This window comes from Flavobacterium sp. SH_e (assembly GCF_025717045.1).
Classification (GTDB): Bacteria; Bacteroidota; Bacteroidia; order Flavobacteriales; family Flavobacteriaceae; genus Flavobacterium.
The window spans coordinates 230,687-461,372 of record NZ_JAOVZN010000001.1; the positions used below are offsets into that span (position 1 = coordinate 230,687).

Here is a 230,686-nt window from a genome sequence, read left to right on the forward strand (position 1 = left end):
TAGTTTTTAAAATTTGACAATGTTTATTGTTTTATTTCTTGAGCAAAGATTTCAAAACTACTACGCAATTATTTTGCGCAGTAAAAAAAGAATTTTAAATTTGAGTAAAAAACAAGATGAATTTAAAGGAAATTTATTCTGATTTGCTTTCGAATATTGGCTTTTCAGCAAATGATATTCAGCAGAACTGGCTGGATTTAGAAAAGGCATATTCCAAAAAATCAAGGCATTATCATAATCTCATACATTTAAAAGAAATGATTGAAAGCTTTGAAATTTATAAAGACAAACTTCAAAATCCTGACGAAATATTATTTTCAATCTTTTATCATGATTTTGTGTATTCGGCTTCCAAAAAAGATAACGAACTTAAAAGTGCTGAATATGCAGTATCTATTTTTACAGATATTAAACCCGACAGGTTTTTGAAACCTGTCGGGTTTGCTAAACTGGATAAACAATTGGTCTTTGATGCAATTTGTGCTACTCAGCAGCATCAACAAAATGCAATTGAAGATATTAATTGGCTAATCGATTTTGATTTGAAAATCCTTGCTAAAGATTGGGACGATTATAAAATCTATTTCGAACAAATTCGGAAAGAATATCGCATTTATCCTGATTTTCTCTACAAACCCGGACGAGCAAAAGCGTTGAAGCATTTTTTGGAAAACAATTTCATTTTTCAAACCAATGAATTTAGGAATTTATATGAAGAAAAAGCAAGAATTAATATTGAAAAAGAGATTTCATTATTAACGTAGAGACGCAATTCATTGCGTCTACACAACGAATATATCCACAATGTGTTAGAACGCAAAGCCAATGATGATCCGCAATGAATATCCAAAACGAATATCCACAATGTTTAGACGCAATGAATTGCGTCTCTACGTTTAAATAACGCAAAAATGTCACAAAACAAAAACGCCTTAATTCGGTACAAGACAATCGATAAATGCCTTCAGAATAAATACCGGCAATGGACACTCGAAGATTTAATCGAAGAATGTTCAGAGGCTTTATTTGAATATGAAGGACGACAAAATCCAATAAGTAAACGAACGATCCAAATGGATATTCAGCTGATGCGAAGTGAAAAATTGGGTTATAATGCACCAATCGTGGTTTACGATAAAAAGTATTATAAATACGAAGACGAAGATTTTTCGATAACCGATATTCCGCTTACAGAAACCGATATGAATGTTTTGACAGAAACGGTTTCGATGTTGAAACAGTTTAAAGATTTCTCACTATTTAATGATGTATCAGATATTTTACAGCGATTGGAGGATAAAATCTATGCCGAGAAATCGCATACTAAACCAGTTATTTATTTGGATAAAAATGAGAAACTGAAAGGACTGCATTATCTGGACGAAATATATCAGGCAATTATCAAAAAGATGGTTCTGATTATTACTTATAAATCTTTTAAATCTGCTGAAGAGACGAGATTCCATTTTCATCCTTTTATATTGAAGGAATTTAATAATCGTTGGTTTTTAGTCGGAAAGAAAAAAGCTTCACAACCGATTACCAATTTAGCACTCGACAGAATCATTTCAATCGACTACGATTTTAATCATCCATATTTAGAAGAAGATTTTGATGCCGATATCTATTATAAAGATGTCATTGGTGTTACAGTAAATTCAGGATTGAATGCAAGACGCATTGAATTGTGGGTCGACGCTTCGAACGCACCTTATGTACTAACAAAACCTTTGCATACTTCTCAGCGTGTTATTAAAGAAAATGAAGACGGAAGCATTATTGTGCATTTATTCGTGATTCCAAACTACGAAATGGAACGTCTTCTCTTAGGTTTTGGAAATTGTCTTGAAATTTTAAGACCAGAAGGACTTAGAAATCGTATGAAAAAAACTCTAAAAGATGCTCTTTTGCGTTATGATCATGAAAACAAAACTGAATTAAATGCATAATTTTTTAAAGAATACGAAATTAAATGCGTTTTAAAAACTAAAAAGAGATTTTTACAGCATTGAAAATGTTAAAATCTAAAAAAAGAATAGTATATTACACTTAAAATAAACAACCAAAACCCTCTAAATCAGGGATATTTTATAACTAACCAAAAAATTATTAAAAAATTATATGCACGCATAGTATTTTTTAATTATATTTGAAATCGATATAGTTACCTATGAAAGACAAAACGATAGATTATATTTTGAGAGCAACATGGCAGGCTGTTTCAAGAATGTATAATGAAGAGGCTGCTAAATATGATGCAACAATGGCAACAGGATTTGCTCTTTTAAGTATGGACAAGGAAGAAGGAACTCCGTCAACGGCTCTTGGCCCAAGAATGGGAATGGAAGCCACCAGCTTAACAAGAACCTTAAAATCTATGGAAGAAAAAGGTTTGATTGTTCGCAAAAAAAACCCAAGCGACGGAAGAGGCGTTTTGATCTATCTAACCGACTTTGGCAAAGAAAAAAGAGATTTATCTAAAAATACAGTTCTAAAGTTTAATGAAACCGTTAGAAAGCATGTTTCAGAAGAAAAGCTGAATCATTTTATCGAAGTTTCTGAAATCATCAATGAACTGATTCACGATAAAAACATATTTAATCAAACAGAAAACACAGAAAAAGAATAACATTCTTTTCCTCCTACAAACAAATAATAACAAGTATGAAACGCACAATTAAAAAAGTTGCTGTAATTGGATCCGGAATTATGGGTTCAGGTATAGCTTGTCATTTTGCTAACATCGGTGTCGAAGTTTTACTTTTGGACATTGTACCGCGTGAACTGACCGAAGCTGAAGCTAAAAAAGGATTAACACTTGAAAGTAAAGCCGTTCGCAACCGTGTGGTAAACGAACATTTGGCGAATTCATTAAAATCAAAACCATCTCCTATTTACAGTCAGAAATTCGCAAACCGAATTACAACTGGAAATACAACAGATGATATGGCAAAAATTGCTAATGTTGACTGGATTATCGAGGTTGTTGTGGAGCGTTTAGACATTAAGAAATTAGTTTTTGAACAAATCGAGAAATTCCGTACACCGGGAACTTTGGTTACTTCTAATACTTCTGGTATTCCAATTCACTTTATGAGTGAAGGAAGAAGCGAAGATTTCCAACAACATTTCTGCGGAACTCACTTTTTTAACCCTGCGCGTTACTTAAAATTATTTGAAATTATTCCTGGTCCAAAAACTTCAAAAGAAGTATTGGATTTCTTAAACGAATACGGATCTAAATTCCTAGGAAAAACTTCGGTTGTTGCTAAAGATACTCCGGCGTTTATTGGAAACAGAATTGGGATTTACGGAATCCAAAGTTTATTCCATTTAGTAAAAGAAATGGGATTAACGATTGAAGAAGTTGATAAATTGACTGGTCCGGTTATCGGTCGTCCAAAATCGGCTACTTTCCGTACGGTTGACGTTGTTGGTTTGGATACTTTGGTACACGTTGCCAATGGTATTTATGAAAACTGTCCAACAGACGAACAGCACGAATTGTTCAAACTTCCTGATTTCATCAACAAAATGATGGAAAATAATTGGTTAGGAAGCAAAACTGGGCAAGGTTTCTACAAAAAAGTAGATAAAGATATTCTTTCTTTAGACTTAAATACATTAGAATATAGAGCTGCAAAAAAAGCAAATTTTGCAACTTTAGAATTAACTAAAACTATCGACAAACCTATTAATCGTTTTAAAGTTTTAGTAAAAGGAACAGACAAAGCGGGAGAATTCTACCGTAAGAGTTTCGCTGGAATGTTTGCTTACGTTTCAAACAGAGTTCCTGAAATCACAGACGAATTCTACAAAATTGACGATGCTATGAAAGCTGGTTTTGGATGGGAAAATGGTCCATTCGAAATCTGGGATGCAATTGGTGTTGAAAAAGGAATTGAAATCATGAAAGCGGAAGGTTTAGAGCCTGCTGCATGGGTAAACGAAATGTTGGCTTCTGGAAGCAAAAGTTTCTATTCTGTAAAAGAAGGAGCAACTTATTTCTATAACATTCCAACAAAATCACAAGTTAAAGTTCCTGGACAAGATTCATTCATTATTCTAAACAACATTCGCGAAAGCAAAAAAGTTTGGAGCAATAGTGGTGCAATTATTCAAGATTTAGGAGATGGAATCTTAAACTTAGAATTCCAATCTAAAATGAATACAATTGGCGGCGACGTTCTTGCTGCTATCAATAAAGCAATCGACTTATCTGAAAAAGAATATCAAGGTTTAGTTATTGGAAACCAAGCAGCGAATTTCTCTGTTGGAGCTAATATCGGAATGATTTTCATGATGGCTGTTGAGCAAGAATACGACGAATTGAACATGGCAATTAAATTGTTCCAAGACACTATGATGCGTGTTCGTTACTCTTCTATTCCAGTTGTAGTTGCGCCTCACGGAATGACTTTTGGTGGTGGATGCGAAATGAGCTTACATGCTGATAAAGTAGTTGCTGCTGCAGAAACTTACATGGGATTAGTTGAATTTGGTGTTGGAGTTATCCCTGGTGGTGGTGGTTCTAAAGAAATGACTTTAAGAGCATCTGATTTATTCCGCAAAAATGATGTAGAATTAAACGTTCTTCAAGAGTATTTCTTAACAATCGCTATGGCTAAAGTTTCGACTTCTGGTTATGAAGCTTTTGATACTGGACTTCTTCAACATGGAAAAGACATTATCGTAGTAAACAAAGATCGTCAGATCGCTGAAGCTAAAAAACATGCGTTGTTAATGGCTGAAGCAGGTTATACACAGCCTATCAGAAGAAATGATATTAAAGTTCTAGGAAAACAAGCTTTGGGTATGTTCTTAGTTGGAACCGATCAAATGGAAGCTGGAAAATACATTTCTGAGCACGACAAGAAAATCGCTAACAAACTGGCTTATGTAATGGCTGGTGGTGATTTATCTGAAGCAACTTTAGTATCTGAACAATATTTATTAGATATCGAACGTGAAGCTTTCTTGAGTTTATGTACAGAACGTAAGACTTTAGAAAGAATCCAATACATGTTGACTAAAGGAAAACCGCTTCGTAATTAGAGAATAAGATGAAAGAAGCAAGAAACAAGACTTCAAAACAAAGTTTTGTCTTTTCTCTTGCCTCTTGCCTCTTTCTTCTAATAAATCTTAAAAAAACAAAACAAATGAAAACAGCATATATAGTAAAAGCATATAGAACAGCAGTTGGAAAAGCTCCAAAAGGTGTTTTTAGATTTAAAAGACCTGATGAATTAGCTGCAGAAACCATTCAGTTTATGATGGACGAACTGCCTAATTTCGATAAAAAACGTATCGATGACGTTATGGTAGGAAATGCCATGCCAGAAGCAGAACAAGGTTTGAACGTTGGACGTTTGATCTCTCTAATGGGATTAAAAGTTGAAGATGTTCCTGGAGTAACTGTAAACCGTTATTGTGCATCTGGATTAGAAACTATCGGGATGGCGACTGCTAAAATCCAATCAGGAATGGCAGATTGTATCATTGCGGGTGGTGCAGAAAGTATGAGTTATATTCCGATGGGAGGTTACAAACCAACTCCGGATTATAAAGTCGCTGCTGCAGGTCACGAAGATTACTACTGGGGAATGGGTTTAACTGCTGAAGCGGTGGCTAACCAATACAAAATCTCTAGAGAAGATCAGGATGAGTTTGCTTACAACTCTCACATGAAAGCGTTGAAAGCGCAGGCAGAAGGAAAATTTGACAAACAAATCGTTCCGATTACTGTTGAACAGACTTTCATCAACGAAAATGGTAAAAAAGAAACTAAATCGTACGTTGTAAATAAAGATGAAGGGCCAAGAGCAGGAACTTCTAAAGAGGCTTTAGCGGGTTTAAAACCGGTTTTTGCTGCTGGCGGAAGTGTAACTGCGGGTAACTCTTCTCAAATGAGCGATGGTGCTGCTTTCGTTTTAATCATGAGCGAAGAAATGGTAAAAGAATTAAACCTTGAGCCGATCGCACGTTTGGTAAACTTTGCCTCTTCTGGTGTTGAACCAAGAATTATGGGTATTGGTCCTGTAAAAGCAATTCCGAAAGCTTTGAAACAAGCAGGATTAACATTAAACGATATTGAATTAATTGAGTTAAACGAGGCTTTTGCTTCACAAGCTTTAGCAGTAACTCGTGAGTTAAACATTAACCCAGAAATCGTAAACGTAAATGGTGGAGCGATCGCTTTAGGTCACCCACTGGGATGTACTGGCGCTAAACTTTCTGTTCAGTTATTTGACGAAATGAAACGCAGAGGCAACAAGTACGGAATCGTTTCTATGTGTGTGGGGACTGGGCAAGGAAGCGCTGGAATTTACGAGGTATTATAAAAGAACGTATTCGGTCGGTTTGTCATTTCGAGGAACGAGAAATCGCACTCGGTAATCTACAAAGATTGGCACATTACGTTGCGGAGCTTCTAGTGCGATTTCTCCTTCGTCGAAATGACAAAATTGAGCATAAACAAAAAATAAAAAAACATAAGCAATGGCAGATACAATCGAAAAAAACGTGACTCGTGGTGGTCAGTTTTTAGTTAAAGAAACAAAATGCGAGGATATCTTCACACCAGAAGATTTCTCGGAAGAGCAGTTAATGATGCGTGACTCTGTAAAAGAGTTCGTTGATAAAGAATTATGGGCGCATAAAGATCGTTTTGAGAAAAAAGATTACGCTTATACAGAAGCTTCTATGCGTAAAGCTGGAGAACTAGGACTTCTTGGAGTTGCAGTTCCTGAAGAATACGGCGGATTAGGAATGGGATTTGTTTCGACAATGTTAGTTTGCGACTACATTTCTGGGGCAACAGGTTCGTTCTCAACTGCTTTTGGTGCACATACAGGAATTGGAACTATGCCAATTACTCTTTATGGTACTGAAGAACAAAAGAAAAAATACGTTCCGAAATTAGCTTCTGGAGAATGGTTTGGTGCTTATTGCTTGACTGAGCCAGGTGCAGGATCTGATGCCAACTCAGGAAAAACTAAAGCAGTTTTATCTGAAGATGGAAAATACTACTCTATCACTGGACAAAAAATGTGGATTTCGAATGCAGGTTTCTGTAGCGTTTTCATCGTTTTTGCTAGAATTGGAGATGATAAAAATATCACAGGTTTCATCGTAGAAAACGATCCTTCAAACGGAATTTCTATGAATGAAGAAGAGCATAAATTAGGAATCCGTGCTTCTTCTACTCGTCAGGTTTTCTTTAACGAAACGAAAGTTCCAGTTGAAAACATGCTATCTGAAAGAGGAAACGGTTTCAAAATTGCAATGAACGCTTTAAATGTTGGTCGCATTAAATTGGCGGCTGCTTGTTTAGATGCACAAAGAAGAGTTACTTCTGGAGCTGTAAAATATGCTAACGAAAGAATTCAGTTCAACACTTCTATTTCATCTTTTGGAGCTATCCGTTCAAAATTGGCTGAAATGGCAACTAACGCTTACGCTGGAGAAAGTGCTTCTTACCGTGCTGCAAAAGATATCGAAGACAGAATTGCTGCTCGTGAAGCAGAAGGAACTTCTCACCAAGAAGCAGAATTGAAAGGTGTTGAAGAATATGCTATCGAGTGTTCTATCTTGAAAGTAGCAGTTTCTGAGGACGTTCAAAACTGTTCTGACGAAGGTATTCAAGTTTTTGGTGGAATGGGATTCTCTGAAGATACTCCAATGGAAAGTGCTTGGAGAGATGCTCGTATCGCTCGTATCTACGAAGGAACAAACGAAATCAACAGAATGCTTTCTGTAGGCATGTTGATCAAAAAAGCAATGAAAGGACACGTTGATTTACTTGGACCAGCAATGAAAGTTCAAGAAGAATTAATGGGAATTCCATCTTTTGATACTCCAGATTTCTCTGAATTATTCTCAGAAGAAAAAGTAATCGTAGCTAACTTGAAAAAAGTTTTCTTAATGGTTGCAGGAAGTGCTGTTCAAAAATATGGCCCAGATTTAGATTCTCACCAACAGTTATTAATGGCTGCAGCTGATATCTTAATCGAAATCTACATGGCTGAAAGTACTATATTAAGAACTGAAAAATTAGCAAAAGCTCAAGGCGAAGATAAAGTTCAAGAGCAAATCGCTATGGCAAAATTATATTTATACAAAGCTGTAGACATTGTAAACTTGAGAGGAAAAGAAGGAATTGCGTCATTCTCTGAAGGTGATGAACAACGCATGATGTTAATGGGACTTAAACGTTTTACTAAATATACTAATCTGCCAAATGTTGTGGCACTTAGAGAAAAAATTGCAGAAAAATTAGTGGCAGAAAATTCATACTGCTTCTAATTTCAAAATAGTTTTTAGCTTTTAATTTGTTATAAACCCGCACAAGTCCGAAACTGTGCGGGTTTATTTTTTCCAAATATTTACTTCGAAAGATATCACTTACAAGACGCAATATTTTTGCAACTATTTGCAAAATATTCGTTAAAATTAACTTTTAGAGACGTCTAGGATAGTTAAATATCAAATGTATTGCAGTATATTTATCATTCTAAAAAACGCTAAAAACAAAATAATGAAACAAATTACTCTAATCGCATCATTTTTATTGTGTTTTGGTATCACGACTACCTTCGCGCAAAAAAACAAAAAAATGGACATAATCGCCTATTATACTGGCGACTCAGAACTTATTGACAAATATGAAGTTGGTAAATTAAACCAAATCATTTTTAGTTTTTGTCATTTAAAAGACGGCAAGCTAACTGTCGATTCTGCTAAAGATTCAATTACAATTAAACATTTAGTTTCGCTTAAAGCGAAAAATCCTCAGCTAAAAATCATTTTGTCTCTTGGAGGATGGGGAGGCTGTGAACCTTGCTCTAATGCTTTTTCAACTGCTGAAGGACGTTTAAAATTTGCAAAATCAGTAAAAGAAATAAGTGATTCTTATAAAGTTGACGGATTAGATTTAGACTGGGAATATCCAGCAATTGAAGGTCTTCCTGGACATTTGTATCAACCAGTTGACAAACCAAACTTTACTGAATTGGTAAAAATATTACGTTCTACACTAGGCAAAAAATACGAATTAAGTTTTGCTGCTGGAGGATTCCAAAAGTACTTGGACGAATCAATCGACTGGAAAGCAATAACTCCATTAGTAAATCGCATCAACATTATGAGTTATGATTTAGTAAATGGATATTCTAAAGTTACAGGTCATCATACTCCATTATATAGCACAAATGCAAAAGAAGAATCAACTAATAGAGCTGTTGAGTTTTTATTAAAACAGGGTGTTCCTGCTGAAAAATTAATTATTGGAGGTGCATTTTATTCTAGAACATGGAAAAATGTAGAAAACATCAATAACGGATTGTATCAAGCTGGAGAACATATTGAAGGTGTAAACTTTAAAAACTTTGCAACAACTTATACTGAAGCTAACGGCTGGAAATATTTTTATGATGAAAAAGCTCAAGCACCATATTGGTACAATGCATCAACTAAAACTTTTGCTACATCAGATGATTTAAAATCTATTAAAGCAAAAGCGGAATATGTAAAAGCTAAAAAATTAGGCGGAATAATGTTCTGGGAACTTACTTTGGACAGTTTCCGTGACGGAATGGTAAATGAAATTTACAAAGTCAAAACCGCAAAATAAGAAAAAGGGAATCAAATTGATTCCCTTTTTCTTTTATATATTGTAAAAGGTTATTGCACCTTATTCTTATCCAATTCACCAATAAACGGAATAGCTTCTAAAATTTCGCTTCTAATTATAGTTTGAAGATAAACTTCAAGCTGAATAAATTTTGCAGCATTTATTGAGCCAATTGCTTTCTTTGCCTGATTATAGGTTTTGGAGTAAAGTTTTTCATAGTCGATGTGATTTTTCAAAGTTGCTTTGGCTAATTCATCTGCTTTAGCATCAGTTAAAGTTTCGTAATTCGCAGCATAATCATTTATCAATTGAAACTTTGTCTGGCCTAAAGCTTTTCGCGACGTTTCATAATTATCGTAAATTTTAGTAAAGGCTGTCGCTTGCGCATCAGATAAATTCATGTACTGTTTTACCAGCTCAGCTTTAGATTTTCCATAAACACTTTGTACTACTTCTAAATCTTCTTTGTAAGAGGACTGCGCATAAGATGAAAATGAGGCTACTGCCATGATAAGAATAAGACTTAATTTTTTCATAGTTTTAATTTTAAATTTGTTTTTAAAAAATATATGCATACTCAAATATACTGATTTTTAACACTTTAAAACATAAAACACGTTTTAAAAAAATGAATATTGATAAACTGCTGATAGAGCATAGTAATTTAATCCGTTGTTGGTATAAGCTCCAATATGATATTGTAATCTAACAGACTGACCTTTTGCAATTGGAGTTGAGAATGTACCTCCAACACGCCAGTTATCAATTTGACTGTCTTCGGCAACGCCATCAATAATTGTTTTTCCTCCAAAAAACCAAGTCGTATTAAAACCAAGCCACATTTGATTTTTAAAATAATAACTAGCATGAGCTTGTAAACTATAAGTAGATTTCTGCTCCATTTTTTTACCCATGAAATCATTATTATCAGTATAAAACCAAACTCCAGCGTATGCTTCGGCATAAACATGAGTAAATCGTTTTGAGACTCCAATTTCTGGTTTAAACCCCCAACGGTTTGTACCTATATTAACTTGTTTATCATCGTAATATTTTCCTGTTGGGATAGAAGCTACTAAACTCACTCCTAGAATAGTTTTCTGCTGAAAAGCTCTAAATTCAGACTTATCTAATGCGGGAGAACCGAGAAGATTGATCCCGAATCTTATCTTCGTATCTGCAAAACCGGTTCTGGAACCAGTCAAAACATCTCCACTTGTTCGCGTTACTTCTCCATCCATAAAAGAATAAGGAACTGCCACTTGAATACGCGCTAGTTTATTGTAAACACCAAAAGTTCTAACGTAATTTACAGCCAGATTATGGCTTCGAAGCGTAAAATCTGCAATTGGCAACGAAGGATCTGTAAGCACATTTCCATTCATAAAAACATACCCAGCGGCAATTACATTCAATTTTTTTGGAACATTCGCATAAGCTCGAGGTTCCAAATCCTGACCATAAAGAGTCAACGTACCAAAAGAGAAAAATAAAATCAAACACTTAAATAACAAAAAAAACTTTCCTACCATATATTCAAGTGAATTTGTGACAAGTTTAGCAATGAATTATTCTACATTTTTCTCCGTTGTTTTAGGAGGATTTATTATTCCATCGTAACTAATTGGGGCTCTATTATTGCTAGTAACAGACAATGTTGCTGTACCGTTGTAAAATATTCTAAACATTAAATCATAAACATCATTTTGCCCCCTAACAGTTGCTTTGACATTGATGTTTTTCGATTTATTCTCAATTTTAACGTTCTCTGGCTTCCCTTCAAATTTTATTCCGCCATCAGTGCTATATCCTATATTGTAACCGCGCCCAAAAAAAGGAAGATCACAAGTTGTATGATCTGCATTAAAATTTAAAAAATAAGTATTGTAATCCAGCTGAATTAATCTTCCACCTTGCGGAGTCACTTTTTGAGCTTCAAAAATAAAATTTTGAGAAGCTATAAGTGCTTTAATTTCATTCTGTTTCTGTAATTCTCTTTCTGCTTTAAGTTCTTTTTTAGATTTTTCCTGTGCCAAAGCTGAAAAACTAAAAACACTCAAAAAAATCAACAAAACTGATATTGTAGTTTTCATACTATCATTTTTTAGTAAAACGCATCATTGCAATATCTCCTGAAATAAAATTCAATGTTTTTCCATCATCTGTAATATCATAAGATGTAATTTTCTGCAGCGTACTCATGTAAGTCTGTTCGCCCTGACCATCTAAACACATCATTTTAGTTACCGCCATGGGTTGTGTAAAATCGATTTTGTTTCCTGCCATATTCAGTTTTCCTGTATACGAATTACAGCTATTGTTTCCAGAGACTTGTTTTTCTTTAGTATTAAAAACAATCGTAGGCTTTTTATTTGGATATAATCCATCAAAAGTAATTCGCGGACCAGTGATATAATTCAACTCCCAAGTTCCATCAAGTTTTGAAACAGAATCTGTTTTTTTACACTTAAAAACACTACAAGAAATTAAAAGCAAACTAAAAAAAATGAGGGCAAAAATCTTTTTCATCATAACATTAAGGATTAAATGTGAGCGAATTAGATAAAAATGGTTTTAGAAAGTATTCGTTAAAAACCTCTACGAATTTAAACAATATTTTCCGTCTTTAACTCAATCAGCATTAAATTATAACGTATAGTTTGACTTTTTTTTAACTTTTAGAGTTAATCAATTCCATTATTTTATGTTAAATTTACTTAATCTTTAATTAAAAATGCCCGTAGATATGAAAAAACTAATCGTTTCTTTCGCTATAATTACAGCCTTAATTGTTGGCTGTAAAACAAATAACAAATCAAATGATGCTAAAACTTTGACTGTAGCATTAGAACCAAAAAGCAATAGTAAAGTAGCTGGAACTGCCACTTTTGTCGAGAAAAATGGAAAAGTTACTTTTACTGCAAAAATTACTGGTTTAGAACCTGGAGTTCACGCAATCCACATTCATGAAAAAGCAGATTGCAGTTCTGCAGACGGAAGTTCAGCTGGAGGACACTGGAATCCAACATTCAAAAAACATGGAAAATGGGGAGTTGGCGAATATCACAAAGGAGATATCGGAAACTTTACTGCTGATGCAAAAGGTAATGGATCGATCACTCTAACTACTGATGAATGGTGTATTGGATGTGGAGACACTAACAGAGATGTTCTAGGAAAAGGCTTAATTGTACATGCTGGAACAGATGACTTTACAACTCAGCCAACAGGAAATGCAGGAGGAAGAGTTGCTTGCGCAGGAATCATCAAATAAGAAAAATCATAATAACCACTATTTTTTAACAAAATCTAGTGGTTATTTCATTTAAAATGAATTCTAAAAGAAGAAAAAGATATAGCTTTGCATCAGCAAAATTAAATCAATGATTAACCCATCAGCACCAGGCTGGATCGATAAGTTTTTTAGTGAACAAAAGTTTTCAGAAGCAATTCCTTTTGAAACTGTAGATTCGTTTTACTATAAAGTAAGAGAAACGGGATTTATCTATGGTCATATTATTGCTATAGATTCTCAAATGCCGATTCCGATAAAAGGCTGGTTTAAAACCGAAATTTCGAAAGTAGCTTTACTAAATACTTTATATCATGTTTTTTGTTTAGAGAAAAGAAATTCGGAACCTAAAAATTTTATTTCAGAAGTTTTAAAGTTTTACAAACAAATGAATCCAGAAGGGTTTAATTTGTTTAAAATTTTATTGCCTAAAGATACGCCTGCCCTTTCTCTGGAAAACATTATAGACCAAAGAGTTCAAACCAATGACAGTATAATTAGTAAAAACTTTTCGCATTTAGTAACTAATGCATTGCTATTTATTGATGTTTTAGCTTTCAGACAATATTTAGAGCATGGTGAAATTCCAGAAAAATACCTGAAAAGAATTGAAGAAACTGTTTTAGGAATTGTGGGTTTAGCTTTAAAAACCAAAACTTCAAAATCGCAGCACGACGATTTATTAATCAAGCTTTTTGAAGCTTCTATTCGATATTCTAAATTTTCAAAAGTAACGGTTGATACTTTAGAAACTTTAAATCTTGAATATTTTAAAAACAAACTAGAACAATATTACTTAATCGACATGGCAGGAATGGCGCTGTGGAGTGACGGAATTGTTGAAAATGAAGAATCGTATTTCTTATATGCATTGGGTTCAACAATGGGAGTTGGTGATGATTTTGTAACCAAAAGCATGGATACAACCAATACTTTTATTACAACCCATAAAAAGAAAATTCCTTATTTTAATTATTCTAATCCTGTTAAACATTTTTATGATCAAATGACTCATAGTGTTGTCAAATTAATCATAAGAAATAAAAACAGATTGATTAAAGAAATTGTTCAAAGCAAAGAATTGATGGTTCTCCTTGCCTACTCTACAACAAGAGATTTGGATGCAAAGGAAAAGAAAAAAGTAAAAAAACAGCTTTTGGACATTTGCAAAACCATTCCGTCGCTGACCATATTTTTACTTCCAGGAGGAAGTTTATTACTGCCGATATTAATTAAGTTTATTCCAACCATGCTTCCATCAGCATTTAATGAGAATTTAGACGAAAACGAATAAAAAAAATCGCCCTTTTTTTTACTGGGCGATTTTTATTTCTAACTATTAAAGATCTAATTGGTAAACTTCGTCTAATTCATCATTCGAAGCAATGTTTACATCTAAGTCAGTTACAAAACCTGAATTTAATCCGTAAACCCATCCATGCAGCATTAAATCTTGGCCATTTTTCCAAGCATTTTGCACAATAGATGTTTTTGCTAAGTTGTAAACTTGTTCTTTAGTATTGATTTCTACAAAAGCATTAAAACGCTCTTCTTCGTTCTCAATAGAGTTTAAATATTTATCATGAAGACGGTATTCATCTTTAATATGACGTAACCAGTTGTCTATAATTCCAACAGATTGATGCCCCATTGCTGCCTTTACACCTCCGCAACCGTAGTGCCCACATACAATGATATGTTTTATTTTCAAAACATTTACTGCATAATCAAGAACACTTAACATATTCATATCAGAGTGAACAACCATATTAGCGATGTTTCTGTGTACAAAAACTTCACCTGGTTTTGCACCAACAATTTCGTTTGCAGGAACACGGCTATCAGAACATCCAATCCATAATAGTGGCGGCTGTTGTCCTTTTGCCAAATCAGCAAAATAATTAGGGTCTTTTGCTAATGAAGTTTCAACCCACTTTTTATTATTTTCTAATAACTGCTCATAAAATTTTCTCATTTTTTTATTTTTTGTGTGGTAATTTCTAATTCTAGGAATGTCTCAAAAAAGAACTTAAATGTAAAGTTACCTAAAATTTGACATTTCTACGGCCTTAAAAATACCTAAATTTAATTATTCTTATCTAACAACCTCTTTTTTAACCAGTTCTCTTTTTGCCACATCATAATAATGTTCGATTGTAACATGATTATGGTTTTCTGGCGTATTTTCTAGTTCGTAAGCTTCTTTAAAGCCTTTAAGCTTTACTTTTATGTTCTCATCAATTGCTCTGGTTTCTTTAAACTCGCGAATCAAATCCAATACATCATGCGAAATATATTCTGTATCGTGCGCATTGATTATAACTTTAGAGTTTTCTGGAATTTCAGCCAATGTTTGTTTGATTGCCGCTTTATTCAAGAACGAAACTTCCTGAGCTAAATCAATATGAATGATATCGCCATCTTCATATTCTTCTTTCTTGAAAACATAAGCTCTTTTTAAGTTTCCTCGCAAAACGAAAATAATACTAATAACGATTCCCAACGCAACACCTTTTAGCAAATCTGTCGCAACGACAAAGACCAAAGTTGCAATAAAAGGGACAAACTGGTATTTACCCTTTTTCCAGAAATGCATAAAGGCTGCTGGTTTTGCTAATTTATATCCTACCAAAATCAAAACAGTCGCCAATGTTGCTAATGGAATTTTGTTTAAAATTACTGGTATAGACAATACACTTAATAATAAAAGTACGCCATGAATAATGGCCGACATTTTAGATTTTGCTCCTGCATTATTATTCGCAGAAGATCTTACTACTACAGAAGTCATTGGCAAACCTCCTAAAAGAGAACTCACAATATTACCAATACCTTGAGCTCTAAGCTCAACATTAGTATTTGTGTAACGTTTTTGCACATCCATTCTATCAGTAGCTTCTATACATAAAAGCGTTTCAATAGAAGCGACAATGGCAATTGTAATAGCAACTACCCAAACCTGCGGATTTGTAACAGCAGTAAAATCTGGGGTAATTATAATTGATTTAAAATCATCAAAAGATTTTGGAACTGGCAAAGAAACCAAATGTTCTTTTGCAATTGCCAAAGTGCTTCCTGCAGATACAAATATTTCATTCAAAACTACTCCTGCAATTACGGCAACCAAAGCACCTGGAACCAGTTTTATTCTTTTTAAGAAAGGAACTTTATCCCACGCTAATAAAATTACCAATGAAACTGCGGAAACTACCACAGCTCCTAAGTGAATATGATTTAAAACATCAAATAGAAATGAAAATGAATTGCTTCCATCATTTTGAATAAAAGCCTGATCTCCTTCAAAATCTGCGTCATAACCAAAAGCGTGAGGTATTTGTTTTAAAATGATAATAATTCCAATACCCGCTAACATTCCCTCAATTACGTTTGTTGGAAAATAATTCGAAATACTTCCGGCTTTTAAAAATCCTAATGCCAATTGAATTAATCCAGCAATAAAAACAGACATTAAAAATACATCGAAAGCTCCTAAATCGGTAATTGCGGTTAAAATGATAGCTGTTAACCCAGCAGCTGGACCTGATACACTAATATGCGACTGGCTTAAATATCCTACAATGATACCACCCACAACACCAGCAATAATTCCAGAAAATAATGGTGCTCCAGAAGCCATTGCGATACCTAAACACAACGGAAGAGCCACCAAGAAAACCACTAAACCTGAAGCAAAATCAGATTTAAGGTTGGCAAAAAGATTGATTTTTTTTGTCATAATATAATACTAAAAAAAATTATTCATTAAAGATTTACCACATCTCGATAGAAATGTGGCTAAAGTTCAAAATAATCGGAAGTATTATGCTACGTTAGGTGGTGGAGCAAATATGCTCGGAGAAATATTGTCTAGCATGACAATATTTTCAGAAATAATAGTTTTTTTCTCGATGCAAACCGGGATTAAAACTTCATGTTCTAGAATAGTTGGATGAACTACATTTTTAAGTTCTTTATGTACTTCTTCTTCAGTAATACTAAAAGATATAGCCGCACTGTTCCCTTTCTTTAACGCCTGAACAATTGTTGGGGTCGATAAGAAGGCAATAAATATGAATAATAATATGCGGGCTACAAATTTCATCAAAGCAAAAATAGCGTTAAACAAATAAAATCAAAGAGATTTTTATAGAAATTTAACATAAACAAAAAAGCAGAATGCAATTTTTATTACATTCTGCTTTTAATTATTTAAAAAACAATTATTTACAAAGTTTCTTCTAACCAAGCATTCATCATCCAAATTGTTTTTTCTTGCTCTGCAATGAAGTCGCTCATCATAGAATTGGTTCCTTCATCATTAATTTCGTCAGATTTGTTCAAGATTTCTCTTTCAATTTTTAACAAATCTGATAAAGAGTGAACAATCAATTGAACTGCTTTTTCATCGTTAGAAATGTTTTTTCCAACCGTCAATTTATTGTTTTTAATATAATCTTCAAAAGTATGCAAAGGCGTTCCTCCTATTGTTAGTACTCTTTCTGCGATCATATCTATTTTTAATTGTGCATCTGTATATAATTCTTCAAATTTTACATGTAAATCAAAGAAGCGCTTTCCGCGAATATTCCAGTGAATTCCTCTCAAGTTTTGATAATACACTTGAAAATTTGACAATAAAACGTTCAGTTCTTTTACTAACAATTCTGATTCTTTTACAGGTAATCCTAAAATATTTGTCTTCATAATTTAATTTTTTACACTAATTTACTACAAATTTAGAGTAACTTTACTAAAATAAACATAAATAAAAATTATATTTTCTTATTTTTGCATCACAAATTACTATCAACATGACTATAACTCAATTGCAATATGTGTTAGCGGTTGCTGAGCATAAAAACTTCACTCTTGCTGCTGAAAAATGCTTCGTAACACAGCCAACTTTAAGTATGCAAATACAAAAAATTGAAGAAGAACTTAATATTTTAATTTTCGACAGAAGCAAAAAACCGATTCAGCTTACTGATATAGGACAGAAAATTGTAAGTCAGGCAAAAAACATCGTAAACGAGGCTGATCGTATAAAAGATATTGTAGAACAGCAAAAAGGTTTTATTGGCGGAGAATTTCGTTTAGGAATTATTCCAACGATTATGCCTACGCTTCTGCCAATGTTCTTGAATAATTTCATTAAAAAATATCCAAAAGTAAAACTCTTAATTGAAGAGCTTAATACGGAGGAAATAATTTTGAAACTTAAAAACGGACATCTAGATGCTGCAATTGCCGCAACTCCGCTTGAAGACGAAAAAATCAAAGAAATCGTATTGTATTTCGAGCCATTTGTAGCCTACATTCCTGAGCATCATGCTAGTTTCCAGAAAGAAGAAATTGAAGTAGCCGACTTAAACTTGAATGAAATTCTGCTTTTACAAGACGGCCACTGCTTTAGAGACGGTATTTTGAATTTGTGCAAAAATGTCTCAGACGCCGACCAGACTAATTTCCAGATTCAAAGCGGAAGTTTTGAAACTTTAATTAAATTGGCAGACGAAGGCCTTGGCACAACGTTACTTCCGTACTTGCACACCCTAGACTTAAAAGAATCCGACAAACTGAAACTTCGTAATTTTAAGGAACCAAAACCAGCTCGAGAGGTAAGTTTGATTTACCCAAAGAGCGAATTAAAGATGCAAATCATTGATGCACTCAGATCTACAATTGCAGGCGTTGTAAAAGGCGCAATTGTTTTTCAGAATGTTCAAATCATAAGTCCATTACAAAAGAAAGCATAATAAAAAAGGAGCCAATTTGGCTCCTTTTCTTTTTATACTTTAATTAGTTGTAGACTTTGTTTTAATTCTGGTTTTCCGACAACGAAATTCAGTAACCATTCCTGCAATTGTTCCATTTCGTAAGGTAACAGTGTTTTGATAGCTTTTTCTAACTCTTTGCAGAAAAGTACCGGATCGAAACTAACTCTTTCAAGTATTGATTTCGTGTAATCAAACATCATTTTTGACATAATAAAATAAGATTTTCGGGGGTTATCTATTTTTTTAAACTCGAACCAAATTTAAACAAATAACCAACATAAATATTACTTTTAACTTATTTTTTTAAAAACTTTAGCAACGAATACGTTTTCTTAAAACAAATAAATCAATGTAGAATTATTCTAAATTATTCATTTAAACCCTTTTAAAAGCTCGAAACATTTCTCTTTTCCCTGGAGGTCCTGTTAATTTTTCTACTGTAAATCCGACTTCGATCATACTTCTTTTAACAACTCCTCGAGCTGCGTATGTAACCAAAACGCCGTTTGGTTTTAAACTATTGTACATTTTTTGAAAGATCTCAGTACTCCAAAGCTCCGGCTGCACTCTATATCCGAAGGCGTCAAAGTAAATCAAATCAAAAATTTCAAAATCGTTTATTTCGTGAAAAAATTGTTTCCTTTTGGTTAACGAGAACAGATCGCAAATTTCTGCTTTTTCATTCCATTCGCTTTTATGCATTTTCTCAAAAATGTTCTCAAATTCCAATGCCTCAAGTTCAGCGGCATAATTCATCTCCAAGATTTCATCTGCATCAACTGGATACGCTTCTACTCCAACATAATCTATTTTCTGATTTTTTCTAATAGCTTCCAAATACGTGATAAAAGCATTCAAACCAGTCCCAAAACCTATTTCTAATATACTTATAGGATTATCAAATAATGAAAGTCCGTTTTTAATAAAAACATGCTTCGCTTCCTGAATTGCACCATGTTTAGAATGATAGCATTCGTCCCATTCTGGCAAACGAATTGTAGTTGAGCCATCTAGCGTTTTAATTATTTCCCTTTTCACCTTTTTAAGAATTTAGTAATGGCTTTTTATTGATTTTCAAGCCATTTTAATATTCAAAATTAGTCAAAACAAATGCGTAAAGCCTTAAAAAACGATACTTTTTTCATAAAATCTTTATAAAAATCAATTAAATATTTGAGTTTATTATAGGATAAACAAATCTCAGTCAAAACGAGTAAATAATGAATTTTCGCCAAGCATTTTACAGATTTTTACGTAATTTTGCATTCAATAAATTCCATTTTACACGATATCATCACTTTAGAATTTCTGATAGTGAAAAATATCTCACAAAAAACTTACATAACTATGAGTACAACTCAAACGAGCAAAATTGAAATCATTAAAGCTACTTCTACAAAAATAAACGAAGTAGATTTTGACAACTTAAGTTTTGGTGCTGTATTTACAGACCATTTATTCGAATGCGATTTTAAAAACGGGCAATGGCAAAATCCTGTCATTAAGCCTTATGCTCCTATTTTGATGGATCCATCTTCAAAAGTCTTCCACTACGGACAAGCTATTTTTGAAGGAATGAAAGCTTATAAAGACGAAAATAATGACATTTGGTTGTTTAGACCAGATGAAAATTACAAACGTTTCAATAATTCTGCTGTTCGTATGGCAATGCCAGAAATTCCAGAATCTATTTTTATGGATGGTTTAAATGAATTATTGAAAATTGATCAAGAATGGATTCAGAGAGGAAACGGAGCTAGTATGTACATTCGTCCTTTTATGATTGCTACAGGTCCTGGAGTTATCGCAAATCCTTCTGATGAATATAAATTTATGATTTTACTTTCTCCTGCAAAAGCTTATTACGGAGGTGAAGTAAAAGTTATCATTGCTGAGCATTTCAGTAGAGCGGCAAACGGTGGAATCGGAGCTGCAAAAGCTGCTGGAAACTACGCTGCTCAATTTTACCCAACTAACTTGGCAAACAAAGATGGTTTCCAACAAGTTATCTGGACTGATGATGCAACGCATACAAAACTAGAAGAAGCTGGAACAATGAACGTTTTCTTCAGAATCAACGATACTTTATTGACAGCTCCAACAAGCGAAAGAATTTTAGATGGTGTTACTAGAAAAAGTTTGATCGCAATGGCTGAAAAAGAAGGATTAAAAGTAGAAGTTCGCCCAGTAATTGTTTCTGAATTGGTAGAAGCTGCTAAAAACGGATCTTTGAAAGAAATCTTCGGAGCTGGAACTGCTGCAGTAATTAGCGTTATCAAAGGATTCTCTTACAAAGATGAATATTTTGAAATGGCTCCAATCGAGAATTCTTATGCTTCTTTCTTAAAAGAAAAATTAACAAGTCTTCAAAACAAACTTTCTGAAGATACTTTTGGTTGGACAGTTAAAGTTCAATAATCCAAAACCATATTAAAAAAGAAACCCGATAAATTTAGTTTTATCGGGTTTTTTATTTGTAATATAATTATCAGATTTGCAGTATGAGAAATTTAAAATATAGCTTAGAATATTTCTGCTCTCCTATATGGATTGAAGAAGATAATGAAAATCCAATCTACGAAAATATTGAGATTGACATTCTTGAAATTGATTCTTATTTAAAAGACGAAATAAATACATTGAATAATATTTATCAATCAAAATATAACGACAATTATCCCCCAGAGCCTTCCTCATTTTCAATAGCCGAAGAGATAATTTTCATTAGCAGGGTAATTACATCTTCAAAAATATTAATTGAACTTTTAAAAAATCAATATAACGTTATTTTTGACACTATTTATTGGCAACAAAAATTAACGCAATTGATAAAAGAATTAGAAAACTCTTAAATTCAATTTCAAATTTTATCTTTTACAAGAGCTTCGAAAAATCTGGTTTAAAGTAATTTGGACCTTTCATTACTTTTCCATCTTCACGGTAAATTGGCTGACCATCTTCTCCTAATTTACTCATATTACTGCGTTGGATTTCATCAAAAACGGCTTCAATCTTATCTTGAAGTCCATGCTCTATAATTGTTCCGCACAAAATATACATCATATCTCCAAGTGCATCTGCAATTTCAACTAAATCATTATTTTGAACCGCTTCGTAATATTCTTCATTTTCTTCCTTCATTAAATTGTAACGAAGTAATTTTTTCTCTGCTCCCACATCGGCAATTGGAGTTGCGCTGTGGCCAATTTTAAAAGCAGTGTGAAATTCGGTTACGGCGTCAAGTTGTTTTTTCATATAGTAGTTTTCTTTTTTTTGCTAATTTAAGTCACTTTCTTATAAATCTGAAATTTATTGAATGAAATGAAAAGGCAATTTAGCAGCAAATCGTTTACAAATCTTTAAATTTGCCAAAATTTTTTATAACTATGTTTAGTCAAGGTCAAATACAATTTGGAATATGTTTTTTTATCGTTTTTGTAATCATTATGATATTTGCTTATCGAAAAGATTTAAAATTACACAAAGTCTTTTATAAAGGAAATTACAAAGTACTCCTTGCCTTTCTGCTTTTCATTGTCCTTTTGTTCGTAATTAAAATCTTTCTAAAAAGATAAATTATTCCGGTCACAATAAAATAAAACCTAATAATTCTGGGTTATTAGTAAGACTCATAATAAAATTTATAACTTTACCGAAACCAATTAATCTGCCATGAAAATTCTAAAGTATTTATTTCTTTTTGCACTTTTAAGCTTTGTTGCTCTTACTGTTTTTGTTGCTACTCAGAAAGGAGATTTTTCTGTAGAAAGAAGTAAAGTTATCAATTCGCCTCGTGCAACTGTTTATAACTACCTGAACGACTTTAGAAATTACGAAGATTTTGAATCATGGTCGGTTGAAGATCCAACTATTAAAATGACCTACGCTAATAAAACTAGCGGAAATGGAGCTACATTTTATTGGGATGGTACAGACGGAAAAGGAAATTCTATCATCCTTAAAACAAAAGAAGGCGAAAGCATCGACCAGAAAATGCAGTTTGATGGTACAGAAGCTGATATAAATTGGACTCTAAAAGATACTTTGAACGGAAAAACAAAAGTTACTTGGAAAGGAAAAGGAACGATGAGTTTTCTATTTAAAATATACACCGCGCTTCATGGCGGTTCTGACCGAGTTATTGGAACTATCTATGAAAAAAGCTTAGCCAATATTGACAAAAACTTAGATTACGAAACCAAAACTTTTGCTTTTACTGTAGACGGAGTGGTAAAGAAAACAGAAACTCCTTATATCAAACAGACTTTTACTAGCGAAATTGCCAAGGTGAGCAAAAATGCCAGAATTGTAATTCCGAAGCTTATTCATTTTAGTGAAACAAATGGATTGTCTGCAGTAGGAAAACCTTTTATCATTTATCATACTTACGACACTAAAACTGGCTTAGCAAAAATTTCGATCTGTCTTCCTATAAATAAAGAAATTTCAACAAGTTCAGGAAGTGATATTTTAGCAGGAAAATTAAATGGTTTTGATGCTGTAAAAACAACCCTTAATGGAGATTATTCTCACAGAAATGAAGCTATTGCAAAAACAACAGCTTATATCAACAATCAAAAGATTATTCCGGATTTAAGCTGGTCGCATCTTGAAATTTTGACTCTAAGCAAATTGGATGTAAAAGCTTCATCTAAATTGGTGACTGAAATTTATTTCCCAATAAAACCAAAAGTAGTTCCTGCTGCTGCTGTTACCGATCCTGTTTATGCTCCAGAAAATACTGGCGAAACAACAAGTGAACCACGTACTGAACAGCCGCGTACAGAACCTGTAAAACGCAAGCCAGCTGCACCAGCTCCTGCTCCAACGCAAACACCTGCACAAGAAGAAGACTCAGAGTTTTAAATAATTTTCAAAGGTTCATTAAACCTTTTGCATTAAATTCTGTCTAACTTCTATTAAAAAAGTTTACAAAACAAAAAGTTTGATAGACGAGAAAGAATTTATAAAACAACTATTAACCCCTGAAACGCAAAATGTTGCGTTTCAAAAACTCTTGTCTGATTATCAGCGCCCATTGTATTCTCATATTCGAAACATTGTTTTGAATCATGATGATGCTGATGATGTATTACAGAACACTTTTGTAAAAGTCTTTCAAAATCTTAAAAACTTTAAAGGAGAAAGTAAACTTTTTTCCTGGATGTATCGTATTGCTACCAACGAAGCTTTGACTTTTTTATCGCAAAAAGCAAAATTGAGAGGTATTACGTCTGAAGATCTGCAAAATAAAACGATTGATAATTTAAAAGCCGATCTTTATTTTGACGGAGATGAAATTCAAATCAAACTTCAAAAAGCAATTGTAACGCTTCCAGAGAAACAGCAATTAGTTTTCAAAATGAAATATTTTGAAGAATTGAAATATGAAGAAATTGCAGATATTTTAGGAACATCTGTTGGTGCTCTTAAAGCATCTTATCATCACGCAGTAAAAAAAATCGAATTATATGTTACATCAAATTAAACCTTTTGTAACTAAAACTGTCTTATAAGTATTATGAAAACATTTAAATTAGAAAACGAACCCAAAATAAAATCTGGATTTAAAACTCCAGAAAACTATTTTGATAATTTTTCAGATAAGGTTTTACAGCAATTAAACGAAAAAGAGGTTAAGGTAATTCCTTTTTACAAACGTAAAAAAACACTTTGGACAACTGCCGCTGCCATAATTGGCTTTGCATTGTTAATTCCTGTCATAAATAATTACAGAACAAATTCAACAGATCTTGACGAGGCTACTTTAGAAAATTATTTGTCCTATCATTCGAATATAAGCCAATACGATTTAATTCAAAAATTAGATGACAGCGATATCGAAAAATTAGGCAACGACGTTACTTTGGAAGATGAAACGTTAGAAGACATCTTGGCAACAAGTCCAAACCTAGAACACTTAATTTCAGAACAAAATTAAATCAAACTTAACTCAACAACTTAGCTTAACAATGAAAATAAAAAACATTTTACCGCTATTGCTATTTCTGACAAGTTTTTCAATTTTTGCACAAAATGGAAAAATTGATGAAAAGCGAGAAAAAATTAAAGCTTTTAAAGTGTCATTTTTAACGACAGAGTTAGAATTGACTTCAACTGAAGCCGAAAAATTCTGGCCTATTTATAATGCTTACGATGATAAGCAATATGAATTGAAGTATTTAAAAATGAAAACCTATCTGAGACAGCTAAAAGATGACAGTCTTAAAAATCTTTCGGATAAAGAAGCTGCTACATTATTATCTCAAATCGAAAGTACTGATAAAGAAATATACCAGCTTCGCGAAAAATACATGAACAGTCTTAAGAAAGTACTTCCTGCAAAGAAAATATTATTGCTTAAAAAATCTGAAGACGACTTTAATCGAAAATTACTGCAGCAATACCGCGACAAAGCTAATAAAGATTAAGATTAACGAAACAACAGCGATAAGAACCCTATATAATAATACTTACTTTATTATTTAGGGTTCTTATTTTTTATTTAAAATTCAGCCGAACTACTTTATTATGTCCTGCTGCAATTGCAGTATTTCTATTTACAAAACGAATCGTAAAAAATTTGGTGTCTGTAGAAAGCTGCATCCAGTTTTCACCTCCATTTTGAGAATATTGTATTCCTTCTGAACCTACGCAAACAATTTCTCTTCCATTCCCACCAGGAACATATTGTATGCAAGAGGCATAACCAAATCCCATATTCTGACCAATTAATTCCCAAGTTTTACCGCCATCTTTTGTAAAAGCTTTATTATTAGCTTTATTATTGGGAAGATCGTAATCTCCTCCTGCAATAAAACCTTGTTTAGAATCGTAAAAATCGGCAGTAAAAATTCCTGTCATTTGTTTTCCCTGTACGATAGGAGTTTCTACAACTTTCCATGTTTTTGCCTTATCTGAAGAATAAAAAACACGTGCTTTTTTACCGCCTGATACTAGCCATGTATCATTTCCTTTTATAACTATATTAGTGTTACTGGCCGCAAAAGCAGCTTCACCAGTACTATTTGTTGGCAATTTATCAGACAATAATTTTGTCCAAGTTTCTCCTCCGTCTCGTGTAACAATAATCGAAAAAGTATCCTCTGTTGGATCTCCAATAGCAATTCCTTCCTTATCGTTCCAAAACTGCATGCTATCGTAAAAAACTTTCGGATTAATTTCTTTGTAAACCAATTTAACTTTACGGTCTTTTTTAGAAACAGAATAAAGAAGCGCTGGATTTGCCACACTTAGCAAAAAAATATCTTTCGAAGTTTGTGCTATACTTCTAAATTCTAATTTAAGCGTATCACGGTAAATATGTTCTTCAAATTTTTCTTTTTTGTCCAAATCATAATAACCAAAACGAGAATTATCTGCCCCGTACCAAACTTTATTTTTATCAATTAAAATTGCTCTAATACTAATTCTGTCTTTGAATAAGGTGTCTACGGTCATTGATGTAAATCCATTATTGTAAACAGCATCAGTTTTATAATTAAATGTTCTAAAAGACATCAATAAAATAAAAATAACACAAAATAAAGCGAGTTTTTTCATAGGAAACTTAAAATTTGGTTAACGCTAAAATACGATTATTTATAAAATATCAAAATCATTATCTAGTCTTTTTCTGGCACAGTAATTGTTTTCTTACTAAATAAAAATTAACAAGTAAAATATGATAAATATATTGTTTACAGGAATATTTATACTATTAGTAAATGCTCTCAATGCTCAAAGAGTAAACGTATATCCAAAGAACTCTTATGTAAAAGAAAACTTAGATTTAAATGCTGTGGCTTTAATATTTCAAGAATCTGTAGATCTTGCAGACTTTGAACAGAAATTAAATTATCCTTCGGATCGGATTTCTAACCTAGATTTAAACAACGATGGTAAGGTCGATTATTTGCGTGTAACTGAAAAAATTGAAAATAATATTAAACTCATAATAATTCAGTCAGAAATACAATCAAATATATATGAAGATGTAGCAACCATTAATATTGTAATTAAACCCAAAAGCGCTAATTACAGCACAGATTCAGGAATTCGGCCAAAAGATATCATTATTCCATTTGTGTTTACCTTTTTGGATATTCTTTTATCAAGGCATCGTTAAAATCAATTACTTATAAATCAACAAATTAATCACAAATAAAAGAAGCATAAATTTTGTGGCACAGTAATTGAATATCTCAGAATATTAATCTTCAATATGATTTTATCATGAAAGCGAAAATACTTTTACTAGCCCTATTTGCATTAGGAATTAGTTCTTGCCAAGCCCAAGCTGGAGCTACAGTTTATGCAAAAAACTCAGATATAAGCGATAACTTAGATTTAAGAGCTGTTGCTTCAATTTTTGGAGAATCAGCTAACCTTCAAGATTTTGAAAGACGTTTAAATGATCCAAAATATCAAATATCAAACCTTGATCTAAATGGTGATGATGAAGTTGATTACTTACGTGTAATTGAAAGTGTTGAAAACAGAACACACGTTGTTATTATCCAAGCGGTTTTGGACCGTGATGTATATCAAGACATTGCAACCATTGATGTAGAAAGAGACAATTACAATAAAGTAAGCGTCCAGGTCGTAGGAAATACTTATTTGTACGGAGCAAATTATATTTATGAGCCAGTTTATAGTGTAGCCCCTGTTATTTATACTTCATTCTGGGTTACAAATTATGTGCCTTATTGCTCAACTTGGTACTGGGGCTATTACCCAACATATTATAGAGCTTGGGCGCCATATCCAGTGTATAGATATAGAAATAATATCAATGTTTGTATTAACGTTAATAATCATTACAACTATGTTAATGTGAGAAGAAGCTACAGAGCTCCTGCTATCTATGAAACAAGACGTACTTATGGTTATGAAAGAATGCGTCCTAACTATAGTTTCGCTGAAAGACATACTAATACATCAAATAGATATGAATTAGACCAAAAACGTGTAGCTAGCAGAGAAACAAATAGAAACACTTATAACACAAACAGAAATTACACAGGTAGAACTACATCTAACAACGGAATTTCTAATAGAACTTATGCAGACAACAGAAACACAACAAATAGACCTTCTGTAGAAAGAACTAGCAATGGCAACAGTAACAGAGGTTACAGTTCTACTGGTAGAAGCACTGAAAATGTAAACACTGAGAGAAATGCAAATCGTGGTTATTCTAGTAATACCAATAATACTCCAAGAGTTGAAAGCACTCCTAGAGTACAAAACACACAAAGAGTAGATTACGGAAATAATAATTCTTCTAATACGTCAAGAGGTTACTCTAATCGTGAAGCATCAGCTCCAAGAGCAGAAAGAAGTTCAAGAAGTTATTCTGAAAATCAATCTAGCAACAGTAACTCAAACAGAGAGTATTCTGCTAGACCACAACAAGCTCAGCAACGTAGTGAATCTCCAAGAGTAAGCCAAGAATCTAGAGGCGGACAAAGCCAAAGAGAAAATAGTTCAAGTTCTCGAGGAAATGGCAGAAGAGGTTAATTTTAGAAATAAATAACATTAAAAAAGGAAAGCACAATTTTACGATTGTGCTTTTTTTTATCTTTTTAATTATAATTGCTGCTAATTTGTTTTAAAACAGTAAATTTGCAACCGTCTTTTTATAAAATTATACATGAGCGCATCGCATAAAAACTTACATAGTAAGTTGTCTATTGGGGGTTTATTGATTACTTTAGGGATTATTTATGGAGATATTGGTACTTCTCCATTGTATGTAATGAAAGCTATTTTAGGCGAACATACTATTAATGCTGATATTGTTTTAGGCGGTATTTCTTGTGTGTTCTGGACGTTAACATTACAAACTACAATTAAATATGTACTTATCACTTTAAGTGCAGACAACCACGGTGAAGGAGGTATTTTTGCATTATACGCATTAGTCAAGAAAACAAAAATTCAATGGCTTATAGTACCCGCTATTATTGGAGGTAGCGCCTTGCTCGCTGACGGAATCATCACGCCTCCCATTTCGATTTCATCTGCTGTAGAAGGAATTAGAGCATTCTATCCAACAATGCAGACACAAACCATTGTTTACATAGTAATTACAATTCTATTCATTCTATTCACGATTCAGCAATTCGGAACAAAATTGGTTGGTAAATTCTTTGCTCCAATGATGTTAATTTGGTTTGCTATGCTAGGAACTTTAGGAGCAATTCAGGTAATTAATTATCCTGAGGTAATTAAAGCAATTAATCCTTATTATGCTTATCATTTACTATCGATACATCCTGATGGTTTCTTTGTTCTTGGTTTTGTATTCTTATGTACAACTGGAGCAGAAGCTTTATATTCTGACATGGGTCACTGTGGTCGAAAAAACATCAGAATCAGCTGGATGTTTGTAAAAGCAACATTGGTTTTAAATTACTTCGGACAAGCGGCTTATTTAATTCACCATGAAGGAAGCACTTTACAGCAATTAGGCGGAGAAAATGGAAACCCATTTTACTTAATTATGCCACATTGGTTTTTACCATTCGGGATTGTAGTTGCGACTTTAGCAGCCGTAATTGCTTCTCAAGCCCTTATTTCCGGTTCATTTACTTTGATCAACGAAGCAATGCGTCTGAATTTCTGGCCAAAAGTAAAAATCAAATATCCAACAGAAGTAAAAGGTCAATTATACATTCCGTCAATCAACTGGCTATTGTTTTTTGGCTGTGTTGGAATTGTTTTGCACTTTGAAAAATCAGGAAATATGGAGCACGCATATGGTCTTGCCATCATCTTATGTATGATTATGACAACCATTTTGCTAAACTATTACTTAATCATGAAACGTGTAAAACTATATTTCATGGTTCCGTTAATTACCATTTATTTATTGATTGAGTTCAGTTTCCTTTTTGCTAATATTACGAAATTTGCTGAAGGTGGTTACGTAACCTTAATCATTGCCAGTATGCTAATTTCTGTAATGACAATCTGGTATTTAGCTAAGAAAATCAACAAAAACTACACTAAAGTGGTTAAAGTTGACGATTACAAACAAGTTCTTGTAGAGTTAAGCCAAGATTTATCTATTCCGAAATATGCTACGCATTTGGTTTATATGACAAATGCGAATCGCGTTGACGAACTGGAGGAAAAAATCATTTATTCTATCCTTCAAAAACGTCCAAAAAGAGCTGATATTTATTGGTTTGTTCACGTTAATATTTTGACTGAACCTTACAAAACACAATATAAAGTAACAGAAATTGCAAAAGACGATATTTATAGAATTGATTTCAACTTAGGATTTAGAGAACCTACCAAAATCAATCTGATGTTTAGAGAAGTTATCAAAGACATGGTAAAACGTGGCGAAGTAGATATTACGAGCCGTTATGAATCTTTAAACAAAAACAATATTATTGGAGATTTCAAATTTGTATTATCTGAGAAATTCTTATCAAACGACAACGATTTAAGATGGCATGAAAACATTATCATGAATTCTTATTTCTTTATCAAGAAACTGAGTTTATCTGAAGAAAGAGCTTTTGGTTTAGACAGCAGCTCTGTTAAAATAGAAAAATTCCCAATGGTACTTCACGCGCCAGAAAATATTGGATTAACACGTATTACTTCCAAAGAGTAAAACATAAAAATAATTCAAAAAAAACACTCTAAACAAGAGTGTTTTTTTCTTTTAATGAGAGTCAGAATAAGATTCGGTATTAAAAATTTAACTTTCAATCAATTAATAGTACCTTTGCACTTCAAATAAATAAAATGAGATTACACAGAAATTTAGTTTATACGACAATCGATTCTTTGAATGCTATTTTCAATGAAGGAGAATATGCAGACAAAGTTGTAGCTAGAGCATTAAAAAAAGACAAACGTTGGGGAAGTTCTGACCGTAAATTTGTTGCTGAAACCATATACGAGATTGTTCGATGGAAACGATTATACGCTGAAATTGCAGAAGTTAAAGAACCTTATGACAGAGATAATTTATGGAGAATGTTTGCTGTTTGGGCTGTTCTTCGTGGTTATCCAATTCCAGATTGGAGACAATTGGAAGGAACTCCAGAAAGAAAAATCAAAGGACGTTTTGACGAATTATCTAAAACTAGAGCAATTAAAGAATCTATTCCAGATTGGATGGATGAATTAGGCGTAAAAGAACTTGGAGAAAAAGTTTGGGCAAAAGAAATTGCAGCACAAAATCAGCCCGCAAAAGTTATTCTTAGAACTAATACTTTAAAAGGAACTAAAGAAAGCCTTAGAAATACTTTAATGGATTTAAATATTGAAACTGAATATTTAAAAGACCAACCAGAAGCTCTTGTTTTAAAAGAAAGAGCCAATGTATTTTTAACTGATGCTTTTAAACAAGGTTTATTTGAAGTTCAGGATGCAAATTCACAATTAGTTGCAGGATTTTTGGATGTAAAACCAGGAATGCGTGTGGTAGATACTTGTGCAGGAGCAGGCGGAAAAACATTGCACATGGCTTCTTTAATGGAAAATAAAGGGCAATTGATTGCAATGGACTTATACGAAAGCAAATTGAAACAATTGAAATTAAGAGCAAAAAGAAATGGCGCTTTTAATATTGAATACCGAATCATCGATAGCACAAAAGTGATCAAAAAATTACATGAAAAAGCAGACCGTGTTTTAATTGATGCACCTTGTAGCGGATTAGGAGTTTTAAAAAGAAACCCAGATTCTAAATGGAAATTACAGCCTGAATTTATTGACAACATTCGTAAAGTTCAGAGTGAAGTTTTAGAAAGCTATTCTAAAATTGTAAAGCCAGGTGGGAAATTAGTTTATGCAACTTGTTCTGTTTTACCTTCGGAAAATCAGGAGCAAGTTGAGAAGTTCTTAAAAACAGAAATCGGAAAACAATTTACTTTTATTGAAGACCGTAAAATGTTAGCTTCAGAATCTGGTTTTGATGGATTCTATATGGCACTTTTAGAAAGAAAAGCCTAAATAATTCCAAATTCCAATTTTGGATTCAAATAAAAAAAATCCCAAATTTCAATCTTAGTTATTGAAATTTGGGATTTTTATTTTTTCAAAGATTTACTATTCTAGCGCACAACTTTGCCAAAGTTCTAAACCAAGAGTTTTGGAATTTTAACATTGGAGTTTAATCCTGCAAAGTTGGTTTGCGAAGCAATTTTCCGTTTTCGTTTTCCTTGAATTTTGAGACAAAAACGATCTCTTTTGGTTTTTCATATTTCCCTAAAACATCAAAGAAATCAGGTTCAAATTCTTGTTTTTCTCCTTCGATAACCAAAACTAATTTTTCTCCGAGAGTAGTATCTGGAAGTCCAGTTACAAAAAATCTGCTATTAATTTTACCTACCAATTTCGCTTCAATCTGTTCTGGAATTAGCTTCACTCCTCCGCTATTGATTACATTGTCAATTCGTCCTAAAAATTTAAATTGATGTTCGTTCAATAATTCTACTAAATCATTAGTGACAATTGGTTCATCAGAAATTGCAGCAACATTAATTACCAAACACTGACGATCATCTTGAGATATTTTAACGTTTGGAAGAACTGAAAAAACAGAATCTCCAAGGCGTTTTGCTGCAATATGTGTAATTGTTTCAGTCATTCCGTACGTTTCGTAGATTTCTGTTTTTAGATTCAGAAGTTTTTCTTCTAACGAAGAATCTAATTTAGCGCCTCCAATAATCAGTTTACGCACTTTTGAAAGTTGCTCAATAGAGTTTTGAACCTGCAACGGAACCATTGCAACAAAATCGTATGTAGTTTTGTTTAAAGCTAATGGATGCAGACTTGGCGACACCACATCTAATTCTAGTCCTAGAATTAAACTTCTTACCAGCATCATTTTCCCTGCAATAAATTGAGTTGGAAGACATAACAAAGCTTTATCTCCTGGCTGCAAATCAAAAAAGTCGCCTGTAGCCAAAGCAGATTGAATCATAGCTTGTTTTTCTAAACGAACTAATTTTGGAAGACCAGTTGTTCCAGAAGTTGTCATTTCGATATAATTCTTTTTGTCAAACCAATCCAAAAAGAATTCTCCTATTGATTGTTCGTAGGCATCACCTTCTTTAATGTAACTATAGGCCACACGGCACAAATCTTTTGCATTTAAATGATATCCATTTAACTTAAAGTAATTATGAACGTTATTATGAGTTAAGTTTTGCATATTTTTTAAGCTTTTACTTGAACATTAATAATATTTCCTGTTAGTTTTTGTTTCCAATTTGTCCAACTGTATTTTTTACTAAAAATAAAAAGTAAAATTGGATAAATCACTACAACAGGCAGAATTACATCAATTCCTGCTGAAGGTTCTGAAAGATCTTTAAATATAGAATGTGTCTGAAAAACTGACCAATCTGAGGTTACTAATAATGCGCCAACAAGATTGTTTGCTGCGTGAAAACCAAGAGCCAGTTCCATCCCTTCATCCATAAGAGTAATAACTCCTAAAAATAAACCCGTTCCTATATAGTAAATCATTATGATATTTCCCATTTTAACTACTTCTGGATTTGCCCAGTGCATTGACCCGAAAATAACAGAAGTCATCAAAAGCGGAAACCATTTATTATGAGCCAAATTAGCAAATCCCTGCATCAAATAACCCCTAAAAACATATTCTTCGGTACTGGTTTGAATCGGAATCAAAAGTGTCCCTAATACAACTAAAATTAGAAAAGGAACCAATTTGAAGTTCAGAACAAACTGATCTGGCGATTTTAAATACACAAATAAAAAGCTTAACAACGAAAAGAAAGCCCATAAAATAAAAGAAAACCAAATGCGTTTCCAGTCGACTTTTGATCTTGAAGTCGTTACAGATAATAACGTTTGATGATGAATAAATTTGACTACAAAATAAACACCCGCAAAAGCAAAAACAAATGAAGTCATTACCAAAAAAAGTGTTGTATTGGACTCAAACATTTTCATAACACCTTCGTTAGTAGTTGGAAAAGCTTTATTTTCTGTAAATGTTTTGTAAAATACAGCAGCAGTAAGCGGAATTTGCCCAACAAAAGAAGCTGCTATAATAAAAACAGAACCTAACAGATATTTCCAAAACTTATTTTGAGGTTTAATTCCTTGCTCTAAAAACATAAATCTAAAATTTTAAAAAAATGAGAATTCAAATTTGATAACTTAATCTTACTTTTGGACTGCGAAAATACCTCTTTTTTACGTTACGAATATTTGAAACCATTAAATATAACAAAATGATACAAATTTACCATAATCCGAGATGCGGAAAATCAAGAAACTGCCTTGCTTTTATCGAACAATCAAACCAAGAATTTGAAATCATTCCATATTTAACAGAAACTCCATCTTTTGAAGAATTAAAAAAAATGCTAAAACAGCTTAATTTGGAGCCAATTCAATTAGTAAGAACAAAAGAAAAAATATGGATTGAAAATTTTAAAGGAAAAACTTTAAATGACGATCAGATAATTTCTGCAATGGTAGAAAATCCAATTTTAATAGAGCGTCCGATTGTGGTAAAAGACGGAAAAGCTATTATTGGCCGTGATCCAGAAGTGGTTGCTTCTTTTTTAGATTGATTCTAAAATATTCTATTAACATTTTTTTGTGATTTCTCTCTTTAAACCAAAAACTACATTTGCCGTCTAAAGAGAAAAAGAAACCAGAAAAATGAAAAAAATCAAATTTGCTGTATTACTTGTATTCTTGTTTACAAGTTTTTACAATTACTCACAACAAGGAGCACCCGGTGGTAAGAAAGTAAAGGTCAGCGGAAAAGTTTTCGAAAAAGTAAGCAAACAACCTTTAGAATATGCTACAATTTCTATTACTGCTCCAAATGATACAAAAGTTATTGCCGGAGGTATTACCAATCCAAAAGGAGAATTTGAAGTTGCTGTTGCACCAGGAACTTATGACATAAAAGTTGAATTTATTTCTTTTAAACCAACTGAAATTAAACAAAAAAGTATTCAGGATGATACCAACTTAGGTGTTGTAAATCTATCAGAAGATGCAGCACAATTGAACGAAGTTGTAGTTCGCGCAGAAAAATCAACTGTTGAGATTAAACTGGACAAAAAAGTTTACAACGTTGGTCAAGATATGATTGTAAAAGGCGGAAGTGTGAGCGATGTTTTAGACAACGTTCCTTCTGTTTCAGTTGATACAGAAGGAAATGTTAGCTTAAGAGGTAGCGACAATATTCGTATTTTAATTGACGGAAGACCTTCACAAGCGATAAACATTGCAGAAGCTTTAAGACAACTTCCTGCGGATGCTATTGACAAAGTAGAAGTAATTACTAATCCATCAGCTCGTTATGATGCTGAAGGAGGATCTGGAATCATTAATATTGTTCTTAAAAAAGGTAAAAATCAAGGCTTTAACGGAACTTTCATTGCTTCGACAGGTTTACCAGAAACGTATGGTTTAAGTGCCAATTTGAATTATAAAACTGAAAAGTTAAACTACTTCACAACTGCTGGATATAATTACAGAACTACAGAAGGAGCAGGAAAAACAAATTCAGAATATTTTAATGAAAACGGTACAACAAAAAATTACCTAGACGAAGATCGTGATACAGAACGTCTTAGAAAAGGTTTTAATGGAAGAGCTGGTGTTGAATGGACTATAACTCCAACTACATTTTGGACGAATGCTATCAATTACCAAAAAAACTCTGGTGACGATAGAGATTTAATCAACTATTACAATTACGATGCCGATCGTAATTACACAGGAACATCTTATCGTTTAAACAACGCTGATACTGGAAGTGAAAACTTTGAGTATACTTCTAATCTGATTAAAAATTTCAACGATAAAGGACACAAACTTACCGCAGATTTTTCGATTTCAAGAAATACAGACGACAGCTTCAGTGAAATTACAGCTTCGCCAAATTTCAATAATACCTTAAATGATCAAATACAAAAACAAGTTCTTTTCCAAGCAGATTATGTGTTGCCTTTAGGAAAAGGAGGTCAATTTGAAGCAGGTTACAAAGGAAGTTTTGGTGATCTAAATAACGAATATTACGTAACTGAGAATGATGGAGAAAAAAATCCTAATTTATCAAATACGTTAGAGTACAAAGAAAACATCAATGCACTTTATACCCAATATGGTTTCAAAGTAAATAAATTTTCTTATCTATTTGGTTTAAGATGGGAAGACACAGATATTCATGTAAACTTATTAGACAACAGCGTTTTCAATACTAAAAAATACAACAACTTATTCCCAAGTGCTTTTATTAGTTACGAAATCTCAAATCAGAGTAACTTCACTGCGAGTTATAGCAAACGTTTATCGAGACCAAGAGGGCGTTTCATGAATCCTGCCGTAAACTATTCAAGCAATATTAATATCTTTCAAGGAAACCCAGACTTAGACCCTTCTTTAACAGATAAGTACGATATTGGTTACATCAAAAAATGGGATAAAGTAACTTTCAATACTTCAGCATATTTTGAAGACACAAAAGATGTTTTCAGCTTTGTAAGATCTCCTACCGGTGATGTTGTAACTCCTGACGGTGAAGTAGTAACTCCTGCACCTGGCGAGGTAGTTGATGGTACTCCAGTTATTAAAAGTATGCCTATTAACCTAGGAAAAGAACAAAAATTTGGTTTCGAATTTACATTCAATTACACTCCATACAAATGGTGGAAATTAAATAGTAACTTCAACTTTTTCAACGTAAAAACAACCGGAGAACACAGCTATAAAGACACACAAGGAAATGATATTGTCCAAAATTTAGACAATCAAGCTACTTCTTGGTTTGCAAGAGTAAACTCTAAAGTCACCTTACCATATAAAATTGATTGGCAGTTAACTGCAATGTACAACGGAGAGCAGAAAACAGCTCAAGGTAAAAACCTAGGTCAATTCGGAATGAATACTGCTTTCAGTAAAGACGTTATGAAAGACAAAGCAACTATTGCTTTCAACATTAGCGACGTTTTCAATTCAAGAAAAATGAGATCTTATACTTATTTAGATGATGTAACTTCATATAGCGAATTCCAATTCCGCAAACGTCAATTTAACTTATCTTTCACTTACCGTTTCAACAAACCAAAAGGTGAAAGAGATAAAAACGCACAGCCTAAAAATGATGGTGGCGGAGAAGGTGGTGGAGATTTTCCAGGATAAAATCTTCTAATTCTAATATTAAAAATTCCAAATTCCAATTTTATCATTGGAGTTTGGAATTTTTTATTTTCAAGTCTTTTTGCTTTGCTGTGCAACTTTGACAAAGTTCTAAACTCAACAAATTGAATTGGGAATTTGGAATTTTTGATATTGTAAATTCTTCTTTTTTGGCACAAAAAAAAGAACCTAAAAAGGTTCTTTTCTTATGACATCAATCTATAATTAAATAGATTGTTCTTCTTGTCTTTTTCTGGCTCTTTTTTCTTTAATCATTTCCCAGCTTGCTCCCGTAACCCAGTAAGATACGAAACCAACTAAGAAAAACATTAACCAAAACCCTATAGTTAGAATGGTTAAGAAAAGTAAAAAGCCTAAGTACTGTGAAAATTCAAACATGTTTTCCGGAATTTTTGAATGTTACGACAAATGTAGGGTATATATTTTTTCTCAGCAATAAAATCTAAATCAATTTTCGTTAAATAACATTTATACGTATATTTATACTCATTTTAAATAAGCTTTTTTTGAACTTAAAACCCTTTGAAATAAAGAGCTCACACAATTGCAATAATTTTCAGGAGCTATTCCTGCTGTCCGCTATATCTTTTGTGGCGAACCCCGCCACAAAAGGATGCCGCTCCCATCAGGGCTAAAAGACTCATTTTCAAAAGAAACTTTTCATTTCACATTTAGACATTTCACATTTTACAAATAACATTTTTACAAACAACATAATGAAATATAGAATAGAAAAAGACACCATGGGCGAAGTTCAAGTCCCAGCCGATAAGTATTGGGGTGCACAAACAGAACGTTCGAGAAACAATTTTAAAATCGGGCCTTCAGGTTCAATGCCAAAAGAAATCATAGAAGGTTTTGCTTATCTAAAAAAAGCTGCAGCATATGCCAATTATGATTTAGGTGTTTTACCAATCGAAAAAAGAGATGCCATCTCAGCAGTTTGCGACGAAATTCTGCAAGGAAAATTAGACGATCAGTTTCCATTAGTAATTTGGCAAACAGGCTCTGGAACGCAAAGCAATATGAATGTAAACGAAGTAATTGCTAATCGCGCACAAGTTCTTAAAGGTTTTGAAATTGGCGAAGGCGAACAATTCATTAAAGCCAATGATGATGTAAATAAATCACAATCATCAAACGATACTTTCCCAACAGGAATGCACATTGCAGCTTATAAAATGGTGGTTGAAACAACAATTCCCGGTGTAGAAAAACTTCACGCTACTTTAGCAAAAAAAGCAGCCGAATATGCAGCTGTTGTAAAAATTGGGCGTACGCACTTAATGGATGCAACGCCACTAACTTTAGGTCAAGAAATTTCTGGTTATGCAGCTCAATTAGCATTCGGATTAAAAGCATTAAAAAATACTTTAGCACATTTATCTGAAATAGCTCTTGGAGGAACAGCCGTAGGAACTGGTCTTAATACTCCAAAAGGCTACGACGTAAAAGTGGCTGAATATATTGCTCAATTTACCAATCATCCTTTTGTTACCGCAGAAAACAAATTTGAAGCACTTGCAGCCCACGATGCCATCGTAGAAACTCATGGAGCTTTAAAACAATTAGCTGTTTCGCTAAATAAAATTGCTAATGATGTTAGAATGTTAGCTTCAGGACCACGTTCTGGAATTGGCGAAATTCATATTCCTGAAAACGAACCCGGTTCTTCTATCATGCCAGGAAAAGTAAACCCGACACAATGTGAAGCTTTAACAATGGTTTGCGCTCAAGTAATCGGAAATGATATGGCAATTGCAGTTGGAGGAATGCAGGGACATTACGAATTGAATGTTTTTAAACCCGTAATGGCAGCCAACTTTTTACAATCGGCACAATTATTAGGTGATGCTTGTGTTTCTTTTGACGAACATTGTGCGCAAGGAATCGAACCAAACCATAAAAGAATCAAAGAGTTAGTTGATAATTCTCTAATGCTTGTAACAGCATTAAATACCAAAATTGGATATTACAAAGCCGCTGAAATCGCTCAAACTGCGCACAAAAACGGAACTACGCTTAAAGAAGAAGCTGTTCGTTTAGGTTATGTAACTCCAGAAGATTTTGATGCTTGGGTGAAACCTGAGGATATGGTTTAATTTAATGGTTAATGGTTAATGGTTAATGGTTAATGGTTGATGGTTGATTAACTAATCATTATAAAAAAGAGCTTTCTAAATTAGAAAGCTCTTTTTCAATTAATAATTAACCATTCACAATTAATAATTATTTCCCGTCTACATAATCTTGCAGATAGCTAAATCTTTCCGTCAATTTTCCGTTTTCTGTGATTTTGGCGCGTTTTAGAATTCCATCTTTATCTCCGTTGAAGAAAGCTGGAATTACATGTTGCATGAACTGTTCTCCGAAACCTTCGCTAGCATCTTTCGGAATTTCGCAAGGAAGATTATCTACCGCCATAACTGCAACTGCCGCAGGATGAAAGAAATCTACTTCCTTATCTTCTAAAGGAAAATATCCATACAAAGGATCTTCAATTGTAGAAGAACGAACTGTACAAGCAATAGGCCCATTGACATCGCAAGAAATATCTGCAACGACTTTCAACTTGCAGTCGCTTGCGTTCAGCATTTCTTTCGTTAAGATCATTGGAGCACTGCTAGCATGAAAATGCCCCGCAAAATAAATATCGGATACTTTTGTAAATCTTTCAAAATCAGATTCGTATTCTTCCGGATGATTTACAAAATCTCTAAAATCTAAAACCTGACCATCTTTCCTTTTATTGTATTCCAACACATCAAGCTGAACATAAACCGCTTGAGCATATTTTTTAGTCAAATAATTATCAATCGTAATTTCTTTCACTTTAATAGCATCAAGAATTTCCTTTGCTCCACTCCCAACCTTTCCAGTCCCCGTTACTACAAACTTTAAAGCTGGCATTGTGATACGCCTCAAATGCTTTATCAAATCCTCTTTTCCTGAAAGTGTTTCTGCTTTAGGAAGTTTGAATAATTCGAATTTAATTCCGAAAGCTCTAATTCCGTTATAAACGCCAACCATTCCAGCATATCTTCCAAAACCAATTAGACGATGGTCGTGTTCGTCAACAATTGTTTCGTGATCATATAAATCAATATTTTTTTCTAAAACTGCCTGAAGTAATTTTCTATTATGAGGCTGTTTTTTAATCGTATGAGAAAAAAAGAAATAGGCTTTATTTGGAATCAATTCTTCTACAGGAACTTCTTTTACGCCGAATAAAACATCACAATCAGAAACATCATCTGTAACCGTGATTCCCATATTTTTATAATCGTCATCCGAAAATATTCGAATATCTGAACTTTCTACTTTTACAGAAGCATCATGATAAAGCTGCTTTAATTTTGTCAATTCATTTGGAGAAAATACTACTCTTCTATCTGGCGGATTTTTTCTTTCTTTTATGATTCCAAATTTCATTTAAACTGAATTTAATATTAAATAATATAACTTTTTAAAACGCATTTGTTTCAAATATAACAAATTTAGTTAAAATTTTGTTTTAAAATTTCTATTTAGAATGTTTCAAAACCGTTAAAAGCTGAAAAACAAACGAATATATTTTTAAGGTCTTAAAAAAAAGTTAAAAAACACAAATTAACGCCTCAGAAATGAGAATACAACAAAATTGAATTCGATATATTTGTTTTTAAAGAACGATGCAAATGATTTTCCTTAAAAAAACAAAGATACCACAAATACTTTTTTCTATACTAGTTTTAAGTTCATGTGGTAAAGACAAAAAGACTGACACAGCTACTACCCCTATAATTGAAGATACATTACCTAAAATGAAGCCGTTAGGCGCAGAAAAGAAAGTTTCTCAAGCCTATAAAAATTCTGTTGTTGGCAGAATAAATCACTTTTACAACAAAAACTGGCCAAATAATAACATGAACGGAAGCTTTTTAGTTGCAAAAAATGGACAGATTTTATTTGAAAGATATAATGGTTTTGCGAATAAAAATGAAGGGACAAAAATAACGCCTGAAACTCCTGTACAAATTGCTTCGGTAAGTAAAGTTTTGACTGCTACAGCAGTTTTAAAATTGGTAAACGCAGGTAAAATTGATTTGGATCAAAAAGTAAATACGATTTTAAAAACTTTTCCTTACGAAGAATGTACGATTAGAATGCTTTTAAGTCATCGTACAGGAATGCGTAACTATGCTTATTTCACAGATCACGACAAATCGGTTTGGGATAGACATAACCAATTAACGAATAAAGATATTTTGGATATTTTAGCGACAAAAGATGTTGGTTTAGAATCTAGAACTGGAACACGTTTTAGCTACTGTAATACCAACTATGCAATGTTGGCGCTTATTATTGAAAAAATCACAGGTTTGAGTTATAAAGAAGCGATGTCTGAAATGATTTTTAAACCTCTTGGAATGACACATACTTATGTCTTTGACGATGACAAAGACAGAAAAAAGATTGTTCCTTCTTATAAGGGCAATGGTGTAGAAATTGGTTTTGATTATCTTGATAATGTTTACGGAGATAAAAATGTTTTTTCTACGGCTAGAGATCTTTTAAAATTTGACAGAGCAAGACAATCACCTGATTTCCTGAAACCTGAACTATTAAAACAAGTTTATACGGGTTACAGCAACGAACGCAAAGGAACAAAAAATTATGGTCTTGGAATTAGAATGATTAACTGGGAAACGGGTCAGAACTTCTATTTCCATAATGGATGGTGGCACGGAAATACCTCATCTTATATTACTTTGATGAAAGAAGGTGTAACAATTATTGCGCTATCTAATAAAATGACCCGAAATACTTATGCGGTTCGTAAATTAGCTCCGATCTTTGGAGATTACCCTTTTAATTTTAAAGACGAAGAATAATACAATAGTCAAAAGTCGTAAAGTTTTAAAGTCATAAAGCTTTTGTTATATTTGCTTTTAGATTACACGAACTGGATCAAAATAAAAATAAGCAAAAACAAGTTAAGTATTGGACTTTAAAACTTTACGACTTTTGACTTTCGACTATTAAAGAATAACAAAATTTTTCTAAAAATTTTAGTAGAAAGTAATTTCAAATATTCTACATTTGCAGACTTATTTTTTGGGGTCGACTGGTTTTGACAGCAAGTCGAATTGAACAGTAAGCACGTCGAGCATTGAGACCTTGCTCGTAAATATAAGATCTCAAACTTTTACACGGCGAAAATAATTACGCTTTAGCTGCTTAATCCGAATCATAGTAAGATTGCGCCACGTCTCTACAAGGTAGGGAAGCTGGATTCTCCTGGAAAGCCTTGGTTTGTGGCGTTCCGTTCAGGGGAACCGTAAAAATAAACCTAGATTTCCATGAGCTTCGGGTGGATTTCGAAATTTAAGAAGATAAGTGTTGGGTGGTTGTTTCTGGCCTAGCTCAACATCGAAAATTCAATCAGGAAATAAGCGTGTAGAAAGCTCTTTAGTTGCTTGTTTGGACCCGGGTTCGATTCCCGGCGACTCCACTTAAGGAGACAACTAGTTAATAGTTGTCTCTTTTTTTATACACTAATATGCAGGTAATACATTTTCTGTCACAAAAGCTAAGGCAATTTCAAATAAATTAGTCGTCACGGAACTATCCATACATATTTTTTATCTCCGACATAACAAAGGTACTTTGGGTACTCCCTATACTTTCAACTGATCCTAATTTATTAAACACAAAATCCTGATAATGCTTCATATCTTTGGCAGAAACTTTCATTAAAAAATCGTAATCTCCTGAGATATTATAACATTCTACAACTTCTTCTATTTTCATAATGTCACTAACAAACTGATTTCCAATATTACGATCGTGCTGTTTAAGTTTGATATTACAGAAAACTATAAATCCTCGATTTAATTTTTCTGCATCAAGAAGTGCTATATACTTCTTAATGTAACCATTATTCTCCAATCTTTTAATGCGCTCAAAAACTGGAGATGCTGAAAGATTTACCATCTTTGCTAGTTCTTTTACAGTGTATTTAGAATTATCGTGTAGTATATTTAATAACTGAAGATCAATATCGTCTATTTGTTCCATAAAATATTTTGGTTTAATTTATTTCTAAAACAGAATAAAATTCTTCAAATATAACCAAAAACAATACAAAAATCTCATTTTACACAAGTTAAAAACATAACATACTACAGCGTTTATTTTCACAGCATAAAAATCTAAAAACATTATTTTATAGCAGGGAGCGTTATCCTTTATGTCCTTTATTGAAAAAAGATAAAGGGCTACGCATAAATAAAAATTATAATTCTTTTCGTCGAGCCATACCCTGAGCGATGATACTAGCGGCAATTAATTGTAACGCATGGTAAAGCATGAGTGGCAGCAATATGATGCCGGTAATAGTACTGTGCTGAAAAAGCACTTTTGACATAACGGTGCCGTGTACCAATGACTTTTTAGACCCGCAGAATAAGACTGTAATACGGTCTTCATCTGAAAAACCAAGCAGGCGGCTGAGTAGTCCAACGCAAAAGAATACGGCAAAAAACAATGCCATCATCCCTGCAGCTAGTCCACCAAGTTCAAGGGCGGTGAAGCCTTCAAAAAGATGTTCGGAAAATGACTTGCAAAATGACGTGTAAATAATTGTTAGAATAACTCCCTGATCGAAATATTTGAGCTGTTTCTTGTATTTTTCGGCAAGTGCGCCGAAACGGGAATTAAGGCTTATTCCAATCATGACAGGCAACAAGACTTGAAGAATCAACTTTATGACGATTTGAGTGACATCAAAATCGCCTGTCGCAGAAGCTATAAACAGCCCAACCCAGAGCGGCGTAACCACTACTCCGATCAAACTGGAAATGCTTGCATTGAAAATGGCAGCGGGAATGTTTCCTTTGGCAATAGAAACCATCACCACGGAAGAGGATACTGTGGACGGTAAAGCCGCCAGAAAAAATACACCCAACCAAAGCAGCCCGAAGCCGTTATTGACAAACAACGGGCGAAACGCCAAAACAAGGAGCGGAAAAAACAAAAAGGTTGTCAACTGAACGATAATGTGCATTTTCCAGTTGGAAAGACCAGCTTTTAGTTTCTCAACACTCAGTCGCATGCCATAAAACAAGAAAATCAAAGAAACGCCAGCATTGGCAATCTCCTCCAGCGAAACAGGTTCTTTGACCATGCCTGGCTTTGGTAAAAAATAAGCCATCAGAATCATGGTGGCTATCATTAACAGGAAACCGTCGAAACCTGCTTTTTTTAATACTTGTAATAATTTTTTCAATGTGTTTTAAATATTATTCCTCCGTAGAGACACGGACTCTCTTATCAATATATACTGAGACTAAATCCCAAGTTCTTTTCGTATAATTTCTGCTCCTGCGCTTAAAGCACTTAACTTGCCTCTAGCTACGTTTCGAGATAGCGGAGCCATACCGCAGTTTGTAGAGGGGTAAAGATTTTCGGCATCTACAAACTCAAGAGCTTTACGCAGTGTATCAGCTACTTCTTCTGGTGTTTCGATGGTATTAGTTGCCACATCAATGGCACCAACCATTACCTTTTTACCGCGAACAAGTTCCATTAAATTTAAAGGCACATTGGAGTTGTGACATTCTAAAGACACCACATCAATTTTAGATTTTTGAATTTTCGGGAAAATTTCTTCGTATTGTCGCCACTCAGAACCTAATGTCTTTTTCCAATCGGTATTTGCCTGTATTCCATAACCATAGCAAATATGAACCGCAGTTTGACAGTGTAAACCTTCAATGGCTCTTTCTAATGCTGCCATTCCCCAATCGTTTACTTCATCAAAGAACACATTAAATGCAGGTTCATCAAACTGGATAATATCTACCCCCGCATCTTGAAGTTCTCTTGCTTCTTGATTGAGTGCTTTCGCAAATTCCCACGCCAATTTTTCTCGGCTTTTATAATGGTCGTCGTACAAGGTGTCTACCATTGTCAGCGGACCTGGCAATGCCCATTTTATAGGCTTATTAGTCTGCTTACGTAAAAATTTAGCATCTTCAACAAAAACTGCTTTTTGACGTGCAACCTCACCTACAACCACTGGAACACTCGCATCATAACGATTACGAATTTTTACTGTTTTACGATTTTCAAAATCCACTCCGCTTAAATGCTCGATAAAAGTCGTTACAAAATGCTGGCGTGTCTGCTCGCCGTCACAAATAATATCCAAACCTGCCAATTGTTGTTCCTGCAGAGAAATGCGCAGAGCATCCTGTTTCCCTTCAAGCAGCTGATCCCCTTCTAATTTCCATGGTGACCAAAGTTTTTCAGGTGGTGCGAGCCACGCAGGTTTGGGTAAACTTCCAACAATTGAAGTTGGTAATAGTAATTTCTTCATGATAGTATAATTTTAATGCGTTGTAATCAATTAAAGGGTAAAATTAGCAGACCACTGCTCCAGAACATTTTTATAAGGTTTAATGAAATGTTCCTCTGCATATTTGCCTTGTTCAACAGCCAGTCGGCTGCGCTCTTCGCGGTCATATTCTACACGAGTAAGCGAATAATCTTCGTGTTTAAGACTCGGCTGATAGATTTTCCCAGCCACTGAATTTGCATTGTAAATTTCAGGGCGATAGATCTTCTGGAAAGTCTCCATCGTACTGATTGAGCTGATTAGTCCAAGATCAGTATAATCAGCAAGCAGATCTCCTGAATGGTAAAAAGCCATAGGTGCCACGCTGTTCGGAGGCATGAAAAAACGAACTTTTAAGCCCATTTTAGAGAAATATTCATCAGTAAGAGAATACTCATTCTGCAAATACTCAAAACCCAGAACTGGATGCTGATACTCAGTGCGGGTATAAGTTTTGTTGCTCGATACACTTAGACAAATGATTGGTGACATCTTAAAGTGCTCTTTATAAGTATCTGAATTCACAAAGCACTTATAAAGTTTTCCGTGCAAATCACCAAAATTTTCAGGAATAGAAAAAACAGCTTTATTTTTATTGTGCTCGATCAATAAAATACTGAAATCGTAATCCCGAACATAAGAAGAATAATTATTTCCGGCAACCCCTTCGATTTGCTGGCCAGTCTTACGGTCAATAATATTCGTTTTTAAAACTTCAATCATCGGTAGATCGTTACTCCCATTCTTATCATCAATACTCATCGTTACTGTGAGAATTTCAAGTTCAACATGGTAGCGATCCCCTTTTGGATTATCCAAATGAGCCAATGCATTGAATCGATTGTTAATCATATTTAAGGCATTGCGTAAGTTTTGCTGGCGATTAGCTCCTCTGGCTAAGTTGGCAAAATTGGTTGTCAAACGCGTTTTACTTGAGGGGTGATAATTTTCATCTAAACAAGTACTTTTTAGCGTGAACGCAAAATCATTATTGATTGTATTCTGGGTGTTTTCAATATCCTGATTTTTGTTTCTTAAATCTTCATGTATGTTCGCTTTCATCTGATGACAAGGTTTAGTTTTTTTACCCTGCAAATTTGAAAATAAAAGATTTAATATTTTTTAAAAACAAAAAATTCAGTTAATCATTCTTTTTTAAACTTCATTTAAAGATTATTAATCTTTTTACAAATATAATAATAAGGAAAAACAGATAATTATTCTTTAGAGAGCCAGGATATGGCTGATTTGAAGTTTCCCATAGCCATTCAAGACTCGAAAAAGAAAACAATATAAATTATATTTGCTGAAATTTAAGATCGAAATAGTAATGAATTTGATAGAAAATCTAAAATGGCGCTACGCCGCCAAAGCTTATTCCAACATTAAAGTAGCAGAAGAAAAGGTTGATCAAATCTTAGAGGCTATAAATCTTTCAGCATCTTCTTGTGGTCTGCAATCTTATCGTGTTTTTGTTGTAAGCAATCCAGAAATTCAAAAGAAGTTAGGTACTGATTCGTATAATAGACAAATTGAATCTTGTTCTCATTTGCTGGTATTTGCAGCCTTCAATGACATGACTACGACTTATATTGACGATTACATGGCAATGACAGAAAAACAAAGAGGTCTTGATGCTGGTGCCTTATCAGGATTTAGAAATGGCTTGCATTCCTATTTTGGCGCTATTGATACGGAACAAAAAGCTATTTGGGCCTCTAAACAGGCTTATATTGCACTAGGAACTGCACTTATTGCTGCAGCAGAATTGAAAGTGGATGCCACTCCTATTGAAGGATTTAATGCCTCCATAATCGATGAAGTTTTGGGTTTGAAAGAGAAAGGTCTGCATTCAACAGTTATCCTCGCTTTAGGTTATCGCGATTCGGAAAAAGACTATATTGCAGCTACAAAAAAAGTTCGTTTGCCTTTAGATGAAATGATAACTAAAGTTTATTAATATTATTAAATATTACGGTAAAAGTATACGTTCAACCTTGTAGATTTGATATTTTTTCTGCCACAAAAAGCTCAGGCGAATTATACAGTTTTTATCCCGCATAAGTTTTGTGGCAGAAATCATAAACATTGTACCATGAAAAATTTAAACCCAGCAACATAAAAATCTATTGGATTTAGCTTCGAAACTATATCACTAAATCTATAATACAAAAATTTTCTGATTCTACTAAAGTAGTTTAAAAATCTCATAATACTCTCCAAATTTTGATATGAATAATTCCTCGATTTTATAATTTTACTAAAAACTACCCGTTTTCTTCAGGCAATACTTAGCTTCTCATAAACGACAAATACGGCTTCATAAGAAGACCGCACTTATCAAACTAATTCAAATTAAAAAAAATTATAGACTTGCTTTCACTTCACCGCAAGTCAGCATATTTTTTGGATAGTATGGATTTTTAATTTCTTTACTATCACTTGTCCAAACTGCACCTGTCATTGGGCAAACTTGTAAATATAATGTTTCATCTGCAGGTTTGAATTTTGCAGCCTGATCCCAATATTTCATTGAAAGAGATTCAAAAATCTTACGTTGTTTGTTAATGTTTTTTGTTGCTGTTAATGCTGTTGCCAAATCAATGATTTCTCTTCGCGAAGTGGTAGCCTTATTCATATTTTCCAAGTTTAATTTTTTAAACTTGAAATTCTTTAACGAACTTTTCAAAGCTTCTGCATTTTTAACCACTGCAAGACTGTCTGAAGTTAAAAAGCTATTTTTTAAAGCTAAATAATTCTTTGTGATTTCTTTTTTCTCTGCTTCACGTTTTGCAACTAATTCAGGAACTACTTCTTCTTTTGAAGTTAATTGAGCTTGAACCAAACTGCTAAGAAAAAGGAATGCTATAACTAATAAATTTTTCATGATGTAGGTTTATCTAATTTTGTAATGATTTTATCTATTTCTATTAAAATGCTTTCGTAATGATCTTTATTTATTCCCGTTGAAGCATTCATCAGTTTTGCAACATCTGTTTTTAATTTTAAGAGATGCTGTTTTCCGTACAATCTTACATCACTTCTTTGTGCCGTGTTTGATGCTTTTCCAGGTTCTACTTCTTTTGGCAATAAAAGCATTCCTAGTTTTTCAATATAGCCACGCTGAAAGCTTCTTCTATAATAATCTTGCTTTTCGTCTCCGCTAAATTTCACCCAAACTATTTGCTGCATATCATTTAAGAATTCAGGAACCGTATATGCTTCTTTAGATTGCATTGACTTCATACTAATATTATAAAGCATACCAGAACTCAACAACATAGTCAACACCTGATTCTGTTGATCCGAAATTTGATCTTCTCTTTTTAAGGCAATAAGATCATCTATTTCCTGCGGATACATCCAAAGTGGCGAAACAAACAATTGTCTTCCTAAATAATCTATCGCCGCTTTTACTTTTGCTTTAGGAACTGGTTTATAAACTGCTCCTTTTTCATCAACAGTTCGTTTTGTAACATAATTATTTCCAATATATTTTAACACGTGATACAAATACAAGCCATATTGTCTCACTACTGCTTTGTGCATGTCTGCCAAATTATCGTACGGATCATTTGGCTGATAAGTCCATTCGATAAGATGAGGAACTACACGTTTTAGATTTTTGATTCCGTAATCACTGGCAAGCACCGCATCGTCTCCAAGATCTTCTGCTTGACTACGCGGATCTTCATCTTTACCTTCTCCGCCAAACCATAATTTCGGATTAGCAGTTAAACTGTCTGTAGTTAGTTTTGCTAATAAACTCTCTTCTTCAAACTCATCTTTAGTATTTGGATAATATTTGTATCCCCATTGAACAGCCCATTTATCATAGCTTCCAATACGTGGATAAAGACCTACTGGACTAATATTATCTTCTGGCTGAGCTACATAATTAAAACGGGCATAATCCATAATAGAAACGGTATGTCCGTTTGCTTCTACCCATTTTTTATCACGAAGTTTTTCTACTGGAGTAGCACTGCTCGCTCCCATATTATGACGAAGACCAATTGTATGTCCGATTTCGTGCGAAGAAACAAAACGAATTAATTGTCCCATTAATTCATCGTCTAAGTGCATTTTTCTTGCTCTAGCGTCTAAAGGTCCTGCCTGAATCATGTACCATCTCTGTACCAATTTCATTACATTATGATACCAGCCAACATGGCTTTCCATAATTTCACCGCTTCTTGGATCACTAATTCTTGGACCGTAAGCATTTGGTGTTTCAGAAGCTAAATATCTTACTACAGAATATCGCGCATCTTCCAAACTCATTGTTTTATCATCTTCTGGCCATTCTTTACCGATAATTGCATTTTTAAATCCCGCAGCTTCAAAAGCTTTTTGCCAGTCGTTTATACCTGCAATCAAATAAGGTCTCCATTTTTTTGGTGTTGCAGGATCGATGTAATAAACAATTTGTTTTTTTGGTTCGACCAATTCGCCTCGCAAATATTTTTTAATGTCTTTGTCTTTTGGTTCTAAACGGTAACGCTGTACAATGAATTTCTTTTGAGCGCGCTGTTCATCATCGTCAAACAAAACATATTTATTAGCAAAATATCCTACTCTTTCATCAAAGAAACGTTTGCGCATTGGCGTTTTCGGGAGCAATACTATCGAGGTATTTAATCTCAATGTAATGCTCCCGCTACTTGCAGTTGAACTTGTATAGGTTTTTGTGGTTTTAACTTCAATATTAATCGGATAAGTATCTATAGTATCAACAAAAGATTTATCATCTGCGAGAGAAGTTAATTTTTTTTCTGTTTTTTCAGAACTTCCAATAGAAAACATCGCGTTATCTTTTTTGAAAGCATCGGTTACATCAATAACAATATTTCCGTTATCAGGATTTGTTGTTTTTATTGGAAAAGCCGCTACAATCGGATTTTCGTTACTTCCTGCCAATGCTTTTGCTAGCATAGAATCCGCAGAACGAACATCTTGTCTGTATTGTAATGATCTTAAAAAAACAGTGTTATTTGTTCCTTTTTCAAAATAAACAGTCTGCTCGTTAGCTTTTTCACCGCCAAAAATCCCCATTCCTTCTGGAGTAGACAAATATCGCGTTACAACCAGCATATATCTGTTAAACAAACTATCTGGAATTTGGAAGTAATATTTAGCATCGACTTGGCTAACAGTAAAAAGTCCTGATTTGTTTTTAGCTTTATCCGTAATAATTTTACTATACGCCTGCATACCTTTCGGCTGAGTACTTGTACTGTCGGCTTTTTTTTCTGGAGTTTGGGCAAAACCATGCTGCCAAGAAGACAGCATGATTAGGAATATAATTAATTTTTTCATTGGAATTAAAACGGAACTTGTTCGTCTGTATTTAATGTAAGTTTTGGATTTTTTGTCAAGGCAGACAACGGAAACGGTATAATGTATAATCTTGAATTAGGCTGTAAAGTATACGTTTTCTGCTCAACTGTTTTATTAACAATTGGAAATACTCTCGTAATTGTTTTTGCATATTCTGACTCCGTATTTAATCGTTTTAGATCAAAAAATCGGTTAAAACCAAAAAGCAATTCTTTTCTTCTTTCATTCACAACCAATTCCATTGTCTCTTTTCTGGTAGCTGGAACATCTAAATTCACAGTTCCAGATAAAATACGTTTTGCTCTTAATGTGTTTAAAACATCTACTGCTTCACTAAGCTTATTATCTCTTGCGTAACATTCTGCAAGCATTAAATATACTTCTGTCGTTTTCATACCCACTGTTGGATAAAAAAACTTCGTATACTGAGTTCCCCAGTATGCAGTGTTTGAACCTTGATCTAAATTGGTTGTACTTGTAGTATTAAAAAACAAGTTAAAACGAGCATCATTAATACCAAAAAGAGTTCTCAATTCTGGACTAATAATGTAAAGCTGTCCAAAGTTCATTTCGTTATAACCATTCATATACATATAACTTAGAACTTCTACATTATCTGCAGCAGGCACAAAAACAGTACTTGGTCCGCCTTGCGCATTATAAGCAACCATGTCAAATATTTGGTTGTTATAGCTTAAAGACTTTTCAGCCGCTGCTTGAGCGCTTGCAATTTCACGTTTAAACAAATGAACTTTAGCTTTGAATGCATAAGCAAATGCTAACGACGGATGGTAAACATCTGTTGGTTTTTCCTGAAGATATGGTAATGCTTCTTCAATATCTTTTTGAATAAATTCATAAACCTGTGCTACAGTCGATTTTGCCGGCTGTGCTTCTAAATCGAATTTATCCATGATGCAAATTCCTCCATCAGTAGCTGCAGTAGCTGGATCGTAAGCTTTCGCATAATGATTGACTAATAAAAAGTGATCGTATGCTCTATAAATTTGAGCTTCAGCTTTTGCTAATCGTTTTGTGCTTTCGTCTCCTTTACTATCATCAACTAACGAAATAATAGTATTCCATCTGTTGATATAAGTATAGGCTTGGTTGTAAAAACTTGAACCTGTCATTAAAGAAACTCGGTCTACGCTTTCGTCAAAAGTAAAATTAATGATATCGATGTTTGGCGTTTTTCCAATTACATTTGACTCTTTCATCCATTGATCGTCTGATAAATATTGAAAGTTGCTGATTGGATAACCTCTTCCTGGCAGTGAAACTAATTCTAGGAATTGTTCTGGCGTTTCAATAACTAAAGCTCCTTTTGGCGTAACATCTGTATAATCTTCACAAGATGTTACAGCGAGAATCATAACTGATAGTAGTGTAATATATAAATGTTTCATTTTTTTAAAGAGTAAGATTAAAGCCAAATAAATATGTTTTCGGCAATGGTAGATTACGTGTACCAGAATTTGCGCTATAAACTTCTGGATCTATACGATTGCCAGCGGCACTCCAATACCAAATATTATTCATCTGGAAAGTGAATTTAGCCGAACTCATTTTTATTTTATTTGCAAAGTCTTTAGGTAAATTATAGCTCAATGAAATGTTTCTCAATTTGATGTAATCTCCATCAACAACATTTGCGCTTGAATTTCTCCATTGGCTGCTGATTGTTGATGCATAATTTCGAACACTTTCATCTAAATCTACATATAAACGGGTATTTCCATTTGGATTAGCATCTGTGTAACGATCTGCAATACCAGAAAGGTTCACAGCATCTGAATCCATTGCTAAAACTTCTTTACGCATTACATTTCCTCCAGAGAAAACAAACAAGAAATTTAAATCGAATTGTTTATACGAAAATCGCTGAGACAACGAACCTGTATAAGTTGGTGTCAAACTTCCCATATTTACTAAAGCATCTGGACTTGTAACCGATTTTATACTGGTTGAAATTGGATTTCCATTTTCGTCAAAAGTGATTGACGGATTTCCATCTTCATCCAAAATATAGGGATATCCATTAACAGTTCCGCCGTATTTGTAAGCGTATAAACTATTGTATGCTTCGTTTTCTAAAAAGTAATCAATTGGCGAGCTAACATAAACAGAAGCTGTTGATTGTGCTCTTGTTACTTTTTTTACGGTTGTTTTGTTAAAGGCTAAAACTGCATTTGAAGCTATTTTAAAACTACCATTATTAAACCATTCTGAACCTAAAGTAAATTCAACACCTTTGTTCATTAAAGCTCCTGCATTAATTCTTCTTGATAATGCACCAACTGTAGGATCTAAATCTGTTGTTGCCAATAAATCAGTGCTGTATTTGCGGTAGATGTCAATAGTACCATTTAGCTTAGTTCTGAACAAACTATAATCAATACCAAAATTGGCACTTTGAGTCTTTTCCCATCTTAACATTGGGTTTGGCTGCGATGTAATATTGGTATATTGCAGAGATTGATATAAGTTATCATTTTTGATAGTCGCTGTAATATAAGGAGTTGTGCTCTGATCTATATTTCCGTTAATACCATAAGTAGATCTTAATTTCAGCATACTCACCCATTTTACTTCTCTCATAAAATCTTCATTGCTTACATTCCATCCCAAACCAGCTGACCATAAAGGACGATTTTTGTATTTTGGATCTACTCCAAATAAATCTGCTCGGTCTACACGGTAACTTCCTGTAATGTTATATTTAGATAAATAAGTATAACTCGCCGTACTAAACATTGAAAAATAACGGTGTAATACTTCTGTTTGCGTTCTTGATAAAGCGGCCAAAGTTCTATTGCTTCCATAAATATAACTTGAAACTCCAGTTTGACTAAGCAAAAGGTTATTTAATACTGAAGAACTTAATGTTACAGGATCGTAACCATATCGTAATTGTTCGATAGTTCTTGGAACAAAAGTTTCACGCATTTCAAAACCTGCTAATGCATTAACAGAATGTTTTCCGTCGCCGAATTCCTGATTAAAATCTAATTGATTTCTAAAAGAATAATTACTTGCCTGACTGCTAGATTGTTTGTATCGTCCTCCTGCTGAAAAACCATCCACATAGGTGTAAGTATTTGTAGTTGGATTATAACCAGTTAAAGAATTAATAGCCATACGCATTCTGTACGAGTCAACAGCGTAATATTGTTCGTTATCGTTTCTTCTTAATTCATATTGAAATTGAGAATTAGCACTTAAGCCTTTCCAAATTTTAGCTTTTATATTGGCAAAAGTTCTTAAGCTTAATGAATTTTGTTTTTCAATACCTTCTTGAAGCGCATCTAAAACATTAAATTCTGTTGATTTAAAACCACTTAATCCAGCTAATTTTTCAGCAACGGCAGGATTAATAACACTACCAGAAGTAAAACCATCACTAATACCTACAAATGGCGACATCACAAGGTTTCCGTTATCGTCAGTTATACGCTCGTATCTTTTTTGGATATCATAATTTCCAAAATCACCATCTGTAACATCTTCATTGCTATAAGTTCCGTTTACTCCAAATGTAGCGTTTAGCCAATTATTTATTTGAAAACTGCTTTTAGCATAAAGGTTAAATGCTCGGCTGTTATTGAATTTTATACGATCTTTTGATTCGTCATAATTAAGAGAAACGTAAGTGTTTTGTTTACTTGTACTACCCGAAAATGCAATATTGTAGCGTTGTCTTAACTCGTTTTGCCAAACATTGTCACGATAATCCTTTATGTAATCGTTTTTTCTCCATTGTGCAATAGTGCTGTCGTAAGTCGCATTATCAATTTTTCCTTCTTCTAAATTTCTGTTCAATTGATAAAGCGGACTGTAATATTTCATACTGCTGCTTCCAATATCTCCATAACTGCTAAACATTGTAGATGTGTCTGCAAATCTGGCTCTTTCTCTATCGTAAACTGTCTGCTCAAAATCGATTAATTCGCTTGTAGATGCATAATTCATATCTCTCAAATTTGGCTTTGTAGAAATAAAAAAATCCGAATTGATGCTAACTTTTAATTTACCATTTCCTTTTTTGGTAGTTAAAACAATAATACCGTTCGCCGCTCTCGAACCATAAATAGAAGCCGCCGCCGCATCTTTTAAAACGTCAACACTTTCAATATCATACGGATTAATATCATCCAAACTTAATTCTGTTGGCAAACCATCAATTACCAAAAGCGGAGTGTAACCAACTTGAGAAGAAAAAGTTCCCATACCTCTTAATATAGGCTTATCTGAATCAGATCCAGTTACATTTTTTTGAAACATCAAACCCGCAACGCGCCCTTCAAGTGCACTTGATAAATTTGAATTGATATTTTCGTTTAATGTTTTTTCGTCAACTTTAGAAATTGCTCCAGTAAAATTACTTCTTGCAATAGTTTGGAAACCAGTAACTACAACTTCTTTCATTGTCGAAACTTTGTCATCAACAACAAGCGTCATTTCGCTTCGTCCATTAATTGTAAAAGTTTTTTTCTCAATAGTTAATCCCGAACAATCTAGTACTGCAGTTGGAGAAACTTTATCAAAAGCAAAACTTCCGTCAAAATCTGTTACACTGGTTCTATTTGTTCCCCAAATAGTTACCGTTACACCTGGAAAAGGTTCATTTCTATTATTTACTACTTTTCCTCGTATATCGATTAATCCGTTTCCCCGCTCCTCCTCTTTTGAAGCAGTTACCACAATGGTTTGATTGGCAAGATTATATTTTACACTTTGATTTCTAAAAATTTGATTTAAAGTTTCATTCAGACTAGTATTCTTAACATTAATAGTTACAGGTCTTGAATCCTTAAGCAATTTCTGAGTATAAAAAACTTCATAATTGGCTTGTTTTGCCACTTCTTTTAGAACTTTTTCAAGAGGCGCCTCTTTAAAATTGATGGTAATATTCTGAGCTTGGCCTGTATAACTGCAAAACAACATAAACAAGGCACTTAATAGAGTCAGAAAATTAAATTTAGGAATCTTTTTTTTAGTTTTTTTGTAAGGTTTTTTTGGTTGTAAATTAAATTTCATACATTTACATTTGGTTATAGTTAAACAATAGTGGACAACTTATATTGGCTATAAACTTTTATAACAACCAGAAGCATCGCAACTGCCTCTGGTTTTTTAGTTTATAGACTCAATATAATCGGTTAAACAAAAGATCTTACGGATAAACAATAATCGTTTTTCCTTCAACCTTAAATTTTATATTACTTAGCTCAAGTACTTTTAATACTTCAGACAAATTTTTATTTCTAAATGTTCCTCCGTTAAATCTCACATCTGAAACATCCCCGCGGTATTCGACTTTAATTCCGTACCAGCGTTCTAATTGTTTCATTACTGATTTCAAGTCGGCATTATCAAATTTAAATCGGCCATTTGTCCAAGCAATCGCTGCTTCGGTATCGACTTCTTTAACTGTAATTTTAGTGGAGTTCTCTGTTATATTAGATTGCTGACCTGGTTTTAAAATTGCAGTCTGATTTCTAAAAGCAACCGCAACACTTCCTTCCAACAAAGTTGTTTTTATAACCGCTTCATTGTTATAAGCATGAACATTAAAATGCGTTCCTAAAACTTGTATCTTCTGATTATCTGATTTTACGATGAAAGGTTTGCTTTTATCTTTAGCAACTTCAAAATAAGCTTCTCCTTCTAATTCTACGGTTCTTTCATCTCCATTAAATTGTGTAGGATACTTGATAGAAGAAACTGCATTTAAGAATACTTTAGTTCCATCTGCCAAAACAATATTATATTGTCCGCCTGTTGGAGTAGAAAGTGTGTTAAATGAATTTGCATTTTCTTTTGAAGAATCGGCGTTTGGATTTATCACATAAGTAATTACTCCATTGGCATCCATTTTTATGGTAACTTCATCATCTTCGCCTTCTTTTGCAATAATATCTTTTGCAGATACATCAGATAAAATAATTTGTTTTCCATTAGAAAGCGTTAAAATTCCTCTATTTCCTCCAGGAGCAATTTCTTTTGGTTTTTCAACAACTTGCATGTTTTTTTCTTCTTTTACTTCCGATTTTGTAAAATAGAATATTCCGCTGCCTAATAATAAAGCAACTGATGCTGCGACAGCAACGCGCGGCCAAAGGCTAACTACTTTTGTTTTTTGTGCCAATGGCAACCTCGATCTCAAATGCTCGTAACTATCTTCCAGTTCATACTCGCTAAGCTGTCTGTTACTATTTGAAGCTTTATGTAAATACCATGCCTCAAGTTTGTCCTTATCTTCATTAGATAAAGTTCCTTCTTGGTATTTTTGCAGCAATGCTAAGATTTCTGATTCATTCATAATTACAACACGAAATTTTGTCCCGTTTTAAATAAGACAGTTAGAAATGGGTTTTGTCATAGGCAATGACAAAAAAAAATTAAAAAAATATTATTTTTTAGTTAACAGATTAAAAGACACAAAACCTTTCTCTCTATTAATGAATAAGTTACAATCAGATTGAATCAAAAAAAATTATTAAAAAATTTGCAATAATTTTACCAGATAAAAACATTCAGCGCTGTTTTTAGTTTTTCGCGCAGAATTTTTACCGAATTATAAACCTGCTGTTTCGCCGTTTTATCTGTTATATTCAATTGATTTGAAATTTCGTCATACGAAAGTTCTTCTACTTTTCTTAGCAGAAATACTTCTCGCATTTTTTCAGGAAGTAAAGCAATTTCTTTTGCAATAATGGCTTCTAATTCTTTTTCTCGAAGTTTAGAATCTGCGAAGACATATTCGTTTTCAATAAAATTTGAAATAGAATCTGCATAACGCGAAACCACTTTTTCGTGGGCGATATGATTAAGAATTCTGTTTTTTACAGCTTTGTATAAATAAGAAGAAAGAGATCCTGTTACCGTCAATTCGTAGCGCTTGTTCCAGATGTATAAAAAAACTTCTTGAACAACGTCGTTTGCTTCATCATGACTTCCAAGCATTTTATAAGCATGATTAACGAGAATTCGGGAATACCTTTCGAAGATTTCTGTATAGGCCAATTGATCATCTTCTCGAAGAAGATTTAATAGAATATGATCAGCATATTTACTATAAACAGACATTAATTATTAAAAAGTGAGGATCAAAAACGCAATATTAAACATTTTTTATGTTAAAAGCCAAAACATTATTAAGTTTTAAAAAGCGCAAAGGATTTCGTAAACTTTTTTGCATAAATTTCAATATGATTAATCTTAATAATATTGAATTGCAGCATTATAGTTTTAAAAAAGAAGTTCCATGTTTCGTTTTTTTACCTTTTGCTTTTTTATGATTAAATTTAAGCTTAAATGAAAATTTGACAATACTACAAGAAAATTATATAAGACAGCTAGCGCCCCAAGGCTGTAATTTTAGAATAATCTAATTAGAAAATTAGATATGATTATTCATCCATTAAAAAGTTATTTATATGAGATCAGAAAATTACATGTCAGAAGAGTTTGGATTTGAAATGAATTCTTATGAGGAACAGCTATTATTAAATTATGATGATTATCTAGACGGCGATTATACCAATAGGCTAACGGCTTCTAACCATTACAATTTAGAACTTGGAGAATTAGAAGATAATCTTGAATATGATTTTCATTCAGAGTATGATGAAAATGACTGGGAAGAAGAAGATCTAAATGAAAAACCTGCAGGCGAATACGGTGAGAATGAAGAAGAGCCTGGAAGTTTTGAAATGTTAAGCTAAAAAAATAGTGTTATGAAAAATTTGTCTTTACTTCTAATTTCAATTTTCTTTTTTTCATGTCAGCAGAAGGAAAACAAAGAAGCTTCTGCTGAATCTCCAGTGCCTGTTGTTCAAAAAGAAAAAAAGCAGGAGAATAAGCAAATTGGCGACACTATCATTATGAATTTTAAGGAAGAAAATGCGTTTTTAGCAGAAGGCCATTTAGATTCTCTCAATTCAAAAGTATATGTTCAATTTAAAAATGAAGATTTGGGCGAATTAAAAGCTCAGATTATTCCAGATGCAGGAAAAGGAAATATTCGTTTTAATCAAATTATTTTTCCTGATAAAACCTCAGATGGCCCTTTTGGAATGGACATTCAAATTCCACTCAAACAAAAAGGAAATCATATTTTGGTAATTGGACATTCTTTAATGGCCGACAATCCGTATTACGGCAATTTTAAAGTGCAGTTAAACATTCAAAAAGAATAAACATTAGAATTATGCTTTAATTCTCTTTTTATTTTTTGCCCAATATGTAAGATATACAATCCCAAGAATTAGCACCAAGATATCAAATCTAATGATTTGCGGTATGCGATTGATTTGATCATTATAATAAGTTCCTCCTAAAAGAGCTCCAGAACCGATTCCGAGTTCCATCGAAATATACATCGTGGCAACTGCTTTTCCTCTATGTTCAGGATTACTCATATCAATAGTCCATGCGCTAATTGCTGGCGACAAAATACCGGTACCGACTCCGTAAATTCCAGCTCCAATCAATAACATCTCAATGTCTCTTCCTGCGCTTATTACAAAAAGAGCAATCGAAGTTATAATTAATCCAGCAAAGATCACTTTTGGTCGTCCCTGTCTGTCGGAAACTTTTCCTGCTCCAAAACGAACCATAACCGAAGCTACCGTAAAGGCCGTAAAAAATATACCTTTATTTGTCGCTCCCAGATGCTCGCTCCAATCTGGAATTAAAGTTAAGATTAATCCGAAAGCGGTATAAGATAAAAAAGTTATAATTCCGGCTGGAAATACATTTTTATCCACAATATCTTTTCTCCCAATAATGAACATTGATTTATTTAATTTCTCTTTTACTTTCAAAGTCTCTTTCATATTCATTACTATAATAATAGATAAAAAAGCCAGAAACGACGAACTGTAAAACATAACATTCATTCCGTAAGCATTTACAATCATACTTCCTACTGCTGGACCAAGTGCTCCTCCAATACTGAAACATAATCCGTGCATTCCGAGTGCTTCTCCCCATCTTTTCTGCGGAATAATATCTGCTACATAAGCCGATGTTGATGTTGGTTTAAATCCAGTTGAAAAACCATGAACCAAACGCAGAAATAAAAATCCAGAAACTGAACTTAAAATTGGGTAAAGAAATCCGCATACCACACATACCGAAGATCCAATTGCCATAACAGGAACACGTCCCCATTTATCTGTTAGCTTACCGCTAAAAGGGCGAGAAATTGCTGCTGTTAATGTGAATAAGGAAATAATAAGTCCTTTGTATTCTGCACCTCCTAAACTGCTTAAATAATTAGGAAGTTCTGGTATCATCATATTAAAGCTTGATGAAAATAATAGGGAACTCAAACAAAGTAAAATGAATTGTAAGGTATAAATTGATTTTTCGTTTTGTGACATTATGGGCAAAAAAATAGAGAATTATAATTTGTAATTTTTAGAATAATTCCAATTGATTATTTGGGTTGTTTGGTTTCTTTTTTGGTGGCTTTGCATCTCCAAAAACGGTCTTTCCTCCATATTTGTATGATTCTGCTCTTTCTCTTTGAATTAAAGCATCAAAATTGGAATTGGGTGTAAAACTTTCTTCTGCTTTCCGCGAAATTTCAGATAATTTATGGATTGCATTTATTTTATCGCTGTTGCCAATTTTGGCACGATTAATTGCTCTTTGCAAAGTATCGATTGTTTCATCATAAATTTTAACGGGAACAGGAAACGGATGTCCGTCTTTTCCTCCATGGGCAAATGAAAAACGTGCAGGATCTTCAAATCTGGTTGGAGTTCCATAAATTATTTCGCTAACCAAAGCTAATGATTGCAAAGCTCTTGGTCCCATTCCTTTTAAAAGTAAAAGTTCTTCAAAATCTTCCGGTTTATTTTCATGAGTTGTCCAAAGCATTGCTCCAAGCCTTTTCATGTTCACATCTTCCATTCTCACATCATGATGCGCTGGCATAGAAAGATGCTGCATTTCTTTTATAATTTTCCTTGGAGATTCTTTTACCAACTCTAAAATTCCTTCTCTAGATTTTGTTGCGGCGTCGGCGGTAAGATTCAAGATATTCCCTTGATTTTCTCCATAAATAAAAGTATGTGGCTCATTTATAAAAGACTTCAAATCTTGTGAATGCCAGTGATATCTTCTTGCTGTTTGAGAATTCGGATTCATTCCCTGCTGAATTACTGCCCATTGTCCTTTATTATCAACAATAAAATTATGCTGATACAACTGGAATCCGTCCTGAATGGCTGTATTATCGACTTTTGCTGTTAGTCGGCTGCAGCTGGCAAGATTAATTCCGTCAAGACCCGTTTTTTCTCCCACAAATAAAAGTTCTTGTGGTGTTAGCATAGAGTGTTTTCCTTTTCCTCCGCAAATATAAATTCCGAGTTCTTTTGAATGCGGATTTACAGCTTTTTTTAATGCGCCTAGCACAGAAGTTGTGATTCCAGATGAATGCCAGTCCATTCCCATAACTGCACCAAAACTCTGAAACCAAAAAGGATTGCTTAATTTACTGATAACTTCAGCAGTAGAAAATTCCATTGCAATGGTTTCTACAATTGCAAAGCCAAGTTTAGACATTCGTTCGGCAAGCCATAATGGAACATGTCCATAATGTAGTGGGAGATCTGCTGTGCCTGAACGTTTCATTTTCTAAGATTTGTATTTTGCAAAAATACGCAAAATACTATAAAGCATTTGTTTCTGCTTAGCAAATAAAAAAAGCCTCAAACAACAGGTGCTTAAGGCTTTTCGCAAAAATGAACTACTTATATTATTACATCATAAAAAACAGAGCTCTCTGAAGCACTTCGAGTTCTTTTTCATGCATTTTATTTTTACCGAATTTCTTTTTAGATAGTTTTGGAAGTAAAGTCGCAGGTTTTCTTAAATACATTTTCAAGTCTTCAAAAATTTCTGTTTTATTTTTTGAAGCATCAATTAATAGTAAGTCCTTGATTTCTTCTATCATAGATAAACCATTATACAGATGTTTACTGAATAAACAAACTATAAAATTTGAATGTAACCCTCCTAGTTCGAAAAAGTCCAACAACTCTGAATATTCATATACTACAAATACAGAATGATCAAAGTTCGTTGCTTTATTTTCATTTTTCAACAAAAAGGAATCTTCAGAAAATTCAAATTCATCTTTAAATTTTCTTTTAAACATCTTTAGAAAAACCCCTTTATTATCGCGAACTAAAACTCTTTCTTTTTTAACCATCACTTAAAAATTAGCATTTATTTTTTCCTACAATCGATTATAACACACATTGTTTGAGCTTCAGCATGATCTCACACCGAAACTCCATAGAAATAAATAATCCCTCTATTCCTTCGAATAAGGAACCAAAAGATATATTTATAACTGAACTTGAACTTTACTCCGTTTTGGAGCAAAATGACCAGATCAGTAAACAAACGCCTATATGTAAACGAACTTTTCAAAAAATTAAATTGATGATTAATCACAAACCGCCGTGATTGAAAATTTTGTAACTAAAGTTTAAAACGAATTAAATAATACAAATCAATAATAAAGGATGATAGAAAAGATTGTCTGCAATAGTTTTAAGACTGCCAAATTGCAGTCAAAAAATGCAAATCAATAATTTAGGAGTATAAAAGAATGTTTTACTACAATCTATAATTTAAAATAAATCCAAAAGTATTGAGCTCGATAACTTAGTCGTGCCCAATACTTCCGAATTTAAATTATAATCGCGTAAACTTTTTAACTACTGTTTATTTTACTTGTTGTAGGTGTTTAAGTAAAAAATGAAAGTAACAAATAGGGTTGGTTTATTTCGTGTAAACAGCAGGCTTATTGGATATAATCCATAAGCAATCAAGAAAAAATCTAACTAAAAATAATAAATTCTAAACGCCAACATTAACATTTGGAGTTTCATTAGAACTCAAAGTTTTTAGCTTTTTAATTTTATCATTCAATTTTAGAACTCTGTCCAATTGTTTTTGTTGAATAGTATATTTAGTATAGTACTTATACCACTCTTTTCCGATAAAAAAGGTTGTCACAGAAACTCCTGTAAGCAAGCCTATTAGGTAATTATTAATGTCCATGATTCTATTAGTTTATTAGTTTAATTTTAAGTTTAATATTTAGTTTATTTTATTAGTTTAAAAAGCATTTTTATCTCCTTTTAGAGTTACAATAACAGTCAAAAAACAAATTTTAATGTCTTTGATTAGGCTCCAGCGCTGCACATATTCGATGTCTGTTGTAACGCGTCGTTTCATATCGGATACTCTTTTGGTTTCTCCTCTAAGACCCGAAACTTGAGCTAAACCTGTAATTCCTGGTTTTACAAAATGGCGTACCATAAAATTATTAATGTGGTCATTGTAATCTGATGTGTGCTTAATCATGTGTGGACGTGGCCCAACAACACTCATATTTCCAATTAAAACATTAAAAAATTGCGGCATTTCATCTAAACTTGTTCTGCGGATAAATTTTCCGATGGGTGTAATTCTGCTGTCTCCTTTTTGAGCTTGCTTACTTTCATCGCCAGAATTCATATACATACTTCTAAATTTATAACACCAGAAATGCTGATTCTTTTTACCTGTTCGCATTTGTCTAAACAGAACCGGTCCTTTGCTTTGTTTTTTAATAATAATGGCCAATAATGGATACAGCCATGACAAGATGAAAACAATCACCAAAATGCTGAAAATAAGATCGAATATTCTTTTTGCCAATCGATTATATGCATTTTGTAAAGGTTCGAAACGGGGCTTTATAACATGAAAATTATTTAAATGTGTCGAGTTGAAATGTTTTTTTGAAATGGAAGAGAAATCTGGAACAAATTTCAAACGCATACAATGTTTGTCTCCAAGCTCAAAAAAATCATTCAAATCTGAAATAAAATCAGGTTTCGAAACGATATATAATTCATTAATGTCATCATTAGATGCTTTGTGGATTGCTGTGCATAAAGCTTCTGTAAAATCTTTGTTGTTTGTGTACTCAACCGAAGAATTTTCGTTAAGAATACCAACAAAATTGATAAAGAAAGAATTGCTTTCTAAATGAGAAGCCAACTCAATACTGGTTTTATTAAATCCCCAGATTGCAACAGTATATTGTTTAAAAACCCACCCTTTTATTTTTCCAATTACCAGCGTAAACAAAATTCTTGACAGCAAAAAATAAGACAACAGAAAACTCAATTGAATTAAATTTGCCTTTGTGCCAAAGAAATACAAAACATCATCCTGAAAAATGAAAATATAACTATGCCATAAAACTCTTTGCGTAAAGAAAGCACGCCAGCTGTTTCGGAAAAATTCATCTAAACTAAAAAGAACGTCTACTCTATACAATTGAAAATAAGTAACTGAAAACAACCAACTTAAAATTGTAATCGGAATCATTTTATTAAGAAACAAAGCATTCCAGCCCACTTTTTCTTCAATCGCAAAATTCAAAAATATCATTGTGCCGAGTACCATCGCAATCATGTCTGCAAAGGCACAACACATTATGAAAGTAAATTTATGTCTGTTTCGCATTTTTTATTTTTTTCAATAAATTATAACCTAATGCTCCAATTAAACTTCCTGCAATTCCATAAAAAACATCCATAAAATCAGGGCTTCTTCTTTCTATTATAAACTGGCCTCCTTCTGCTATACATGCGATCACTCCTGCAATACCAATATTTTGTATAAAACTTAAATTTTTAAAATAATCCACATTGTTTTCTGTATATGCTTCTAACAAAAAACCTACAGCCAAAAAAGGAACAGCAGTACGCAAATTGTAATAATGATTGCTCCAATTTAAAAGCCATCTTGGCAAATAGTGCTCACTAGCAAAACCAGGATCAGGCAGCCACGAAAAATAAAAGACGGCACCAATAACTAAAAGCAGTAAAACCAGAACTATTTTATGAATCATTTTATACTATTTGATTTAGTATATTTTTAGGCTTCTTTTATTTTAAGGCCTCTTTTATACCAAGGTTTCTTTATTCCAGATTCTCGATACTGATAACCATAACTTACGCCATAATTATAGCCATATCCGTAAGCGGTTTTCAGATTTACTCCGTTTATAACAACCCCGACATTTTTTAGCTGACCTTTTTTAATGAAATTGTTTATATGAACTAAATTACTTTTGTCTGTATAATCATATTTTACCACAAATACGGTTACGTCTGCCAAATGGCTGAAATTTAACGTATCAGATACGATTTGAACTGGCGCAGTATCCAAAATGATAAAATCATAAAGTGTTTTTGCTTCTTCAATTAAGGATTCAAAATTTGAATTGGTTATTAATTGAGATGGATTAGGCGGCGCTTCTCCCGCAAATAAAACATCTATATTTTTAGAAAAATTATTCTCTTTATGAAGAAACTCTTTCCAGTCATCTGCTTTATTGGCTAAGAAATTTGAAAGTCCTGGCACGTTTCTGTCAACATTGAAATAATCGTGCAACTGAGGATTTCTTAAATCTACACCAATCAATAATGTTTTCTTGTTCAAATTACTGCTTGTTATCGCACTGTGAAAAGCACAAAAGGATTTTCCTTCGCCTTGAATAGCCGATGTAAAAAGTACTACTCTTCCTCGATTTTCTTCTTTCCTAGGCAGTAAATAGGATATATTAGATGCTAAAGCTCTCGAGGCTTCTGCAATCATAGAACGAGAAGTAGCGGTGTTGTCTAGCTTGTCGTTTGTGCTTATTTTAGGAATATGCCCCAAAATAGGGATATTGCTAATTATTTTTTGGATGTCTTCCTCGTTATGCACTTTGGTATCAAAGAATAAACGAACGTAGGTAATTCCGAAAGGAACCAGCAACCCAAACATAAATGCTCCAAGCATAAATACTTTTGGTTGCGGAAAAATTGCAGAATAATTGGTTTCTGGCGCATTTAGAGTTTTTAAATTTGATTCTAAAATGGCACCGTTTAAAACTGCTTCTTCTTTCTTTTGTAATAATGCTACATACGTTTCTGCTTTTAGACTAAGATTGCTATTGATTCTACCCAATACTTTATCGTTTGTTGGAATGCTTTTTACTTTTGCTTCAGCAATACTTTGCTCTTCTCTATTTACTCTACTGTTTTGATTTAGAAAATTCAAATAACCTTCTAAAGTATTTAAAATTTCTTGTTTTTGAGTTTTCAGTTGCGTCATCAAACTGATGTATGCCGGATTGTTTTTCTGCGCTCTTTCTAAGATTAATTGGCTTTCCATCAGTTTTGCGTTGTAATTAACAAGCATTTGATTAACAGTCGGCGAATCTAAATTATAATCTGTTCCTAAAGTTTGCGTAGGCCCAGATTGTTTAATGTCATTAATTGCAAAAGAGGCTTGTGATATCTGTCTTTCATTAATAGAAGCGGTTTCTTTTTTCTGAGTTCTATCAGCTGTTTTTTCAACAATATAATTGTCCATTACGCCAATATCATTGTTTTGCAGATATCTTTCTTTTTCACTTTCAATAGAATCTTTTTCTTTGGTAAAACTTTTAATTCTTTGATTCAAATAAGAAACTGTATTTCTAAATACTTTCTGTTTATTGAGCACAATATTTTTATCCAATAAAACAATAATTTCATTCAATATTTTTCTAGAACGGTCTGGAGTTGATCCAATATGTTTTAACTCGATGACACCTTTTGCAGTTTGATCAGATGCAACAAGAAGCGATGATTTTAAGTTTTTTAAAGCAATAGCTGTCGGTTCAAGAGTTACTTTATATTCTTTGTCAAAATAAAGCGACGGATTCTTTTTTGCTTTCGCAGATAATTGGATTTTAAATGGCAAACCTTTTACAGCTTCGTTTCCTTTATATCCTTTAACGGTATAGCTGTTTTCTGTATCTGTTTCTGTTACAACAAATCCTTTTTCATTTATTTTAATTTCATAAGAAACTAGCGGAAGCGAATCATTAGAAACAGTTGGTATTAAAGCAAAAGGCAATACATTTATATAATTGTTCTGAACTGTGTAAACCTTTTCGTAATAGCTGTAATTTAAATTCAAATTCTTAACTACGTCCAACAAAAATTCATTAGAAGTCATTAATCTTATTTCGTCTTCTAAATTATCTTCACTACTGGTTTTATCTGTACTGATGGTAATAATTTTTGTTTTGTCTTCTTGTTTTTTGTCAATCAAGATTGTAGCTGAAGTTTCGTATGTTGGCGGAACAATTTTTATAAAAATAAAAGCGGCTCCAACAAATAAAATTAAGCTAAGTAAAAACCAAGGCCAATAACGTAAATACTTTAAAAATTCTTTTTTAAAATCCATAACTATTTATATTAATTCAGTCGCGTTAATAACAATAAGTGTATTTCTAAAATCCTTACTGTTTTTAATTATTTACAATTAATAAAATCACTGCTGTAAGAGAAGCTGCAATACCCAATACTTGTATCGGATCTTTTATTAGACCTCCACTATTTACTTTCAGTTTATTTGCTTCTACGATTATAACATCATTTTGTCTTATTCTATAATTCGGATTTGACATCCAAGAAGCAGTCGTTAAATCAACATGAAAAACCAAACGTTTTCCGTCTACTTCTCTAATCAGTTTAACATCTTTACGAATTGCAGAATAGGTTAAATCTCCAGCCAATCCAATAGCATCAAGCAGACTGATTGATTCTTCACTAAAAGGTTTTACTCCAGGAGCATTTACTTCTCCCAAAATGGTAAACTTGTTGTTCAGCACTCTACATTGAACTGTTGGATTTACCAGATAATTTTCGTTTATAAGACGTTCTTTTATTTTGATTTCTACATTGGCTGGAGTTAAACCTCCAACTTTCACTTCATTCAAAATTGGCATCATAATATTTCCCTGCGGATTAACCAAATAACCTGATAACCTCATCATTTCTACAGATGTTTGTCCATTAGTTGCTGAAGTCATATTAAATGGCGCAGCCACTACTGGATTAATATCACCAATATCTATTTTTAAGATATCGTTAGGCTGTATTTTAGGCGATGTATAATTTAAAGTTGAGTTTGCATAACTGTCCAAATCTTGTAAATACAGCATTTCTTTCTTGGTCGTACAAGATTCAAGCATTAATAAAATCAATAAAATTATAGGAAAGAAAAATTTCTTCATTTTAATCGGTATATATAGTTCATTAATTACTCTAAATTCTATTGGGATAAATAACTAAAATGAATAGTATTTATCTTTTTATTAATGAGCAATGTACTGCCTCAAAGCCATACTCTTTTTAAGAAATACAGCCTGAACTGCAGTTAAACCATGATATTTATAGATTTTATAATCTTCATTCAGTACTTCAAGAGCCGTTTTAAAACTGGTACTCATACCTCCCATTCTCATCTTTACAATATACTTGTCGATGTAACTCATCTTGATTTTATATTTGTACAAGTAGCGAAGCAAAAATTCGGTATCAGACGCTATTTTAAAGTCAAGGTTGTATAAACCATGTTTATCGATTATATCTTTTTTCAAATAAACTGTTGGATGCAGAGGCAGCCATCCGCCTTTTACTTTTTTAAGACTAAAAACGCCACCAATTCTATCACGAACCAAACGTTCGTCTGTATCGTTGGTCACGTAAACACCGTCACCATAAATACCATCTATCGAAGAATCGGCATTAAAACGAGCAGCAATTCTTGAAATAGCTTTTTTATCAAAAAACTCATCGTCAGAATGCATAAGTCCAATTACATCTCCGGTTGCCAGTTTTAATCCTTTGTTTATTGCGTCGTACATACCTTTATCAGGTTCAGAAATAAATTGGCTTATTTTGTCACGATAAGACTCAATAATTTCTTTTGTTCCGTCTTTAGAATTGCCATCAACAATTATGTATTCGATATCAGGATAATTTTGAGACAATACACTTTTGATCGCTTTTTCAATCGTAGCTTTTCTGTTATAACAGACTGTGATTATGGTAATTCTCATAATAATTACATTTTAAGGTGAAAATTTTTCATAATTATAAGGTAAAGCTAAAACAAAAGAATGCCACTAAAAAAAGTTCTCGACGAAGCACCACAATCCTCGTTAAAACCCTAATTTTTGAATATTAATGTCCTTAATAAGGAAATTTTGAAAAAGAAATTTATTGATTTAACAATAACTTTTCGAAATAACTAATTGTCGAAACCAAGCCCTCGCGCAATTGAATTTTAGGTTCCCAGCCGTTCAATTTATTTTTTGCCAAAGAAATATCTGGCTGTCTTTGTTTTGGATCATCTTGCGGAAGATCTAAATAAATAATTTTAGATTTTGAATTGGTCAGGTCAATAATAGCTTGCGCCAATTCTAGCATGGTAAACTCATTTGGATTTCCTAAGTTAACTGGTCCTAAAAAATCTTTTTCAGAATTCATCATTCTTACCATACCTTCAACTAAATCATCAACGTATTGAAAAGATCGTGTTTGCAATCCATCGCCAAAAATTGTAATGTCTTTTCCTTGCAAAGCCTGAACAATAAAATTCGAAACCACTCTTCCGTCTGCTGGATTCATATTTGGCCCGTAGGTATTAAAGATTCTGATAATTTTGATTGCCACTTTATTTTGATTGTGATAATCCATAAATAAAGTTTCTGCGCATCGTTTTCCTTCATCATAACAGGAACGAATACCAATTGGATTAACATGTCCCCAATAATTTTCGGTTTGAGGATGCACCAAAGGATCTCCATAAACTTCACTCGTACTGGCTTGAAGCACTTTAGCATTTACACGTTTTGCCAATCCTAACACATTAATTGCTCCCATTACAGAAGTTTTTATCGTTTTTATCGGATTATATTGGTAATGTACAGGAGACGCAGGACAAGCTAGATTATAAATTTCGTCAACTTCGGCATAGTATGATTCTGTTATGTCATGACGAACCATTTCGAAATAAGGATTATCCAGCAATTCTATGATATTAGATTTTGCACCAGTAAAATAATTGTCTAAACAAATTACTTCATTGCCCTCACTTAATAACCTTTTGCACAAATGAGATCCTACAAAACCAGCTCCTCCTGTTATCAGTATTCTTTTCATTTTTTAATTCTATTTGTTTTTGATTAAATCAATTTTAGTTTGAATTTGAAAAAAGTAATGTGACTTAAAGCGCGCCAGATAAAATCCTTCTTTGCCATCTAAAAAGCCTAATTTTAAAAAGTAAGCGCCCATAAAATACACAACCGGAAGTAATCCTGTATTAAGAAGTCCGTATTTTATTTTTTGATTTAAAGATAAAAGCGTGTTTTTAGATTGCTTAAGCTGTAAATATCTTTGCGCTTCCCAAGTAGAATAAGCGTTGTGCTTATCGATATAATGCTCTAAATTTTTAAAATCCTTATGAATCACTTTTGCCGAAATAAGTCCAACTTTACCTTCAATAATAGGATGTTCGTGCACTTCCATATCTAAATGGCTCCATAAATCTTCTTCGATTTTTTCGTAAGCTCCTTTAGATTTTTTAAAAAGAGCCGACTTTTTAAATCCATAACCATATTTCAGTTTTCGCCCCATAAAGTAGTTTTCAAACTGAATTGTATAGCCGTTATAATTAGGATCTTGGGTTTTTATTGCTATTTCGTTGACAAATTCGTCAGTAACAAATTCATCAGCGTCAAGAAATAAAATCCATTCGTTGAGAAGATTTGCATTTTGAAGCGCCCAATTTCGTTTTTTTGGAAATTTTCCATTCCAATTAAATTGCAGCACTTCTGCTCCCATAGCAGTTGCTATAGTTATAGTATCATCAGTACTTCCAGAATCAACTATAATTACTTGAGAAAATCGCTTTAATTTATCCAAACATGATGGTAAATTCTTAGCTTCGTTCTTAACAGAAACGATTACGGAAATAGGAATTTTATTCAAAGCTTCTAGATTTTATAAATTTTGCAGGATTACCCGCTACAATAGTATTTTTCTCGACATTTTTTGTCACTAAACTTCCCGCGCCTACAATGGCATTTTCGCCAATTGTCACTCCAGGCATGATTATAGCCCTTACACCAATAAAAACACCTTTTTGTATGGTAATTTTCTTTGTTATTAAATTCATTTCAGGCTTATTAAAAGCATGAGTTCCAGTACATAAATATACTTCTTGACCAACAGTGGCGTGTTCAAAAATTTCTACAACTCCAAGTGTGTAAGCATTGGCACGGTCTCCAAGACAGGCAAAATCATGTAAAATTAGATTCCACGGAATTTGAATTCTTGCTCTTTGGTGCACAAATGGTTTTCCGTAAATTTTACATCCAAACAATTTGAGCCAAAATAATCTCCACCGATTAGCGGGTTTTGGTGTCCAACTGCAAAACAATAACCAGACATATTCCCAAAGTATCATTTTAATTCGCTGCGAAAATGTCCAAGGCGAATCGTAAGGGGAATTCTGTGAATATTCTTGTTCCATTGTTTTTATTGTTTGATTTTGATTGACTCGAATTCGTTTAAAAATTCAGCCGCTAACTTTTCATTAGAATGTGTGTCGTTTACCATCAATCCAGCTCTAGCTAAATCATTGATTCGACCTGGATTTTCTATTAGATCTCTCAAATAGCCATTCAAAATTTCTACTCGATTTTCTACTCGATGATCGAAACACAAACCGTTTTGTTCATGAATTAAAAAATCTTTGAAACAATCTAAATTGGAAACAATAGTTGCACAGCCCCAACTCATGGCTTCTAAAGGTGAAACTCCAAATGTTTCTCCTTGTTCTGCTACCGACGGATATACAAAAATTGAGGCTCTTGCATAGATTTCGTTTAATTTCTCGATATCAAAAACAGGCTCAAGAAATCTTACATTGCTGTTTATTGCCAAAACTTTTAATTCATGCAGATAAGATTCTCCGCCTCCTCCCGTTTCTGTAGAATAAGGCCCTACAATAAGTAACTGCCAGCCTTTAGCATCCATAGCAGCAAATGCTTCAATTAAAATATCTAAACCTTTTTCTGGATGAATTCTTCCAGTGTAAAGTATAGTTTTTTCTTTTTTCGAAAAATCAATAGTTTTTGAATTTCTAAAAGGCAATGTATTCGGAATCATTACCACTTTATCAAAATATTCTTGTTTGATTTCGTCTTTTATTGCTTTTGCAACTGGGCTCGAATTAGCTCTTAATCTGGCACTTTTTGTGTAAAATCTCATTTGCCCTTTTGGCATTCTGGCCACATCAATCACGCACTTTTTCTTTTGATTAGAAGGCAGGAGAATTGGCAACCAAAAAGTATTAGAAACAATAATATCTGTGCTTTTTGATATTTTTCGAACTGCTTTTAAAGTGTAAAAAAAATCCAGAACCTTAAGAACAATTCCTGATGATGGCACTTTATAACCTTTAACTCTTATGTGATTGATTCCGCCATCATTTTCAACATCTGAAAACCCTTTATATGATTTGGAAATATAATTTACTTCGTGCCCTTTATTAACAAATTCTTTTGCCAAACCATACCACATTTTTTCTACAGCTCCGCCCAGCAAAGGAGGTACAGGAAAAAAGGCACCTTGAACTATTGTTATTTTCATTCTTTTACATCGTATTATATAGTTCGACCATTTTTTTTCCGACTGTTTTTATATCGTATTTTTTGACAATTAAATCTCGTCCGTGTTTGCCCATCATTTCCAAAAGCATGGTTGGCGAATTGAAAACTTTAAATAAAGCTTTTTCTAAATTTGTAACCGAAAGGTCGATCCACCAGCCACATTTGTGTATTTCTAAATCTTCCCAAGGCGTTCCGTGAGTTGTGATTACAGGTACAGCTACCGCCAAAGCTTCAGCCACAACAATTCCGAAATTTTCACTGTGAGTAGGAAGTACCATTACATCGGCAGAGCGTAAAAAATCCCATTTTTCTTCGCCGTATTTTGGGCCTACAAAATGGACATTTTCTAAATCTACCGTACTCTGAATCAAACTAATTACATACTCTTCTTCTCCGCTTCCTGCAATTTCGAGTGTCCAGCCTTCTGTGTTACTGGTTCTCCAAGCATCTAGCAATAATTCGATTCCTTTTTTAGGATGAATTCGAGACATGAATATCATTTTCTTTGTCCCATAATTTTCCTTTAGTTTTTTAACATCTCTCAAATGAATTCCGTTTGGAATAATATGAATTGGGTTTTTAAAACCAAGAGCCTGAATATTTTCGGCTTCCATTTGAGCTGTTGCATGAAGGCAAAGCGATTTTTTCAAAGCACTTTTTTGGTATAAAAACAATGCAATTTTTTTCTTTATCGGATTATGAGCCAAAATCCAAGGTTCAAGCATTCCGTGTGGAGAAACAATTACTTTGATGCCAAGTTTTTGAGCTTCGTTTTGAAAAGCCCAGTTTTGCGGACTCCAAATCCCATTAATATGAACAATATCTGGACATTCTTCTTCAAGATAAGCGCGATATTCATTGATTAAAGAAAACCAGCGCGTTATTTTGTTGTTGAAAAATTTTACCTGAACGCCTTCAAGAGAAATTGGTTCTTTAGAAAATCCTGTTGCAATACTAAATGATGTAACATCTTTTAATACTTTGCTCAAAAGCCGCATATATTCTGTTGTTCCTCCGCCGCTTTTATCAATACTGGCTATATAATGAATTACTTTCATGGTTATGGTTGTTTTTTGGTTGTGAGAGATTCATTTTAATAAACAAAGCCTGTTTCTCTATTAAAATATTTATATTCTTTGGGTAACTCTTTGATTTCTTTTGCTGGGTTTCCTCCATATAATCGGTATGGAGTAGTAAAGTTTTTGTTTAATAATGCATTTGCACCAAGAACAGAATATGCGGGTAAAACTGCTCCGCCTAGAATCGTTGATGCCGTTCCAACAAAACAATAATCGCCAATTGTGATCGGATTACTGTCTTGAATATTTAACTCGATATTAATGGAATGTGTTAGCAATTGACTAGAATAACCGGCTACTGTAACAAAATTTCCAACTTGAATTATGTTCGTGCAATCTATATGATGATTTTTTGTAATTGCTGAATGTTCGCCAATAATCAAATTTGATTGTCGATCTTTTTGATGCGAAAAATGTTTTGAATCTGTATTGGTTGGAAATCCTGTAATCCAATTGCCGCGAGCAATACTGGAATGTTTTCCTATCTTCAATAAATCTAAATGTACTGCTACATTAAAATTACCGATGTAAGCATTTGAACCCATAATTAGTTTTTTAGGAAAAATCCAAGAAAAACCAATTCTGGATGATCTATCAATTTCATATTTAAAAAATTGGATTAGCATAAATCGCTTTAATGGCCAAGGCAATAAAACGGTTAGTATTTTTAGCACTATCATCCTTAATTTTTTATTAATTCAACATATTGACGAATGGTATTATCAAAATCAAATCGTTTTGCATTTTTATAACCTTTCTGTATGATTTCGTCTCTAAATTTTTTGTCTTCGAATTTTCGAAATTGCATTACAAAAGCAGTAGGATCATCAGGATCGGCATAAAGTGCAGCATTTCCTCCTACCTCATCCATCATAGGCGCTTTGTTTGTTGTAATTACTGGAGATCCACAAGCTTGTGCTTCAATTATTGGCCAACCAAATCCTTCTGAATAAGATGGAAAAATCATTGCTTTTGATATTGAATAAAGTGCTACAATTTCGTCGTCGCTAGGATTTTCTATGTGTAAAACCCGATTTGAAATTTCTAGTTTTTGAATTAACTCTTGCAATTCAGGATTTAATTTTTCTCCAGCTAAAACTAAAATTCCATTCCAGTCATTTTGCAATTCATACATCATGTTGACAAGAAGTTTTCTGTTTTTACGTTCCAAATCAGAACCTACGTGCAGAATAATCTCTTTGTCTTTTAAGTGCTCATATTTTTTAAGCACTTCTTGAATCTTATCTTCCGATAAAGGCAGAAATTTTTCAGATACAGCATTATGAATTGTTATCCATTTTTTGTTTCGATCTGGTTTATTATCGATTTCTAATAATTGATTTAATGTAAATTCAGATACCGTTGCCAGTTTTTTTGCGGTGCATAAAGCATTCAAAATTATCCTTTGTAAAACCTGTCCTGATTTTGTTGCATAACAATAAGTGTCTGCAAAACCAAGTCCAGCTCGTATTGCTAAAACATCATGACAAGTTATTATGGTTTTATTTTTTGGTAAAAAATAAAGATAAAAAGCATTCGAATGATCGCAAATATGATAGTTTACGGGTCTGCGCAAAACAAAATTTAGACTTCTGAAAGATAAAAGCTCAATTGGAAAAACAAAGAATTTATCAATATAAGCCAGCCATTTTTCTAAACTAGGTTTATTGAAACTCAGTTTTCTAAATATTTCACGCGGCCGAATAGCGCTAACATTAATTTTTGATTTACTATACCCTTCCGACATTAGTGATTCAAAAATCTGCATGCTAAACTGCTTGTCAGGTTTATAATTACCAATTAGAATTATTTGAGACATCATAAAACTTCTTTCTGAAATGTATTTTCCTCTTTTTTAAGACTGGCTATAACCAAGCCCGCCATAATAACTGCATACCCTAAAATACTTGGCTGCGCCCATTGTCCTTGAGATATTGCGATACAAGCCGCTCCGCAAAGAATAAAAGGAAGAAGTTTTTTTTCGTGTGGCAATCTAAAAGCGGTAATTGCCATGCTTAGTGCTAAAACTATGCGTAAAACCATTAGTCCGCCTCCAAAAATAATTCCTTGTTCACCACCCAAACGCCCAAACTCAGTTTCTGAAACTAAAAAGGATGTTTTGCCCGTCATCATTTGAGCTCCTGCATTTGTTCCCATTCCTAAATTTCCTGCAAACATTGGCTGGTCAAATAAATCTGAAAGTGGGCCAAGAAATTCATTTAAGGCTCTTAAAAGAATGGAATCTTTTAAACCTCCGCCATTTACTTTATTTACAGTGTCAACACGATCCATAAATACTTCTGTACCTAAACTAAAAATGCTTGAATATTTTTGAAGAAAAACAAATACAAGCGATAAGACCGCAATAATGATTATTAATTTAAATAACATTTTTCCTGTTGTTACTGAAGCTATTACAGCAAATAAACCAACTATGGCTACAGCTACAACGGCGCCTCTAGAGATTGTTAGCGGTAAAGCAATAATTAAAGAAACGGTACTTGCGTAAAGTAAAATTTTGGAACAACGATCTTTTGACAGCCAAAAGTAAAAGACAAAAACAGAGACTGCTGTATAAAAAATCGATAGTCCGGAGATAAACGAAAATGTTCCTGGAGGTCTGCTATATCCCATTGCTCCAGAAAATCCTGCACTTCCTTCTCCTCCAATACCAACATTTATAAAAGCACTCTGTGGGCTTGTAAATTGAAAATAAACGATTATCGTCATTACGATATTCATTACTAAAAGAAACTTGCCTATTTTAAGCACATCTTCTTTTGTAAAAACCTGACCAATTATAAAAATCACAGGAAAATGAAGCAGCATAATTCTGGCTCCATAAATGCCTACAAATATATTTTCGTGACCAAAAGTAAAGGTCAAAGCGAGTCCGAATAATGTAAATATTAGTCCAAAAATGACATAAGAATTTACAAATTTTATACCCTGATATAAAGCTCTGCCAATGATATAAATTGCAATAGGATCGCGTACGACTAATAAAGGCGTAGCCAAGCTAGGTAAAATCCACTTACGCAGAGCACCTTCAAAAATCCAAAGTAAAAAATACATCCAAATAGCTATTTTAATGTATTTATAATCTGATTCTTGTGTTTGTACTTCTACTTGTTCAATAGCTAAATCCATTTTTCCCAATTATTTGTAAAACTTAAAGAAGAAACTGCTTCTGCCATTTCTTGTCCGTAAACCTCCCAAGGTCTGGTTCTAGCTTTGTCCTGAGCTGCGGTTCCGGCTTGTTCTAATATTTCTGGTTTTTCAAGTATCTTGTTAATTACTTCTTTTAGTGCTTCTGAAGAACCTGCTGGAACAATCCAACCATCTTCTCCATTTTTTATTAAATCTGGTCCTGCTGTACGATCTGTTGTAATTACTGGAATTCCTTGTGACATTGCTTCTGTAATTACCAATCCGAAGCCTTCAAAAAGAGAAGGAAAAACAAATACATCATGTTCGCGCATACAAGCTAAAACCTGATCATGAGAAAGCGACGGAATCCAATGGTGTTTTTCTAAAGCCGTATTCAATGCCTGACAATTCGGCACCGATTTTTGCCCAACAATTGTCAATTCTACTTTGTCTTGCATTCCTTCAATGGCATCAAATAGATAGGAAATTCCTTTTCGCTGTGATAATCCGCCGATAAACAAGACTTTTAGCTTTCTATCTTTCAGTGGCTGATATTCTTTTTTTTGTGTGACTTCTGGAAAACCGTACGGAATCACTTTTATTTCTGATAATTTCCCAGAATAATCTTCCAGCGTTTTTTTAGTAAAACTGCTTGCGACAAAAATTACATCTGCCAAAGCCAGTTCTTTATCTTTTTTACGCAATTTTTTTGATGAATCATTAAATCCTGTAAGCGTACTCGACCAATCTGGATTTATTTCAAATTCTTTCTGCATTAAGGAACGTGCGCTTTTCCAATACCCAATTGGGAGATCATAAATACAATAAAGTCCTAATTGTTTCGCTTCTTCAAAAGTAGAAAGCGCGCCATCTTCAAAAGCGTATACTCCAGATAATCCGTTTTTTTTTGCTTTCGCTAAAGTATTAGCCACCCATTTATCGTGTTTTTGATAAACTCTGTCAATGCAGAAAAGACCTTTTTCGTGTGAGATTAAAAAATCCAGTTTAGCCTTTGAAGTCAGCAAACGTCCAAATTCAAAAAAAGATTTTGATTTTGTATAAGGTTTCCAAGTTGTGTCTAAACTTCTTCTTTTTAAATCTTTTAATTTTGGATTACTTCCTAATTTATACAATACTTCTCCCGGAAATATGGCAATAGACGTAAACAACTTAAAAAGCAACTGATCTTTCAATAATCCTGTTACTAAGTTTTTTGAATTTGCATTTAAAGTTGGATGAGACACTATTACTTTCATGTTAATGAAATTGAATTAATAAACTGTGTTGCAATGCTTGGCAAATCAGAAACTTCAACTTTATTTAGAATTATATTCAGATTATTTTTTTCATATTTAATTATTTGCGGTATCACATACTGTCCTTTTGTTGGAGTCCAATTGCGAGAAATTGAAATCGTATTGATTTTATGTTCTTTGTAAGCTGCATAAACACCGCTTTTTTCTGTCTGAAAATAAGGAGTTGTAGAAATTCCAAAATCACTATCTAAAAGCACTTGAGATATTACATCTTCAGACTGAATGCCTAGCACTTCATAAGGTATTTTATAACTTTCTAAAATTGTTTTGTAATTGCCTAATTCTGGACCATTATTGCCAATGAAAACAAATTTTATTGGTTTATTAAAAGTGGTATTTTTAATTAAATCATCAATAAAATCTCTGAAAGGAGCTCCATTGTGGATCGTTCCAAATAAAACAAATTGTGCAAATTCTGCAGCTTCTTTTTTAACTGCCGTTAAAGGTATGTTTCCGCATATTGGCAAAATTTCTGCATTGATATTATGCGATTTAAGAAAGAACTGATAGAGCTTATTTTGAGTATTAACGGAATGAGTTCTTGTATTCTGAACAATTTTTTTAGCAATTAACTGCTGTAATTTCCCAATACATTTGTGTTTCAATGAAGACTCTGCATCAATTCCAAGCCATAATTCGTGAAACATAATGTGCCATTTATGATTTCCTCTTATTTTTTTTAAATAAGAAGGCAGCCAGAAAGGCAAACCTTTTGGATTAAAGCTGTACGGAACATATTGCAATGAAATACAATCGGGTTCAAGATCTTTTAGAATTCGCTGCAAGTACACAAAACGCTGTTTATTATCGGCAGCAATTGGAATTCGGTGCACCATTACAGCTGTATCTTCTACCACTTGATTTTCACTAATAAAAAGAGGAGCCTGATGATCGCATAAAGCTAAAATCTCAGCCTTATGACCTGATCTTATCAGCATACCACATAATCTGCGGGTATAATCACCCACACCATCATTGCCAAGTTCGGCAGATCCGCAAATGAAAAGAATGTCCATTTTTGATTTAATTATTGGTTCTATAGAAAAGTTACTTTTACACAAAATTCAACTATCAGAATTTCTTTTGTTACCAAGAAATTATTTTGATTAATGCTCTTATTTTATTGTGTGATACTTTTTTTATTTTTTTGGTTGTTCGATATGTTTTATTGAAACCTTTATCAATAAAATTGACAAAAGGAAATATGCGAGGATATTGATTTCTAAATAAGTGCAGAAATTTTTCAATTCCCTTTTTATCTCTCCAGCTGCCGTTTATGAGATGAACAGCGTATGATTCTTTGTCTAAATAAATAGAATTTCCGACTAATATATTGGATGGCAGAATAAGCATATTTTCTTTCAAAACTTGTTCTTTATCCTGATAAGTATATCCGTATTTTTCTGCTATTGGGGTAATCACAGAACCGATTATGACTTTTTTTAAATCAATTGTTCCATCCTCTTCAAATAACTTTAGATTCTGGTATGTTTCGAGACAATCTTTTATATAAGGATGATTTGGTATCGAGGCAAAAATGGCGCCTTGAACTGCAAAACCAATAATAGGTTCACCTTGTTTCTTAGGTAAAAAAGAAGCGTTTAAAAGCTCTTTTCCTCCTGCTTCTTCAAAATGTCCCGGATGAATTTCATGAGCACTAAAAAAATCATATTCAAACCATGATTCTTTGAAAGGCCTCAATATTTTCACATCTGAATCTAAATACAATCCGCCTTCTGTATACACTGCATAAAGACGAACGTAATCTGCAGCAAATGCCCATTTCTTAGCCTGAAATGCTTCTTTTACAAAAGCAACAGAATCAAAATCAAAACTATTTTTATCCCAAACCCTAATTTTATAGTCGGGCATATGCACTTTCCAAGTAGCAATACATTCTTTTATAAATGGAGGATATTCTTCTCCACTAAACCAGCAAATGTGTATTGTTTTTGGAATCATGATTCTCTTTATTCCATTAGACTTTATAAAATCTTCCTAAGAACTTGCTTATTTTAATTGCCATTTGTTTTTTTCTTATTTCCTGCTTAGAGTGCGCTAAAATTGGACTTTTTGTATATTCCCAGTAAGCAACGTCTTCTTTTCTTGGAATTCTTCCTTTAAAAAGTCTGATAAAGTGATTTACTTGCCAAGGTTTTGAACTTCCTAATGCGTGAAACATTGTTGCTTCGCCAGGAATAAATCCCATTCCATCTTTTCCAAGATAACTGACATTACCATGATACGCTTCGATTGTTGCATTTAGAGCATCTTGATCTGATTTATCAAAAAACTGAAATCCTTCCATTTTTAAAATACTCGAATTGTGCATTTGATTTTGGAAAATAGATTTATCAAGTCCGCCAATTGCATCTCCCATTCGTTCTTGCAGCTTTACCCACAATTTGAGAAAGAAAATATTTTTTCTAATCACGCCAACAAAGCCACCATTTACATAAATCTGATTTTTAAACTGCAAATCGATATTGTATTTTTTGAAATAATTTCTCCAGCCTTGTCTTCGCGGATGAAATTCCTGCAAAGGCGAATTAATATCTTCACAAACCGCTACACCGCAATTGACCCATTGTTCAAAGCAAGCCCAAGAATCAACCACAACAATATCTGGATCAAAATAAAACAATGCATCTGCTTCTTTTGCTGGACCATCCCACAGCTCCAGCATTAAATCAGGTTTATAGTTCGTTAAGCTATATGTAGTTGTAAGCGGTAAAAAAACAAGCTCAATTCCTTCAACAGGATGAATCGTAATTGCTTCTTTCCAATTGCCAACAGGTTCTTTTTTACCATTTGATATCCAATTTGGTAATGATCCTCGATAACCAACATAAATAGTTCCGCGAAATCCCTGCGTATATAGCGAATTTGAAAGTGTAGCAACTCCATAATGGTAATGACCTTCAAATAAGGTGCAAACTGCTGATATCATATCTTATGTCCTTTTTTTTATAAAATGAGCTGGTACTCCTGCCCAAACTTCATTCGCGGGTATTGATTTATTTACTACTGAACCTGCTGCAACTATAGAACCTGTGCCTATCGTAACTCCTTGAAGTATAACGCAGGAGGTTCCGATCGAGACATCGTCTTCTAAAATTATTGCTTCACTTATGATAGGCTGAGTATTGATGTTTGCCGTGACTTTATACTCGTGCCTAGTATTGTTAATTGTCGTTTTACTTGCAATCAGGCAATTGTTACCAATGATGATTTTTTCGTTACAAACAAATTCGCAGGCATGACCAATAAAAACCTTGTTACCTAATTTTATGTATGAACTTTCGTTGAGAGGATTCAAAATTCTAAAATCGACCCCATTTTCAATATTACATTGATGTCCAACTATTAATTTGTTTGGCCAATTGCAGGTAATTTTTTCTATTCTAGAATCGTCGCCTCCTTGTAAGCCTCTAATCTTTAAAAGATAAAATGATAGCGAATGATTAATACCAATAACTTTACTATAAATCAGCGCTATCTGATTGGGCCGTTTCATGTTGTTTATTTTTTATTACAAGAATATTATAAATACAAAACACAGAAGTCTGGATTAACCCCACTAATCCCAAACCTATATTGAAATACAAAACGCCTCTTAAACTTCCAAGATCTAAAAGGCTGGCAAAAACAATTATCGTTAATAAATTGACTCCGATCATAAGTACTGGAGACATTGCCCATCCTCTGGCGCTATACAAGTAAAAAACTATTCCGCTTAATAAACCAATACAACTGCTTGTAATACTTAGTAATAACTCAAACGGCAATCCTTTGTAAGCATCTCCAAGTAGCCATAAAATTGGAGCTGGGAACAAATAAACTATAAAAATCACAACGCATAAAAGTCCAATTAAAAGTCCCATTATTTGAAAAAAACGCTTCAATAAAAGGTATCTATCCTGTGCTAATTTCGCAAAACGCGGAATAATCAATGTGCTAATTACTGCACTAAAAACAGTTAAGATTACGCTTAATCTTCCTAAAGCTCCCAATTGTGCCAAAGAAGTGGTATTACCAAAAATAGAAATCAGCCAAATTGTAATCTGTCCTGAAAGGCAATAGTAAATTGATGTTGGTAAAATACGTTTAACTAAACTTAATATTTCATTACTAACTTCTGCGTCTGGCACCTGATTTTGGGCAGCCATACCGTAAACAATTTTTCTTAAACCAACATTTCCCCAGATTCGAGAAATTCCTGCGGCTAAAATTGCAACAAACGAAAATGGAAAAATAAACATTGTTAAAAGCAACAATAGCAATCTTCCAACTCCTACTTCAACTTGATTTCTTTGCAATGGTAGAATAGTTTGATTTAGTTTTGGAACAATTTCCAATAACGAATCGGATAAAGCGGCGTAAAAAGCTGGAATCAATGCCAAAGCAATAAGAATTGATGTAATCCAGCTTGCTCCATTGTGAATCAAAAGATAAAATAAAATGGGAACTGATACTGCTAAACTTCCTATTGCAAACTTTTTTCTTAAATCTAATCCTGTTGCTAAAGCAACACCCATTTTTTGTTTGTCTTGCCAAACTTTTCCGCCCTGCGCCATAACGCCAGTTCCTATACCTCCATCGGCAAGTACGGTCATAGTTCCAAGCATTGTATTGGCCAAAGTATAAAAAGCATATTCCTGAACAGGCAATAAACGGATGATTAAAATTCCAGAGGCGAACCCTATAAGCTGCACAATGATTTGAGCACTTCCTATAATAGAAATTAATTTTCCCCAGTTTATGACTGTATCATACTTAGGATGCTGTTTTAGTTTGATTAAAATATTTTTCAAAGAATAGAAATAAAACGATTAAAAAACTGGTTCTCTTTTTAATTGAGGAATATAACCTTTACCAATTCCTTTAACCTGAAAACCAATTGCTGTTAATTCTTCGGCATCCAAAATATTGCGTCCGTCAAAAATGAAAGCAGGCTTGTACATATTAATAAAAATCGAATTCCAATTGTACGTTTTGAATTCGTCCCATTCAGTTAAAACCGCTACCGCATGAGCCTTATGCAGTGCGTCTTCTGCTGAATTATAGACAAAAATCTGTTTTAGTTTGGACTCAATTTTCTGTTCTGTAAATCCTTTTAATTCCCATAAATAGCTCATATCAGCTTTTACTTTTTCTTCAGAAACTTTCGGGTCGTAAACGTGAATTTCTGCGCCGTCTTCGATCAAATGTTCTGCTACATAAATAGCCGCCGATTCTCTAGTGTCATTTGTGTCTTTTTTAAATGCCCATCCTAAAAAAGTTATTTTTTTTCCACTGACAGTATTAAAAAGAGAACTAATGATTTTTTTTGCAAAACGGTATTTTTGATAATCGTTTAGAATAATAATCTGTTCCCAATAATTAGCCACTTCAGGCAGATTAAAATAACGGCACAAATACACTAAGTTTAAAATATCCTTTTGAAAACAAGATCCTCCAAAACCTACTGAAGCTTTAAGAAACTTTGGTCCAATTCGGCTATCAGTTCCAATTGCTGATGCAACCTCATCAACATCGGCTTCTGTAGCTTCACATAAAGCAGATAAAGCATTAATCGAAGAAATTCTTTGTGCTAAAAAAGCGTTGGCTGTTAATTTTGATAATTCTGAAGACCATACGTTTGTGGTTAAAATCTGTTTTGGAGATAACCAATGTGCGTAAACATCAACCAATGCTTGAATTGCTTTTTTACCGCTTTCTGTTTGTTTCCCACCAATTAAAACACGGTCTGCATGCAATAAATCATTGATTGCTGTTCCTTCAGCCAAAAACTCAGGATTAGAAAGAACTTCAAATTTAACTCCGTTTCCAGTATGATCTAAAATTGTCTGTAACGTTTCGGCTGTTCTTACAGGAAGAGTCGATTTTTCTACTATGATTTTGTCATTTTTAGCTATTCTGGCTATTTGTCTGGCGCACAATTCAACAAATTTTAAATCGGCAGCCATTCCTTTGCCTTCTCCATAGTTTTTTGTTGGAGTATTTACTGCTATAAAAATCATATCGGCAGCTTCGATTGCACTATCGACTTCAGTCGAAAAAAATAAATTACGCCCTCTTGCTTCTTCAACCACTTCAGCAAGTCCTGGTTCGTAAACCGGTAATTTATCTAAATCTTCATCGTTCCAAGCTGCAATTCGGCTTTCGTTTAAATCGACAACTGTAACCTTAATTTCCGGACATTTTAACGCGATGACAGACATTGTTGGACCTCCAACGTAACCAGCACCTAAGCAGCAAATATTTTTAATTTTCATCTAGATAATCTTTTGAAACAGAAAACGTTTGATTCTTTTTTATTACTCGTAATAATTCAAAATTGTAAAACCGCATTCTTTTAAAAGCTGTTCTTTTCTCATCAGTTTTAAATCAGATTGCATCATTTCCTGTACTAATTCTGAAAGTTCATATTCGCATTCCCAGCCTAATTTGTTTTTAGCTTTTGTTGGGTCACCAATAAGTAAATCTACTTCTGTTGGTCTAAAATAATGAGGATCTACAGCCAGTACTTCTTGACCAATTGGCAGCTGATAATCTGGATTACTGCAAGACAAAACAAAACCTCTTTCATCCACGCCATGACCTCTAAATTCTAACTCGATACCAACTTCGGCAAAACTCATTCTTACGAATTCGCGAACTGGTGTAGTTTTTCCTGTAGCAATTACCCAGTCTTCTGGTTCATTGGCTTGAAGGATCATCCACATCATACGGACATAATCTTTTGCATGTCCCCAATCGCGCTGTGCGTCTAAGTTTCCTAAGTATAATTTATCTTGTAAACCTAAAGCTATTCTCGAGGCGGCTCTTGTAATTTTACGTGTTACAAAAGTTTCCCCACGAATAGGCGATTCGTGATTAAATAAAATTCCGTTGCAAGCATACATTCCATAAGCTTCTCTATAATTTACTGTAATCCAAAAAGCATACATTTTAGCCACAGCATAAGGCGATCTCGGATAAAAAGGAGTAGTTTCTGACTGAGGAACTTCTTGCACTTTACCATACAATTCTGAAGTTGATGCCTGATAAATTCGAGTCTTTTTTTCTAGTCCAAGCAAACGAACTGCGTCTAGAATTCTTAAAGTTCCTAATGCATCTACATTTCCAGTATATTCGGGAGTTTCGAACGAAACTGCAACGTGGCTCATTGCTGCCAAATTATAGATTTCGTCAGGCTGAATTTCCTGAATCAGACGTGTCAAATTTGTACTGTCACTCATATCTCCATAATGCAAAATGAAATTTCTATTTTCTATGTATGGATCTTGATATAAATGGTCAATTCTATCTGTGTTAAATAAAGATGTACGTCTTTTTAATCCGTGAACTATATAGCCTTTTTCTAGTAAAAATTCACTTAAATAGGCTCCATCTTGTCCGGTCACTCCTGTGATGAATGCTGTTTTTTGTAATTGATTATTCATAATCTAATTATAAAGGCACAAAGGCGTTATGCTGCAATGTTGCAAATTGATAAAGTCTTAACTCTAAAGTTTTTGGGGAGATTTTGAGATTTTGAAATAAGCTTTTAGAAACTCTTCTGTTTTAAGCTTTCAATATTTTTTAGGAACCAATTGTAGGTTTTCTGGATTCCTTCTTCTAAAGTCACTTGGTGTTTCCAGCCAATGCTGTGCATTTTAGAAACATCCATTAATTTTCGTGGTGTTCCATCTGGCTTGCTTTCATCCCAGATAATATTTCCGGTATGTCCCACAACTTTTTGAATTGTAACAGCAAGTTCCTTAATGGTTAAATCTTCTCCTGTTCCAATATTATACAAATGTTCAGGAAGTTTATTTTCTAAAGCAAAAACTACTGCTTCTGCCATATCATCTACAAACAAGAACTCTCGCATTGGCGTACCTGTTCCCCATAATATTACGGGCGAATTATTGCTTTCTTTAGCTTCGTGAAATTTGCGAATCATAGCGGGTAAAACATGCGAACTGGTCAAATCGAAATTGTCATGAATACCGTATAAGTTTGTTGGCATTAAACTCACAAAGTCTCTGTTGTATTGCTTACGAATAGCTTCGCACAATTTTACTCCTGTAATTTTTGCCAAAGCGTACCATTCGTTTGTTTTCTCTAAAGAAGCCGTTAACAGATAATCTTCTTTTAATGGCTGCGGAGCTAATTTTGGATAAATGCAAGAGCTTCCTAGAAAGATGAATTTTTCGACATCTAAACTATGAGCTTCGCTGATAAGGTTATTTTGAATCTGCATGTTTTCCATCAAAAATTGATACGGAAAATCATTATTTGCCAAAATCCCTCCCACTTTTGCCGCGGCATCTATAATAATATCTGGCTTTGTGTTTTGTAAAAATTCTCGAACAGCTTTCTGGTCTCTTAAATCTAATTCTTTGCTTGACGCTCCAATAAGATTTGTATAACCTTTGGCGGTGAGACTTCTCCAAATGGCACTTCCTACCATTCCTTTATGTCCAGCAATATATATTATAGAATTTTTATCAATCATTTTGAGTATATTTTTTACAATTATAATAGTGGCGAAGCAATCGATTCTAATTGTTGGTAAACTTGTTTTACTTCTTGAGAATTTTCTTTTTGCAAAACCATCAAAGCGTCGGCAGTATAGATCAAAATGCAATTTTTGACTCCAATAAAAGTCGTATGCATTGAAGTTCCTATTACAATATTTCTATTTGCATCGATTGGATGATTTTTGTTAACCAAATAATCATAAACCGATTCGAAAGAACCTAAATCTGACCATTCAAAATGAGCTGGAACGACTTTAATATCTTGACTTCGTTCCATCACCGCATAGTCAATACTAATTGAAGGAATTGTCAGAGACATTTCATAATCTAAAAAACCATCTTTATTAGCTTCCCAAACTTCTTTTGCCGTTCTATAAACTTCTGGTTCCTGGCTTTGCAGTTCGCTTAAAAATTTTTCAGATTTGAAACAAAAGAGTCCACTGTTCCAGAAATTATTGCCGTTTTTTAAATAAGCTTTTGCTGTTTTAGAATCTGGCTTTTCATGAAATGCAATTACATTTTCATTTTCAAACTCAATATATCCGTATCCTGTTTCTGGTTTAGTTGGTTTAATTCCGAAAGTAACTAGATAATCTTGATTAGCTAATTCGACCGCTCGTTTTAAGGCTATATCATATTGTTCTGGTCCCGTAATAATATGATCTGACGGAGTAATCAATAAAATATCTTCAGGTTTTGATGCAAATGCCGCAAATGCGATTGCTGCCGCTGTATTACGAGGAACAGCTTCTACAATATGTGTAAATGGTTTCTCGAATTTCGACATAATGGCGTTACTCATTTTGTAATTTTCGATATTTCCAACCACTATTGTTTTATTGGATATATTAAGATTACGTGTCACTGTTTTTTCAAAAAGTGATTCTCCGTCAAAAAGTTCCAAATATTGCTTAGGAAGTGTTTTTCTGGATAATGGCCACAATCTGCTGCCAATTCCTCCAGTTAAAACTACGTGTGTAACAGAACTAATTGCCATTAGAATGCACTAAAACTTCTCTTTGATAAACTTCATGACGAAGATTAGTACTCGAAAAACGGTGGTCTCTTGTATTAAAGTACAATTCGATTCCTTTTTCTTCACAATACTTTCTTCCAGTAAAATCTCTTTCTTTATATTCATCTCCTAGAATACGAACATCAAGAGCAAAAGATTTCAAAATATCTTCTAGATCTTGTTCTGTCGCATACGGAACAATTTCATCTACAAACTTACACGCCTTTAACTGTATGTAACGTTCTACAACTGTTTGAGTCGGTTTATTTTTTGTTGGGCGGTCTAACGTTGGATCTGTCTGAAGGCCAACAATTAAATAATCACAATGTTGTTTTGCTTCTTCAAGCATTTTAACGTGCCCTGCATGTAACAAATCAAAAGCACTAAATGTTATTCCAGTTCTCATCTGCTTAATGTTTTAAATTAAAAATATGTTTGTTAATGTAGTATGATTTTCAAAATTTGTAATTAACCATTTTACTGGGGTTTCGGCGCTTTTTTTTAAATTTTGAAAAAGGGTTCCCCGTGAATAGTTACATTTTAACTACTCAAAAAAGAAAAAATAAATGGTATAAAAACTTAAAAAATTATAGTTCCTGATCGTTATAAAATGAATTAAAATTCTAGTTTCAAATCGAGAAATTCAATTCATTAATTTCAATTTATCCCTTATAATATTTTAAGATAAAATTATGGTAATAGCCTCTATGAGAAATTTCAATTTTGTGACTAAATGTCCTTAATAAGGAAATTTTACTATAAAATGCATCACTATTTTTAGACTCATGGAATTAATTTTACTACTTAGTTTACAGATCAAACATTAGATTTCTAATACTGATTTTCTAAACCTCTTAACTATATCGATTGAAGGCGATTTTTTTTTAAAACACTTTAAAAATTTAAAACGGTATTTTTAAAAAACCTCCTTTTCAAGAAAAATTAAGAGAACGTAAAACACTTTACAACAGCACAATAAACATTTAAAAAACAACTATTTACAAATACATTTAATAAATTCTAGAATTATGAAATGGTATGTAGTGTATACTAAACCTAAATGGGAAAAAAGAGTTGCAGAACAGTTGACTAAGTTTAACATCAATTGTTATTGTCCTGTGATTAAAAAAATTCAACAGAGATCAGATAGGAAAATAAAGGTAGAAGTGCCATTATTTAATCATTACATATTTGTACAATTAGCCGAAAAAGATCGAAATCTGGTTTTTAATTCTCCTGGAGTTGTACGATTCTTATTTTGGCTAGGTAGACACGCTATTGTAAAAGATAGAGAGATAGAAACCATAAAAGAATGGCTTGATAGTGGAGATACCGCTTCAGATATCTCAGTTATGCAATATCAAATTGGCGATAAAGTACATTTAAATTCCGGTATATTTTGTAATCAGAACGCTGTGGTTAAAGATATTACAAAAACACATTATGTCCTGATTTTAGAATCTTTAGGATATGTCTTAAAAGTAAAACATAAATAACAAATGAAAAAAGAAAGAGTTTTTCAAGAAGTGCAATCCTAACTTGCAACTCTTCTTTTTCATGAAAAAAACAAAATAGTTGCGATAAAAAATATTAGTTTTCCAATTGAAAGATTTGGCTTTTTTTAATGCCAAGTATCTTAACTAATTGATCCAGTTTTGATAGTTTAAGATCTACCATTCCTTGTTCAATTTTCTCATATTTTTTTACGCTCATTTCCATTTGAATAGCTACATATTCTGGAGTATGGTTATTCTGTAATCTATACTCTTTAATTTTTAGGTAGTAATTTTCCATGATGCTGTTTTTTTATTACTATTTTATAACTTAATTAGTTTAATTACCTTAATATTCAATAAATTGTGACAGGATATTTTTATCTTGTTTCACTAAAAAAGATCGATACATCGAATTTAAATATGAATTCAATTGAAACCTCTAAGACTTTTGAAATCTCAATTAATTTAGAAACGGTTAAATCAACATCACCTCTTTCAATTTTGCCATAACCACTGGTGCTCATTTTTAATTCAGCCGCTACGTATTCCCTAGTCATATTTTTTAATTCTCTTATCTTTCTAATATTTTCGTATACACTATATTTCATAAAAAATAAAAAATTATAAATAATTCTACTCTGAAGGACTTGCCATAACTATTATTAAAATTATGCGAAAAAGTATTTTCTATCTTTTTAATCTTATTTTAGAAAAAAACTACCTTTTCACACTAACCTTTCAATTATTAACAACGTTTGAAGCTAAATGACTGTTTTTATTTAGCATTCATTTTAAATTTTGATCAAAAATATATAATGTTTAGAGTATATAATAATAAATCTGTTCAACGGATTTTAAAATCCGATAAAATACAACATTCCCGTTTTTAGGTCGTCAGATTTGCTTAAAAAAGCCCGTAAAACCCTTGTTTTATAAGATAATGAGCACGTAATAATACTTACCGTAAAAATCTTACTTTCGACGATCTGCATCAAAAAAGAGGAAAATCGGTATAAAGTTTAAATTATCACAAATGATAGGCGTTGAAAGTTTCAAATGAGATTTTAAACAAAAAAAAATCCGTTAACTAAATTAATAGCCAACGGATTTTTTAAAGTTATATTTAGTTTATTGAGTCACTAAAAGCTGTGGATAAGGAGTTGAAGCTGTATTTATAATTACAGTCGAAGCACCTTCTTTTACATTGACTAACAACTTACTAAGCGTTGTATTTGCTCTAAAAGTGTTATTCATAAATATTCCGTAATACTTACTGTTCCAGTCTCCATCTATTGTTAACGCAGTTACACTTCCCGTAATCGTAGAATTTACTATATAACTATATACCGGATTATATAATACCGACGAAAACATTGGTGCTGAATCTGAAAAAGTACATCCTTCTAAATACGTTGCAATAGCTTTTATTGTTGAGCCAGTATTCGAATTATTATAAAAATTCGAACTATAGAAAGAAATCTCTCCGCTGGAAATAACATTTTTTCCTTTAAAATTAGTAAAGTCACTATTTGCAGCTAAAGGATAGTTATTTGCACTTAAATTAAGCGCTGTATCTCCTCCGTCAAATTTACAATCTACCCAAGCATTTAAATTGTCTGCTCTAGTAGCTAACATCGAAACTGCTGTTGTACAATTAATAAACTGTCCTCTATAAAACATTGTTTTGTCAACAAAACTTGAGTTATCTGAAACACCACCAACAAGCGCATCTTGGTAGAAACCTTTATTACAGTTTACAAAAGAAATATTATCGAAGAAATTATTATCAAATCCCATCATTTTATCTAAATGAAAACCATTCGTTTGATCTCTAAATACTACATATTTCAACCAAACAAAACTCATATGCTGTGTGCCATAGTTTTGTGAAGAATAAACACCAGTGCTTCCGCCTTGCAATGTCAAATGCGCTAATACAAAATTAGCATCTTGACCTCCCGTAAGCGATATTAGAGGAAAATCGTCTGTTAAACCAACAATAACTGTTTTTCCCGTTCCTTTTCCCATAATTCCATGACTTTTATCTAACGGAATTTTTAAAGTCGAACTGATATAATAAACTCCTTCTGGAAGATCTGCAATACCAGAATTATTGATCAAGTTTTGAATATAAGTTGTACTATCTGGCTTACCTACTCTATCTGTTCTCCAGTTTGCTCCTAAAGGATCTGGTAATGTTTCCCAATTTGGTCTCGCCCAAGGCGTATATTTTGTACCTAAAATAGAACTACTCAAGTTTGCCAGTATAGTCGAATTGGTGATCGCCGCAGTTTGTTCTGTACTATTATATTTGACAGAATTACTATTATCTAAATTTCCCCAAAGATCATATCCAGTAACCGTTCCGCTTCCTCTTTTGTATCCTCCTAAAGCACCAACTAAGGTCATATTGCTTCTTGCTGAGATAACATCAAACTCTGTATTCAACTTTTTATTAAGAATCGAAATATTCGCTGCATCTATATCATAAGCTCCAGTTCGTACTGCAGAATAAGAATTTCCTCCACCTAAATCGGTTATTTTGACATTACCCATATTACTAGCTTTAAACATAGCATAGGTACCGTCACCGGTAAGGTTCCATCCTTCTGCATCAATACCAACAAAGGTAGCCGTTTTAAGATTGTCCATATCTGTGGTATTCCCGTGCGGCGTTAAAAAGTTAGTATGCAGATTTACGTTACCATAACTAGGAGTTGTTGAATTTCCTTTCATGGTAAGAACTGTCGACAATCCGCCCGATTGGTGTTTTATAAATTTATTATTTCTAAAATATCCAGACTGACTACAATCTATAAGTATTGGACCTCCAAAATTGATAAAAGAGTTATTCTCAAAAGTTGCATTTGTTGCTTTTAAAGTCGCCCATTTAATCGATTTTAAAGTACAATTAGAAATAACACCTCCCGCTTGAAGCGTAATAGTCTTATCTGCTGGAAGTAAATACTCGATTACAACGCCAGTACTTCCTGCGGCTATGGTAATATTTGAAAATAAATTTAAAGACGGATGCCCATATAATTTCTGATTACTCCTCATGACAATATCCACTCCAGAATAATCTCCTCTTTCTAATCGCACAGAACCATAAGTATCCAATGCTTGCTGAAGAGTTGCTTTTTGTGTAACTGGAACAACATGGGCATTAAAATAATCCGTTTCTTCTGGCTGATTAGCGACAACAGGATTTTCTGGAGTTTTTACAGGAGCTTCATCAATTGCATATTGATAATTCTGAGAAAAAACCGTCGTCGAAAACAGTAAAAAATAAATTAGCTTTTTCATTGTCCCGATATAATATAGGAATTTGTGCCTGTTTTTCTAAGGAATCCAAATCTCACGTTTCCAGCCGTACTAGTAAATTTTGCACTTCCGGCTGATGTATAATTAATGGTAACTCCCGAAGCAGCCTGTACTGTTAGAACAGCACCATTATGAGCTTCTAGATTAATAGTTTCACCAACTGCCATACTTCCAAAATCGGCAGTTAGGGTTAATGTAGACGATGTTGTACATTCAATTGTGTTATTTACGTCGGCTGCAGCAATACTTCTGGAAGAAGTAAATGAAATAACTGTAGCTCTGTATGGAGTGGTAGAAGTTCCTCCTGCTGTTTTTGCATACAATGCATAAGGTACACTTAAAAGTTGTGTAACTCCAACAATGTTATAATTTGTTCCTCCGTTTACATCTACTTGTGTTTCTATATAATAAGGTCCTTTATCCCAGGAAATTTTACTAAAATCCCCCGTAACAATTGTTCCTGTTCCAATTTCAAGAGAAACAAGACCATTACTATTTGTAGTAGGAGAATGCGTTTCTTGATAAACAATAGTTCCTGATGCTGTACTCTGATGCACAACAACTTTAACACCAATTTGTTTAGTTTCTACTAAATTATTGTCCTGTCCTCTGATAATTGCCTGATAACTCATTTTTTCAGGCGATTGCGCAAATACCTTAAACGTAACAGTCACAAATAATAATAAAAGGGTCTGTGCAAATTTCATTCTATCTCTTTTTTAATTTTTAATTATTTTAAATGACTTCAATTTTTTGTTATCTACATATACTACAAGTATATATACAGATGGAGTAAGATTAGCTAAACTAACCTGAGTCTCATCTTGACTAATTGTGTTTTGTTTTAAAAGTCTAGCCTGAATATCATAGAGTCTATACGATCGCTGAGCGCTTTCTAACTCTAATCCTGTCATACTGATATTAACAAAATCTGATGTTGGATTTGGGAAAACAAACATTTCTGCTTTAGCGGGTTCTTCAATTTCTGGATTACCTAGTGTCTCGTCTTTTTCCTGATGCTGAATACCTTGAGCCACATTGAAAACGGGTTCTGTTCCAATATAAGTATAAAATACTTGGCCGATCGAATAAGTAACTGTTCCAGAGCTTCCACTTGCATTATTACCCGATGTAACTATCGTCTCCATTATATCAGTGTTCGACTGAGTGGTTTGACTAATTCCTACAAAAGGAATGAATAACATCGTAATTATCAGTAGGTTTATATTTCTCGTCTTTAGATACTTCACAGTTTAATTATTCTTGCGTTATTTTAATACTGCAAAATTATTTAATTTCAAAAAATAATCGATATAATTAATTTTATTTCCGATAACTGACACAAAATGTAGTATTTTAATGACTATTTACTTACATCGAAAATGTTAAGAAAAGGGGTTTTTAGTTTTATTAACAATAATAATTGCACTAAACTTTACAACTATTAAAAATTAAATGTTTTGGCATTAAAAACCAAAATACAGGTTATAGAATTTAACGGCAATTTGCATCTTAAATTACATCTAAATCTGCTTTTTATTTTATTTTCAATTTAAGCGTACTAAATTTTATTATTTCGCAATTTTCATAGGCGGAAATAATAAATATTTCATTCATCAAAACACATCTAATTGAAAACAAGACAATTACATTTACTTAAAGATAATTATTTTTCTTGAATAAAATAAATCTCCAAAAAAAATCAGCAGAAAAAAGCAGGCAGATTGAGGGAAAAAGCGGTGAATTTGACAAATTTTGGACTCAAGAAATCTTTGCCAATTTTGAATAAATTTTGTCTTCCACAATTTAAAATATGCTTTTCATCGAGAATAATAGCTTTATATGGAATAAGCGAGTTTTAGTGAAAAATTTTTCCTTTTTTTGATCAACTTATTAAACAATAAGCGATAAATGCTATTTATTACAGAGCCAAAATAAAAGCCTAAAACTAATTAAAATTTCTTACACCGTTTTCTATTATTTCAACCGATAATTAAAAAAGGTGTAAACCCATCCCACTAATAAACTATAAGACAAAGATTTACACTTTACTCTTTTTAGTTAACGCTGATATTATCATAATTATTTTGCTCAACTTTAATTTTAATACCCTTAAAATGAAAAGACCCAACAACAATAGTTTAAACAAAGAGACAAATTGGAAAAAAATGGTGTATCCTAACAATGCGCTGCATGAGCTTTTTCTAGCTCAAGCGGAAGCATCACCCAATTCTATGGCACTTGAATTTGAAGATCAGCAAATTTCTTATCAGGAATTAGCAAAAAAAATAAATCAGACAGCAAATTACTTTTTAGCTCAAGGTTTATCTCCCGGGCAATTTGTTGCTGTATCTATGGAAAGAAACCCTAATTTGATTGTTTCTCTCCTAGCAATTTTACAATGTGGAGCTGCTTATTTACCCTTAGATCCAAAATTCCCAACTGAGCGCTTAGAATTTATGCTCGAAGATTCTGAAGCAAGTTTTTTACTGACTACAAAATCACTTTCTACTTCACTGCCAAATAGTTCAAAAACCATATTTATAGAAGATGTATTAGCTTCATTAAACCAATATCCTGATTCGCCAGTTTCTATATCAGTTAATCCAACATCTGTTGCTTATATGATGTACACATCGGGCTCTACGGGGAAACCAAAAGGTGTGACGGTAACTCACAAAAACTTAATAAACTTTCTGTGCAGCATGGCGATTGAACCAGGTATAAATGCAGACGACAAACTTTTATCGATAACTACAATTTCGTTTGATATAGCGGGTCTCGAATTATTCTTACCATTAATAAAAGGTGCAGCGGTAGTTTTTGCCGATTATGAAACTACTCGAGACGGTTTGCTTTTATTTAATCTTTTACAGAAAAAACAAATTACAATATTACAGGCTACACCAACTACATGGCAATTATTACTAGACTCTGGATGGGATACTCCTCTAGCTTTAAAAGCATTGTGTGGTGGCGAAGCAATGCCTCTAAATCTTGCGCGTCAATTAACATCGAGATGTGATTCTCTTTGGAATATGTACGGTCCAACAGAAACCACAATTTGGTCTGCTGTAAAAGAAATTCTCGCAGATGATGAATTAATCACTATTGGTTTTCCTATCGCAAATACAGAGATTTATTTGTTGGACGAACAAGGAAAAATTGTTGAAGAAGGAACAATTGGTGAGATTGTTATAGGCGGAGACGGAGTCGCACAAGGTTATTGGAAACGTCCAGAACTTACTGCAGAAAAATTCATCCCAGATTCATTTTCAACAGAATCAGGCGCTAGACTTTACCGCACAGGAGATTTAGGAAAATTATTGCCGAATGGAGAACTACAATGTTTGGGTCGTATTGATCATCAGGTAAAACTGAGAGGACATCGTATAGAATTGGGTGAAATCGAAGCTACCTTAAACACATTGCCAGGCGTAAAACAATCTGCTGTAATTGTCAGCAATCATTTTGGCAATGAAGATAAACTTGTAGCGTATTTAAAATCGGGCGAAGAATCGCAAGACGAAAAAACGATTCACGATGCGCTTTCGAAAGTTTTACCCGAAATATTATTGCCATCAAAATACATTTGGGTTGATGAATTTCCAATAACTCCAAACGGAAAAATTGACAAAAAGAATTTACCTCTTCCCGAAAATACAAGACCTGACTCTGCTCCTCTTTTCAAAAAACCGACCACACAATTAGAAAAAGATCTTGCAAAAATCTGGAGCGAAGAATTGAAAATAACAGAGATTGGAATAGATGACAATTTCTTTGATATGGGCGGAAGTTCTGTACTTGCTCAAAAAGTAACTACTTTAATAAAACAACGTTTAGCATTAGAAATTCCTGTTTCAAAAATTTATATTCATCCTACAATAAAAGAACTTTCTTCTATTTTAGAAGAACATAATAATAAGGAAGAAAAATTCGAATTTAAAAAACATAAAGAAAATGCTTCTTCTGCAGATATTGCAATCATAGGTATGGCGGGAAGATTTCCTGGTTCTGATACAATAGAAGAATTATGGGAAATTTTAAGAGACGGAAAAGAAACGATTTCTTTATTCAGCAAAGATGAACTAGATATTAGTTTACCTGAAAGTCTTCGCGAAGATCCGCTTTATATAGGTGCAAGAGGGATTTTACCTTCAGCCAAAACATTTGATCCTCAGTTCTTTGGATTAAATCCGCAGCTTGCCGCCGCGATGGATCCACAAATCAGGATATTCTTAGAAATTTCATTCGAAGCATTAGAACAATCTGGGCATCTTCCAAAACATTATAAAGGAAGCATTGGGGTTTATTCTGGAAGCGAAATCAATTCTTACTACGAAAACAATATTTTCTTAAACAAAGAACTCAAAAGTTCAGTAGGAGAATTACAAATTTATACCGTAAACGGAAAAGATTTTATTGCGCCTCGTACTTCTTATCATTTAAACTTAAAAGGACCTTCAGTTACAGTACACTCTGCATGTTCAACATCTTTATTAGCAATTGCCGAAGCGGTAAAAGCCATAAGAGCAGGAATGTGTGATATTGCACTTGCAGGAGGATCAAGCGTTACAGCTCCAATAAAAAGCGGACACCTTTATGATGACGGATTTATTAAAAGTCCAGACGGATCTACACGTTCTTTTGACGCTTCTGGAAAAGGTACTGTTTTTAGTGATGGCGCTGGAGTTGTTGTTCTTAAAAGATTGGAAGAAGCAGAAAAAGACGGCGATATCATTTATGGCGTACTTAAGGGAGTTGGCGTAAATAATGACGGAGGAGACAAAGGCAGTTTTATGGCGCCAAGTCCGCAAGGTCAGGCTGGAGCCATAATCAATGCTTTTAATGATGCACAAATTTCTCCTTCTACAATTAGCTATATGGAGGCGCATGGAACTGCAACTCCAATTGGCGATCCAATAGAAATAGAAGGGCTTAAAATCGCTTATGGCAAACAAGAAAAAAATAATTATTGTGCCTTAGGATCTATAAAAACCAATTTAGGACATACCACAGCTGCTGCTGGTGTGGCAGGTTTGATCAAAATATTGTTGGCTATGCAACACAAACAAATACCACCAATGGTAAATTTTGTTAAACCGAATCCCAATATTGATTTTGACAATAGTCCATTCTACATTAATAACAAATTAATCGAATGGAAAGCTGATGGCATAAGAAGAGCTGGTTTAAGCTCTTTTGGTATTGGAAGCACAAATACGCATGCTATTGTTGAAGAATACGTTGCAAAACCTGTAGTAACATCATCTGGACGACCTCTTGAAATATTAATGTGGTCAGCAAAAAGTCAAAATAGTTTGTTAGGCTACGAAAATGCTTTGGGACATTTTATTGATAAATCAAAAAATACTCCTTTGGCAGATATCGCTTATTCTTTGAATATGACAAGAGATGACTTTAACCACAGAAGTTTTTTAATAGCAAATTCAACCGAAGATGCTGCTGAAAAATTAATTTCTCTAAAAACTAAAAATACTAAATCTTCTATTTTAAAAAGAGTTCCAAGCGAAATAGGATTTCTTTTCCCTGGACAAGGTTCTCAGTACATACAAATGGGTAAAACACTTTACGCCAACGAAAAAGTGTACCGTAATGCCGTTGATAAATGTGCTGAATTATTGATGAAAGATTTAGATTTAGACATTCGTGATATTCTTTTTCCAAAAGACCATTTTGCTGAAGCTGAAGAACTGCTAAGAAATACAAGATTAACACAGCCTTCTTTATTTGTAACAGAATATGCGTTGTCGCAATTATGGATGAGCTGGGGAATAAAACCAACTTTCCTTTGCGGCCATAGTATTGGCGAATTTGCAGCTGCTCATTTAGCTGGAATTCTAACTTTAAAAGACGCTTTACACATTGTTGCAGTCAGAGGGAGATTAATAAGCGAATTACCTGGCGGATCAATGTTGATTGTTCGCATACCAGTAGAACAATTGTATGAATTAGTTCCTAAAACACTTTCAATTGCAGCGATTAATTCAACTCAATTTTGCGTGGTTTCGGGTCAAAAAGAAGACATTGCTCTTTTTAATCAGGAACTTGATGCCAAAGATATTCCAAATAAACTGCTTAATACCAGCCATGCGTTTCACTCTCATATGATGGAACCTATTTTGGATGATTTTAGAAATGAATTAGAAAAAATAAAACTAAGCATTCCGAGATTACCAATTATTTCAAGTGCATCAGGAACTTGGCTGAAAGATACAGAAGCCACAGATCCTACATATTGGGTTAACCAATTAAAAAATACAGTTCGATTTGCCGATGCAATGGATACAGCATTTGAATTGGAAGATCTTTTATTACTTGAAGTTGGTCCAGGATCAACCTTAATTACGTTGGCACGTCAGCAAGCTGCAGGCAAAATTATTCCTGCGTATGCAAGTATAACGCCTCCAAAAGAAGAACAGGAAAATGAATATAACACTTTGTTAAACACATTAGGAGATTTATGGATGAAAGGTCTAAATCCTGATTGGAAAGCATATTTTAGTGAACAACAAAGACAAAAAATAGAATTGCCTAGTTATGTTTTTGATCGAAAACTTTGCTGGATCGAACCTTTGGGAACGCTTGATTCTTTGGTAATTCAAGCTCCGGCAATTTCTGAAGCACCACCAGTTGCTGCACAAGTTGATCATCAAGAAGATAATTCAAATCAATCTCGAAAAGATTCGATACTTGCACAGATTGCTGAAATTATCAAAAATGCATCTGGAATCGTTTACGGAAGTGAGGCATCTGAAAATACTTTTCTAGAATTAGGTTTAGATTCATTATCACTAACTCAATTATCTGGAAAATTGAAGAAAGAATTCGATTTGCCAATTACATTCAGACAACTCAACGAAACGTATTCAACACCAGCTCTTTTAGCAGATTATATAGACGAAAATCTTCCCAAAGAAACTCGCACTGAACCAAAAAAAGAAATCAAAGTGGTTGCAAGTCAAACTGTAGCGCCAACTTTTTTATCAAATGAAACGGCATCGTCATCTCAGAATCAATCTTCATTAGAACAAATTATTAAACAAATTCAACTTTTAAGTCAAAAAGTAGATCAGCTACAAAGTTTTCAGAGTTCTTCAACAAATGGCAGTGCTTCATTTGTTAATCTAACTGTAGAAAGTTTTGATACTAAGTTTAATACCGAAACTAATGGAACCAAAACCAACGGTAATTCTAAAAACGAAAAGTCATTTGATATATCAAAAATTAATAATGAACAACGATTTGAAAATAATGCTGCCGAAAAAAAATATACTATCAATGCAGATGAACCGCCTGTAAAAGGTAGTAAACTAGGAAGAGATGAAAATGGAAATCCAGCTTGGTTTATTGAAGATCCAAATCAGAATGGAAGTTTTGTAAAGATCAAATTATAAGGACAAGATAAGAAGCAGGTAATATTTTAAACTGTCAATTTAAAAACGATACAATTACATTTAAAATAGGGTAATAATGAAAAATCAACCTCAAATACAAACAGAAATGGAAACTGAAACTGCCATTCAATTTAATCCATTTTCACCTGAAATCGAAAGAGTTATACACACCACAAATTCGCAACAGGAAATATGGAGCGATTGCATTTTTGGAGGAAGTGATGCTAACAAAGCTTACAACTTGTCTGTGTCTATCAGGCTTAAAGGTAATTTAATAATAGATCTATTTGAAAAGGCTGTAAATACTTTGGTAGAACGTCATGAAACTTTAAGATCTACATTTAGTCCAGACGGTCGCTTTATGTGTACTTATAGCGATTACAGCATCGAAATTTCACATCATGATTTTTCTAACATAATAGCGATTGAAAAAGAATCTTCAATTGATACGTTTGTTAAGGAAGAAGTGAGTGCTCTTTTTGATCTTGTTCACGGTCCTTTATTTAGAGTTAGCTTAGTTAAAATTGATGATTTTGAACATCTCGTAACCATAACAATCCATCACATTATTGGCGACGGATTAAGTCTTGATGTCATACTAGAAGAATTAGGCACTCTTTATTCTGCTTACGTAGAAAATAAAGAGCCCATACTGCCTGCTCCTGAACTTTTTAGCAAATTTGCTGAAAGAATAAATTCGTTCATGGAAAGCAGTGAATATAAACCGCTAGAAGATTTCTGGATTGATATTTATAAAGAATCTGTTCCTACGATCGAATTGCCTTTAGATTACGTAAGACCTGCATTAAGAACGTATAATAGCAACAGAATTGATTTTCCTTTAGATGATGCTATTATAAATGAATTAAAAAATATAGGAATAAGTACTGGAAGTAGTTTAGTTACTACTTTGCTTTCGGCTTTTGAAGTTTTCTTGTGCAAAATCACTGGCCAAAATGATTTGGTAGTTGGTTTTCCTTCGTCAGGAAACACTTTATACGACATGAGACAGATAATTGGAGATTGCGCCAATCTACTTCCTCTTCGAAGTACTATTAATCCTAATATCAGTTTTTCTGACTATTTAAAAGAAAGAAATTCACAATTATTTGATGCCTATGACAATCAGCAGGTTAGTTTTGGTCATTTACTAAAAAGTTTTCCGATTGTAAGAGATCCTTCAAGAATTCCTTTAGTTCCAGTTATCCTGACGGTTGACTTGAACAGAACAATCGAAAATGAATTCTCATTTGCAGGTCTTACTCATAGTTTCAAACCGAATCCGAGAGAATTTGGAACTTTTGAAATTCAGCTTCATATTTTCAGAGCCAAAAACGGACCTGAATTTCATTGGATGTATAATACCACATTATTCAAACCTGAGACTATTGCTAAAATGATGGCTTCTTATGAAGAAATTATCAGCAAAGTAATCTCAAATCCAAACGATCCGTTATCCACTTTAATTGGAGGAAATTATCTAGCAGATTATGAGACATTAAACAATACAGAAATGCCATATCCTGATGTAACCTTGACCGAATTACTTAGAAAACAATCGGAGTTTACGCCTGATAAAACAGCTTTGGAGTTTCACGATTCTAAAACCAGCTATTTAGAATTGCATAACAAAGTAAACCAAATGGCGCATTATTTAAAAGAGGAAGGTGTTCAATCTGGCGATTTTATTGCGGTTTCGTTTTCGAGAAGCCCAGAATTGGTTTATGCTTTATTGGCCATTATGCAATGTGGCGCAGCTTACCTGCCGCTGGATCCTGAATATCCAAAAGAACGTTTAGAATTTATGTTGCATGATTCTGGAGCAAAAGTTTTATTAACGAGCAAAACTTTATTTGCCTCATTACCATCTTGGCCACAGACACTTTTTATTGAAGATGCGATAGAGGCATTGCATAAATACTCTTCGTTACCGCTTCCATTTATGGTAAGTTCAGAGAATAATGCTTACATATTGTACACTTCAGGATCGACTGGTAATCCAAAAGGCGTGCCTATTACGCATAAAAATTTAGTCAACTTTCTTTGCAGTATGGCGATAGAACCAGGTCTTGACGAAAATGACAGACTGCTTTCTATCACTACAATTTCATTCGATATTGCTGGTTTAGAATTATACTTACCGTTAATTAAAGGCGCGACATTAATTCTAGCCGACCATGAAACTGCCAGAGACGGAAGACTTTTGCTTGATTTAGTCAAAAGCGAAAAAATCAGCTTTTTGCAAGCTACACCAACAACCTGGTCCATGCTTTTGGATTCTGGATGGTCTGAATTTTTGCCAATTAAAGCTTTATGTGGCGGCGAAGCAATGCCTGCAGATCTTGCTAAAGAATTATTGTCAAAATGCGATTCGCTTTGGAATGTTTACGGTCCTACAGAAACGACAGTTTGGTCTTCTGTAAAACAAATAACAGCCGAAGATAAATTGATCACAATCGGAAAACCAATTGGAAATACGCAGATTTATTTGCTGGATAATCAAGGACAGCTTGTCGCGCCCGGAACTATTGGTGAAATTGTTATTGGCGGAGATGGTGTTGCAAAAGGCTACTGGAACAGACCTGAACTTACGGCTGAGAAATTCATTCAAAATAAATTTTCTGCAGATAAAGACGATATTCTTTATCGAACAGGTGATTTAGGAAGAATAACTCCAAATAATGAAATTGAGTGTTTAGGACGTGTAGATCAGCAGGTTAAAATTAGAGGCCATCGTATTGAACCAGGAGAAGTAGAACAAGCACTTTTATTACTAGACGGAGTAAAATCTGCGGTGGTATTAGCCGATGAAAACTTCCTTGTTGCTCATATTGTCCCTGATTCCAGTATTGAAAGTGCTGAAGAAAATATTCCTTCATGGCGCGAAGCTCTAACGGCAAAACTCCCTTCGCAGTTAATTCCGCATGATTTTAATCTTATCGAAAAAATACCGACAACGCTCAACGGAAAAATAGACCGAAAAGCATTGTCGCAATATAAAGTAAACAAAAAAATCGCTTACACTGCTCCTCGAACAGAAGAAGAAAATATCGTAGCAACCATTTGGAAAGAAAGTTTAAATCTTGAGAATATTGATATTTTCAGTGATTTCTTCGAAATGGGCGGACACTCCATTAAAGGAGTAAAAGTGATGATTGAAATTGAAAAACATACTGGTAAACGAATTCCTTTATCAGCATTATTCAAATATTCGACCGTAGAAAAATTCGCCAAGTTATTAAACACTGGAACAGAAATTTACTCTGATTGTCTGGTTCCTATAAAACCTGTTGGAAACAAAGTTCCTCTTTTTATCATTCATGGCGCTGGACTTAATGTTTTAAACTTTATCAATTTAAGTAAACATTTTGATGACAATCAGCCTATTTATGGTATTCAAGGTACAAAGCCTAAAGGTTTTGAAGGTTGGTATGAATCGATCGAAGCTATGGCTGCGCATTATATAGATGCCATTATAAAAGTTAATCCAAAAGGACCTTACGCTTTGGCTGGCTTCTCTTTTGGAGGTATTGTTGCTTTTGAAATGACACGCCAATTAAACGAAATGGGAAAAACAGTAAGCCTTACAGGATTGCTTGACTCTTATGTTGATTCTTCTTATTATTATGGAAACTACAGGCGAAAACAACTTGTAAGATACTTTGACATAACACATAGGAGGCTAGACTTTTTAAAAGAGATGTTGTTGAGCTGGAAAGCTTTTAAAATGCGCATTAACGGAAAAAAAGAATATATTTTAGAAAGATACTTTGGAAAAAAAATTACTATGACAGAACAAGAAGAGTTAGCTCTTCAGGAATTTATCGCAGCCGATCGAATGGTTAAAAAAATCGTTGATCGTTATCATCTTAAACCACAAAATTTTAAAGTCGATTTGTTTCGATCAAAAGATGATATCAATTATAAGCTAGACCCAACGCATTTAGGATGGAAAAAAGCTGCATTAGGAGGCGTTACAATTCATAATATTTCCGGCAATCATCTAGATATTGTAGCCCCGCCAAATGACAAAGTATTAGCGCGATTACTTCAAGATATTTTAGACGAAAACCATGAAAATCTCTAAACTCTTTATTTCATTTTTCAATTTAAAGAGTACAGAATTTGTCCCAAAAAAAGAGTATTCTTTGGATAATAATGATATTGTGATCTATACCGTATATCTGCCTAATTTTAAGGATATACAGGCAGATTTGTCCAAGTTTCTTAATTCTGCTGAATTGAGCAAAACAAAGCGTTTTTATAAAGAAGTAGACCGAAACCGCTTCATTATATACCGATCGATTTTGAAACTTGTTTTAGGAGCCTACACGAAATTAAACGTGAAGAACATTTATCTTGATTATGATTTTAATAAAAAACCATATTTAGCTTCGCATCCGTGGCTGCATTTTAATCTTTCGCATTCAGAAGATTTTGCGGCTATTGCGGTTTCGCGAAGAAAAGTCGGATTGGATATCGAATATATGAGTAAGGATTTTAATTTTACAAGTCTTCTTCCTGATGTTTTTGATGACAATGAAACCACAATTATTCAAAGATCAACTGATAAAAAAAATACTTTTTACACTTTATGGACACGTAAAGAAGCCTTTGTCAAAGCGCTTGGAAAAGGCATAGATGAAGATTTTAAATTCATACCGTGCTTGGATGGAGAGTATAGTGTCGATTTTTCTTTGATAAAAAACAGCCAAGACTGGCAGGTAAAAAGTTTTGATCTTGCAGATGATTACTTAGGCGCGATAGCTCTTGAAGGTTTGGCCACGATTTCTAAGAATATATCAATGTATAATGTACCAAATAACATGAAAGATTTATTAGAAATGGCTCAAAAAAGAGGCAGTTAAAAATAATTTATTTCCACAAAAAATCCCATTTGAGAAAATGGGATTTTTTTGTTTATATTACAATTAAATCCAAATCTAAGCAAGAGGTTCAGCCTCATCTATGGGTGAAACTGCTTCAACTTCAGGCTCTGAGGCATCATCGATCCAAGCAACAAAAAGTTTGTAACCTATTGAAAATACAATTGGACCAACAAACAATCCGATAAATCCTGACATGATAAATCCTCCAATTACACCCAAAAAGATAACTAACATTGGTACAAGAGCTCCTTTTCCTAGTAAAAGAGGTTTTAAAACATTATCCGAAAGTCCGCTGATGATGAAAAATACAGTCCAGAAAATAGCATGTCCCGAATCTCCAGTTGAAAAAAGATAAATAATAACTCCAATATTAATTATGATTGGGCCAATCTGTAAAATTGAAAATATCAGACAGATTAAAGTCAAAATTCCTGCGTATGGAATATCTGCCATAAACAACCCAATTGCCTGAATTATTGTCTGAATAACAGCAACTCCCAATATCCCTTTCACTACCTGATAAATCGTTGAAACAGAAATCGTCATAATTTGTTCTGCTTCACTTCCTGCAATTTTTTTAAGGAATTTCATGAAGAAAGATTTACCACTTGGAGATACTAATAAAACACCTGCAATGATTATAGATAAAATAAATTGAAGAAACGCTGCTCCAGAACTTAAAATACTTGCCATAATTTTAGAAGACAATTCTCTTATCTGATCTTGATATTTTACAACGCTTTGTTCCAAATCTGTTGATAAGGATAATAGAAATTCATAAAGTGGTTTTCCTATTACTGGCCATTCTTTAATATTAGAGCCAGGAGGCGCTACTTTTAAAGTTCCTGCCTCAAAGCTATTTTTTAATTCTAAAAAATTACCCGTTGCAGCCTTCAAAAAATAAATCAGTGGAACCAGCATGACAGCAATAATAAGAATTGTAATTACAACCGAAGCAAGTGCTTTTCGACCTTTTAGGATTTTCTGCAACGCATTAAATAATGGATAAAAAACCACAGAAAGGATTACAGCCCAAAGAATTGGCATAAAAAAAGGCAAAAGCAATTTAAGACAAAATCCAATTATCAGGAAAATGAAAAATAACTGCAAAATAGTTTCAAAGAGTTCTTTCTTTTTATTAGAATTAGTTGTTTTCATGGCTATATTAATTGTTTAATGGTTGATTGTTAATTATTAATTGTGAATTGTGAGTTGTGAGTTGTGAATTGTAAAATGAGATTAGATGTGATTTTCACTTTTTACATTTTACATTTCACTTTTCACTTATTACTTTTTACTTTTTAACTCCAAAATTGGCATCTGAAACCAATCTTCCTATTAAAACGACAGGATATAAAACGCCTGTGAGCACTTCAATCTGGACGAGAGAACGAGCCAAAGGATGAAGTGGCACGATCTCGCCAAAACCTGTTGAAGTAATACATACATAACTGAAATACATAAAACTAGCCTGATCGCTATTACTTTCAAATTTTGATTCTGATATCTGAAAAGATCCTTCAATATGTTCAAAAAGAAATAAATAAAGTGTTGACCAAAATTGCACTAAAAGCATATAGACTACTACCGACCCTATAATTCGATAAATTGTTACAGGTCCTGGTTCTAATACTTTGGCTAAGACCAAAACAATCAAAAGAAGCATAATTGCTACTGAGAGAATAAGATCGGCAAATAAAATAAAGACGTTATGATTTAAATAATTGATCCATTGTATGGCAAGAAACAGTACTGGAATTATGGAAATAATTAAAGCTTGTTTTCTATGTTTTGATACGGCTATAATTCCTGCAAAGATGAATAGCATCCAGAAAATATTAACTGCAATCATAAAATGAGGATAACTGCCAAAAAAAGGAATAGCTATAAAATGCATAATAAATAGCAGTATTAACATTCCGCTAAGCCCTTTTTCTTGGGTCCAAAAACGATACAAGAAGCGATCTTTTTTTATTATCATAATAAAATCAATTTGTTAATTAAACAAGATGCGAACTACTTTTATAATCTATACAATCAAATTGGTATTGGCTCTACTTCTACTCTTCCAATTGGCCTACGCCAAAGTTTGAAAAGCAGAATAATGAAAATGGGCAAAAAACAAATCGCCGACATGACGAGATAAATATCCTTATATGCTAATAATATAGCCGATTGAGAAGTTTGATTGGAAAGACTTTTTTCTGCTTTTTTCTGTGCCTCGGCATCAGACAATCCCATAAATAAAAAATTCCTTTTGTAGTTTTCCAACTGATTTTCTGCCATCTGATTTACAGAAGATAGCTGCTGACTTAAGCCCGTTTTGTGATGGACATTTAGATTAGAAATAAATGTTCCTAAAATGGCTCCGCCTAATAACGATGCAAAAACTGCCTGCGCGATAATTCCCGTCATCATACGTGATGTACTCAAATCCTTTGGCACACCTTCGGAAATATAAAGTAGGGAAACAGGAAACAGAAATCCCATTCCTAATCCTTTAAAAATAAGCGGAAGAAAAAAATCTGATGCATCGATACCTGGATAAAACCTAAAAAAGAGAACAATATGATACAATCCGTAGCAGGCAAAACCAATAACCCAAATCGTTGCCAGATAAATGCGTTTGTACAAAAGATAAGTTGAAAGCGGAATCGAAATACACAAACCAATTAATAATGAAAGATGAGTTACTGCTCCCAAAACTGAATCAAAACCTAAAATATTGGTCATATAACCTGTAATAACGCTTCCCGTTCCATTTATCACACCGATATAAAACATTAAAAATGCACCCGCAATAACATTCTTAAACTTGTAAACATCAGGATTTATAAGCGGTTCAGCAGTAAATCGAACATGAAACAAATAAATTCCTGCCATAATAAATAGAAATGCTGATGCAAGTGTTATTTTTGGATCGCTGAACCAATTTCTAGTCTGCCCTTCGGCACATAAAAAAAGAATGATGGCAAAAAATAAAATCATGATAATCCAGCCTCGCCAATCAAATTGAAATGGCGTTTTCATTGGAGCAACATCAGCTTTATAAAAATACCAAGCCAAAATTATACAGATCAAAAAATTGACATTCAAGAAATAAACTCCAAAAGTCCAATTATGAAAACTGACAAAATACGCTCCCAAATATTGGTATAAATGTTGGCTTCCTTTTTGAATAAACTGAAAAATACCATACATCAGAGCCATATTAAAAGCTGGATTGTATTTTAATAAAATCGGTACCATTGATGCAAATATTCCGATAATCGAAACTATCGCCAAAAGCGATCTGCAAAGAACAAACCATGCAATCGTTGGCACAAAAAGTGATGCTGTATTGAACAACAAGGACAAAAATGAAACAGACAAAATCATTGTTCGCACTTTGATTTGTTTTCCCAATTTTAACCCTAAAGGAAGAAAAGCCAACATTGAAAAAATGGGAATATAAACCGCATAATTAAAAGCAGTCGTTGAAGGTCCAAAATGTCCTAATATCTGTGAGTTATCATAAGTTGTAACATTGAGTCCGTTAAAAAAAGGAATTGTCAGGATATACAATCCTGTAAGTGTAAAAACGCTTCCTTTTTTTCCTGCAAACATCTTTTTATTTTTTTACTTCAACAGTTACATTCATTCCTGGTCTTACTTCATGCAGTTCTTTAGCTGGTGTTTCAAATTCAATTTTAACTGGAATTCTTTGTGTGATTTTCACAAAATTCCCAGTTGAATTATCAGGTTCAACCATGGAGAATTTAGCTCCAGTTGCTGGAGAAAATCCAACGACTTTTCCTTTAAATTCTTTTCCGTCCAATGCATCAATTGTAATGGTAACTTCTTGCCCTTGTTTTATTTTTTCTATTTGAGTTTCTTTAAAATTTGCCGAAACCCATAATTTTTCATTCAGAACAATTGTTGCAATTGTTTGGTTTGCATTGATTAATTCTCCGATCGATAAATTTCTTTCGCCCACAAAACCATTACTGGGAGCTATAATGTAAGTGTAAGACAATTGCAGTTTTGCAGCATCGAGATCAGCTTTCTTTCTCGCAACAGTTGCAGATGACGCTTCAAGATTAATATTGCTTTGTTTGGTTATAGAACTGCTGGCTTCCAATCCTTTTTGACCTGCTTTTACATAAGCTTCTTCCGATTTTAGTTTTGAAATAACCTGATCGTATTGATTTCGCGTTACAGCAGAATCAGCATACATATTTTTGAAACGCTGATAATCTTTTTGGGCTTTCTCCAAATTTGCCATATCCCCAGCCAATTTTTCTTTTCCCGAAGCTTGATTGGATGCCGAAGTAGTTATATTTTGCTGCAGCGAATGAAGATTTCCTTCGGCTATAGCCAAATCTGCTTCCGCCTGTTTGACTTTTATAATGTATTCTGAATCATCCAAAATAACCAGCGTATCTCCTTTATGAACAAACTGATTGGCTTCGAATTTGATTTCTTTAATGTGACCAGTTGCACGCGCCGCAACGTTATTGATATACGCTTCAACCTGCGCATTATTGGTAGTTTCATAAGTGCTGAAATCAAAGAATAAACTTAAAATCCACAATCCTCCAGCAATTAAAAAAACAAAAGACAATACAGTCAGAATGCTGTTTCTCTTTTTTTCATTTTTCTGAATTACTTCATTTTGTGTATCTGCTTCGCTCATAACAAGATTCATTAAAGTTTTCCCATAGCATATTGAAGTGAATAATATTGAATGATTAAATCTAAATTGGCATTTACCAATGATATTCGAGAGTTATTCAGCTGTAATTCGGCATCTACAATTTCGCTAATTAGCGCAAAATCATTATCGTAACGGCTTTTTACAATTTTATAATTGCTCATCGAAAGCTCAACATCTTTCTTGTAGGTTTTGATATTTTCTTTGCTTTCTGCATATCTAACGTAAGCATTTTTAACTTCTGTAGAAATCTGATCTTTAGTCACTTCTAAAGCAATATTACTTTTATCGATTTCCAGTTTATCACCAGATATTCGATGTTTTAAATTATAAAAACTTGAAAGATCCCAGTTCAAAGAAAGTCCTGCAGCCCAATAATTTAGAATATTAACATAATTGGGCCATTGTGCTGGATACTCGGTATTTAGAATAAGATTTGCATTTAAGTTGGGTTTAAATCCGCTTTTGGTCAAACTTAATGATGATTCTGATAATTTGATTCTAACCTCTGCTCTTTTTATTTCTTCTCTGTTTTGAAAAGCTTCTTCTAAACTATCTTGAAGATTAATATTTTCTGTCGGAATCATACTTTCTACTACTTCAGGTTTCAGAATTGTATTCGTTGGAAAACCAATTAAAATATCCAGATAATTACTGATCAGTTGGATTGTATTGGTGCTCCTAAAAACTGAAACTTTAAAATTAGATTGTTGCAATTCTGTTCTTAAAAGATCACTTTTTAGATTTTGACCATTATTGACACGAGATTTAAGCTGACTGATTCGAATATCTGTATTTATAATATTTTGCTTTGTTACCTCGATTTGCCGATACAATTTCTCGAGTGTAAAATACTGTTCTGTAATGGCATTTTTTACGTCAGCTTCCGTCATTTTAACAGCCGATTCCTGCATTTGGGTAATTAATTCCTGCTGATTTATTCTGGTGTTGATTGCGTTTCCGCTATAAATTGGAAGTGTCGAAATAATATTGGCAAATGCCTGATGATTGTAATAATCGACCGTAACCTGACTTTCATAAAATCCATCATAAAGTTTTGGATCTCCAATATAATTGTATCCGCCATTTAAGCTCAATCTTGGCATTTTGGCAATTTTCGCCTGACTGACATTTTCATTGGCAATAGCCAAATCCGTATTTGCCAGTTTTAATTGCCGGTTATTTTTAATTCCTAATAAAATTGCTTCGTCTAACCTTATTTTTTTTGCAGATGCAAGACTGCTGGTATCCTGCTGCGCAAAATTGAAATTACAGCAGCACAATAAGACAAGAGTCAAATGTTTTAAATTTAAAACTCTAAATTGCCAATAACACATCCGATTATATTGATTTAGTTTTTAATTTTTGGGAATTTGTAATCAATATTCTTCAACAAACCTTTCAGTAAAACTTGAAATCTTTATATAAAAAAGTCACGGCGTAAACTCTGAAATTGTTCTTTTACAATAATTATTTTGATATAAATTTAAACAATTATTAATCAATATTTTAGAACACAAACACTCAAAATTGTTTCATTTTATAAATTGGAACAATTTTTAAGCTTTCAAGACTTATTTAAGCAAAAAAAAAATTGCAACAATCAGATGATCATTGCAATTTTAGAAAAAAAATCAAAATGTAGTTATCGGCGTATAATTCTTATTTTTCTGTTTTTGCATCCAATAAAACGGCCAATTGAATGCAAGGCGAATCAGAACGATTGCTCCAAGCATGATTGGTTCCGCGTTGAATTACAATATCTCCAGCTTTCAGTAAAGTTTCTTCTTCATCGACAATCAAATAAATTTCTCCCGAAATGATAATGATATAATCTAAAGTATCTGTCTGATGCATTAAAGGATGCGGTTCTCCTTCTGGAGCTATCACACCTAAATCTTTATCGGGCGGAATCTGGACATAACGAAAATAACTTCCATTTTTTGGTGTGTTTGGAAAAGCGGTATTTTCTATAATTTTTTCTTCAAATTTTGCTGGTGTCGAATCTGTTGACCAAATATCAGAAATAATTAATCCTGGAAAATGTTCTGATACATTGGTAACAATTTCATCTTGTTCTATAATTGATTTTCCGTTTCGTAAACCTGTTACGATTCTTCTCGGAATTGTTTTCATGTTGTATGTGTTTGCATTATTTTTCTACCGAAGAGATATTCCTGCGGAATATTAGTTACTTAATCTAACTTAAACCATTCGTTGACTTCTCTTTCGATATTATCTTTAATTTTCGGATTTTCAAATTCATTTGAAGCAGGATTATATTCGTAATCTTTTTTCCATTTTTTATAATTCAAGGCAACTTTTTCAATGGCATCACAGATATAAAAAAGCTCTTCATTGGTCATTATTGGATGCAATGACAAACGCACCCAGCCCGGTTTATTGGTTTGGTTTTTCTGAAGTAATTCGTTTGTTATTGCTTTAGAACGTTTTTCATCAATATTGAACAAGTAATGCGCATAAGTACTCGCACACGACCAGCCGCCACGAACCTGAATTCCGAAACGATCGTTTAAAAGTCTTACGATTAAATTGTAATGAATATCTTCGATCACAAAAGAAACACAGCCAATTCGGTCGCTTTTTAAATCTCCCAAAAGAGATAAACCTTGAATTTTTTGCAATCTCGAAAAACAAATATCTAGAAGTTCTTTTTCTCTTTTGGCAATCTTATCAACGGTCATTTTTTCTTTTAATTCTAAAGCCAAAGCTGTTCGAATTACCTGAAGAAATCCTGGAGTTCCACCATCTTCCCTAACTTCTATTACATCGCTGTAACAATAATTCCCTAATGGATTTGTCCATTTTACATTTCCGCCTCCTGGATTATCAGGAAAATCAGATTGATATAATTTTTCATCGAAAACCAAAACTCCGCAAGTTCCTGGTCCTCCCAAAAATTTATGTGGCGAAAAGAAAATAGCATCCAATTGCTGTTCTGGATCTTTTGGATGCATATCAATCTCTACATAAGGCGCAGAAGCTGCAAAATCGACAAAACATAAACCATCATTTTGATGCATAATTTTAGCTAATTCGTGATAAGGCGTAATAATTCCTGTAACATTAGAACAAGCTGTAAACGAACCTATTTTTATGCTTCTATCAGCATATTTTTTAATTTCCTGCGAAAGAGCTTTTGGATCTACTAAATTATTTTCGTCAGGAGAAAGAATCACTACTTCAGCATTGGTTTCATACCAAGAAACTTGATTGGAATGATGCTCCATGTGTGTAATAAAAACTACAGGTCTATCCTTTTCATTTTCGTGATTTTTTCTTAAACCAATAATACGCTGTAGTTTTGATAACGCCGCTGTCATTCCTGTTCCTGTTGTAACCAAAACATCAGAACTTTTAGCGTTTACCGATTTTTTAATAATTTCCCTTGAGTGCTGGTAAGCGTATGTAGAAGTTTTTCCTGTCTGACTTGAAAATGAATGCGTGTTGGCAATCATCGGACCAATTTTATTGAGCATTATATCTTCAATCGGAACGTACAACCTTCCGCTGGCAACCCAATCTGCATAAACAAGATTTTGTTCTCCATAAACCGATTCAAAAATATGATCTATTCCTACTGTGTTTTCTCTAAATTTAGAAAAGTAACATTCAGACTCTGTTGGTTTTGTTGTTGACTCAATAGCATTCATTTCCTTATCATTTTTTTAATTAACTAATATTGTATTATTGGCTTTTTTGAAATTAAATTTTATTCTCTAAAAGCGTTTTTAAAGTAGATTGCAATTCTTCTCCGTGAAGATTTTTTGCGACGATTATTCCTTTCGAATCCACTAAATAATTTGCAGGAATAGCTCTTACTCCATAAAGTTTGGCAACAGCACTATTCCAGAAAAGCAAATCAGAAACATGTGTCCATGTCAAGTTATCATCTTGAATTCCTTTAATCCAATTTTCTTTCTTTTTATCTAATGAAATTGCTACAATGTTGAATCCTTTATCATGAAATTCTTTGTACGCAGCAACGATATTTGGATTCTCTTTTCGGCAAGGACCGCACCAAGAAGCCCAAAAATCAACTAAAGTGTAGCCTTTTAAATTTTGGTAAAGACGAACTGGTTTTCCTTCAGGATCATTAGCAGTAAAATCAGGGGCTTTTTTACCAATCGCTAATCCGTCTAAAACGGTAACCAGTTCTTTAAGTTCTTTTACGTAAGTGGTACTTTGAAGGCTTTTGTCCAGTAAAGCAATATTTTGTGTAATCTGTTCTGGAGACAATCTATACGACCAGTTTCTGTATAAAACATAGGCAGAAACCAAAGAATTTGGATGTTCTGTAATGAATTTGCTGATTTCAACATCTTTGGTCTTTTTATAAGTTTCGAACAAATCTTGAGAAGCCGAACCTTCTACAACCGAATTGCTGTAATATTTCTTTGGATTTAATTGAACCGTAATTGGTTTTTTTTCTAAGAAAATATACAGTGGAGAACTTGCTGTATTTACACTCAATCCGTATAATTCTGGTGTTTTTACTTTTGTTTTAAAACTAAAATTTCCGTCTTTTACTTTTACCGAATCAATAGTTGTAAACATTTTATTGTGAAACTTTTGCAGATAAACGTATTGCGCCACAGTATCGACAACTGTTCCTTTTAATTGTAAATTACTTTCCTGCGCCTGAGTTTGAAAAGCTCCAAGAAACAAAGCAAAACCTAATAGTATTTTTTTCATTTTATTTTTAGTTTTAAGATTAGACAAGAGAGTTTCGGGCCAATGCCAAAAAGCATTAGCGAATAAATTTTAAAAAAGAAGATTTAAGAGAAATTATGTTTTCACATTCGAAAAGTGACAAGACTATATTCTTCAAAAATTGAATTCAAAAGTTCGTAACCGGCGTATAATATCAAGTCTGCTTTCATTTAAAAAAAATAAAGATTTAACGTTGATGATCTTATTCAGATTTTGAGGAAATCTTTTCTTATCTGTCCGTCTAACGGAAGGATTTAGCACCTTATTCGGCAACAGGTTGCTAAGACTTCATCGGGCCTATTCCCTCAGTCTTTCTGGATAAGTATCATTTTTAAATTTTCTGTGATACAAATATATATTAATTCTACCGAATTAGTCAAGTTTAAAACTGTTTTTTTTGATTTTTATTTTTAATTGATTCAAAAAAAACCTTCAACATCAATAAAATCAAGGTATTAAAAACCACAAATATTTTTAATGGTAATTTGTTTTATAAAATAAATTCATACGTTTTATCAAAAACAAGGAATATATTTCATTTCTTTTTTAAAGAAAAACATAGAGATATTTGCTAGTTTCGAGACTAGAAAGAGATTCTTTCAACCCGCTTTCTAGATTTAAAGTAATAGAGCGTAAAACATCTTTTAAATCTTTAAAATTGTTTGGCTTTATGAAATAACAGACAGCGCCAAGATTTGCAGCTGTGTCCATATCATTTTTATACGAAGAAGTCGAAATCATAATGACTGGAATATTTTTATAACGATCATCCGATTTTAATTGCTTCAAACATTCCCAACCGTTCATTATAGGCATGTTCAAGTCTAGAAAAACAACTTCAGGAATTTCATTTTGCTTTTCTATCATTTTTAATGCTTCGCTTCCATTTTCTGCACAATGACAAATAATATTTTCATCTATATCGGCCAATGCCTCACAAAACATTTCTGCGTCATCCCTATCATCATCAGCTAATAGAATTATTTTTTTTATCATATTTAAATGTCTTTTTCTTTTTGCTCAAATGGTATTGTTATAATAAAAACAGCTCCTTTATTTGGAACTCCAGAGGCAGTAATACTTCCGCCGTGGCGTTCTGCTATTTTTTTGCAAAGCGATAATCCTAAGCCAGTTCCTTCATAACGGTCTTTAGAATTAAGTCGTGTAAATGTCTCAAATATACGGCCTGTTTGATCAAGATCAAAACCAATTCCGTTATCTTCTACTGTAATAATTGCAAATTTTTTATCCTCTTCAATTTGTTCTTTTGCAGTAATAGTAATTTGCGAAGCGATATCTTCTTTAGCAAATTTAATAGAATTATTAATCAGATTGTAAAACAATTGATATAATAAAACAGAAGCACCTTCCAAAACGGGAAGATCTTGATAATAAATTTTTGCGCCTGTTTTTTGAAGAACAATTTCCAGATCGGTTTCTATGTTTTTGATAGTTTCATTTAAATCGACAATTGTAGCTTTTTGCGAATCGGCATTGATTTTAGAATATGCCAATACGCCATCAATCATGTTAAACATACGATCTGCTGCAACATGAATTCTATCAATAAATTTCGAAGCAGAATCATCTAATTGTCCTTCCAAATGATCTTCAAGACGACTTACAAATGTTTTAATTTTTCTAACCGGTTCTTTTAAATCGTGTGATGCAACATGCGCAAATTGTTGTAAATCGTCATTAGAACGCTGTAATTCTTTCGTTCGTTCGGCTACCAAAATTTCTAGCTTTTCAGTATTTGATTTTTGTTCGTGAATATCGGTGCAAGTTCCAAACCATTTAGTGATTATTCCTTCTTTGTCTTTAATGGGAACTGCTTTACTTAAAAACCATCGATATCCTCCTGTATTTGCATTTCTTAAACGAAATTCAAGCTGATAAGGAGAACCTGCATGAACACTTTCGTGCCAGCCTTTTGACACTAAATAAACATCATCGGGATGCAATTTTGAAATCCAGCTTGAGTCTCCAAATTCATGTTCTTGATAACCCGTGTATTCGTACCAACGGCTGTTATAATAATCTACAAAACCGTCTGGATTGGCTGTCCAAATAATTTGCGGAACTAAATCTGCGAGCTGCCTAAACTTTTCTTCGCTTTCTGTAATTACATTTTGGAGTTCTTTCTGCGAAGTAATATCGCTAGATGCGCCAAACCATTCAATAATCTTTTCTTGATCGTCTAATATTGGAACTACCCTAGAAAAAACCCATCCTATAGAATCGTCTGGATTTATCACTCTGTGTTCCATTTCGAAAATACTTTTTTCTATTATGGATTTAGAAATGAGATCAACCGCTTTGCCTAAATCACTTGGATGAATAAATTTATCCAACCAATTAACACCTCTTTCTCCAGAATTAGATAAACTCCCATCTCCTTCAAGATTTTGCATAATCATCCAATCAGCATCCATTCGATAGACTAAATCAGATGATGCGTTGACTAAAGCTCTAAAACGGCTTTCACTTTCTTCCATTTTCTGACGAGCTACAACTTGTTGTGTAACTTCAACCGCCACTTGTATCATTCCAGTTATCTGACCGTCTTCAATCAGCGGACGATAAGCCAGATTATAGTAGTAATCTTTTAATTTTCCGGTACGATTATGCGGAACTAAAACTTCACTTTGGTCAAAAGGAATTCCTTCATTATAAACTTTTAAAACCTGTTCCCAAACATATTGACCTTCTAATTCTGGCAAAACATCAATCAATCGCATGCCAATAACTTCTTGGCCGCGACCAATCATTTGAAGCATATGCGTGTTTATCTGCTCAATTATGAGATCATCACCTCTAAGTACTAAAGTTGGTGCAGGTGTTTGGTGAATCATTTTTCTGAAACGGCTTTCACTTTGCTGTAGTTTTTCTTCTGCCAGTTTAATTTCAGTAATATCTCTTGTTGTTCCAGCAACAACCTCTACTTCTCCTTTTTCATTAAATACTGGAACTAAAATATAATCATAAATTCTCCTTCCTAATTCTGCGTGCGGAAAAGAAACAGTTCCTCTTATAGCTCTTTTTTCGGCAGCTACGGTGTCTATTTCTTGTTCATGCATTTCGGCATGCCAATCTTCATATCCATTTTCTCTTAGTCCACGCCCGATTGCATCCTCTGCCGTTTTGCCCCACATGCTCAATAAAGCTTTGTTTGCATAAGTGAACTTATAATCAAGATCAAATACATACACTAGATCGGGAGTTGAATTTATGATAGAATTGTAAAGTCTCTTTTGTTTTTCGGCATCAATTAATGCATTATTCAAAGCATTTTCGGCATTTTTCTTTTCAGTGATATCTTCCATCGTCACCACCAATAATTCGCTTTCTTTTACTGTAGTAAATTTGAACCAATGTTTTGCATTTTCATCTTCGTACCAATTTTCAAAATTAGCCGCAATTCCTGTTTCTGCAGTTTCAATAAATTTTTCGAGAATATTAGTTTCTTTTATTTTATAAAAAACTTCACTGAATCTTTTGCCTTTATAATCAGCAATATTGATCCAATTTATAGCGTAAGTATTACACAGCAAAATTGAGAAATCTTCGACCTTGCCTTTTTTATCATATAAAGATTTTAAAACTGCAATACCGTTAGGCGCAGAATTAAAAACAGTTTGAAAAAGGTCTAAATTATTTATTAGCTCCATTATTGTTTTGAGTTAAAATAATTTCTAATGCTGTATGATTTTTTTTCAAAGGCCTTCCGAATTTGTTAAAATTCTTTCTCAAATATAGAGAAAAACCCTGTCACTTAAACATCATTAAAAACGAATTTAAAAATCGAAAAAGCCAAACACTAAGATTTGGCTTTTTCGATTTTTAAATTTTAATTAATTTCTATTTTTTTATAGTGTCTGTAGCAATTGTTTCCGTAGTATCCATATTAATTGTATCTACTTCGGGGCCAACTGTATCCATCGTATTTTGTATGGAATCATTTTCATACGAATCTGTTGTTGGAGTTTCATTCTTTTTACAAGAAAATACCAATCCAATCAAAAGAATGAAAAAAGCGATCTTTGTTTTTAATATCGTTTTCATGATTATATTTTTTAAATGAATGTTTTCTAATATCTTATTCATAAAGATAAAACCCCTATCATAAACTTCTTTATATAATTTTTAAAACCTGTTATAGAAATCAAATGGAATTAATTCGATACCAAATTGAACAAGAAAAAACATTTTAAAAGCAATTGATCTAAGTATAATAGCTGGTAATCATTTTTTCTTTTTTAAACTATCTTTTTTGGCCTTTATACTGTCTTTTTGAACACCTGTAGCGGGTGTATAGAGAGCGCCGTCTTGCGCACTTTCACTAGGTCCGCTTCCTGTTCCAACTGTACTCTCCGACCCGTTTTTTTGTGTCGAATTAATATTGGTAGATATTTTATTTGCGGTTTTTACACTGTCTGTTTTATTTTTTCCGCTGTCTAGAGGCGATATAACAGTTTCTATTTCGTCGCTGTAACCGTCATTTTTTTTACACGAACTTAATACTCCAATTAAACCTATCAGGATCATAATTTTTAATCTCAAAACTGTTTTCATAATTATTTCTTTTTCAATTTATGCTAAGTAACTATTATTAAAATGGTTAGGCTTATACTATTTATTTTTATTGTTACATAAAATCGTAATGGAAATACTATAAAATTTTAGAAATAATGCTGTAAGCAAGCTACAGATTTTAGTTAGTAGCTTTGAAATGAATGTATTGCACATTATAAAACGATTAAAAAATGGATAATTCAAATCAACATATTAATGAAGGAAGTATTACCTCTGGTGACAATGTTTCTTTTTGGATAGATTCTACTGAGATCATTTCTTTTGAAAAACCGAAGCAAGATATTAAAACTGAGGTTCTAATTATTGGCGGCGGTATTGCAGGAATTACAACTGCTTACAAACTTTTAAAAGCAGGAAAAAAAGTAGTTTTAGTAGAAGATGGTTTCATTGGAAGTGGAGAAACAGGACGAACCACTGCACATTTAACTTGCGCATTAGACGACAGATATTATTATTTGCAAAATACTTTTGGTAAAGAAAATGCAAGACTTGCCGCCGAAAGCCATTCCGCTGCAATTGATGAAATAGAGAAAATTGTAAATGATTTACAAATCGATTGTGATTTTAAAAGAGTAAATGGTTATTTATTTCTTCATCCAAATGACAACGAAAAAAATCTAGACAAAGAATTTGAAGCTACTCAAAATGCAGGTTTAGATACTGTTCTCTTAAATCATACCCCTTCATTGGCAGAAGCACAAGATCAAAGATGTCTTGCATTTAAAAATCAGGCGCAATTTCATATTTTACATTATTTGAAAGGACTTACGAAAGCTATTATACAAATGGGCGGAACCATTTATACTGAAGCCCACGCAGAAAATATAACCGATAAAGGTGCAACTGTTAATGGTTTTGATTTTTGTGCCAAATACATCGTCGTAGCAACCAATACTCCTATCAATGATGTTTTGACCATGCACACCAAACAGCATGCTTATAGAACGTATGTTATTGGAGGGAAAATTCCAAAAGATAGTCTTCCTTACGCTTTATGGTGGGACACGGGAGATCCTGAATCTAAATGGGTTGCACAGCCTTACCATTATGTACGTTTAGAAAGTTTTGATGATGAGTATGATTTGCTGATTATTGGCGGAGAAGATCATAAAACAGGACAAGCAGATGAAGAAGGCATTTCTGAATTTTCACGCTATGAACGATTGGAAATTTGGGCGAAAAAATATTTTCCATTATTAGATGAAATCAGCTATAAATGGTCAGGGCAAGTTATGGAACCTTTTGATTCCTTAGGTTTTCTAGGAAGAAATCCAGGCGATCATAATGTTTTTATTATCACTGGAGATTCTGGAAACGGAATGACACACACCACAATAGGAGCAATGATTATTTCGGATATGATTCAGGAAATTGAAAATAAATGGCAAGATTTATATAGTCCCTCTCGAATTACTTTTAAAGCAATTGGCGATTATTTGAAAGAAGCTGGAAATATGGCCTCGCAATATCTCGATTGGATTTCAGCATCAGATCTTAATAATACTGCAGATTTAGAACCAGGAAACGGTGGAATCCTCTCTTTCGGATTACGAAAAGTAGCCGTTTACCGCGATTATGACAAAACACTTCACGCCTTTTCTGCTGTTTGTCCGCATTTGGGCTGTGTCGTGCAATGGAATTCAGACGAAAAATCTTTTGACTGTCCTTGCCACGGTTCAAGATTTGCAGCAGATGGAACAGTATTAAATGGTCCTGCCGAAACTAACTTAAGTCATATTCATATTAAATAATTATTGTCAAAATTGTTTTAGCACATTTCTTCAAATAAAATCTATGTTTCTCTTATATGTTAAAAATAAATTTTGTTCAATCTCATATAAAAACAGACACTATGGAAATCTTATCAAACTACTTTAGTGAAAACATCTTCCAGAAACGAATTGTAATAACTGGCGGAACAACAGGAATTGGAAAAGCTATTGCAGATTTACTGGTTTCTCTTGGCGGGCGTGTGCTTATTTTTGGAAGAGACGAAAATGACTTTTACAATGCTATGGATGATATTAAAACTAAATCCTCTAAAGGAGAAATCTTTGGCGAAGCTGCCGATATTACGAAAAAAGAAGATATAACAAGAATTTGGGATCGAGTTGATAAGGTTCTCGGCGGAATAGATATTTTAATCAATAATGCCGCTTTGCCTGCACGCGGCATTATTGAAGGTGAATATGAAGATTGGAAATACATTTTAGAAACCAATATTTTAGGTTATATCGCTTTCGCGAAAGAAGCAGTCAACAGGATGACAGATCAAAAATCTGGACATATTGTAAATATTGGTTCTATGAGTGCCGAAGTGAAAGAAAAAACAGGAGTTATTTATGTAGCAACCAAAACCGCGATAAGAGGTTTTAGCACGGCACTTCGTAAAGAAATAAATCCGTTAGGAATTAAAGTTTCGCACATCGAACCTGGCGCCGTTACAAGCGATATGCAACCAGCTCCAAAAGAAGTTCAGAAAGAAGAAATAAAAGAAATGAAAATGCTTAAAGCAGAAGATATTGCCATGAGCGTTTTATTCTGTTTATCACAGCCAAAACGATGTGATATTGTGAGCATGCAGGTGAGACCACATCTTCAAATGATTTAAAAATATACTTCCTACTTTTTCATTTTTTTAACTGGAAAACATCTGTGCAATTATGTGCAGATGTTTTTTTACTGACCAACTCCAACAAAAAAGAGCGGAAAATTTTCCGCTCTTTTTTATTCTTTTAATCCGTTTTGGTTGCATCATTTTCAGAAATGTCTCTATGAAAATTACTTTTATGCCTAAGTTCTTCGTAATCGGCATCATCACCCCAATCTCCTGTATTTTGCTGTTGAATTGGATTGTTTCTTTCTTTCAATTGTTCATCCTTATTTTCATCACTTGGAAAATACATTTGATAACCAAAAATAGGATCCCAATTTGATTCTTGAGTACGATCGATACCATCTTGGAATAAATCGTTTTGTTCATTTCTTGTATCCATTTGTCTAACTATTTATATACCATCAGAAATTGAAAGTATGATTATTACTTCATATCGTAGACTCGTAAAATTCAACAAATTAAGTTAAGGGGCTGTTACATCATTTTGTAGAAATTTTATATGATTCTATTTAACAGTTCACTAAAATTAAGCAAAATATTTCCAAAATTGATTAAGAAATTGTAAAAAAGAATCTTATGTTTTGAATTGTAAAATAAAACTTATTTTTTACTTTTTAGTTTGATTATTCAATTCGTAAGTATTTTCTTTGTGTAAAACCAAAGACAAATTATATTTTTAAATAACCTAAAGGTATGCCAAAAAAAATACAACCACTATTTTATACTTTATTCTTCATTTTTGTAATTCTTGCAAGCTGTAAATCAACAAAAAATCCAAATAATAATCTTGGCCAAACACCTTCAAAAAATCCTAATCTTACTTTAGAACAGACATGGCAATATAAAGATTTGCAAACAGATAGCATTCCAGGGATCTCTCTCGACAAATGGTATCTTCAAAACAAAAAGAAACCCAAAAACAAAAACTTAATTATTGCAGTAATTGATACTCAAATCGATTTGAAACACGAAGATTTACAAGGTGTAATCTGGACCAATACGAAGGAAATTCCAAATAATGGCATCGATGACGACCACAATGGCTATATCGACGATGTTAACGGATGGAGCTTTACAGGAACAAAAAGTGGCGCTTACGTCGTGTGGAATAGATACGAATATGTTCGAATTGTAGAAAAATGGGGACCACTTTTTAAAGATAAAACAGAATCTGAAATTGATGTGAAGGATCTTTATAAATTTAGAGAATATCAGCGAGCAGCAAAAGTATTAAAAGAAAAAAATGAATATTATGCCAATTGGCATAAGTCACTTGTATATTCTGTTGCTGTTTATCCTCTTGCAAAAGATACTTTAAAATATTTTTTCCCTAAAGAAGACTATACCACTAATCAGCTTGATAGCATGTACAAAAAATACAAGATTAATGACAAACGCTATCGTCAAATGAGAGATGACAACGACAAAGATCTTGGAGCGCTTATAAAATGTTTAATGGTATGTATTGAAGTTGGCGAAGAGACTTTTAAAGATGTAAAAGATAAAGAAACGCAATTGGATTCTGTCCTAAACAAAAATCTGAATGTAAATTACAATGAAAGATTATCTATTGCCGATAATCCTGAAATCTTAGAAAAAGGATATGGCAACAATAAAATAAGCAATACCATTGAAGGAATTAGAACCATTCAGAATCATAACACAATGGTATCTGGACTTTTGGCTGCCAATAGATATAACAACAAAGGAATAAAAGGAATGACCGATGCTAAAATTATGCCTCTAAATATTTCCCCATCTGGCGATGAGCATGATAAAGATATTGCAATGGCAATTCGATATGCGGTAGATAATGGAGCAAAAGTTATTAATATGTCTTTTGGAAAAGAATTTTCTCTACATCGTGATTGGGTAATTGATGCTTTTAAATATGCAGATGAACACAATGTTCTTATGGTGCATAGTGCCGGAAATGACGGTGAAGATTCAGACAAAAATATTCATTTTCCTAATGATTTAGACTATGATGAAAAGACAGAAATATGCAATAATTTCATCAATGTTGGATCTACAACTAAAAAATTCGGACCTGCTTTAGTTTCTGATTTTTCAAATTATGGAAAGCAAAATGTAGATTTATTTGCTCCTGGAGAAGATATTTACACCACTTGCGCAGAAAATAAATATGACTTTGATTCTGGCACTTCTTTTTCTGCTCCAATGGTTACAGGAACGGCAGCGTTAATTTGGACTTACTATCCTAAACTTACTGCGAAACAGGTAAAACAAATCATTCTGGATTCAGGAACTCCTTATAATTTTGAAGTTATTCTTCCTGGAACAACAGACAAAAAAGTTCCTTTTGCAGATTTGTCCAAAACTGGAAAAGTTTTAAATCTTTATAACGCGATGCAACTCGCAGAGAAAGTAAGCAAGCAGAAATAATCCATTTTAAAATATACTTTCAATATTACTAAGATTGAAGATTAAATTAACCATAGATCAAATTCTAAGAATAATAATTACCTTTAAAATTCTATAAATTTGATCTATGACTGAGATTTTCAAAATGTTTAAAATTACAACTGCCGAATCTGAAAAAATCATGCAATCGGTAAACGAACCTCATGCTCATGATTATGAAGAACTTATTATTGGGAATAAAGGTCAGCTGGAACATTTTATAGATTTTCAATCCAAATTGATAGACGCGCCTTTTATCAGTTTTGTCACTCAGGGAAAAATTCATCGTGCAAAACCTCTCATAAAAGATGGCGATTGCGATATGTGGGTTTTAAGATTTAAGAGTGAATTTATTGCCGAAACCACTTTCAGCCTTTACGCCTCTTTTCATGACAAGGCAAATATTAGTTTACAAAGCAATCAATGTTTTGAAAAACTGGATATTATCTGCAAAATTATTTTTGATGAATACCAACAAGAAGCTCCTGATCTTGCAGTTATAAAACAATTATTGAGCGCTCTTTTTACGATTATAGAATCTGAAAGACGCAAATTGAATTTGGATAATGATGAATCGAAAAAAATTCAAAGTTCTACTTTTAAAAACTTCCTGAGATTATTAGAAGAACATTATAAAGAATCTAAAGACGTTAATTTCTACGCAGAAAAACTCTTTATGACTTCTCGCAACTTAAATATTATCTGCCAAAACATTTTACAGCAAAGTGTTTCGGAAATTATTGAAACTCGAAAATTGACCGAAGCCAAAAACTTATTAATGACTACAGATAAAAATATTGCTGAAATAGGTTACGAACTCGGATTTAATGAAAAAACCTATTTTACGCATGCTTTCAAACGAAAAGCAGGAATGACTCCAACTGAGTTTAGAGAAGAAATGAAGAAGCTTCTTTCTTAAAAACACAACCTTTCTTCCGAAAATCGTTACCTCTTTCGCTGTAATTAAATGCAATTTTGTATCACAGATAAAAGATACTTTTTAAGCAATTAATTATAAAAAATGAATCGTAAAGATTTTCTAAAAACCATGGCAATTTTACCTATCGGAGCTGCAGCAATGAAACTCAGCTCACTCAAAACGGCTGTAGATACTTTTGGACCAACAGAACGAATGCCGGTTCTTTTTCTAGGACATGGAAATCCGATGAATGCATTGGCAGATAATAATTTCACGCAAGGTTTTCAGCAAGTGGCAAAAACATTACCAAAACCCAGAGCAATACTTTGTATTTCGGCACATTGGGAAACTAAAGGGACTTTTGTAACCGCAATGCAAAAACCGCCAACTATTCATGATTTTGGAGGTTTTCCGCAGGCACTTTTTGATGTGCAATATCCTGCGCCAGGAAGCCCAGAACTAGCATTAGAAACACAGAAACTAATTACTTCAACTTCGGTTGGATTAGATAATAGTTGGGGATTGGATCACGGATGCTGGACGGTTGTAAAATTTCTTTATCCAAACGCCGATATTCCAATTATCGAAATGAGCATCGACTATACACAACCAGCATCTTATCATTATGAATTAGGAAAAGAATTGGCTGCTTTACGCCGAAAAGGTGTTCTAATTGTCGGAAGCGGAAATACGGTTCACAACTTACGTCTTGCAGCTTGGGACAAAATGATGGTTCCAGGTTATGCTTTTGAATGGGCGCATATCGCGAATGAAAAAATGAAAAGTATGATTTTGGACAATGATCACAAATCGCTTATTCACTTTGACAAACAAGGTAGAGAATTTGAATTGGCGGTTCCAACTCCTGAACATTATCTTCCGTTATTGTACATTTTATCGCTTCAAGAAAAAGACGAAAAAGCAACAATTTTCAACGACGAACTTGTAGCTGGATCACTTAACATGATGTCTGTAAAAATAGACAAAGCATGAGTATAAAAAAGTCTTTTGGGATTGCATTTGCATTCCTTATTACAATATCAATTTTCAGTTTTACGATTATGAATTCAACTAAAGAAAAAACTAAACTGCATTATTTAATTAGAGAACCAAAAATAAAAACTGCAAATCCGCCATTAGTAATTTTGCTTCATGGTGTTGGCGGAAACGAGCAAAATCTATTTTCGTTTGCTCCTGAATTTCCAGAAAATTTTGTTGTGGTTTCTGCACGCGGACCACTGACTTTTGGGCCAAATAGTTTTGCTTGGTTTCAGGTAGATTTTTCTACAGGAAAACCTCAAATAAATGCGGAACAAGCAGAAAATTCAAGATTAATGTTGATTGATTTTATTACTGATTTAAAATCTGAAATCAATTTTAATTCTGAAGAAGTTTATTTAATGGGCTTTAGCCAAGGCGGAATTATGAGCTACAGCGTTGCACTAACCGCTCCAGAAAAAGTGAAAGGAATTGCTGTAATGAGCGGAAGACTTTTACCAGAAATTAAACCTTTTATGGCAGATGAAAAACGTCTTGAAAAACTTAAAATCTTTATTTCTCACGGAAAACAAGATGCAGTTTTAAATTATCAGTACGCCCTTGATGCTTTTGATTTTCTGAAAACCAAAAACTTAAATCCTCATTTTCATTCTTATGAAGAAGGTCATACCGTAAATAGACAAATGTTTGATGATGTCAATCTTTGGTTAAAAAACAGCAATCATTAATCTAAAAAAAATAAAGCCTGTAAACATTAAGTTTACAGGCTTTTTTACAACACTCTAATTCCCTAAATAAAGTAATTTAAAAAGTAACTAATTTCACTCCCAATGTGAACCATCTTGAAGGCAATGGCACTGCACCTACTTCATAATAAGTTGCATTGAAGATATTTTGTCCATCTAAGAAAATGGTAAATTTATTGATCGCCTGACTTACTCGAAAATCATTTACCCAGTAAGAAGGCCCTGTAATTCTTTCGTTAAAACGAGTTGCAAACATTACAGACAGATTTTTAAACTGATAATCTATCGTATTGGTAATTTGATGTTTTAATGAAGAAATCGAATATTTTGAATACGTTTCTGTACGCGCTGTTTTGAATTCAGAATCTAAATAAGTATACGCTAAAAGAATAGTCAATCTAGAATCTTTAGAAAAATCAAATCTGTAAGTTCCACGTAAGTTGATTCCGTTTGTGTTCAAATCTCCAGTGTTCTGACTTTGCCAAGGCACCGTTGTTTCGTTACGCATCCAATCGATATAATTGTCAATTTTTCTGTAGAAATAATTCGCATTAAAGCTCAAAGCCCTTTTGTTGTATTTAAATCCAATTTCGCTCTGAAACGCATTTTCTGAATCTAAATCTGGGTTTCCAATATTTCCTGTCTGTTTCAAATACAAATCTGTAAAAGAAGGAATTCTTTGGCTTGTACCCACATTTCCAATAATTTTAAAGGCATCGGTAATCGCATAACTTGCATCAATTCCAGGATAAATCTGCCATTTGTAATCTGAATTATAGTTTAAATATGTCCCGATATTTACATCCAGTTTTTCAGTAAAACTTCTTCTGTATTCAGCGTAAAGACCAACATTTTCGCGATCGTGATCTCCAATGTTTGAAGAGTGAATGTTTTCGTTTCTAAATTCAGCTCCAAAACCAATTTCTCCTTTAGATAATTTAACTGTAGAGTTCAATTCTCCTGCGATTGAATTCGTATAATGCTGACTTCTTCCAACTGCCAAATTTGAGTTTCCTAAATAACGATAATCATCATAATTGTATCTGTAAGTTACTCTCGGCATAATTTTCCAACTGTCCGTAATTTGATGATTGGACTGGATATTAGCAAATGTTGTCTGAACAATTTCGGTAGAATTTTTATCCCCTGGCGCAGCGTAAAATCCGTTTGCACCAAATCCGTTATTGATGTAACCTGCAGAACCTAAAATTTCGTTTTTATCATTGATTTGTACATTTCCTTGATAGAAAATTTTATTGTTTTCGAATGCTGTATTGTAACGGTAACCGTTGCTTTTATCGTGCGAAGCAAAAATCAAATGCTGTTGTTTTTCTTTACCTAAAACAGCTCCAGCCTGAATTCCTGTTCCGTAAAAAGTATCTCCTGTATCTTGCGTATCTTTTTCGAAATTAGAACCTGCATAAGTGCTTACCATAAAACCAGAATCGGTTGGTTTTTTAGTAATAATATTGATTGCTCCCGTTAAGCTGTTAATTCCGTAAATTCTTGCAGCCGGACCTCGAACTACTTCGATTCTTTCAATTGCTTCAACCGGAAGAGGAAGATTCAACATATTATGCGCAGTTTGCGAGTCGATTACTTTTGCTCCGTTCAACAAAACAACAGTCTGCTCAAAACTTCCTCCGTCAACGCTAATGTCGGCTTGAGTTCCAAACGGCCCTCTTTGTCTGATATCTACTCCGTTTGCATATTGCAATACTTCTTGCAATGTTCTTCCTGGCAGTTTTTTAATGGTTTCGCTCGAAATAACATATACATTTCTATTTTGTTTAGAAATAGGTGTATTAAAACGCCCTTCATTAATAATGACTTCATCCATTTGGTTTATGGAATCATTCTTTGTCTGTGCGTAAAAATTGGTACAAATTACTGTAAAAACAGCAAAATAGATTTTTTTCATTTTGGTTTACTATTTTTTTGGCAAAAGTAGCTTCTTACCGTACCAATAAAGTATTCCAGTTTTACAATTATAACTAGTCCGGTTGAAATTCTAATCTATTTTGCTTGAATTTAAAACAACACACAATAAAACTGAAAGATATTACTTATAAATCAAATATTTAGCTCTCAATTTTTTAAACTCAGCTAAACCTTCTTTCCAACTATTTCTGATTTCTTCTTCAGAAATTCCTGCTTCAATTTGCTGTTGCAGTTTTTCATTTCCTGCGCGAATGGCAAATTTTCTTTTATCGAAAAATTTAGATTTATCAGCTGTTGTCTGATAAGCTTTTATCAGCCATTTTATTTCTAATCTATTTATTCTCGGAATCGAAGACAAATCTTCTCCATTGCATTCTACTCCATTATACAAAGGATCTTTATCTCCAAAATTAGGTTTTGGCGTAAAAGCAAAATCACTTTTTGGAAGATCTGGCGAGCCATAAATTTGAAACTGTTTTTCGGTTCCGCGTCCCATGCTCACATTTGTTCCTTCAAAAAGACATAAACTCACGTATAGATTAATTGCCTGATCGTTTGGTAAATTTGGCGAAGGACGAACTGGCAAACTATAAGAACTTTTTCTGGTATAATTCAAACACGGAATCACAGTCAATTTGCACTGAATTCCATCTTTAAGCCATTTTTGCCCGTTGATCATTTTAGCTTCTTCGCCTAAAGTCATTCCGTGAAGCAAAGGCGTTGGATGCATTCCGATTCCGCTTTTAAAAGCAATGTCCAAAACTGGACCGTCAACAATCTCAATATTCGGATTGGGACGATCCAGTACAATCAGTGGAACATTGTTCTCAGCGCAGGCTTCCATAATACGATGCATCGTAGAAACGTACGTATATAATCGCGTTCCGACATCCTGAAGATCAAAAATCATGATGTCGATTCCTTTTAATTGTTCAGTTGTTGGTTTGTTGTTTTTTCCGTAAAGCGAAACGATTGATAATCCCGTTTTAGAATCTATTTCGTCAGATACATGTTCTCCTGCATCGGCAGTTCCTCTAAAACCATGCTCTGGTGCAAAAATAAATTTGATTTTTACTTTTTGTTCTACTAAAAAATCGACTAGATGTTTTTCTTTAGTAATAATTCCCGTTTGATTGGTTACAATTCCAACGGTTTTGCCTTTCAATAAAGGCAAGTATTTTTCAGAATTCTCAGCGCCCGTTTTTATCTGTTGCGCAAAAGAAACTGCCGAAATTAATATGCAGATTATTATATTTTTCATGGTATTTTTTTATTTAGCCACAGATTAAAAAACTTTTTAATATTTATTAATTTGTCTCCAGATTTTAGCACTAAAATCGTCTTTGTACATTAATCGGTTTGTTCTCGTTGGATTTACACGATTCGTCAAAATGATTAAAAATCGATTTGTTTTTCTATTCATAAAGAAAAAAGTTCCTGTAAAACCCGTATGTCCAAAATCGTCTTTTGTAAAAAACTCATCTGGTTTTCTTTTATCAAAACCTAAACCCCGATAAATGCCATTTTTCGCAAGCGGAGAATCTGTAAACTCTTTTACAACATTGGGTTTTAGAATTTGTTTTCCTTTATAATTTCCACTATTCATAAGCATTTTACAGATTACAGCAATCGATTCTGCATTGGCAAATAAACCAGCATTTCCAGAAACACCTCCAAAAATTGCAGCCGCTTCATCGTGCACGTAACCTTTAATCGTGTCTTTTCTGAAAAGATTATCTACTTCAGTCGGCATCACATTATCTATAGAAGTCCATTTTAACGGATTATATCCAATTTTTGAAATGCCTAATTCTGTATAAATCTCATTTGTGAACTGATCGAGTTTTTTTCCGGTTTTGGCTTCAATCATTTGTTTGACCAAAAGCAAGTTTAAATCGCTGTACAGATATTTCCCCCTCGGATTTGTATTCGCCTTCGCAATCCTTTCATAAACCAAAGGATAAAATTCAGGATTCAGCCACATGTTTTTATAAATCTGAACCCAGTTTTCTTTTGGCTCAAAAGCGAGGTATTTTGAATCGTAAATGATATTTTTATTGACAAACATAATATCAAACGGCTCAACATATTGCTCTGATTTTTCCTTGCTCAATAAAGGCGAATTATCTGGTGTAGAAAGCAATGCTTGATAAAAAGTGATACTTGGCGTTAATCCAGAAGTATGCGTTAGCAATTCAAAAAGTGTCAAATCAGAAATCGCTGTGTTTTTGTACATCGGAACAATTTCACCTACTTTATCTGTAAGTTTAATTTTTTCATCTCCAACCAAACGCATTGTTACAAGCGTTGCTCCTAAAACTTTAGACATTGAAGCTAAATCAAAAACATCATCTGACTTTACAGCCTGTTTTTTATAGTAATCATGAAAACCGTAATTTTTAGAAATCACAATCGAGTCTTTTGTCCCAACCATAATCTGTGCTCCAGGAAAAAATCCTTTTTCAAGCGCATTGATCATCATCGAATCGATAAAAACTTCATTTCGTTTAACATCAAAAAACTTCTTGGATTTTTTCTGGGCATAACCATTTATTCCAAAAGAAATCAAGCAAATAATTAAAAACTTGGCCAATATATTTTTCATTTTCTACGGATTAATTTTTAAGTCCTGACCTGCCATCAAAGGCTCATTATTGGTTCCTGTAATTTTAATTCTAACCGCTTTTACAGGCTGTTTCGGATAAATTGAAGCATTTCCGTAATCAAAATTATCACCTTTTATAAAATCAGTTCCGTTGTATGAATACTCTACAAAACCATTATTAACGATAAATCTCGGGTGATGCGGAATTCCAGTTAAAACATCTATTTTAGAAGAAGTTACAGGATTAGTAAAGGTATATAAAATCCAATCGCCGTCTTGGCACGCCACATCAGTACGCAAATACGTTTCTTCATTATAATCTTGCAGATTCGCAATTGGAAACTTCGGATTTTCTGCCATCGAAGAAGTCACTTTCACTTCTGGTTCTTGATAAGGCGAACAATTGAATTTTACATTTGCCGCCGACTTTTTCTCTTCTTTATTTTCAACCGTAAAATCTAGTCGGTATGTATTTTTTTCATTGTAATTATCAATCACAAATCTCAAGCGAGGTTTTGATTTTAACCATTTTTCATCTGAATAGGTCTGCAATAATTTATCATTTTCAAAAAACGAAACATTTTTAATTGTTCCATTTGCACCATCATCAGCGGGATTAAAAGTCAAATACCAAATCCCTTTTTTATCCACATGTTCTGAGATATTTTCAGAAATAGTCAAAACTTCTACTTTTGATGTATTCCAATTCGCAACAGGCAATTTCTCTGCTTTAACCGCAGGACTTGCCGAATATTCGTTAAAAAAAACTCTAAACGTATAGCGTTCGTAATCTTTCGTTTGAATTGGTCCTGTGTACAAAGGCGATTGTCTTGTAGGCTCATTTCCGTCCTTATCAAAACGTACAATAGCGCCTTCATAAGGGGGATTTACTGTAATAATCCCGTTTTTATAGATTGCTGTCGGAGGGAAATCTCTAAAAGCAATTCCCATATCGGCCAATCTTTTCAGATGGCTATTGGTTAATCTTCTATAAAAATCATCCCAGTTTTTATCTTCTTTTTTAGACCATCCAATTTCAGACAATGCACTGATTCTTGGATAACTTTGATATTCCATAATTCTTGCTGGACGATCTAAATATTCGCTCCACAAAGCGCCTTGAACTCCAATGATATTTTTTTGCTCTTCGGGTGTTAAGTCAGCATCTGGAATTGGCTCAAATGAATAGGCTCTTTTTGTATCGGTGATTGCTGCCCAGCGGTGGCCGCGTTCTGTTTCAGATTGCGCCATATCATAATATGTAAATTGTCCCGGCATCATGATGGTTTTATATCCTTTTTTTGCCGATTCAATTCCGTAACTAATTCCCTGCCAAGCAGAAATCAACGTATTTGAATCGATTTCTCCGCCTTTTAGGATTTCATTCCATCCATCTGTTTTTTTATGGTATTTGTCTACAATTTTTTGAACTCTTTTAAAGAAATAATTCTGAAGCTGAAAACTATCTGTGAACCCTTCTTTTGCCATTAAAGCTTGACATTTTGGACAATGTTCCCAATTGGCTCGATTAACTTCGTCTCCTGCAATATGAATATATTCGAAAGGAAATAATCCTGAAACTTCTTTAATAATAGAATCCAAAAGATCGTAGTTTTCTTCTCGCCCAACACACCAAACATTTTTCACTTCGCCCTGAACACTTTTAAGTTCCTGCGTTATCGCACAACCCACTTCTGGATACGAAGCCGTTACAGCACGCGAATGTCCTGGAATTTCGATTTCTGGCATTACTGAAATACCGCGATCCGCAGCATAAGCCACGACTTCTTTAATGTCTTCTTGCGTATAAAAACCTCCGTAACGTTTGTCTCCAGAACCGTAAGATGGCAATAAAACTTCTCCTGGACCTCTCCAAGCACCTTTTAAAGTCAAATCTGGCATCGATTTGATTTCAATTCTCCAACCGTTATCATCAGTTAAATGCCAATGAAAAACATTCATTTTATGTGCAGCCAGCCAATCAATATAATTTTTTACTGTCTCTTTATCGAAAAATTGTCTCGAACAATCAAGCATTATTCCACGCCAGTCAAAACGAGGATAATCTTCAATTTTCAAGAAAGGAGCAGAACCTTTTTTAACTTCTTTAGCAGAACAAATTTGGACTAAAGTCTGAAATCCGTTTAAAATACCTTTATCCGTTTTTCCTTTTACGAAAATTCCTTTTTCATTTATTTCCAATTGATAACCTTCGTTTGGAAGATCCAATTTCTTATCTACTAAAAATGAAATATTATTTTTTCCGTGTTTTTTTCCAATGGAAACAATTGGAGTAATTCCTGTATTTTTTGAAATACTTACTGAAATATAATCGGCACTGTTTTTTAGTTTTTTGTCTACAACAACTTTCAATGACGAAGGCAAAACAAACTGTCCAACAGTTTGCTGAACGGAAACAGGTTTTGGAATTATGTCTAATTTTTGGGCTTGTACAAAACTTATAGAACTCAGAAATATGGCGATTAGAATAATATTTTTTCTCATTTCTTACTATTTTATTTTACTGAAAATTCTATCGGATTGCTTTCTGTCTGGGTTTGACTCAAAGCGGTGAGCGCATAAATGTAGTTTTCCAAATCGGCATTTGGCACTTCTAGTTTTTGAGCCGTTGTCACGTAATAAATATTCTGAGGATTTGAGAAATCGGTTATTTTTCCTTTCGGAAATCTGTAAATCACATATTTCTTGTCGTTAAACGCAGCTTTCCAAGTCAAAACTGCATTATTACCTTTTTTAGCAATAAATACGTTTGTTGGCGGTTCTGGTTTTAATCTTGTAATTCTGTTTGCTTCTGGCGTTAAAGCTATGTATTTATATTCTTTTTGAAGAAGAGGCTGTCTTAGCGTATCTCCTTTTTTCAGAAAAGTAGAAGCCGTAAAATGCATTGAACCATCAATTTGAGGCAGTTTACGAATCATCTCAATTTGTTTTACGATTTGATCAGGACTTCTCCATTCTGGCTCTTTAGCCGAAGTTGAAATTTTATAATCGCCATGACCAACGTAAACATTTGCTCCGTATTTGTGTTCTGCCCACCATTTTGCCAAAACTTCAAAATTGGCTCTGTCAAAACCAATGTGCCAATATAATTGAGGCGTAACGTAATCGATCCAGTTTTCTTTCTGCCATTTTAAAATATTAGCATACAAATCATCATAGTTTGTAGCTCCTGCAACGGTTTTAGAACCTTCAGAATCTTTGGCAATATTTCTCCAAACTCCAAAAGGTGAAATTCCGAATTCGACTTCTGGTTTATTGGCAATAATGGTATCTCTGATTTGTTTGATGATTAAATCGACATTGTCTCTTCTCCAATCGTCTTTATCTTTAAACTGACGCGGTTCTTTAGCGAACGCTTTCTCATCTGGAAATTCTTGTCCAGCAATTTTATACGGATAAAAATAATCATCCATATGCACCGCCTGAATATCATATTTACGAACAATTTCGCCCACAACAGAAGCTACAAAATCTCTAGTTTCTTGCAAACCTGGGTTAAAATATCTTGTTTTTCCGTAAGTCAGGAAAAGATCTGGTCTTTTAAAATATAAATGATTTTTTGAAAGTACATCTCTAACCGTATCTTTCTGAACACGATACGGATTCAGCCAAACGTGAACATTCATTCCGCGTTTTCCTGCTTCGTCAATCATCATTTGCAACGGATCAAAACCTGGCGCAACGCCTTGAGTTCCGGTTATCCAATGCGAAGCTGGTTCTTTTGTCGATTTATAAAATGCATCGGCAGTTGGACGAATTTGAAAAATTACTGTATTCAAATTATACGAACGAAGATTATCCAAAATGGCAATCATTTCGTTCTTCATTTCTTTATCTGACAAACCTGGTTTAGACGGCCAGTCGATATTTTCTACCGTAGAAATCCAAGCTGCACGCATTTCTCTTTTTGGAGATTGCTGACTGAAAATTTTGGTATGAATCAGCAATACCAAAATCATAATTTTTACGCTTTTCATAATTATTATTTTGGGTTAGTTTGTATAATATAATTTAACCGCAAGCACGCAGTGGTTTACGCAATGTTCGCTAAGTTTTATTTTTTTAATCTCGCAAAGTCGCAGAGTCGCAAAGTCTTTATTTTTCTAATCTTTGATGTTTTTTTTCTCTCGCAGATTTAGCAGATTCAATGGATTTAATTTGTTGCGAAAAAAATCTTTTTTAATCCTTTAATCTGTGGCTAAAAAACCTAACAGGTTTTAAAAACCTGTTAGGATAACCAAACAAAACATGTGCGTACCAATTTTGGAAAGGCTGCAACAAACAATAATTTATTTTGTTTTTACCGTTTCATTGAAGAAATCATGAAAAAACAAAAGTTGATATTTTAATGAATTTTCCCAGTATTTTAGATTATGTTCTCCAGGACGTTCGATGTAATCGTGATTTATTTTTAGAGTTAGCATTTTAGCATGAAGTTCTCTGTTAACTGTCATGAAAAAATCGTCAACGCCACAATCTATAATCAGTTTTAATTTGTTATCTTTTACCAAATCTAGCATATTGGTAACGGTGTTTTGATTCCAGTTTTCAGGAAATTCTGTAATTGTGCCTAATCGTTTTTTGATATCCCAATTTTCTGGAAACGGACGAAAATCTACTCCTCCGCTCATACTTCCTGCAGCTCCAAATATGTCTTGATGCTTGAAAGACAAATACAAAGCCCCATGTCCGCCCATACTTAACCCTGAAATGGCTCTTCCTGTACGATCTGTAATGGTTCTGAATTGTTTATCAATAAAAGGAACTAACTCTTTTACGACATAAGTTTCATATTTAAAACTCGGATCCATCGGACTATCAAAATACCAGCTTGAATAATTTCCGTCAACACCAACTACAATAAACCCGTATTGATCTACTTGTTTTCCAAGTTCCTTAAAATCTTTTGCCCAAGATGCATAATTTCCGCTATAGCCATGAAGCAAGTAAACTACAGGAAATGCTTTTTTGCTCTTTTTATAATTGTCCGGAACTATGACACAGGTTTTAATATTCTTCTGCATCGAAGCACTAAAAACCTGTAAAGTATCAACCTTTGCTGCTCTGGCTGTAAAAATTAAAAAGGCGAACAAAAAGGTGTAAATTGTTTTTTTCATAACTGCTGTTTTTTTTAAATAATATTTCTGAAAAGCACAGGGAAAATACAAAAAATTATTTCAAACATTCTTTTAAAATAGTCACCGGATGTAAAGCTTTTCTATTCGTGCCGTCAAAAATCTGATGGCGACAGCTTGTTCCCGCAGCAGCGATTTCTGTTGATGGTTCTGTTGCCCTGATTTTCGGAAACAAAGTATCTTCTCCCATTTGCATACTGATTTCGTAATGTTCTTTTTCGTAACCAAAAGAACCCGCCATTCCGCAGCAGCCCGAATTATAAATGGTAACCGTATTATTTTTTGGAATATTCAACATTGCAAAAGAAGCTTCAATTGTACTTAAAGACTTTTGATGGCAATGCCCATGAATTTTTATATTTTTTTCTTTTTCAGAAAATTGTCCTGCGTGAATTTTTCCGCTTGTAATTTCTCTTTTAAAAAACTCTTCGACTGTAAAAGTGTTTTTTGCTACTTTTTCTGCACTTTCTTTATTTCCAGCCAAACGAAGATATTCATCTCTAAAAGTCAATATTGCAGAAGGTTCAATTCCGATTAAAGGTGTGTTTTCAGAAATTATATTTTTAAAAGTATTGATATTTTTATTCGCAATTTCTTGTGCTTCTTCGAGAAACCCTTTCGAAATAAAAGCTCTTCCGCTTTCTTCATGATCGATTACAATTACTCTGTAACCTAATTTGGTTAATAGTTCGTAAGCGTCAATTCCGACTGAAACATCATAATAATTCGTGAATTCATCGCAAAAAAGATAAACGATTCCGTTTTCAAAAGAATTAGATTCATAAAGTTTTTTGTTAGTTTGATACCATTTTCTAAACGTTTTTGGAGCTACTAATGGCACTCGTCTTTCAGGTGCAATTCCCATTCTTTTTTTAACGAAAGAAAGATTGGAAGCCCAATTGGTAACTGATGGCGCAATACTTACCAATTCATTCAATTTTGAATTGAAGGCAAATATTTTATTACGAAAAGAAAATCCGTTTGCTTTTTGATATTGATATAAAAATTCTGCTTTTAAAGTCGCCACATCCACATTACTTGGACATTCGCTTGCACACGCTTTACAGCTTACGCATAATTCAAAAACCTTATATAATTCTTCATGATCAAATTTATTTTCTTTTTCAGAATTCGTTAAATATTCGCGTAAAGCGTTGGCACGCGCACGTGTAGTATCTTTTTCATTTCTTGTCGCACGATAACTCGGACATAAAGTCCCGCCCGCCGAAGGCATTTTTCGACAATCGCCCGAACCGTTGCATTTTTCGGCAGCACGCAAAATTCCTAAACTGTCGGAGAAATCTTGAATTGTTTTTATATCTGGTTCAACTCTTCCTGCTTCAAAACGAAGATTTTCATCCATTTTAGAAGCATTTACTATTTTCCCAACGTTCAAAATAGTATCGGGATCAAATGCTTTTTTAATTCGTTTTAGCAGTTCATAGTTTTTATCGCCAATCATAAAAGGCAGAAACTCTCCGCGTAGAATTCCATCGCCATGTTCACCGCTTAACGAACCTCTATATTTTTTCACCAAATGAGCAACCTCTGTAGATATATTTCTAAATTGGTGCAGGCCTTCTTTAGTTTTTAAATTGATCTTCGGACGCAAATGCAACTCTCCAGCTCCGGCATGTGCGTAATAAATGGCACTTTGTCCGTGTCTTTCCATCATCGCGGCAAAATCGGCGATGTAATTTGGCAAATCGCTTAATTCTACAGCGGTGTCTTCAATAGAATCCGCGGCTTTATCGTCTCCCACAATACTTCCTAAAAGTCCAAGACCGGCTTTTCTTACCTCGTTTACCTTGTCAATATCTGTTCCGTAAATTTTTGGCAGTGCATAACCGAAACCATTAATTTGAAGATCTCTAATTAAAGCATCGGCTTGCAACTCGGCATCTTCCATGCTAATGTGCGATCCAACTTCGAGCATGATAACAGCCTTTGGTTCTCCCACAATAAAAAACCTATTCTTGGCTTGTTCTCGATTGGTTTTGGTACAATCTAAAATCGTATCATCCATCATTTCGCAAGTGTACAAATGATGTTTCATTGCGACTACAACGGCTTCCAAACTTTCTTGAATGGTGTGAAAATGCGCCACAACCATAATATTATTAGTAGGCGGAAGATCATCTACTTTTAAAGTAATTTCAGTTGAAAATGCCAAAGTTCCTTCACTTCCGCAAAGCAATTTTCCTAAATTAATGGTACTTTCAGTTCCTGAAAAAAGCTCCGATTTCAACAAAACATCAATCGCATAACCCGTATTTCTTCTGTGAATTTCTGGTTTTGGAAATTCCCTTAAAATCTCTTCTTGATTTTCTTTGATTGAAAGCTCTTCGTAAATCGTTTTATAAATTTTATTTTCTAAAGAATCTCCTTTTGTTTTTTCGATAAATTCTTCTGAAGTTAAATCTTTAAAAAAGGCAAGACTTCCGTCACTTAAAACGGCTTTTATTTCTACAATTTTATCTCTGGTAACTCCGTAACGAATGGAGGTTGTTCCTGACGAATTATTTCCAACCATTCCGCCAATCATACATCGATTTGTAGTAGAAGTTGTTGGCGAAAAAAACAATCCGTGAGGTTTTAAATATAGATTTAATTCATCGCGAATTACTCCAGGCTGAACTGTTATAGTTTTATTCTTTGGATCAAAAGCGATAATTTTATTGAAATGCTTTGAAACATCGACAATAATTCCGCTTCCTATAGTTTGGCCCGCGAGAGAAGTTCCTGCGGTTCTTGGTGTTATTGAAATTTTATTTTTTGAAGCAAATTGAATAATATTAATTATATCATTTTCTGACTTTGGAATTGCCACAGCAAGCGGCATAATTCTGTAAGCAGAAGCATCTGTAGCATATATTTTTTTATGAAGTTCATCATAAAAAAGGTTTCCTTCTAAGGAAGTTTCTAATTCTTGTAATTGAAGAGAATCGGGCATTTAATTTGGTTCTATTGCTTTTGGTTTTTTAATAAATGTTTTATACTTCTGCACACATCAGTTAAAACAATACAATCTAAATCTTGTTGGAAATAAATATTTATTAAAGCTCCAATTGAAAGCTTTGAACTTCTTTAAATTTACCAGATAAACAGCAAGTAAACGAAGTAATGGTTTTCATAATATATTTGGTCAAAGGTTTAGCTTTAACAAATATATATACAAAAAAGATAGTTTTTACATTATTTTGCATTATTTAACAAAATAATTTTTAAAAAACGCAAAAACATGCAGAATATATTTTTAAAAGAATATTTTATAAGATAAAAACGCCCGATTTTCTATATTCTTCCAATCTTGCGTCATAAGGATCTAAATCGGTTACAATAGTATCAAGCTGAGTTAGTTCACAAACTCCGTGTGGCATTTTAGTATTTAATTTATCTGCTGAAAACATTGAAACTACTCTATCAGAAGCTTCTATCATTGCCTTTTTGACAATTGAGATTTCGTAACCTACTTCTGTAAGTCCTTGTTTTATATTAATGCTGCTGGCTCCAATGAAACAAATATCTGCTTTAATTTTAGAAACAACCTGAATCACATCCATACCAATTGTTACCATTGCATTTTTCTGCATTTTTCCACCAATAAATATTAAATCTATATTAGGATGCTGAGACAATTGCATGGCGATTGGCAAACTATACGTATATATTGTAGCTTTCAAATTTGATGGAATTAACTTTGCGAAAACCAAATTTGTACTTCCTCCACTCATTATAATAACTTGATCGTCATGAAGTAGCGATAACGCTTTTGAAACGATTTTCTTTTTCTCTTCTTCTTCAGATATTGCAATGTCAAAAACATTTGCAGACTTCTCTTTAACTTGTACTGCCCCGCCATATACTTTCTCTAACAGCTTTTTACTATCAAGTTCGTTCAAATCTCGTCGTATAGTATCTTCCGACAAATCCAGAGCCAAAGCCAAATCTGTTGTAACAACTTTTTGGTCCTCAATAAGCTTAGTCATTATATATTTATGTCTTTCGGCTTTCAGCATTTTTCTATAAAAGTTAAAGTTCATCACAAATATATCAAATATTTCAATTTATATTAGAAAACACCCTTAAAACTGCAACAGTATGCAAAATTGAAATTTTACAGATTAATCAAGTATATATTTTTCGACAAAACTTGCGTTATTTTGCATTATTTGATTTTTTTTTCCAAAAAAAGTTCAAAATAATGCATTTGTATGCAATAATTAAATATATTTGCTCAACAACCATTATAAAAACCAGATTAATCATGAAAAAATTACTTCTTATTTCAGTGTTGGTTTTGTTTATTCAAACAGCATTTGGACAAACAAAAACAATTACTGGAACTGTAAAAAGCAAAACGGACGGAATTCCAATTCCTGGAGTCAGCGTCGTTATTCAAGGCACAACAAATGGCACTTCTACAGATTTTGATGGTCACTACAGCATTTCTGTAGCGCCAGGAAGAACGCTAAGTTTTAGTTATATGGGATTTGAATCTCAATTAATTAAAATCGAAAATCAACAGAAAGTAAATGTTGATCTTTCAGAAAGCACTTCAAAACTAGACGAGGTAGTAGTTGTGGGTTTTGCTTCTCAGAAAAAAACCAATTTAACAGGCGCCGTTGCGAACATTGATGTAAGCAAAACAATAGGAAGCCGACCTTTAACTGACGTTAGTAAAGCATTGCAGGGAACCACACCAGGAGTAAATGTTTCTTTTAACTCTGGAAATATTAACCGTGCAGCAAATATCAATATTCGTGGAGCAGGAACTATTAATGGTTCTGACGCACCTTTAATTTTAGTTGATGGTGTTCCAACAGATTTATCGCTTATCAATCCGAATGATATCGCTACGATGTCTGTACTTAAAGATGCGGCTTCCGCTTCTATTTATGGAGCTCGTGCAGCGTTTGGGGTGGTTCTTATTACTACAAAAGGCGGAAAAACTGGAGAAGGAAAAGTAAGATTCTCTTATAGTGCAAATACTGCATTCACTAATCCGATTTCTACTTTACAATTCTTGGATCCAACAGAAGAAATTCCTGGATTAATCGCTGCGGGAACAAGAACAGATGGTTCAACTCCTGAGATTTTTGGTCAAAATTACAGTGTTTTATTAGATGGAATTAAAAACTGGAAAGAAAAATACGCAAATAACCGTACCAGTCATGAAATGGTTTATGGTGAAGATTGGGAAATAAAAAATGGTACGCCGTATTTTTATAGAGTTTGGGATGCTAATAAAGAACTATATGCAAGCGATGCGCTTCAAACAACGCATAATTTATCTGCACAAGGAAATTTAGGAGATAAAAGTTCTTTCTTCGCTTCATTCGGGTTAACAAACCAAGAAGGTATGTTAAGAGTGAATCAGGAAAAAAGACAAAGAGTCAACATTAATTTAGGTTTTACAACCAAATTAGCAGATTGGCTTACTGGAGATTTCAAGGTAATGACTATCAACAGCACTTACGATCAGCCATTTAACTATTATGGTGGTTCTGGAACTGATGATACAGGTTACGGAGGTTATTTTGGTTATGCGCTTCGTTGGGGACAATATTTCCCGAATTTCGGAACTTATAGAGGATATAATTTCCGTACTGCTGGAGGATATTTATCAAATGCTTCTAGAAACGAAAACAACAAACGTAATACAAGACTTAGCGCTAAATTTACAGCAGATATTACAAAAGATTTAAATCTTATTACAGAAGTAAGCACTGTAAACGAATATTACAACAGAAAACAAAATGGTGGTAAATTCTTAGCATGGGACAGCTGGTCTGCAATGCCATACGATGCTACAACAATTCAAACTGCTACACCTGCAACTCTTGAAACAGGAAATGATTATGTAGCGCAATCAAAATCTGAGTCTACTACAAATGTTGTCAACATTTATGGTAACTACAAAAAGCAATTTGACAAACATAATTTCAAATTTTTAGGAGGTTTCAACTCTGAGTGGCAAAATTTCTCTCGTAACTATGCAAGAAGAAATACGCTTTTAGATAAATCTAAACCAGAATTTAACCTTGCTGTTGGTGAACAATTTGTTTCTGGAGCTGCAAACACTTCTTTAAACCCTGCAGAAACTGAGTACTCAATTGCAGGTTTCTTTGCTCGTGTAAATTATGACTACAATGGAATTTACTTAGTAGAACTTAATGCTCGTTATGACGGTTCGTCAAGATTTCCAACAAATGAACAATGGGGATTCTTCCCTTCTGCTTCTGTAGGATACAAAATTGTGAATGAAAAATTCATGGAAGGAACACGCAGTTGGTTAACTGATCTTAAATTGCGTGGTTCTATTGGAGCAATTGGAAACCAAAACGTAGGTAATAATGCTTTCTTATCTATCATGAACGCTAAAAATCCTTCTTGGGTAAACAGCGGCACTACAATTCCTCCTTCTACTGACTTGCCAACTAACGTGGATCCTGCATTGACTTGGGAAAAAGTATATACTAAAGATGTAGGTATCGACATTAAAATATTTGATATGTTAGGCGCTACATTTGACTGGTACCAACGTGACACGAAAGGAATGCTTGCTCCTGGTATAACTCTTCCAGGTTCATTTGGTCAGGCTTCTGCACAAACAAACTCAGGAAACATGAGAACTAGAGGATGGGAATTAGGATTAAACTTTAATAAGCAATTAAGCGAAAGCGCTTCTGTATTTGTTGATCTTGCTTTATCAGATTATAAATCAGTTATTACAAAATGGAATAACTCTTCTAAATTACTTGCTTTAGTAACTACAGGCACAACGCCTTACTATAATGGTTATGAAATTGGCCAAATCTGGGGATTAACAAGTGATAGACTTCTTCAAGCTGATGATGTTATTACAAATAATGGTAAAACAGTAAACGGTGTTGATTATTCTAAAACAATGGGAGGTAATTTCCAATATGGAGCTGGAGATGTTCACTATGTAGATTTAGATGGTGACGGAGCTATTACGCGTGGAGCTGGAACTGCTGATGATCACGGAGATTTACGTAAAATTGGAAATTCAACGCCTCGTTATAAATACGGTATTACTTTAGGTGGAAAATACAGAGGATTTGACATTTCTGCTTTCTTCCAAGGAGTTGGAAAACGTGATTACTGGGCTGCTTCTGATGCTGTTTTACCTTTCTACAGAGCGCCTCAGCAAATGTATGCAAACCAAGCAGATTACTGGACTCCAGAAAACACAGATGCTTATTTCCCAAACCCATATTATGGAAATGAAGCAAATACTTTTGGATCAGGCACATCAGGTCAAAACAACTTTGTTACGTCTACAAGATATTTATTAGACATGTCTTACTTCCGTTTAAAGAACTTTACGTTTGGATATAACTTGCCAGCAGCAATTGTGAAAAAAGCAGGATTAGAAAAAGTAAGATTGTATACTTCAGGTGAAAATTTAGTGACTTGGAAAGACAAACGTCTTCCTGTAGATCCTGAAATTGACGAAACAGAAGTTTTCTGGGGAAGAGCTTATCCTTATACAAAAACATGGTCTGTAGGTGTTGATTTATCTTTCTAATCTCTAACTATTCAAAACTTTTAAAATGAAAAAATCAAATATAAAATCTAAATTTCTGCTAATCTTTACTGCTGTTTTATTAGCAGGAAGCACAGTTAGCTGTTCAGATTATCTAACAGATGATCCTGCAGATAAATTTACAAACGATAACTTTTGGCAGTCAGAAGATAACGTAAAAACCTTTTCTTGGTCGAATTATGATACTTTTTATGGCTACGGAAATGGTACAACAATCGGACTTTCTTTCTTCTACTATCACGGAACTGATTATAGAGTAGATGATAACTTATCTGCATTTACTTTTTATCAAATGCCCGTTACAGCTGCGACTACTAATACTTATTCTTGGAATGAATATTACACACTTATTCGCCGTTGCAATCTAATGCTAGAAAAAGTGCCAACTGTAAATATGTCTACTGAAAAAAAGAACCACTACATTGGGGTTGCTAAGTTTTTCAGAGCTTATACTTACTTTCGTTTAGTTCAAAAATTTGGAGATGTGCCTTATACTGATAAATATTTAGCTCAAGGCGATCCAGAAGTTTACTCACCTGCAATGCCAAGGGCAGAAATTATGGACAAAGTAATTGCAGAACTTCAAGAAGCAGCAGATTTAATGCTTGTTAGTGATGATAAAAACGTTACAGCAAATAAATATACCGCTTATGCAGCTTTGAGTAACGCTTGTATTTATGAAGGAACGTACAGAAAATATCATTTAGGCCAAGATGGAAGTTCTTATCTTAACAAAGCCAAAGCTGCTTCATTAATGATCATGAATAACCCGAGTTATAAATTAAATGCTGATTGGAAATCCTTATACAATTCAGTTGAATTACTTGGAAATACGGAAGTGATATTGGCAAAACGTTACTTAACAAACGTTTTAATGCACTCTCTTCAAAACTATACTAATACTTCGACTATTCAATATGGTTTGACAAAATGGGCTGCGGATAGTTATGTAACAACAAACGGATTACCAATTCAACAAGCTGGAAACAGTCAGTATGTTGGTGATGACAACATTACAGATACATTTACTAATAGAGATCCTCGTTTTGGTAAAACAGTAAATCCTGCTAATTACGGATACAAAGGAAAACCTTTTGGTACAGCAGCTTTAGTTTCAATGTCTGGATATGTATTCGAATTATACAACAACCCTGCTACAACAGGTCCAGATGTTACAACTGGAGGACGTAACTATACTGATGCTCCATTATTTACTCTAAGTGAAGTATATCTAAATTATGCCGAAGCTTGCGCTGAATTAGGAAACGCAACAAACAGCGATCTTGATTTGTCAATCAATAAAGTTCGTGCTCGTGCAGGAATTGCGCCTTTAACTACAGACGGAGTTAATGCTTCTGCAAATGGTGTTCAAATTAATGATCCAAGAAGAACTTCTGCTTTAGAGCAAATTTCTGGAACTGTAAATCCATTAATTTGGGAAGTTCGTCGTGAGCGTCAAATTGAATTTATGAGCTGGACAACTTTAAGACAAGCTGATATTTATCGCTGGAAAAAAGGTGATTATTTAGACACTAGTAAAAATCCAGACGTAAATCTTGGTGCTAGAATTGGAACCCCAGTAGGTTCGCAAACTGTGGTAGATGCAAACGGATATGTGAAAATATACCCAGCAAGTACAAGAAATTTCGAATCTAAGCATTATTTAATGAACATTCCAACGAATGACATCGACTTATATAAAGCTCAAGGGGTTGAATTAAAACAAAATCCAGGCTGGTAATTTAATAACAGCTGAAAAATAATACATACAAACTACCTCCAAGATCGTTTATTTTGGAGGTAGTATTTAAAATATTCTTTTTTAAACACATCGTCAAAAGACAAAAGACACAATCAAAATCTAGCCTGAAACAATCTAGGCAAAACAATAGTTTTTTTTAGAGTCCCCTATCTACCTAAAACATTTATATATACCAATAATATCCTTAATTTTATTAAGTCAAGTTTTTGTCTTTAACTATAAACTGTATTTAAAATGATAAAATTTATAGCAAAAAGTGCTTTTGTTGCAGCATTTCTTTTTAATACTCCGTCTTATTCAACAGTAGTGAAATCAATTGGAACTAATAATTCTGAAGCATTCAGTTACACTGAAATTAAAACAGGAGCAGATAATTACGAAAAATATCTTCCTCTTTTAAAAGATAAAAAAGTCGGAATCGTAACCAATCAAACTGGAATTTTATCCAACAAAACACATGTGGTTGATTTCCTTTTGGAAAAAAAGGTTGCCGTGCAAACTATTTTTGCTCCAGAACACGGTTTTAGAGGAACAGCCGATGCCGGCGAACACATCGTTGACGGAAAAGATCCAAAAACAGGATTGCCAATTATTTCTCTTTACGGTGATAATAAAAAGCCAAAACCAGCGCAGTTATCTGGAATTGACGTTATGATTTTCGATTTGCAAGATGTTGGAGCACGATTCTATACTTATATTTCTTCATTGCATTATGTAATGGAAGCTTGCGCAGAAAACAACGTTCCGCTAATCGTTTTTGACCGACCAAATCCAAATGGTTCAATTGTTGACGGTCCGCTTTTAGAAAAAGAATTTACAAGTTTTGTGGGCATGCACCCTATTCCGCTCCTTCACGGAATGACGATTGGTGAATATGCTCAAATGGTAAATGGCGAAAAATGGCTAAAAGATGGCGCTCAATGCAAATTGACCGTTATTCCATGTTTAGATTATAAGCGAACAATGCCATACAGCTTATTGGTAAAACCATCTCCAAATTTGCCTAACGATCAATCGATCAACCTTTACGCAAGTTTATGCCTTTTTGAAGGAACAAATGTGAGCATGGGACGCGGAACTGAGAAACAATTCCAAATTTACGGTTCTCCGTATTTAACCAAAACTAATTTCAGCTTTACGCCAAAACCTAACTTTGGCGCAAAAGATCCTTTATACAATGGAAAAGAATGCTTTGGTGAAGATTTAACAGCTTATCCAAAACTAAAACAGCTAGAATTAAAATGGCTTATTAAAGCTTACCAGAATACAAGTGACAAAACAAAATTCTTCAATGCTTTTTTTACAAAACTGGCAGGAACAAAAAAATTACAACAGCAAATTGAAAGCGGTATTTCTGAAACTCAAATAAGACAAAGCTGGCAGAAAGATTTAGCAGCTTTCAAGAAAATGCGAACAAAATATCTGATTTACAAATAATTCCTTAATTCAATAATAACTCAAATTCCACTGTTTTTTCAATAAAACAGAGACTATTAATGCAAAAAAACGAAATCAATTATTCGAAAGAATTTTGGTTTCAAAATCAAAAAAAAGAAAAATGAAAAATAAAAATCCTGAAACTGAACAAGAATCTTTGTACAAAGACTTGGATCAAATGAGCGTGAAAGAACTTCTTACTAACATTAATACAGAAGACAGAAAAGTACCAGATATTATTGAAGAACAGATTCCTAAAATCGAAAAACTTGTCAAAGCAATTGTCAAAAAAATGCAGCTTGGCGGCCGATTATTTTATATTGGAGCGGGAACTTCCGGAAGAATTGGAATTTTAGATGCATCTGAATGTCCGCCTACTTTTGGGGTGCCACATGACATGATTATTGGAATTATTGCCGGTGGTGATACTGCTATTCGAAAAGCTGTTGAAAATGCTGAAGACGATACAGAACAAGCGTGGAAAGATTTAGCTAAATATGAGATTTCTAGCTTAGATTTCATTATCGGAATTGCGGCTTCTGGAAACACACCCTACGTTTTAGGAGCTTTGAAAAAGGCCAAAGAACATAATGTAAAAACAGGAAGTATTTCTTGTATCAGCAATGGACTTATTGCTCAGGAAGCAGATTATCCAATTGAATTAATTGTAGGTCCAGAATTTTTAACTGGAAGTACCAGAATGAAATCGGGAACTGCTCAAAAACTTACCTTAAATATGATCTCAACTTCGGTTATGATTAAATTAGGAAAAGTAAAAGGCAACAAAATGGTCGACATGCAGCTTTCTAACGAAAAATTGGTAAAACGTGGCATCAAAATGATTATGGAGGAACTTGATGTGGAATATGAGGTTGCGGAAGAATTACTTCACAAACACAAAAGTGTAAGAGCCGTTTTATTAGCTCAAAAATAAAATCAGGAAATCTAAAACTATCTAAAATCTTTTATAGTTTTATAAAAGATTCAAACACCAAAAAATAAAAATGACACCAAGCACCATCCTTCTTCTAATTATCATTTATTTCGGAACATTATTCTATATTTCACACAGAGTGAGCAAGAAAGACAGCGGAAACGAAGCTTTCTTTACTGCTAATAAAAATTCAAAATGGTATTTAGTTGCTTTCGGAATGATCGGAACTGCGCTTTCTGGAGTAACTTTTATATCGGTTCCAGGAGAAGTTGGTGCTGCAAGTGGTGAACAATTCAAATATTTTCAGTTTGTTTTGGGAAATGCGCTTGGTTTTATAGTCATTACAAAATTATTGCTTCCATTATATTATAGAATGAATCTGACTTCAATTTATAGCTATATAGAACACAGAATGGGAATTTTTAGCTATAAAACAGCGGCTTCTATTTTCTTGATCAGTAGAACGATTAGCTCGGCATTCAGACTTTATTTGGTTGTAATTGTTTTACAGCGTTTTGTATTTGATTTCTATAATATTCCGTTTGCATTTACAGTTTTAATTTCACTTTTGCTTATTTTCTCTTATACCTATAGAGGCGGATTAAAAACGATTATTATTACAGACACTTTACAGACTTTCTTTTTGGTTACATCTGTTTTTCTAACCATTTACTTTATCTGCGACCGAATGGATTTAAGTGCCATCAGTGCATTTGAAGAAGTAAAAAATAGTAATTACTCTAAGATATTTTTCTTTGATGATTTCATGGGAAGTAAATTCCATTTTGTAAAACAAATTCTTGGCGGAATGTTTGTAACTATTGCCATGACTGGCTTAGATCAGGATTTAATGCAGAAAAATCTAAGCTGTAAAAACATTGGCGAAGCACAAAAGAATATGTTCACTTTTACAGGAATATTTGTTGTAATCAATATTTTCTTTTTGAGTGTTGGAGCGCTTTTATACATATACGCAAATAAAAACGGAATCGCAATACCAGCTGATTTAGTTACAGGAAAACCAAGAACCGATTTACTTTTTCCAGAAATTGCTTTAAATCATTTAGCTCTTGTTCCAGCAATCGTGTTTTTATTAGGAATTATTGCGGCGACTTTTGCAACAACAGATTCCGCTTTAACCGCCTTGACAACTTCTTTCTGTGTCGACTTTTTAGGAATGGACAAAGCCGAAAACAGCCATAAGAAAAACACAGTAAAAATTAGACATTTAGTACATATCAGTTTTTCTATCTTAGTGTTTTTTATCATCTTGGTTTTTAATGCAATAAACGACAGTTCTGTTGTTGGAATGATCTTTAAAGTAGCTTCTTATACTTATGGCCCATTATTAGGATTATACGCTTTTGGTTTGTTCCAAAAATCTAGAAATGTGCATGACAAACTCGTGCCGATAATCTGTTTATTATCACCATTTTTCACTTATTTAATTAATGAAAATTCGAAACTGCTATTTGCAGGATATGTTTTTGATAACGAATTAATCGTGCTAAACGGATTAATAACTTATCTAGGATTATACATTACAAGCTCTAAAAGGAGCGACAAAATAAGCTTCTAATCAGCTTATCAATATTGATTAATCAATTTGTATTTAATACTTAGATTCAAATTGATTTTAAAAAAAATCACATGAAAAATTCATTCATAAAAATTAGCTTATACGCCTCTTTTATTTTTTTAATTACCAATTGCGCCTCTAAAAAAAACAATAGCGTAACCGATGCAAACAAGGATATTCCTCTGAAAGACACCGTTGTTTACGTTCAAAAAAATAGTACTGAGAAAAAGACTTTTTTCAAAGATTCTGATAAAGAAACAGCTTGGGTTGATAGCATTTACAACAAAATGACAATTCAGGAAAAAATTGGGCAGCTTTTTATGGTTTCGGCTTATTCCAATAAAGATTCTGTACATGCAAATCAAATCATCAAACTTATTGAAGATTACAAAATAGGAAACGTTATTTTCTTCCAAGGCGGACCAGTTCGTCAGGCGAAATTGACCAATTTATATCAGTCAAAAGCAAAAGTTCCTTTAATGATTGGAATCGATGCCGAATGGGGATTAGCCATGCGTCTAGATTCTACTTATCGTTATCCTTGGAATATGACTTTGGGCGCAATTCAGGATTTAAATTTAATTGAAAACGTGGGAAAAAATATGGCTGCCGAAAACAAAAGAATTGGCGTTCATTTCAACTTTGCTCCTGTTTTGGATATTAATACCAATCCTAAAAATCCAATTATTGGAAACCGCTCTTTTGGTGAAGACAAAGTCAATGTAAGCGAAAAAGCGATTGCTTTAATGAAAGGAATTCAAGGAAATGGCGTTTTCTGTACCGGAAAACATTTTCCTGGACATGGCGATACTTCAACCGATTCGCATAAAGCTTTGCCAACCGTTAATTTCTCTAAAGAACATCTTGAATTAGTTGAGTTATATCCATACAAAAAATTATTTGACGAAGGTCTGGCTTCTGTTATGGTCGCACATCTCAATATTCCGAGTTTGGAATCACAGCCAAATTGTCCTTCTTCGGCTTCTTATAATGTAGTAACGAATCTGCTTCAAAAAGAATTAGGTTTCAACGGATTGATTTTTACTGATGGTTTAGCAATGAAAGGAGCAGCTAATTTTAAAGCTCCTGGAGATTTGGAAATAGCTGTAATTTTAGCTGGAAATGATATTTTACTTTGTCCAGACAATGTACCTGTAGCATTTCAAAAATTAGAAGCTGCATATAACGAAAACGTAATTACAGAAGAACGATTATCACATTCGGTTAAAAAAATATTACACTACAAATACAAAGCAGGATTGCATCAATACAAACCAATTGATTTAAATAATTTATATGAAGATTTAAATCCGTCCCAAAATGATGCTTTACATTATAAATTGTACGAAAATGCAATTACAGTTTTAAAAAATGAAAAAGAAATTCTTCCTATAAAAGATTTAAGCGAAAAAATTGCGTACATAAAATTGGGTGAAGATACCAATAGCACTTTTGTTTCAACCCTAAAAAAATATACTGAAATTACAGAAGTTAAAGATACCAATCTGGACAGTTTAAATAAAGAATTGAAAAAATTCGACAAAGTTATTATCAGCTTTCACAAAGTAAATAAACCTTGGGAAAAGCAAGAATTCACACTACAGGAAATGCTTTGGCTGAAAGAAATTGCAAAACACAACAAAGTAATTTTAGACATTTTTGCAAAACCATATTCTCTTCTATCTATTTCAAATTTTGATGATATTGAAGGATTAGTAGTTTCCTATCAAAACTCAGATATTAGTCAGGTTGTTTCGGCAGAATTACTTTTTGGAGCCATTGAAGCAAAAGGAAAATTGCCTGTTTCTATCAATGATGCTTTTCATGTCAATGACGGTTTAACTACAGAAAAACTGAATCGACTAGCTTTTACTGCTCCAGAAAACGTAAATATGAATCCTGCAATTTTATCCAAAATAGATGCTGTGGCACAAAAAGCAATCGACGGAAAAATGACACCGGGAATGCAGGTTCTAGTAGCAAGAAAAGGAAATGTCATTTTCCAGAAATCGTACGGAGCGCAAACTTACGATAACGGAAAAAAAGTTGCTAATACAGATTTATATGATGTTGCTTCGATTTCAAAAATGATTTCGACTCTGCCAAATGTGATGCAATTGTATGATAAAAACAAAGTCGAGCTAGACACTAAATTGAAAGACATGTTGCCTTTTTTTGCTAAAACAAATAAAGAAAATATCACTTTCAAAGAGTTGTTAAATCATTATGCTGGACTTCAAGCTTGGATTCCGTTTTATAAAGCAACTTTAGACAGCAACAATCAGCCTTCTGAAAAATATTACAGTAAAGTAGCTGGACCTAATTTTACGACGAAAGTTGCTGAGAATCTTTACATTCGAAATGATTATCATGACACGATTATGAAAATCATTGCTGAAAGTCCTGTAGCGCAAAAAAAAGAATACAAATACAGCGATTTTACTTTTATAATTCTAAAAGAATATTTAGAAAGAAAAACGCATAAAAAATTGGAAGATTTAAGCAAAGAAAATTTCTTCAGCACATTAGGAATGACCAATACGCTTTACAATCCGCTGGACAGATTTGATAAAAGCAATATTGCTCCAACTGAAATCGATAATTATTTCAGACATCAGGTAATTCAAGGTTATGTTCACGACATGGCAGCCGCAATGGAAGGCGGCGTCGCGGGTCACGCAGGAATTTTCTCGAACAGTATGGATGTTGCCAAAATGATGCAGCTATTTTTACAAAAGGGAAATTACGGCGGAATTCAATACTTTTCTCCCGAAACTTTTGACGCTTTTAATACCTGTTATTACAAAAATCAAGGCCTTTTGAGAGGATTAGGATTTGACAAACGAATCCAAAAAGGTGGGCCAACTTGCAATTGTGTTTCTGAATCAAGTTTTGGCCACACAGGTTTTACAGGAAACATGGCTTGGGCAGATCCTGAAACCGAAATTGTTTATGTATTCCTATCGAACAGAACTTATCCTGAAGTGGTTAACGACGAAAATAAATTAGCCAAAGGAAAAATCAGAGAAGAAATTCAGCAAATAATTCAAAATGCAATCATAAAATAATTCAAGACGAAAGTCTTGCTTCATGCATCTTTCATCTAAAAAAAACTAACATCTAAAATCTAAACCCAATGACAAAAGAACGTTTAACTTCACTCGATGTCTTTAGAGGATTTACCATTTTCTTAATGACAATTGTAAATAATCCGGGAAGCTGGTCTTCTATTTATCCGCCTTTAGAACACGCCGAATGGCATGGTTGCACGCCAACAGACTTAGTTTTCCCGTTTTTTGTTTTTATAATGGGAACTGCAATTCCGTTTGCAATGCCCACAAAACATTTTGACGGAAGTGTTTTTAATAAAATCTTAGTCCGTTCGCTTCGAATTTTCTGTTTGGGATTGTTTTTAAGTGTTTTTAGCAGAATTCATTTATTTGGTTTAGAAGGAATTCCATTATTAGGATTGAGGTTGATTATTGCTTTTGCAGTGGCTTATGCACTTTTAGGAAACTTTTCAATGAAAGTCAAAACTATTCTTGCAGTTGGAATCTTTATCATATTGTTTTCGCTATCTTTTAGCGGATTAGAACATTTTGAAGATACTAGAATTCCAGGCGTTTTACAAAGAATTGCGATTGTGTATTTCTTTACTTCAATTTTATATTTAAAGACAAATTTAAAAACACAGCTTTTAGTTTTAGCCACACTTTTAATTGGATATTGGCTTTTAATGGCTTTTGTTCCCGTTCCAGGATTTGGCCCTGCTAATTTCGAAAAAGGAACCAATTTAGCTGCTTGGATAGACAATACACTTTTAAACGGACATTTATGGGCATCGTCTAAAACTTGGGATCCAGAAGGAATTTTGAGCACTTTACCAGCAATTGGAACTGGAATTTTAGGAATGTACATTGGACAGCTTTTAAACTTACAAATTGACAGAATTCAAATCGTCAAAAAAACAGCCATTACAGGAATTATTTTACTAATTGGTGGTTTAATTTGGAACACCTTCTTCCCTATTAACAAATCGCTCTGGACGAGTTCTTATGTTTTATACACGGCAGGAATAGCAACAATTTCATTAACACTTTTATATTTTATAATTGATGTAAAAGGCTATAATAAATGGACCAAATTATTCTTGATTTGGGGAGTAAACCCAATGATCGTTTTTTTCTTTTCAGGAATAATTCCGAGAGTTTTAGGCTCGATAAAAGTGGCAAATCCTGAAGTTGCTGGAGAAGAAATCGGACTTCAAGCCTATATTTATGATCACGGAATTGTACCTTGTTTTGAAAATCCACTGAATGCATCGTTGGCTTACGCTTTATCTTATGCAGTTTTCTGGTCTTTCATTTTATGGATTTTCTACAAAAAGAAACTGATTTTTAAAGTTTAATAATTCTTTTCAATCCCTTTTCTAAGCAGGTTAAATTTAATCTGCGACATCTGCTTTTATCTTTTTAAATCTGCGTGAAAAAATCTGTACGCAAAATATTTCACGCAGATTTAATAAGATTTTAGCAGATTAATTTAGATTTTATTTATTTCAAAATAATTTCAGCCGGACTAACGTAATTGTTTGTTAGTTATAATTTCTGATGCCAGTATAAAATAAAGCTGTTTTTCTTTTTTTCTAAAAATTTTGAGAAAAGCAGTATCTTGCCGTACTAATCAAAAGCGTCAGTTTCGAATTATGGATAGTCCGGTTGAAATTCCTTTTAAAAGCTTTATTCTACTTAAACCAGAAGAAGGCACTGCTATTTACTTACAGATTGTTTTTGAGTTTATCAAAGCCATACAAACGGGTTTTCTTCCCGAAGGCACAAAACTTCCTGGCACCCGAATTTTGTGCAAAGTACTTTCTGTTAATCGAAATACTTTAATCAAAGCTTTTCAAGATTTAGAATCTCAAGGTTGGATAGAAACTCTTCCGAACAAAGGAACTTTCATTTTATCTCAGCAAAAACAAAAAAACAAAGCTGAATTTACGATTTCGAAAGAAGAAAATTCATCTGAAGGAAGTGTTGGATTTAGTTTTCAGCGTTCTACCATTCTTGAAAGTCCAATAGAAATAAGTAATCTTCCGCATCAATTTAATGACGGAATGCCCGATTTAAGATTAGTTCAAACAGATGTTTTAGCCAGATTATATGTTTCGAAATTAAAAAGAAGAAAAACATCTAAAACTTACGAACAGATAGAATTACGTTCGCATTCGAATTTTAAAACGCATTTTTCTAATTATCTGAATCTTACTCGAGGAATTCGCATTGCAACTTCAAATTTACTTACCACAAGCAGTCACGAAATTGCTTTGTATTTGGTTACCAAAGTACTTATTTCTCCAAATGATAAAGTGGTCGTGGCTTCTCCAGGATATTATATGTCCAATATGACGTTAACCAATACAGGTGCACAGATTATTTCTATTCCTGTAAATGAAGACGGAATTGACACTAAAAAACTGAAAGAAATCTGCGAAACATCAAAAATTAGAGTTTTATATCTGACATCCAATTATCATTATCCAACTACAATTTCACTTAGCGCAAAAAAAAGAATAGAAGTTCTGGAATTGGCAAATCAATACGAATTTGTAATTCTCGAAGACGATTACGATTTTGATTTTCATTACGATAATAATCCAGTTCTGCCTTTAGCCGCTTTCGATTCAAATCAGAAAGTGGTTTATATTGGTTCTTTTGGAAGATCGCTTCCATCAGGATTTAGTTACGGATTTGTCGCCGCTCCTACAGAATTTATTAAAGAACTTGAAAAACATCAAAACACTCTAGAACCTAGAATTGATGTACTAAAAGAACAAGTTTTAACCGAATGGATTACCGAAGGCGAAGTGCACAGACTTTCAAAAAAGAATAAAAAAATCTATAAGGAACGCCGTGATTATTTTGTTTCAATTCTTAATGATAAACTAAAAGATAAAATCAAATTTAAAGTTCCGCCGCGAGGATTAGCAATTTGGGTCGAATGGTTGGATCATTTTAATTTGATACAATTTCAAAAAGAATGTTCCAATCACGGTTTATTTCTCCCAAAAACCATTTTATATCAAACCAAAAATCTTACTGCAACCCGCTTAGGTTTTGGACATTTAGAAAAAGAAGAAATGGAAAAAGCTGTCGCTATTTTGAGCGAATGTCTTGAAATAATTTTAACAAAATAAATTTTTTAATGGTTGAAACCACGGACTATGCTTGAATATAAATGCGTATAAAAAAATGGCTATCTCAAAAGATAGCCATTTTGATATTATTAAAGACTTCTTCTCTTCTCAAAAACGATGTCTTTCAAATGTAAGTGAAAATCAGCTAATTACTGATAATTATATAAGTGCTCATTTTAATCCTATAACAGAAAAAACCTTTTTGAAAGTAACTTTGAAATAGAGTTTTAATTCAAAAAGGTCTATATGATTTACAACATTATACAATTACTTTTAATTTCAATTGGGGCGACATCGGCTATGACTTGGTTTAGTTATGCCATGTCGAAGAGCTTTAGAGAATTGTATAAAGAACCTGTTTTATTGAGTTTTGCTCTAAAAAAAACAAATATTAGCCTTTCCGAAGAATCTCAGAATACTTGGGGATGGTTGATACATTACATTATTGGTTTTCTATTTGTTATGGGATATCATGTATTATGGGTAAAGAATATTTTGCCAATTTCTCCACTAAGTGCTCTTATATTAGGAGTTATCAGTGGTGTAATTGGCATACTCAGCTGGGTAATTATATTTAAAATGGCCAATCATCAACCCCCAATTGATTTTAAAGGTTATTATATTCAGCTGTTCTTTGCCCATATTATTTTTGCTGCAACAGCAACGGCGCTTTACTCTATTTCATTAACTATTTTAATTCTTTTGAAAGCTTATGTCACTGTCTAAATACCATCAAAAAAGAGATTTTAAACAAACCCGTGAACCTAAGGGAAAAGTTGAAAAATCGGGTAACGAATTGATTTTTGTTGTGCAGAAACATGCCGCGTCTCATCTTCACTATGATTTTAGGCTAGAAATGGATGGTGTTCTAAAAAGCTGGGCAGTACCAAAAGGCCCGTCAATGGATCCTGAAGTAAAACGTCTCGCCATGATGGTCGAAGATCATCCGTACAGTTACAAGGATTTTGAAGGCACAATTCCTGAAGGAAATTATGGCGCAGGAAATGTAATTGTTTGGGATAACGGAACATATACTTCTGATGAAAAAACTGCTTCTGAAGAAAAACAATTATTAAGTGATCTAGCAAAAGGTCGTTTGAGTTTTGTTTTAAAAGGCAAAAAGCTGAAAGGTGAATTTTCATTAGTTAAACTTCACGGAAAACAGGAAAATGCTTGGCTCTTAATCAAGAAAAATGACAAATATGCTTCTATTGAAGATATTTTAGAAAAAAATAAATCGGTTATTTCTAAAAGAAGTTTGGAACAATTAGAAGAAAAATCTAAAAAATTGGTTTCAAAAACTGAAGAAAAAACAATTGAGAAAAAAGAAGCAAAAAAAAAGTCTAATCCAAAAGTAGAAATTGCTGAATTTGTAAAACCAATGCTTGCCACCGTACGCGAAAAACCTTTTGACGATGACGAATGGATTTTCGAAAATAAATATGACGGCTACAGAACGATTGCGGTTATTAATGCTCAAAATGTAGATTTATTCAGCAGAAATGAACTTTCTTTCAACTCTAATTTTAAACCCATTGCCGAAGAATTACAGCAAATAGATCATACGGTAGTTTTGGATGGCGAAATTGTGGTTGAAAATGATTCTGGCAGAGCCGATTTTCAGCTGCTACAAAACTATATGAAAACAGGAATTGGAAATCTAAAATACTATGTTTTTGATTTATTGAATTTAGACGGAAATCTTATTACCGAATTAGCCCTTTTGGAAAGAAAAGAACTCCTGAAAATTCTTTTTAATAAATATCCTTTTTCGAATGTTTTTTATTCTGAACATACAGTTGGAGACGGAATTAAACAATTTGAAAAAGCAGTTAAGAATAAGACGGAAGGCATAATAGCTAAAAGAGCTGATAGCACTTATGCTGTAAACAGAAGAAGTACGAACTGGCTTAAAACAAAAACAGCAAACGAAGAAGAAGCCATAATTATTGGAATCACTGAGCCTAAAAATTCAAGAAAGTATTTTGGTGCTATTCTTCTTGGTCAATATGATGGTAAAAAACTGCAATACATTGGCAAATGCGGAACAGGTTTTACCGAATCTGTGCTAAAAGATCTATATACTAAACTCGAATCTTACTTTATTGAAAAATCTCCGCTTGACGAAAAAATCCCTTTGCGAGACAAAATTCAATGGGTTAAACCCAAAATAGTTTGTCAGGTAAAATTCTCCGAATGGACGCAGGATCAGCATTTGCGACATCCCGTTTATCTTGGAACAAGAATAGACAAAAAAGCTGAGGAAGTTTTTTTATCATTTGCAAAAGACAATTCAACTCAACTAAATTCAGATGAAATGATCATTACACAAGAAAATAAAAAGGAAAAAACAGAGAACGATTACGATTTAAAAGTAGGTAAAACGGTATTGCATCTTACTAACCAGAATAAAGTGTATTTCCCTAAAGATGGCATCACAAAAGGCGATATTATTCATTATTATGATGAAGTATCAGCACTCATTCTTCCGTATTTAAAAGATCGTCCTGAATCTATGAATCGTTTTCCAAATGGAATTGACGGACCAAGTTTTTATCAGAAAGATGTTGATGTCGATAAAATTCCGAGATGGCTTAAAACTAAAAAAATCTTCTCTGAATCGAATAACGCCAACATTGATTATTTAATTTGTAATGATAAGGAAACCTTGCTTTATATGGCAAATTTAGGTTGCATAGAAATGAATCCGTGGAATTCGACCATTAAACATATTCATAATCCAGATTGGCTGGTTATTGATTTAGATCCTGCAAAAGACGATTTCAAACAAGTGGTGCAAACAGCTTTGGTTGTAAAAGAAGTTTTAGACGAATTGGAAACGGAATGTTTGTGCAAAACTTCCGGAGCTTCTGGGCTTCATATTTACATTCCGCTTGGTGCGCAGTACGATTATGATTCTATAAAAATTCTAGGCGAATTGATTGCTAAAGAAGTGCAATCCAGAATTCCTGATATTACGACGGTTGACAGAAGCATTAAAAAAAGAAACAACAAATTATATATAGATTTTTTACAAAACCGACGCGGACAAACTTTGGCGGCACCGTATTCTGTTCGACCAAAACCTGGCGCAACAGTTTCTACACCTTTGGAATGGAGTGAAGTGAATGAAAAACTGCACCCGTCGCAATTTACTATCAAAAATGTCTTGAGACGTTTTGAGAAAAAAGGCGATTTATGGAACCCCGTTTTATCTAAAGGGGCAAACATTAAAAAGATTATTCATAAACTAGAAAATAACCAAAACAGTTAAGAAGATTTTTTCTTTTTGGTTTCTAAGCTCGCTTTCAGCATTTCCATTAAATCGTCGCTTTGTTTGTGCACGACTTTTAGTTTTGGAGCTGCTTTCTGCGGTTTTCCTTTGGCTTTCTTTTTAATGATATCCAAAAGTTTGGCAGTATATTCGTCTTTAAAACCAGAAATATCAAATTTCTCCGTCAGCTGATCGATTAGTTTTTCAGCCATATCCATTTCTTTGGTGGATTTTTTGGACATTGGCGGAAGTTTCAATTCCGCTGTATTTCGAATTTCCTGTTCAAAACGAATTCGGTTTAAAACAATGACGTTTTTGTACGGTTTTAAAATGGCCAAACTTTCTTTGTTTCTTAAAACAAATCTTGTAACACCAACTTTTCCTGAAGCTTCAAGTGCATCGCGAAGCAATCCGTACGCATTCATTGCGCCTTTATCGGGTTCCAGATAATAAGGTTGTTCGTAATAAATACTTTGAATTTCTTTTTCAAAAGCAAAACTTTCAATATCAATTGTTTTGGTTTTAATGGCATCTGCCGCTTCAAAATCGGAATCTTCCAGAATGACATATTTGCCTTCCAGATTATATCCTTTTACGATATTGGCAAAATCTACTTCTTTTCCCGTATTTTCATTCACGCGTTTAAACTTGATATTCGCATGATCTTTCGCGTCAAGCATATCCATATCCAAACTGCTTTCCTGCACTGCCGAAAACATTTTTATTGGAATATTAATTAATCCAAAACTTACCGAACCTGTCCAAATTGATCTCATGGCTTTTGTTTTAAAATTGAACATTAAATTTAGTTCAACAAAAAAACGTAAGCCTTACAAAATCAAAAAATTACTTTATAAAATTATGAGTTATGAATTATGAGTTATGAATTATGAGTTTTGAATTATGAGTTTTGAATTTTATCTATGTGTTCCCGTGGTTGAAACCACGGGCTATGTTTGAATATATATATGCGCATAGCGAAAAAAAAAAAAAAATGAGCTATGAATTACAAGTGTCATCACACTAATAATTCATAACTCATAATTCATAACTTAAAAAAATTACCAGCCTTTTACAGCTCCACCTTTAAATTCTTGCTCGGCTGCTTTTTCAACTTCTGGAGATTGAAAAGCTTGTAAAAACTGTTTTACTTTTTCTTCGTTTTTATTGTCTTCACGGCTTACTACCAAATTCACATAAGGTGAATCTTTATCTTCAACAAACAAAGCGTCACGAGAAGGAACCAATCCAGCTGCAGAAGCAAAAGTATTGTTGATAATCGCGATAGAAACATTTTGGTCGTCTAAAGCTCTTGGCAATTGAGGCGCTTCTAATTCTAAAATTTTTAAGTTTTTAGGATTGCTTACAATGTCTGTTACTTTTGGCAACAAACCAACGCCGTCTTTTAGTTTCAATAATCCGTTTTTCTGTAAAAGCAATAACGAACGTCCGCCGTTTGTTGGATCATTTGGAATAATAATCGTGCTTTCGTTTTTCAATTCAGAAAGGCTTTTTATTTTTTTAGAATAACCAGCAATCGGGTATACAAATGTATTTCCGATAATAGCCAATTTGTAACCTCTTTGTTTAGACTGCTCATCTAAATATGGTTTGTGCTGAAAAGCATTTGCGTCAATATCGCCTTGGCTTAAAGCTTCATTTGGAATTACATAATCGTTGAAAGAAACCAATTCTACTTCCAATCCGAATTTTTCTTTTGCCACTTTTTTAGCTGCTTCAGCCACTTTCAATTCTGGTCCAGAAGCAACTCCCACTTTTATAAAATGAGGATCATTATTTTTTTTGTTTCCGCAATTAACCAAAACAAAAGACAAAGCAAATATCCCGGCAGTTTTTAAAATATTTAATTTCATGATTGTTCTATTTTTTAATTTTTAATTCTAAATTTTTAATTTGATTATCTATGATCAAATCGTTTTGATAATCTGTCTCCAGCAAACTGAATCGCAAATACCAAGATGACCAATAAAGCCAAAACCGAATTCATTGTCACGGCATCGTAACCAATATATCCGTATTGATAACCAACTTGTCCTAATCCGCCTGCTCCAACAGCTCCGCCCATTGCAGAATAACCTACAAGTGTGATTAAAGTAATCGACGCTGCATTGATTAAAGAAGGGAGAGCTTCTGGCAATAATACTTTATACACAATTTGTAAAGGAGTTGCTCCTAATGCTCTTGCTGCTTCGATTAATCCAGACGGAAGGCTCAGCAAACTATTTTCTACCAAACGCGCAATAAATGGCGCTGCTCCAATACTCAACGGAACCAAAGCCGCACTAACACCAATTGAAGTTCCAACAATGGCGCGTGTAAACGGAATCATCCAAACGATCAAAATAATAAACGGAATAGAACGAAAAACGTTCACTACAACCGATAATGTTCTATTTAAAACAGGCTGTTCCAGAATTTGATTTTTACGGGTTAAGAACAGTAAAATTCCTGTTGGCAATCCTAATAAAAAACCAAAAAAGCCCGATACAAAAGTCATAACAATGGTTTCCCATGTTCCTTTTAACAATAAATCTATAAGAGAATCAGACATAACCTAAAATTTCTGTTTTAATGTGTTTTGAATTAAAATATTGAATTGCTGCGTCATAATTTTCGCGTTTTCCTGAAAGTTCAATCAGCATTACACCAAAATTCACTTCGCCAGCCTGATCCATTTGTGCGCTAACAATTTTAAAATCGGTATCAAAAAGTCTTGAAACTTCTGAGATAACTGGTTCATTAACTGATTTTCCTGTCATTTCCAGTTTCAATAACGGATTCAAGCTTCCATTATCTTGCTTTTGTAATTTTTCCTGATAAACAGACGGAATTTCGATATGAAGTGAAGAAGAAATAAACTCTTTTGTCAATTCATGTTTCGGGTCTGCGAAAATTTCTCCAACACTTCCCTGCTCTATTAATTTACCATGACTGATTACCGCCACTTCATCGCAAATCGATTTTACAACTTCCATTTGGTGCGTGATTAACAAAACAGTTATATTAAGACGTTTGTTAATGTCTTTCAATAAATTTAAAATCGACCTTGTTGTTGCTGGATCAAGTGCGCTTGTCGCTTCATCACAAAGCAAAACTTTCGGATTATTAGCCAAAGTTCTTGCAATGGCAACTCTCTGTTTTTGTCCTCCCGAAAGACTTGCTGGATAATCGTTGGCTTTTTCAGCCAAACCAACCAATTGCAATAATTCTAAAACACGAGTTTTGATTTCATTTTTTGACGTTCCAGCCAATTCTAATGGAAAAGCAACATTTTCGAAAACCGTTCTCGAAGAAAGTAAGTTGAAATGCTGAAAAATCATTCCGATTTGTCTTCTTTCAATTGCCAGTTCTGCATTTGATAATTGCATCAAAGCTTTTCCATCAACAATGATTTCTCCAGAAGTTGGTCTTTCCAACAAATTCACACAACGAATCAGTGTACTTTTTCCTGCTCCAGAGGTTCCAATTACACCAAAAATTTTCCCTTCAGGAACTCTAAGCGAGACATCGGACAAAGCAGAAACGATTCTGTCTTTCTGATGAAAAGTTTTGGTTACATTTTTTAATTCAATCATTTTTAAAAGTTTAAAAACAAAAAAGCCTTTCAACTATTTATGAAAGGCTTTTTTGAAATAAATAACATTATTTTATATATAAGCCAGATCAACAAATACCATAATAGCATCACAGCACATCATGCTGCAACGATAATAATTATTCATTTTCTGGTTCTCTTTGTTCATAGCGAGTGCAAATTTAAATAGTTATTTTCAATTTTAACGCATAAATCGTTAAAACTTTTATTAACCTATCAATTTAGTAGGTTATTTTAAAATCTAATCTTGAAAATTGAAAATTCCAAGTTTTATTTTCAATTCATAAAAAATTCCAAATTCCAATTTGAAGTTTTCATTTTGGAATTTGGAATTTATCATTAGATTCCGAAATCGGAACTTAAATACTAATTATTCTGTTCTGAAATCGTTGACTTATTTAGTTTTATAACTCTAATTTTTTTATTTGTATTATCAGATAAAAAAATGCGGTCGTCAAGTTGTGCAGTTCCTAAAATTGCTCCAAAAGCATTTTGCCCTAAAATATCAGAAGCACTTAAAACTGCTTTGTAATTCATTTTAATAAACTCTACTTTAGGGTATAATTTTAAATAAGACGCACTTCCAACATTTTCTGACGTTACAGCCCAATCTTTACTAAAAGATACTGCAATTGGTTTTATATCTACAAATTGAACTAATTCTGGTTCGATAGGAGTTGTCAGTGAGTTTGTAGCATTCTTTTTAATATTGGCAATATTATAATACAGATAACTTTTAGCATCTCTTCCTGCTACAACCAGATTTCCTCCGTAAACATCAAGTGAATAAATTTCTGTGTAGCCTTTTAATGTATTTAATTTAGCAATTGGCTTTAAATCCCAAGTACTTGTTTCTGTAATTTGAGTAGCGTCAAGCACTTTTATACTATTTTCTTTTTCTTTTACAAATACCAATCCGTCTTTTGCAACAACTCCAAAAACGTGTACAAAAGTCTGCCACCACTGGCCATTTCCAACGGTACTGATTCCAGCATTTGTTATTTCATCAAAAACAAACAATCGCGATTCGGTACTTCCAACATAAATTCGGCCATTATCTACACTAACCGATGTTAAGCTCGTTAGCGGAATTGTAGTGGTACCTTTTGTATATTCTTTAATTGTTTTAATATGTTCAAGGGTTAATGCATTAAAAATTTCTAAAACATTTCCGTTTATGACATATAATTTTTCGTTTGATATTGTAATTCCTTTTGGATCAAAAGCTTCTGTACTTCCTGGAATATTTGCGTTGGTGATAGAAGCCTCATCAGTTGGATAAAAATAAGTATAATCTTTTGTGGCAACATTATCATCTTTACTGCAATTTGTAAAAAAACAAAGTACAAGAATAAGCGGTAAAATATGTTTCATGAATGATTTATTGTTTAGTTCCATTTTCCTTCACCTTTATATTTCAGTAAAAATGGATTTTTAGGATTAATAGTAAATACTGGTTTTTTATAAGTTCCTGTTACATAACTTGTTTTTGCATAGGTTTTTAATACCTCTGGATCTGTAAAAGGAAGATCATTTAAATAAATTAAATATTTATAAAAATGAGTCAGCATTTCTTGTTGTCCTCCGCCTTCGCCACTATTGGCTAAATTACTGCTGTGGCTGAAACCAATATGGTGCGAATATTCATGCGACCAAACTGACATTTCTCCAACCCAATGTCCTGTTACATATCCTGATTCCCATTGCGATGCCAGATTTCCTCCGCCCCAAGCAGAATCTCCGCCTACCATTGCCATCCAAACGGTTCTTTTATCTAGATAATTCCAATATATTTTTTCGATTTCTTCTTTAGAATAATAATCATAAACACCATCGACATCATCAGCATTTCCGTGCCAGTTCAAAGCGCCGTTTATTTCCGTTCCTGCTGCAGTTGCCTGTTCTTGCTTGTATCTATCAAAATTGATAAAAGTGTCATAATACAAAGGATGGCTCAAAGCATAAGAATAATTGATGATCATGGTTATTGCTTCTTTTGCCAAAGCTGGATTCATCGGAAGAAATTTACCATATTCATTAATGTGATAGCCATCATGAAACTGAACTAAATGTGTTGATTTTATTTTTTTGAATTTTTGAAATAAAGGATCATCTGATTCAACAGAAAATTCTATTGCTCCTGAAGAGAAACCTTCAATTTTATCAATCGTTACGGTATTTCCTGTTTCCAACAAATAATCGTTTTTCTGCTCTGTTAAAGGCAATTTATGAAACGAACGATGAAAAGCTGGAACTTCTGAAAAACTGTAAATTAAAAATCGCTTATCATAATTAGGCAGTTTTGCATACACTTTCACATTTGTTAATCCGACTGGAGAATAAAGCGAAATTTGTACCGAATCTTTTCCTTTTTGAATAACTTGAAACGGTTCATTTACTCTAAACCAGCGATCAGCTTTATTGTACATTATTGAAGGATCTTCATCGTCTTCAAACATAGTCATTGGATGATTTCCGTCTGGCAAAGCTGTGGCATCAATGCTTGGCAGATAATTTGGCTGGTACGAATCGCTATCGTCACTACAGCCTAAAATTATACTTGAAAAAAGAGCAAGTAAAAAATAGTGAGTGTTTTTTCTCATTGTTAAGTAAGTAGATTTGGGGTTAATTACGGTGCAAAACTATCAATATGCTTTTTAAAAACAAGCATATTGAAAGAAAAGTATTAAACCTAAATATATCCAAAGTAAGTTTTCCTTAACAGAAACTATACTTAACAATCATATTTTAAAGCTTTATAAGGTTAAATCTAAAGTCTCAATTTTAGATAAATCAGAATTGAATTGAACAAAACTTGCAGGAAAACCAGATTTAATTTTTCCGAATTTATTTTCCATACCAATTGCTGCGGCTACTCTTGTCGTTGCCATTTTTATAGCTTCATCTACAGAAACATTTAAATGATTATAAGCATTTTGCACTGCTTCTGTCATTGAAATTGTTGCTCCTGCCAGATTTCCGTCTTCATTTCTGTAGAAACCATCAACTAAATGAGCATCAAAATTATCCCATTTGAAATTGGCAACTTTTCGTCCTAAAAATGTAGCATCGCTGATTAAGAAGAATTTTTCTTGTTTTAACTTAAAGGCAATTTTTGCCGCCGCATAATCACAATGCATTCCGTCTAAAATTACTGGAGCATAAACTTTTTCATTTTCAAAAACAGCTCCAACTAAACCTGGTTCGCGATGTCCAAATTGTGTCATTGCATTAAATAAATGCGTTACAAGGTTTATTCCTTTCGAAAAATAGTATTTTGCTTCTTTGTGTGTTATCGTCGAATGTCCGATAGAAATTGTTATTCCACTCTCGATCAGCATATTCAATTGTTCTTCAGTGAAACATTCTGGAGCAATTGTAATCACTTTTATAACGTCCTTTCCTTTGTTGATGATTTCTTGAAGTTCCTCATCAGTAGGTTTTCGAACTTGATCAATGCTGTGCGCACCACGTCTTTCTGGATTTAAAAATGGCCCTTCCAAATGCATCCCGATTACGCCATTATTGTGCTTTTTCATATAATCGCGAACAGCTTCGATTCCTTGAAGAATAGTTTCTCGAGAAGACGAAATCAAACAAGGTAAAACGTGCGTTGTGCCATATTTCATGCTGGCATCATAAATATCCTGAATAGTCTCTTCATTTGGAGTCTGGCTGAAATAATACTTTTCTCCGCCATTAATCTGAATGTCTATAAATCCTGCCGACAGATGATTTCCCTTCAAATCAATTGTTTGAATGTCGTTTGGAATTTCTTTCTGCACAGAAACAATAATTCCGTTCTCTACAATAACAACTCCATTTTCTATTATTTCTTCACCTGTGTGTACAACAGCATTTATAATCGCTTGTTTCATTTTGTTTATTTCTTATAACATTTCAAAGTTAAATATTATAAGTTTTAAGCAAAATAAACTCATTTAAAATCGCCAGAAATAATTTGGTTAATCTGCACCGCCATCGACACTGTCAAATGTTTCTCGCTCCTTAGGTTTTACACTGTATTTAACTGAAACCATTGGTCCGTAATAAACATCAAACTGAGATCCGTTTGTTCGCAACTGCATCTGACCTATAATGCCTGCCAAAAAATGAATATTCGGTGTAATTCCAGCAGTATAATAAACCGATAATCTGAAAATATCAAAATGTTCTTCGGCATAATCTTTTGAAGCAAACTTCAGCATCAATTCTGTATAATAACCAATATTCGGTGCCAGAAAAATTGGCTTTTCTTTACTCTGTCTTAAATAATGATTGACTCCAAAACGTGCTCTTAATCTTGGAATCGTCTGAGGGTTGCCATTTCTGTCATCAAAAAACTTGGTTTCGAACCGCACTTGTTCAAAAAGAGAACCTTTAGGCATTTCTTGGGTATAAGTTCCCATAACGATAAGTCTATTTTCTAAGGTTTTATAATTGCCTGCTTCTTCAATGGCATATTTCTGGTTGTGGGCATATCCTAACCAAAGCTTCATATTTTTAAGCCCAGAATAAATAATCCAAGGTCTTATGACTTTACGCTGTGTATATTCAAAAGGATTTCCATTTGTGTAAGCGCCTTGGGTAACAAGCTGTAAATCTGCCTGACCGCTCAAATGCCATTTTTCTATTAACGGAAACGCAACATCAACTTCGCTTATAGATGCTGGAATAAACCCCATTGTGTAAGGAGCATCTTGAGCTTTTAATACTTGAGACAGAATGATGCAACAGAATAAAAAGAAACTCTTTTTTAATAAACTCATAATCAGTCAATATTAAATTACACGGCTGCGAAATAAGAAAGTCTATCAAATTTAAATAAAGAAGTTTTTAACTTTTTGAAAAAGCGGTTTCATGTTATAATTTGAAACCGCTTTTTTAAACATTTCTTCAAAACAAAAAAGCTTTAGAAAATAATCTAAAGCTTTTTTTTAATTTAAATTCTGAAAACTAATATAATGCAGACAGGTACAGACTACATATTTTTTTTTAATCTGGATTTGCCAGTATTTTATACAATTCGGCATTCGACAGATAGAATTGATTCTCTAAACTTATTTGCGACAATTTTGCGCTAACCAAATTATTTTCTCTTGAATTGATTAAGAAAATCGAACTTTCTCCAAAAGAGAATAATTTTTCTTCTGAATTTAGCATTGTCATATAATCTTTTACGAGATTATCGATTACTATTTTCTGTTTTCTTAACGAAGCAATTTCTGTTTGTTGCGCTTTGATTTTATTTTTAAGTTCCAAGCGCTGCTGACCAATATCAAACTGCATATCCTGAATTTTCAGTTTTGCCATTTTTAAACTTCCTCGTTCTTTTCTTAAGAAAATAGGGAAACTAAAATCGATATTAAACTTATAATCATCTGCATTGAAATTATTCCAGTAATTGGGTTCTGAGATGTAGTTATACCCCACATTTATTTTAGGAAGCAATGCATTAGCTTTCAGCTGACGGTTTACTTCTAGAATATCCATTTTCGTTTCCAGAGACTGAATTTTTGGGTGTGAGTCTAACGATTCAACATCAACCATCATAGCATCCGTCTTTAAAGTCTCTTCTATGGTCTGAATTAAATTTTGCTCTGGTTTAACCAAATCTCCTAATTCAACTGGAACATTTTCAATCCATAAAAAATTAGCCAGTTTAAGTTTTGCTTTAGCTAATTTTAAATTTCCATTTTCAACATTCAGCTCTCTGTTCCGCACCGTAATTTTAGCTTCAACGCTGTCAATCGCTGGTGCATCTCCCTCTTTGATTAGTTTCTTGACTCCTTCAAAACGAGTGCTCGCAAAACCTAAATAATTTTTATATAATTCTGCTTCGTTATAGCTTTTTCTCCATTCAAAATAAGCTTCACTTGCTTGATATAAAATTTCAATCGCTCTTAGTTTACGCTGTGCATCACTCAGTTTAACCTGAAGTTTTCCTTCGCGAACATCGGCCATTCTTTGATTGATAAACATTCCCTGTCCCAAAGCAACGTTAATTCCTAGCGAAGTTAAACCTGCTTCTGGAGTTTTGTTCTGCGGGTTGTAATATTCACCACTCGTATCGTCAAAACCTGCTTTAATCTCGACTCCGTACCAAGTCGGAATTTTGAAACTGCTGTTTAATAGCGAATAATATTCTGTGCCTTTAAATTCTTTCTTATTGTAATCTACTTCAAGTTTTGGATCAAATCCGCCTCTTGCCATCATCAGCTTTGCTTGAGCGTTTGTCACTTCAAGATTAGCTTGTTTTACCAATGGATGATACTTTTTTACATATCCCAAAAACTCGATAAAAGTAAGTTCCTCTTGATTAAAATTCTGACTTTGCAGCGTAGAAATACAAAATAGCATTAAGAAAGAAAACAGTTTTACTAGATTTCTCATTTTACTTTTTCTCCTTTCCTTTTTCTTCTTTTTCTCCTGAGTTATAATAATTTGGTGGGAAACCATTCAAGTTTCGCCAAATCTCGTACCATACCGAAACGGTTTCTAGCAATGCAATACTTTGCGCACCAGCACCAATACTAAGCTCTTTTGGCCAGTGACGATCTTCTCCATCTGGTGAAACTAAAATTCTGTATTTTCCATTCGGGCTTATAAAGTTTTCTATGGCTACAACTTTACCTCCGTAAGTTCCATAAGATAATCCAGGCCATCCAGAAAATACAATTCTAGGCCATCCGTCAAACCAAACACGAACTTTTGCACCACGGTGGACAAGCGGTAAATCGATTGGATCTACATAAGTTTCTACCGCAATATCATATTTAGCTGGCATAATGCTTACTACAGGAGTTCCTTCTTTGATGGTTTCTCCAAGACCAGCCAGTAATGCACGGTTTACGTAACCGCTTTGTGGCGCTGTAATATAATACAAACCATTTCTTAATCTGTAATTAGTATATTGGTTTTCCAATTTATTTACCTGAGCTTCTGTATCGTATTGCGTACTTAAAGCGGTAAACTTATCACTTCTAGATTTAGATATTTTTTCAGCATATTCTGCAGAAATTCTATTGATTTCTACTTTTGCATTAATCAATTCGTTTCTGCTACTCAATAATTTATTTTCCTGAGTGATGATGTATGCTTCAGATTCCTGAAGTTTTAATCTTTTCTGCTCGACATCAGTCATTGGTTTAAGACCTTCTTTGTTTAAGGCAGTTGAACGGTCAAATTGCGTTTTAGCAATTCTCAATTGTGTTCTAACCGCAACAAGATCCATACTGTCACTTTTTATTTTCAGCTGTGCCTGACGAATTTTATTCTGAGCCTGCTGCAGCTTCAATTGTTTTTCTGTACTAAGCGATTGTGCCTGAACATCAAGCGAATTTACTTTATCACTGTACGATTCCACTGCCATCTTTTTGGCATCAACCTGTTGTTTGGTGTTTCCAACCAAATTTGGATCTAAGTAATCTTCTTTGATCTCCGAAATAAAAAGAATCGTATCTCCTTTTTTTACATAATCACCTTCTTTTACAAACCATTTTTCAATTCGTCCTGCAATTGCATTATGAACCGTTTGAGGTCTTTGATCTGGTTTTAAAGTTGTTACAGAACCACTACCTGAAATATTTTGTGTCCACGGCAGAAAAAGGCATAAGACAGCAAAAATCAAAAATCCGATTATGACTCTATTTAAAATTTTATAATGAGGTCTTCGGGCAACGCTTGTAATCGATTTATATTTGCCCGGCGTTATAAGTACGTTATTATCTTTAGATATATTGAGCATGATTAAAGCTTTATGTCGTTAATAATTTTTCCGTCATCAATCGTGATCATACGACTGCATTTGCTTTTCCAAATATCATTTTTAGAAGTTACAATAACAGTCCAGTCATTTTCTTCAGAAAGTAAAAAATCAACAATTTTACTCGAAGTCAATTCGTCCATTTTATCAACTGGATCTTCTAAGAATAAGATATTTGGCTTACCAACAATACTTCTAGCCAAAAGAATTTTTTGAACATCAGAAGCAGAAAGTTCACGTCCTCCGGGATGAATTTGATTTTCCAACCCGTTCTCGAAAGTTTTAATGTACGGTGTAAGACCAACATTATCTAAAGCCCATTTTAAATCATCGCTGTTCAATTCTTCATTTCCAAAAACAATATTCTCGCGAATTGTTCCTGCAAAAAGTGTATCGCCTTGCAAATATGTTCCTGCCTGCGCTCTATAAGTGTCTTCGTTAAGACGGTTCATATAATTATCGGTCACATACATTGCTCCGCTTTCTGGTTCTAAAACACCCGAAAGTAGTCTCAATAAGGTACTTTTTCCTGCACCGTTTGTTCCCGTAAGAATAATTTTTTCTCCTTGAGAGATTTTTAAATTGATATTCTTCAGCGATTTTTTGTTGTGTTCTGGATAATTGTAATTGATGCTTTCGGTTTCGATATTGATCCCTTTTTCAGTTTTATCTGAAGTTTGAGGAATGCATGAAATTTCCATATCAGTCACCTGACCGATTTTTTCAACAGAAGTCAATACATCGTAGAAAGACTCTAATCCGAAGATGATTTTTTCTACGGAGTTGATTAATAATACAATTACGATTTCAGCTGCTACGAACTGCCCTATGTTCATTTGGTGGTGAATTACCAGAAAACCACCGATCGATAATAAGGCAGCAGTAACAATTACCTTAAAAATAGTAAGCTGAATGTATTGTTTCTTCATTACCTGAAAGTGCTTTTCACGGTAATTTATATAGTTGCTTGCATATTTGTCATTTCTTCCCAAAGCGTATTCAAAAGCTCCTTTTCTGCGAAAACTTTCTCTGTTTCTCGCAATTTCCTGAAGCCACGCCGCAACTTTATATTTAAATTTTGATTCGTTCAAACTGGTTTCTAAACCGTCTTTATACGAAAACTTAAAAATGACATATAAAATGACTATAAATAAAAGTCCGATTACCATAAAGAAAGAATGGTAAAGAACCAATAAAATAATCCCCAGACCAACTTGAAGAAATGCTGTACAAAAATCTAGTAAAAGTTTTGCTGTTCCTTTTTGCACCATTAAAGTATCGAAAAAACGATTGGCTTTTTCTGGAGCATACTCCGAGTACATTTCTTTAAATTTAATTAAAGGCATCCTATAAGCAAATTCGAAAGAAGAACGAACGAAAATTCGCTGTTGCAGATTCTCTACAATACGAAGCTGTAAAATCGTTAAAACTCCTCCAAAACCAACTCCAACCGTAACCAGAATTACAAGAATGATCCAAGAAACGCTTAGCTGACCGCTTTGAATAAAATTAATAATAGCTTGGATTCCCAAAGGCAGAGAAAGATTTACTAACCCTGCAAAAGCAGCATAGAAGATAATTTGATATACATCGCGCTTATCAAGCTGCAATAAGTTATAAAAACGTTTAAATGGTGTCATGAATTTAAGTATAAATACAAGATTATTACATAGAATAAATATACGGCAAAAACCGTATTCAGGACGAAGATTTTTTATCCTAATCCTTAAAAAACAAGTATTTATGAATTAACCCGAGGAGGCGGTATGTCTATTTTACCATGAAAACCAAAAGAGAATATTGTATTGTCAATATATTTTTTCGCTTGTGATTCTATTAAAAAATAAAAATTAGGCATAAGTGATTCTGATGAAATCAAATATTCCATTAAAGGAATTCCTTTTGCTAATTTGGCTGTTTTGGTATCTTTTGTTTTGTAATCGTCCAATTCTTCTGGAATTCCGTCACATTTGAAGATTTTTTTTAGAAAATTACACGTAATCCCTTTTACGGTATAGGTTTCTGCGTTTGCATTGATGATTCTACCTACACTATTTGAGATGTTTAAACTGCTAATAAGAAAATAGCCGACCAGCAACGCCTGAAGGCATTTACATAAAAAGCTATTTCTAATTTTATTCAACATACTCTAAAAAAGGCTCAAAGTTTAATCAAATCACAATTAATTTAATTCAAAATCTCAGTGATTTAAGGCGTTTATTATCATTTTTCTGAGCGCGCAATTTAGAGCCATTTTTTTTGGAGAACATTAAAATAACATTAGAATTTAGAATCATTCAAACTTTAAAATTATATTAACAAGGCTTTCTTACAGACTCGGAATTATGTAACGCACAATTGCAATTCTATAACTCGTACCGTTTTTGGCGTTTTACTTTTGGTACTCGAAAAATTTGACAAAGTATAATAAAGAAATATAAAGTGTTACCTATTAAAGAAACTCCATTTATAAACGATTTAATACAGAATCAAGATATGACTTACGCACAAAATGATTTGACCCGATTTCTAGACGCTCAAAATAAACTGTACTTAACTGCTTTTTCTGAAATTAAAAAAGGTAAAAAAGAAACGCATTGGATGTGGTTTATTTTTCCGCAGATTAAAGGATTAGGGAAAAGTACAATATCAGATTATTATGCTGTAGCAGATTTAAAAGAAGCGACAGAATTTTTAAATCATCCGATTTTATCAAAACATCTAATTGAGATTTCGAAACTTTTGCTGACTTTAAACAAAAAATCAGCGGAAGGAATTTTAGGAGATTTGGGAGCGAAAAAACTACACTCTTCTATGAGTTTATTTGTTCAGGTACAAAATGCGCATCCTGTGTTTCAACAAGTTTTGGATACATTTTTCTTTGGACATTTGGATCAACTCACTTTAAATTTTACTCAAAAAATTACTGTTGTGCCAGACACAGTATTACTTTCTTGATATTCTTAGGACGAAAAAGGGAATAGCGTAAAAACTATTCCCTTTCGATTTTCTATCTTATATAATGCGTTTCACTTTAACGGATTGGCCTTTACTCCTTCATTGGTCAAAACAACCGGTTTTATAAAACCATTTTCATCAAAAAACATTTCTTCGATGCAAGTTTCTCTTGAATGCATTATTGTTTCGGTCAAAGGTCTTCTGTGATAGACAATATAATATTGCTCTTTGTTTGGTACTTTTATAATCGAATGATGTCCCGCTGCACGAGCAATTTTCGGATCTGATTCTAAAACTTTTCCAATTCTTTTAAAGGGCCCCATTGGAGAATCTGCAATTCCGTAAGCCACACAATAATCGGGACCACCCCAATCTCCTTCAGACCACATGAAATAATATTTATTGTTTTTAATAAACATAAAAGGCCCTTCTGTATAATTATCTGGTGTCATTTCTTTGAAAACTGTTTTATCTTCAAACGGTATAAATCCAGTAAAATCCGATTTTAATTTGGCAATATTACAATGTCTCCAGCCACCGTAAATTAAATAATGCTGACCGTCTTTGTCCTTAAAAACAAATTGATCGATTGGCTGTGCACCGTTAATAATTTTATCTACTAAGGGTTTTCCTAAATAATCTTTATAAGGTCCTTCTGGTTTTGAAGCTACTGCAACTCCTATTCCGCCAGTTTCTCCTTCGTGAATATCATTTGCACCAAAAAACAAAAAATATTTATTTTTATTTTTAATGATCGATGGCGCCCACATTGCGCGTTTCGCCCATTTGACGGCTGTAGTATCTAAAATCTTTGGATGTTTTGTCCAATTCACTAAATCGGGAGAAGAAAAGGCATCAAAAAAAACTTGCTCGTCAAATGGCGCTGAATAAGTTGGATAAACCCAATAAGTTTCTTCAAAAATGATTCCTTCAGGATCTGCATACCATCCTTTAAAAATGGGATTATTTTGAGCATAAGAATGCAAAGAAGTAATAATCAGAAAACTGAAGAGCATCTTTTTCATAGTTTATTTTTTTATTTTAAAAATAACAAAACATTTTAAAGTATTGAATTTGAGCAGAAAATTTTTCCAGAAAAGCTATTTTTGAGAATGAGAACATTACAGAATAAAACTTAATTTTGCAGCAAATTAAACGCTGATGAACCTGAATGATCTTACTGTAATTGATAATGAAAAAATTGCTTTAGACGATTTATTTTTTAGTGCTGAAAATAAAGCTTCTTTGCTTCAAATTATCAAAGAGCATCAATATGTTGACGAATTAAAAAAGTATAATCTTAAAGTTGATAATAAAATTTTACTGCACGGAAGTTCTGGCTGCGGGAAAACGACAACAGCAAAAGCGATTGCCAATACTTTAAATAAAAAAATTATCATAGTCAACCTCAGCACCGTTATCGATTCTAGAATTGGCGAAACTTCTAAAAACTTAAAAGCCATTTTTGATAGAGCAATTCTAGAAAGAGCCGTTTTATTTTTGGATGAATTTGATCAAATTGGAAAAAGCCGAGACAGCGACGATAAAGATGTGGGCGAAATGAGACGTTTGGTAAACACTATAATTCAGCTTTTTGATTATTTCCCTTCTGATAGTTTATTGATCTGCGCAACGAATCATTACGAAATAATAGACAGCGCTTTATTGAGAAGATTTCAGCTTCGTTTGAAATACGAAATGCCTTCAGATAAACAGTTGGATATTTATTATGATAAAATTTTAAGCCAATTTCCAGAGCAATTTCAAAACATCGAAAGGCATTATTCAATTTCTTATGCCGAAACCTTAGATTACATAAATACAACAATGAAAAAGCAGATTATTGCTGCTTTAGATATTCAACAATAATCAAAAAACCCGCTGTAAAATACAGCGGGTTTTCATTTGGCGGAGTTTTATATAAAATAGAATGAATATTATAATCCTCTTGTCAGCCATCCTTTTTTGTTTGCAGTTGCAATCGCATAAGGCGCAATCCAGAACAAACTAAAAGTGTAGAAAACACTGTAAGAATAAGCCCAGAAAGACTCTGACAAATTGTATCTTTTTGCGTAAAATAGCATTGAAAATGTTGAGAAAATTAAAATCGCTGCTAATGTTGAACTTAAAAATAAGATTGGGTGAACTGCAATAAAGTATAACATAAAAAGAAGAAACGGATATGTCATTGCAATCTTAAAAAATTGGTTTAAGAATAACATTCTAGCTCCAAATTTTGATCCTTTTCTAAAATCTGTAAAAACAAATTTTGCCATCATAAGATTTTCACGAACGTTACTTCTCGCCCATCTGATAAACATTTTGTATAAACCTTTATATTCTTCAGGAACATTCGTTAATACTACTGCATTTTTTTGAAATTTAACTTCGAAACCTTGTTTCAAAATCATATTTGTTAAAGCGCGATCTTCTCCAATATCCGACGGTTCGCCCATAAATGTCTGATTGATCCATTCTGGAAGACAGTTGAAAACTGCATCTCTTCTGTAAGCTGCCAATGCACCTGGTGTACATAATACTGAACCTAATTCGCTTTCAGCAGAACGTTGGTATTCAAAGCTCATAACGAAACTCACATTAAGCATTTTTGGTAAAACTGCCGATTTATTGTTTAAAACCTGAACGTTTCCAGCAACTGCTCCACATTTTTTGTTTACCACAAACGGACTAACTAAGTTTCTTAAAGTATCTTTTTTCACAATAGAATCGCTGTCTACCGTTACAAAGATTTCTCCCGTTCCTAATTTAAAACCTCTGTAAAGAGCTTGACGTTTCCCTTGATTTTTAGGCTGTTGAAAAATCGTAACACGATCTCCTAATTTTGCTTTTGCTTCTTGCATCCAATACCAGGTATCATCTTTACTTCCATCGTCAATTGCTAAAAGCTGTAATTTTTCTGCTGGATAATCACTTTCTGCAAGGCTTAATAAAGTGTCCCAAACTAATTTTCCTTCATTGTATGCCGGAACGATAATCGTACAAGTTGGCAATAAATCGTCTGATACAGATTCGATTGGTTTATATCTTAAATACAAATAAGAGCTGTACAAGAAAACTCCCGTTTGATAGAAGAATAAAATTGTTGTGAGGATTAAAAATGGTAATCCCCAAGTTGAAGCGATTCTTTCAAAATGAAATTGTTCAAAATCGTCTTGAAATTGAAATACTAAATACACACCCGAAAGCATCAATAAAAATGTGGCAACAAGAATTGCTAATCCAAATGGACTTGATGGTCTTTCTACATGTACTTTTTGTGATTTTTCGTTGGTTCTGAAAAATGAACCTGTTAATGTTTTTTCGCTGATAGCTGAACTATTGTTCGCATAAAATTGTTCTGAGATAATTGTTTCGCTTTCCATGCTTATACTCCTTTTTTTAATTTCCTTAATTTGGCTTTTAGTAAAATCTTTCTTTTCTGATTTATTTGCTTCTCATTTTTTCGAGAAACAATAAAAAAACAAACACATCAAAGATTTGACATAAACACAATTTGCAAGCGGCGTGCCAACACGTCTTTATACTGGCATAGAGCTATTTATAAAAAATAAAACAAAAAAGAGTGTGTAATTATTTTACACTTTACGGATACAGTAAACACTAAAATGGTAAAATTTTGGATTGAAAAGTGAGATTTTAAAAGGCTTTCAGAAGGTTTATAATTTCTATTTTTAAAAGAAAACCAAATCTCAAAAATAGTTTTGCACTATAAAAGGTAAGAATAAATTAAACGCAATTTTTAGCAGAAAATTGCATTTGAGTGTGAAAAACATATTTATATTCTATTTTTTTGTGTTTAAAAAAACATTCTTCACAAAAAAGCAGAAAATCTTACGGAAAAAAGTTAAATTTAACCAAACAAACTTAACCCTAAATTGAGGAGACTACAATATGAATAAGGAGCATTACAATCTTTTATTGGCTGACGACGACGAAGATGACTGCCTTTTCTTTAAAGAAGCTCTCGATGAAATAGCTGTCAGCACTAATCTTTCTATGGTTCACGATGGAGTACAATTGATGGATTATCTCAAAATAAATATTTCAAATCTTCCAGATGTTATTTTTTTGGATTTAAATATGCCCCGAAAAAACGGTCTTGAATGTCTGGATGAAATTAAGAAAGATGAAAAATTAAACAATCTGCCGATTATAATTTTCTCTACTTCGCTAGACAGCGAAATTGTAAACAATTTATATCAAAACGGTGCTTCTTATTATATTCGAAAACCGGGTGAATTTTCAAAACTAAAAACCGTTATCGAAAAAGCACTAAATGTAGCATCTGAAAATAATTTCAAACAGCCCGAAAGAGCAAAATTTATACTGCAACCTTAATCTTCTTTGGAAATGAACCGAAAAAAAAAGGAACATTATTTTCTTTCCGAAGGAGGCGAAATGGGAAGTTTAATTCGTTCTGCAGATTGGAGCAAAACACCTTTGGGCGATCCTGAAAAATGGCCCCAAAGCTTAAAAACAATGACTGCAATGATGCTTGGCAATCCGTTTGGAATGTACATTGCGTGGGGAAAAAATTATACTCAGCTCTACAATGATGCTTTTAGACCTATTCTTGGAACTTCTAAACATCCAGAAGCTCTAGGCGGAAGTTCCCGAAATACATTTGCTGAAATTTGGGAAACTATTGGTCCAATGTTCGCCGATGTAATGCAGGGACAAGCCGTAAGTTTTCCTGATTTTAAAGTTTCATTGCATCGAAATGGTTATATAGAAGATTGTTTTTTTGATTTTTCATACAGTCCAATAAAAATTGAAGACGGATCTGTCGGCGGTATTTTAGTAACTGTTATTGAAACCACAGAAAAGAAAATTGTTGAAGATGCGCTAAAAGAAAGCAATGCACGATTTGTAAATAATATTATGCAAGCTCCTGTTGCAATGTGCATTTTTAGAGGTGAAAATCATGTTGTTGAAATTGCTAATGAACAAATGCTCCAGCTTTGGGAAACAAAAGCAGAAAATGTAATTAATAAGTCCATTTTTGAAGTTCTTCCTGAACTAAAGAAACAAGGTTTTGATGAAATTTTGCACAAGGTTTTTACAGATGGAAAAAAAATTACGACAGACGAACTTTTTGTCCAATTAAATCGAAATGGACAAACTGAAAATACTTATATCAATTTTGTTTACGAAGCTTTAAGAGAACCCGACGGAACTATTTCCGGCGTTGCTGCAATTGCTACAGAAGTTACTGCTCAAGTTTTGGCTCGCTCAAAAGTAGAAGAAAGTGAACAAAAAATAAGACAATTGGTTGAAAATGCTCCTTTTCCTATTGCCGTTTATGTTGGAAAAGAAATGCGCATTGAACTTGCCAATGACTCAATCATTAAAGTTTGGGGAAAAGGTCCTGACGTAATTGGAAAAACATACACTGAAATTCTTCCCGAATTAAAAGATGAGCCAATATTTAAACAAGTCGAAACCGTTTATGAAACTGGACAATCTTTTCATTCTAAAAATACCCGAATTGATCTTGTTGTTGATAATGTTTTAAAAACATCTTATTTCAATTACAGTTTTACGCCTTTGTACGATCTAAATGGTAAAATTTATGGTGTAATGAATACCGCCGTAGACATCACCGACTTGTATTTGGCCAAACAAAAAATTGAAGAAAGTGACAAACGTTTCCGTAATACAGTTAGACAGGCACCTGTTGGCATCACGATTCTTCGAGGGCCAGAATATATTGTCGAAATGGCTAATGAAGCTTATCTTAAACTAGTAGATCGAGAAGAAAAAACTTTTGTAGGAAGATCATTGTATGAATCATTGCCTGAAGTAAAAGAAACCGTTAGCGCTTTCTTAGATGGCGTTTTAAAAAATGGAATTCCTTTTCATGGAATTGAAGTTCCTGTTCCTTTAAACCGATACGGAAAAATTGAAACTTCCTATTTTGATTTTCTTTATCATCCATTAAAAGAAGAAAATGGTACAATCTCGGGAATTTTAGTAACCGTTACAGAAGTAAGCGAAAAAGTTGAAGCCAGAAAAAAAATTGAACTTAACGAAGAACGCTTAAGAATAGTAGTTGAAGCCAGCGAATTAGGAACTTGGGAATTGAATGTAAAAACGAGAATCCCGACTTACTCTCAACGATATCTTGAAATTATTGGCGGTTACACCGAAGATGTAATGCTGACGCATGAAGAATTATTAGCACATCTTCATCCCGACGATCTTCACATAAGAAATAAAGGTTTTAAGGAAGCATTAAGTTCAGGTTTTCTAAATTATGAAGTACGGGTAATTTGGAAAGACCAATCGATACATTGGATTGAAGGAAAAGGAAAAGTTTTTTATGATGAAAATCATCAGCCAGAAAAACTAATTGGAACGATTCGAGATATTACTGACGAAAAGAAATATCAGCAGAAAATTGAGGAAAGCGAAAAAAAACTGCGTAATCTTATTATGCAGTCGCCTGTTCCAATAGCTATTTTGCGTGGAAATGATTTTGTTATCGAAATGGCCAATTTTGTGCTTTTGGAGAATATTTGGAAAAAAGAAGAATCGGAAGTTCAAGGAAAAAAAATATTGGAATTATTTCCAGAATTGAATAAACAGAAATACGCTAAATTATTAAAAAAAGTTTACGAATCAGGAAAAGTATATTCTGAATCTGAATCTTTACTTTTTATTGATAATGAAAAAGGCGGAAATCAGTTTTATGTTGATTTTGAATTCGCACCTCTCCGCCAAGGCGATAATTCGATTTCAGGAATTAGAATAACACTTATTGACGTTACCGAAAAAGTCGAAGCCCGAAAAAAAATCGAAGAAAGTGAGAAAAGATTCCGTTCACTTACAGAAAGCATTCCGCAATTAATCTGGGAAACAGATGCCGAAGGAAATGCACTTTTCACTTCTGGCAAATGGCTAGAATATACAGGAATTGAACCTGGAATTGAAGGTTCGTGGCAGAAAATGATTCATCCTGACGATTTTGAAGAAAATGTCAAAATATGGCAGCACGCGCTTGCAACGGGCGAAATGTATCGCTGTGATGTGAGAATGCATAGAAAAGATGGTTCCTATAGATGGCACACCGTTATTGGCGAACCCGTTTTTGGCATCGACAATAAAATTATAAAATGGGTTGGCGCTTTTACCGATATTCATACAGAAAAAGCTTTTACACATGAACTTGAACAGCAAGTTACAGCTCGAACGAGAGAATTAATCCAGATGAATGAATCGCTTCGAAAAAGTGAAGAACGTTATCATTTAATGGTTGAAGAAGTTCAGGAATATGCCATTTTATATCTAAATGCCTATGGAATCATTGAAAATTGGAATGCTGGAGCCGAAAAAATAAAAGGCTATAAAGCTGAAGAAATTATTGGAAAATATTTTTCGATTTTCTACACCAAAGAAGATCAGCAAAAGAAACTGCCTGAAAAACTTTTACAGCTTGCAATCGAAAACGGAAAAGTGGTTCATGAAGGCTGGAGATCACGCAAAGATGGAAGTAAATTCTGGGCAAGTGTTGTAATTACTGCAATTCATAATAAGCAAAATGAAATTATCGGTTTCTCAAAAGTAACGCATGATTTAACGGAAAGAAAAAAAGCTGATGATAAATTAAAAATGAATGCACTCGAATTAGAACAGAAAAACAATGAACTCGAAGAAATGAACAAAGAACTTCAGTCTTTTGCCTACATCTCGAGTCATGATTTGCAAGAACCTCTTCGAAAAATTCAGACTTTTGCTTCGCAGATTATCGAAAAAGAATCTGAGAATTTATCTGAAAACGGAAAAGATAAATTTAAGCGAATGCAAAATGCAGCGCAACGAATGCAGACTTTAATTAATGATTTATTGGCTTATTCGAGAACAAATGCACATGAACGCACTTTTATTAAAACAGACCTCAGCGAGATTATCGAAGAAGTGAAAGAAGATTTAACGGAAGAATTAGAACAAAAAAATGCAATCATTGAAATTAAACAAACTTGCCAAGTTGATATTATTCCGTTTCAATTCAAGCAATTGCTGTATAATTTGATATCCAATTCATTGAAATTTTCAAATCCAGAAATTCCGATTGTAATTAAAATTCAAAGCAAAACTGCATTAGGCAAAGATTTAGAAAATGAAAAACTGATACCCGCCAAAAAATACTGTCACGTTAAAGTTTCAGATAACGGAATTGGTTTTGAAGCGCAATACAACAAAAAAATATTCGAAGTTTTTCAGCGCCTTCATGGTCGAGACCGCTACAACGGAACTGGAATTGGATTGGCAATTGTGAAAAAAATTGTAGAAAACCACAACGGAGTTATCACCGCATCAGGAATACAAAATGAAGGAGCAGCTTTTGATATTTATATTCCTGTCAGCTAAAATCTTCTTGATCTAATTTCATAAAAAAAAAACGGAAACAACTTTAATGTCGTTTCCGTTTTCCATTTCAATACGAATTGAAATTATCTCAAAACAAATTTTCTTATCTAGTATAAACTGTAATTACACCAGTTGTTTTGTCTTTTATTTTTAATTCTTTGTTGGTTAGATTCATGATATCACTTACTGAACTAACATTCCCAATTGTAATCGTTAAATCATTATGCGATCTTACATAAGTCCCTGTAGTTTCTGTCAAGGCGCAATCTGTACCGTCATAATCCCCAATAACTGCTGCATTACTCACTCTTAAATCTAAATAATCTCTGTTACAGCCACTTTCGTTTTCAATTGCATCAATTAAAACTTCTTGTCCATTTACAATTGTACCTGTTTTACTTAAATTGTATTTTCCTTGTATTGGAACTATTGTTTCCCCTTCGTTATCATCGTTACTGCAAGAAACTGCAAAAAAACCGATACTTAATAATCCTAATAATATTGCTTTATTTTTCATGGTAGATTTTTGTTTAAAAATTAATACTGCTAAATTAAAAGTATAATCCTACAGAAAATTCCATGATTTTAGGAATAATTTACATAAATCGCATTTTAACTTAAAATTAAGGGTTATAAAAACATTATTCGCAAGTTTTTCCTTTTAGGTATTTACCAACCATATAGCCCGTCATAGGACGAAGCGCTTTTTTACTCTCTGGATGCAAACCATTTCCGTTATCATTAAAGAAATCTATTCCATTTGCTGTTTTACAATACCAAACGATAGGATCGCCATTTGTTAGGAAACACGTTGTAGTATCGCAAGCTTTTATTTTTTTAAAGTCCAAAAGTTCTTTATCTAGCCGAATTATTTCATTAAAATTACCTCCAATCTCAGAAGAACAATCTACAATCTCATAATGATCTTCTGACCATTGCATGCACTGTTTGTTAAAAAAAGCGAAATAAATCACCAAACCTAAGCAAACAGCAAAAGCTGTAATGGCTATAAGCAATTTATTATCTCGTATAATTTCAGGTTTTGGTTTATCTTTTGTGACAACAGAAGTTACTGAAACAATTGGCATTGGCACTGATTCTGATTTCGGACTTTGAATCGTTTCTGATTCGTGACTTTGAATTTGCTCCTGTTCTTCAATTTTTAAATCTGTAAGTTTTTCGGTTTCTACCTCATCAATTAAATTATCAGAAAAGGCACCACCCTTAGAAAAATTTGTGTCTCTTAACTCTTCAATTAATTTCAAATCTTCTGGATCAATTTCTTTCCTAAACTTATTAAAAGGTCTTGGTTGAAAATCTACTAAAATTGCAGCCATATCTACAACTTCAATTTTATCTGGATCTGTTTCGCCTTTAAAAAATTTTTCTACTGGTCGAAATGGATTCGTTTCTTGCCTAAACTTATTTTTTGAATTAATATCAAAAGAAAGTCCAAGCAAAGAATTAAAGACTGTCAAGTCATTTGAATGCATCTCTTTATTCGTGAATTTCTCCCAACATAACTTATTGAGTTTTCCTCTTGTTGGAGCATTCAAGAAGAAAAAATCATCACCGTTTTTTACTTCTTCATATTTCTCTTTAACGGCTTTTTTATATAAATCTTCTAAAGTAATGTTACACATAGGCAATATTTTTTTTGGATTTTAAAGGACATCTAAGGACATATAGGGATTCATTAAAACTAAATCGGAAATCCCGGAATTCCATATCAATACAGCTCTAAACCCGATATAACTTTGCTTCAACAAAATTAGTTAGCGTTTTGATCTGCAGGTCAAAAACAAATGTACAAAACTAGTTAAGTCAACAAGTGTGGAAAACCGTAAAACAGAGTTTATGTGGGAAGTATAAATAATGTTTTATAGTTCTACACACTTCACTTCCCAAACAAAATTTGGTATTGCCATTCATTAACCAACCTGGAAAAATATTCCGGACAGCAATACCCATGTTCAACTTTTAAAATTTAAAAAAATGAAAACATTATATTTATGGGGAGCGTGTGCTCTGTTGTCAACTACATTATTTTCTTGCACTGCTGACGAATTCGAAACAGCTGCTGATAAAACTGAGGTAAAAAAAGAAGTTAGTCCTATAAAAGGCGCACAAGCTGAAGGACCAGATGATGATCCAGTTGTGGTACCGCCACCAAAAAAACCTTAATTTAAAAAACAGTAATATATAAATTATTATTATTTTCGGGGAAAGTAACTTTTATGCTACGATCCCCGTTTTTTTGTCTGCTAATGGTTCTCTTCTTCTTTTCTTGCAAAGAAAAAACAACTGTGTCTCCTAAAGTTAACCCTACCTTAGAGGAAGCTTATAAAATAAGAGATAAAGGTATTGCCGATTTTCAAAGCAAAAACTACAACAGTGCTTTTTACAATTTTAATAAATCTAAAATACTTTCTGAAACTATAAAAGACAGTTCTAATATTGTTTACAATTTAATTCAAATGGCTTCTGTCCAACAAATAAATGGAGATTTTTATGGAAGCAAAGAAACCTTAACAGAAGCACTGCCGTACATTAAAAAGAAAGGCATTTACACTGTTTCTATTAATAACTTTTTCGGAATTGCAGACAAAGAACTTTCGCTTTACAATGATGCAATCTACTATTATAAAGAAGCAATTAAAGATGCTGAAAATAATGTTTCTAAGTTCTCACCTTTAAATAATATCGCTGTTATTTATATTGAACAGAAAAAATATAAAGAAGCCATTCAAATTCTAGAATTAATTTTAAAAGAAAAACAAATTTCAAAACAAAGTAAAGCAAGGGTTTTAGACAATCTTGGTTTTGCTTATTTTAGAATTGGAAATAACGAAAAGGGACTTGCATTAATGAATGAAGGTTTGAAAATTAGAACAGCGTCTCAAGATTTATATGCAATTATTGGCAGTAACCTTCATTTGGCTCAATTTTACTCAAAAACTGATATTAAAAAATCAAATGAATATGCCGAAAAAGCATATGAGATAGCCACAAAACTTCATAGTATTGACGAACGTTTAAAAGCGTTATCCTTCTTAATCTCTAATGATTCTGATTCTCAAAATGCTTATGCCCAAAAATTCATTTTCTTAAATGATAGCATTATTAAAATTCGCAACAATTTCAAAAACAAGTTCGCTAAAATTAAATACGATTCGAAAAAAGAAAAAGCCGAAAATGAAAAACTTCGTTTAGAAAAAGCCGAAAATTTAGTTGCTCTTAAAGAAGCTGAAAACGAAAAAATCATCTTTATTGCCGCTTTCACCATTTTACTGTTTCTATTAGCTTATCTGAAAAAGCATTATGACAACAGAAACCGAATGGAGAAAATAAAAACAGCCTATGATACCGAAACCAGAATTGCAAAAGACATTCATGATGGTTTGGCAAATGATGTATTTCACGCTATTACTTATACTCAAACCCAGCCTTTAACCAACGAGAATAACAAAGAAAACTTATTAGAAAAATTGGATGATATTTATTTGCGAGTTCGAGGAATTTCTCGAGAAAACAATAATATCGATACTGGTACAAATTATCCCACTAATTTAAAAGAAATGCTTTCAACTTACAATAGCAGTCAAACAAACGTTATTATTAACGGTATTGATAAAGTAAATTGGGATTCGGTTGAGGATTTAAAAAAGATTGCCATCCAAAGAGTTTTACACGAATTAATGGTTAATATGAAAAAACACAGTGAAGCTTCTGTGGTATCCATAACATTTAATTCAAACTCCAATTCTCTATTTATTGACTATAGCGATATTGGTAAAGGCTGCGAAAAATCAAAAATTATAAAAAATGGTTTGCAAAATATGGAAAACCGTATTTTGGCTATAAACGGAACTATTACTTTTGACACTGAACCAAATAAAGGTTTCAAAGTAAAAATAACAATGCCTAAATAAAAGCCTATGTTTAAAAAAGTAATTATTGCCGAGGATTTTGAAGAATTCAATTTAGCCATAAAACAAACTTTGAATGATTTCGACATTGTCAATTTTCAGCACGCAAAATATTGTGACGATGCTTTTCTAAAAATAAGAAAAGCCATTCAGGATAATGAACCATATGATTTATTAATTAGCGATCTTTCATTTAAAAAAGACCATCGTGAAGTAAAAATTGGCAGCGGTGACGAACTAATTGAGAAAGTTCGTGAACTGCAGCCTAATATTAAAATCATTGCCTACTCTATTGAAGATAAAAATGTTCGTATAAAATCACTTTTCGAAAATTCTGAAATCAACGCCTTTGTTCTAAAAGGCCGAAATAGTATTGAAGATCTCAAAAAAGCGATTACACTGATTTCGAATTCAGATCAAAAATTTATTTCGCCCGAAATTGCTTCTGCTCTTCAAGAAAAAGGCAATTACGAAATTGACGATGTCGATATTAAAATTTTAAAGTATTTGTCTGCCGGAACTTCACAGGATGAAATCATCGAAATTTTTAAAACCAGCGATATTAAGCCAAACAGTAAAAGTGCAATGGAAAAAAGGTTATCAAAACTGAAAGACTTTTTCAAGGCAAACAATACTATTCATTTGGTTTCAATCACAAAAGATATGGGAATTATTTAAATTCTCATCGCATCATTTTCAAGCTCCTTCGGGGGCTTTTTTTATTTCCAAAATTTAAATTTTACGGATTACGGTTTTCCATAAAATACTGGTTTTGATTGGTTTTACTTTTGGAATTATTAATCAATTAAATCAAAAAAAAAAATGAAGAACCTCATCATTCACATCATTGCAACATTCATTACAATTCTACTATTTTCTTGTCAAAGAACTTTCCAGTCAGATACAGATTTAGCTTTAGCCGTAGATTCAGCAGCAATAGCTGTCGATTCAATTGCACCAACAATAACTAATAAATGGGAATATCATCAATCGACGGATAAAATGACATCAAAAGCAATCAAGTTTGCACAGATAATTTCTAATGAAAGCTTAGATCTAGAATTTCCATATGAAGGAACTAATTATGGTAGATTAACATTAAGAAAAAAGGATGGCTTGGATATATACTTAAGTATTGATAAAGGACAAATTAGTGGAGGATATGATAACAATTATATCTCAGTACGTTTTGATGAAGAGAAGCCTATCAAATTTAGCTATACTGAACCACAAGATGGAAGTAGTGACTTAATTTTTATTGATAATGAAGCAAAATTCTTATCAAAGCTGAAAAAATCAAAAAAAATACTTATTTCATTGCCTCTATATCAAGCCGGAAATCAAATACTAGAATTCAATACGGTAGATTTAAAATGGTAATTCTAAAAAAAGCAACCTATGAAAAAAATTATACTTCTTCTTATTATAATTATAATCTTTGGCTGTTCAACCAATAGCGAACTATATAAAGAAACAGATTCATTTGTACGATCTCTACAAACAGAATATGAAAGCTATGGATTTTCTCCTGAAAAATATTCAAAGACAACTAGTGACGGCTTATATACCATTTCTCCGATTGGTCGTTTGATAAATGTGAAAATACAAAAAATTGTAAGTTCAGAAGAATATGAAGAATTAAAGAAAGATCTCGAGAACCATTACCAAGGCGATTCAAGAGTTAATAGTGTATACATTTGCCAAGCAGGCACTATCATGATTGATTGTAGAAACTAAAATATTCAGCAAAATTTATTTTAATAAAAACCAAATATGTTTTAAAGAGGAACTTCATTGTCCTCTTTTTTCCGTTTAAAAAACTTCCTCTTTTTAAAATTCTGTTTCATTACGGATTTCCATAAAATACTGATTTTGATTGGTTTTACTTTTGAATTATTAATTTAAATTCTAAACCTATGGAAATGAATATTCAACTAAAATCGTTAGCCGATAAAATAAATCAGCTGAAAAGTAAAATTGAAACAGAAGAATCTACTAAGCATGCTTTTGTTTTACCTTTTATACATATTTTGGGATACGATGCATTTAACCCGCTTGAAGTAGTTCCTGAATTTACCGCAGATCTTGGATTAAAGAAAGGTGAAAAAGTAGATTATGCTATTTTTCAAAATGGAGAACCTATTATAATTGTGGAATGCAAAAGCTGGAAAGAAAAACTTACGGTTCATAATTCTCAATTATTCCGTTACTTTCACGTCACAAAAACCCGATTTGCTCTTTTAACAAATGGAATAAATTATCAATTCTTTACCGATTTAGATGATCAAAATAAAATGGATGAAAAGCCTTTTTTGGAATTTGATATTTGTAATCTGAAAGAAAATACAATAAACGAAATTGCGAAATTCCACAAAGCAAATTTTGACGTTGACAATATTGTAAGCAATGCCAGTTCTCTAAAATACATTAAAGAAATTAAGAAACTTATAAATGCTGAATTAGAGAATCCTTCGAACGATTTTACAAAGCTATTTGCAAGTAAAATATATACGGGAAGATTAACTGAAAAAGTTGTGGATGAATTTAAAGATTTGGTTCAAAAATCAGTTAGTCAATTTATTAATGACAAAATTAATGATCGTTTGAATGCCGCTTTAAGCAAAGAAACTATTAAGCAACAAGATGAAGAAATTGCTTCTGTTGAAGATGACAGCAAAGTTGTAACAACCGAAGAAGAATTAGATGGTTATCGTATTGTAGTTGCCATTTTACGCCGAAAATTGCCAATTAGCAGAATAGTATATCGTGATACACAGTCTTATTTCGGAATATTATTAGACGATAATAATCGTAAACCTCTATGCAGACTTCACTTAAATGGCGGAAAAAAATATATAAGTCTTTTCAATAATAACAAAAGCGAAGCTAAAATCGCAATATCTTCAATTGATGACATTTATCAATATGAAAAAGAATTATTAGAAACAGCAGCTCTTTATGAAACAGAATTAAATCCCGTATAAGTACTCCCTTTAAAGAATTTAATTCTAATTAGATTTATCGCAACAAAAAAGCTTTTAACTCTAACTAAAACCACATCGCCTATGCAAAAAAACTACCTCATCTTACTTTTACTATTCTTTTTATTTTCCTGTAAAAAAGCCAGCGCTCCGCCTCCATTACCGCAAGTAAATTCATTTTACAAACCCGTAATTCAGGCAGATGATCGAAAAACTATTACGCCAGAAGAAGCCAAAACATATCATGTAAATACGACTTACAAATATGAATATCGAACTGGACATCCCGGTAATTACGAATACAATTATGATGTAAAAGGAATAAACATCAAAGGCGATTCGGTTTTTGGCAATATCAATACACAAGGAAAATATGGAGCTGGAATTTTAAAAACCGACAGTATTCCCGAACTCGAAATCAATACTGAATGGGTTTCGAACGGAAAACTAAAAGCTCTTGACAAAAATGGAAATGAATATCAGCTAATCGTTAAATAAAATTTTTTCATGAAATATATTTTACCTCTACTTTTTATTTTTTTAACTTCTTTCAGTCCGCCAGAAACCAATGTCTATATCTGCGGGTCAAAAGGCGCAAAGAAATATCATTACAATGAAAATTGTCGAGGTTTAAGTTCTTGCAGTCACGGAGTTGTAAAAACATCTCTTAAAGAAGCTCAAAGCTATGGTTTGACACTTTGCGGATGGGAAGATTAAATATCTTCCCATTTTTAATATTTAATCATTTGATAATAATCACTTTACAATAATTTCACATTAGTTTTCTTAATTTGATATAAAACTAATCGTCATGAAATTATTTAATCTAAATTTTCTAGTTTCTTTCAAAGAATGGCTTTTTCTAAGAGCTATGCAATCTTCTTTCCTACATTAATAAATAGTTTAAAAATAAAGGAAAGTACATTGAATGAATAAAACTGAAAGCTCATTTCTGAACAAAAACCAATTTGGTGAAGATTTCTTGTGGGGTGTTTCAACCGCTGCTTTCCAAATTGAAGGTGCGCATGATTCAGACGGAAAAGGTTCTTCTATTTGGGATGTTTTTACTTCTCAAAAAGGAAAAATAAAAAACGGTCATCATGCCATAACTGCCTGCGATTTCTACAACTCATATCAGGACGATATTAATCTAATTCGTGAATTGAATATTCCGAATTTTAGATTTTCCATCAGCTGGCCTAGAATTATGCCAACTGGTATTCATCCTATAAATCAAGCGGGAATAGATTATTACAACAAAATTATAGATTCTTTGCTTGCTTCTGGAATCGAACCCTGGATTACTCTTTATCATTGGGATTTGCCGCACGAACTGGAATTAAAAGGCGGATGGACAAGCCGCGAATCGGTTTCTTGGTTTAAAGAATATGTCGAAGTTTGTGTACAGTATTTTGGCGATCGCGTAAAAAACTGGATGGTAATCAATGAACCCTCTGTTTTTACGGGAGCTGGTTATTTTTTAGGCATTCACGCACCTGGCAAAAAAGGAATTACCAATTACCTTAAAGCCATGCACCACGTTACTTTAGCAACTGCAGCAGGCGCCAAAATAATTCGAAATCGGATTCCTCAAGCCAATATTGGTACAACATTTTCATGTACACATATAGAACCTGCAACTGAAAGCCAGAAAGATATTGAAGCCGCAAAACGTGTCGATACTTTACTAAATAGAACTTTTATTGAACCTATTTTAGGATTAGGTTATCCTCAGCAAGATCTTCCGGTTCTTAAAAAGCTTAATTCTTACATTTTAGAGGACGATTTAAACAATCTTAATTTCGATTTCGATTTCATTGGTTTACAATGTTATACAAGAGAAATTGTGAAATCTGCAATGCTCATTCCGTATATTGGTGCCGAATTGGTAAGCGCCGAAAAAAGAAATGTAATTTCAACCGAAATGGGTTGGGAAGTTTATCCGCCTGCGCTCTATCATGTTCTAAAAAAATTTAATGAGTACGAAGGAATTCGGAAAATCATTATTACCGAAAACGGGGCCGCTTTTCCAGATACGGTTACAAATGGAAAAGTTTACGATATAAAGCGAACGCATTATATTCAAGATCATTTGGAACAGATTTTAAAAGCCAAAAACGATGGATTAAACGTTGAAGGTTATTTTGTCTGGAGCCTAACCGATAACTTTGAATGGGCCGAAGGTTACAACGCAAGATTTGGCTTAATTCACGTTGATTTTGAAACACAGAAAAGAACCATTAAAAATTCTGGATTATGGTTTAAAGATTTTCTATCTTAATAAAACTTATTATTTTAAACACAAAGTTCACAAAGCTTTCTCTATAGCTTTGCGAACTTTGCGTTTATAAAACAGTCTTACTGAAATCTAAATTTGTAATTCTGTTTTAAGATTCCAACATGGATTTTACCATTACTTTTTAAGTGAGTTGTCACCATAATATATTTTTCTTCCGGATATTTTATATCATAACTAAAAGTCGTGTCTTTTGCCTTAATCTGAAGCAGATGCTTTCCTTCATCAGATATTGAAAGATCTATTGTTTCATAAGTTGGCAATTCTTCTGTAGCATTTAAGTTAATATCTTGAACTTTTGTTTTATCCAGAAATACTTCCAGTTTCAACTTATCAAGTCTCATATCTGTTGGCTGTTCAAAAGAAGCAACATATTTTTTACAACCGAAGGTGCATAAAATGATTAAAAGTAATAGAAGCTTTTTCATAAAAGAAGTTTTAAGACAAGTAGTTATTAGAAAATCAAAAATCTATTTATTGTTCGATAAATATAAATAATTTTATTACAATTCGGCTGTTTCGAACGTTCGTTTTGTACTTCAAAATTTAGCTATTATGAGTAGGGAAATTTTTTAAAAAAAGGTCAAAAAAAAGACTAAAAAATTCATTAATTTATTGATTTTTAGTAGGTTTTACGGATTTTTTTTCTTATCTTTATTATCTAAATAACAGTAAATATATGCCGAAAAACGAACTTTTTAAATGCCAAAATTACTCTCCAAAAAATTATTCTTTTAATCTCTTCCAGCATTTTATTTTTGAAAATGCAATCCAAAACCATTTAGAATTTATTTCTATTCTTTTTTCTTCACCAAGTTTAAACACGCAGAAGACAAAAGCACAACTGCACCAACTGCAACCGTAATTATTTTTTCGGGCTGTATTTTCTGAGCTATTTTTTTAGAAAATTCACCAGCCAAATCAAATAAAAGATTTCCTTTTTTAGGAACTTCTTTTGACTCTTCATTTTCATTTTCCACAAAACTCTTAAATTCTATGCTTTCATGTCTGACTTCAACACTTGGCTTCACGTCTGCCTTACTTTCAAGCTGTTTTGCTTCAACAATTCTATATTTTTTATCGAAATTTTTAAAAGGCCTCGGCTGAAAATCGACCATAATTGCCGCAAGATTTATCGCGTCAATATTGTGTGGATCAGTTTCGTTTTTGAAGAAAGTTTCAATCGGTCTGAATTTATCTTTTTGCTCCTTAAACTTATTTTTTTTTGTATGGTCAAAATCTAAGCAAAATAAATTTCTAAAAACATTCAAATCGTCTTGAGTTGGCTCATTTTCAAAAATAAGCCAGCACAAATCGCGAAGTTTTCCGCGAGAGGGACTGTATAAATAATCAAAGTATTGTCCTTCTTTTTCTATCTCGTATTTAATCTTAATCGCCTTTTTATATTCTTCTAATGTATTAATCATTTTGCCTTTTTTAAGAACTTCATTTGACCCTTTATTTTCATTTTTCACCGAAACAATTTTTTTCTATGCCTTTATCTTTGACTTCTGCTATTAGATCCTTATCAGCATTTCAATTTTTGTTCCAAATCTATATTATTTATATATTTTTTTTTAATGGTTAGCAACCAACTTTTGTCGGACTTATTGCATCTATTTATAATAGAGATTTATTTAGAATTAAATAACATTTAATAAAAAAGTTAGGCCTTTCCTGATTTGTTGTATTGGGAATTCTCGGGAATTCATGGGAATCTTAGGAAAATGCAGGAATTCCGGGAATCCCTTATCAACAGTGCTCTAAAAGCGCCTTTACTTTGCATAAGAAATTAGTACCAGTTTTGTCTGCAGACTAAAACAAAAATAAAAAACTAGTTCTAATTATCATTGTGGAAAACCGTAAGACCGAGTTTATTCGGGAAGTATAAATTACGTCTTACAGTTCTACACACGACTTCCCCAAAAATCAATTTTGGTATCGCAATTCCAAGATCTGGATAATTCCCGGACAGCAATACCTATGTCTAATTTCTAAATTAAATTAAAATGAAAAAACTAATACTTTTTATCGCTTTTGCGTTAATATTCACGATATTTTCTTGTACTCCTGATGAGTACGAGACACAACCAGTCAAAAAAATTGAAAAGCTTAAAAAGCCTTTACAAGCTGGTGATCCAGATCCTGACGGGCCTGGTGATGGAAAAGGTGGAACACCTCCACCAAAAACTCCATAATAAATATATATTTTTAGTATCTAATTTATTACTATTTTCGGGGAAAGTAAATTTATATGTTACGGTCCCCGTTTTTTTATTTTATTATACTTCTTTTTCTTTTTTCCTGTCAAGAAAAAAAGACAATTAATCCTAATATAAAACCTTTACAAAAAGAAGCTCTTCGTATAAGAAATCAAGGGATTGAAAATTACGATAAACAAAACTTCAATACCGCTTTTTACAATTTTAATAAGTCTAAGCAACTTTATGAGACTTTAAAAGACAGCGCCAACATAGGATACTTACTTATTCAAATGGCAAACATTCAGCAAGTCAATGGAGATTACTACGGTAGTAAAGAAACAGTAACTGAAGCATTATTATATGTTGAAAAAAATAGTATTTATACTGCTATTATAAATAATATATTAGGTATTGCCGACAAAGAACTTTCTCTATATGATGATGCCATAATTTACTATAAAAAATCAGCCGATGATTATGTAGATCCTATTGAAAAACAAATCCCTCTAAGTAATATTGCTGCAATGTATATTCAGCAAAAAAAATATGACGATGCAATTATTATTTTAGAATCTCTTTTAAATAATAAAAAAATACAAAAACGAACTCCAGAATACACCAAAGCTTCATTTCTAGATAATTTAGGTTATGCTTATTTTAAAAAAGGGGTTGAAGAAAAAGGGCTTAATTTAATGAATGAAGGTCTTCAGATAAGAAATAGAATTAAGGATACATACGGAAGTATCGAGAGCTATCTGCACCTTGCTGATTATTATGCTAAAATAGATATTCAAAAATCAGATGAGAATGCTCTTACTGCTTATAATATAGCTACAAAATTAAATAGTGTTGATGAAAGATTAGAAGCGCTTCAAATTTTGATTTCGAATAACCACAGTGCTCAGTACACAAAATATGTGCGAAAGTATTTTACATTAAATGATAGTATAATAAAAGTTCGAAATAACTTTAAAAATAAGTTTGCTAAGATTAAATACGACTCTAAAAAAGAAAAAGACGAAAACGAAAAACTTCGTTTGGAAAAAGCAGAAAACCTTTTATCCTTACAAAAGGCAAAATATATGCGAATTGTATTTGTAATTGTTTTTATCTTTTTAGTGATTTTAATAGCAATTTTAATCCGTTATTATAAAAATAAAAACAAGGCAATCGAATTCAAAAGCTCTTACGATACCGAAACCCGAATTGCTAAAAAAATACACGATGAACTTGCCAATGATGTTTTTCAAGTAATTGCTTTTGCCGAATCACAGCCATTAGCTGTAGAAAATACTAAAGAAAATCTGCTCCAGAAATTGGATGATATTTACGGCCGTGTGAGAGGAATTTCTAAAGAAAATAATAAAGTAGAAGTTGGAACAGGTTTTATTAAAAGCATAAAAGAAATGCTTTCGGCTTATAATACCAACGAAAGAAATATTATGAGCACTAATTTAGAAAGTGTAAACTGGGAAACGATTGATGAGATAAAAAAGATCACTATTGGACGAGTTTTACAGGAATTAATGGTGAATATGAAAAAGCATAGTAAGGCCAGTCTTGTTATAATAAAATTTGAAAGCGACCCAAAATCAATCTTCATAAACTACACGGATAACGGAATTGGTTGCGAAAAAGCAACTATTGCAAAAAATGGTCTTCAAAACATGGAAAGCCGTATCGAGACAGTCAAAGGAACTATAGAATTTGATACTGAACCAGACAAAGGTTTTAAAGCTAAAATTGTAATCCCAAAATAAACAAAAGTCTTTTTCTTCAAATTTTTAGAAAAGAGTTTAATTAATTGCTACTTTTCGAAAAAAGTAAATCGATATGTTGCGCCCCCAACTTTTTTATTTTATCATACTTATTTCTCTTTTTTCCTGTAAAGAAAAAAAGAGCATTGACCCTAATATAGAATCTATAAAAAAAGAAGCACTTAGTTTACGAGATACGGCAGATGTAAACTTTGAAAAACAAAATCTAAATACTGCTTTTTATCAGTTTAACAAATCGAAAGAACTTTTTGAAATTGTAAAAGACAGCCCAAATATTTCCTATGTACTTATACGAATGTCAGATATACAGCAAATTAACGGAGACTATTACGGCAGTAAAGAAACGGTAACCGAGGCTATACCCTATGCTAAAACATTTAAAAATCATATAAGTTCCATAAATAATAACTTAGGCATTGCCGATAAAGAACTTTCTCTGTATGACGATGCCATTTTTTACTACAAACAATCGATTAAAGGTTCTAAAAATCTTGAAGACGCTCGTTCCCCTCTTAGCAATATTGCGTGTGTCTATATGCAACAAAAAAAATATAATGATGCAATTACTCTTTTAGAATTTCTTTTACGTCAAAAATTTATAGAGAAAAAATCAAATGCAAGTTCAAAAGCAAGAATACAAGACAATTTAGGTTATGCGTACTTTAAGAATGGAATGCATAAAAAAGGATTTTTTTTAATGAGTCAAGGTTTACAGTTAAAAAATGAAATCAAGGACAATTATAGCAGTATTGAAAGTTATCTTCACCTTGCCGATTATTATTCAAAAAGAGACGCTCAAAAATCAGATGAAAATGCTCTTGCAGCTTACACTATAGCCACAAAACTAAATAGCGTTGAAGAAAGATTAGAAGCACTGCAAATTTTAATTTCTAATGATAACACTCCTAACACTAACAAATACATACAACATTACTTTACGCTAAATGATAGTCTTATTAAGGTTAGAAATAATTTCAAAAATAAATCTGCCAAAATTAAATACGATGCTAAAAAGGAGAAAGATGAAAACGAAAAACTTCGTTTAGAAAAAGCAGAAAATCTTTTATCCTTACAAAGAGCTAAATATACACGAATTGTATTTGTAATTATTTTTATCTTCTTAGTGATTTTAATAGCTATTTTAATCCGTTATTATAAAAATAAGAATAAGGCAATCGAATTTAAAAGTTCGTACGACACTGAAACCCGAATTGCTAAAAAAATCCATGACGAACTTGCCAATGATGTTTTCCAAGTAATTGCTTTTGCCGAATCACTGCCATTACCTACAGAAAATACAAAAGAAAATCTGCTCCAGAAATTGGATGATATTTACGGCCGTGTCAGAGAAATTTCTAAAGAAAATAATAAAGTAGAAATTGGAATAGGTTTTATAAAAAGTATAAAAGAAATGCTTTCGGCTTATAATACCAGCGAAAGAAATATTATAACCACTAATTTAGAAAGTGTAAACTGGGAAACAATTGATGACATAAAAAAGATCACTATTGGACGCGTTTTGCAGGAATTAATGGTCAATATGAAAAAACACAGTAAGGCCGATCTTGTTGTGATAAAATTTGAAAGCGACACAAAATCAATCTTTATAAACTACACAGATAACGGGATTGGATGTGAAAAAACGGCTATTTCAAAAAATGGTCTTCGAAATATGGAAAGCCATATTGAGACCGTCAAAGGAACTATCGAATTTGATACTGAACCAAACAAAGGTTTTAAAACAAAAATCGTAATTCCTAAATAAACAAAAGCCTTTCAGAAATTCTTCTTGAAAGGCTTTTTCTTCAAAAAACAAGCAATTTTCAAAATTAACTTGTGCATTAAACCGCTTCATTTAAAACAGCAACAGCTTCTTTCCAATTATTTACTCTCAAATAATTCGTTTTATTTGCATTATGAAATGCCGTAAACATAATAGGTTTACCCATACAAAAATCTAAATTCTTTGGATGATCATCAATTAAATAATCAGTATTTATAATGCTTTTGCTTCCGCATAAAACAATATTTTGCCATTTAATAAAAGGAAAATGTTCTGCCAGCCACTCTATTTTTTCATTTAACGAAAGCGGAAATTCTGTCGCCGCAGAAACAATGTAAATTTCAAAGTTTTCCTGTAACAGTTTTAAGCTTTCTACAGCATCGTCTATTACGGGTAACGTCCTGAAAAAGTCTTTAGAATTTAAAACACTCATTACTTTATCCCGACCATGAAAAGCTTCTTCTTCTGTCAATCCCAGAATATCTTCCCTTAAGATTGCTATTCCGAAGTTTTTTTTAAAGTAAGTTATTAAGTGCGCTTCAACATCTGCAAGCACGCCATCCATATCTACTGCAATTGATTTCTTTTTCATTGTAAAATTATTTTGCTGCTAAAATATGCAAAAGTTGCAAAATTTTGCAAATAACCGCAATTTTTAACTTATTTTTGCAACATAAAACTGCAAGTAAAATGAAAAAGGAAGAACGTCAACAAGCTATTTTAGAATATTTATCGAAAGAACATCGCGTAACTTCAGTAGAATTAAGCGAATATTTAAGTGTTTCAGAAGATACAATTAGACGTGATTTGAAAGAACTTTCAGATCAAGGACTTTTAAAAGCGGTGCGCGGAGGTGCGGTTGCTCCTTCTCCAATTCCGTTGCATTATAGAAAAAGAGAAAAACACGATCTTGAAAATAAAAAGATCATTGCAGAAAAAGCCATTTCTTATCTTAAAGACGGACAAGTGGTATTTATTGACGGAGGAACAACTTCTTTAGCTTTAGTAGCAAGTTTTCCACATGATTTGAAATTGACGGTGATTACAAACAGTTTTCCTGTTGCGGTTTTGGCAGAAGATTTACCAAATATCGAATTGATTTTTGCTGGTGGAAAAATGTGCAAAACCTCTTTTACAACTGCCAGTATGGAGTCTTTGGATTTCTTTAGAAATTTTAGAGCTGATATCTGTATTTTAGGAATTTGCGGAATTCATCACGAACGTGGACTTACTGGAATTTTATATGATGATTCGCAAATAAAAAAGAATATGATTCAGAATTCAAATTTCATAATTGCTTTAAGTTCTAGCGAAAAAATCGATACGGCAGAAACCTATTTTGTTTCTCATCTAAAAGATATTGACGTCTTAGTAACCAATATTTCGCCAGATGAAGAAATATTAAAACCATATAAAAAGCAAGTGACTGTTCTTTAATAAAAATAAAAAAAGCCTTTCAGGATTTTATTCCCAAAAGGCTTTTTATCTACAAATTAAGTGGCAATATTATTTCCATCCGCCGCCCAAGTCTCTGTAAACATGAACTGCAGCATTTAATTGTTCTTTTTTAGTATCTACTAATTCCAATTTAGCTTCTAATGCATCACGTTGAGTCATCAAAACTTCAAAATAATCTACTCTAGCCGATTTAAACAAATCATTCGAAACATCAATAGATTTATTTAAAGCATCAACTTGCTGTGATTTTAAATCGTAACCTTTTTGAAGATTTTCGATTTTAGAAAGTTGTGTTGACACTTCTAAATAAGCATTTAAGATCGTTTTGTCGTAATTGTATAATGCTTGAAGCTGTCTTGCATTGGCACTAGCAAATTCTGCTTTAATTGCATTTCTGTTGATTAATGGCGCTGCAAGATCTCCCGCTAAAGAATACAACAATGATTCTGGGAATGTAAACAAATAAGATGGTTTAAAAGCTTGAACTCCAAAAGCAGCTGAAATGTCTAATGAAGGATAAAATTCCGCACGAGCTACTTTTACATCTAATTTTGCAGCTACCAATTCCAATTCTGCCTGTTTAACATCTGGACGGTTCATCAGTAATTGAGATGGAACTCCAGAATTTACAACTGCTGGAAGCAAATCTGTAAAATTGGTTTTGTCTCTTTTTATATCCTGCGGATAACGACCTAACAAAAAGTTGATTTTGTTTTCGTTTTCTTTAATTTTCTGAAGAATATCAAACTCTAAACTTTTTGAAGTTAAAACCTCTGCTTGGAATTTCTGAACTCCTAATTCTGTTGCTCTAGCCGCTTGCTTTTGAATTTTTACAATTTCTAAAGCATTACTTTGTAATTCAATAGTTTGTCTTACAATTTCAAGCTGACTGTCTAAAGCCAACAATTCATAATATGAATCAGCGATTTCTGCAATAAGATTTGTAACAACGAAGTTTTTACCTTCTACAGTTGCTAAATATCTGTTTACTGCAGCTTTTTTAGAATTACGCAGTTTTTTCCAAATATCTACTTCCCAATTCGCGTAAGCGGCAATTGTATAATCTGGCAACGGATCTGGTGTTTCAACTCCTGGTTTAATTTCGGTTGTAGCATCACCCGCACCTTGACTTGTGTATCTACCTACTTTTTCTATTCCTGCTCCTGCACGAACTCCTACAGTTGGCAATAAAGCACCTTTTCGAACACGAATATCGTTCTTTGCAATTTCTATTTCTTGCAAAGTCATATTTAATTCCTGATTGTTTTTTAACGCAATATCAATCAGCTCTACAAGATTTTGATCTTTAAAAAAATCTTTCCATTTTAGAGCAGACATATTGGTTGTATCCTGCGGTTTTTCAGCACCAAATCCTTCGGGAACCGGAGTACTTGCGCTTGCAGTTTCAGGTGCAGGAGCTTTACATCCTGCCACGGCAAGACATAAGCTCAATGCAATACTATATTGATATAATTTTATTTTAGACATGATTGTTATCAATTTCTTCTGTTAATGGATTTTCTTCTTCATGTTTTACCAGTTTGTGTTTTTCGGCAATTTTACCAAAAATGTAATACAAACCTGGAATTACAAATACTCCGCAGATTGTTCCGATAAGCATACCTCCAGCTGCCGCAGTTCCAATTGTTCTGTTACCAATTTTACCTGGACCAGTGGCAAAAGCAAGAGGCAATAAACCGGCGATAAAGGCAAATGAAGTCATCAAAATTGGACGGAACCTTGCTTTTGCACCTTCCATTGCAGATTGTAAAACTGTCATACCCGCAGCATGTCTTTGAATAGCAAACTCTACAATCAACACGGCATTTTTACCTAATAATCCGATAAGCATTACCATTGCAACCTGAGCATAAATATTGTTTTCTAATCCAGTTAATCTTAATAAAAGGAAAGCTCCAAAAATACCCGCTGGCAAAGAAAAGATTACTGACAACGGAAGAATAAAACTTTCGTATTGAGCTGCTAATACCAAGTAAACGAATCCTAAACAGATCAAGAATACCCAAATTGCTTGATTTCCTTGTGCCACCTCATCGGCAGAAATACCAGCCCAGTCAATATCATATCCTCGCGGTAATTTTTCAGCAGCAATTTTCTGAATCACTTTAATAGCTGTTCCAGAACTATAACCTGCAGCTGGAGAACCACTAATTTGTGTTGAGGTATACATATTATGACGTGTGATTTCTGAAAGTCCGTACACTTTTTCTAACTTCATAAAAGCAGAATAAGGCACCATTTCATCACGATCATTTTTTACATACAATTTCAAGATATCATCTGGCTGTGCACGATATTCTGGCGAAGCTTGAACAATTACTTTGTAGTTGATACCAAATTTAATGAAACTGATTTCGTAGTTACTTCCCACAAGAGTTGACAAAGTATTCATGGCATTTTCGATCGAAACACCTTTTTGCTGTGCCAAATCATTATCGACTTTCATCATATACTGAGGGAAACTAGAGCTGTAAAAACTAAATACGTTAGTTAATTCTGGCTGTTTGTTTAATTCGGCAACAAAATCATTATTTACCTGCTCCATTCTCTTATAATCCACAGAACCCGTTTTATCTAATAAACGAAGCTCAAATCCTCCGGCAGCACCATATCCTGGTACAGCAGGCGGTTGGAAAAACTCGATATTAGCACCTGTAATATCTTTACATTTTTCCTCCATTTCGTGCATAATCTCAAGAACAGATTCTTTTCTTTCGCTCCAATCTTTAAGGTTAACCAAACAAGTTCCTGAGTTTGCTCCAGTACCTTCAGACAGAATCTCATAACCAGCTAAAGAAGAAACAGATTTCACACCGTCGATATCTTCAGCAATTTTCTGAACTTGCTCTGCAATATTATTAGTTCTCTCTAAAGATGAACCTGGCGGCGTCTGAATAACGGCATAGAACATTCCCTGATCCTCATTCGGAATAAATCCAGAAGGAACACTACTACTTATAATCCATGTACCAGCACAGAAAACAAGAAGAGAAACAATTGTAACTACTCGTCTATTAACAATTTTTGCTAATACATTCTGATATTTACCTTGTGCTAAATTGAACTTTTCGTTAAAAGCATCAATAAATCTATTTGCAGGCGTTTTCTTTTTAGGCTGCCCGTGATTGTTTTTCAACATCATCGCACAAAGTGCTGGAGTCAACGTTAAAGCAACTACACCCGAAAGTATAATAGCCGTTGCCATAGTTACAGAGAACTGTCTGTAAAACACCCCAACTGGACCAGACATAAACGCAACCGGAATAAATACCGCAGCCATTAAGAATGTAATTGCAACAATAGCTCCTGCAATTTCGTGCATTGCTTTTTTAGTTGCTTTAAATGGCGAAAGATGTTCTTCTTCCATCTTGGCATGGACGGCTTCGATAACCACAATCGCGTCATCGACCACGACTCCAATTGCTAATACTAAGGCGAATAACGTAATTAAGTTCAACGAAATATCGAAGAATGTCATAAATATGAATGTTCCAACCAAAGAAACTGGAACCGCAATTGCTGGAATTACCGTAGAACGCCAATCTCCTAAGAAAAGGAATACTACTAAACCTACCAGAATAAAGGCTTCTACTAAAGTGTGGATTACCTTCTCGATAGAAGCGTCAAGGAATTTAGAAACGTCATACGAAATTTCGTAATCCATTCCTTTTGGAAATCTTTGTTTAATTTTTTCCAACTTCGCTTTTACTTCTTCGATAACTTGATTTGCGTTACTTCCAAAAGATTGTTTCAATACAATAGCGGCAGATGGTCTTCCATTCAAATTCGAATAGATATCGTACATCGAGCTTCCAAATTCAACTTTAGCAACATCTTTCAATCTTAAAAGCTCTCCGTTTGGATTTGCTTTTACTACAATATTCTCATATTGTTCTTTTGTTGTAAAACGTCCAGAATATTTCAATACGTATTCAAATGCTTGAGAACGTTTACCAGAACTCTCTCCTGTTTTACCTGGAGAAGCCTCCAAACTCTGGCTAGATAATGCTTCCATTATCTCATCAGCCGAAATTTTATAAGCCAACATACGATCTGGTTTTAGCCAGATACGCATTGCATATTCACGTGTTCCTAAGATATCCCCAGAACCAATACCGTTTACCCTTTTTAATTCCGAAAGTACGTTGATATCAGCATAGTTGTACAAGAATTTCATATCGGTATTTTTGTCTGTACTATAAAGATTCACGTACATCAACATACTCGGTACTTCTCGTGTAATTTTAATACCTTCTCTAATTACTAATGGAGGAAGTTTATTGGTAACCGAAGCCACACGGTTTTGAACGTTAATTGCAGCTTGATTTGGATCTGTTCCTAAGTTAAACACCACTTTGATTGTAGCTTCACCGTCGTTTCCAGCATCAGAAGCCATATATTTCATTCCTGGAACTCCATTTAAGGCTCTTTCCAAAGGAATAACAACCGCCTTAACCATCAATTCACCATTAGATCCTGGATAATCTGCGGTAACGTTCACCATTGGTGGTGAAATTGTAGGGAATTGGGTAATAGGTAAGTTTAATACCGATAAGATTCCCAAAAAGACAATTATCAGCGATATTACTATCGACAGAACAGGTCTTTGTATAAATTTATTAAACATTTTTGTATTTTTTAATGATTAAACTTATTGAAGTTTAAAAGTGTTTCACGTTTCAAGTTTCAGGTTCAGCAGTAAACTTGAAACCTGAAACTTGAAACTATTAAAACAAAAACCTATTCTGCTTTTAAACGTAAATGATTGATTACCTCTTTAGGAGATTCGTACTCAAATTTAATTTTGTCGTTTTCTTTTACTTTCTGAACTCCTTCAAGCAAGATTTTATCATTTTCTGTAAGACCAGTTTTAATTACATACAAATCAGGGATTTCACCTGTAATTGTAATTTCTCTAGAACTTACTTTATTGTCTTTACTTACTACAAAAACATATTTTTTATCTTGAATTTCGTAAGTCGCCTTTTGTGGAATTACAATAGCGTTTTTAAGAGGAACGTTCATTTGAACTTGTCCTGTTTCACCATTTCTAAGTAATTTTCCTGAGTTAGGGAATCTTGCTCTGAAAGCGATATTTCCAGTTTCATTGTTAAATTCACTTTCTATAACTTCAACATTTCCTTTGTCTTTAAAAGTATCTCCGTTAGCTAATACTAAAGCAACTTTATTATCTGCTCTGTCTTTGATATTAGTTTCATACTGAAGATATTCTGGCTCAGAAACATTGAAATAAGCAAACATCTGACTATTGTCTGAAAGGCTTGTCAATAATTCCCCTTCGTCGATAAGACTTCCTAGTTTTAATGGAATTCTATCAATTGTTCCGTCAAAAGGAGCTTTGATTTCTGTGAATGATAAATGTAGTTTTGCTAATGAAACCTCAGCTTTTGCAGATTGCAATTTTGCTTGAGCTACACTAAGTTCGTTTCTAGAAACGATATTTTTGTCCGCCAATAATTTAGCATTTTGTAATTCGATTTCAGCTGATTTCTGTTCAGCTTGAGCTTTTAGTAATTCTGCCTGATACATATTCGGCATAATTCTAAATAAAAGTTGTCCAGCTTTTACAAACTGTCCTTCATCAACATAAATATTTTGTAAAAACCCTTTTTCTTGGGCACGGATTTCGATATTTCGAACAGATCTAATCTGAGAAACATAGTCTTTTGTAAATGAAGTGTCAATTTTTATCGGATTTGTTACTGTAAACTTTTCCGCCTCTTCTTTTTCTTCTTTTTTTTCTGCGCAACTGGTTAAGCACACCAAGGCCATAAAGCCTGTGAACAAGATAATTCTTTTCATGATTTTAAAATGGAAATTAAGCGATTGAATGCTTGGAATACATAGATTCCTTAAAGATGGTTAGACACCTGAAAGCCCTAGCTTGACCTCAATTTTCATATAAGTAGAAGTAAAGAAATAATATACATCAACAAGATATGCAGATCGCAACTCAGGCAACCGATGTATACTGTAAAATCAAATTCTTAATACGCGTTGAGTAATGTATAAAGGATTTGAATGCCCGAAAACGGGTGTAGAAATTTTAAAACGATTGGAATCATTTACAACAGATTGATCTGATAGTGTCAGATACAAATGGTCTACTAAACTGTAAGTTGTTGCAAAAAATTTATTCGTAAGTCCATCAACATCATCACTTCCTAGAAGATCTTCCTCAATATCAACGTCTGCATCTTCTATAATTGAAGATCCTCGATCTTGACTGGTAAATTTAACTCGATGTTTCTTTTCAAGATTGTGGTGTTGAGGTAAGCCAAAAGTATTTGCATTAAGATATTGGCCTCCGCCGCACAGAAGCATATTCATGAATACAAAAAATACTATTAACTTTCTCATTTGGGTGCGAAAGTAGTAAAAGATTATAATATAAAAAATAAAATAAGAAAGTCTTAACATTGCTTTTTTTACGAAAACGTTTTCAATTTAAATCAATGATTTAAAACACTTAAAAAAAGAACAAAATATTAAATATCAATCACTTAAACACATTTTCCATAATAGTAAATTCCTGTCCTGCTTTGGTAAAAGAAGTTCCTGTATCGATCATTCCAAACTTTTTATAGAATTGTTTCTTCTCTGTTCTAGCATTGCACCAGATTTTTTTCACTCCTTTTTCTTTAGCAGATTCAAAAATATAGTTCAATAATTCAGATGCGATTCCTCTTCCTTGATAAGAATGCAAAGTCGCTAATTTTCTAAACTGCATCTCATCATTTACAATAAAACAAGAAACAATTGAGACTAATTGATTGTCATCAAAAACACCGTAATGCAATCCAAAATTATCTTCTTCGAGCTGAACAAATTCAAAAGGCTGATCTGGCCACATGACTTCATGTCTAATCTGCCAAGTATCTGATGCTTTAATTGCTTTTATTTCCATTGTAAAATATTTCAACTGAGTCAAAATTAATTCATTTTGATGGAAATTAGAAAAGCAAAACAAAAAACCACATTTAACTCACTTTCAAAACTTTGCATAAAAATAAACCAGACAAATCATTCAATTTTAATCTATTTATGACTATTTTTATATCACCAAAATCAAATAAATTCGGTTATGAGAAAGTTCTTTTTAGCAGTATTTTTATGTATTTGTGCAAATGGTTTTGCGCAGTTAATACAAATTGGCCCTCAAGTTTCAACCAATATTACTTCTGTCAATACAAATAATTTCAGTTCTGACCATACTAATACTGGAATCGGTTTTGCTGCTTTTGGCAGATTAAATCTTGCGCTTTTTTATGCTCAAGGTGAATTTGGCTATGCAAACACGAATTTCAGTGTTTATCAAGATGGCATTGGAGAAACAGAATTTAAATTGGGAGGAACAGATGCTACCTTAATTGCTGGACTTAAAATTATTCCTTTGGGAAAAGCTGGCAATGTAAGAATCTTTGCTGGATACAACTGGAAGAATTATTCAGACATCAGTACCAGTAATAATCTCAATTCTATCACAATAGAAAGAAATAATCACAGTATACTTGGAGGAGTTGGAGTTGATGTCTGGAGATTGACATTTGATGTACGATATCTTGCGGGTCTAACTGATATCGATTCTTCTGGTGGCGAAATTAAAACGGGTGTAACAAATTTATCACTCGGATTTAAATTCTTGTAAAATACAATTCAAAAAAAGGGAATCGTATGATTCCCTTTTTTTTTTAGATCTTAACGTAATAACTTTCTTCGTTATCACTTTTTATTTTTTCTATTCCTTCTTCGGTTTTAACTGCAACGTTAATTACATGCAATACGTTTGCTTTTTCATTAATACTGCAATTCCAAATTGTTCCATCAGAAAGTACAATTTCTGAAAATAAAGACACTGTACTATTAGAATCGTTATAAATCAAATTTTCTGTTTTAATAAGCTTTCTCGTTTGAGTTTTTTTATCTACTTCATAAAACAAAATAGTATCTTCTTTAATTTCTATAACTTCTTCAATTGCAGATTGATTATTAACAGCTGCACTTGACCAAACTGGTTGATTTCCTGATTTTTTCCAAGTTCCTACAGCTTGATCCAAAATTTCTTTCCTCAAAACATCGCGTAAAGTGTCAACTTTTTTAGCTGCTTCTTTGCCTATTTCGTTTTCAGGTTTAATTTTTGCAGCTAAAGAAAATAAATCAATAGCTTTTACAAAATCGGATTTTTTGTAATACGAAATGGCTAATTCGTATTTGTTTTTTTGAAAAGTAGTTTTCTGATCATTCTGTCCATATAATTGAACGGCAACCAATAAAACAATAAGAGCAAATGTATTTTTCATTCAAAAATTTGTAGGTTTTTTATTATTTTACAAACATACTCTTTTTTATAAAAACTTCATTACGGTTTTCCATAATTTGCAATATTTTTATTCATTCAAAATAAAAAATGTCTCTTTATGTAATAATAAAGAGACATTTTTAGATATAGTGTAAAAATTACTTAGCTATTTAACATTCAATACATTGTTTTCAGGCGTTGCATCCATAAAAATACCTCCGTCAAGCTGGATCTGATCAATTTTTTTAGTGCTTTTCAAAACTATTTTTACCGTTTTTTGATTTTTTTCCCAAATTGCTGGTGTCTGATGAAGTGTTACTTTCGATTTATCAGTATAGGTAATAATTACATCAAAAGGAATTGCAAAACCGCCAATATTTTCTACAGTTATAATTTTCTTATCAGCAGAAATACCTTTTACAGCAATATCTAAATAATTGTTGGTAAAAAACCAATTGTTGAAAAACCAGTTTAAATTCTTTCCTGTTGTTGCATTAAAAGAATTGAAATAATCCCACGGAATTGGGTGTTTTCCATTCCATGTGTCCATATAAGCGTGCAAAGCTTTTTTAAACAAATCATCTCCTAACATATCTTTCAAAGCCAAATAAGAAAGTGAAGCTTTTCCATATGAGTTATTTCCATAACCTGCTCCAGAAACCTGTGTAGACATTGTTATAATAGGCTGGTCTTGTTCTGAAGATCGATCGTTTATATAATGGCTTACTCTAAAGTCTTTATAAAATTTATCAGCAGCTTCTTTACCATGCTCCGCAGTTCCAATTAAATATTCAAAAGTCGTTGCCCAACCTTCGTCCATAAATGCGTAACGCGTTTCGTTAATTCCCATATAAAATGGAAAATAAGTGTGAGCTACTTCATGATCTTGAACTAATTGCGCAAAAACAGGATCTCCCATTTCTGAGTCGTTACACATCATTGGATATTCCATATCTGCAAAACCTTGAAAAGCAGTCATTTTTGAAAATGGATAAGGAATTCCCGGCCAATTATTTGAAAACCAATCTAAAGCATATTGATTGTTTTTTACAGAATTTACGAAATCTAATCCTTTTACATCATAAGCTGCCTGAACACTTGCACGACGATTTGTTTTTTTATCAACCACGACACTGCTTGCATCCCACAAATAATGATCGCTTAAACCAAAACAGACATCAGAAATATTTTTAGCTTCAAATTTCCAGACATTCCAATCGTATTGTTTAGTCACAACACCATCTTTCATTTCTTGTTCATTAGCGACATGAAGAATTTCGTCTGTTGTATAAGATTTCTTTAAACGCGCTGCAAATTCTGGCTGTAAAACTTCGTCTGGATTTAATAAATCTCCAGTCGCATAAACCACATAATTCTTAGGCGCTTTTACAGAGAAAACGTAATCATTAAAATCATTATAAAATTCCTGACGATCTGTATGAGGCAATTTATCCCAACCATTATAATCATCATAAACTGAAACTCTTGGATAACTGTAAGCTACAAAAAAAGTTGTTTCGTCTATTTGCCCTTCTCTTCCACTTTCTTTAGACAAAGGATAGTTCCACTGAATATTTAAAACGGTTTTTGAATGTGGCAAAATCGGTTTTTTTAGTTTTACACTTTCTACAGTTCCCCAATTTTTAGCGTCTTCTTTATAGACCTCATTTTCTATTTTCAATGAAGTAATCATTAATCCGTCGCTTAAAAAATCGTTGCTAACACCACTGCCACGAGGCGAAGAAGGTTTGTGAAGGTTGTTTACAAAACGAATAGCAATACTTTTTAAGGTATCTTTACTATTATTTTCATAAATGATGGTTTCTGTTCCGCTGACCAATCTCGTTTTCGGATCAACTGAAATCTCCATGTTATATTTTCCGTGATTCTGCCAATAGTTTACTCCTGGTTTTCCGTCTTTAGAACGTGTTCCGTCTGTATAAGCTTTTTTTATATTTCTCGGCATATAAAGCTCTTGTGCAAAGTTATTTTGAGCAAAAAGAACAAATGCTATTAATGCAAATTGCAATATTTTCTTTTTCATAAATGATTCTTAGATCTTTAAAATTATTTATATAAGACTGCTGTTTGAAGGCAATGTTACAAATTTAATTATTAATTGTTAATGGTGAATTGTGAAATGTGAAATGTGAAATGTAAAATGTAAAATGTTAGATGTAAAATGTTAGATGTAAAATGTTAGATCTGAAATGTTAGATCTGAAATGTTAGATCTGAAATGTTAGATGTGAAATGTTGATATAAAAAACTACTTTTTGCATCTCACTTATTACATTTTACATTTCACAAAAAAAAGAAAAACCGCCTGTGACCAAAAGGCAACAGACGGAGTCTACAATTAATATATAACCTTGATGGCTACAAAATATAATCAGTATTAATAAAATTCGATTCTTTGCTGTTAAGCAATTCCTGCAGAATCTCATTATTATAATCGATATCTTTTGAAGCTACAAACGTACGAATTGAGAAAGAACGCAAAGCATCTGGAATACTCAAAGTTCCTACTGCAGAATCTTTTCTTCCTGTGAAAGGAAAAGCGTCTGGTCCTCTTTGGCAAGAACTGTTGAGGTTTACTCTACAAACTAAATTAACTAAAGCATCAATTAGCGGTGCAAGTGTTTTGATGTCTTTACCAAACAAACTCACTTGTTGTCCGTAATTTGATTCTGCCATATCTTTTAATGGTTCTTTAATGTCTTTGAAAGAAAGTACAGGAACAACTGGCCCAAACTGTTCTTCGTGATAAACACGCATTTCTTTGTTTACTGGATAAAGAACTGCTGGAAAAATATAATTATCAGTATGTTTTCCTCCTTTTTCATTGATCACTTTAGCTCCTTTATGAACAGCGTCATCAATTAAACCTTGAATATATTTTGGTTTATCTGTTTCAGGAAGCGGTGTTAAAGAAACTCCTTTTTCCCACGGATTTCCAAAAACCAAACTGTCTACTTTTTCTGCAAAACGTTTGTTGAATTCTTCTCTGATAGATTCGTGAACATATAACACTTTCAACGCTGTACAACGCTGACCGTTAAAAGACAAACTTCCTGTAATACATTCTTGAATAGCCAAATCTAAATCGGCATCTGGAAGAATAATCGCTGGATTTTTGGCTTCTAAACCTAAAATCAAACGTAGTCTATTTTTATTCGGGTGCTGATCTTGTAAAGCAATCGCTGATTTACTGTTTCCAATTAATGCTAAAACATCAATTTTTCCAGATTTCATAATCGGAGAAGCAACTTCACGCCCTCTTCCGTAAACGATATTGATTACTCCTTTTGGAAAACTGCTTCTAAAAGCTTCTAACAATGGTGAAATACATAAAACACCATGTTTAGCTGGTTTGAAGATTACAGTATTACCCATAATCAAAGCAGGAATCAACAATGAAAAAGTTTCGTTTAGAGGATAGTTGTAAGGTCCAAGACACAAAACAACTCCAAGAGGTCCACGACGAATCATAGCGTTTACACCTTGAACTTTTTCAAAGTGCGAACTGCGCCCGTTTAATTCTTTATAGCTGGCAATAGTATCGTAAATATATTCTACTGTTCTGTCGAATTCTTTTTGTGAATCTCCTAATGATTTTCCAATTTCCCACATTAAGTATTTCACTACTTCTTCGCGGGTTTCTTTCATTTGTTTCACAAAATTCTCCATGCTTTTTATACGATCGGCAACTTTCATAGTCGGCCATAAACCTTGTCCCATATCGTATGCATTGGTAGCAGCTTCGACAACTTCTGCTGCTTCTTTTTCTCCCATAAAAGGAATAGATCCTAATAAAGTTGGAGAATACTTTTCAGTTGAAGAAATAGTAGAAAACACAGGTGTGGTTTGCCCTGTCCATTGTTTCAATTCTCCATTTACAAGATAAGTATCTTGGTTTATCAGACTATTAATCTGATATTCTTCTGGTATAAAACTCATAATTTGGTTATTTAATGGTCTGGTAATTCTATTGTCAAAAGAAAAAAGAGGCTTTTTTATGCCTCTTCTTCTTTTATGGTTGTACTGTTTCGCCTTCCCAATCTAGGATTCCTCCAAGCAGATTATAGGCATTTTCGATACCCAATTCGTTCATGATCTGGCATGCTTTTGCACTTCTAGCTCCAGAACGACAGTATACATAATAATTTTTATTTTTGTCTAATTCTTCGATTTCATAGATAAATGCCTGCCCTTTATTGATATCAATATTAAGAGCATTCTCAATGTAGCCGTCATTAAATTCGTCTTCAGTTCTTACATCAAGTATAACTGCATTTTCGTCAGCTTCTAACTGAGCAACCCAATCTTCTTGTGATAAATTCATAATAAAATGTGTTTTTGTAAAATTACGACGTTTCTATATATAAAAAACGTACCAAATGCGATTTCGATTATTATTCTCAGAAAACGTTTTAGAGAAAGTATTATAATCAGTGAATTACAAATTTAGTTACTATTTTTAAAAATTCAGCCTACAAAATCGATAGAAAATAGGATTTTTTCATTTACATAAAATTAATCTTAAATCTAATTTTATGATAATTTATCACAATCCAAACTATTATCTTTGCAAACAATTACAATTTTTAATTCGATTTTGACAAAAATATTCGCAACGAAATACACTATTTATCACAAATTAATTGTAGTTAATTAATCTAATTCGTGGCAAAAAAAATTACAAAATGCAGCATTCCTTAAAAACCATATTTCCTAATTTTTCCAACGAACTTGTTACTACAATTGAAGAAAACGGAAGTCTTCAAGATTTTAAAGCCGGAACCATTTTAATGCGCACCGGACAATATATCAAGAATACTGTTTTGATCATTAAAGGAAAAATCAAAATCTATCGCGAAGGCGAAGATGGCGGAGAATTTTTAATGTATTACCTACAGCCTGGACAAGCTTGTGCAATATCAATGATTTGTACGGCAAAAAGTGAAAAAAGCCAGATTATGGCAAAAGTGGTTGAAGATGTTACAGTCATGATGATTCCGCTACAATTGATGGACAAATGGATGATGGAACACCGTTCTTGGTACGAATTTGTAATTGAAACCTACCGAAGCCGTTTTGAAGAAGTTCTCGAAGTAGTTGATAATATCGCTTTCCGTTCAATGGACGAAAGATTGGAATTTTATTTGAAAAGACATTCTGATGCTTGTGGCTGTTCTGAAGTAAATTTATCGCATCAAGAAATTGCTACCGAACTAAACACTTCTAGAGAAGTCGTTTCCAGATTACTCAAAAAAATGGAACAGCGTGGTCTAGTCAAACTCAACCGAAACCAGATTGAATTATTGAAATAATTTTTTCTGCCACGAATTCTCGATTTTTTTTTTAAATCTGAACGGAAACAAATTAGATAATCTGTGGAATTTATTGCACAAATAAAATTATCGCTAATTCGTGAATTCGTGGCTAAAAAAAATCTTCTGTGATAAATGTTACTGTAGGTTTCTAATTTCCGAAGCAACTTTGCATCAAAATAAATGCAATGGAATATTTAGGATTTTTTGCCTCAATCATAATCGGAATCACACTTGGCTTAATTGGCGGAGGCGGTTCTATTTTGACCATTCCAATTTTAGTTTATTTATTTAAAGTAAATCCAGATCAGGCAACTTCTTATTCCTTATTTATTGTTGGATTAACGGCATTGTTTGGAAGTTATAGCCATTACAAAATGGGAAATCTAAAACTGAAATCAGCTTTGTATTTTGCTGTCCCTTCTGTTATTTCGATTTTGATAATCCGTGAAGTTATATTTCCGCAAATTGCAGCGACTTTATTTTCTGTTGCGTCATACACCGTTTCAAAAGATTTTCTGATTATGATTATCTTTTCTATCCTAATGATTACAGCAGCAATTTCTATGATAAAAAAAAATCAGTCCGACATAAAATCAGCAGAAACCAATTATTTACAGCTGAGTTTTATTGGCTTTTTAGTCGGAATCGTAACTGGATTTCTCGGCGCGGGCGGCGGATTTTTAATTATTCCTGCCTTGCTTTTTTTCGCCAATTTGCCAATGAAACAAGCCGTCGGAACTTCATTATTAATCATCACCATTAACTCATCAATAGGTTTTGCAGGCGATTTATACATTGGCACGCCAATAAATTATACTTTCTTGTTAAGCGTTTCTGCAATGGCTTTAATCGGAATGCTTATTGGAAGCCAATTTTCTAAAAAAATTGACGGCACAAAATTAAAACCACTCTTCGGATGGTTTGTTCTCGTAATGGGGTTTTATATAATTGCAAAAGAAGTTTTGTTTTAAAAACGACTTCAAAAAAGATAATTTTAGTTTCACTTGTAGAGTAATCTTTGTCAAAGCTTTTACACTTTGACAAAGATGAAACTAAAACCTCTAAATTTCCCCAAATTTATCTTTATAACGTTCTAGCTCTATTTCAGTTCTATTAAGCAGTTTTTCTAGCAATTGAATTTTGTCTTCGTAAAGTTCCTTTAAAATTGAAGTATTGTCGGCATTGATTAAAATACTTCCGTTATTATTTCCAGTAATTTTATTGAAATTATTGAAATATTTATCATAATCAAAACTAATTATATCCTCGACACTGACATCCAAAATTTTTCCTATTTCGACTAATTTCTCATAACTCAAAGACGTTTTTCCTTTTTCAATTTTACTGTAACCCGCCTGAGTTACACCTAATCTCTCTGCCATATATTCCTGAGTATAATTTTTTAACTCTCTAATATTTTTTATTTTGTTCTTAATTGTTGTGGCCATAATTCTTTCTGCTTTGGGGTCATGTATAGTTAAAACAGCCAGCCGTCAAATCTAAACGGCACAACTATACTTATTTTTGGGTATTGATAAAGCTACTTCATAATTGGTAAAATATGACTTAGCGTTTCGTTAATTTTTTCTTTTTCGTAATAAAATAACCGTATAACAAAGCTACCATTATGAAAAACACATCATAATGGGAAATATCAAATATAAACATCAATTTTTCTTAAGCGGTTCTTTTTATACTTCTTTCAAACTGAAGATCCAAATAATGATCAATCTGCTTGCCTACCAGAACACGATCCTTTGCTTCGATTTTAGTTCGTATCTCGTTTTGATAAATATCTTTTACAAAAACGAAATACACTGATTCTTTAGAATTGCTGAATCTGAAAACAATAATAAGTGTATAACACAAAATAGCTGGAATTATATAATATAAATCCATTAAGTCTGAAAATATCATACAATAATAAGTCACAGCGGTTACGGCAATAAAAGCGCCGTTTTCAAGAAAATACTTTTTCTTTTTTTTGAGCAGTCCAATTTCTTTAATTTCATCAAATTGATACTGCCTGTTTTTAGATTTGTAACGGAATCTAACCTTGTCTGAAAAAATTGTTAAGGGCATAAATTTAGTAGGTAAAAATGATTTAAGCTTTTAGTAAAAATCGTTTTCTAAAAATTCTTTAGGGGGAAAAATTCTTAGCTTCGCAATATTAAGCATTAACTCATTTTTTTTCCTACAATTCAAATTATAGAATATAACTTGTAGTTGTAATTAAATCTTTAGTAAATGATTATGATTATAAAGTGGGCTTATTCAGGACATTTTATCTTTTAATTCTGTCAAAAATCAAAATAAAAAACCGTTTACTTATGAAAGAGTAAACGGTTTTTTATCTCAATGTTTTTATATTATTTTTTAAGCAGTTTTTCTAAATACGCTACTTTTTCTTTTTCTGCTTGAACCAAACGTTCATAAAGTTCTACCACTTTATCTAAAGGATTAAAAGTCGCATACATTCCTTGATTAAAGCTATTTCCCTGACTTGAACTATTATCATAAAAGTTATTAAAGAAATTGAAAACAGATTCTTCTGAGAAATTTTCAATTGCTTCGATAGTAACACCAAGTGCTTTTGCTATTTCTGTCAATTTTTCATTATCGATCGTTTCACTCGATTCGATATTCGAAACAGTTTGCTGGCTTAAACCAATTGCCATTGCCAAAGCTTCTTGCTTCATTCCTTTAAGCTCTCTAATTCGGCTTATGTTTCTTCCTATATGTTTTGGTTTTGCTGTTGTGCTCATAATTCAAAGATATTTAAAATTCTCGAGAAATTATTTGATTCGTAAAAATACAATTTTTTCACACTATACAATTAAATTGCCTCCAGCTTCAGCTGGAGGTAAAAAAATGTGTCCAAAAAAGGCTTTAGCCAAACTTTACTATTTTGGCTAAAGCCCGACTCAAATCAAAACAAAAACCTCCAGTTAAAACTGGAGGCAATTGATTATATCTTTTTCAATTCTCTTCTGAACCAATCAATTTAAATTCTATCTTACCAGAATCATTCAATTTATAACTGTATATACTTTTACCTTCTACATGCCCATCCTCATAATCAGCAATTAAAAATTTACTTCCTAATAATTGAATTGTACCAAAAGACATTTTTCCTCCTAAAGCTGGTTGTAAAGGAATTAGGTCTGTTCTTTTTCCGAACTCATCTTTTATAAATTTTTCTGAATCGGCAATTCCTTTCTTTTTAAAATCGGCATTGTCATATTCAGGATCATACCAGGCGTTTCTGTCTTGTAAAACAACGATTGCTTCTTTCGCGATTTCTAATTTTCTATTTAGAGAATCATTCTTTTTTTGCAATAATTCATTTCTACTTTCAAGTAAACTCTTGTCCTGCCTTTCGCAACCTATAAATGTAATACAGATTATTGCAAGTATTATTAGAGTAATATTTTTATTTTTCATGTATTAAGAAATTAATGTTCTCCATACCCAATATCATCCATTTTCCCGCTGAAAACACGATATTGAATAATAAAATAAATAATCACCAGAAACAAAGCGATAAAAAACCAGCTTAAACCAGCGTTTAATCCGTATTCGTGAGCGGCAGTGTTATAAATTGTCAATGACGGATTTACTTTATTTGTTGATGGCAATACATTCGGAAAAATCGAAACGGCTGTAGAGGCAAATCCGCCAACTAAAAACAAAGTCGAAAATAGAAATCCGTGACCGTCTTTTTTGAAAGAACGAACTTTGAACAATCCTAAAATTCCAACAAAAGTCAACAATGGAAAAAACCAAAGAATCGGATTTTCAACAAAATTATGAAACGGTTTAGGTTCGATAAAATGCCATACTTGCAACGAAATACAAACCAAAACCAACAGAACAATATTCAAAGCAAAAACCACTTTTTTCAATTTCGGATTCAGCGCCGAATTTGTTTTATAAATAATCCAATTTGCACCATGAATTGTTAATGCCACGACACTCACAATTCCTAAGAAAAGTGTAAACCAGTCAATAATTCCCAATTCATTTGCTTGCGGACTAAAAGTTGGATTCCATAAAGGCAAGAAGAAAAAGTGTGGTTCTTGTGTTGAAACTCCATTTTGCACCATTCCGAGATTAACGCCACGAACGATATTTCCCAAAGCAATTCCGAAGAAAAGAGCCAAAAGCAAACTTGCAATTCCGAAAGCTTTATCCCAAATACTTTCCCACATATGATTGTGTACTTGCCCACGCATTTCTAATCCTATGGCGCGGAAAATCAAAAGCCATAAAATCATTATTAGAGGCAAATAAAATCCGCTGAAAGACGAAGCGTATAAAGTTGGAAAAGCAAAAAACAAAACGCCTCCTGCTGCAATCAGCCAAACTTCATTGGCATCCCAAAACGGACCAATTGCATTTGTTATCGCTTTTTTATCTTTTTCTGTATCGGCAAAAAATAAATGAATAATTCCTGCACCAAAATCATAGCCGTCTAAAACTAGATAAACAGCCAAAATTCCCATTAAAACTACGTACCAAAAAAACTCCATACTTATATTTTTTCTGTTGAAAGTTCCACATTGTGAGGACCTTTATTGATAATTTTTCCAACCAAAAGCAAAAACAACATTCCTAGCAAAAGATACAAACCAATAAAGCCAAGCAATGTAAATAAGGTATTTCCAGAAGAAACTGTTGGCGAAGCACCAGATGCTGTTCGCAATAAATTGTAAACCAACCAAGGCTGTCTTCCTAATTCTGCCGTGTACCAACCTGTAGTATTGGCAATGTACGGAAATGGCATCATGAACATTAAAGACCACAAAAGCCACTTGGTTTCAAAAAGTTTTCCTATTATTAATTGAAAAAGCGAAAGCACCATTAATCCAATAAAAACAGTTCCAAGTCCAACCATAATATGATAAGCATAATACAATCCTGAAATATTTGTCGGATGCAGATCTTCTTCAAACTGATCTAAACCTTTTATTTCCTGATTCCAATTTCCATAAGTCAGGAAACTCAGAATATTTGGAACCGCAATTTTATTATCCAGTTTTTTGTCTTTTACATCGGGCTGACCAATCAAGACAATTTCTGAACCTTTTTTCTCGGTATGAAAAATCCCTTCCATTCCAGCAAACGTTACGGGCTGATATTTCACAACATTTTTAGCCAATAAATCTCCTGTTGGAACAGCAACAAAAATGCTCGAAATCAATCCGAAAATAACTCCCGTTTTTAAGAACAATTTCCCGAAAGAAACATTCTTTTTACTTAAAATATAAAAAGCTCCAATTCCGGCAACAACAAAAGAACTTGTTACCAACGAAGCAGCTTGATTATGCAAATAAGACGGCCAAAGCCAAGGATTTAAAAATAAAGCTTGGAAATTATTCAATACAAATTTTCCGTTTTCCAAGATTTCATAACCAACAGGATTCTGCATCCAAGAATGTGTGGCGATGATTAAAAATCCGCTGGCCCAAGAACCAATCATGATTAGCAATCCAGTTACAAAATGCCATTTATGTCCGAGGAGTTTTTCTCCAAATAGAAATATTCCTAAGAAAGAAGATTCGAGAAAGAAAGAAAACATTCCTTCCATGGCTAGAGTTTGCCCGATGATTCCACCTGTTAATTCGGAGAATTTAGCCCAGTTGGTTCCAAACTGAAACTCCATTGGAATTCCCGTTACAACTCCCATTGCAAAATTGAGGGCGAAGATTTTCATCCAAAAATGGGTGGCGTGATTGTATTGTTCGTCTTTAGTCTTGAGAAATTTCCACTTGAAGTAAACAATGATCAACGAAAGACCCATTGTAAGTTGCGGAAAAAGATAATGAAAAGTAATCGTGAAGGCAAATTGCATTCGATCATAAAAGAGCATTTCTTCCATAATGGTAATTTGTTTATGAAGTTCCACAAATTTAACCATTAGAACCCGAATTAACGTCCTTTAAAAAAAGTTTATCGTATGATATTTGTTAAACTTTTCAACAATTTAAAGGGTATTAATGACACTTAAAGTTTTTCACAAAATTTGTCATTTCGACTGAAAGTAGAAATCACACTAGAAATTCAACAAAGATTGGAAATATACGTTGCGGAATCCCGCGTGTGATTTCTCCTTTCAGTCGAAATGACAATATTGTGTATAGATATCGTATGAAACATAGCCCGCGGTTTCAACCGCGGGAACGCAATTCATAATCCACAATCCTAGATACGTTTCCTGCGGTTGAAACCGCAGGCTATGTTTGATTTTGATTGCGTGGCTATTATTTTATTTCTCCAAAATCCCCTTTTCAACACTTTCGTTAATCAAACCTTCGGCATAATTCCAGATCGATTTTGAACCTTCTTTAATAACGCTTTTCTTTTCGTAAACTTTATCGTATTTCACGCCGAACTCTTTCCAAGTTCCGCCGTTGTTTGATGTATTTTGCAATAATGGTTCAAGTCTGTCCATAGATTTTGCAAATTTGGCTTCGTTGGTTTCTCCTGCTTCAAATTCTTCCCAAATGGCAATAAATTCTTCTTTTTGTTTTTCAGGAAGTAAACCAAAGATTCTATTTGCGGCCAAACGTTCTTCATCTGTATTATCATGACTTTTTACAGTATCATAAATAAAAACATCTCCTGCGTCAATCTCTACGATATCGTGTATCAAAACCATTTTTACGACTTTCAAGATATCAATTGGTTCATTTGAATGTTCTGCCAAAACGATTGCCATCAAAGCCAAATGCCAGCTGTGTTCTGCATCATTTTCGCATCGATCGCTATTGAATAATTTTGTCTTACGCTGAATGTATTTTACTTTATCAATTTCTTTTATAAAAGCAATCTGATCTAATAAGTCCTGTGTATTCATTTTCTTTTTTGTTTTGAAATGACATTCGTCATATGCAAAATTAAAGCTTAAAGCGTAATTGCTCAACTTAAAATTAATTTATCTCAATTGAATATGACAAACACCACTTTTTTTTACACAAAAACCTAATTTCTGTAACATTAGTCACCTATTTTTTTAAAAAACAAAGTTACCTTTGTAACCCATCATTTTACAATACCTATCATGAAAATAGAACAAATTTACACCGGATGCCTCGCTCAAGGTGCATATTATATCACTTCAAATGGCGAAGCGGCCATTATTGATCCGCTTAGAGAAATTCAGCCTTATCTGGATCGTTTAGAGCGAGATGGAGTAAAGCTGAAATATATTTTTGAAACGCATTTTCACGCCGATTTCGTTTCTGGCCACGTTGATTTAAGCAAAGAAACTGGAGCTCCAATTGTTTATGGCCCAAATGCTGCCTGCGAATTTGATTGCATTTCTGCGAAAGACGGACAGGAATTCAAAATCGGAAACGTAAAGATTAAAGTTTTGCACACTCCTGGGCACACCATGGAAAGTGCTACATTTTTATTAATTGATGAAAACGGAAAAGATCACGCGATTTTCTCTGGAGATACTTTATTCATTGGAGATGTTGGTCGTCCAGATTTAGCTCAAAAAGCAGCTGGAATGACTCAAGATCAATTGGCTGGAATTTTATTTCATTCGTTAAGAGATAAAATCATGACTTTGGCTGATGAAGTAATCGTTTATCCTGCACACGGTGCGGGAAGCGCTTGCGGAAAAAACATGAGCAAAGAAACTGTTTCGACTATCGGAAATCAAAAAGCAACAAATTACGCTTTGCGTGCTAATATGACTGAAGAAGAATTCATTAAAGAAGTAACTGACGGATTATTGCCTCCTCCAGCCTATTTCAGTATGAACGTTGCCATGAACAAACAAGGTTACGAAAGCTTTGAAACGGTTTTACACAACGGAATGAAAGCGATAAATGCAAAAGAATTTGAAGCTGCCGCAGAAGAAACTGGCGCTTTAATTCTAGATACAAGAAGTGCGGCCGATTTTAGTAAAGGATTTATTCCGCAATCTATCAATATCGGAATCAATGGTGATTTTGCTCCGTGGGTTGGAACTTTAATTGCAGATGTAAAACAGCCAATCATATTGGTTACTGCGGCCGGAATGGAAGAAGAAACCGTAACACGTTTAAGCCGTGTTGGTTTTGATACCATTATTGGACATCTGGAGGGCGGTTTTGAAGCATGGCAAAATGCAGGTTTCGAAATTGATACTGTAAACCGAATTACTGCTGAACAATTTGCCAACGAATTTAAATTTGGCGAAGATAAAGTTGTAGATATCCGTAAAGAGACAGAATACGCAGCTGAACATATTGATGACGCTTACAGCAAACCTTTGGCTTATATTAATGATTGGGTAAAAGATATTAATCCAAACGAACATTTCTTTTTGCATTGCGCTGGAGGTTACAGAAGTATGATTGCAGCTTCTATACTTCAAGCAAGAGGTTTCAGAAATTTCTCTGAAGTTGAAGGTGGTTTTGGAGCAATTTCAAAAACGAATATTCCAAAATCAGATTTTGTTTGTCAAAGTAAAGTATTAAAATAATTTAAAGATGTTAAGCTACTAAGATTCTAAGGTTCTAAGATTTTGACCTTAGCAACTTAGAATCTTAGCCACTTAGAACCTTAAAAAATTATGCTAGAAATCATTAAAGAACCTTGGCCTTGGTATGTTGCAGGTCCATTAATTGGATTAACTGTTCCAATTTTATTAATTATCGGAAATAAATCTTTCGGGATTAGTTCCTCACTTCGTCATATTTGTGCGGCTTGTATCCCTGCAAATATTTCATTCTTTAAATACGACTGGAAAAAAGAAAGCTGGAATTTATTCTTCGTTCTTGGAATATTTTTCGGTGGTTTTATTGCTGCTCATTTTCTTTCGAATCCAAATCCTGTGGAAATTGCTCCTGAATTATCAGAGAAATTAGCCACTTACGGAATTACAGATCATAGTGGTTTAGTTCCTGCACAATTATTTTCTTGGGAAAGCTTATTAACGCTTCGCGGATTTATCATGATTGTTGTTGGAGGATTTTTAGTAGGTTTTGGAACTCGTTACGCTGGCGGTTGCACAAGCGGACACGCAATTATGGGATTATCAAACTTACAATGGCCATCATTGGTAGCGACAATCTGTTTTATGATTGGCGGTTTTGTAATGGCACTTTTGATTTTACCTTATATTCTTTCACTTTAAAATTTAAAAAATGAGTTTAGAAAATAAAAATATAGACGGCGAAGGAATCAATGCAAGCCAGAAAAAAGAAACGGCATTAGCAAACCTTAAATACTTAATAGTTGGAATCTTTTTCGGAATTGTATTCGTAAAAGCAGAAATTATCAGCTGGTATCGTATTCAAGAGATGTTTAATTTGGAATCATTTCACATGTATGGCGTAATTGGATGCGCTGTTGCTGTTGGATTAATATCAGTACAATTAATTAAAAAATTCAATATCAAAACTCTTGATGGCGAAAAAATCGAAATTCAGCCAAAAACTTTCAACAAAGGACAAATCTACGGCGGATTGTTATTCGGTTTCGGATGGGCAATTACTGGCGCTTGTCCAGGGCCACTTTTTGCACAAATTGGTACAGGAGCAACTGTAATTGTAATTACTTTAGTAAGTGCTATTTTTGGAACTTGGGTTTATGGATTGATTAAGGATAAATTACCTCATTAATAAACTTGTTTCAAGTTTTATTTGTTTCAGGTTTCAAGTTGATTTAACCGCAAAGCACGCAAAGATATACGCAAGGTTCGCAAAGTTTTTTTATAAAGCTTTGCGAACTTTGCGCTTTATAAAAATCTTATTTGCAAAAAACCTTGCGCGCTTTGCGGTTAAATATTTTTCTTCATCAATTTTTAATTTCCTTTCGTTAAGTTTGCTTTAAACAACATTTTCCAAAATAAATTAATAAAGCATGAACCGCCCAGAACAATTAATCAAACTACAAAATACCGAAAAATGGGACGTAATCATTATTGGCGGCGGCGCTAGCGGACTCGGAACAGCTATTGACGCTGCGAGTCGTGGCTACAGAACAATCTTATTTGAAGCTGTAGATTTTGCAAAAGGAACTTCAAGCCGAAGCACTAAATTGGTTCATGGCGGAGTACGCTATTTGGCGCAAGGTGATGTACATTTAGTAAGAGAAGCATTAAAAGAAAGAGGATTATTAGCGCAAAATGCAAATCATTTAGTTAAAAACCAATCCTTCGTTATTCCAAATTATCATTGGTTTAGCGGTTATTTCTATACAATCGGATTAAAAATTTACGATTTATTGTCGGGTTGTTTGAGTTTAGGAAGTTCAAAATATCTTTCGAAAAAGAAAACTATTGAAATGCTTCCAAATGTAGAAGAAAATGGATTGGTAAATGGTGTTATTTATCACGACGGACAATTTGACGATTCGCGTTTAGCGATTAATCTTGCTCAAACTGCCGTAGAAAACGGAGCTTGTGTTTTGAATTATGTAAAAGTTGTCAATTTGCTAAAAGACGATAAAAATCAAATTATTGGTGTTCAAGTTCAAGATCAAGAAAACGGAATTAAATACGATATAAAAGGTTCTGCTATAATAAATGCTACAGGAGTTTTTACAAATGCCATTATGAAACTCAATGATAACGTTTATAAAAAATATATTGTTCCGAGTCAGGGAATTCATTTGGTATTTGATAAATCTTTTCTTCCTGGCGAAAATGCTTTAATGATTCCGAAAACAAAAGACGGAAGAGTTTTATTTGCAGTTCCGTGGCACAATCGAATTGTGGTTGGAACGACCGATACTTTAATAAAGAAACAAAGTTTAGAACCTATTGCTTTAGAAAGCGAAATTCAATTTGTTTTGGAAACCGCACAAAGATTCTTGGCGAAAAAACCAGAAAGAAAAGATGTATTATCTGTTTTTGCAGGATTACGTCCGTTGGCAGCGCCGAAAGAAGAAGGAAAAAGCACCAAAGAAGTTTCTAGAAGTCATAAAATTATAGTTTCAGAAACAGGCCTAATTACTATTACTGGCGGAAAATGGACAACATACAGAAAAATTGCTGAAGATATTATTGATAAAGCAATCAAAAATGGAAAATTATCTCCGAAGGAATGTCGTACAGAACATCTTCCCATTCATGGAAATAAATCTACAAATTCTTTAGATAGAGAAAATCATCTATATATATATGGTTCTGATATTCCGAAAATAATTGAGTTACAAGAAAGCGAACCTGAATTAAAAGAAAAACTGCATCCTGATCATGAATTTACAATGGCAGAAGTGGTTTGGGCTATTCATTATGAAATGGCAAGAACTGTAGATGATATTTTAGCGAGAAGAGTTCGTTTATTGTTCTTAGATGCGAGAGCTGCGATCGAAGTTTCGGAGAAAACGGCAAAGGTAATTGCTAAAGAATTAGGACACGATGAAGCTTGGATAAACACAGAAATTGCCGATTTCAGACAAATTGCAAACGGTTTTCTTCTATCGGAATTCCAATAAATAGTAAATTCAGCTCATTTTGAGTAACTTCTATTTTAAAATCGTCTTACAAAAAGCCATTTAAAAAATAATACAAACAAAAATCACTTCCTGATTTTAAAAAATTATTAATTCACAATATATCAGAACGTTATATTGAAAAATTACTTTAATTTTAGTATCAAAAACTATCCTTTTAGTTCTTGCTAAGAGCGCATTTAAACATATTAACAAATAATTAACACAACATTTGTATATACAAATATTAAAAGTTCTACATTTGTATATACAAATTATACACTTACGACTATGACAATTGAAGAAGTTATTAAGAGTACGGTTAAGATGGATAATGCGAAAAAAGTTATTCTGAATATCATGTACACGCAGAATGTGATTCAGGATCATTTCAACGAGTTAATCAAACCGTATGATTTGTCTGGAGAACAATATAATGTGTTACGTATATTAAGAGGACAAAAAGGAAAGCCCGCTAATATGTGTGTGATACAAGAGCGGATGCTTGCCAAAACAAGCAACACAACGCGTTTGGTAGACAAATTATTATTGAAGGATTTTGTAACTCGAAATGTTTGTCCTGATAATCGAAGAAAAATTGAAGTTTCGATTACTCAAAAAGGTTTGGACGTTTTAAAAGAATTAGATCCAAAAGTAGATGAGCATGAGCAGGCATTTGCAAACAATTTAAAACCAGAAGAATTAGTTTTCTTAAATCAATTATTAGAAAAATATAGAACCAACAAATAAAATAATAAATACTATGAGCAATTTCTTAGAAAATCAAAATTGGAGATACGCAACTAAACAATTTGATGCATCAAAAAAGATATCGGATGCTGATTTAAATACATTAAAAGAAGCGGTTAGATTAAGTGCTTCTTCATACGGATTACAACCTTATAAAGTAGTTATTGTTGAAAATCCAGAATTAAGAGAAAAATTAAAAGGTGCAGCTTGGGGACAAACTCAAATTACAGACGCTTCTCACCTATTCATTTTTGCAAATGATTTAAACCTTGATGCAGGTTCTGTTGACAAATACATCAGCAATATTAGCGAAGTAAGAGGTGTTCCTGCAGAAGCTTTAGGCGGATTTAGCGACATGATGAAAAATGTAATCGCTAATTTATCAGAAGATGCAAAACACATCTGGACTGCAAAACAAACTTATTTAGCTTTAGGCAACTTATTAAATGCAGCAGCTGAATTAAAAATTGACGCAACTCCTATGGAAGGTTTCAATGCAGCTCAATTCAACGAAATTTTAGGTTTTGACAAATTAGGTTTAAATGCTTCAGTAATTGCAACTGTAGGCTACAGACATGATGACGATAAATCTCAACACCAGAAAAAAGTTAGAAAATCACACGAAGAATTATTTATCACTCTATAATTATTTATTAATCAAATTCAAATTTTAATTTTAACAACATGAAAAATTTAAAAACAATTGCAATAGCATTATTCGTAGCAGCAGCTGGAATCTCAGTAAACGCTCAAACTAAAAAAATCGACGTAAAAGCATCTACTATTAAATGGGTAGGTAAAAAAGTAACTGGAGAACACTCTGGAACTGTAAACTTCAAAGAAGGTGCAGTAGTTTTCAAAGGAAAAAAATTAGTTGGTGGTAGCTTCACAGTTGACATGACTTCTTTAACTTCTACAGATTTAACTGGAGAATACCAAGGAAAATTAAACGGTCACTTAAAAGCTGACGATTTCTTCGGAACTGACAAATTCCCAACTTCAAAATTAGTTTTCAAAACTATCGGTGCAAAATCTGCTGACGTTTATACTGTAACTGCAGATTTAACTATCAAAGGAATCACTAAACCAGTAACTTTTGATATCACTGTAAAAGGAAACACTGCTACAACTGCTTTCAAAGTTGACAGAACTAAATACGATATTAAATACGGTTCAGGTAGCTTCTTTGAAGGTTTAGGAGACAAAACTATCAGCGACGAATTTGAATTAGCTGTAGCTTTAAAATTCTAATATTTCAAGCTTACTAGTTCGTAAATATTACAAACCCCAGCAGTTCACACTGTTGGGGTTTATTTTTTTTAAAAACTTTTCATAACCTTAACGTTCTTAATAGTATAATAACGCTTTCGTAATAAGTATCAGAGCTTTGATTAACATACGGCTTCTATTTTTGGGACAATTAAAAAATCACAAACTAGAAATTAAAATTATAGTTATGAAAACAAAATTACGTATTGCATGCATAAGTCTAATTACCAGCTTTTTCGTACAAGCTCAACAACAGCCAAAAGGAATAATTGGAACTTCAAATTGGATGAACAACTGGACGAGCTTTAAACCAGCTGCTAATGACTATGGCGAAGCAACTAATATAATTGCCGGAACAATTGATAAAGATATGCGATTAGTAAAACGTAATGTTTACCATTTAGTTGGTGTTGTGTACGTTACAAATAATGCAACTTTAACGATCGAGCCGGGGACTGTAATACGAGGTGATGATAAAACCTGCGGAACTCTTGTAATCACAAATGGTTCAAAAATTGTAGCAGAAGGATTAGAAACTGATCCAATTATTTTCACTTCAGAAAACGAAATAAACAATAGAAAGCCAGGTGACTGGGGTGGAATTATCGTTTTAGGAAAAGCTCCAATAAACACTTTAGGAGGTATTCATACTTTGCCTTTTGATTTAGATCCAACCTTAAATCACTATGGAGGTCAAGATCCTGAAGATAATTCAGGAATTCTAAAATATGTTAGAATCGAGTATGCTGGAAGAAAATTAAGTGCTTCTAAAGAACTTAATGGTCTTTCTCTTGCTGGTGTGGGAAGAAAAACAATTGTAAGCAATGTTCAAATTAGCTTTTCTAATGATGATTCTTTTGAATGCTATGGCGGAGATTTGAATTTGACTAATTTGATTTCATTTAGAACAACAGATGATGATTTTGATTTCACGCAAGGTGCTCAGATTAACATCAGTAATAGTATCGCAATTCGCCACCCATTCTCTTCAGATATTTCAGGATCAAGATGTTTTGAAGTAGATTCATACGAAAAAGTTGCCAACACAGACATGACTAAAAAGATGACTAAAATCAATGCAAGCAATATAACTTTGGTTAATCTAGAAGAAAACAATCAAGGTTTAGTAAGAGAATCTGCTTATATTAGAGAAAATACCTATTTCAGTTTAACAAATAGTGTTGTTTCTGGATTTGCTCCTTTTGTTTTATTGGAAGGAAATATTGGAAATGGAGAAGCTAATTTGTCAAAAATTAGTTTTAAAAATGTTATCGCAAACAACTGTACTGGTGAAATCGAAAGCGAATCTGGAAGTAATATTCCTGGTATAAAAAGTTATTATGGCAACCCAGCTTATGGAATAGAATATACTAAACTGAAACTTATTGAATTATTTTCGCTTCCAAACATCAAAGGAAACCCAGATTTTAGATTAAGCGTAAATAACACGGTAGCAAGTGGAAACTAACGAGTTATAGAAGTAAATTCAATTAAAATTTAACAAATTTTCCAGATTCGAAAAGTTTTTTTTCAAATTTTATATACTTCAATTCAAATTACATTTATATATTTGTCACAACAAAAACAGATATGAGAACAATATTAAACAATACTTGGTGGTGGAACAATTTACGTCAGACGTCGTGAACAAAGCTTCCTATGGTATTGTAAAAACTATAAATTTAAAAGGCTTGTCATCACGACAAGCCTTTTTTTTTGGTCCAATTTTAAACAAAAAACAACTAACGAATTAAAAACTATATATTTTGAAACCTTTTATTCTTAATACACATTACAAACAAATTCTGGCAGACACAGCTACGCCGGTGAGTATTTATTTCAAAATCAGAGATAAATTTCCAAACAGTTTATTACTAGAAAGTAGTGATTATCATGGAAATGACAACAGTTTCTCATACATCTGCTGCAATCCAATTGCCACTATTAAAATTGAAAATGAAGTTATCTCTAAAACTTTCCCAGACGGAACTTCAGAAAAAATCAACATTGATTCTTCGACAAATATTCCTCAGGTAATTCAGGAATTCTCAAGCCAATTCAAATCAGAGAAAAACGATTTTAAATTCATCAATAACGGTTTATTCGGATACATTTCTTACGATGCAGTCCGTTATTTCGAAAAAGTTTCAATTGCTAAAAAAGATAACGCGACTTCAATTCCAGATGTTTTTTATGCTGTTTATCAAAACATTATTGCAATTAACCATTTTAAAAATGAAGCTTACATCTTCTGCCATAGTGTAGATAACAAAAACAACATTGCAGAAATCGAGCAATTACTGCAATCAAGAAATATTGCTTCTTATAAATTCTCTAAAGAAGGAGAAGGTTTCTCTAACTTAACTGATGAGGAATTTAAAGCAAATGTGGCTTTAGCCAAAAAACATTGCTACCGTGGAGATGTTTTCCAATTGGTTCTTTCTCGCCGATTTACTCAAGGTTTCAAAGGAGATGAATTCAATGTTTATAGAGCTTTAAGAAGCATTAACCCTTCTCCATATTTATTCTTTTTTGATTATGGAGATTTCAAAATATTTGGTTCTTCGCCAGAAGCACAAATTATCGTAAAAGATAGAAAAGCAGAAATTCATCCAATTGCGGGAACTTTCAAAAGAACTGGAAACGACGAACGCGATGCGCTTTTAGCTAAAGAACTTTCGGAAGATAAAAAAGAAAACAGCGAACACGTTATGCTGGTTGATCTGGCAAGAAATGATTTAAGCCGAAATGGTCACGATGTTAATGTAGAAAAATATAGAGAAGTTCAGTTTTTCTCTCACGTAATCCACTTAGTATCAAAAGTTACGGGACATTTACACGAAAAAGCAACTACAATGCAAGTTGTAGCAGACACTTTCCCAGCAGGAACCTTGAGTGGTGCGCCAAAACATAGAGCAATGCAACTAATTGAAGACTGCGAAAAAACAAATCGTAATTTTTACGGAGGCGCAATTGGAGTTATGGATTTTGACGGAAACTTTAATCACGCGATTATGATTCGAACTTTCCTTTCTAAAAATCACCAATTGCACTGTCAGGCCGGTGCAGGAATTGTAGCAAGTTCTGACGAAGAAAGCGAAATGCAGGAAGTTTATAATAAGTTAAGAGCATTAAACACCGCTCTTGAAATGGCAGAGAAAATATAAGTTTTTTTGTTTCAGGTTTCAAGTTTCAAGTTGTTTGGACGTGAACTTGAAACTTGAAACAAAGAAAACTTGAAACAATTAACTAACAAACCCTAAAAAACCATGAAAAAAGCAATTTCAATTTTAATTTTAATTATTACCCTAACGTCATGCAACTCTGAAAAGAGAAACCCAATTGAAGGAACCTGGCGTCTTATATCAGCTGAAACGACTGAAAAAGATTCTACTTTTTCAACTTTTAACCGACATACTAAAATGATTAAAATTATAAATGAAACTCATTTTGCATTTTTAAATCATGATTTGAAAAACGGGAAAGATTCAACAACAGCATTATATTTTGCTGGAGGTGGAAAATATACTTTAAAAGACAGCATTTATACTGAAAATCTAGAGTATTTCAATAACCGCGATTGGGAAAACAACAAATTTGAATTTGTGGTAAAAGTTCAAAACGACACTTTAATTCAAAAAGGAATTGAAAGATTAGAAAAATTAGGAATAGATCGAATAATTATAGAAAAATACGTTCGAGAGAAATAAAAAAATTGGTTTCAGTTTTAAAGTTTCAAGTTTTACGTTCCAACAACTTGAAACCTGAAACAAAGAAAACCTGAAACAAAAAATACACACACGATGAAAAAAATATTAGTTATAGACAATTACGATAGTTTCACTTACAATTTAGTGCACTATTTAGAAGATTTAAACTGCGAAGTTACCGTTTATAGAAACGACGAATTTGATATTGATGAAATTGCATCTTTTGAGAAAATATTGCTTTCTCCAGGACCTGGAATTCCAGATGAAGCAGGTTTGCTAAAAGCCGTAATAGAAAAATACAGTCCAACGAAAAGTATTCTTGGAGTCTGTTTAGGACAACAAGCAATCGGAGAAGTTTTTGGCGGAACACTTTCTAACCTTGATAAAGTATATCATGGAGTTGCAACAAATGTAAAAACCGTTGTAGATGACGAAATTTTGTTTGAAGGTTTAGGAAACGAATTTGAAGTTGGAAGATACCATTCTTGGGTTGTTGACAGCAATTTACCAGAAGATTTAGAAGCCACTTCTGTAGACGAAAATGGTCAAATTATGTCTTTGAGACACAAAAGTTATGACGTAAGAGGCGTTCAATTTCACCCAGAAAGCGTTTTAACACCAAATGGGAAAAAGATTTTAGAGAATTGGATTAAGAGTTAGTTTTAGTCGCAGTCTCAGTTTTCAGTCACAGAAAGCATGAAACAAAAAACCTAGAATCTCAGCATCTTAGAACCTTAGCAACTTTAAAAAAATGATAACAATTTTAGAAACCAGAGAAATCAGCATTGACGACATTTTAGTTTTGTATAAAGCAAACGAATGGAGCTCTGCCAGCAAGCCAAATGAACTTTATAACGGATTATTAAATTCTGAAACATTAGTAACTGCTTGGGAAGGAAAAAAGTTGGTTGGACTAGGAAATGCAATTTCTGATGGATTCTTGACTGTTTATTATCCACACTTATTAGTTCTTCCAGAATATCAGGGAAAAGGAATTGGAAAATTGATTTTGGATAGAATGCAGGAGAAATACAAACATTTTCATATGCAAATGCTAACTGCAGATGGAAAATCAGTTGACTTTTATAAAAAAAATGGTTTTGAAAGAGCAGGAAAAACAGAACCCATGTGGATTTATCAAGGAAACGAACATTAAAAACAAAAACAGCATTCAATTTCAGTAACAGTAAAAAACTTAGTAGCTCAGAAGCTTAGCAACTTAGAATCTTAAAAAAATGAAAACTATATTAAACAAATTAATCAATCACGAAGTGCTTTCTAAAGAAGAGGCAAAACAAGTATTGATTAATATTTCAAGCGGTCAATATAATCCAAGTCAGATTTCGGCTTTTTTGACTGTTTTTATGATGCGAAGCATTACAATTGATGAACTTTCTGGCTTTCGCGAAGCTTTATTAGAATTATGTATTCGCGTTGATTTATCGGCTTACAATACAATCGATTTATGCGGAACGGGTGGTGACGGAAAAGACACTTTCAATATTTCAACTTTAGCTTCTTTTGTATCAGCAGGAGCAGGAATAAAAGTAGCAAAACATGGAAATTACGGAGTTTCATCTATTTCTGGATCAAGCAACGTAATGGAAAAAATGGGAATTAAATTTAGCAACGATCCTTCCTTTTTAGAAAAATGTATCGATCAAGCTGGAATCTGCGTTTTGCATGCTCCCCTATTTCACCCAGCAATGAAAAATGTTGGGCCAATAAGAAAAGAATTGGCGGTAAAAACTTTCTTTAATATGTTGGGACCAATGGTAAATCCAGCCTTTCCACAAAATCAATTGGTTGGAGTTTTCAACTTAGAATTGGCGAGAATGTATGCGTATTTATATCAAAATACTGATACCAATTTCACGATCTTACATTCGCTTGACGGATATGATGAAATTTCGTTAACTGGACCAACCAAAACGATTTCTAACCACATGGAAGGAATGCTGAATCCAGAAGATTTTGGCGTTCGTCTTTTATCTCAAACGGAAATTGAAGGTGGAAAAACCATCGAAGAATCTGCAGAAATTTTCACGAATATCATTTCTGGAAAAGGAAACGAAGCTCAAA

196 protein-coding genes, 1 other RNA gene and 1 riboswitch (1 of these 198 only partly in view) are annotated in these 230,686 nt (G+C 33.2%); of the genes, 82 read left to right on the plus strand and 115 right to left on the minus strand.

The features are described 5' to 3' along the window. The first annotated feature begins 116 nt into the window (after positions 1–116). The 7 genes from OD917_RS00995 (at position 117) to OD917_RS01025 (ending at position 9,631) form a co-directional block, all read left to right on the plus strand. Positions 117–764, plus strand: a complete 648-nt coding sequence (locus OD917_RS00995; protein ID WP_263521685.1) for a hypothetical protein — start codon at positions 117–119, stop codon at positions 762–764. Between the two features lie 147 nt (positions 765–911). Further along, positions 912–1,949, plus strand: coding sequence for a helix-turn-helix transcriptional regulator (locus tag OD917_RS01000; protein ID WP_263521686.1), 1,038 nt, complete (start codon positions 912–914; stop codon positions 1,947–1,949). 221 nt (positions 1,950–2,170) lie between these two features. Further along, complete coding sequence (locus OD917_RS01005) at positions 2,171–2,629, plus strand: MarR family winged helix-turn-helix transcriptional regulator (protein WP_111288579.1); 459 nt, start codon at positions 2,171–2,173, stop codon at positions 2,627–2,629. A gap of 35 nt (positions 2,630–2,664) precedes the next feature. Continuing rightward, complete coding sequence (locus OD917_RS01010; protein ID WP_263521687.1) at positions 2,665–5,055, plus strand: 3-hydroxyacyl-CoA dehydrogenase/enoyl-CoA hydratase family protein; 2,391 nt, start codon at positions 2,665–2,667, stop codon at positions 5,053–5,055. A 104-nt stretch (positions 5,056–5,159) separates the two neighbouring features. Beyond that, entirely contained in the window at positions 5,160–6,341 is a 1,182-nt protein-coding gene (locus tag OD917_RS01015; protein ID WP_111366372.1) for a thiolase family protein, read from the plus strand. A gap of 157 nt (positions 6,342–6,498) precedes the next feature. Further along, positions 6,499–8,304 (plus strand): acyl-CoA dehydrogenase family protein, encoded by a 1,806-nt coding sequence (locus OD917_RS01020; protein WP_263521688.1) that lies wholly within the window; start codon positions 6,499–6,501, stop codon positions 8,302–8,304. Positions 8,305–8,614: 310 nt separating this feature from the next. After that, a complete protein-coding gene (locus OD917_RS01025; protein WP_263521689.1) occupies positions 8,615–9,631 on the plus strand; it encodes a glycoside hydrolase family 18 protein in 1,017 nt (338 codons plus the stop codon). Positions 9,632–9,681: 50 nt separating this feature from the next. On the opposite strand, the gene OD917_RS01030 is transcribed toward OD917_RS01025, so the two are convergent. The 4 genes from OD917_RS01030 to OD917_RS01045 form a co-directional block, all read right to left on the minus strand. Further along, positions 9,682–10,167 (minus strand): hypothetical protein, encoded by a 486-nt coding sequence (locus OD917_RS01030; protein WP_263521691.1) that lies wholly within the window; start codon positions 10,165–10,167, stop codon positions 9,682–9,684. A gap of 84 nt (positions 10,168–10,251) precedes the next feature. Beyond that, positions 10,252–11,130, minus strand: a complete 879-nt coding sequence (locus OD917_RS01035; protein ID WP_263521692.1) for a transporter — start codon at positions 11,128–11,130, stop codon at positions 10,252–10,254. Between the two features lie 69 nt (positions 11,131–11,199). Continuing rightward, positions 11,200–11,724, minus strand: a complete 525-nt coding sequence (locus tag OD917_RS01040; RefSeq protein ID WP_263521693.1) for a DUF4251 domain-containing protein — start codon at positions 11,722–11,724, stop codon at positions 11,200–11,202. A 4-nt stretch (positions 11,725–11,728) separates the two neighbouring features. Beyond that, positions 11,729–12,163: an META domain-containing protein gene (locus tag OD917_RS01045; RefSeq protein ID WP_263521694.1), complete on the minus strand. Its 435-nt coding sequence runs from the start codon at positions 12,161–12,163 to the stop codon at positions 11,729–11,731. Between the two features lie 214 nt (positions 12,164–12,377). Here OD917_RS01045 and OD917_RS01050 point away from each other — a divergent pair, with 214 nt between their 5' ends. Both OD917_RS01050 and OD917_RS01055 read left to right on the plus strand, forming a co-directional pair. Beyond that, on the plus strand, positions 12,378–12,905 hold the full coding sequence (locus tag OD917_RS01050) for a superoxide dismutase family protein (protein WP_263521695.1): 528 nt from the start codon (positions 12,378–12,380) through the stop codon (positions 12,903–12,905). Between the two features lie 109 nt (positions 12,906–13,014). Beyond that, a complete protein-coding gene (locus tag OD917_RS01055; protein WP_263521696.1) occupies positions 13,015–14,217 on the plus strand; it encodes an LETM1-related biofilm-associated protein in 1,203 nt (400 codons plus the stop codon). A gap of 45 nt (positions 14,218–14,262) precedes the next feature. On the opposite strand, the gene can is transcribed toward OD917_RS01055, so the two are convergent. From can to OD917_RS01075, 4 genes are all read right to left on the minus strand, one after another. After that, the gene (gene can, locus OD917_RS01060) at positions 14,263–14,898 is read right to left on the minus strand and encodes a carbonate dehydratase (protein WP_184160776.1); all 636 of its coding nucleotides are present in this window, start codon (positions 14,896–14,898) and stop codon (positions 14,263–14,265) included. 120 nt (positions 14,899–15,018) lie between these two features. Next, a complete protein-coding gene (locus tag OD917_RS01065; protein WP_263521697.1) occupies positions 15,019–16,659 on the minus strand; it encodes a SulP family inorganic anion transporter in 1,641 nt (546 codons plus the stop codon). A gap of 84 nt (positions 16,660–16,743) precedes the next feature. After that, positions 16,744–17,025: a hypothetical protein gene (locus tag OD917_RS01070; protein WP_263521698.1), complete on the minus strand. Its 282-nt coding sequence runs from the start codon at positions 17,023–17,025 to the stop codon at positions 16,744–16,746. 122 nt (positions 17,026–17,147) lie between these two features. Continuing rightward, complete coding sequence (locus OD917_RS01075) at positions 17,148–17,627, minus strand: Dps family protein (RefSeq protein ID WP_095928924.1); 480 nt, start codon at positions 17,625–17,627, stop codon at positions 17,148–17,150. Positions 17,628–17,734: 107 nt separating this feature from the next. Between OD917_RS01075 and OD917_RS01080 the strand changes: the two genes are divergently transcribed. Next, positions 17,735–18,679, plus strand: coding sequence for a LysR substrate-binding domain-containing protein (locus tag OD917_RS01080; protein WP_202003428.1), 945 nt, complete (start codon positions 17,735–17,737; stop codon positions 18,677–18,679). A gap of 32 nt (positions 18,680–18,711) precedes the next feature. Here OD917_RS01080 and OD917_RS01085 read toward each other — a convergent pair whose 3' ends face one another. Both OD917_RS01085 and mnmD read right to left on the minus strand, forming a co-directional pair. Continuing rightward, on the minus strand, positions 18,712–18,909 hold the full coding sequence (locus OD917_RS01085) for a hypothetical protein (RefSeq protein WP_008468486.1): 198 nt from the start codon (positions 18,907–18,909) through the stop codon (positions 18,712–18,714). 166 nt (positions 18,910–19,075) lie between these two features. After that, entirely contained in the window at positions 19,076–19,738 is a 663-nt protein-coding gene (gene mnmD / locus OD917_RS01090; RefSeq protein ID WP_263521700.1) for a tRNA (5-methylaminomethyl-2-thiouridine)(34)-methyltransferase MnmD, read from the minus strand. 309 nt (positions 19,739–20,047) lie between these two features. Between mnmD and OD917_RS01095 the strand changes: the two genes are divergently transcribed. Both OD917_RS01095 and OD917_RS01100 read left to right on the plus strand, forming a co-directional pair. Beyond that, on the plus strand, positions 20,048–21,118 hold the full coding sequence (locus tag OD917_RS01095) for a branched-chain amino acid aminotransferase (RefSeq protein WP_263521701.1): 1,071 nt from the start codon (positions 20,048–20,050) through the stop codon (positions 21,116–21,118). An 83-nt stretch (positions 21,119–21,201) separates the two neighbouring features. Beyond that, positions 21,202–21,552, plus strand: coding sequence for a hypothetical protein (locus OD917_RS01100; RefSeq protein ID WP_263521702.1), 351 nt, complete (start codon positions 21,202–21,204; stop codon positions 21,550–21,552). A 22-nt stretch (positions 21,553–21,574) separates the two neighbouring features. On the opposite strand, the gene OD917_RS01105 is transcribed toward OD917_RS01100, so the two are convergent. Beyond that, positions 21,575–21,955 carry a nucleoside triphosphate pyrophosphohydrolase family protein gene (locus tag OD917_RS01105; protein ID WP_263521703.1) on the minus strand — a complete coding sequence of 127 codons (381 nt, stop codon included), beginning with the start codon at positions 21,953–21,955 and terminating at the stop codon, positions 21,575–21,577. Positions 21,956–22,372: 417 nt separating this feature from the next. Between OD917_RS01105 and OD917_RS01115 the strand changes: the two genes are divergently transcribed. The 4 genes from OD917_RS01115 (at position 22,373) to OD917_RS01130 (ending at position 25,131) form a co-directional block, all read left to right on the plus strand. Beyond that, positions 22,373–23,566: an SRPBCC family protein gene (locus OD917_RS01115; protein WP_263521705.1), complete on the plus strand. Its 1,194-nt coding sequence runs from the start codon at positions 22,373–22,375 to the stop codon at positions 23,564–23,566. 79 nt (positions 23,567–23,645) lie between these two features. Then, the gene (locus OD917_RS01120) at positions 23,646–24,188 is read left to right on the plus strand and encodes an RNA polymerase sigma factor (protein ID WP_263521706.1); all 543 of its coding nucleotides are present in this window, start codon (positions 23,646–23,648) and stop codon (positions 24,186–24,188) included. A gap of 33 nt (positions 24,189–24,221) precedes the next feature. Beyond that, positions 24,222–24,641 (plus strand): hypothetical protein, encoded by a 420-nt coding sequence (locus tag OD917_RS01125; RefSeq protein ID WP_263521707.1) that lies wholly within the window; start codon positions 24,222–24,224, stop codon positions 24,639–24,641. Positions 24,642–24,672: 31 nt separating this feature from the next. Beyond that, positions 24,673–25,131: a sensor of ECF-type sigma factor gene (locus tag OD917_RS01130; RefSeq protein WP_263521708.1), complete on the plus strand. Its 459-nt coding sequence runs from the start codon at positions 24,673–24,675 to the stop codon at positions 25,129–25,131. Positions 25,132–25,201: 70 nt separating this feature from the next. Here OD917_RS01130 and OD917_RS01135 read toward each other — a convergent pair whose 3' ends face one another. After that, complete coding sequence (locus OD917_RS01135) at positions 25,202–26,263, minus strand: oxidoreductase (protein WP_263521709.1); 1,062 nt, start codon at positions 26,261–26,263, stop codon at positions 25,202–25,204. A gap of 121 nt (positions 26,264–26,384) precedes the next feature. Between OD917_RS01135 and OD917_RS01140 the strand changes: the two genes are divergently transcribed. From OD917_RS01140 to OD917_RS01155, 4 genes are all read left to right on the plus strand, one after another. Then, on the plus strand, positions 26,385–26,828 hold the full coding sequence (locus tag OD917_RS01140; protein ID WP_263521710.1) for a hypothetical protein: 444 nt from the start codon (positions 26,385–26,387) through the stop codon (positions 26,826–26,828). Between the two features lie 107 nt (positions 26,829–26,935). After that, positions 26,936–28,225, plus strand: coding sequence for a hypothetical protein (locus tag OD917_RS01145; protein ID WP_263521711.1), 1,290 nt, complete (start codon positions 26,936–26,938; stop codon positions 28,223–28,225). A 133-nt stretch (positions 28,226–28,358) separates the two neighbouring features. Next, entirely contained in the window at positions 28,359–30,338 is a 1,980-nt protein-coding gene (locus OD917_RS01150) for a KUP/HAK/KT family potassium transporter (RefSeq protein ID WP_263521712.1), read from the plus strand. A 134-nt stretch (positions 30,339–30,472) separates the two neighbouring features. Next, positions 30,473–31,687 carry an RsmB/NOP family class I SAM-dependent RNA methyltransferase gene (locus OD917_RS01155; protein ID WP_263521713.1) on the plus strand — a complete coding sequence of 405 codons (1,215 nt, stop codon included), beginning with the start codon at positions 30,473–30,475 and terminating at the stop codon, positions 31,685–31,687. 160 nt (positions 31,688–31,847) lie between these two features. On the opposite strand, the gene OD917_RS01160 is transcribed toward OD917_RS01155, so the two are convergent. Next, a complete protein-coding gene (locus OD917_RS01160; protein ID WP_263521714.1) occupies positions 31,848–32,891 on the minus strand; it encodes an AMP-binding protein in 1,044 nt (347 codons plus the stop codon). A 5-nt stretch (positions 32,892–32,896) separates the two neighbouring features. Further along, entirely contained in the window at positions 32,897–33,829 is a 933-nt protein-coding gene (locus tag OD917_RS01165; protein ID WP_263521715.1) for a CPBP family intramembrane glutamic endopeptidase, read from the minus strand. Between the two features lie 116 nt (positions 33,830–33,945). On the opposite strand from OD917_RS01165, the gene arsC reads away from it, so the two are divergent. Next, a complete protein-coding gene (gene arsC / locus OD917_RS01170; protein ID WP_263521716.1) occupies positions 33,946–34,290 on the plus strand; it encodes an arsenate reductase (glutaredoxin) in 345 nt (114 codons plus the stop codon). Between the two features lie 91 nt (positions 34,291–34,381). Then, positions 34,382–36,877 carry an outer membrane beta-barrel family protein gene (locus OD917_RS01175; protein ID WP_263521717.1) on the plus strand — a complete coding sequence of 832 codons (2,496 nt, stop codon included), beginning with the start codon at positions 34,382–34,384 and terminating at the stop codon, positions 36,875–36,877. Positions 36,878–37,099: 222 nt separating this feature from the next. Here the strand turns inward: OD917_RS01175 and OD917_RS01180 are convergent, their stop codons facing one another. Next, positions 37,100–37,273: a hypothetical protein gene (locus tag OD917_RS01180; protein WP_111288649.1), complete on the minus strand. Its 174-nt coding sequence runs from the start codon at positions 37,271–37,273 to the stop codon at positions 37,100–37,102. Between the two features lie 338 nt (positions 37,274–37,611). Here OD917_RS01180 and fumC point away from each other — a divergent pair, with 338 nt between their 5' ends. Beyond that, complete coding sequence (gene fumC, locus OD917_RS01185; RefSeq protein ID WP_263521718.1) at positions 37,612–38,997, plus strand: class II fumarate hydratase; 1,386 nt, start codon at positions 37,612–37,614, stop codon at positions 38,995–38,997. Between the two features lie 127 nt (positions 38,998–39,124). Here the strand turns inward: fumC and OD917_RS01190 are convergent, their stop codons facing one another. After that, entirely contained in the window at positions 39,125–40,327 is a 1,203-nt protein-coding gene (locus OD917_RS01190) for an NAD(P)-dependent oxidoreductase (protein WP_263521719.1), read from the minus strand. 239 nt (positions 40,328–40,566) lie between these two features. Here OD917_RS01190 and OD917_RS01195 point away from each other — a divergent pair, with 239 nt between their 5' ends. Beyond that, positions 40,567–41,769 (plus strand): serine hydrolase domain-containing protein, encoded by a 1,203-nt coding sequence (locus OD917_RS01195; RefSeq protein WP_263521720.1) that lies wholly within the window; start codon positions 40,567–40,569, stop codon positions 41,767–41,769. Positions 41,770–41,994: 225 nt separating this feature from the next. Continuing rightward, positions 41,995–42,392, plus strand: a transfer-messenger RNA (tmRNA) gene (ssrA, locus tag OD917_RS01200). A 110-nt stretch (positions 42,393–42,502) separates the two neighbouring features. Here the strand turns inward: ssrA and OD917_RS01205 are convergent. The 4 genes from OD917_RS01205 to OD917_RS01220 form a co-directional block, all read right to left on the minus strand. Then, the gene (locus tag OD917_RS01205) at positions 42,503–42,955 is read right to left on the minus strand and encodes an Lrp/AsnC family transcriptional regulator (protein WP_047775354.1); all 453 of its coding nucleotides are present in this window, start codon (positions 42,953–42,955) and stop codon (positions 42,503–42,505) included. A gap of 217 nt (positions 42,956–43,172) precedes the next feature. Continuing rightward, complete coding sequence (locus tag OD917_RS01210) at positions 43,173–44,165, minus strand: bile acid:sodium symporter family protein (protein WP_263521721.1); 993 nt, start codon at positions 44,163–44,165, stop codon at positions 43,173–43,175. A gap of 60 nt (positions 44,166–44,225) precedes the next feature. Then, positions 44,226–45,257, minus strand: coding sequence for a methionine synthase (locus OD917_RS01215; protein ID WP_263521722.1), 1,032 nt, complete (start codon positions 45,255–45,257; stop codon positions 44,226–44,228). Positions 45,258–45,287: 30 nt separating this feature from the next. Then, positions 45,288–46,337 (minus strand): DUF1852 domain-containing protein, encoded by a 1,050-nt coding sequence (locus tag OD917_RS01220; RefSeq protein WP_263521723.1) that lies wholly within the window; start codon positions 46,335–46,337, stop codon positions 45,288–45,290. 268 nt (positions 46,338–46,605) lie between these two features. On the opposite strand from OD917_RS01220, the gene OD917_RS01225 reads away from it, so the two are divergent. Continuing rightward, positions 46,606–47,235, plus strand: coding sequence for a nitroreductase family protein (locus tag OD917_RS01225; RefSeq protein ID WP_263521724.1), 630 nt, complete (start codon positions 46,606–46,608; stop codon positions 47,233–47,235). A 405-nt stretch (positions 47,236–47,640) separates the two neighbouring features. Here the strand turns inward: OD917_RS01225 and OD917_RS01230 are convergent, their stop codons facing one another. The 6 genes from OD917_RS01230 to OD917_RS01255 form a co-directional block, all read right to left on the minus strand. Next, positions 47,641–48,162 (minus strand): DUF3347 domain-containing protein, encoded by a 522-nt coding sequence (locus OD917_RS01230; RefSeq protein ID WP_263521725.1) that lies wholly within the window; start codon positions 48,160–48,162, stop codon positions 47,641–47,643. Then, positions 48,159–50,594: a zinc-dependent metalloprotease gene (locus OD917_RS01235; RefSeq protein WP_263521726.1), complete on the minus strand. Its 2,436-nt coding sequence runs from the start codon at positions 50,592–50,594 to the stop codon at positions 48,159–48,161. The genes OD917_RS01230 and OD917_RS01235 overlap by 4 nt, the downstream gene beginning before the upstream one ends. A gap of 5 nt (positions 50,595–50,599) precedes the next feature. Continuing rightward, on the minus strand, positions 50,600–52,024 hold the full coding sequence (locus tag OD917_RS01240) for a RagB/SusD family nutrient uptake outer membrane protein (RefSeq protein WP_263521727.1): 1,425 nt from the start codon (positions 52,022–52,024) through the stop codon (positions 50,600–50,602). A 4-nt stretch (positions 52,025–52,028) separates the two neighbouring features. Beyond that, complete coding sequence (locus tag OD917_RS01245) at positions 52,029–55,655, minus strand: SusC/RagA family TonB-linked outer membrane protein (RefSeq protein ID WP_263521728.1); 3,627 nt, start codon at positions 55,653–55,655, stop codon at positions 52,029–52,031. 136 nt (positions 55,656–55,791) lie between these two features. Then, the gene (locus OD917_RS01250; RefSeq protein ID WP_263521729.1) at positions 55,792–56,940 is read right to left on the minus strand and encodes a FecR family protein; all 1,149 of its coding nucleotides are present in this window, start codon (positions 56,938–56,940) and stop codon (positions 55,792–55,794) included. Positions 56,941–57,137: 197 nt separating this feature from the next. Further along, entirely contained in the window at positions 57,138–57,707 is a 570-nt protein-coding gene (locus OD917_RS01255) for an RNA polymerase sigma factor (RefSeq protein WP_263521730.1), read from the minus strand. Positions 57,708–58,057: 350 nt separating this feature from the next. Between OD917_RS01255 and OD917_RS01260 the strand changes: the two genes are divergently transcribed. Together OD917_RS01260 and OD917_RS01265 are read left to right on the plus strand one after the other, a co-directional pair. After that, positions 58,058–58,345, plus strand: coding sequence for a hypothetical protein (locus OD917_RS01260; protein WP_263521731.1), 288 nt, complete (start codon positions 58,058–58,060; stop codon positions 58,343–58,345). A 12-nt stretch (positions 58,346–58,357) separates the two neighbouring features. Continuing rightward, entirely contained in the window at positions 58,358–58,819 is a 462-nt protein-coding gene (locus OD917_RS01265) for a hypothetical protein (RefSeq protein WP_263521732.1), read from the plus strand. A gap of 9 nt (positions 58,820–58,828) precedes the next feature. Here OD917_RS01265 and OD917_RS01270 read toward each other — a convergent pair whose 3' ends face one another. The 28 genes from OD917_RS01270 to OD917_RS01405 form a co-directional block, all read right to left on the minus strand. Further along, positions 58,829–60,007, minus strand: a complete 1,179-nt coding sequence (locus tag OD917_RS01270) for an MFS transporter (RefSeq protein WP_263521733.1) — start codon at positions 60,005–60,007, stop codon at positions 58,829–58,831. Positions 60,008–60,044: 37 nt separating this feature from the next. Continuing rightward, complete coding sequence (locus OD917_RS01275; protein WP_263521734.1) at positions 60,045–61,265, minus strand: DUF763 domain-containing protein; 1,221 nt, start codon at positions 61,263–61,265, stop codon at positions 60,045–60,047. Positions 61,266–61,392: 127 nt separating this feature from the next. Beyond that, on the minus strand, positions 61,393–61,845 hold the full coding sequence (locus tag OD917_RS01280; protein WP_263521735.1) for a hypothetical protein: 453 nt from the start codon (positions 61,843–61,845) through the stop codon (positions 61,393–61,395). A 656-nt stretch (positions 61,846–62,501) separates the two neighbouring features. Next, entirely contained in the window at positions 62,502–62,705 is a 204-nt protein-coding gene (locus OD917_RS01285) for a hypothetical protein (RefSeq protein ID WP_263521736.1), read from the minus strand. A gap of 57 nt (positions 62,706–62,762) precedes the next feature. Beyond that, positions 62,763–64,163 carry an exopolysaccharide biosynthesis polyprenyl glycosylphosphotransferase gene (locus OD917_RS01290; RefSeq protein WP_263521737.1) on the minus strand — a complete coding sequence of 467 codons (1,401 nt, stop codon included), beginning with the start codon at positions 64,161–64,163 and terminating at the stop codon, positions 62,763–62,765. Continuing rightward, entirely contained in the window at positions 64,147–64,551 is a 405-nt protein-coding gene (locus OD917_RS01295) for a VanZ family protein (RefSeq protein ID WP_263521738.1), read from the minus strand. The genes OD917_RS01290 and OD917_RS01295 overlap by 17 nt, the downstream gene beginning before the upstream one ends. Positions 64,552–64,577: 26 nt before the next feature. Further along, entirely contained in the window at positions 64,578–66,923 is a 2,346-nt protein-coding gene (locus tag OD917_RS01300) for a GumC family protein (RefSeq protein ID WP_263521739.1), read from the minus strand. A gap of 64 nt (positions 66,924–66,987) precedes the next feature. Beyond that, entirely contained in the window at positions 66,988–67,755 is a 768-nt protein-coding gene (locus tag OD917_RS01305) for a polysaccharide biosynthesis/export family protein (protein WP_263521740.1), read from the minus strand. 81 nt (positions 67,756–67,836) lie between these two features. Beyond that, the gene (locus OD917_RS01310; RefSeq protein WP_263521741.1) at positions 67,837–68,583 is read right to left on the minus strand and encodes a glycosyltransferase family 2 protein; all 747 of its coding nucleotides are present in this window, start codon (positions 68,581–68,583) and stop codon (positions 67,837–67,839) included. A gap of 160 nt (positions 68,584–68,743) precedes the next feature. Further along, positions 68,744–69,688, minus strand: a complete 945-nt coding sequence (locus OD917_RS01315; RefSeq protein ID WP_263521742.1) for a UDP-glucuronic acid decarboxylase family protein — start codon at positions 69,686–69,688, stop codon at positions 68,744–68,746. A gap of 9 nt (positions 69,689–69,697) precedes the next feature. Beyond that, positions 69,698–70,516: a glycosyltransferase family 2 protein gene (locus tag OD917_RS01320; protein WP_263521743.1), complete on the minus strand. Its 819-nt coding sequence runs from the start codon at positions 70,514–70,516 to the stop codon at positions 69,698–69,700. Then, positions 70,509–71,060 (minus strand): DapH/DapD/GlmU-related protein, encoded by a 552-nt coding sequence (locus OD917_RS01325; protein WP_263521744.1) that lies wholly within the window; start codon positions 71,058–71,060, stop codon positions 70,509–70,511. Before OD917_RS01325 ends, OD917_RS01320 begins: the two co-directional genes overlap by 8 nt. Positions 71,061–71,065: 5 nt before the next feature. Further along, positions 71,066–72,181, minus strand: a complete 1,116-nt coding sequence (locus OD917_RS01330; RefSeq protein WP_263521745.1) for a glycosyltransferase family 4 protein — start codon at positions 72,179–72,181, stop codon at positions 71,066–71,068. A gap of 4 nt (positions 72,182–72,185) precedes the next feature. Further along, a complete protein-coding gene (locus OD917_RS01335) occupies positions 72,186–73,259 on the minus strand; it encodes a glycosyltransferase (protein WP_263521746.1) in 1,074 nt (357 codons plus the stop codon). A 35-nt stretch (positions 73,260–73,294) separates the two neighbouring features. Then, the gene (locus OD917_RS01340; RefSeq protein ID WP_263521747.1) at positions 73,295–73,825 is read right to left on the minus strand and encodes an acyltransferase; all 531 of its coding nucleotides are present in this window, start codon (positions 73,823–73,825) and stop codon (positions 73,295–73,297) included. 137 nt (positions 73,826–73,962) lie between these two features. Then, positions 73,963–75,102: a glycosyltransferase family 4 protein gene (locus OD917_RS01345; RefSeq protein ID WP_263521748.1), complete on the minus strand. Its 1,140-nt coding sequence runs from the start codon at positions 75,100–75,102 to the stop codon at positions 73,963–73,965. Next, positions 75,099–76,430, minus strand: coding sequence for a hypothetical protein (locus OD917_RS01350; protein ID WP_263521749.1), 1,332 nt, complete (start codon positions 76,428–76,430; stop codon positions 75,099–75,101). Before OD917_RS01350 ends, OD917_RS01345 begins: the two co-directional genes overlap by 4 nt. After that, positions 76,421–77,686 carry a glycosyltransferase family 4 protein gene (locus tag OD917_RS01355; protein ID WP_263521750.1) on the minus strand — a complete coding sequence of 422 codons (1,266 nt, stop codon included), beginning with the start codon at positions 77,684–77,686 and terminating at the stop codon, positions 76,421–76,423. The genes OD917_RS01350 and OD917_RS01355 overlap by 10 nt, the downstream gene beginning before the upstream one ends. Further along, positions 77,683–78,762 carry a hypothetical protein gene (locus tag OD917_RS01360; RefSeq protein ID WP_263521751.1) on the minus strand — a complete coding sequence of 360 codons (1,080 nt, stop codon included), beginning with the start codon at positions 78,760–78,762 and terminating at the stop codon, positions 77,683–77,685. The genes OD917_RS01355 and OD917_RS01360 overlap by 4 nt, the downstream gene beginning before the upstream one ends. Before the next feature lie 70 nt (positions 78,763–78,832). After that, complete coding sequence (locus tag OD917_RS01365; RefSeq protein ID WP_263521752.1) at positions 78,833–79,708, minus strand: glycosyltransferase family 32 protein; 876 nt, start codon at positions 79,706–79,708, stop codon at positions 78,833–78,835. Positions 79,709–79,724: 16 nt separating this feature from the next. Beyond that, positions 79,725–80,696 (minus strand): hypothetical protein, encoded by a 972-nt coding sequence (locus tag OD917_RS01370; RefSeq protein ID WP_263521753.1) that lies wholly within the window; start codon positions 80,694–80,696, stop codon positions 79,725–79,727. 3 nt (positions 80,697–80,699) lie between these two features. Beyond that, positions 80,700–81,263 carry an acyltransferase gene (locus tag OD917_RS01375; protein ID WP_263521754.1) on the minus strand — a complete coding sequence of 188 codons (564 nt, stop codon included), beginning with the start codon at positions 81,261–81,263 and terminating at the stop codon, positions 80,700–80,702. Continuing rightward, complete coding sequence (locus OD917_RS01380; protein ID WP_263521755.1) at positions 81,229–82,560, minus strand: polysaccharide biosynthesis protein; 1,332 nt, start codon at positions 82,558–82,560, stop codon at positions 81,229–81,231. The genes OD917_RS01375 and OD917_RS01380 overlap by 35 nt, the downstream gene beginning before the upstream one ends. An 18-nt stretch (positions 82,561–82,578) precedes the next feature. Next, complete coding sequence (locus OD917_RS01385; RefSeq protein ID WP_263521756.1) at positions 82,579–84,024, minus strand: UDP-glucose 6-dehydrogenase; 1,446 nt, start codon at positions 84,022–84,024, stop codon at positions 82,579–82,581. A gap of 42 nt (positions 84,025–84,066) precedes the next feature. Beyond that, positions 84,067–85,194, minus strand: coding sequence for a GDP-mannose 4,6-dehydratase (gene gmd, locus OD917_RS01390; RefSeq protein ID WP_263521757.1), 1,128 nt, complete (start codon positions 85,192–85,194; stop codon positions 84,067–84,069). A gap of 104 nt (positions 85,195–85,298) precedes the next feature. Beyond that, positions 85,299–86,252: a GDP-L-fucose synthase family protein gene (locus OD917_RS01395; RefSeq protein ID WP_263521758.1), complete on the minus strand. Its 954-nt coding sequence runs from the start codon at positions 86,250–86,252 to the stop codon at positions 85,299–85,301. A 20-nt stretch (positions 86,253–86,272) separates the two neighbouring features. Further along, positions 86,273–87,274, minus strand: a complete 1,002-nt coding sequence (locus OD917_RS01400) for a mannose-1-phosphate guanylyltransferase (RefSeq protein WP_263521759.1) — start codon at positions 87,272–87,274, stop codon at positions 86,273–86,275. Beyond that, positions 87,264–87,698: an adenylyltransferase/cytidyltransferase family protein gene (locus OD917_RS01405; protein WP_111288716.1), complete on the minus strand. Its 435-nt coding sequence runs from the start codon at positions 87,696–87,698 to the stop codon at positions 87,264–87,266. The genes OD917_RS01400 and OD917_RS01405 overlap by 11 nt, the downstream gene beginning before the upstream one ends. Positions 87,699–88,320: 622 nt before the next feature. On the opposite strand from OD917_RS01405, the gene OD917_RS01410 reads away from it, so the two are divergent. Then, complete coding sequence (locus tag OD917_RS01410) at positions 88,321–88,788, plus strand: UpxY family transcription antiterminator (RefSeq protein ID WP_263521760.1); 468 nt, start codon at positions 88,321–88,323, stop codon at positions 88,786–88,788. Between the two features lie 94 nt (positions 88,789–88,882). Here the strand turns inward: OD917_RS01410 and OD917_RS01415 are convergent, their stop codons facing one another. The 5 genes from OD917_RS01415 to OD917_RS01435 form a co-directional block, all read right to left on the minus strand. Next, on the minus strand, positions 88,883–89,086 hold the full coding sequence (locus OD917_RS01415) for a helix-turn-helix domain-containing protein (protein ID WP_111288720.1): 204 nt from the start codon (positions 89,084–89,086) through the stop codon (positions 88,883–88,885). Positions 89,087–89,165: 79 nt separating this feature from the next. Further along, positions 89,166–89,396 carry a helix-turn-helix transcriptional regulator gene (locus tag OD917_RS01420; protein ID WP_263521761.1) on the minus strand — a complete coding sequence of 77 codons (231 nt, stop codon included), beginning with the start codon at positions 89,394–89,396 and terminating at the stop codon, positions 89,166–89,168. 520 nt (positions 89,397–89,916) lie between these two features. Further along, a complete protein-coding gene (locus OD917_RS01425) occupies positions 89,917–92,094 on the minus strand; it encodes a hypothetical protein (protein WP_263521762.1) in 2,178 nt (725 codons plus the stop codon). Continuing rightward, positions 92,091–92,819 carry a hypothetical protein gene (locus OD917_RS01430; protein ID WP_263521763.1) on the minus strand — a complete coding sequence of 243 codons (729 nt, stop codon included), beginning with the start codon at positions 92,817–92,819 and terminating at the stop codon, positions 92,091–92,093. The genes OD917_RS01425 and OD917_RS01430 overlap by 4 nt, the downstream gene beginning before the upstream one ends. 12 nt (positions 92,820–92,831) lie before the next feature. Then, on the minus strand, positions 92,832–93,260 hold the full coding sequence (locus OD917_RS01435) for a T9SS type A sorting domain-containing protein (protein WP_263521764.1): 429 nt from the start codon (positions 93,258–93,260) through the stop codon (positions 92,832–92,834). A gap of 969 nt (positions 93,261–94,229) precedes the next feature. On the opposite strand from OD917_RS01435, the gene OD917_RS01440 reads away from it, so the two are divergent. From OD917_RS01440 to OD917_RS01450, 3 genes are all read left to right on the plus strand, one after another. Continuing rightward, on the plus strand, positions 94,230–99,530 hold the full coding sequence (locus tag OD917_RS01440) for a polyketide synthase (RefSeq protein WP_263521765.1): 5,301 nt from the start codon (positions 94,230–94,232) through the stop codon (positions 99,528–99,530). A 76-nt stretch (positions 99,531–99,606) separates the two neighbouring features. Further along, a complete protein-coding gene (locus OD917_RS01445) occupies positions 99,607–103,617 on the plus strand; it encodes a non-ribosomal peptide synthetase (protein ID WP_263521766.1) in 4,011 nt (1,336 codons plus the stop codon). After that, a complete protein-coding gene (locus OD917_RS01450; RefSeq protein WP_263521767.1) occupies positions 103,604–104,398 on the plus strand; it encodes a 4'-phosphopantetheinyl transferase family protein in 795 nt (264 codons plus the stop codon). Before OD917_RS01445 ends, OD917_RS01450 begins: the two co-directional genes overlap by 14 nt. 75 nt (positions 104,399–104,473) lie before the next feature. Here OD917_RS01450 and OD917_RS01455 read toward each other — a convergent pair whose 3' ends face one another. The 12 genes from OD917_RS01455 to OD917_RS01510 all read right to left on the minus strand — a co-directional run bounded on the left by OD917_RS01455 (position 104,474) and on the right by OD917_RS01510 (position 118,421). Continuing rightward, the gene (locus tag OD917_RS01455) at positions 104,474–105,577 is read right to left on the minus strand and encodes an AI-2E family transporter (protein WP_263521768.1); all 1,104 of its coding nucleotides are present in this window, start codon (positions 105,575–105,577) and stop codon (positions 104,474–104,476) included. A 136-nt stretch (positions 105,578–105,713) separates the two neighbouring features. After that, complete coding sequence (locus OD917_RS01460; RefSeq protein WP_263521769.1) at positions 105,714–106,400, minus strand: ion channel; 687 nt, start codon at positions 106,398–106,400, stop codon at positions 105,714–105,716. A gap of 56 nt (positions 106,401–106,456) precedes the next feature. Further along, positions 106,457–108,025, minus strand: coding sequence for an MFS transporter (locus OD917_RS01465; RefSeq protein WP_263521770.1), 1,569 nt, complete (start codon positions 108,023–108,025; stop codon positions 106,457–106,459). Between the two features lie 4 nt (positions 108,026–108,029). Beyond that, on the minus strand, positions 108,030–109,094 hold the full coding sequence (locus OD917_RS01470) for an HlyD family secretion protein (RefSeq protein WP_263521771.1): 1,065 nt from the start codon (positions 109,092–109,094) through the stop codon (positions 108,030–108,032). A gap of 11 nt (positions 109,095–109,105) precedes the next feature. Then, positions 109,106–110,410: a TolC family protein gene (locus tag OD917_RS01475; protein WP_263521772.1), complete on the minus strand. Its 1,305-nt coding sequence runs from the start codon at positions 110,408–110,410 to the stop codon at positions 109,106–109,108. 364 nt (positions 110,411–110,774) lie between these two features. After that, on the minus strand, positions 110,775–111,248 hold the full coding sequence (locus OD917_RS01480; RefSeq protein WP_263521773.1) for a cupin domain-containing protein: 474 nt from the start codon (positions 111,246–111,248) through the stop codon (positions 110,775–110,777). Positions 111,249–111,307: 59 nt separating this feature from the next. Continuing rightward, entirely contained in the window at positions 111,308–112,786 is a 1,479-nt protein-coding gene (locus OD917_RS01485) for an aminotransferase class V-fold PLP-dependent enzyme (RefSeq protein WP_263521774.1), read from the minus strand. Between the two features lie 52 nt (positions 112,787–112,838). Next, the gene (locus OD917_RS01490) at positions 112,839–113,828 is read right to left on the minus strand and encodes a TlpA disulfide reductase family protein (RefSeq protein ID WP_263521775.1); all 990 of its coding nucleotides are present in this window, start codon (positions 113,826–113,828) and stop codon (positions 112,839–112,841) included. A 244-nt stretch (positions 113,829–114,072) separates the two neighbouring features. Continuing rightward, positions 114,073–114,171, minus strand: a riboswitch (SAM riboswitch). A 221-nt stretch (positions 114,172–114,392) separates the two neighbouring features. Next, entirely contained in the window at positions 114,393–114,842 is a 450-nt protein-coding gene (locus OD917_RS01495) for a response regulator (protein ID WP_263521776.1), read from the minus strand. Between the two features lie 2 nt (positions 114,843–114,844). After that, a complete protein-coding gene (locus OD917_RS01500; protein WP_263521777.1) occupies positions 114,845–117,517 on the minus strand; it encodes a PAS domain S-box protein in 2,673 nt (890 codons plus the stop codon). Positions 117,518–117,707: 190 nt separating this feature from the next. Beyond that, entirely contained in the window at positions 117,708–117,911 is a 204-nt protein-coding gene (locus tag OD917_RS01505; protein ID WP_263521778.1) for a hypothetical protein, read from the minus strand. 180 nt (positions 117,912–118,091) lie between these two features. Next, positions 118,092–118,421 carry a hypothetical protein gene (locus OD917_RS01510; RefSeq protein WP_263521779.1) on the minus strand — a complete coding sequence of 110 codons (330 nt, stop codon included), beginning with the start codon at positions 118,419–118,421 and terminating at the stop codon, positions 118,092–118,094. Positions 118,422–118,612: 191 nt separating this feature from the next. Here OD917_RS01510 and OD917_RS01515 point away from each other — a divergent pair, with 191 nt between their 5' ends. After that, positions 118,613–120,193 carry an FAD-dependent oxidoreductase gene (locus OD917_RS01515; RefSeq protein WP_263521780.1) on the plus strand — a complete coding sequence of 527 codons (1,581 nt, stop codon included), beginning with the start codon at positions 118,613–118,615 and terminating at the stop codon, positions 120,191–120,193. A gap of 101 nt (positions 120,194–120,294) precedes the next feature. After that, complete coding sequence (locus OD917_RS01520) at positions 120,295–121,053, plus strand: SDR family oxidoreductase (protein ID WP_263521781.1); 759 nt, start codon at positions 120,295–120,297, stop codon at positions 121,051–121,053. A gap of 124 nt (positions 121,054–121,177) precedes the next feature. On the opposite strand, the gene OD917_RS01525 is transcribed toward OD917_RS01520, so the two are convergent. Then, complete coding sequence (locus OD917_RS01525) at positions 121,178–121,438, minus strand: hypothetical protein (RefSeq protein WP_263521782.1); 261 nt, start codon at positions 121,436–121,438, stop codon at positions 121,178–121,180. 314 nt (positions 121,439–121,752) lie between these two features. Between OD917_RS01525 and OD917_RS01530 the strand changes: the two genes are divergently transcribed. The 4 genes from OD917_RS01530 to OD917_RS01545 all read left to right on the plus strand — a co-directional run bounded on the left by OD917_RS01530 (position 121,753) and on the right by OD917_RS01545 (position 126,129). Further along, positions 121,753–123,465: a S8 family peptidase gene (locus tag OD917_RS01530; protein WP_263521783.1), complete on the plus strand. Its 1,713-nt coding sequence runs from the start codon at positions 121,753–121,755 to the stop codon at positions 123,463–123,465. Positions 123,466–123,571: 106 nt separating this feature from the next. Further along, entirely contained in the window at positions 123,572–124,402 is an 831-nt protein-coding gene (locus OD917_RS01535) for a helix-turn-helix domain-containing protein (RefSeq protein WP_263521784.1), read from the plus strand. Positions 124,403–124,531: 129 nt separating this feature from the next. After that, positions 124,532–125,395 carry a 4,5-DOPA dioxygenase extradiol gene (gene ygiD, locus OD917_RS01540; RefSeq protein WP_411970299.1) on the plus strand — a complete coding sequence of 288 codons (864 nt, stop codon included), beginning with the start codon at positions 124,532–124,534 and terminating at the stop codon, positions 125,393–125,395. Further along, positions 125,392–126,129 (plus strand): alpha/beta hydrolase, encoded by a 738-nt coding sequence (locus OD917_RS01545; RefSeq protein WP_263521786.1) that lies wholly within the window; start codon positions 125,392–125,394, stop codon positions 126,127–126,129. The genes ygiD and OD917_RS01545 overlap by 4 nt, the downstream gene beginning before the upstream one ends. 76 nt (positions 126,130–126,205) lie before the next feature. On the opposite strand, the gene OD917_RS01550 is transcribed toward OD917_RS01545, so the two are convergent. The 8 genes from OD917_RS01550 to OD917_RS01585 all read right to left on the minus strand — a co-directional run bounded on the left by OD917_RS01550 (position 126,206) and on the right by OD917_RS01585 (position 139,892). Continuing rightward, the gene (locus OD917_RS01550) at positions 126,206–128,068 is read right to left on the minus strand and encodes a TonB-dependent receptor plug domain-containing protein (protein ID WP_263521787.1); all 1,863 of its coding nucleotides are present in this window, start codon (positions 128,066–128,068) and stop codon (positions 126,206–126,208) included. A 141-nt stretch (positions 128,069–128,209) separates the two neighbouring features. Beyond that, the gene (locus tag OD917_RS01555) at positions 128,210–129,349 is read right to left on the minus strand and encodes a DUF1343 domain-containing protein (protein ID WP_263521788.1); all 1,140 of its coding nucleotides are present in this window, start codon (positions 129,347–129,349) and stop codon (positions 128,210–128,212) included. A gap of 36 nt (positions 129,350–129,385) precedes the next feature. Continuing rightward, entirely contained in the window at positions 129,386–130,693 is a 1,308-nt protein-coding gene (locus OD917_RS01560) for a serine hydrolase domain-containing protein (protein ID WP_263521789.1), read from the minus strand. Positions 130,694–130,696: 3 nt separating this feature from the next. Further along, positions 130,697–133,198 (minus strand): beta-N-acetylhexosaminidase, encoded by a 2,502-nt coding sequence (locus OD917_RS01565; protein WP_263521790.1) that lies wholly within the window; start codon positions 133,196–133,198, stop codon positions 130,697–130,699. An 11-nt stretch (positions 133,199–133,209) separates the two neighbouring features. Beyond that, the gene (locus OD917_RS01570; protein WP_263521791.1) at positions 133,210–134,691 is read right to left on the minus strand and encodes a glycoside hydrolase family 10 protein; all 1,482 of its coding nucleotides are present in this window, start codon (positions 134,689–134,691) and stop codon (positions 133,210–133,212) included. A 312-nt stretch (positions 134,692–135,003) separates the two neighbouring features. Continuing rightward, entirely contained in the window at positions 135,004–135,831 is an 828-nt protein-coding gene (locus OD917_RS01575) for an alpha/beta hydrolase (protein WP_263521792.1), read from the minus strand. Between the two features lie 55 nt (positions 135,832–135,886). Continuing rightward, on the minus strand, positions 135,887–138,802 hold the full coding sequence (locus tag OD917_RS01580) for an FAD-binding and (Fe-S)-binding domain-containing protein (RefSeq protein WP_263521793.1): 2,916 nt from the start codon (positions 138,800–138,802) through the stop codon (positions 135,887–135,889). A gap of 316 nt (positions 138,803–139,118) precedes the next feature. Then, complete coding sequence (locus tag OD917_RS01585; RefSeq protein WP_318013840.1) at positions 139,119–139,892, minus strand: DeoR/GlpR family DNA-binding transcription regulator; 774 nt, start codon at positions 139,890–139,892, stop codon at positions 139,119–139,121. A gap of 224 nt (positions 139,893–140,116) precedes the next feature. Here OD917_RS01585 and OD917_RS01590 point away from each other — a divergent pair, with 224 nt between their 5' ends. The 11 genes from OD917_RS01590 to ligD all read left to right on the plus strand — a co-directional run bounded on the left by OD917_RS01590 (position 140,117) and on the right by ligD (position 158,604). Beyond that, entirely contained in the window at positions 140,117–143,404 is a 3,288-nt protein-coding gene (locus OD917_RS01590) for a SusC/RagA family TonB-linked outer membrane protein (RefSeq protein WP_263521794.1), read from the plus strand. Positions 143,405–143,429: 25 nt separating this feature from the next. Then, positions 143,430–145,163, plus strand: coding sequence for a RagB/SusD family nutrient uptake outer membrane protein (locus OD917_RS01595; protein WP_263521795.1), 1,734 nt, complete (start codon positions 143,430–143,432; stop codon positions 145,161–145,163). Positions 145,164–145,418: 255 nt separating this feature from the next. Continuing rightward, entirely contained in the window at positions 145,419–146,621 is a 1,203-nt protein-coding gene (locus OD917_RS01600; protein ID WP_263521796.1) for a DUF1343 domain-containing protein, read from the plus strand. Positions 146,622–146,742: 121 nt separating this feature from the next. Then, positions 146,743–147,555: an N-acetylmuramic acid 6-phosphate etherase gene (gene murQ / locus OD917_RS01605; protein WP_263521797.1), complete on the plus strand. Its 813-nt coding sequence runs from the start codon at positions 146,743–146,745 to the stop codon at positions 147,553–147,555. 70 nt (positions 147,556–147,625) lie between these two features. Continuing rightward, positions 147,626–149,134, plus strand: a complete 1,509-nt coding sequence (locus tag OD917_RS01610; RefSeq protein ID WP_263521798.1) for a sodium:solute symporter — start codon at positions 147,626–147,628, stop codon at positions 149,132–149,134. 71 nt (positions 149,135–149,205) lie between these two features. Continuing rightward, positions 149,206–152,202, plus strand: coding sequence for a glycoside hydrolase family 3 N-terminal domain-containing protein (locus tag OD917_RS01615; protein WP_263521799.1), 2,997 nt, complete (start codon positions 149,206–149,208; stop codon positions 152,200–152,202). A 68-nt stretch (positions 152,203–152,270) separates the two neighbouring features. Further along, positions 152,271–153,542, plus strand: a complete 1,272-nt coding sequence (locus OD917_RS01620) for an acyltransferase family protein (protein ID WP_263521800.1) — start codon at positions 152,271–152,273, stop codon at positions 153,540–153,542. A 246-nt stretch (positions 153,543–153,788) separates the two neighbouring features. Then, positions 153,789–155,330: a PLP-dependent aminotransferase family protein gene (locus OD917_RS01625; protein ID WP_263521801.1), complete on the plus strand. Its 1,542-nt coding sequence runs from the start codon at positions 153,789–153,791 to the stop codon at positions 155,328–155,330. A 55-nt stretch (positions 155,331–155,385) separates the two neighbouring features. Further along, positions 155,386–155,553, plus strand: a complete 168-nt coding sequence (locus OD917_RS01630) for a hypothetical protein (protein WP_263521802.1) — start codon at positions 155,386–155,388, stop codon at positions 155,551–155,553. Between the two features lie 23 nt (positions 155,554–155,576). Beyond that, a complete protein-coding gene (locus OD917_RS01635) occupies positions 155,577–156,056 on the plus strand; it encodes a hypothetical protein (RefSeq protein WP_263521803.1) in 480 nt (159 codons plus the stop codon). Beyond that, positions 156,043–158,604: a DNA ligase D gene (ligD, locus tag OD917_RS01640; RefSeq protein WP_263521804.1), complete on the plus strand. Its 2,562-nt coding sequence runs from the start codon at positions 156,043–156,045 to the stop codon at positions 158,602–158,604. Before OD917_RS01635 ends, ligD begins: the two co-directional genes overlap by 14 nt. Here the strand turns inward: ligD and OD917_RS01645 are convergent. From OD917_RS01645 to OD917_RS01700, 12 genes are all read right to left on the minus strand, one after another. Next, entirely contained in the window at positions 158,601–159,380 is a 780-nt protein-coding gene (locus tag OD917_RS01645; protein ID WP_263521805.1) for a Ku protein, read from the minus strand. The genes ligD and OD917_RS01645 overlap by 4 nt on opposite strands. Positions 159,381–159,665: 285 nt before the next feature. Then, a complete protein-coding gene (gene metQ, locus OD917_RS01650; RefSeq protein ID WP_263521806.1) occupies positions 159,666–160,478 on the minus strand; it encodes a methionine ABC transporter substrate-binding lipoprotein MetQ in 813 nt (270 codons plus the stop codon). Positions 160,479–160,522: 44 nt separating this feature from the next. After that, complete coding sequence (locus OD917_RS01655) at positions 160,523–161,176, minus strand: methionine ABC transporter permease MetI (protein WP_129745425.1); 654 nt, start codon at positions 161,174–161,176, stop codon at positions 160,523–160,525. Beyond that, positions 161,169–162,200 (minus strand): methionine ABC transporter ATP-binding protein MetN, encoded by a 1,032-nt coding sequence (gene metN / locus OD917_RS01660; RefSeq protein ID WP_263521807.1) that lies wholly within the window; start codon positions 162,198–162,200, stop codon positions 161,169–161,171. The genes OD917_RS01655 and metN overlap by 8 nt, the downstream gene beginning before the upstream one ends. Before the next feature lie 386 nt (positions 162,201–162,586). Next, complete coding sequence (locus tag OD917_RS01665) at positions 162,587–163,618, minus strand: hypothetical protein (RefSeq protein WP_263521808.1); 1,032 nt, start codon at positions 163,616–163,618, stop codon at positions 162,587–162,589. Continuing rightward, the gene (locus tag OD917_RS01670; RefSeq protein WP_263521809.1) at positions 163,609–164,823 is read right to left on the minus strand and encodes a hypothetical protein; all 1,215 of its coding nucleotides are present in this window, start codon (positions 164,821–164,823) and stop codon (positions 163,609–163,611) included. Before OD917_RS01670 ends, OD917_RS01665 begins: the two co-directional genes overlap by 10 nt. A gap of 153 nt (positions 164,824–164,976) precedes the next feature. Beyond that, entirely contained in the window at positions 164,977–166,098 is a 1,122-nt protein-coding gene (gene nagA / locus OD917_RS01675) for an N-acetylglucosamine-6-phosphate deacetylase (RefSeq protein ID WP_263521810.1), read from the minus strand. Positions 166,099–166,185: 87 nt separating this feature from the next. Beyond that, complete coding sequence (locus tag OD917_RS01680; RefSeq protein ID WP_263521811.1) at positions 166,186–166,989, minus strand: DUF2490 domain-containing protein; 804 nt, start codon at positions 166,987–166,989, stop codon at positions 166,186–166,188. 226 nt (positions 166,990–167,215) lie between these two features. After that, on the minus strand, positions 167,216–168,613 hold the full coding sequence (locus OD917_RS01685) for a TolC family protein (protein WP_263521812.1): 1,398 nt from the start codon (positions 168,611–168,613) through the stop codon (positions 167,216–167,218). Position 168,614: 1 nt separating this feature from the next. After that, positions 168,615–169,967, minus strand: a complete 1,353-nt coding sequence (locus tag OD917_RS01690) for an HlyD family secretion protein (RefSeq protein WP_263521813.1) — start codon at positions 169,965–169,967, stop codon at positions 168,615–168,617. A 2-nt stretch (positions 169,968–169,969) separates the two neighbouring features. Further along, a complete protein-coding gene (locus OD917_RS01695; RefSeq protein WP_263521814.1) occupies positions 169,970–171,625 on the minus strand; it encodes a peptidase domain-containing ABC transporter in 1,656 nt (551 codons plus the stop codon). 101 nt (positions 171,626–171,726) lie between these two features. Then, the gene (locus OD917_RS01700; protein ID WP_263521815.1) at positions 171,727–172,131 is read right to left on the minus strand and encodes a hypothetical protein; all 405 of its coding nucleotides are present in this window, start codon (positions 172,129–172,131) and stop codon (positions 171,727–171,729) included. 350 nt (positions 172,132–172,481) lie between these two features. Between OD917_RS01700 and OD917_RS01705 the strand changes: the two genes are divergently transcribed. Further along, complete coding sequence (locus OD917_RS01705) at positions 172,482–172,943, plus strand: DUF1810 domain-containing protein (protein ID WP_263522046.1); 462 nt, start codon at positions 172,482–172,484, stop codon at positions 172,941–172,943. Between the two features lie 71 nt (positions 172,944–173,014). Here the strand turns inward: OD917_RS01705 and OD917_RS01710 are convergent, their stop codons facing one another. Further along, the gene (locus OD917_RS01710) at positions 173,015–173,968 is read right to left on the minus strand and encodes a glycoside hydrolase family 43 protein (protein WP_263521816.1); all 954 of its coding nucleotides are present in this window, start codon (positions 173,966–173,968) and stop codon (positions 173,015–173,017) included. A gap of 136 nt (positions 173,969–174,104) precedes the next feature. Here OD917_RS01710 and OD917_RS01715 point away from each other — a divergent pair, with 136 nt between their 5' ends. After that, positions 174,105–174,812 carry an AAA family ATPase gene (locus OD917_RS01715; protein ID WP_263521817.1) on the plus strand — a complete coding sequence of 236 codons (708 nt, stop codon included), beginning with the start codon at positions 174,105–174,107 and terminating at the stop codon, positions 174,810–174,812. 68 nt (positions 174,813–174,880) lie between these two features. Here OD917_RS01715 and OD917_RS01720 read toward each other — a convergent pair whose 3' ends face one another. Then, the gene (locus tag OD917_RS01720; protein ID WP_263521818.1) at positions 174,881–176,326 is read right to left on the minus strand and encodes a glycosyltransferase; all 1,446 of its coding nucleotides are present in this window, start codon (positions 176,324–176,326) and stop codon (positions 174,881–174,883) included. A 529-nt stretch (positions 176,327–176,855) separates the two neighbouring features. Here OD917_RS01720 and OD917_RS01725 point away from each other — a divergent pair. Together OD917_RS01725 and OD917_RS01730 are read left to right on the plus strand one after the other, a co-directional pair. Next, positions 176,856–177,302, plus strand: a complete 447-nt coding sequence (locus tag OD917_RS01725) for a response regulator (RefSeq protein WP_263521819.1) — start codon at positions 176,856–176,858, stop codon at positions 177,300–177,302. 12 nt (positions 177,303–177,314) lie between these two features. After that, the gene (locus tag OD917_RS01730) at positions 177,315–181,334 is read left to right on the plus strand and encodes a PAS domain S-box protein (protein WP_263521820.1); all 4,020 of its coding nucleotides are present in this window, start codon (positions 177,315–177,317) and stop codon (positions 181,332–181,334) included. 103 nt (positions 181,335–181,437) lie between these two features. Here the strand turns inward: OD917_RS01730 and OD917_RS01735 are convergent, their stop codons facing one another. Both OD917_RS01735 and OD917_RS01740 read right to left on the minus strand, forming a co-directional pair. Continuing rightward, on the minus strand, positions 181,438–181,851 hold the full coding sequence (locus tag OD917_RS01735; RefSeq protein WP_263521821.1) for a lipocalin family protein: 414 nt from the start codon (positions 181,849–181,851) through the stop codon (positions 181,438–181,440). 124 nt (positions 181,852–181,975) lie between these two features. Beyond that, positions 181,976–182,977 carry a hypothetical protein gene (locus OD917_RS01740; protein ID WP_263521822.1) on the minus strand — a complete coding sequence of 334 codons (1,002 nt, stop codon included), beginning with the start codon at positions 182,975–182,977 and terminating at the stop codon, positions 181,976–181,978. A gap of 352 nt (positions 182,978–183,329) precedes the next feature. Here OD917_RS01740 and OD917_RS01745 point away from each other — a divergent pair, with 352 nt between their 5' ends. The 9 genes from OD917_RS01745 (at position 183,330) to OD917_RS01785 (ending at position 190,525) form a co-directional block, all read left to right on the plus strand. Continuing rightward, positions 183,330–183,518, plus strand: a complete 189-nt coding sequence (locus tag OD917_RS01745) for a hypothetical protein (RefSeq protein WP_263521823.1) — start codon at positions 183,330–183,332, stop codon at positions 183,516–183,518. Between the two features lie 122 nt (positions 183,519–183,640). Beyond that, a complete protein-coding gene (locus OD917_RS01750) occupies positions 183,641–185,266 on the plus strand; it encodes a tetratricopeptide repeat protein (RefSeq protein WP_318013841.1) in 1,626 nt (541 codons plus the stop codon). Positions 185,267–185,272: 6 nt separating this feature from the next. Then, positions 185,273–185,941: a response regulator gene (locus OD917_RS01755; protein ID WP_263521825.1), complete on the plus strand. Its 669-nt coding sequence runs from the start codon at positions 185,273–185,275 to the stop codon at positions 185,939–185,941. A gap of 144 nt (positions 185,942–186,085) precedes the next feature. Continuing rightward, complete coding sequence (locus OD917_RS01760; RefSeq protein ID WP_263521826.1) at positions 186,086–186,643, plus strand: hypothetical protein; 558 nt, start codon at positions 186,086–186,088, stop codon at positions 186,641–186,643. 18 nt (positions 186,644–186,661) lie between these two features. Then, entirely contained in the window at positions 186,662–187,000 is a 339-nt protein-coding gene (locus OD917_RS01765) for a hypothetical protein (RefSeq protein WP_263521827.1), read from the plus strand. A 179-nt stretch (positions 187,001–187,179) separates the two neighbouring features. Further along, positions 187,180–188,247, plus strand: coding sequence for a type I restriction endonuclease (locus OD917_RS01770; protein WP_263521828.1), 1,068 nt, complete (start codon positions 187,180–187,182; stop codon positions 188,245–188,247). 81 nt (positions 188,248–188,328) lie between these two features. Next, positions 188,329–188,742, plus strand: a complete 414-nt coding sequence (locus OD917_RS01775; protein ID WP_263521829.1) for a hypothetical protein — start codon at positions 188,329–188,331, stop codon at positions 188,740–188,742. 9 nt (positions 188,743–188,751) lie between these two features. Next, positions 188,752–188,961, plus strand: a complete 210-nt coding sequence (locus OD917_RS01780; protein ID WP_263521830.1) for a hypothetical protein — start codon at positions 188,752–188,754, stop codon at positions 188,959–188,961. Between the two features lie 211 nt (positions 188,962–189,172). Next, complete coding sequence (locus OD917_RS01785; RefSeq protein ID WP_263521831.1) at positions 189,173–190,525, plus strand: GH1 family beta-glucosidase; 1,353 nt, start codon at positions 189,173–189,175, stop codon at positions 190,523–190,525. 77 nt (positions 190,526–190,602) lie between these two features. Here OD917_RS01785 and OD917_RS01790 read toward each other — a convergent pair whose 3' ends face one another. Together OD917_RS01790 and OD917_RS01795 are read right to left on the minus strand one after the other, a co-directional pair. Then, positions 190,603–190,968 (minus strand): hypothetical protein, encoded by a 366-nt coding sequence (locus OD917_RS01790; RefSeq protein WP_263521832.1) that lies wholly within the window; start codon positions 190,966–190,968, stop codon positions 190,603–190,605. A gap of 366 nt (positions 190,969–191,334) precedes the next feature. Beyond that, the gene (locus OD917_RS01795; RefSeq protein WP_263521833.1) at positions 191,335–191,967 is read right to left on the minus strand and encodes a hypothetical protein; all 633 of its coding nucleotides are present in this window, start codon (positions 191,965–191,967) and stop codon (positions 191,335–191,337) included. 582 nt (positions 191,968–192,549) lie between these two features. Between OD917_RS01795 and OD917_RS01800 the strand changes: the two genes are divergently transcribed. The 3 genes from OD917_RS01800 to OD917_RS01810 all read left to right on the plus strand — a co-directional run bounded on the left by OD917_RS01800 (position 192,550) and on the right by OD917_RS01810 (position 196,287). Further along, entirely contained in the window at positions 192,550–192,738 is a 189-nt protein-coding gene (locus OD917_RS01800; RefSeq protein ID WP_263521834.1) for a hypothetical protein, read from the plus strand. A 296-nt stretch (positions 192,739–193,034) separates the two neighbouring features. Further along, positions 193,035–194,504 (plus strand): ATP-binding protein, encoded by a 1,470-nt coding sequence (locus OD917_RS01805; RefSeq protein WP_318013842.1) that lies wholly within the window; start codon positions 193,035–193,037, stop codon positions 194,502–194,504. 73 nt (positions 194,505–194,577) lie between these two features. After that, a complete protein-coding gene (locus OD917_RS01810; RefSeq protein WP_263521836.1) occupies positions 194,578–196,287 on the plus strand; it encodes a tetratricopeptide repeat-containing sensor histidine kinase in 1,710 nt (569 codons plus the stop codon). A 76-nt stretch (positions 196,288–196,363) separates the two neighbouring features. Here OD917_RS01810 and OD917_RS01815 read toward each other — a convergent pair whose 3' ends face one another. Further along, positions 196,364–196,897 (minus strand): 5' nucleotidase, NT5C type, encoded by a 534-nt coding sequence (locus tag OD917_RS01815; RefSeq protein ID WP_263521837.1) that lies wholly within the window; start codon positions 196,895–196,897, stop codon positions 196,364–196,366. Positions 196,898–196,995: 98 nt separating this feature from the next. On the opposite strand from OD917_RS01815, the gene OD917_RS01820 reads away from it, so the two are divergent. Further along, on the plus strand, positions 196,996–197,742 hold the full coding sequence (locus OD917_RS01820) for a DeoR/GlpR family DNA-binding transcription regulator (RefSeq protein ID WP_263521838.1): 747 nt from the start codon (positions 196,996–196,998) through the stop codon (positions 197,740–197,742). 69 nt (positions 197,743–197,811) lie between these two features. Here OD917_RS01820 and OD917_RS01825 read toward each other — a convergent pair whose 3' ends face one another. The 5 genes from OD917_RS01825 to OD917_RS01845 all read right to left on the minus strand — a co-directional run bounded on the left by OD917_RS01825 (position 197,812) and on the right by OD917_RS01845 (position 204,712). Beyond that, a complete protein-coding gene (locus tag OD917_RS01825; RefSeq protein WP_263521839.1) occupies positions 197,812–199,251 on the minus strand; it encodes a TolC family protein in 1,440 nt (479 codons plus the stop codon). Further along, the gene (locus tag OD917_RS01830) at positions 199,244–202,411 is read right to left on the minus strand and encodes an efflux RND transporter permease subunit (protein ID WP_263521840.1); all 3,168 of its coding nucleotides are present in this window, start codon (positions 202,409–202,411) and stop codon (positions 199,244–199,246) included. Before OD917_RS01830 ends, OD917_RS01825 begins: the two co-directional genes overlap by 8 nt. 113 nt (positions 202,412–202,524) lie before the next feature. Then, positions 202,525–203,607, minus strand: a complete 1,083-nt coding sequence (locus tag OD917_RS01835; RefSeq protein ID WP_111288860.1) for an efflux RND transporter periplasmic adaptor subunit — start codon at positions 203,605–203,607, stop codon at positions 202,525–202,527. A gap of 177 nt (positions 203,608–203,784) precedes the next feature. After that, entirely contained in the window at positions 203,785–204,165 is a 381-nt protein-coding gene (locus OD917_RS01840) for a hypothetical protein (RefSeq protein WP_263521841.1), read from the minus strand. A 139-nt stretch (positions 204,166–204,304) separates the two neighbouring features. Beyond that, the gene (locus tag OD917_RS01845) at positions 204,305–204,712 is read right to left on the minus strand and encodes a GNAT family N-acetyltransferase (RefSeq protein ID WP_263521842.1); all 408 of its coding nucleotides are present in this window, start codon (positions 204,710–204,712) and stop codon (positions 204,305–204,307) included. 177 nt (positions 204,713–204,889) lie between these two features. On the opposite strand from OD917_RS01845, the gene OD917_RS01850 reads away from it, so the two are divergent. Beyond that, entirely contained in the window at positions 204,890–205,453 is a 564-nt protein-coding gene (locus OD917_RS01850; protein ID WP_263521843.1) for a PorT family protein, read from the plus strand. A 43-nt stretch (positions 205,454–205,496) separates the two neighbouring features. Here OD917_RS01850 and OD917_RS01855 read toward each other — a convergent pair whose 3' ends face one another. From OD917_RS01855 to OD917_RS01870, 4 genes are all read right to left on the minus strand, one after another. Further along, positions 205,497–206,105 carry a tetratricopeptide repeat protein gene (locus OD917_RS01855; protein WP_263521844.1) on the minus strand — a complete coding sequence of 203 codons (609 nt, stop codon included), beginning with the start codon at positions 206,103–206,105 and terminating at the stop codon, positions 205,497–205,499. Positions 206,106–206,270: 165 nt separating this feature from the next. Continuing rightward, positions 206,271–208,148: a M1 family metallopeptidase gene (locus OD917_RS01860; RefSeq protein ID WP_263521845.1), complete on the minus strand. Its 1,878-nt coding sequence runs from the start codon at positions 208,146–208,148 to the stop codon at positions 206,271–206,273. A gap of 334 nt (positions 208,149–208,482) precedes the next feature. Next, positions 208,483–210,063 carry an NADP-dependent glyceraldehyde-3-phosphate dehydrogenase gene (locus OD917_RS01865; RefSeq protein ID WP_263521846.1) on the minus strand — a complete coding sequence of 527 codons (1,581 nt, stop codon included), beginning with the start codon at positions 210,061–210,063 and terminating at the stop codon, positions 208,483–208,485. Positions 210,064–210,136: 73 nt separating this feature from the next. Next, the gene (locus OD917_RS01870) at positions 210,137–210,448 is read right to left on the minus strand and encodes a rhodanese-like domain-containing protein (protein WP_095929060.1); all 312 of its coding nucleotides are present in this window, start codon (positions 210,446–210,448) and stop codon (positions 210,137–210,139) included. 361 nt (positions 210,449–210,809) lie between these two features. On the opposite strand from OD917_RS01870, the gene OD917_RS01875 reads away from it, so the two are divergent. Both OD917_RS01875 and OD917_RS01880 read left to right on the plus strand, forming a co-directional pair. Then, positions 210,810–211,436, plus strand: a complete 627-nt coding sequence (locus OD917_RS01875; protein WP_263521847.1) for a Crp/Fnr family transcriptional regulator — start codon at positions 210,810–210,812, stop codon at positions 211,434–211,436. Between the two features lie 188 nt (positions 211,437–211,624). Then, complete coding sequence (locus OD917_RS01880; RefSeq protein ID WP_263521848.1) at positions 211,625–212,410, plus strand: sulfite exporter TauE/SafE family protein; 786 nt, start codon at positions 211,625–211,627, stop codon at positions 212,408–212,410. A gap of 90 nt (positions 212,411–212,500) precedes the next feature. Here the strand turns inward: OD917_RS01880 and OD917_RS01885 are convergent, their stop codons facing one another. The 7 genes from OD917_RS01885 to OD917_RS01915 all read right to left on the minus strand — a co-directional run bounded on the left by OD917_RS01885 (position 212,501) and on the right by OD917_RS01915 (position 218,298). Beyond that, the gene (locus OD917_RS01885) at positions 212,501–212,887 is read right to left on the minus strand and encodes a helix-turn-helix transcriptional regulator (protein ID WP_263521849.1); all 387 of its coding nucleotides are present in this window, start codon (positions 212,885–212,887) and stop codon (positions 212,501–212,503) included. 229 nt (positions 212,888–213,116) lie between these two features. After that, a complete protein-coding gene (locus OD917_RS01890) occupies positions 213,117–213,521 on the minus strand; it encodes a hypothetical protein (RefSeq protein ID WP_263521850.1) in 405 nt (134 codons plus the stop codon). Positions 213,522–213,808: 287 nt separating this feature from the next. Further along, on the minus strand, positions 213,809–214,204 hold the full coding sequence (locus tag OD917_RS01895) for a helix-turn-helix domain-containing protein (RefSeq protein WP_263521851.1): 396 nt from the start codon (positions 214,202–214,204) through the stop codon (positions 213,809–213,811). Between the two features lie 214 nt (positions 214,205–214,418). Continuing rightward, a complete protein-coding gene (locus OD917_RS01900; protein WP_263521852.1) occupies positions 214,419–214,883 on the minus strand; it encodes a hypothetical protein in 465 nt (154 codons plus the stop codon). Between the two features lie 11 nt (positions 214,884–214,894). Then, positions 214,895–215,971, minus strand: a complete 1,077-nt coding sequence (gene cydB, locus OD917_RS01905; RefSeq protein ID WP_263521853.1) for a cytochrome d ubiquinol oxidase subunit II — start codon at positions 215,969–215,971, stop codon at positions 214,895–214,897. Positions 215,972–215,973: 2 nt separating this feature from the next. Next, positions 215,974–217,320, minus strand: coding sequence for a cytochrome ubiquinol oxidase subunit I (locus tag OD917_RS01910; protein ID WP_263522047.1), 1,347 nt, complete (start codon positions 217,318–217,320; stop codon positions 215,974–215,976). 387 nt (positions 217,321–217,707) lie between these two features. Next, on the minus strand, positions 217,708–218,298 hold the full coding sequence (locus OD917_RS01915; protein ID WP_263521854.1) for an HD domain-containing protein: 591 nt from the start codon (positions 218,296–218,298) through the stop codon (positions 217,708–217,710). A 204-nt stretch (positions 218,299–218,502) separates the two neighbouring features. Here OD917_RS01915 and OD917_RS01920 point away from each other — a divergent pair, with 204 nt between their 5' ends. From OD917_RS01920 to trpD, 13 genes are all read left to right on the plus strand, one after another. Further along, positions 218,503–219,918 carry an MBL fold metallo-hydrolase gene (locus OD917_RS01920; RefSeq protein ID WP_263521855.1) on the plus strand — a complete coding sequence of 472 codons (1,416 nt, stop codon included), beginning with the start codon at positions 218,503–218,505 and terminating at the stop codon, positions 219,916–219,918. Between the two features lie 90 nt (positions 219,919–220,008). Then, positions 220,009–220,572 carry a YeeE/YedE family protein gene (locus OD917_RS01925; RefSeq protein WP_066035164.1) on the plus strand — a complete coding sequence of 188 codons (564 nt, stop codon included), beginning with the start codon at positions 220,009–220,011 and terminating at the stop codon, positions 220,570–220,572. Positions 220,573–220,582: 10 nt separating this feature from the next. Next, on the plus strand, positions 220,583–221,059 hold the full coding sequence (locus tag OD917_RS01930; protein WP_263521856.1) for a YeeE/YedE family protein: 477 nt from the start codon (positions 220,583–220,585) through the stop codon (positions 221,057–221,059). Between the two features lie 241 nt (positions 221,060–221,300). Then, positions 221,301–222,878, plus strand: coding sequence for a glycerol-3-phosphate dehydrogenase/oxidase (locus tag OD917_RS01935; RefSeq protein ID WP_263521857.1), 1,578 nt, complete (start codon positions 221,301–221,303; stop codon positions 222,876–222,878). 288 nt (positions 222,879–223,166) lie between these two features. Continuing rightward, positions 223,167–223,625 carry a MarR family winged helix-turn-helix transcriptional regulator gene (locus tag OD917_RS01940; protein WP_263521858.1) on the plus strand — a complete coding sequence of 153 codons (459 nt, stop codon included), beginning with the start codon at positions 223,167–223,169 and terminating at the stop codon, positions 223,623–223,625. Positions 223,626–223,638: 13 nt separating this feature from the next. After that, positions 223,639–224,271, plus strand: a complete 633-nt coding sequence (locus OD917_RS01945; RefSeq protein WP_263521859.1) for an NAD(P)H-dependent oxidoreductase — start codon at positions 223,639–223,641, stop codon at positions 224,269–224,271. Positions 224,272–224,309: 38 nt separating this feature from the next. Further along, positions 224,310–224,876: a YceI family protein gene (locus tag OD917_RS01950; RefSeq protein WP_263521860.1), complete on the plus strand. Its 567-nt coding sequence runs from the start codon at positions 224,310–224,312 to the stop codon at positions 224,874–224,876. A 205-nt stretch (positions 224,877–225,081) separates the two neighbouring features. Continuing rightward, positions 225,082–226,362: a hypothetical protein gene (locus tag OD917_RS01955; RefSeq protein ID WP_263521861.1), complete on the plus strand. Its 1,281-nt coding sequence runs from the start codon at positions 225,082–225,084 to the stop codon at positions 226,360–226,362. Between the two features lie 298 nt (positions 226,363–226,660). Next, positions 226,661–228,061, plus strand: coding sequence for an anthranilate synthase component I family protein (locus tag OD917_RS01960; RefSeq protein ID WP_263521862.1), 1,401 nt, complete (start codon positions 226,661–226,663; stop codon positions 228,059–228,061). A 102-nt stretch (positions 228,062–228,163) separates the two neighbouring features. Further along, on the plus strand, positions 228,164–228,604 hold the full coding sequence (locus OD917_RS01965) for a hypothetical protein (protein ID WP_263521863.1): 441 nt from the start codon (positions 228,164–228,166) through the stop codon (positions 228,602–228,604). Between the two features lie 93 nt (positions 228,605–228,697). After that, on the plus strand, positions 228,698–229,264 hold the full coding sequence (locus OD917_RS01970) for an anthranilate synthase component II (RefSeq protein ID WP_263521864.1): 567 nt from the start codon (positions 228,698–228,700) through the stop codon (positions 229,262–229,264). Between the two features lie 91 nt (positions 229,265–229,355). Continuing rightward, positions 229,356–229,760 carry a GNAT family N-acetyltransferase gene (locus OD917_RS01975; protein WP_263521865.1) on the plus strand — a complete coding sequence of 135 codons (405 nt, stop codon included), beginning with the start codon at positions 229,356–229,358 and terminating at the stop codon, positions 229,758–229,760. Positions 229,761–229,839: 79 nt separating this feature from the next. After that, positions 229,840–230,686 carry the 5' portion of an anthranilate phosphoribosyltransferase gene (gene trpD / locus OD917_RS01980; RefSeq protein WP_263521866.1) on the plus strand. Its footprint extends 146 nt past the window's final position, so the window shows 847 of its 993 coding nt (coding positions 1–847); the start codon lies at positions 229,840–229,842; the stop codon falls past the right edge of the window.

Excerpts from the sequence above, each read along its gene's own strand:
- OD917_RS01025 (WP_263521689.1), top strand. The coding sequence starts at position 8,615 with ATGGACATAATCGCCTATTATACTGGCGACTCAGAACTTATTGACAAA.
- cydB (WP_263521853.1), bottom strand. The coding sequence starts at position 215,971 with ATGGAGTTTTTTTGGTACGTAGTTTTAATGGGAATTTTGGCTGTTTAT.
- OD917_RS01285 (WP_263521736.1), bottom strand. The coding sequence starts at position 62,705 with ATGGACATTAATAATTACCTAATAGGCTTGCTTACAGGAGTTTCTGTG.
- OD917_RS01050 (WP_263521695.1), top strand. The coding sequence starts at position 12,378 with ATGAAAAAACTAATCGTTTCTTTCGCTATAATTACAGCCTTAATTGTT.
- OD917_RS01975 (WP_263521865.1), top strand. The coding sequence starts at position 229,356 with ATGATAACAATTTTAGAAACCAGAGAAATCAGCATTGACGACATTTTA.
- OD917_RS01515 (WP_263521780.1), top strand. The coding sequence starts at position 118,613 with ATGGATAATTCAAATCAACATATTAATGAAGGAAGTATTACCTCTGGT.
- OD917_RS01505 (WP_263521778.1), bottom strand. The coding sequence starts at position 117,911 with ATGAAAACGATATTAAAAACAAAGATCGCTTTTTTCATTCTTTTGATT.
- OD917_RS01000 (WP_263521686.1), top strand. The coding sequence starts at position 912 with ATGTCACAAAACAAAAACGCCTTAATTCGGTACAAGACAATCGATAAA.
- OD917_RS01810 (WP_263521836.1), top strand. The coding sequence starts at position 194,578 with ATGTTGCGCCCCCAACTTTTTTATTTTATCATACTTATTTCTCTTTTT.
- OD917_RS01435 (WP_263521764.1), bottom strand. The coding sequence starts at position 93,260 with ATGGAGACGATAGTTACATCGGGTAATAATGCAAGTGGAAGCTCTGGA.
- OD917_RS01885 (WP_263521849.1), bottom strand. The coding sequence starts at position 212,887 with ATGGCCACAACAATTAAGAACAAAATAAAAAATATTAGAGAGTTAAAA.
- OD917_RS01100 (WP_263521702.1), top strand. The coding sequence starts at position 21,202 with ATGAGAAATTTAAAATATAGCTTAGAATATTTCTGCTCTCCTATATGG.
- OD917_RS01520 (WP_263521781.1), top strand. The coding sequence starts at position 120,295 with ATGGAAATCTTATCAAACTACTTTAGTGAAAACATCTTCCAGAAACGA.
- OD917_RS01740 (WP_263521822.1), bottom strand. The coding sequence starts at position 182,977 with ATGTGTAACATTACTTTAGAAGATTTATATAAAAAAGCCGTTAAAGAG.
- OD917_RS01450 (WP_263521767.1), top strand. The coding sequence starts at position 103,604 with ATGAAAATCTCTAAACTCTTTATTTCATTTTTCAATTTAAAGAGTACA.
- OD917_RS01350 (WP_263521749.1), bottom strand. The coding sequence starts at position 76,430 with ATGGATTTAGCTATTGAACAAGTAGAAGTACAAACACAAGAATCAGAT.
- OD917_RS01405 (WP_111288716.1), bottom strand. The coding sequence starts at position 87,698 with ATGAGAACTGGAATAACATTTAGTGCTTTTGATTTGTTACATGCAGGG.
- OD917_RS01510 (WP_263521779.1), bottom strand. The coding sequence starts at position 118,421 with ATGAAAACAGTTTTGAGATTAAAAATTATGATCCTGATAGGTTTAATT.
- ligD (WP_263521804.1), top strand. The coding sequence starts at position 156,043 with ATGTCACTGTCTAAATACCATCAAAAAAGAGATTTTAAACAAACCCGT.
- OD917_RS01910 (WP_263522047.1), bottom strand. The coding sequence starts at position 217,320 with ATGGAAGAAATGCTCTTTTATGATCGAATGCAATTTGCCTTCACGATT.
- OD917_RS01695 (WP_263521814.1), bottom strand. The coding sequence starts at position 171,625 with ATGACACCATTTAAACGTTTTTATAACTTATTGCAGCTTGATAAGCGC.
- OD917_RS01195 (WP_263521720.1), top strand. The coding sequence starts at position 40,567 with ATGCAAATGATTTTCCTTAAAAAAACAAAGATACCACAAATACTTTTT.
- OD917_RS01855 (WP_263521844.1), bottom strand. The coding sequence starts at position 206,105 with ATGAAAAATACATTTGCTCTTATTGTTTTATTGGTTGCCGTTCAATTA.
- OD917_RS01630 (WP_263521802.1), top strand. The coding sequence starts at position 155,386 with ATGGCTATCTCAAAAGATAGCCATTTTGATATTATTAAAGACTTCTTC.
- OD917_RS01080 (WP_202003428.1), top strand. The coding sequence starts at position 17,735 with ATGACTATAACTCAATTGCAATATGTGTTAGCGGTTGCTGAGCATAAA.
- OD917_RS01715 (WP_263521817.1), top strand. The coding sequence starts at position 174,105 with ATGAACCTGAATGATCTTACTGTAATTGATAATGAAAAAATTGCTTTA.
- OD917_RS01890 (WP_263521850.1), bottom strand. The coding sequence starts at position 213,521 with ATGCCCTTAACAATTTTTTCAGACAAGGTTAGATTCCGTTACAAATCT.
- OD917_RS01795 (WP_263521833.1), bottom strand. The coding sequence starts at position 191,967 with ATGATTAATACATTAGAAGAATATAAAAAGGCGATTAAGATTAAATAC.
- OD917_RS01870 (WP_095929060.1), bottom strand. The coding sequence starts at position 210,448 with ATGAATTTATCACAAGAAGATTGGGTTGCTCAGTTAGAAGCTGACGAA.
- OD917_RS01205 (WP_047775354.1), bottom strand. The coding sequence starts at position 42,955 with ATGGAACAAATAGACGATATTGATCTTCAGTTATTAAATATACTACAC.
- OD917_RS01860 (WP_263521845.1), bottom strand. The coding sequence starts at position 208,148 with ATGAAAAAGAAAATATTGCAATTTGCATTAATAGCATTTGTTCTTTTT.
- OD917_RS01525 (WP_263521782.1), bottom strand. The coding sequence starts at position 121,438 with ATGGATACAAGAAATGAACAAAACGATTTATTCCAAGATGGTATCGAT.
- OD917_RS01730 (WP_263521820.1), top strand. The coding sequence starts at position 177,315 with ATGAACCGAAAAAAAAAGGAACATTATTTTCTTTCCGAAGGAGGCGAA.
- OD917_RS01265 (WP_263521732.1), top strand. The coding sequence starts at position 58,358 with ATGAAAAATTTGTCTTTACTTCTAATTTCAATTTTCTTTTTTTCATGT.
- OD917_RS01620 (WP_263521800.1), top strand. The coding sequence starts at position 152,271 with ATGACAAAAGAACGTTTAACTTCACTCGATGTCTTTAGAGGATTTACC.
- arsC (WP_263521716.1), top strand. The coding sequence starts at position 33,946 with ATGATACAAATTTACCATAATCCGAGATGCGGAAAATCAAGAAACTGC.
- nagA (WP_263521810.1), bottom strand. The coding sequence starts at position 166,098 with ATGAAACAAGCGATTATAAATGCTGTTGTACACACAGGTGAAGAAATA.
- OD917_RS01930 (WP_263521856.1), top strand. The coding sequence starts at position 220,583 with ATGAGTTTAGAAAATAAAAATATAGACGGCGAAGGAATCAATGCAAGC.
- OD917_RS01470 (WP_263521771.1), bottom strand. The coding sequence starts at position 109,094 with ATGAGCGAAGCAGATACACAAAATGAAGTAATTCAGAAAAATGAAAAA.
- OD917_RS01725 (WP_263521819.1), top strand. The coding sequence starts at position 176,856 with ATGAATAAGGAGCATTACAATCTTTTATTGGCTGACGACGACGAAGAT.
- OD917_RS01560 (WP_263521789.1), bottom strand. The coding sequence starts at position 130,693 with ATGAAAAATATATTGGCCAAGTTTTTAATTATTTGCTTGATTTCTTTT.
- OD917_RS01165 (WP_263521715.1), bottom strand. The coding sequence starts at position 33,829 with ATGTTTTTAGAGCAAGGAATTAAACCTCAAAATAAGTTTTGGAAATAT.
- OD917_RS01670 (WP_263521809.1), bottom strand. The coding sequence starts at position 164,823 with ATGAGAAAAAACACTCACTATTTTTTACTTGCTCTTTTTTCAAGTATA.
- OD917_RS01290 (WP_263521737.1), bottom strand. The coding sequence starts at position 64,163 with ATGCGAAACAGACATAAATTTACTTTCATAATGTGTTGTGCCTTTGCA.
- OD917_RS01635 (WP_263521803.1), top strand. The coding sequence starts at position 155,577 with ATGATTTACAACATTATACAATTACTTTTAATTTCAATTGGGGCGACA.
- OD917_RS01710 (WP_263521816.1), bottom strand. The coding sequence starts at position 173,968 with ATGAAAAAGATGCTCTTCAGTTTTCTGATTATTACTTCTTTGCATTCT.
- OD917_RS01300 (WP_263521739.1), bottom strand. The coding sequence starts at position 66,923 with ATGGATTTTAAAAAAGAATTTTTAAAGTATTTACGTTATTGGCCTTGG.
- OD917_RS01270 (WP_263521733.1), bottom strand. The coding sequence starts at position 60,007 with ATGTCACAAAACGAAAAATCAATTTATACCTTACAATTCATTTTACTT.
- OD917_RS01555 (WP_263521788.1), bottom strand. The coding sequence starts at position 129,349 with ATGAAAAATATAATAATCTGCATATTAATTTCGGCAGTTTCTTTTGCG.
- OD917_RS01765 (WP_263521827.1), top strand. The coding sequence starts at position 186,662 with ATGAAAAAAATTATACTTCTTCTTATTATAATTATAATCTTTGGCTGT.
- OD917_RS01500 (WP_263521777.1), bottom strand. The coding sequence starts at position 117,517 with ATGGAGCTAATAAATAATTTAGACCTTTTTCAAACTGTTTTTAATTCT.
- OD917_RS01385 (WP_263521756.1), bottom strand. The coding sequence starts at position 84,024 with ATGAAAATTAAAAATATTTGCTGCTTAGGTGCTGGTTACGTTGGAGGT.
- OD917_RS01130 (WP_263521708.1), top strand. The coding sequence starts at position 24,673 with ATGAAAATAAAAAACATTTTACCGCTATTGCTATTTCTGACAAGTTTT.
- OD917_RS01065 (WP_263521697.1), bottom strand. The coding sequence starts at position 16,659 with ATGACAAAAAAAATCAATCTTTTTGCCAACCTTAAATCTGATTTTGCT.
- OD917_RS01235 (WP_263521726.1), bottom strand. The coding sequence starts at position 50,594 with ATGAAAAAATTAATTATATTCCTAATCATGCTGTCTTCTTGGCAGCAT.
- OD917_RS01375 (WP_263521754.1), bottom strand. The coding sequence starts at position 81,263 with ATGAAACGGCCCAATCAGATAGCGCTGATTTATAGTAAAGTTATTGGT.
- OD917_RS01460 (WP_263521769.1), bottom strand. The coding sequence starts at position 106,400 with ATGATAATAAAAAAAGATCGCTTCTTGTATCGTTTTTGGACCCAAGAA.
- OD917_RS01085 (WP_008468486.1), bottom strand. The coding sequence starts at position 18,909 with ATGTCAAAAATGATGTTTGATTACACGAAATCAATACTTGAAAGAGTT.
- fumC (WP_263521718.1), top strand. The coding sequence starts at position 37,612 with ATGAAATATAGAATAGAAAAAGACACCATGGGCGAAGTTCAAGTCCCA.
- OD917_RS01790 (WP_263521832.1), bottom strand. The coding sequence starts at position 190,968 with ATGAAAAAGCTTCTATTACTTTTAATCATTTTATGCACCTTCGGTTGT.
- OD917_RS01175 (WP_263521717.1), top strand. The coding sequence starts at position 34,382 with ATGAAAAAAATCAAATTTGCTGTATTACTTGTATTCTTGTTTACAAGT.
- OD917_RS01595 (WP_263521795.1), top strand. The coding sequence starts at position 143,430 with ATGAAAAAATCAAATATAAAATCTAAATTTCTGCTAATCTTTACTGCT.
- OD917_RS01495 (WP_263521776.1), bottom strand. The coding sequence starts at position 114,842 with ATGATAAAAAAAATAATTCTATTAGCTGATGATGATAGGGATGACGCA.
- OD917_RS01400 (WP_263521759.1), bottom strand. The coding sequence starts at position 87,274 with ATGGCAATTAGTTCTGTTACACACGTAGTTTTAACTGGAGGAATTGGC.
- OD917_RS01340 (WP_263521747.1), bottom strand. The coding sequence starts at position 73,825 with ATGGGTTCAAATGCTTACATCGGTAATTTTAATGTAGCAGTACATTTA.
- OD917_RS01760 (WP_263521826.1), top strand. The coding sequence starts at position 186,086 with ATGAAGAACCTCATCATTCACATCATTGCAACATTCATTACAATTCTA.
- OD917_RS01190 (WP_263521719.1), bottom strand. The coding sequence starts at position 40,327 with ATGAAATTTGGAATCATAAAAGAAAGAAAAAATCCGCCAGATAGAAGA.
- murQ (WP_263521797.1), top strand. The coding sequence starts at position 146,743 with ATGAAAAATAAAAATCCTGAAACTGAACAAGAATCTTTGTACAAAGAC.
- OD917_RS01115 (WP_263521705.1), top strand. The coding sequence starts at position 22,373 with ATGAAAATTCTAAAGTATTTATTTCTTTTTGCACTTTTAAGCTTTGTT.
- OD917_RS01545 (WP_263521786.1), top strand. The coding sequence starts at position 125,392 with ATGAGTATAAAAAAGTCTTTTGGGATTGCATTTGCATTCCTTATTACA.
- OD917_RS01770 (WP_263521828.1), top strand. The coding sequence starts at position 187,180 with ATGGAAATGAATATTCAACTAAAATCGTTAGCCGATAAAATAAATCAG.
- OD917_RS01420 (WP_263521761.1), bottom strand. The coding sequence starts at position 89,396 with ATGAAATATAGTGTATACGAAAATATTAGAAAGATAAGAGAATTAAAA.
- OD917_RS01945 (WP_263521859.1), top strand. The coding sequence starts at position 223,639 with ATGAGCAATTTCTTAGAAAATCAAAATTGGAGATACGCAACTAAACAA.
- OD917_RS01580 (WP_263521793.1), bottom strand. The coding sequence starts at position 138,802 with ATGCCCGATTCTCTTCAATTACAAGAATTAGAAACTTCCTTAGAAGGA.
- OD917_RS01045 (WP_263521694.1), bottom strand. The coding sequence starts at position 12,163 with ATGATGAAAAAGATTTTTGCCCTCATTTTTTTTAGTTTGCTTTTAATT.
- OD917_RS01125 (WP_263521707.1), top strand. The coding sequence starts at position 24,222 with ATGAAAACATTTAAATTAGAAAACGAACCCAAAATAAAATCTGGATTT.
- OD917_RS01360 (WP_263521751.1), bottom strand. The coding sequence starts at position 78,762 with ATGGACATTCTTTTCATTTGCGGATCTGCCGAACTTGGCAATGATGGT.
- OD917_RS01365 (WP_263521752.1), bottom strand. The coding sequence starts at position 79,708 with ATGATTCCAAAAACAATACACATTTGCTGGTTTAGTGGAGAAGAATAT.
- OD917_RS01055 (WP_263521696.1), top strand. The coding sequence starts at position 13,015 with ATGATTAACCCATCAGCACCAGGCTGGATCGATAAGTTTTTTAGTGAA.
- OD917_RS01835 (WP_111288860.1), bottom strand. The coding sequence starts at position 203,607 with ATGAAAAGAATTATCTTGTTCACAGGCTTTATGGCCTTGGTGTGCTTA.
- OD917_RS01280 (WP_263521735.1), bottom strand. The coding sequence starts at position 61,845 with ATGGTTAAAAAAGAAAGAGTTTTAGTTCGCGATAATAAAGGGGTTTTT.
- OD917_RS01345 (WP_263521748.1), bottom strand. The coding sequence starts at position 75,102 with ATGATGTCTCAAATAATTCTAATTGGTAATTATAAACCTGACAAGCAG.
- OD917_RS01895 (WP_263521851.1), bottom strand. The coding sequence starts at position 214,204 with ATGAGCACAACAGCAAAACCAAAACATATAGGAAGAAACATAAGCCGA.
- OD917_RS01240 (WP_263521727.1), bottom strand. The coding sequence starts at position 52,024 with ATGAAACATTTATATATTACACTACTATCAGTTATGATTCTCGCTGTA.
- OD917_RS01685 (WP_263521812.1), bottom strand. The coding sequence starts at position 168,613 with ATGAGAAATCTAGTAAAACTGTTTTCTTTCTTAATGCTATTTTGTATT.
- OD917_RS01305 (WP_263521740.1), bottom strand. The coding sequence starts at position 67,755 with ATGAAGAAATTTTTCTTTCCTATAATTTTATTGATTTTATTAATGCTT.
- OD917_RS01220 (WP_263521723.1), bottom strand. The coding sequence starts at position 46,337 with ATGAAAGCGAACATACATGAAGATTTAAGAAACAAAAATCAGGATATT.
- OD917_RS01850 (WP_263521843.1), top strand. The coding sequence starts at position 204,890 with ATGAGAAAGTTCTTTTTAGCAGTATTTTTATGTATTTGTGCAAATGGT.
- OD917_RS00995 (WP_263521685.1), top strand. The coding sequence starts at position 117 with ATGAATTTAAAGGAAATTTATTCTGATTTGCTTTCGAATATTGGCTTT.
- OD917_RS01700 (WP_263521815.1), bottom strand. The coding sequence starts at position 172,131 with ATGTTGAATAAAATTAGAAATAGCTTTTTATGTAAATGCCTTCAGGCG.
- OD917_RS01010 (WP_263521687.1), top strand. The coding sequence starts at position 2,665 with ATGAAACGCACAATTAAAAAAGTTGCTGTAATTGGATCCGGAATTATG.
- OD917_RS01155 (WP_263521713.1), top strand. The coding sequence starts at position 30,473 with ATGAGATTACACAGAAATTTAGTTTATACGACAATCGATTCTTTGAAT.
- OD917_RS01780 (WP_263521830.1), top strand. The coding sequence starts at position 188,752 with ATGAAATATATTTTACCTCTACTTTTTATTTTTTTAACTTCTTTCAGT.
- OD917_RS01550 (WP_263521787.1), bottom strand. The coding sequence starts at position 128,068 with ATGAAAAAAATCTATTTTGCTGTTTTTACAGTAATTTGTACCAATTTT.
- OD917_RS01370 (WP_263521753.1), bottom strand. The coding sequence starts at position 80,696 with ATGATATCAGCAGTTTGCACCTTATTTGAAGGTCATTACCATTATGGA.
- OD917_RS01410 (WP_263521760.1), top strand. The coding sequence starts at position 88,321 with ATGAAATGGTATGTAGTGTATACTAAACCTAAATGGGAAAAAAGAGTT.
- OD917_RS01530 (WP_263521783.1), top strand. The coding sequence starts at position 121,753 with ATGCCAAAAAAAATACAACCACTATTTTATACTTTATTCTTCATTTTT.
- OD917_RS01830 (WP_263521840.1), bottom strand. The coding sequence starts at position 202,411 with ATGTTTAATAAATTTATACAAAGACCTGTTCTGTCGATAGTAATATCG.
- OD917_RS01480 (WP_263521773.1), bottom strand. The coding sequence starts at position 111,248 with ATGAAAACAATTCCGAGAAGAATCGTAACAGGTTTACGAAACGGAAAA.
- OD917_RS01680 (WP_263521811.1), bottom strand. The coding sequence starts at position 166,989 with ATGAGTTTATTAAAAAAGAGTTTCTTTTTATTCTGTTGCATCATTCTG.
- OD917_RS01140 (WP_263521710.1), top strand. The coding sequence starts at position 26,385 with ATGATAAATATATTGTTTACAGGAATATTTATACTATTAGTAAATGCT.
- OD917_RS01570 (WP_263521791.1), bottom strand. The coding sequence starts at position 134,691 with ATGAAAAGCGTAAAAATTATGATTTTGGTATTGCTGATTCATACCAAA.
- OD917_RS01260 (WP_263521731.1), top strand. The coding sequence starts at position 58,058 with ATGAGATCAGAAAATTACATGTCAGAAGAGTTTGGATTTGAAATGAAT.
- OD917_RS01040 (WP_263521693.1), bottom strand. The coding sequence starts at position 11,724 with ATGAAAACTACAATATCAGTTTTGTTGATTTTTTTGAGTGTTTTTAGT.
- OD917_RS01735 (WP_263521821.1), bottom strand. The coding sequence starts at position 181,851 with ATGAAAAATAAAGCAATATTATTAGGATTATTAAGTATCGGTTTTTTT.
- OD917_RS01690 (WP_263521813.1), bottom strand. The coding sequence starts at position 169,967 with ATGCTCAATATATCTAAAGATAATAACGTACTTATAACGCCGGGCAAA.
- OD917_RS01150 (WP_263521712.1), top strand. The coding sequence starts at position 28,359 with ATGAGCGCATCGCATAAAAACTTACATAGTAAGTTGTCTATTGGGGGT.
- metQ (WP_263521806.1), bottom strand. The coding sequence starts at position 160,478 with ATGAAATTAAATATTTTAAAAACTGCCGGGATATTTGCTTTGTCTTTT.
- OD917_RS01230 (WP_263521725.1), bottom strand. The coding sequence starts at position 48,162 with ATGAAAAATTTATTAGTTATAGCATTCCTTTTTCTTAGCAGTTTGGTT.
- OD917_RS01900 (WP_263521852.1), bottom strand. The coding sequence starts at position 214,883 with ATGAAAAATAAAAATATTACTCTAATAATACTTGCAATAATCTGTATT.
- OD917_RS01395 (WP_263521758.1), bottom strand. The coding sequence starts at position 86,252 with ATGATTGATAAAAATTCTATAATATATATTGCTGGACATAAAGGAATG.
- OD917_RS01250 (WP_263521729.1), bottom strand. The coding sequence starts at position 56,940 with ATGAATGAATCAGAAATCTTAGCATTGCTGCAAAAATACCAAGAAGGA.
- OD917_RS01845 (WP_263521842.1), bottom strand. The coding sequence starts at position 204,712 with ATGGAAATAAAAGCAATTAAAGCATCAGATACTTGGCAGATTAGACAT.
- OD917_RS01745 (WP_263521823.1), top strand. The coding sequence starts at position 183,330 with ATGAAAACATTATATTTATGGGGAGCGTGTGCTCTGTTGTCAACTACA.
- OD917_RS01925 (WP_066035164.1), top strand. The coding sequence starts at position 220,009 with ATGCTAGAAATCATTAAAGAACCTTGGCCTTGGTATGTTGCAGGTCCA.
- OD917_RS01335 (WP_263521746.1), bottom strand. The coding sequence starts at position 73,259 with ATGAAAGTAATTCATTATATAGCCAGTATTGATAAAAGCGGCGGAGGA.
- OD917_RS01485 (WP_263521774.1), bottom strand. The coding sequence starts at position 112,786 with ATGAATGCTATTGAGTCAACAACAAAACCAACAGAGTCTGAATGTTAC.
- OD917_RS01585 (WP_318013840.1), bottom strand. The coding sequence starts at position 139,892 with ATGAACTTTAACTTTTATAGAAAAATGCTGAAAGCCGAAAGACATAAA.
- OD917_RS01935 (WP_263521857.1), top strand. The coding sequence starts at position 221,301 with ATGAACCGCCCAGAACAATTAATCAAACTACAAAATACCGAAAAATGG.
- OD917_RS01070 (WP_263521698.1), bottom strand. The coding sequence starts at position 17,025 with ATGAAATTTGTAGCCCGCATATTATTATTCATATTTATTGCCTTCTTA.
- OD917_RS01030 (WP_263521691.1), bottom strand. The coding sequence starts at position 10,167 with ATGAAAAAATTAAGTCTTATTCTTATCATGGCAGTAGCCTCATTTTCA.
- OD917_RS01590 (WP_263521794.1), top strand. The coding sequence starts at position 140,117 with ATGAAAAAATTACTTCTTATTTCAGTGTTGGTTTTGTTTATTCAAACA.
- OD917_RS01355 (WP_263521750.1), bottom strand. The coding sequence starts at position 77,686 with ATGAAAGTAATAGTGTCTCATCCAACTTTAAATGCAAATTCAAAAAAC.
- OD917_RS01275 (WP_263521734.1), bottom strand. The coding sequence starts at position 61,265 with ATGAAACGTTCAGGCACAGCAGATCTCCCACTACATTATGGACATGTT.
- OD917_RS01800 (WP_263521834.1), top strand. The coding sequence starts at position 192,550 with ATGAAAAAACTAATACTTTTTATCGCTTTTGCGTTAATATTCACGATA.
- OD917_RS01215 (WP_263521722.1), bottom strand. The coding sequence starts at position 45,257 with ATGAAGAAATTACTATTACCAACTTCAATTGTTGGAAGTTTACCCAAA.
- OD917_RS01310 (WP_263521741.1), bottom strand. The coding sequence starts at position 68,583 with ATGAGAATTACCATAATCACAGTCTGTTATAACAGAAAAGCTACGATT.
- OD917_RS01325 (WP_263521744.1), bottom strand. The coding sequence starts at position 71,060 with ATGGAACAAGAATATTCACAGAATTCCCCTTACGATTCGCCTTGGACA.
- OD917_RS01415 (WP_111288720.1), bottom strand. The coding sequence starts at position 89,086 with ATGGAAAATTACTACCTAAAAATTAAAGAGTATAGATTACAGAATAAC.
- OD917_RS01075 (WP_095928924.1), bottom strand. The coding sequence starts at position 17,627 with ATGAAGACAAATATTTTAGGATTACCTGTAAAAGAATCAGAATTGTTA.
- OD917_RS01965 (WP_263521863.1), top strand. The coding sequence starts at position 228,164 with ATGAAAAAAGCAATTTCAATTTTAATTTTAATTATTACCCTAACGTCA.
- OD917_RS01840 (WP_263521841.1), bottom strand. The coding sequence starts at position 204,165 with ATGAGAAAGTTAATAGTATTTTTTGTATTCATGAATATGCTTCTGTGC.
- OD917_RS01785 (WP_263521831.1), top strand. The coding sequence starts at position 189,173 with ATGAATAAAACTGAAAGCTCATTTCTGAACAAAAACCAATTTGGTGAA.
- OD917_RS01020 (WP_263521688.1), top strand. The coding sequence starts at position 6,499 with ATGGCAGATACAATCGAAAAAAACGTGACTCGTGGTGGTCAGTTTTTA.
- OD917_RS01225 (WP_263521724.1), top strand. The coding sequence starts at position 46,606 with ATGAATTTGATAGAAAATCTAAAATGGCGCTACGCCGCCAAAGCTTAT.
- OD917_RS01865 (WP_263521846.1), bottom strand. The coding sequence starts at position 210,063 with ATGAGTTTTATACCAGAAGAATATCAGATTAATAGTCTGATAAACCAA.
- OD917_RS01430 (WP_263521763.1), bottom strand. The coding sequence starts at position 92,819 with ATGAAATTTGCACAGACCCTTTTATTATTATTTGTGACTGTTACGTTT.
- OD917_RS01755 (WP_263521825.1), top strand. The coding sequence starts at position 185,273 with ATGTTTAAAAAAGTAATTATTGCCGAGGATTTTGAAGAATTCAATTTA.
- OD917_RS01535 (WP_263521784.1), top strand. The coding sequence starts at position 123,572 with ATGACTGAGATTTTCAAAATGTTTAAAATTACAACTGCCGAATCTGAA.
- OD917_RS01565 (WP_263521790.1), bottom strand. The coding sequence starts at position 133,198 with ATGAGAAAAAATATTATTCTAATCGCCATATTTCTGAGTTCTATAAGT.
- OD917_RS01575 (WP_263521792.1), bottom strand. The coding sequence starts at position 135,831 with ATGAAAAAAACAATTTACACCTTTTTGTTCGCCTTTTTAATTTTTACA.
- OD917_RS01440 (WP_263521765.1), top strand. The coding sequence starts at position 94,230 with ATGAAAAGACCCAACAACAATAGTTTAAACAAAGAGACAAATTGGAAA.
- OD917_RS01955 (WP_263521861.1), top strand. The coding sequence starts at position 225,082 with ATGAAAACAAAATTACGTATTGCATGCATAAGTCTAATTACCAGCTTT.
- gmd (WP_263521757.1), bottom strand. The coding sequence starts at position 85,194 with ATGAATAATCAATTACAAAAAACAGCATTCATCACAGGAGTGACCGGA.
- OD917_RS01610 (WP_263521798.1), top strand. The coding sequence starts at position 147,626 with ATGACACCAAGCACCATCCTTCTTCTAATTATCATTTATTTCGGAACA.
- OD917_RS01645 (WP_263521805.1), bottom strand. The coding sequence starts at position 159,380 with ATGAGATCAATTTGGACAGGTTCGGTAAGTTTTGGATTAATTAATATT.
- OD917_RS01665 (WP_263521808.1), bottom strand. The coding sequence starts at position 163,618 with ATGGAACTAAACAATAAATCATTCATGAAACATATTTTACCGCTTATT.
- OD917_RS01775 (WP_263521829.1), top strand. The coding sequence starts at position 188,329 with ATGCAAAAAAACTACCTCATCTTACTTTTACTATTCTTTTTATTTTCC.
- OD917_RS01805 (WP_318013842.1), top strand. The coding sequence starts at position 193,035 with ATGGCAAACATTCAGCAAGTCAATGGAGATTACTACGGTAGTAAAGAA.
- OD917_RS01455 (WP_263521768.1), bottom strand. The coding sequence starts at position 105,577 with ATGAAAACAACTAATTCTAATAAAAAGAAAGAACTCTTTGAAACTATT.
- OD917_RS01005 (WP_111288579.1), top strand. The coding sequence starts at position 2,171 with ATGAAAGACAAAACGATAGATTATATTTTGAGAGCAACATGGCAGGCT.
- OD917_RS01705 (WP_263522046.1), top strand. The coding sequence starts at position 172,482 with ATGACTTACGCACAAAATGATTTGACCCGATTTCTAGACGCTCAAAAT.
- OD917_RS01880 (WP_263521848.1), top strand. The coding sequence starts at position 211,625 with ATGGAATATTTAGGATTTTTTGCCTCAATCATAATCGGAATCACACTT.
- OD917_RS01315 (WP_263521742.1), bottom strand. The coding sequence starts at position 69,688 with ATGAAAAGAATACTGATAACAGGAGGAGCTGGTTTTGTAGGATCTCAT.
- OD917_RS01180 (WP_111288649.1), bottom strand. The coding sequence starts at position 37,273 with ATGTTTGAATTTTCACAGTACTTAGGCTTTTTACTTTTCTTAACCATT.
- OD917_RS01295 (WP_263521738.1), bottom strand. The coding sequence starts at position 64,551 with ATGATTCATAAAATAGTTCTGGTTTTACTGCTTTTAGTTATTGGTGCC.
- ygiD (WP_411970299.1), top strand. The coding sequence starts at position 124,532 with ATGGCAATTTTACCTATCGGAGCTGCAGCAATGAAACTCAGCTCACTC.
- OD917_RS01245 (WP_263521728.1), bottom strand. The coding sequence starts at position 55,655 with ATGAAATTTAATTTACAACCAAAAAAACCTTACAAAAAAACTAAAAAA.
- OD917_RS01615 (WP_263521799.1), top strand. The coding sequence starts at position 149,206 with ATGAAAAATTCATTCATAAAAATTAGCTTATACGCCTCTTTTATTTTT.
- OD917_RS01915 (WP_263521854.1), bottom strand. The coding sequence starts at position 218,298 with ATGAATACACAGGACTTATTAGATCAGATTGCTTTTATAAAAGAAATT.
- OD917_RS01330 (WP_263521745.1), bottom strand. The coding sequence starts at position 72,181 with ATGAAAATAACAATAGTTCAAGGTGCCTTTTTTCCTGTACCTCCTTTG.
- OD917_RS01095 (WP_263521701.1), top strand. The coding sequence starts at position 20,048 with ATGAGTACAACTCAAACGAGCAAAATTGAAATCATTAAAGCTACTTCT.
- OD917_RS01465 (WP_263521770.1), bottom strand. The coding sequence starts at position 108,025 with ATGTTTGCAGGAAAAAAAGGAAGCGTTTTTACACTTACAGGATTGTAT.
- OD917_RS01970 (WP_263521864.1), top strand. The coding sequence starts at position 228,698 with ATGAAAAAAATATTAGTTATAGACAATTACGATAGTTTCACTTACAAT.
- OD917_RS01145 (WP_263521711.1), top strand. The coding sequence starts at position 26,936 with ATGAAAGCGAAAATACTTTTACTAGCCCTATTTGCATTAGGAATTAGT.
- OD917_RS01655 (WP_129745425.1), bottom strand. The coding sequence starts at position 161,176 with ATGTCTGATTCTCTTATAGATTTATTGTTAAAAGGAACATGGGAAACC.
- OD917_RS01920 (WP_263521855.1), top strand. The coding sequence starts at position 218,503 with ATGAAAATAGAACAAATTTACACCGGATGCCTCGCTCAAGGTGCATAT.
- OD917_RS01950 (WP_263521860.1), top strand. The coding sequence starts at position 224,310 with ATGAAAAATTTAAAAACAATTGCAATAGCATTATTCGTAGCAGCAGCT.
- OD917_RS01490 (WP_263521775.1), bottom strand. The coding sequence starts at position 113,828 with ATGAAAAAAATACTATTAGGTTTTGCTTTGTTTCTTGGAGCTTTTCAA.
- OD917_RS01015 (WP_111366372.1), top strand. The coding sequence starts at position 5,160 with ATGAAAACAGCATATATAGTAAAAGCATATAGAACAGCAGTTGGAAAA.
- OD917_RS01105 (WP_263521703.1), bottom strand. The coding sequence starts at position 21,955 with ATGAAAAAACAACTTGACGCCGTAACCGAATTTCACACTGCTTTTAAA.
- OD917_RS01820 (WP_263521838.1), top strand. The coding sequence starts at position 196,996 with ATGAAAAAGGAAGAACGTCAACAAGCTATTTTAGAATATTTATCGAAA.
- OD917_RS01135 (WP_263521709.1), bottom strand. The coding sequence starts at position 26,263 with ATGAAAAAACTCGCTTTATTTTGTGTTATTTTTATTTTATTGATGTCT.
- OD917_RS01875 (WP_263521847.1), top strand. The coding sequence starts at position 210,810 with ATGCAGCATTCCTTAAAAACCATATTTCCTAATTTTTCCAACGAACTT.
- OD917_RS01160 (WP_263521714.1), bottom strand. The coding sequence starts at position 32,891 with ATGCAAAACTTAACTCATAATAACGTTCATAATTACTTTAAGTTAAAT.
- OD917_RS01720 (WP_263521818.1), bottom strand. The coding sequence starts at position 176,326 with ATGGAAAGCGAAACAATTATCTCAGAACAATTTTATGCGAACAATAGT.
- OD917_RS01940 (WP_263521858.1), top strand. The coding sequence starts at position 223,167 with ATGACAATTGAAGAAGTTATTAAGAGTACGGTTAAGATGGATAATGCG.
- OD917_RS01825 (WP_263521839.1), bottom strand. The coding sequence starts at position 199,251 with ATGTCTAAAATAAAATTATATCAATATAGTATTGCATTGAGCTTATGT.
- OD917_RS01425 (WP_263521762.1), bottom strand. The coding sequence starts at position 92,094 with ATGAAAAAGCTAATTTATTTTTTACTGTTTTCGACGACGGTTTTTTCT.
- OD917_RS01255 (WP_263521730.1), bottom strand. The coding sequence starts at position 57,707 with ATGTCTGTTTATAGTAAATATGCTGATCATATTCTATTAAATCTTCTT.
- OD917_RS01600 (WP_263521796.1), top strand. The coding sequence starts at position 145,419 with ATGATAAAATTTATAGCAAAAAGTGCTTTTGTTGCAGCATTTCTTTTT.
- OD917_RS01445 (WP_263521766.1), top strand. The coding sequence starts at position 99,607 with ATGAAAAATCAACCTCAAATACAAACAGAAATGGAAACTGAAACTGCC.
- OD917_RS01815 (WP_263521837.1), bottom strand. The coding sequence starts at position 196,897 with ATGAAAAAGAAATCAATTGCAGTAGATATGGATGGCGTGCTTGCAGAT.
- can (WP_184160776.1), bottom strand. The coding sequence starts at position 14,898 with ATGAGAAAATTTTATGAGCAGTTATTAGAAAATAATAAAAAGTGGGTT.
- metN (WP_263521807.1), bottom strand. The coding sequence starts at position 162,200 with ATGATTGAATTAAAAAATGTAACCAAAACTTTTCATCAGAAAGACAGA.